This is a genomic window from Saccharothrix sp. AJ9571 (genome assembly GCF_021725495.1).
Lineage (GTDB): Bacteria > Actinomycetota > Actinomycetes > Mycobacteriales > Pseudonocardiaceae > Amycolatopsis > Amycolatopsis magusensis.
Genome location: NZ_CP091382.1, coordinates 8,853,490 through 9,052,500 on the forward strand (window position 1 = coordinate 8,853,490; position 199,011 = coordinate 9,052,500).

The 199,011-nt window shown below is 71.0% G+C and carries 187 protein-coding genes and 2 rRNA genes (2 of these 189 cut by a window edge); 99 read left to right on the forward strand and 90 right to left on the reverse strand.

Annotated elements, in window-relative coordinates:
• Positions 1-180 carry the 3' portion of a hypothetical protein gene (locus L3Q67_RS40015; RefSeq protein ID WP_499186614.1) on the forward strand. It extends 135 nt beyond the left edge of the window, so only the last 180 of its 315 coding nucleotides appear in the window; the start codon falls outside the window, past its left edge; its stop codon occupies positions 178-180.
• A gap of 65 nt (positions 181-245) precedes the next feature.
• A complete protein-coding gene (locus tag L3Q67_RS40020) occupies positions 246-761 on the forward strand; it encodes a pyridoxamine 5'-phosphate oxidase family protein (RefSeq protein ID WP_499186615.1) in 516 nt (171 codons plus the stop codon).
• Here the strand turns inward: L3Q67_RS40020 and L3Q67_RS40025 are convergent.
• On the reverse strand, positions 740-1,612 hold the full coding sequence (locus L3Q67_RS40025) for a S41 family peptidase (RefSeq protein ID WP_499186616.1): 873 nt from the start codon (positions 1,610-1,612) through the stop codon (positions 740-742). The two genes, L3Q67_RS40020 and L3Q67_RS40025, sit on opposite strands and share 22 nt — an antisense overlap.
• Positions 1,613-1,668: 56 nt before the next feature.
• Between L3Q67_RS40025 and L3Q67_RS40030 the strand changes: the two genes are divergently transcribed.
• On the forward strand, positions 1,669-2,157 hold the full coding sequence (locus L3Q67_RS40030) for a winged helix-turn-helix domain-containing protein (protein ID WP_499186617.1): 489 nt from the start codon (positions 1,669-1,671) through the stop codon (positions 2,155-2,157).
• Positions 2,158-2,251: 94 nt separating this feature from the next.
• On the opposite strand, the gene L3Q67_RS40035 is transcribed toward L3Q67_RS40030, so the two are convergent.
• Complete coding sequence (locus L3Q67_RS40035) at positions 2,252-2,977, reverse strand: AfsR/SARP family transcriptional regulator (protein ID WP_499186618.1); 726 nt, start codon at positions 2,975-2,977, stop codon at positions 2,252-2,254.
• Between the two features lie 550 nt (positions 2,978-3,527).
• Between L3Q67_RS40035 and L3Q67_RS40040 the strand changes: the two genes are divergently transcribed.
• Both L3Q67_RS40040 and L3Q67_RS40045 read left to right on the forward strand, forming a co-directional pair.
• On the forward strand, positions 3,528-4,811 hold the full coding sequence (locus L3Q67_RS40040) for a family 43 glycosylhydrolase (RefSeq protein ID WP_499186619.1): 1,284 nt from the start codon (positions 3,528-3,530) through the stop codon (positions 4,809-4,811).
• 106 nt (positions 4,812-4,917) lie between these two features.
• On the forward strand, positions 4,918-5,766 hold the full coding sequence (locus tag L3Q67_RS40045) for an alpha/beta hydrolase (protein ID WP_499186620.1): 849 nt from the start codon (positions 4,918-4,920) through the stop codon (positions 5,764-5,766).
• Between the two features lie 127 nt (positions 5,767-5,893).
• Here the strand turns inward: L3Q67_RS40045 and L3Q67_RS40050 are convergent, their stop codons facing one another.
• Positions 5,894-6,349: a GNAT family N-acetyltransferase gene (locus L3Q67_RS40050; RefSeq protein ID WP_499186621.1), complete on the reverse strand. Its 456-nt coding sequence runs from the start codon at positions 6,347-6,349 to the stop codon at positions 5,894-5,896.
• A gap of 3 nt (positions 6,350-6,352) precedes the next feature.
• Positions 6,353-8,167 (reverse strand): hypothetical protein, encoded by a 1,815-nt coding sequence (locus tag L3Q67_RS40055; protein ID WP_499186622.1) that lies wholly within the window; start codon positions 8,165-8,167, stop codon positions 6,353-6,355.
• A gap of 107 nt (positions 8,168-8,274) precedes the next feature.
• Between L3Q67_RS40055 and L3Q67_RS40060 the strand changes: the two genes are divergently transcribed.
• Genes L3Q67_RS40060 through L3Q67_RS40070 form a run of 3 tightly spaced genes read left to right on the forward strand, consistent with a single transcriptional unit; the run spans position 8,275 to position 10,022 of the window.
• Complete coding sequence (locus tag L3Q67_RS40060; protein WP_499186623.1) at positions 8,275-8,613, forward strand: cupredoxin domain-containing protein; 339 nt, start codon at positions 8,275-8,277, stop codon at positions 8,611-8,613.
• On the forward strand, positions 8,610-9,872 hold the full coding sequence (locus L3Q67_RS40065) for a hypothetical protein (protein ID WP_499186624.1): 1,263 nt from the start codon (positions 8,610-8,612) through the stop codon (positions 9,870-9,872). Before L3Q67_RS40060 ends, L3Q67_RS40065 begins: the two co-directional genes overlap by 4 nt.
• 3 nt (positions 9,873-9,875) lie before the next feature.
• A complete protein-coding gene (locus L3Q67_RS40070; protein WP_499186625.1) occupies positions 9,876-10,022 on the forward strand; it encodes a hypothetical protein in 147 nt (48 codons plus the stop codon).
• A gap of 2 nt (positions 10,023-10,024) precedes the next feature.
• Here L3Q67_RS40070 and L3Q67_RS40075 read toward each other — a convergent pair whose 3' ends face one another.
• The 5 genes from L3Q67_RS40075 to L3Q67_RS40095 all read right to left on the reverse strand — a co-directional run bounded on the left by L3Q67_RS40075 (position 10,025) and on the right by L3Q67_RS40095 (position 15,006).
• Positions 10,025-10,420 carry a nuclear transport factor 2 family protein gene (locus L3Q67_RS40075; RefSeq protein ID WP_499186626.1) on the reverse strand — a complete coding sequence of 132 codons (396 nt, stop codon included), beginning with the start codon at positions 10,418-10,420 and terminating at the stop codon, positions 10,025-10,027.
• 34 nt (positions 10,421-10,454) lie between these two features.
• A complete protein-coding gene (locus L3Q67_RS40080) occupies positions 10,455-11,324 on the reverse strand; it encodes a sigma-70 family RNA polymerase sigma factor family protein (protein WP_499191753.1) in 870 nt (289 codons plus the stop codon).
• An 85-nt stretch (positions 11,325-11,409) separates the two neighbouring features.
• Positions 11,410-12,285 carry an SIR2 family protein gene (locus L3Q67_RS40085; RefSeq protein ID WP_499186627.1) on the reverse strand — a complete coding sequence of 292 codons (876 nt, stop codon included), beginning with the start codon at positions 12,283-12,285 and terminating at the stop codon, positions 11,410-11,412.
• 83 nt (positions 12,286-12,368) lie between these two features.
• Entirely contained in the window at positions 12,369-14,141 is a 1,773-nt protein-coding gene (locus tag L3Q67_RS40090) for a bifunctional serine/threonine-protein kinase/glutamate ABC transporter substrate-binding protein (protein WP_499186628.1), read from the reverse strand.
• 46 nt (positions 14,142-14,187) lie between these two features.
• Positions 14,188-15,006, reverse strand: a complete 819-nt coding sequence (locus L3Q67_RS40095; protein ID WP_499186629.1) for a phytanoyl-CoA dioxygenase family protein — start codon at positions 15,004-15,006, stop codon at positions 14,188-14,190.
• Between the two features lie 88 nt (positions 15,007-15,094).
• Here L3Q67_RS40095 and L3Q67_RS40100 point away from each other — a divergent pair, with 88 nt between their 5' ends.
• Positions 15,095-16,081: a LacI family DNA-binding transcriptional regulator gene (locus tag L3Q67_RS40100; RefSeq protein ID WP_499186630.1), complete on the forward strand. Its 987-nt coding sequence runs from the start codon at positions 15,095-15,097 to the stop codon at positions 16,079-16,081.
• Positions 16,082-16,208: 127 nt separating this feature from the next.
• Positions 16,209-16,499, forward strand: coding sequence for a hypothetical protein (locus L3Q67_RS40105; protein WP_209665843.1), 291 nt, complete (start codon positions 16,209-16,211; stop codon positions 16,497-16,499).
• On the opposite strand, the gene L3Q67_RS40110 is transcribed toward L3Q67_RS40105, so the two are convergent.
• Positions 16,432-17,364 (reverse strand): NAD(P)-dependent oxidoreductase, encoded by a 933-nt coding sequence (locus L3Q67_RS40110; protein WP_499186631.1) that lies wholly within the window; start codon positions 17,362-17,364, stop codon positions 16,432-16,434. The two genes, L3Q67_RS40105 and L3Q67_RS40110, sit on opposite strands and share 68 nt — an antisense overlap.
• A 66-nt stretch (positions 17,365-17,430) precedes the next feature.
• Between L3Q67_RS40110 and L3Q67_RS40115 the strand changes: the two genes are divergently transcribed.
• Complete coding sequence (locus tag L3Q67_RS40115; protein ID WP_499186632.1) at positions 17,431-17,997, forward strand: TetR/AcrR family transcriptional regulator; 567 nt, start codon at positions 17,431-17,433, stop codon at positions 17,995-17,997.
• A 392-nt stretch (positions 17,998-18,389) separates the two neighbouring features.
• Here L3Q67_RS40115 and L3Q67_RS40120 read toward each other — a convergent pair whose 3' ends face one another.
• Entirely contained in the window at positions 18,390-18,578 is a 189-nt protein-coding gene (locus tag L3Q67_RS40120) for a hypothetical protein (protein ID WP_499186633.1), read from the reverse strand.
• A gap of 192 nt (positions 18,579-18,770) precedes the next feature.
• On the opposite strand from L3Q67_RS40120, the gene L3Q67_RS40125 reads away from it, so the two are divergent.
• The 7 genes from L3Q67_RS40125 to L3Q67_RS40155 are packed head-to-tail and all read left to right on the forward strand — an operon-like array spanning position 18,771 to position 25,384.
• On the forward strand, positions 18,771-19,748 hold the full coding sequence (locus tag L3Q67_RS40125; protein WP_395896450.1) for an AraC-like ligand-binding domain-containing protein: 978 nt from the start codon (positions 18,771-18,773) through the stop codon (positions 19,746-19,748).
• Positions 19,749-19,788: 40 nt separating this feature from the next.
• Positions 19,789-20,553, forward strand: a complete 765-nt coding sequence (locus L3Q67_RS40130) for a MoaF C-terminal domain-containing protein (RefSeq protein ID WP_499186634.1) — start codon at positions 19,789-19,791, stop codon at positions 20,551-20,553.
• 10 nt (positions 20,554-20,563) lie between these two features.
• Positions 20,564-20,956, forward strand: coding sequence for a nuclear transport factor 2 family protein (locus L3Q67_RS40135; protein ID WP_499186635.1), 393 nt, complete (start codon positions 20,564-20,566; stop codon positions 20,954-20,956).
• On the forward strand, positions 20,953-22,134 hold the full coding sequence (locus L3Q67_RS40140) for an ABC transporter substrate-binding protein (protein WP_499186636.1): 1,182 nt from the start codon (positions 20,953-20,955) through the stop codon (positions 22,132-22,134). The genes L3Q67_RS40135 and L3Q67_RS40140 overlap by 4 nt, the downstream gene beginning before the upstream one ends.
• Before the next feature lie 10 nt (positions 22,135-22,144).
• Complete coding sequence (locus tag L3Q67_RS40145) at positions 22,145-23,005, forward strand: branched-chain amino acid ABC transporter permease (RefSeq protein ID WP_499186637.1); 861 nt, start codon at positions 22,145-22,147, stop codon at positions 23,003-23,005.
• Positions 22,992-24,692, forward strand: a complete 1,701-nt coding sequence (locus tag L3Q67_RS40150; protein WP_499186638.1) for a branched-chain amino acid ABC transporter ATP-binding protein/permease — start codon at positions 22,992-22,994, stop codon at positions 24,690-24,692. The genes L3Q67_RS40145 and L3Q67_RS40150 overlap by 14 nt, the downstream gene beginning before the upstream one ends.
• Complete coding sequence (locus L3Q67_RS40155; protein WP_499186639.1) at positions 24,689-25,384, forward strand: ABC transporter ATP-binding protein; 696 nt, start codon at positions 24,689-24,691, stop codon at positions 25,382-25,384. Before L3Q67_RS40150 ends, L3Q67_RS40155 begins: the two co-directional genes overlap by 4 nt.
• Before the next feature lie 10 nt (positions 25,385-25,394).
• On the opposite strand, the gene L3Q67_RS40160 is transcribed toward L3Q67_RS40155, so the two are convergent.
• Complete coding sequence (locus tag L3Q67_RS40160) at positions 25,395-26,189, reverse strand: SDR family NAD(P)-dependent oxidoreductase (protein WP_499186640.1); 795 nt, start codon at positions 26,187-26,189, stop codon at positions 25,395-25,397.
• 14 nt (positions 26,190-26,203) lie between these two features.
• The gene (locus L3Q67_RS40165) at positions 26,204-26,911 is read right to left on the reverse strand and encodes an SDR family NAD(P)-dependent oxidoreductase (RefSeq protein ID WP_499186641.1); all 708 of its coding nucleotides are present in this window, start codon (positions 26,909-26,911) and stop codon (positions 26,204-26,206) included.
• A gap of 114 nt (positions 26,912-27,025) precedes the next feature.
• Here L3Q67_RS40165 and L3Q67_RS40170 point away from each other — a divergent pair, with 114 nt between their 5' ends.
• From L3Q67_RS40170 to L3Q67_RS40185, 4 genes are read left to right on the forward strand one after another with little or no spacing between them, the layout of a single operon-like run.
• Positions 27,026-28,888 (forward strand): primary-amine oxidase, encoded by a 1,863-nt coding sequence (locus tag L3Q67_RS40170; protein ID WP_499191754.1) that lies wholly within the window; start codon positions 27,026-27,028, stop codon positions 28,886-28,888.
• 9 nt (positions 28,889-28,897) lie between these two features.
• Positions 28,898-29,689 carry a molybdenum cofactor biosynthesis F family protein gene (locus L3Q67_RS40175; protein ID WP_499186642.1) on the forward strand — a complete coding sequence of 264 codons (792 nt, stop codon included), beginning with the start codon at positions 28,898-28,900 and terminating at the stop codon, positions 29,687-29,689.
• Positions 29,690-29,692: 3 nt separating this feature from the next.
• Positions 29,693-31,327, forward strand: a complete 1,635-nt coding sequence (locus tag L3Q67_RS40180) for an amidohydrolase (RefSeq protein WP_499186643.1) — start codon at positions 29,693-29,695, stop codon at positions 31,325-31,327.
• Positions 31,328-31,368: 41 nt separating this feature from the next.
• The gene (locus L3Q67_RS40185) at positions 31,369-31,956 is read left to right on the forward strand and encodes a TetR/AcrR family transcriptional regulator (RefSeq protein WP_209665825.1); all 588 of its coding nucleotides are present in this window, start codon (positions 31,369-31,371) and stop codon (positions 31,954-31,956) included.
• Positions 31,957-32,036: 80 nt separating this feature from the next.
• Here the strand turns inward: L3Q67_RS40185 and L3Q67_RS40190 are convergent, their stop codons facing one another.
• Both L3Q67_RS40190 and L3Q67_RS40195 read right to left on the reverse strand, forming a co-directional pair.
• Positions 32,037-32,957: an alpha/beta hydrolase gene (locus L3Q67_RS40190; RefSeq protein WP_499186644.1), complete on the reverse strand. Its 921-nt coding sequence runs from the start codon at positions 32,955-32,957 to the stop codon at positions 32,037-32,039.
• A 2-nt stretch (positions 32,958-32,959) separates the two neighbouring features.
• Positions 32,960-33,946 (reverse strand): dimerization domain-containing protein, encoded by a 987-nt coding sequence (locus L3Q67_RS40195; RefSeq protein WP_499186645.1) that lies wholly within the window; start codon positions 33,944-33,946, stop codon positions 32,960-32,962.
• A 236-nt stretch (positions 33,947-34,182) separates the two neighbouring features.
• Here L3Q67_RS40195 and L3Q67_RS40200 point away from each other — a divergent pair, with 236 nt between their 5' ends.
• Genes L3Q67_RS40200 through L3Q67_RS40220 form a run of 5 tightly spaced genes read left to right on the forward strand, consistent with a single transcriptional unit; the run spans position 34,183 to position 40,092 of the window.
• Complete coding sequence (locus tag L3Q67_RS40200) at positions 34,183-35,943, forward strand: ABC transporter ATP-binding protein (protein WP_499186646.1); 1,761 nt, start codon at positions 34,183-34,185, stop codon at positions 35,941-35,943.
• Positions 35,940-37,520 (forward strand): periplasmic substrate-binding domain-containing protein, encoded by a 1,581-nt coding sequence (locus L3Q67_RS40205; protein WP_499186647.1) that lies wholly within the window; start codon positions 35,940-35,942, stop codon positions 37,518-37,520. Before L3Q67_RS40200 ends, L3Q67_RS40205 begins: the two co-directional genes overlap by 4 nt.
• Entirely contained in the window at positions 37,517-38,461 is a 945-nt protein-coding gene (locus L3Q67_RS40210) for an ABC transporter permease (protein ID WP_499186648.1), read from the forward strand. Before L3Q67_RS40205 ends, L3Q67_RS40210 begins: the two co-directional genes overlap by 4 nt.
• Positions 38,458-39,366, forward strand: coding sequence for an ABC transporter permease (locus tag L3Q67_RS40215; RefSeq protein WP_499186649.1), 909 nt, complete (start codon positions 38,458-38,460; stop codon positions 39,364-39,366). The genes L3Q67_RS40210 and L3Q67_RS40215 overlap by 4 nt, the downstream gene beginning before the upstream one ends.
• 12 nt (positions 39,367-39,378) lie before the next feature.
• On the forward strand, positions 39,379-40,092 hold the full coding sequence (locus L3Q67_RS40220) for an alpha/beta fold hydrolase (RefSeq protein ID WP_499186650.1): 714 nt from the start codon (positions 39,379-39,381) through the stop codon (positions 40,090-40,092).
• 43 nt (positions 40,093-40,135) lie between these two features.
• Here L3Q67_RS40220 and L3Q67_RS40225 read toward each other — a convergent pair whose 3' ends face one another.
• Entirely contained in the window at positions 40,136-41,050 is a 915-nt protein-coding gene (locus L3Q67_RS40225; protein ID WP_499186651.1) for an aldo/keto reductase, read from the reverse strand.
• A gap of 51 nt (positions 41,051-41,101) precedes the next feature.
• Here L3Q67_RS40225 and L3Q67_RS40230 point away from each other — a divergent pair, with 51 nt between their 5' ends.
• On the forward strand, positions 41,102-41,824 hold the full coding sequence (locus tag L3Q67_RS40230) for an SDR family NAD(P)-dependent oxidoreductase (protein WP_499186652.1): 723 nt from the start codon (positions 41,102-41,104) through the stop codon (positions 41,822-41,824).
• Here L3Q67_RS40230 and L3Q67_RS40235 read toward each other — a convergent pair.
• Positions 41,741-43,084, reverse strand: a complete 1,344-nt coding sequence (locus tag L3Q67_RS40235) for an amidohydrolase (RefSeq protein WP_499191755.1) — start codon at positions 43,082-43,084, stop codon at positions 41,741-41,743. The genes L3Q67_RS40230 and L3Q67_RS40235 overlap by 84 nt on opposite strands.
• 50 nt (positions 43,085-43,134) lie before the next feature.
• Here L3Q67_RS40235 and L3Q67_RS40240 point away from each other — a divergent pair, with 50 nt between their 5' ends.
• From L3Q67_RS40240 to L3Q67_RS40250, 3 genes are read left to right on the forward strand one after another with little or no spacing between them, the layout of a single operon-like run.
• The gene (locus tag L3Q67_RS40240; protein ID WP_499186653.1) at positions 43,135-44,238 is read left to right on the forward strand and encodes an MDR/zinc-dependent alcohol dehydrogenase-like family protein; all 1,104 of its coding nucleotides are present in this window, start codon (positions 43,135-43,137) and stop codon (positions 44,236-44,238) included.
• An 8-nt stretch (positions 44,239-44,246) separates the two neighbouring features.
• Complete coding sequence (locus L3Q67_RS40245; RefSeq protein WP_499186654.1) at positions 44,247-45,206, forward strand: aldo/keto reductase; 960 nt, start codon at positions 44,247-44,249, stop codon at positions 45,204-45,206.
• Positions 45,203-46,129, forward strand: a complete 927-nt coding sequence (locus tag L3Q67_RS40250) for an alpha/beta hydrolase (protein WP_499186655.1) — start codon at positions 45,203-45,205, stop codon at positions 46,127-46,129. The genes L3Q67_RS40245 and L3Q67_RS40250 overlap by 4 nt, the downstream gene beginning before the upstream one ends.
• Here the strand turns inward: L3Q67_RS40250 and L3Q67_RS40255 are convergent.
• On the reverse strand, positions 46,113-47,558 hold the full coding sequence (locus L3Q67_RS40255; RefSeq protein ID WP_499186656.1) for a GMC family oxidoreductase: 1,446 nt from the start codon (positions 47,556-47,558) through the stop codon (positions 46,113-46,115). The two genes, L3Q67_RS40250 and L3Q67_RS40255, sit on opposite strands and share 17 nt — an antisense overlap.
• A 191-nt stretch (positions 47,559-47,749) precedes the next feature.
• Here L3Q67_RS40255 and L3Q67_RS40260 point away from each other — a divergent pair, with 191 nt between their 5' ends.
• From L3Q67_RS40260 to hpaD, 6 genes are all read left to right on the forward strand, one after another.
• Positions 47,750-49,180: an aldehyde dehydrogenase family protein gene (locus L3Q67_RS40260; protein WP_499186657.1), complete on the forward strand. Its 1,431-nt coding sequence runs from the start codon at positions 47,750-47,752 to the stop codon at positions 49,178-49,180.
• Between the two features lie 100 nt (positions 49,181-49,280).
• Positions 49,281-50,714 carry a fumarylacetoacetate hydrolase family protein gene (locus L3Q67_RS40265; protein WP_499186658.1) on the forward strand — a complete coding sequence of 478 codons (1,434 nt, stop codon included), beginning with the start codon at positions 49,281-49,283 and terminating at the stop codon, positions 50,712-50,714.
• Positions 50,696-51,379, forward strand: coding sequence for a GntR family transcriptional regulator (locus L3Q67_RS40270; protein ID WP_499186659.1), 684 nt, complete (start codon positions 50,696-50,698; stop codon positions 51,377-51,379). Before L3Q67_RS40265 ends, L3Q67_RS40270 begins: the two co-directional genes overlap by 19 nt.
• 26 nt (positions 51,380-51,405) lie before the next feature.
• Positions 51,406-52,335, forward strand: a complete 930-nt coding sequence (gene dapA / locus L3Q67_RS40275; RefSeq protein ID WP_499186660.1) for a 4-hydroxy-tetrahydrodipicolinate synthase family protein — start codon at positions 51,406-51,408, stop codon at positions 52,333-52,335.
• A 2-nt stretch (positions 52,336-52,337) separates the two neighbouring features.
• Positions 52,338-53,849: an aldehyde dehydrogenase gene (gene hpaE, locus L3Q67_RS40280; protein WP_499186661.1), complete on the forward strand. Its 1,512-nt coding sequence runs from the start codon at positions 52,338-52,340 to the stop codon at positions 53,847-53,849.
• Positions 53,846-54,889: a 3,4-dihydroxyphenylacetate 2,3-dioxygenase gene (gene hpaD / locus L3Q67_RS40285; protein ID WP_499186662.1), complete on the forward strand. Its 1,044-nt coding sequence runs from the start codon at positions 53,846-53,848 to the stop codon at positions 54,887-54,889. The genes hpaE and hpaD overlap by 4 nt, the downstream gene beginning before the upstream one ends.
• 10 nt (positions 54,890-54,899) lie before the next feature.
• Here hpaD and L3Q67_RS40290 read toward each other — a convergent pair whose 3' ends face one another.
• Positions 54,900-56,288, reverse strand: a complete 1,389-nt coding sequence (locus L3Q67_RS40290; RefSeq protein WP_499186663.1) for an alpha/beta hydrolase domain-containing protein — start codon at positions 56,286-56,288, stop codon at positions 54,900-54,902.
• Between the two features lie 305 nt (positions 56,289-56,593).
• Between L3Q67_RS40290 and L3Q67_RS40295 the strand changes: the two genes are divergently transcribed.
• On the forward strand, positions 56,594-57,352 hold the full coding sequence (locus tag L3Q67_RS40295) for a D-Ala-D-Ala carboxypeptidase family metallohydrolase (RefSeq protein WP_499186664.1): 759 nt from the start codon (positions 56,594-56,596) through the stop codon (positions 57,350-57,352).
• A gap of 48 nt (positions 57,353-57,400) precedes the next feature.
• Here the strand turns inward: L3Q67_RS40295 and L3Q67_RS40300 are convergent, their stop codons facing one another.
• From L3Q67_RS40300 to L3Q67_RS40310, 3 genes are all read right to left on the reverse strand, one after another.
• Positions 57,401-58,378 carry a PQQ-dependent sugar dehydrogenase gene (locus L3Q67_RS40300; RefSeq protein WP_499186665.1) on the reverse strand — a complete coding sequence of 326 codons (978 nt, stop codon included), beginning with the start codon at positions 58,376-58,378 and terminating at the stop codon, positions 57,401-57,403.
• 190 nt (positions 58,379-58,568) lie between these two features.
• Positions 58,569-59,936 (reverse strand): glycosyl hydrolase family 18 protein, encoded by a 1,368-nt coding sequence (locus L3Q67_RS40305; protein WP_499186666.1) that lies wholly within the window; start codon positions 59,934-59,936, stop codon positions 58,569-58,571.
• Between the two features lie 46 nt (positions 59,937-59,982).
• Entirely contained in the window at positions 59,983-60,678 is a 696-nt protein-coding gene (locus L3Q67_RS40310) for a DJ-1/PfpI family protein (RefSeq protein ID WP_499186667.1), read from the reverse strand.
• 96 nt (positions 60,679-60,774) lie between these two features.
• On the opposite strand from L3Q67_RS40310, the gene L3Q67_RS40315 reads away from it, so the two are divergent.
• Together L3Q67_RS40315 and L3Q67_RS40320 are read left to right on the forward strand one after the other, a co-directional pair.
• Positions 60,775-61,752: a GlxA family transcriptional regulator gene (locus tag L3Q67_RS40315; RefSeq protein WP_499186668.1), complete on the forward strand. Its 978-nt coding sequence runs from the start codon at positions 60,775-60,777 to the stop codon at positions 61,750-61,752.
• 196 nt (positions 61,753-61,948) lie between these two features.
• Entirely contained in the window at positions 61,949-63,187 is a 1,239-nt protein-coding gene (locus tag L3Q67_RS40320) for a glycosyltransferase family protein (protein ID WP_499186669.1), read from the forward strand.
• Here L3Q67_RS40320 and L3Q67_RS40325 read toward each other — a convergent pair.
• The 4 genes from L3Q67_RS40325 to L3Q67_RS40340 form a co-directional block, all read right to left on the reverse strand.
• Entirely contained in the window at positions 63,147-64,433 is a 1,287-nt protein-coding gene (locus tag L3Q67_RS40325; protein ID WP_499186670.1) for a type I glutamate--ammonia ligase, read from the reverse strand. The genes L3Q67_RS40320 and L3Q67_RS40325 overlap by 41 nt on opposite strands.
• The gene (locus L3Q67_RS40330; protein WP_499191756.1) at positions 64,430-66,166 is read right to left on the reverse strand and encodes an IucA/IucC family protein; all 1,737 of its coding nucleotides are present in this window, start codon (positions 66,164-66,166) and stop codon (positions 64,430-64,432) included. Before L3Q67_RS40330 ends, L3Q67_RS40325 begins: the two co-directional genes overlap by 4 nt.
• 89 nt (positions 66,167-66,255) lie before the next feature.
• On the reverse strand, positions 66,256-67,530 hold the full coding sequence (locus tag L3Q67_RS40335; protein ID WP_499186671.1) for a lysine N(6)-hydroxylase/L-ornithine N(5)-oxygenase family protein: 1,275 nt from the start codon (positions 67,528-67,530) through the stop codon (positions 66,256-66,258).
• Complete coding sequence (locus tag L3Q67_RS40340; protein WP_499186672.1) at positions 67,527-68,969, reverse strand: pyridoxal phosphate-dependent decarboxylase family protein; 1,443 nt, start codon at positions 68,967-68,969, stop codon at positions 67,527-67,529. The genes L3Q67_RS40335 and L3Q67_RS40340 overlap by 4 nt, the downstream gene beginning before the upstream one ends.
• Before the next feature lie 150 nt (positions 68,970-69,119).
• Here L3Q67_RS40340 and L3Q67_RS40345 point away from each other — a divergent pair, with 150 nt between their 5' ends.
• Both L3Q67_RS40345 and L3Q67_RS40350 read left to right on the forward strand, forming a co-directional pair.
• On the forward strand, positions 69,120-69,500 hold the full coding sequence (locus L3Q67_RS40345; protein WP_499186673.1) for a fluoride efflux transporter FluC: 381 nt from the start codon (positions 69,120-69,122) through the stop codon (positions 69,498-69,500).
• Complete coding sequence (locus L3Q67_RS40350) at positions 69,497-69,829, forward strand: fluoride efflux transporter FluC (RefSeq protein ID WP_499186674.1); 333 nt, start codon at positions 69,497-69,499, stop codon at positions 69,827-69,829. The genes L3Q67_RS40345 and L3Q67_RS40350 overlap by 4 nt, the downstream gene beginning before the upstream one ends.
• Here the strand turns inward: L3Q67_RS40350 and L3Q67_RS40355 are convergent.
• Genes L3Q67_RS40355 through L3Q67_RS40365 form a run of 3 tightly spaced genes read right to left on the reverse strand, consistent with a single transcriptional unit; the run spans position 69,822 to position 73,736 of the window.
• On the reverse strand, positions 69,822-70,772 hold the full coding sequence (locus tag L3Q67_RS40355; RefSeq protein ID WP_499186675.1) for an LLM class F420-dependent oxidoreductase: 951 nt from the start codon (positions 70,770-70,772) through the stop codon (positions 69,822-69,824). The two genes, L3Q67_RS40350 and L3Q67_RS40355, sit on opposite strands and share 8 nt — an antisense overlap.
• A complete protein-coding gene (locus L3Q67_RS40360; RefSeq protein WP_499186676.1) occupies positions 70,769-72,871 on the reverse strand; it encodes a S9 family peptidase in 2,103 nt (700 codons plus the stop codon). The genes L3Q67_RS40355 and L3Q67_RS40360 overlap by 4 nt, the downstream gene beginning before the upstream one ends.
• 34 nt (positions 72,872-72,905) lie before the next feature.
• Positions 72,906-73,736: a polyphosphate kinase 2 family protein gene (locus L3Q67_RS40365; protein ID WP_499186677.1), complete on the reverse strand. Its 831-nt coding sequence runs from the start codon at positions 73,734-73,736 to the stop codon at positions 72,906-72,908.
• A gap of 148 nt (positions 73,737-73,884) precedes the next feature.
• On the opposite strand from L3Q67_RS40365, the gene rocD reads away from it, so the two are divergent.
• The 3 genes from rocD (at position 73,885) to L3Q67_RS40380 (ending at position 77,406) form a co-directional block, all read left to right on the forward strand.
• A complete protein-coding gene (gene rocD / locus L3Q67_RS40370; RefSeq protein ID WP_499186678.1) occupies positions 73,885-75,093 on the forward strand; it encodes an aspartate aminotransferase family protein in 1,209 nt (402 codons plus the stop codon).
• A 42-nt stretch (positions 75,094-75,135) separates the two neighbouring features.
• Positions 75,136-76,500 carry a DUF2252 domain-containing protein gene (locus L3Q67_RS40375; protein ID WP_499186679.1) on the forward strand — a complete coding sequence of 455 codons (1,365 nt, stop codon included), beginning with the start codon at positions 75,136-75,138 and terminating at the stop codon, positions 76,498-76,500.
• 156 nt (positions 76,501-76,656) lie between these two features.
• Positions 76,657-77,406, forward strand: a complete 750-nt coding sequence (locus L3Q67_RS40380; RefSeq protein WP_499186680.1) for a GntR family transcriptional regulator — start codon at positions 76,657-76,659, stop codon at positions 77,404-77,406.
• A gap of 199 nt (positions 77,407-77,605) precedes the next feature.
• Here the strand turns inward: L3Q67_RS40380 and L3Q67_RS40385 are convergent, their stop codons facing one another.
• On the reverse strand, positions 77,606-79,228 hold the full coding sequence (locus L3Q67_RS40385; protein ID WP_499186681.1) for an ABC-F family ATP-binding cassette domain-containing protein: 1,623 nt from the start codon (positions 79,226-79,228) through the stop codon (positions 77,606-77,608).
• Positions 79,229-79,234: 6 nt separating this feature from the next.
• On the opposite strand from L3Q67_RS40385, the gene L3Q67_RS40390 reads away from it, so the two are divergent.
• A complete protein-coding gene (locus tag L3Q67_RS40390; protein ID WP_499186682.1) occupies positions 79,235-79,975 on the forward strand; it encodes a phosphatase PAP2 family protein in 741 nt (246 codons plus the stop codon).
• Here L3Q67_RS40390 and zapE read toward each other — a convergent pair.
• A complete protein-coding gene (zapE, locus tag L3Q67_RS40395; protein ID WP_499186683.1) occupies positions 79,869-80,903 on the reverse strand; it encodes a cell division protein ZapE family protein in 1,035 nt (344 codons plus the stop codon). The genes L3Q67_RS40390 and zapE overlap by 107 nt on opposite strands.
• 33 nt (positions 80,904-80,936) lie before the next feature.
• Here zapE and L3Q67_RS40400 point away from each other — a divergent pair, with 33 nt between their 5' ends.
• From L3Q67_RS40400 to amaP, 9 genes are all read left to right on the forward strand, one after another.
• A complete protein-coding gene (locus L3Q67_RS40400) occupies positions 80,937-81,689 on the forward strand; it encodes a pyrimidine reductase family protein (protein WP_499186684.1) in 753 nt (250 codons plus the stop codon).
• A complete protein-coding gene (locus L3Q67_RS40405) occupies positions 81,686-82,255 on the forward strand; it encodes an RNA polymerase sigma factor (protein ID WP_499186685.1) in 570 nt (189 codons plus the stop codon). Before L3Q67_RS40400 ends, L3Q67_RS40405 begins: the two co-directional genes overlap by 4 nt.
• Positions 82,252-82,686, forward strand: a complete 435-nt coding sequence (locus L3Q67_RS40410) for an Asp23/Gls24 family envelope stress response protein (RefSeq protein ID WP_499186686.1) — start codon at positions 82,252-82,254, stop codon at positions 82,684-82,686. Before L3Q67_RS40405 ends, L3Q67_RS40410 begins: the two co-directional genes overlap by 4 nt.
• A 110-nt stretch (positions 82,687-82,796) precedes the next feature.
• Positions 82,797-83,267 (forward strand): Asp23/Gls24 family envelope stress response protein, encoded by a 471-nt coding sequence (locus tag L3Q67_RS40415; RefSeq protein ID WP_499186687.1) that lies wholly within the window; start codon positions 82,797-82,799, stop codon positions 83,265-83,267.
• Positions 83,267-83,587 carry a hypothetical protein gene (locus L3Q67_RS40420; RefSeq protein ID WP_499186688.1) on the forward strand — a complete coding sequence of 107 codons (321 nt, stop codon included), beginning with the start codon at positions 83,267-83,269 and terminating at the stop codon, positions 83,585-83,587. The genes L3Q67_RS40415 and L3Q67_RS40420 overlap by 1 nt, the downstream gene beginning before the upstream one ends.
• On the forward strand, positions 83,584-83,760 hold the full coding sequence (locus L3Q67_RS40425; RefSeq protein WP_209665782.1) for a hypothetical protein: 177 nt from the start codon (positions 83,584-83,586) through the stop codon (positions 83,758-83,760). Before L3Q67_RS40420 ends, L3Q67_RS40425 begins: the two co-directional genes overlap by 4 nt.
• The gene (locus L3Q67_RS40430) at positions 83,757-84,137 is read left to right on the forward strand and encodes an Asp23/Gls24 family envelope stress response protein (RefSeq protein ID WP_499186689.1); all 381 of its coding nucleotides are present in this window, start codon (positions 83,757-83,759) and stop codon (positions 84,135-84,137) included. Before L3Q67_RS40425 ends, L3Q67_RS40430 begins: the two co-directional genes overlap by 4 nt.
• Before the next feature lie 11 nt (positions 84,138-84,148).
• The gene (locus L3Q67_RS40435; protein WP_499186690.1) at positions 84,149-84,685 is read left to right on the forward strand and encodes an Asp23/Gls24 family envelope stress response protein; all 537 of its coding nucleotides are present in this window, start codon (positions 84,149-84,151) and stop codon (positions 84,683-84,685) included.
• The gene (amaP, locus tag L3Q67_RS40440) at positions 84,682-85,278 is read left to right on the forward strand and encodes an Asp23/Gls24 family envelope stress response protein (RefSeq protein WP_499186691.1); all 597 of its coding nucleotides are present in this window, start codon (positions 84,682-84,684) and stop codon (positions 85,276-85,278) included. The genes L3Q67_RS40435 and amaP overlap by 4 nt, the downstream gene beginning before the upstream one ends.
• 431 nt (positions 85,279-85,709) lie before the next feature.
• Here amaP and L3Q67_RS40445 read toward each other — a convergent pair whose 3' ends face one another.
• From L3Q67_RS40445 to L3Q67_RS40455, 3 genes are all read right to left on the reverse strand, one after another.
• Positions 85,710-90,089 (reverse strand): HAMP domain-containing hybrid sensor histidine kinase/response regulator, encoded by a 4,380-nt coding sequence (locus L3Q67_RS40445; protein ID WP_499186692.1) that lies wholly within the window; start codon positions 90,087-90,089, stop codon positions 85,710-85,712.
• Complete coding sequence (locus L3Q67_RS40450; RefSeq protein WP_499186693.1) at positions 90,086-91,036, reverse strand: NsdA family TPR-like regulatory protein; 951 nt, start codon at positions 91,034-91,036, stop codon at positions 90,086-90,088. The genes L3Q67_RS40445 and L3Q67_RS40450 overlap by 4 nt, the downstream gene beginning before the upstream one ends.
• A 143-nt stretch (positions 91,037-91,179) precedes the next feature.
• Positions 91,180-91,833, reverse strand: a complete 654-nt coding sequence (locus tag L3Q67_RS40455) for a response regulator transcription factor (RefSeq protein WP_209665777.1) — start codon at positions 91,831-91,833, stop codon at positions 91,180-91,182.
• 89 nt (positions 91,834-91,922) lie between these two features.
• Between L3Q67_RS40455 and L3Q67_RS40460 the strand changes: the two genes are divergently transcribed.
• Together L3Q67_RS40460 and L3Q67_RS40465 are read left to right on the forward strand one after the other, a co-directional pair.
• The gene (locus L3Q67_RS40460; protein ID WP_209665776.1) at positions 91,923-92,987 is read left to right on the forward strand and encodes an ATP-dependent DNA ligase; all 1,065 of its coding nucleotides are present in this window, start codon (positions 91,923-91,925) and stop codon (positions 92,985-92,987) included.
• A 96-nt stretch (positions 92,988-93,083) separates the two neighbouring features.
• Positions 93,084-94,622 carry an alpha/beta hydrolase gene (locus L3Q67_RS40465; protein WP_499186694.1) on the forward strand — a complete coding sequence of 513 codons (1,539 nt, stop codon included), beginning with the start codon at positions 93,084-93,086 and terminating at the stop codon, positions 94,620-94,622.
• A gap of 829 nt (positions 94,623-95,451) precedes the next feature.
• On the opposite strand, the gene L3Q67_RS40470 is transcribed toward L3Q67_RS40465, so the two are convergent.
• Genes L3Q67_RS40470 through L3Q67_RS40480 form a run of 3 tightly spaced genes read right to left on the reverse strand, consistent with a single transcriptional unit; the run spans position 95,452 to position 97,890 of the window.
• Complete coding sequence (locus tag L3Q67_RS40470) at positions 95,452-96,252, reverse strand: endonuclease/exonuclease/phosphatase family protein (RefSeq protein ID WP_499186695.1); 801 nt, start codon at positions 96,250-96,252, stop codon at positions 95,452-95,454.
• Positions 96,249-97,271 (reverse strand): DNA polymerase domain-containing protein, encoded by a 1,023-nt coding sequence (gene ligD / locus L3Q67_RS40475; protein WP_499186696.1) that lies wholly within the window; start codon positions 97,269-97,271, stop codon positions 96,249-96,251. The genes L3Q67_RS40470 and ligD overlap by 4 nt, the downstream gene beginning before the upstream one ends.
• On the reverse strand, positions 97,255-97,890 hold the full coding sequence (locus tag L3Q67_RS40480; protein ID WP_499186697.1) for a GNAT family N-acetyltransferase: 636 nt from the start codon (positions 97,888-97,890) through the stop codon (positions 97,255-97,257). Before L3Q67_RS40480 ends, ligD begins: the two co-directional genes overlap by 17 nt.
• Here L3Q67_RS40480 and L3Q67_RS40485 point away from each other — a divergent pair.
• The 10 genes from L3Q67_RS40485 (at position 97,889) to L3Q67_RS40530 (ending at position 106,710) form a co-directional block, all read left to right on the forward strand.
• Positions 97,889-98,551, forward strand: a complete 663-nt coding sequence (locus L3Q67_RS40485) for a TVP38/TMEM64 family protein (protein WP_499186698.1) — start codon at positions 97,889-97,891, stop codon at positions 98,549-98,551. The genes L3Q67_RS40480 and L3Q67_RS40485 overlap by 2 nt on opposite strands.
• A 166-nt stretch (positions 98,552-98,717) precedes the next feature.
• Complete coding sequence (locus L3Q67_RS40490) at positions 98,718-100,337, forward strand: serine/threonine-protein kinase (protein WP_499186699.1); 1,620 nt, start codon at positions 98,718-98,720, stop codon at positions 100,335-100,337.
• A gap of 229 nt (positions 100,338-100,566) precedes the next feature.
• Positions 100,567-101,928: a type I glutamate--ammonia ligase gene (locus L3Q67_RS40495; RefSeq protein ID WP_499186700.1), complete on the forward strand. Its 1,362-nt coding sequence runs from the start codon at positions 100,567-100,569 to the stop codon at positions 101,926-101,928.
• Positions 101,929-101,945: 17 nt separating this feature from the next.
• A complete protein-coding gene (locus L3Q67_RS40500; protein ID WP_499186701.1) occupies positions 101,946-102,254 on the forward strand; it encodes a hypothetical protein in 309 nt (102 codons plus the stop codon).
• 19 nt (positions 102,255-102,273) lie between these two features.
• A complete protein-coding gene (msrB, locus tag L3Q67_RS40505; RefSeq protein WP_499191757.1) occupies positions 102,274-102,696 on the forward strand; it encodes a peptide-methionine (R)-S-oxide reductase in 423 nt (140 codons plus the stop codon).
• A 73-nt stretch (positions 102,697-102,769) separates the two neighbouring features.
• Positions 102,770-103,669, forward strand: a complete 900-nt coding sequence (locus L3Q67_RS40510) for a TIGR04222 domain-containing membrane protein (protein WP_499186702.1) — start codon at positions 102,770-102,772, stop codon at positions 103,667-103,669.
• Between the two features lies 1 nt (position 103,670).
• Complete coding sequence (locus tag L3Q67_RS40515) at positions 103,671-104,585, forward strand: DUF2207 domain-containing protein (protein ID WP_499186703.1); 915 nt, start codon at positions 103,671-103,673, stop codon at positions 104,583-104,585.
• Between the two features lie 76 nt (positions 104,586-104,661).
• Positions 104,662-105,564 (forward strand): TIGR04222 domain-containing membrane protein, encoded by a 903-nt coding sequence (locus tag L3Q67_RS40520; RefSeq protein ID WP_499186704.1) that lies wholly within the window; start codon positions 104,662-104,664, stop codon positions 105,562-105,564.
• On the forward strand, positions 105,557-106,366 hold the full coding sequence (locus tag L3Q67_RS40525; protein WP_499186705.1) for an MbnB/TglH/ChrH family RiPP precursor modification enzyme: 810 nt from the start codon (positions 105,557-105,559) through the stop codon (positions 106,364-106,366). The genes L3Q67_RS40520 and L3Q67_RS40525 overlap by 8 nt, the downstream gene beginning before the upstream one ends.
• Positions 106,363-106,710: an SCO6045 C-terminal-like domain-containing protein gene (locus L3Q67_RS40530; protein WP_499186706.1), complete on the forward strand. Its 348-nt coding sequence runs from the start codon at positions 106,363-106,365 to the stop codon at positions 106,708-106,710. Before L3Q67_RS40525 ends, L3Q67_RS40530 begins: the two co-directional genes overlap by 4 nt.
• On the opposite strand, the gene L3Q67_RS40535 is transcribed toward L3Q67_RS40530, so the two are convergent.
• The 5 genes from L3Q67_RS40535 to hemE are packed head-to-tail and all read right to left on the reverse strand — an operon-like array spanning position 106,681 to position 111,703.
• On the reverse strand, positions 106,681-108,015 hold the full coding sequence (locus tag L3Q67_RS40535; RefSeq protein ID WP_499191758.1) for a CoA-transferase family III protein: 1,335 nt from the start codon (positions 108,013-108,015) through the stop codon (positions 106,681-106,683). The two genes, L3Q67_RS40530 and L3Q67_RS40535, sit on opposite strands and share 30 nt — an antisense overlap.
• A gap of 9 nt (positions 108,016-108,024) precedes the next feature.
• Positions 108,025-108,462, reverse strand: coding sequence for a hypothetical protein (locus L3Q67_RS40540; RefSeq protein ID WP_499186707.1), 438 nt, complete (start codon positions 108,460-108,462; stop codon positions 108,025-108,027).
• A 47-nt stretch (positions 108,463-108,509) separates the two neighbouring features.
• Complete coding sequence (gene hemQ, locus L3Q67_RS40545) at positions 108,510-109,202, reverse strand: chlorite dismutase family protein (RefSeq protein WP_499186708.1); 693 nt, start codon at positions 109,200-109,202, stop codon at positions 108,510-108,512.
• On the reverse strand, positions 109,190-110,620 hold the full coding sequence (hemG, locus tag L3Q67_RS40550; protein ID WP_499186709.1) for a protoporphyrinogen oxidase: 1,431 nt from the start codon (positions 110,618-110,620) through the stop codon (positions 109,190-109,192). The genes hemQ and hemG overlap by 13 nt, the downstream gene beginning before the upstream one ends.
• 3 nt (positions 110,621-110,623) lie before the next feature.
• Positions 110,624-111,703, reverse strand: coding sequence for a uroporphyrinogen decarboxylase (hemE, locus tag L3Q67_RS40555; protein ID WP_499186710.1), 1,080 nt, complete (start codon positions 111,701-111,703; stop codon positions 110,624-110,626).
• Positions 111,704-111,802: 99 nt separating this feature from the next.
• Between hemE and L3Q67_RS40560 the strand changes: the two genes are divergently transcribed.
• Entirely contained in the window at positions 111,803-112,369 is a 567-nt protein-coding gene (locus tag L3Q67_RS40560) for a DUF3000 domain-containing protein (protein ID WP_499186711.1), read from the forward strand.
• Positions 112,370-112,418: 49 nt separating this feature from the next.
• On the opposite strand, the gene L3Q67_RS40565 is transcribed toward L3Q67_RS40560, so the two are convergent.
• The 5 genes from L3Q67_RS40565 to L3Q67_RS40585 are packed head-to-tail and all read right to left on the reverse strand — an operon-like array spanning position 112,419 to position 116,662.
• On the reverse strand, positions 112,419-114,005 hold the full coding sequence (locus tag L3Q67_RS40565; protein ID WP_499186712.1) for a spermidine synthase: 1,587 nt from the start codon (positions 114,003-114,005) through the stop codon (positions 112,419-112,421).
• The gene (locus L3Q67_RS40570; protein ID WP_499186713.1) at positions 114,002-114,424 is read right to left on the reverse strand and encodes a DUF350 domain-containing protein; all 423 of its coding nucleotides are present in this window, start codon (positions 114,422-114,424) and stop codon (positions 114,002-114,004) included. Before L3Q67_RS40570 ends, L3Q67_RS40565 begins: the two co-directional genes overlap by 4 nt.
• Positions 114,425-114,461: 37 nt before the next feature.
• A complete protein-coding gene (locus tag L3Q67_RS40575; RefSeq protein ID WP_499186714.1) occupies positions 114,462-115,598 on the reverse strand; it encodes a hypothetical protein in 1,137 nt (378 codons plus the stop codon).
• The gene (locus L3Q67_RS40580) at positions 115,595-116,026 is read right to left on the reverse strand and encodes a DUF4247 domain-containing protein (RefSeq protein ID WP_499186715.1); all 432 of its coding nucleotides are present in this window, start codon (positions 116,024-116,026) and stop codon (positions 115,595-115,597) included. The genes L3Q67_RS40575 and L3Q67_RS40580 overlap by 4 nt, the downstream gene beginning before the upstream one ends.
• A 27-nt stretch (positions 116,027-116,053) precedes the next feature.
• On the reverse strand, positions 116,054-116,662 hold the full coding sequence (locus L3Q67_RS40585) for a DUF4178 domain-containing protein (RefSeq protein ID WP_499186716.1): 609 nt from the start codon (positions 116,660-116,662) through the stop codon (positions 116,054-116,056).
• A 636-nt stretch (positions 116,663-117,298) separates the two neighbouring features.
• Between L3Q67_RS40585 and L3Q67_RS40590 the strand changes: the two genes are divergently transcribed.
• Both L3Q67_RS40590 and L3Q67_RS40595 read left to right on the forward strand, forming a co-directional pair.
• Entirely contained in the window at positions 117,299-118,015 is a 717-nt protein-coding gene (locus L3Q67_RS40590; protein WP_499186717.1) for a response regulator, read from the forward strand.
• 62 nt (positions 118,016-118,077) lie between these two features.
• A complete protein-coding gene (locus tag L3Q67_RS40595) occupies positions 118,078-119,349 on the forward strand; it encodes a ribonuclease D (RefSeq protein WP_499186718.1) in 1,272 nt (423 codons plus the stop codon).
• Here L3Q67_RS40595 and L3Q67_RS40600 read toward each other — a convergent pair.
• Positions 119,346-120,026 (reverse strand): TetR/AcrR family transcriptional regulator, encoded by a 681-nt coding sequence (locus tag L3Q67_RS40600; RefSeq protein WP_499186719.1) that lies wholly within the window; start codon positions 120,024-120,026, stop codon positions 119,346-119,348. The two genes, L3Q67_RS40595 and L3Q67_RS40600, sit on opposite strands and share 4 nt — an antisense overlap.
• A 134-nt stretch (positions 120,027-120,160) precedes the next feature.
• Between L3Q67_RS40600 and L3Q67_RS40605 the strand changes: the two genes are divergently transcribed.
• The 6 genes from L3Q67_RS40605 to L3Q67_RS40630 all read left to right on the forward strand — a co-directional run bounded on the left by L3Q67_RS40605 (position 120,161) and on the right by L3Q67_RS40630 (position 127,752).
• The gene (locus L3Q67_RS40605) at positions 120,161-122,413 is read left to right on the forward strand and encodes a glycosyl hydrolase family 18 protein (RefSeq protein WP_499186720.1); all 2,253 of its coding nucleotides are present in this window, start codon (positions 120,161-120,163) and stop codon (positions 122,411-122,413) included.
• A gap of 31 nt (positions 122,414-122,444) precedes the next feature.
• Entirely contained in the window at positions 122,445-123,338 is an 894-nt protein-coding gene (locus L3Q67_RS40610; protein WP_499186721.1) for a lytic polysaccharide monooxygenase auxiliary activity family 9 protein, read from the forward strand.
• Positions 123,323-123,889 carry a DUF305 domain-containing protein gene (locus tag L3Q67_RS40615; RefSeq protein WP_499186722.1) on the forward strand — a complete coding sequence of 189 codons (567 nt, stop codon included), beginning with the start codon at positions 123,323-123,325 and terminating at the stop codon, positions 123,887-123,889. Before L3Q67_RS40610 ends, L3Q67_RS40615 begins: the two co-directional genes overlap by 16 nt.
• Positions 123,890-124,027: 138 nt before the next feature.
• Entirely contained in the window at positions 124,028-125,218 is a 1,191-nt protein-coding gene (locus L3Q67_RS40620) for a thiolase family protein (protein WP_499191759.1), read from the forward strand.
• Complete coding sequence (locus tag L3Q67_RS40625; RefSeq protein ID WP_499186723.1) at positions 125,215-127,323, forward strand: fatty acid beta-oxidation multifunctional protein; 2,109 nt, start codon at positions 125,215-125,217, stop codon at positions 127,321-127,323. The genes L3Q67_RS40620 and L3Q67_RS40625 overlap by 4 nt, the downstream gene beginning before the upstream one ends.
• Positions 127,324-127,404: 81 nt before the next feature.
• On the forward strand, positions 127,405-127,752 hold the full coding sequence (locus L3Q67_RS40630; protein WP_499186724.1) for a hypothetical protein: 348 nt from the start codon (positions 127,405-127,407) through the stop codon (positions 127,750-127,752).
• A gap of 221 nt (positions 127,753-127,973) precedes the next feature.
• Here the strand turns inward: L3Q67_RS40630 and L3Q67_RS40635 are convergent, their stop codons facing one another.
• The 5 genes from L3Q67_RS40635 to L3Q67_RS40655 form a co-directional block, all read right to left on the reverse strand.
• Positions 127,974-129,614, reverse strand: a complete 1,641-nt coding sequence (locus L3Q67_RS40635) for a peroxidase family protein (RefSeq protein ID WP_499186725.1) — start codon at positions 129,612-129,614, stop codon at positions 127,974-127,976.
• A gap of 82 nt (positions 129,615-129,696) precedes the next feature.
• Positions 129,697-130,728, reverse strand: coding sequence for a winged helix DNA-binding domain-containing protein (locus L3Q67_RS40640; protein ID WP_499186726.1), 1,032 nt, complete (start codon positions 130,726-130,728; stop codon positions 129,697-129,699).
• The gene (locus L3Q67_RS40645) at positions 130,725-131,891 is read right to left on the reverse strand and encodes a HAMP domain-containing sensor histidine kinase (RefSeq protein ID WP_499186727.1); all 1,167 of its coding nucleotides are present in this window, start codon (positions 131,889-131,891) and stop codon (positions 130,725-130,727) included. Before L3Q67_RS40645 ends, L3Q67_RS40640 begins: the two co-directional genes overlap by 4 nt.
• Complete coding sequence (locus L3Q67_RS40650; RefSeq protein WP_209665750.1) at positions 131,888-132,559, reverse strand: response regulator transcription factor; 672 nt, start codon at positions 132,557-132,559, stop codon at positions 131,888-131,890. Before L3Q67_RS40650 ends, L3Q67_RS40645 begins: the two co-directional genes overlap by 4 nt.
• A gap of 52 nt (positions 132,560-132,611) precedes the next feature.
• A complete protein-coding gene (locus L3Q67_RS40655) occupies positions 132,612-134,075 on the reverse strand; it encodes a PucR family transcriptional regulator (RefSeq protein WP_499186728.1) in 1,464 nt (487 codons plus the stop codon).
• Between the two features lie 135 nt (positions 134,076-134,210).
• Between L3Q67_RS40655 and L3Q67_RS40660 the strand changes: the two genes are divergently transcribed.
• The 4 genes from L3Q67_RS40660 to L3Q67_RS40675 are packed head-to-tail and all read left to right on the forward strand — an operon-like array spanning position 134,211 to position 139,652.
• Positions 134,211-135,662 (forward strand): sodium:solute symporter family protein, encoded by a 1,452-nt coding sequence (locus L3Q67_RS40660; protein ID WP_499186729.1) that lies wholly within the window; start codon positions 134,211-134,213, stop codon positions 135,660-135,662.
• Complete coding sequence (speB, locus tag L3Q67_RS40665) at positions 135,659-136,612, forward strand: agmatinase (protein ID WP_395896298.1); 954 nt, start codon at positions 135,659-135,661, stop codon at positions 136,610-136,612. The genes L3Q67_RS40660 and speB overlap by 4 nt, the downstream gene beginning before the upstream one ends.
• Positions 136,609-138,249, forward strand: a complete 1,641-nt coding sequence (locus tag L3Q67_RS40670) for a thiamine pyrophosphate-binding protein (protein WP_499186730.1) — start codon at positions 136,609-136,611, stop codon at positions 138,247-138,249. The genes speB and L3Q67_RS40670 overlap by 4 nt, the downstream gene beginning before the upstream one ends.
• Positions 138,246-139,652 (forward strand): aldehyde dehydrogenase family protein, encoded by a 1,407-nt coding sequence (locus L3Q67_RS40675; protein WP_499186731.1) that lies wholly within the window; start codon positions 138,246-138,248, stop codon positions 139,650-139,652. The genes L3Q67_RS40670 and L3Q67_RS40675 overlap by 4 nt, the downstream gene beginning before the upstream one ends.
• On the opposite strand, the gene L3Q67_RS40680 is transcribed toward L3Q67_RS40675, so the two are convergent.
• A complete protein-coding gene (locus L3Q67_RS40680; RefSeq protein WP_499186732.1) occupies positions 139,653-140,078 on the reverse strand; it encodes a hypothetical protein in 426 nt (141 codons plus the stop codon).
• Positions 140,079-140,133: 55 nt separating this feature from the next.
• On the opposite strand from L3Q67_RS40680, the gene L3Q67_RS40685 reads away from it, so the two are divergent.
• Positions 140,134-141,567, forward strand: coding sequence for a purine-cytosine permease family protein (locus tag L3Q67_RS40685; protein WP_499186733.1), 1,434 nt, complete (start codon positions 140,134-140,136; stop codon positions 141,565-141,567).
• Here L3Q67_RS40685 and dxs read toward each other — a convergent pair.
• Positions 141,556-143,481, reverse strand: coding sequence for a 1-deoxy-D-xylulose-5-phosphate synthase (gene dxs / locus L3Q67_RS40690; protein WP_499186734.1), 1,926 nt, complete (start codon positions 143,479-143,481; stop codon positions 141,556-141,558). The two genes, L3Q67_RS40685 and dxs, sit on opposite strands and share 12 nt — an antisense overlap.
• Positions 143,482-143,943: 462 nt before the next feature.
• Between dxs and L3Q67_RS40695 the strand changes: the two genes are divergently transcribed.
• Genes L3Q67_RS40695 through L3Q67_RS40705 form a run of 3 tightly spaced genes read left to right on the forward strand, consistent with a single transcriptional unit; the run spans position 143,944 to position 148,504 of the window.
• Positions 143,944-145,422, forward strand: coding sequence for an aldehyde dehydrogenase family protein (locus L3Q67_RS40695; RefSeq protein WP_499186735.1), 1,479 nt, complete (start codon positions 143,944-143,946; stop codon positions 145,420-145,422).
• A gap of 26 nt (positions 145,423-145,448) precedes the next feature.
• Positions 145,449-146,960 carry an APC family permease gene (locus tag L3Q67_RS40700; RefSeq protein WP_499186736.1) on the forward strand — a complete coding sequence of 504 codons (1,512 nt, stop codon included), beginning with the start codon at positions 145,449-145,451 and terminating at the stop codon, positions 146,958-146,960.
• A complete protein-coding gene (locus tag L3Q67_RS40705; RefSeq protein WP_499186737.1) occupies positions 146,957-148,504 on the forward strand; it encodes a GMC family oxidoreductase in 1,548 nt (515 codons plus the stop codon). The genes L3Q67_RS40700 and L3Q67_RS40705 overlap by 4 nt, the downstream gene beginning before the upstream one ends.
• 73 nt (positions 148,505-148,577) lie before the next feature.
• Here L3Q67_RS40705 and L3Q67_RS40710 read toward each other — a convergent pair whose 3' ends face one another.
• Both L3Q67_RS40710 and L3Q67_RS40715 read right to left on the reverse strand, forming a co-directional pair.
• Positions 148,578-149,741 (reverse strand): class I SAM-dependent RNA methyltransferase, encoded by a 1,164-nt coding sequence (locus L3Q67_RS40710; RefSeq protein WP_499186738.1) that lies wholly within the window; start codon positions 149,739-149,741, stop codon positions 148,578-148,580.
• Entirely contained in the window at positions 149,738-151,756 is a 2,019-nt protein-coding gene (locus L3Q67_RS40715) for an APC family permease (protein WP_499186739.1), read from the reverse strand. Before L3Q67_RS40715 ends, L3Q67_RS40710 begins: the two co-directional genes overlap by 4 nt.
• Before the next feature lie 121 nt (positions 151,757-151,877).
• Here L3Q67_RS40715 and L3Q67_RS40720 point away from each other — a divergent pair, with 121 nt between their 5' ends.
• Genes L3Q67_RS40720 through L3Q67_RS40730 form a run of 3 tightly spaced genes read left to right on the forward strand, consistent with a single transcriptional unit; the run spans position 151,878 to position 154,444 of the window.
• Positions 151,878-152,543 carry a potassium channel family protein gene (locus L3Q67_RS40720; RefSeq protein ID WP_499186740.1) on the forward strand — a complete coding sequence of 222 codons (666 nt, stop codon included), beginning with the start codon at positions 151,878-151,880 and terminating at the stop codon, positions 152,541-152,543.
• Entirely contained in the window at positions 152,543-153,199 is a 657-nt protein-coding gene (locus tag L3Q67_RS40725) for a potassium channel family protein (protein ID WP_499186741.1), read from the forward strand. The genes L3Q67_RS40720 and L3Q67_RS40725 overlap by 1 nt, the downstream gene beginning before the upstream one ends.
• A 9-nt stretch (positions 153,200-153,208) precedes the next feature.
• On the forward strand, positions 153,209-154,444 hold the full coding sequence (locus tag L3Q67_RS40730; RefSeq protein WP_499186742.1) for a tetratricopeptide repeat protein: 1,236 nt from the start codon (positions 153,209-153,211) through the stop codon (positions 154,442-154,444).
• A 7-nt stretch (positions 154,445-154,451) separates the two neighbouring features.
• On the opposite strand, the gene L3Q67_RS40735 is transcribed toward L3Q67_RS40730, so the two are convergent.
• Both L3Q67_RS40735 and L3Q67_RS40740 read right to left on the reverse strand, forming a co-directional pair.
• Positions 154,452-155,216, reverse strand: a complete 765-nt coding sequence (locus tag L3Q67_RS40735; RefSeq protein ID WP_499186743.1) for a DUF3159 domain-containing protein — start codon at positions 155,214-155,216, stop codon at positions 154,452-154,454.
• Between the two features lie 43 nt (positions 155,217-155,259).
• Positions 155,260-155,637, reverse strand: coding sequence for an OB-fold nucleic acid binding domain-containing protein (locus tag L3Q67_RS40740; protein ID WP_499186744.1), 378 nt, complete (start codon positions 155,635-155,637; stop codon positions 155,260-155,262).
• A gap of 114 nt (positions 155,638-155,751) precedes the next feature.
• On the opposite strand from L3Q67_RS40740, the gene L3Q67_RS40745 reads away from it, so the two are divergent.
• Positions 155,752-156,480, forward strand: a complete 729-nt coding sequence (locus tag L3Q67_RS40745; protein WP_499186745.1) for an alpha/beta fold hydrolase — start codon at positions 155,752-155,754, stop codon at positions 156,478-156,480.
• A gap of 82 nt (positions 156,481-156,562) precedes the next feature.
• On the opposite strand, the gene L3Q67_RS40750 is transcribed toward L3Q67_RS40745, so the two are convergent.
• Both L3Q67_RS40750 and dut read right to left on the reverse strand, forming a co-directional pair.
• Complete coding sequence (locus L3Q67_RS40750; protein ID WP_499186746.1) at positions 156,563-157,222, reverse strand: DUF3710 domain-containing protein; 660 nt, start codon at positions 157,220-157,222, stop codon at positions 156,563-156,565.
• The gene (dut, locus tag L3Q67_RS40755) at positions 157,222-157,710 is read right to left on the reverse strand and encodes a dUTP diphosphatase (protein WP_499186747.1); all 489 of its coding nucleotides are present in this window, start codon (positions 157,708-157,710) and stop codon (positions 157,222-157,224) included. The genes L3Q67_RS40750 and dut overlap by 1 nt, the downstream gene beginning before the upstream one ends.
• A 24-nt stretch (positions 157,711-157,734) precedes the next feature.
• On the opposite strand from dut, the gene L3Q67_RS40760 reads away from it, so the two are divergent.
• Positions 157,735-158,241, forward strand: a complete 507-nt coding sequence (locus L3Q67_RS40760; RefSeq protein WP_499186748.1) for a DUF3093 domain-containing protein — start codon at positions 157,735-157,737, stop codon at positions 158,239-158,241.
• Positions 158,242-158,326: 85 nt separating this feature from the next.
• On the opposite strand, the gene L3Q67_RS40765 is transcribed toward L3Q67_RS40760, so the two are convergent.
• On the reverse strand, positions 158,327-158,635 hold the full coding sequence (locus L3Q67_RS40765; protein ID WP_209665726.1) for a DUF4193 domain-containing protein: 309 nt from the start codon (positions 158,633-158,635) through the stop codon (positions 158,327-158,329).
• A gap of 495 nt (positions 158,636-159,130) precedes the next feature.
• Between L3Q67_RS40765 and cei the strand changes: the two genes are divergently transcribed.
• A complete protein-coding gene (gene cei, locus L3Q67_RS40770; protein WP_499191760.1) occupies positions 159,131-159,811 on the forward strand; it encodes an envelope integrity protein Cei in 681 nt (226 codons plus the stop codon).
• A 7-nt stretch (positions 159,812-159,818) separates the two neighbouring features.
• Here cei and L3Q67_RS40775 read toward each other — a convergent pair whose 3' ends face one another.
• Positions 159,819-160,631: an inositol monophosphatase family protein gene (locus L3Q67_RS40775; protein ID WP_499186749.1), complete on the reverse strand. Its 813-nt coding sequence runs from the start codon at positions 160,629-160,631 to the stop codon at positions 159,819-159,821.
• An 81-nt stretch (positions 160,632-160,712) separates the two neighbouring features.
• Between L3Q67_RS40775 and ppgK the strand changes: the two genes are divergently transcribed.
• Together ppgK and L3Q67_RS40785 are read left to right on the forward strand one after the other, a co-directional pair.
• A complete protein-coding gene (ppgK, locus tag L3Q67_RS40780; RefSeq protein WP_209665723.1) occupies positions 160,713-161,474 on the forward strand; it encodes a polyphosphate--glucose phosphotransferase in 762 nt (253 codons plus the stop codon).
• Positions 161,475-161,645: 171 nt separating this feature from the next.
• Complete coding sequence (locus L3Q67_RS40785; RefSeq protein WP_499191761.1) at positions 161,646-163,094, forward strand: RNA polymerase sigma factor; 1,449 nt, start codon at positions 161,646-161,648, stop codon at positions 163,092-163,094.
• 575 nt (positions 163,095-163,669) lie between these two features.
• Here L3Q67_RS40785 and L3Q67_RS40790 read toward each other — a convergent pair.
• The 3 genes from L3Q67_RS40790 to L3Q67_RS40800 are packed head-to-tail and all read right to left on the reverse strand — an operon-like array spanning position 163,670 to position 166,077.
• Entirely contained in the window at positions 163,670-164,047 is a 378-nt protein-coding gene (locus L3Q67_RS40790) for a hypothetical protein (RefSeq protein WP_499186750.1), read from the reverse strand.
• Positions 164,048-164,050: 3 nt separating this feature from the next.
• On the reverse strand, positions 164,051-164,407 hold the full coding sequence (locus L3Q67_RS40795; RefSeq protein ID WP_499191762.1) for a winged helix-turn-helix transcriptional regulator: 357 nt from the start codon (positions 164,405-164,407) through the stop codon (positions 164,051-164,053).
• Between the two features lie 53 nt (positions 164,408-164,460).
• Positions 164,461-166,077: an ABC-F family ATP-binding cassette domain-containing protein gene (locus L3Q67_RS40800; protein WP_499186751.1), complete on the reverse strand. Its 1,617-nt coding sequence runs from the start codon at positions 166,075-166,077 to the stop codon at positions 164,461-164,463.
• Positions 166,078-166,313: 236 nt separating this feature from the next.
• Here L3Q67_RS40800 and L3Q67_RS40805 point away from each other — a divergent pair, with 236 nt between their 5' ends.
• Positions 166,314-167,594 carry an ROK family protein gene (locus tag L3Q67_RS40805; protein ID WP_499186752.1) on the forward strand — a complete coding sequence of 427 codons (1,281 nt, stop codon included), beginning with the start codon at positions 166,314-166,316 and terminating at the stop codon, positions 167,592-167,594.
• A 129-nt stretch (positions 167,595-167,723) separates the two neighbouring features.
• Positions 167,724-168,383: a TetR/AcrR family transcriptional regulator gene (locus L3Q67_RS40810; RefSeq protein ID WP_499186753.1), complete on the forward strand. Its 660-nt coding sequence runs from the start codon at positions 167,724-167,726 to the stop codon at positions 168,381-168,383.
• Here L3Q67_RS40810 and L3Q67_RS40815 read toward each other — a convergent pair.
• The 5 genes from L3Q67_RS40815 to cmk form a co-directional block, all read right to left on the reverse strand.
• Entirely contained in the window at positions 168,349-169,671 is a 1,323-nt protein-coding gene (locus L3Q67_RS40815; protein ID WP_499191763.1) for a M1 family metallopeptidase, read from the reverse strand. The two genes, L3Q67_RS40810 and L3Q67_RS40815, sit on opposite strands and share 35 nt — an antisense overlap.
• 11 nt (positions 169,672-169,682) lie before the next feature.
• Positions 169,683-173,618 carry a non-ribosomal peptide synthetase gene (locus tag L3Q67_RS40820; RefSeq protein WP_499186754.1) on the reverse strand — a complete coding sequence of 1,312 codons (3,936 nt, stop codon included), beginning with the start codon at positions 173,616-173,618 and terminating at the stop codon, positions 169,683-169,685.
• A gap of 143 nt (positions 173,619-173,761) precedes the next feature.
• A complete protein-coding gene (gene der / locus L3Q67_RS40825) occupies positions 173,762-175,207 on the reverse strand; it encodes a ribosome-associated GTPase EngA (RefSeq protein WP_499186755.1) in 1,446 nt (481 codons plus the stop codon).
• Positions 175,204-175,842: a lysophospholipid acyltransferase family protein gene (locus tag L3Q67_RS40830; protein ID WP_499191764.1), complete on the reverse strand. Its 639-nt coding sequence runs from the start codon at positions 175,840-175,842 to the stop codon at positions 175,204-175,206. The genes der and L3Q67_RS40830 overlap by 4 nt, the downstream gene beginning before the upstream one ends.
• Positions 175,843-175,886: 44 nt before the next feature.
• A complete protein-coding gene (gene cmk, locus L3Q67_RS40835; protein WP_499186756.1) occupies positions 175,887-176,612 on the reverse strand; it encodes a (d)CMP kinase in 726 nt (241 codons plus the stop codon).
• Positions 176,613-176,733: 121 nt separating this feature from the next.
• On the opposite strand from cmk, the gene L3Q67_RS40840 reads away from it, so the two are divergent.
• Both L3Q67_RS40840 and L3Q67_RS40845 read left to right on the forward strand, forming a co-directional pair.
• The gene (locus tag L3Q67_RS40840) at positions 176,734-177,216 is read left to right on the forward strand and encodes a cation:proton antiporter regulatory subunit (RefSeq protein ID WP_499186757.1); all 483 of its coding nucleotides are present in this window, start codon (positions 176,734-176,736) and stop codon (positions 177,214-177,216) included.
• Positions 177,217-177,262: 46 nt separating this feature from the next.
• Positions 177,263-178,459 (forward strand): cation:proton antiporter, encoded by a 1,197-nt coding sequence (locus L3Q67_RS40845; RefSeq protein WP_499186758.1) that lies wholly within the window; start codon positions 177,263-177,265, stop codon positions 178,457-178,459.
• Positions 178,460-178,567: 108 nt separating this feature from the next.
• On the opposite strand, the gene L3Q67_RS40850 is transcribed toward L3Q67_RS40845, so the two are convergent.
• From L3Q67_RS40850 to xerD, 6 genes are all read right to left on the reverse strand, one after another.
• Positions 178,568-179,308, reverse strand: coding sequence for a pseudouridine synthase (locus tag L3Q67_RS40850; protein ID WP_499186759.1), 741 nt, complete (start codon positions 179,306-179,308; stop codon positions 178,568-178,570).
• Entirely contained in the window at positions 179,295-179,912 is a 618-nt protein-coding gene (scpB, locus tag L3Q67_RS40855) for an SMC-Scp complex subunit ScpB (protein WP_499191765.1), read from the reverse strand. Before scpB ends, L3Q67_RS40850 begins: the two co-directional genes overlap by 14 nt.
• An 11-nt stretch (positions 179,913-179,923) precedes the next feature.
• Positions 179,924-180,787 carry a segregation and condensation protein A gene (locus L3Q67_RS40860; RefSeq protein ID WP_499186760.1) on the reverse strand — a complete coding sequence of 288 codons (864 nt, stop codon included), beginning with the start codon at positions 180,785-180,787 and terminating at the stop codon, positions 179,924-179,926.
• Positions 180,787-181,191: a cobyrinic acid a,c-diamide synthase gene (locus L3Q67_RS40865; RefSeq protein WP_499186761.1), complete on the reverse strand. Its 405-nt coding sequence runs from the start codon at positions 181,189-181,191 to the stop codon at positions 180,787-180,789. The genes L3Q67_RS40860 and L3Q67_RS40865 overlap by 1 nt, the downstream gene beginning before the upstream one ends.
• Positions 181,188-182,177, reverse strand: coding sequence for a ParA family protein (locus L3Q67_RS40870; RefSeq protein WP_499186762.1), 990 nt, complete (start codon positions 182,175-182,177; stop codon positions 181,188-181,190). Before L3Q67_RS40870 ends, L3Q67_RS40865 begins: the two co-directional genes overlap by 4 nt.
• Before the next feature lie 179 nt (positions 182,178-182,356).
• Positions 182,357-183,259, reverse strand: coding sequence for a site-specific tyrosine recombinase XerD (gene xerD, locus L3Q67_RS40875; RefSeq protein ID WP_282770540.1), 903 nt, complete (start codon positions 183,257-183,259; stop codon positions 182,357-182,359).
• A 104-nt stretch (positions 183,260-183,363) separates the two neighbouring features.
• On the opposite strand from xerD, the gene L3Q67_RS40880 reads away from it, so the two are divergent.
• Positions 183,364-183,861 (forward strand): DUF1707 domain-containing protein, encoded by a 498-nt coding sequence (locus L3Q67_RS40880; RefSeq protein WP_499186763.1) that lies wholly within the window; start codon positions 183,364-183,366, stop codon positions 183,859-183,861.
• A 92-nt stretch (positions 183,862-183,953) separates the two neighbouring features.
• Here L3Q67_RS40880 and L3Q67_RS40885 read toward each other — a convergent pair whose 3' ends face one another.
• Together L3Q67_RS40885 and pyrG are read right to left on the reverse strand one after the other, a co-directional pair.
• On the reverse strand, positions 183,954-184,577 hold the full coding sequence (locus L3Q67_RS40885; protein ID WP_499186764.1) for an NUDIX hydrolase: 624 nt from the start codon (positions 184,575-184,577) through the stop codon (positions 183,954-183,956).
• Complete coding sequence (pyrG, locus tag L3Q67_RS40890; protein WP_499186765.1) at positions 184,574-186,274, reverse strand: CTP synthase; 1,701 nt, start codon at positions 186,272-186,274, stop codon at positions 184,574-184,576. Before pyrG ends, L3Q67_RS40885 begins: the two co-directional genes overlap by 4 nt.
• Before the next feature lie 176 nt (positions 186,275-186,450).
• Here pyrG and aroA point away from each other — a divergent pair, with 176 nt between their 5' ends.
• Positions 186,451-187,722, forward strand: coding sequence for a 3-phosphoshikimate 1-carboxyvinyltransferase (gene aroA, locus L3Q67_RS40895; protein WP_499186766.1), 1,272 nt, complete (start codon positions 186,451-186,453; stop codon positions 187,720-187,722).
• A 154-nt stretch (positions 187,723-187,876) separates the two neighbouring features.
• On the opposite strand, the gene L3Q67_RS40900 is transcribed toward aroA, so the two are convergent.
• The 9 genes from L3Q67_RS40900 to L3Q67_RS40940 all read right to left on the reverse strand — a co-directional run bounded on the left by L3Q67_RS40900 (position 187,877) and on the right by L3Q67_RS40940 (position 195,991).
• Positions 187,877-187,999: a hypothetical protein gene (locus tag L3Q67_RS40900; protein ID WP_499186767.1), complete on the reverse strand. Its 123-nt coding sequence runs from the start codon at positions 187,997-187,999 to the stop codon at positions 187,877-187,879.
• A 188-nt stretch (positions 188,000-188,187) separates the two neighbouring features.
• Positions 188,188-189,135 carry a copper transporter gene (locus tag L3Q67_RS40905; RefSeq protein WP_499186768.1) on the reverse strand — a complete coding sequence of 316 codons (948 nt, stop codon included), beginning with the start codon at positions 189,133-189,135 and terminating at the stop codon, positions 188,188-188,190.
• Complete coding sequence (gene steA / locus L3Q67_RS40910) at positions 189,132-190,316, reverse strand: putative cytokinetic ring protein SteA (RefSeq protein WP_499186769.1); 1,185 nt, start codon at positions 190,314-190,316, stop codon at positions 189,132-189,134. The genes L3Q67_RS40905 and steA overlap by 4 nt, the downstream gene beginning before the upstream one ends.
• 120 nt (positions 190,317-190,436) lie before the next feature.
• Entirely contained in the window at positions 190,437-192,239 is a 1,803-nt protein-coding gene (gene recN / locus L3Q67_RS40915; RefSeq protein ID WP_499186770.1) for a DNA repair protein RecN, read from the reverse strand.
• 90 nt (positions 192,240-192,329) lie between these two features.
• Positions 192,330-193,256 carry an NAD kinase gene (locus L3Q67_RS40920; protein ID WP_499186771.1) on the reverse strand — a complete coding sequence of 309 codons (927 nt, stop codon included), beginning with the start codon at positions 193,254-193,256 and terminating at the stop codon, positions 192,330-192,332.
• The gene (locus tag L3Q67_RS40925; protein WP_499186772.1) at positions 193,253-194,065 is read right to left on the reverse strand and encodes a TlyA family RNA methyltransferase; all 813 of its coding nucleotides are present in this window, start codon (positions 194,063-194,065) and stop codon (positions 193,253-193,255) included. The genes L3Q67_RS40920 and L3Q67_RS40925 overlap by 4 nt, the downstream gene beginning before the upstream one ends.
• A gap of 5 nt (positions 194,066-194,070) precedes the next feature.
• Positions 194,071-194,250 carry a hypothetical protein gene (locus tag L3Q67_RS40930; RefSeq protein WP_209671350.1) on the reverse strand — a complete coding sequence of 60 codons (180 nt, stop codon included), beginning with the start codon at positions 194,248-194,250 and terminating at the stop codon, positions 194,071-194,073.
• 42 nt (positions 194,251-194,292) lie between these two features.
• Entirely contained in the window at positions 194,293-195,279 is a 987-nt protein-coding gene (locus L3Q67_RS40935) for an HAD-IIA family hydrolase (RefSeq protein ID WP_499186773.1), read from the reverse strand.
• On the reverse strand, positions 195,272-195,991 hold the full coding sequence (locus L3Q67_RS40940; RefSeq protein ID WP_499186774.1) for a tetratricopeptide repeat protein: 720 nt from the start codon (positions 195,989-195,991) through the stop codon (positions 195,272-195,274). The genes L3Q67_RS40935 and L3Q67_RS40940 overlap by 8 nt, the downstream gene beginning before the upstream one ends.
• A 27-nt stretch (positions 195,992-196,018) precedes the next feature.
• On the opposite strand from L3Q67_RS40940, the gene L3Q67_RS40945 reads away from it, so the two are divergent.
• The gene (locus tag L3Q67_RS40945) at positions 196,019-197,371 is read left to right on the forward strand and encodes a hypothetical protein (protein ID WP_499186775.1); all 1,353 of its coding nucleotides are present in this window, start codon (positions 196,019-196,021) and stop codon (positions 197,369-197,371) included.
• 157 nt (positions 197,372-197,528) lie between these two features.
• Here L3Q67_RS40945 and rrf read toward each other — a convergent pair.
• Both rrf and L3Q67_RS40955 read right to left on the reverse strand, forming a co-directional pair.
• A 5S ribosomal RNA gene (gene rrf, locus L3Q67_RS40950) occupies positions 197,529-197,645 on the reverse strand.
• A gap of 83 nt (positions 197,646-197,728) precedes the next feature.
• Positions 197,729-199,011: ribosomal RNA gene (locus L3Q67_RS40955) — 23S ribosomal RNA — on the reverse strand (it continues 1,832 nt past the right edge of the window).

The following is a 199,011-nucleotide window of genomic DNA, read 5'->3' on the forward strand; positions in this document are numbered from 1 at the left end:
CACGCCGGGCTGGTCGAGCTGACCACGCACACGCTGTGGGAGTCACCGGCGGCCATCCGCGCCTTCGCCGGTGAGGACCCTGCCGCCGCGGTCGTCGAACCCGAGGCCCGCGCGTTCCTCCGCGCGAGCGACTCGCGGGTGGTCCACCGGACCGTGCTCCTCGCGACGGGCACCGATTAGTTCCGTGCCGCGAACTTGTCGGTACCGGGTGAGAGAGTCATCCGCGGAAGCGAGGAGGAGCCACGATGGCGACCGAACCCACGGGCCTGCAGGTCTCGGAGTTCAGCGAACCGGGCAGCACGGTGGTGCCGTGGGCCGAGGTCGAGCGGGTGCTGCGCGAGTCGGAGATGTTCTGGCTGTCCACCGTGCGCCGGGACGGGCGCCCGCACGTGGTGCCCCTGCCCGCCATGTGGCTGGACGACAGGCTGCACTTCTGCACCGGGGCGCACGAGCAGAAGGCCCGCAACCTCGAGGCGAACCCGCGGTGCGTGCTCACCACCGGGACGAACTCCTACCGGTCGGGCCTCGACGTGATCGTCGAAGGCACGGTGGCGCAGCTCCGCGACGAGGAGACGCTGACCGTGCTGGCGGGGATGTGGCGCGACAAGCTCGACTGGCCGTTCGAGGTGGTCGACGGCCAGTTCAGCGACCCCGGCAACGACGACCACCGCGCCCCGGTCTACGCCGTGACCCCGGCCAAGGTGCTGGCCTTCGGCAAGGCCCCGTACCGGCAGATCCGCTACACCTTCGGCGATTCCTGATGGTGCAACGCGGTCTCCAGCGCGTCCTCGGCCGCGCAGGCGAGGTCGGGGACCACGCCGATCTGCTCCCAGTTGGTCCCGGTGACCGCGTTGACCGAGCGCGCGCTCGGCAGGTGCAGTTCCAGTAGGTCGGTGAGCGCGATCGCCTCGACCGGGTGCGCGCCGCCCCCGGTCGTCTCGCCGACGATCTTCGCGCGCTGGAGCGCCTGCAGGTTGTAGGCGAGTTCCTCGCACCCGGAGAAGGTCTGGCTGCTGGTCAGCACCAGGATCGGCGCGTCGATCCTGGTCGCCGCGGGCGTCGTCCAGTACTGGCGCGAAGGGCCGCCGCGTTCCTCGATGTCCTGCAGGTGCACCGGTTCCTTGCCGAGCAGGTAGCCGCAGATCAGCGCCACCGTCCGTGGAGTGCCGCCGCGGCCTTCACGCAGGTCGATCACCAGCGAGGTGGCCGAGGAAAGCAGCGTGAACGCGGCGCGGACGTACGGCTCGGCGAGGTGCACGGGCGAAAGGTACGGCGCGATCTGCAGCACTCCGGTGCCGCCGTCGAGCAACCGCACCTGCCGGATGCCGCCCGCGTTGCGCTGGGCCTCGGCGGTGTGCAGCGCTTCGTACTCCGCGCTGCCGAATCCGGTCGCCGCGCCTTGCGGGCGGTACCGCACGCGCAGGTGGCGGTCGTTGTTGACGCATTGCAGGCGGCGGGTCAACGTCTCGGCGATCGCCTCCGGCGCGAGACCCGCCAGCTCAGGAGCCAGCTCAGCGACGCCTTCGGCGATGGTGGAGGCGTCGCTTTCGAGGATGTAGCGCTCGCGGACCAGCGCCTGGAGTTGGTCGAGCAGTTCAGGGATTCCGATCATGAGCGCAGTCAAGCAACGGGCTTGCGCAAGCGACAACCATCCTTGACGCTTGAGCCGTGCCCGAGGTCATCCACGCCACCAGCCCGGTCCAGATGCGGGCCTTCGCGCATCCGACGCGACACCGGATCTGGCGGGACCTCGGTCCCGAAGGGGCGACCATCAGCCAACTGGCCCACCGCCTTCGCGTCAACAAGGGCAACATCGCGCACCACCTCGGGGTGCTGGCCGAGGCGGGCCTGGTGCGGAAGGGGCCCACGCGGACCGTGCGCGGTGGCACCGAGCAGTACTTCGTCAAGACCGCGGCCAAGGTCAGGTTCGGTCCCGGGGAGAACGGCGTGGCCACGAAGGCGATGCTGGCCACGATCGCCGACGAGATCCCCGCCGGCGACGAGGACGCCCTGCTGCTGCACCGGGTGGTCCGGCTGACCGCGGCGCAGGCCAGTGCGTTGCAGGACCACCTCGAGTCGGTGGTGCACGACCTGGCCCCGGCGAACGAACGCGAAGCCGGGTACGGGGTGCTGGTCGGTCTCTACCGCCGCGCCTGACACGCACCGGCCTTGGCCGCCCCCGACGCCTACCTTCTCCTGCGCCGCCGCGGCCAGCGGGGACGCGGGTACATCCAGTTCACCTACTGAGCCGTCACAGCGTGGCGTGCGGGGCGGGGACCATCTTGGTCATCCGCGGTGAGGGCAGCACGCCGAGTTCCCGGTGCAGCAGGCCCCGGTAGTGCTGGTAGTGCCGCAACGCGGAACCGGTGTTGCCCTGCGCCAGGTGCACCGCGATCACCGTGCAGTGCGCGCTTTCCCGCACCGGGTCGATGGCGATGGCGGTCAGCGCGGCCTCCAGCGCGGCCAGGTGCGAGCCCGCCGAGAGCAGACGCCGGGCGATCGCCTCCAGGGTGTGCAGCCGGACCTGTTCCCAGCGCTGCCGTTCCGCCACCAGCCACTCCTCCGACCAGTACGGCAGCAGGTCCCGGCCGAGGAGCCCGGCCAGCCACTCGTCGGCGCCGGGGTCGGCGCGGTGGGCCGAGTCGAGGGCACGGCTGAGGTCGACCGCGACCAGCGGGAACAGGCGCAGGTGCTCGGTGGCCGCCTCGACGACCGGGTGCTCGGTGGACCGCCGCACCTGCCACAGCGCCTGCCGCAGGTTGGCCGCCGCGCGCTGCCGCCTGCTCCCCGGCCACAACTGCTCGGCCGCCGCCGAGCGGTTCACCGGGAACCCGTTCCGGACGCCGAGAAAAGCCAGCAGCCGCTGCGCGCCCCGCGGCAGGGAAACCAGTTCGCTGCCGACCACCAGTTCGAACCGGCCGAGCAGCGTCAAGTGCGAACACCGCGCGGATCTGCCGTCCATCGCCGATTCGCCCATGGTTCTGCCTCATTCCCGTCGTCACCATTCACCGGCTTTCGAGCATCGCACCGCAGGCGTCTCGAGCGCGACTCCCCCGCGCTGCGTCCCACGTCGGTGTCGCTGTCTCCGGTACGTACGCGACAACTTCTCCACCTGCGGTGGGCTTGACTTCCCACTGAGGAACACCCGGAAGAGACCTCGGGGCCGGTAACGCGACTGCGCGTCGACCTCCGGCCCGGAATTCGGCGGGCGCGGGTAATGCCAATGGCCCAGTGCGCGTTTCGCGCCTTTGTCCAACCCAGTGGGTGAACGCGCCTTCGGGAGATCGGCCGTGGTGCGTTCCGGCGACACCGGGCAGACGGCGAACGGCTACCGACATCCACGGCGATTCCACGACGACGCCCGGCGTGGGCTACGTGCGACTGTCGGCGAACGCCGCGGCCTGACCGGCCGAACGGCGGCACCCTGGGCATGGGGGTGCCGCCGTTCGTGCGTATGCGCTGGCGCGACAGGAGTCCGGGCGGCTTGACTGTCTGTGGTTCGCCAACAGCTGGGGGCACTCGTGAGAATGTTGCGCCTCGTCCTGCCGTTGCTCCTCCTACTCGGCCTCACCACCCCGGTCGCGGCGGCCGTGCCGCCCGCGCTGGTGATCGGCCACGACTTCCCCGACCCGGACGTGCTCGAATCCGGCGGCACCTACTACGCCTATTCGACCAGTTCCTCGCGCGGCCGCGTGCCGTTCGCGACCGCGCCCACACCCTCCGGTCCGTGGGCCGCGAAGGGTGACGCGTTGCCGCAGAAACCCGCGTGGGCCGGGAACGGCGGCTTCTGGGCGCCGGACGTCTCGCGGCGCTCGGACGGCCGGTTCCTGATGTACTTCACCGGCCCGAGCACCGCCACGGGCCGCATGTGCCTCGGCGCCGCGCTCGCGAACGGGCCCGCGGGCCCGTTCCAGCCGACCTCGGCCCAGCCGCTGGTGTGCAACGCGGGCGAAGGCGGTGACATCGACCCGTCGAGCTTCGTCGACACCAACGGCGCGCGGTACCTGCTCTACAAGAACGACGGCAACGCGATCGGCCAGCCCACGATCATCTGGCTGCAGCCGACCGCCGCCGACGGCCTGAGCTTCACCGGCAACCGGGTCGAACTGCTGCGCAACAACCGGCCGGAGGAGTCCGGCGTGATCGAGGCACCGGTGCTGGTGAAACGCCCGTCGCAGTACGTGCTGTTCTACTCGGCCGGCATCTACACCTCGGGCAACTACCAGACCGGCTACGCGGTTTCCGGCTCGCTGACCGGGTCCTACACGCGCGCCTACCGGCCGCTGCTGACCACGGCCAGCCTGGACGGCGCGGTCAACGGGCCGGGAGGCGCGGACGCGGTCGGCGGCACGATGTTCTTCCACGGTCACCTCGGCGGCGGCGGGCGCGGCATGTTCGCGGCGAGTCTGGGGTGGGCCAACGACTTCCCGGTGGTGCGTGGCAGCCGCGTCCGCCATGAGGCCGAGCGCGGCACCCTGCACAACGCGATCGTGCGCAGTGGCGCGGCGGGTGCCTCGCAGGGTCAGGTCGCGGCCGGGATCGACCAGCCCGACAGCTGGGTGCAGACCTCGGTTTTCGCCCCCGTGTCCGGGAACTACACCGTCCACATCGGATACTCGGCGGGCTACGGCGCCGCCCAGCACACGCTGACGGTCAACGGCGGCGCGGCGCAGGTGGTGAACTACCCCGACCGGGGCTGGGACAACTGGACACAGGTCGCCGCCGAGGTGAACCTGGTGGCCGGTACCAACACCCTGCGGCTGCAGCACCTGAGCCGGTGGGCGGAAGTGGACTACGTCGAAGTGGCGTGAGCGGGGCTATCGGCACTTTCGCCGGTCCACCACCGTTTTCCTGGCCGGGCGGGCCGGCCTGCCGACACAATTCGGCACGGCCGACTCCCCTACCCCGGAGAACCCCATGCGACTGCGCACCGCTCTGCTCGGCATCATCGCCCTGGTCATCGCCCTGGTCACCGCCCTGCTCCCGGCCACCGCGGGGGCAGCCGGGTCACCGCCGTCCGCGCTCGGCGGTTCGGGCCCCTACTCCGCCGGTTACGAGACCACCTTCCGCCTGTCGGACCACACCATCTACCGCCCCGACACGCTGCCCGCCGGGATCAAGCTGCCGATCGTGGCGTGGGGCAACGGTGCCTGCCGCGCGGACGGCACCTGGTTCGAGAACATCCTGACCGAATGGGCGTCGCACGGCTTCCTGGTGATCGCGAACGGCAGGCCGGGCGGTTTCGGGCAGACCGACCCGGAGATGCTGATCGAGTCGATCGACTGGGCCATCGCGGAGAACTCGCGGCTGGGCAGCAAGTACCGCAACAAGATCGACACCACCAAGGTCGCCGTGATGGGCCAGTCCTGCGGCGGCCTCGAGACCTACGAGGTGGCCGACGACCCGCGGATCACCACCACCGTGCTGTGGAACAGCGGGCTGCTCGACGACAGCCAGAACAACCTGCTGCAGCGGCTCCACGCGCCGATCGCCTACTTCATCGGCGGGCCGAGCGACATCGCCTACCCGAACGCGATGGACGACTGGCAGCGGCTGCCCGCCGGGCTGCCCGCGTTCATGGGCAATCTGGACGTCGGCCACTTCGGCACCTTCGACCAGCCGAACGGCGGCGAGTTCGGCCGGGTCGGCGGGCACTGGCTGAAGTGGCAGCTCAAAGGTGACCAGGCGAGCAGGACCCAGTTCGCCGGCCCGGCCTGCGGCCTGTGCTCCACCGACTGGGACGTCCAGCAAAAGAACCTAACCTGACCCGTCCCCCTCGGCGGCGCCCCACCGCGCCGTGAATGTGGCTTTCACGGCGGATTCGGCCGTGAAAGCCACATTCACGGCATCCGGCGGGGAAGGGGCAACTCCGGCGACGCCGGGCGAGTTCCCGTCAGAGCGTGCGGGTGAGGTAGACGCTGTGCGGGTCCAGGCGGTAGTCGGCGAAGGGGGCGCAGTAGGTGAAGCCGTACTTTTCGTAGAGCCGTCGCGCCGGGCGGAAGAACTCGGCGGAGCCGGTTTCCAGGCTGATCCGGGTGAACCCCATCCGCCGCGCCTCGGCGAGGATGTGCTCGAGCAGCGTGGAGGCGATCCCGCTCCGCTTGCGCGCGGTGTTCGTCCGCATCGACTTGAGTTCGGCGTGCTCGGCGTCGAGCGCCTTGAGCGCCCCGCAGCCGACGAGCGCGCCGTCGTCGAGCACCGACCAGAAGGTGACGTCCGGCTTGCGCAGGTCGTCCAGGTCCAGCGCGTGCTTGCTCTCCAGCGGCGTCAGCGACCGCATTTCCTCGACGTGCTCGGCCAGGAACCCCGCGATCTCCGGCCCCGACAAATCATCGACGACGATCTCCATGCGTCAAACGGTAGCCCGGTTCCGGCGGACGCCGGCACCGGCGGTGTACAGCCAGCCGAACAGGGCCCACATTCCGCCGAAGATGAGGCCGACCAGGACGTAGGCGACCGTCCAGAGGACAGCGGGGGTCTCGCTCTTGCGTTCCCGCTGCAGGAACTCGATCTCCGACATGAACGGCCGCGAACCCGAAACCGCCTCGATCGGGGGTGCGTTCGCCGCCGGGTCGTCGGGGGCGTAGACCGGGGCCAGTGCGAGCATGCGGTTCGCGGTGTGCAGCCGGAAGCCGCTCTTCCACGCGCCGTAGACGGGCAGCGGTTCGGTCGTGCGGTACAGGCCGTCGCCGACCTGCTCCAGCGGCTTGCTGAAGAAGTCCCCGCCCTGCCAGGAGAAACCGTTCAGCCAGAGCGCGTCACCGGCCAGTGCGGGGTCGCTGATGCGGACCTCCGCGTGCACCCAGCGCGGCTCTCCGCCACCGTGCGGGGCGGACACCTTCAGGCCGGTGGTCGACTCGCTCAGCGCCACCTCCGCGGTCAGCCCCTCCGGCGGATCCTGCGGCACCACCACGATCGCCATCAGTACCACCGCGCCGAGCGCGCCGACCAGCCCGGCGACGTGCCGGACGCGCCGCGCGGGCGTTCCGGCGGTCGAGTCGGTGACGTCCGCGATGCTCTCCGCCTGCTGGTACTGCCAGGCGCCGATCAGGCACCCGGCGACCGCCGCGCCCGTGCCGAACACCAGGAACAACGGCAGGTGCGACGCGGGCCACGGGTTCGGCATCAGCCACTGCGAGAACGCCCACTCACCCAGCATGCCGACGGTCCCCGCGCCGATCCCGGCCAGCAACGCGAGCCGGTGGATGCCCGCGCGGCCCGCCAGCAGCGCGACCACCTCGATGACCACGGCCTCGGCGACGTACGGCAGCAGCGAAGCGACGTGCAGGTCGTCGGCCCACGGGATGATGGCGAACAGCGCCCGCGTGACGAGGAAGACCGCCAGCACGATCAGCGTGCCGCCCGGCCCCCACGCCAGCCTGCCGTAGAGCAGCGTCCAGCCGCCGATCAGGCCGACCAGCACCACCTGCGCGAGCATCGGGAACTGCGGCACCCCGAGGTCGAACTCCATCAGGAACGCCGAGGCGCCCATCATCCACGCCCCGGCCAGCAGCGGGCCGAGCAGGCGCACCAGCGGCCCGGTCGCGCCGACCTGCCGCGATTCGGCGAGCAGCAACTGCAGGCCGATGACCACGCCGATGCCGCCGCCGATCATCAGCACGTGGGTCGGCCCCCACTCGGTGACGTCCTGGCCGAACAGCCGGTGCCACACGTCGTCCAGCGGGAACCCGGCCACGCCGACCAGGCCGGTGGCCATCATCTGCACGCTGCCCAGCGGCACCCGCCAGTGCGGGCCGAGCGGGAATGTGCGGGCGGGCAGCTTTCCCTTCGCCAGCCCGGCGCTGAGCACGCCGCTGGCGAAGATGCCCATCAGTCCGAAGTAGATCGGGTAGTGCGACGGGTTGGCCAGCGGGCCTTCGTCACGGCCGAGTTCCATGTGGATCGGCACGTCCCAGTACACGCCGATCAGCGCCGAGAGCCCGGACAGCCCGGCGAGGGACATCGGCAGCGCGGCCCACCGGGGCAGGCCGGTCAGCCCGGCCGCCCAGTCCGCCAGCCTGCCCGCGGCGGTGCGCTTGCCGGCGCGTTCGCGCAGGACGAAGACCGCGAGCGGCAGGAAGACGACGAAGAACATCAGCCCGGCGATGGCGATCTGCCCGAGCTCGGCACCACCGGCGGGCGGACTGGTCGGCTGCGCGAGGTTCACTGCTGGACCTTCCCGGCAATCTACGTGTTACCCCTGGTAACAGTTACTGGAAATAGCATGTTACCGTTGGTCACACGTAAAGTCGAGCCGGGTGGAAGGAAAGTCCTGTGAGCTGGTGTGCTCGTGGTCTGGCGGTGCTGGCGGTGGTGTGCCTGACGGCCTGCGGTTCCCCGGAGCCGGAGCAGGTGGGCGCCACCCACCGCTTCGCCGTCACCGGCGGCAGCCGCACCGAGGGTCCCGACCGGATCGACGCCACCACCGGCTCCCCGGTGACCATCGAGGTCACCTGTGACGCCACCGACGAACTGCACGTCCACGGCTACGACAAGGCAGCGCCCTGCGAGCCGGGGGCTCCGGCGTCGCTGACCTTCACCGCCGACGTGCCCGGGGTCTTCGAGGTCGAACTGCACGAAACCGGCCCCCTGACCCAACTGCGGGTGCAGTGACCGGCGAAGTGTTCCTCGCGCACGGGCTCGGTGGCCGATCCGACCTGCCGGTGCCGCTGTGGCTGGCCCTCTACGCCGGTGCCGCGGCGGTGCTCATTTCGTTCTTCGCGCTGACCGTGTTGTGGAAGAGCCCGCGCCTCAAGGGCGAGCACGCCGGGCGCCCGCTGCCCGTCGAGCGGATCGCCGACTCCCCGGTCACCCGTGCCGCCTTGCGCGTGCTCGGCGTGGCCGCGCTGGTGGTCATGCTGGTCACCGCGTGGTCCGGCGGGGACAGTGCGGACAACCCGGCACCGGCGTGGTTCTACGCCTGGTTCTGGGTGGGCCTGGTCGCGGTGTCGCTGCTGCTGGGCCCGGTGTGGCGGCTGGTCAATCCGGCCCGCACGATCGCCGCGGCTCTGCGGCTGGCACTGCCCGCGTTGCGGGTCACCAGGGCGCTGCCGGACCGGCTGGGCTACGGCGCGGCGACCGCCGGGATGCTGGCGTTCCTGTGGCTGGAACTGGTCTTCCCGCACTCCGACGCCCCGCTCGCGGTCGCCGTGTTCATCTCCGCCTACGTGCTCGCGCAGATCGTCGCGGGGGTGCGGTACGGGCCGGCGTGGTTCGACCGGGGCGACGCCTTCGAGGTCTACTTCGGACTGATCGCGGCGCTGGCCCCGGTCGGCAGGCGCGCCGACGGCAGGCTGGTCCTGCGCAGCCCGCTCGACGGCCTGCTCACCCTCGACCGGTCACCCGGTATGACCCCGTTCATCCTCGTGGTGCTCGGCGCCACCGCGTTCGACGGGCTGACCCGGCTTCCACTGTGGATCGACAACACCCGTGAGCTGGACGGCGTCGTCGCCGCGCTGGCCGGCACGGCCGGCCTGGCGGTGGCGATCGGCCTGATCTCGGCGGCCTACGCGGGCGCGATCAGGCTGACCCGCCCGTTCCTGCGCAAGGGCACCGAGCCCTACCGCGCCTTCGCCCACGCCCTGGTGCCGATCATGGTCGGGTACACCATCGCGCACTACTTCTCCTTCGCCGTGTTCGAAGGACAGCAGGGTCTGCTGCGCACAGTGGACTACACCGTGCTCTCGCCCGCGGTGATCGCCGCGGTGCAGATCGCCGGGATCGTGGCGGGTCACGTGCTCGGCGTGGTTTCGGCCCACGACCGTGCGCTCGTGGTGTTGCGGGAGCACTATGTGAAGGCGGGCCAGTACCCGGTGCTGGCCCTGATGGTCGGGTACACGGCCATCGGCATCTACCTGGTGTCGGGAGGGTGAGCGGTGCACTGGGTGCTGGCGCACCAGGGCGGCTGGGACGAGATCATGGTGTTCGCCGGTCCCGTGGCGATCATCGTGCTGCTCGTCGTGCTCGCCCGGCGGCAGGCGCCACCGCCCGAAGACGGTGACGACGAACCGCCGGCCCCCTGAATTCAGCTGAGCACGGTGGTGTTCTGGCAGGCCACCAGGCGCCACTGTCCTTCCTCTTGGGACATGACGAACAGCGGTGTGCCCTCACCCTCGTCCTCGCGCGGCACCCCGTCGGTGTTCGAGTAGCGCTGGCGCACCTTCACCGCCGCGACGTCCGGGCGGATGAACAGCACGTGCACCACCTCCATGGTGCACCTGAGCCCCTTCATGCCGCCGGGCAGCACCTGGCGCGTGAACGCCGCGATCTCGTCCCGGCCGAACAACCGCTTGCCGCCCCCGGTGGTCCAGATGGCGTCGGCCCGGAACAGGCCGACGAACTCGTCGACGAGTTCGTGCTGCTGCGCGTGTTCCACGGCGGCGACCACCCGCCCGATCGCCTCGATTTCCTCGTTTTCCATACCTGCGAGCATGTTCCCTCCAGTCCGGTGGAGGTCAATCGCCGAGCACGGAAATCTGCAGTTCGCGGACCCGGTCCGGTGCGGCGATCACCTCGACACCGGTGATCAGGCCATTGTGGACGGTGAAAGCGAGTGCCAGGAAGACCCGGCCCCGCGGCGCCAGCACCACCCCCGGCGAGCCGTTCACCAATGCCGGGCCGGCGAACGCCGACCGGGCCGCGCCTGCCGCGATCGCGCCCTTGCCCACCACGGTGGCCCCGCGGAGCACCAGCGGGTGCGGGCTCGGACCGGCCGCGGAATCGGCGCGCAACACCACGTTCGGATCGAGCAACGCGACCAGCGCACCGAAATCGCCGGCTCGGGACGCGGCCAGGAAGGCGTCGACCACCTCGCGGCGGCGTGCCAGGTCGGCGGGTGCCGAATCGGCGCCCCTCACCCGGCGGCGGGCGCGGCTGGCGAGTTGCCTCGCCGCGGCCGGTGACCGCTCGAGCAGCGTGCCGATCTCCTCGAAGGGCACGGCGAACAGGTCGTGCAGCACGAAGGCGAGGCGTTCGGCGGGGTTCAGCGTGTCCAGCACGACGAGCAGGGCCACGCCCACCGAGTCCGCCAGCATCGCCTCCTCGGCCGGATCCGCGACGGCCTCCTTGACCTCGACCACGTCCAGCGGTTCTTCGCGCCGGTTGTCGCGTGAGCGCAGCAGGTTCAGGCACACGCGGGCGACCACGGTGGTCAGCCAGGCGGCCAGGTTGTCGATCTCCTCGCCGCCGGTGCGGTTCAGCCGCAGCCACGCCTCCTGCACGGCGTCATCGGCCTCGCTGAGCGAGCCGAGCATCCGGAAGGCCACCCCGCGCAGCCTGGGGCGCTGCTGCTCGAACTCGGCCGCCAGCCGGTCGCGCTCCGTCACCGTCTCCACCGTTTCACTGTCCTTCCTCGCCGGGCGTCGTCGAGTCGACCCCGCGGGCCGGGCCGATGTGACAGAGCGGCTGAATTCAGCCGAGCCGGGCGGCGAGCTCGGTGAGGGCCTGGCCCAGCGGGCGGTCGACGCGCACGGTCGCGTACTGGTCGCCGCGGGTCCGGCCGAGGTTGACGATGAGCACCGGCTTGCCCGCCTTCGCCGCGTGCCGGACGAACCGCAGGCCGGACATGACCGTCAGCGAGGAACCCAGGACCACCAGCGCCCCGGCTTCGTCGACCAGGCGGTAGCAGTGCTCCACGCGCGGCTTGGGCACGTTCTCGCCGAAGAACACCACGTCCGGTTTGAGCACGCCGGACTCGCAGTCCGCGCAGGCGACCAGCTCGAACCCGCGCACGTCCTCGTCGGCCAGTTCGACGTCGCCGTCCGGGTTGATCCGGGTGGCCTCGCCGCCGAAGTCCGGGTTCGCCGCCCGCAGCCGCCGGTCCAGCTCCTCGCGGGGGCTGGTGCGGCGGCAATCGAGGCAGATCACCCGGTCCAGGCTGCCGTGCAGTTCCACCACGTCCTGCGCGCCCGCGGCCTGGTGCAGCCCGTCGACGTTCTGCGTGATCACGCCGGAGACGTGGCCGCGGGCCTGCAGCAGGGCGACCGCGCGGTGGCCGTCGTTGGGCTGGGCACGGGCGATGGTCCGCCAGCCGAGGTGGCTGCGCGCCCAGTAGCGGCGGCGACCGGCGGGGCTGCCGGTGAACTCGTCGTAGGTCATCGGCGTGTGGCGGCGCAGGCTGCCACCGTCGCCGCGGTAGTCGGGGATGCCGGATTCGGTGGAGAGCCCGGCTCCGCTGAGCACGAGCGCACCCCGGTCGGCGAGCACGTCGACGACCTCGTCGAGGCTGGTGGTCCGCGGCGGCGGTTCGCCGGTGGGCGCCCAGCTCAGCGTCGGTCGGGTGCGCATGATCCCAGCCTACCGGCGGTGCCGTGAATGTGGCTTTCACGGCGGATTCGGCCGTGAAAGCCACATTCACGGCACCAGGGGGATCAGTAGCGCTCCAGGACGGGGCGGGTGGCGGGGCTGCCGGAGGGGCCGAGGGTGCGGTCGTAGGCGCCTTGCCACCGGCCGTCGTCCAAGGCCGCCTGGAGCAGGTCGTTCACCTTGTCCCGCAGCGGCTTGTCCTCCAGCGCCAGGCCCACGCCGTAGGAGACGGTGTCGAACGGCTCACCGGCCACCTTCAGCGCCTGCGGATCCGCCGCGGCGTAGCCCTTGAGGATCGCGTCGTCGGTGGTGACCGCGTCGACCTGCCCGGCGGTCAGGCGGTCGACGCACTCGGCGTAGCTGGGCGCGCCGACCACGTTCTCCGGTTCGGTCAGCCCCAGTTCCTCCACCCGCCGCAGCGGGGAACTGCCGGTGACCGAGCAGACCTTCTTGCCCCGCAGCGTGTCCTTGCCGGTGATGGCCGCCTCGCCGCGGCGCACCAGCAGCGACTGGCCGCCGGTCAGGTACGGCCCGGCGAACCCCACCTGCTGCTTGCGCGAGTCGGTGATCGTGTAGGTGCCGACGTAGAGGTCCACGGTCCCGTCGTTCAGCGCCTGCTCCCGCGCCGACGCGATGATGTTCTGGTAGCTGATCCGGCTCTCGTCGAGGCCGAGGCCACCCGCCAGGATCCGGGCGATCTCGATGTCGAAACCGGTGTAGGTGCCGTCGACCGGGCTCTGCAGGCCGAGCCCCGGCTGATCGTTCTTGACGCCGATGAGCACCGTGCCGCGCGCCTGGATCCGGTCCACCGTCGGCGATCCTTCGACTTCGGTCACCTGCGCCGAGGACACCGGTGGCGACGACGCCGGCTCCGACGTGGACGGTGTCTGCGCCTGCGACCGCTCCCCGGTCTGCTGCCACCAGATCACCAGGCCACCGGTCACCAGCAGCAGCACGACCACCCCGAGGACCACCGCCAGCCGGCCGGCGCGTCGCGGTGCCCGCGTCACCGCCACCGTCGGAGCCTCGCCGGGTGGCGGCGCGCTGAGCAGGGCGATCGCATGCGCGCCCACCGGGCGGTCGGCCGGGTTCTTCCGCAGCAGCGCGGCGATCACCGGCCACAGCGCGGGCACGTGCGGCAGCGGCACGGGTTCCCGCGTCAGCACGGCGGCGAACGCGGACTGGATGTCCTCGCCGTCGAACGGGGACCGCCCGCTGACCGCGAAGTACAGCGTGATGCCGAGCGACCACAGATCGCTCGGCGGGCCTGCCACCTGGCCGTTGATCCGTTCCGGCGCCATGAACTGCGGCGAGCCGATCAGCTGCCCGGTGCCGGTGAGCGCGGTGGCGCCGGACATCGCCGCGATGCCGAAGTCGGTGAGCACCGCGCGCTCGCCGTCGAGCAGGATGTTCGCCGGTTTGACGTCCCGGTGCACGATGCCCCGCGCGTGCGCGGCCGCGAGCGCCACCGCGACCTGCCGCCCGATCGCCGCGGCCTGCCACTGGGGCAGCGGGCCGCGCTCGGCGACCAGCTGCGCCACCGACGGGCCCTCGACCAGCTCCATCACGATCCACGGGCGGTCGCGGTCGATCACCACGTCGTGCACGGTGATGATGCCGGGGTGGCGCAGCTGCGCGGCGGTCATCGCCTCACGCAGCATCCGCCGGTAGGCCGGGTCCGGCGCCGCCGGGTCGAACGGGGTGGTGTGGCGCAGTTCCTTGAGCGCCACCTCACGATCGAGCAGTTCGTCCCTGGCGCGCCAGACCACGCCCATGCCACCCTCACCGAGGGCGTGGCCGAGCCGGTAGCGACCGGCCACGAGTTGCTCGTCGGACATGCGGGTCAACTTACCGAACCGGCCCGGCGCCCCGGGGCGGTTCGGCTCAGTCGGCCGCGCCCATCACCAGGCCTTCGATGGTGTGCTTCTGGGTGATCGGCTGGAGGCGGTCCACCACGGGGCAGTGCAGGTGCCGCCGCAGCGATTCCGGCAGCGTCTCCCAGAACTGCTGGGTCACCGCGGTGTCGTGACGCTCGTCGTTGCCCGCTCCCGGCGCGTCCACCCCGAGCACCAGCACCGGCCGCGACTTGCGCGAGACGTTCGCCGTGCCGCGGTGGACGGTGAGCGCGGAGCGGATGGAGATGTCGCCCATCTTCGGGTACTTCCGCGTGGCGAGCGAGCGGTAGCGCGGGTAGTTCTCCTGGGGCGGGAACATGCCGTGCTCGAATTCCTCGCCCGGTTCGCGGTGGGTGCCCGGTGCGATCTCGAAGGGCCCCATGTCCTCTTCGGTGTCCACAGTGGTCACGTTGATGGCGAGCGAGGTGAGCCTGCCGGTCTCCCTGGTCTCCTGCGGCATCGGGAAATCCCGGTGCCACGGCTGGTCGACCGCGCCCGCGAGCGGCACGTCGAAGCCCACCTCGACGATCTGGTAGTCCGGGCCCAGTACCGCCGCGCACACCGCGTCGATCCACGGGTGTGTGGCCAGTTCGGTGAAGCCGCGCAGTTGCTCGGGGTGGATCTCCACGTAGTAGCGGTTCGGCCCGCGGCCGACCGCGCCGCCCTCGCGGGACAGCGCCTCGGTGAACGCGGCGTCGACGTCCTCGCCCAGCCTCTCCACCCAGGACCGCTCGAAGGCGCCGGGCAGCCCGACGATGCCGTCCTGCTCGATCCGGGTGGTGGCCGCGGTCAGTTGCGCTTCGTCCATCGGGACCTCCTTCGGTGTGTCGCCCAGTTTGCAACGTGGCATGCCACGTTGCAAGAGGTAGGCTGGGCGAAGTTCCCCGGGAGGTGGCATGGGCGCGAGCCTGCGTGAAGTGGCCGAGCACGCCGGGGTCTCGGTGCGCACGGTGTCCAACGTGGTCAACGGCTTCCGCTACGTCGCCGACGACACCAGGGCCCGCGTGCAGGCCAGCATCGACGAACTCGGCTACCGGCCCAACATGGCCGCGCGCTCGCTGCGGCGCGGACGGACCGGCCTGGTGGCGCTGGTGATCCCCGAGGTCGACTCGCCGTACTTCGCCGAACTGGCCGCACGAACCGTGCGCATCGCCGAGGCCCGCGGCCTGACCGTGCTGATCGACCAGACCGACGGTGATGCCGAGCGGGAGCGGCGGCTGCTGCACGGCGAGCGCACGCAACTGGTCGACGGCGTGCTGTTCAACCCGTGGGCGGTCTCCCCCGCCGAACTCTCCGCCCGCACGGACACCGTTCCGCTGGTACTGCTCGGCGAGCACGACAGCACCGCCGCGGTCGACCACGTGGCCATCGACAACATCGCGGCCGCCCGCGCCGCGACCGCGCACCTGCTGTCTTCGGGCCGTCGCCGGGTCGCCGCGCTGGGCCTGCAGCCGCACGTCGCGAACGCGACCGCGCGCCGCCGCCTGCGGGGATACCGCGAGGCGCTGGTGGCCGCCGGGCTGACCCCCGTGCCGGAACTGGAAGTGCCGGTCGAGACGCTGCACCGCGCCGACGGCCACCGAGCCATGCTCGGCCTGCTCGACCTCGCCGAGCCGCCGGACGCGGTCTTCTGCTTCACCGACGAACTCGCGCTCGGCGCCCTGCGAGCGGCAGCCGACCGCGGGGTCGCGGTACCCGAGGACCTCGCGCTCGCCGGGTTCGACGACATCGAAGACGGCCGGTTCAGCGTGCCCGCGCTGACCACGATCTCCCCGGACAAGAACGCGATCGCCGAACTGGCGCTCGACTGCCTGACCGAGGAGTCCAAGACACCGCGGGCGATCGTCGCGCCGCACGAACTGCTCGTCCGCGGCAGCGGTTAGCGCTGAGGGCGCCGCGCCGCCGCGGGTGCACTACCGGCTCACCGCGTTCCGGCCCTGCGGGAGCGGGCCGAGCAACACGTGGCCGAGATCGACGCGGCGGCCGGGCGCGTGGACTAGGGTCCGGGCAGTGGACTACGGACTCTTCCTCCTGGCGGGCGTGCTGATCGTGCTCGCGGCGGTCACCCTGAGTGCGAGCGCGATGGAACGCCGCGCCGGCAAGCTCGACCGGCGGCTCGCGCGGGTCGAGGAGAAGCTGGACGCGGTGCTCGCCCACCACGGGATCACGCTGCCCGAACCCGACTTCGCCGAGGTGCGGGCGCACCTGGCCGAGGGCAGGAAGATTCTGGCGATCAAGGCCTACCGCGAACGTACCGGCGCGAGTCTTCAGGAGGCGAAGGAAGCGGTGGAGCGGCTCTGACCGTCCGCTGTTCGATGGCCTGCACGACCGCGGCCATGTCGGTGCCGCCGAGGCCCAATCCCTCGGTCTCGCCGAACAATTCGAGGCAGACGTCCAGCAGCGGTGAGGCGATGCCCGCCGACCGCGCTGCCGCGGCGATCAACTCGTTGTTGTAGAGCACATCGGACACCGCGGCCTGCACGGCGAAGTCGCGGTCGGCGAGCTTGCGCGCCTTGAGCCGGGAGACCGCGCTCGCCATCGGCCCGGCGTCGAGCACGCCGAGCAGAGCGGGCAGGTCGACGCCCTGTCGGTCGGCGAAGTGCACCGCCTCGGCCAGCCCGGTGACCATGGTGATCAGGAACAGGTTGACCGAAAGCTTCATCAGCATGCCGTTCGGCGCGGCCCCGCAGTCGACCACCTCGTGGCACATCGGCGCCAGCAACGGCCGGACGCGCTCCGCCGCATCGGCCTCACCCGCCAGCATCGCCACCAGTTGCCCGGCTTCGGCGGGCTTGCGCGAGCCGGAAACCGGCGCCTCGGCGTAGGCGCCACCGGCCGCGCGGACGTCCGCTTCGAGGCCGCGCGAGTACTCCGGCGAGGTGGTGCCCATGTGCACGACGACGCGATCCGCGACCATCGCGGCGAAGTCCGGCGTGCCCCGGCGCAACACCGCGTCGGCGGCGTTCCCGTTGGCCAGCATGAGGAACACCACCTCCGCTCGCTCGAATACCGCCGCGGCGTCCGGGAGCACCGCCGCTCCGGCCGCCCGCAGCGGGTCCGCCCGCCCGGCCGTCCGGTTCCAGACCGCGAGCGGCGTGCCCGCGCGGGCCAGGTTGAGCGCCATCGGCTGCCCCATCACGCCGAGCCCGAGAAATCCCGTGTCCACCGATCCTCCCCGGTATTATGACGAGTGTCATGACTATGACAGGTGTCATGGAAGGTGGGAAGAGGGATGACCGGACAGCGCCCGCCGCGTGAGCGCATGGTCTACAGCGCGGCGCAACTGGTGCGGGCCCGCGGGGTGGCCGCGACCGGGGTGCGTGACGTGGTCGAGCACGCCGGCGCACCACGGGGCTCGTTCCAGCACTACTTCCCCGATGGCAAGGACCAGCTGATCGGTGAAGCGCTGCTGTGGTCGGCGGAATTCGCCGCTTCGCACGCCGCCGCTTATTCGGCGCGCAAGCCGACTCCGGCGGGCTTGTTCGCCCACCTGGTCAAGCAGTGGAAGGACGAATTCACCCGGCGCGGCTTCGAACGGGGCTGCCCGGTGATGGCGACGGCCGCCGACCTCGCAGGCAGCGACTCGGCCGTCACGGAGCAACTGCGGGTGGCGCTGGAGCGGTGGGAACAGGCGGTCGCGGACCAGCTGACACGGATGGACCTGCCCGCGCGCCGGGCCCGCCGCCTGGCCACGCTGATGATCAGCACGCTGGAAGGCGCCATCATGGCCGCCCGCATCCGGCAGGACGTCACCCCCCTGACCACAGTAGTCACCGAACTGTCCCCCCTATTCGACTAGCCTCACCGAGCTCCCCGGGACACGAATGTGGCTTTGGGGGCGGATTCGGCCCCCAAAGCCACATTCGTGTCCGAGGGGGTGCGCCGAGTGCGGGACTCAGCTGCGGGAACGTGGAACTCGGCTGCGGGAACGTGGGACTCGCCCGGCCCCGCCGCATCCCGGGCGAGTCCCACACTCAGGCAGCCGAGTTCCACGTTCAGGCAGCCGAACCCCACACTCGGAAGGCCGAGTTCCACGTTCATACCTCGGGCCAGCCGAGTCGGAAGGCCTCGCCCATGCCGTGAATGCGGCACCTGTTCCGCCCCCCGAGGTTCGCCGGGCAATGCTATGAGTGGGGCATTACTAGCGTTCAGCGCAAGTAATGCCCCACTCCTAGCATTCGAGCGGCCCGCTCAGGTGAGGGTGTCCAGGTCGCGCAGGCTGTCCAGGACGATCGCGTAGTGCGTGGTGACCTCCACCTGCCGCTGCCGGATGCGAGGTCGCGCCAGATGCCGCTGCGGTTCTTCGGCTGGGTGCGCAGCCAGCCGGTCGATGAGGTCGGCCATGGCGTCGTCGACCAGCGAAGACACCCGCTCCCCCATGACCAGCGCCCCGGCACGCCAGCCGGTTGAACTGCCGGTTTATCACCGTCGAGCGCGGGTCGGGCGCCGGAAGACACCGGCGACGGGTCCCGTCGGCACGATCTCGAGATAGTTCGCCGGAGCATTGCCGCGGGCCATCGTATCGCTTATCGTATATGAAATTCGATCCTCCCGAAGCTGCGAGGTGACGCCGTGACCACTGCCGCCGACCCGACCACCACCCTGGTCGCGCGCGACTTCACCGACTTCCGCACGGTGGTGTCGCAGTCGTTCGTCCCGTTGCAGGTGACCAGCGACCACCGCGACCACTTCCGCGGCCGCATCCGCTCCTGCGGGGCCGACGAGATCCAGCTGTCCGAGGTGACCGCCTCCGCGCACGTGGTCGAGCGCACGCCCGAGCTGATCGCCAGGGCCGACCGGCACTACTACAAGCTGAGCCTCATCCTCTCCGGGACCGGGCTGCTGGTGCAGGACGACCGCCAGGCCGTGCTCCGCCCCGGTGACGTGGCGCTCTACGACACGCACCGCCCGTACTCGCTGGTGTTCGAGGAGGACTTCCGCACGCTGGTGGTGATGTTCCCGCAGCGGCTGATCGACCTGCCCCGCGACCTGGTCGGCCAGCTCACCGCGGTCCGCATGTCCGGCAAGCGCGGCATGGGCAACGTGGTGGTCCCGTTCCTCGCCCAGCTCGGTACCAACCTCGACCAGCTCGGCGGCCCGGCGGGCGTCCGGCTCGCGCACACCGCGGTGGACCTGCTCGCCACCCTCTTCGCCACCGAACTCGACCTCGCGCGGGCCACCGCGGGCCCCCGCCACGAGCTGATGCGCCGGGTGCTCGCCTACATCGACGCGAACCTGTCGTCCACCGACCTCGGCCCGGCGCAGATCGCCGCCGAGCACTACATCTCCACCCGGCACCTGCACGGGCTGTTCCACGAGCAGGGCACCACGGTCTCGGGCTGGATCCGCACCCGGCGGCTGGAGCACTGCCGCCGCGAACTGCTCGACCCGGTGCACGCCACGCGCCCGGTGGCGGCCATCGCGGCGAAGTGGGGCTTCGTCGACGCCCCGCACTTCAGCCGGGTGTTCAAAACCGAGTTCGGCCGCTCGCCGAGCGAGCTGCGCCGCGGCTTGACCGTGAGCGATCGGTTCTTGCCGCCCAGCGCGTGACCGCTGGCCCTCACCGGGCGGGCGCCCCGACGATGACCGCATGCCCGAACCAGAGGAACAATGGCGTACCTATGACGAGTTCGCCGCAGGCATAGCCACCTACCGCCTGCCGGCCGCGGACCTGTCGGGACGCGAACTGACCGTCACCCTCGACGACGGCACCGCGCTCGCGTTGCGCTTCGACGACCCGGGAACCGTCACCTGCAACGGGGTGCGGGACCCCTACGACGCGGTCGCAGTGCGCGACGACGTCTTCTTCGTGAACCTTCCCCATTCCAGTGTGGAGGGTGAAGCGCTCACCATCGTCTTCTCGACGACCACGCACCGCGCGCTGGCCGTGCGTTCGGTCATCGGCGCCGAAGAGGCCGACGGCGTTCCCCGGGTGTCTCAGACGTTCTGGGCGGGCACCACCGACGCGGGCACGCCGACCGGCGAGGCGCCCGGGCCGTCACGCGACCTGATCGGCAAGCGCAACCTCTACCGGTACAGCCCGGAACACCTCTACGAGCACGTGTACGTCTCCTCGCAGCGCTACGCCTGGCAGTGCCTCGAAGGCGTGCAGCGCGGCCACGGTGACATGGACCTGTCGACGGTATGGAAGTTCCAGGACGGGCTCTACCTCTTCTGCTTCCGCGAATTCCGCATCGCCGTGGCCAGCGTGTGGCTGCACGACCTCGGCTACGCCCTGCGCACCACCGGCGTCTTCCTCGGGCTCACCGGCGACGGGCGGTCCGAGCACTCCCGCGCGGGCGGGCACATCTACCCACTCGGCGCGGTCGCCTACCCCGACGCGCAACCGGTCTGAAGGAGTCTGTATGTCCAATGTAGACATCATCGCCGCGCACTACGACGCGAGCGATCGCGGTGACCTGGCCGGCATGCTGGCGCCGCTCGGCCAGGAGACCACCTGGACCGAGGCGGCCGGATTCCCCTACGCCGGCACCTACGTCGGCCCCGAGGAGGTCCGGGAGCACGTCTTCGACGCCATCGCGCGGGACTGGGAGGGCTACACCTTCACCCTCGAAGAACTGCACGACGCCGGCGACGCGGTGCTCGGACTGGGCTCGTACCAGGGAAAGCACCGCCGGACCGGGCGTTCGTTCACCGCACGCGTCGCCCACGTGTGGAAGTTCGACGGCGGCAAGCTCGCCGCCTTCGAGCAGATCGTCGACTCCGCACCCGTGGCGCGCGCGGCGGAGGACCGGTGAACACCGGACGGCGCCTGGGCGCGCTCCTGGCCGGGGTGGTGCTGACCGCGGCGGGCTGCGCCGGGGCGGAGAGCGGTTCGGGCGGCCCGATCGTGGTCGGTTCGGTCAACGCGCTCAGCGGTGCGGCCACCTTCCCCGAAGCTTCACAGGCGGCGAAAGCGGTTTTCGACGCGGCCAACGCCAGTGGTGGCGTGAACGGCAGGCAGATCGAGTACAAGGCGCTCGACGACAAGGGCGATCCGGCGGCGGCCGCCGCGGCGGCACGCGAGATCGTCGGCGGTGACGAAGCGGTGGCGCTGGTCGGCTCGTCCAGCCTGATCGAGTGCGAGATCAACGCCGAGTACTACGAGCAGCAGAAGATCCTGTCCGTGCAGGGCATCGGCGTGGACCCGGCGTGCTTCACCAGCCCCAACATCGGCCCGGTCAACGTCGGACCGTTCCACGACATGACGCTGAGCCTGCTCTACGGCTCGGAAGTGCTGGGGCTCAACGACATCTGCGCGCTCCTGGAGATCGCGGGCAACACCCTGCCGTCCTACCAGGCGGCCATCGACGAGTGGTCGGCGATCACCGGCAAGAAGCTCAAGTACCTCGACTCGACCGTGCCCTACGGCGGTTCCGACTACACCTCCTACATCGTCAAGGCCCGCAACGCCGGCTGCAAGGCGATCACGGTCAACCCGGTGGAGCCGGATTCGATCGGGCAGCTCAAGGCCGCGCAGGCCCAGGGGTGGACCGACGTCACCTGGTTGCTGCTGACCAGCGTCTACAGCGAGAACTACGCCAAGGCCATCTCGAACGCCGGTGCCGGGGTGTACGTGCCCGCCGAGTTCTACCCGTTCACCGACGCGGACAGCCCCCAGAACCGGGAGTGGCGCGAGCTGATGACCAGGAACGGCATCCCGCTGACCTCGTTCAGCCAGGGCGGTTACCTGGCCGCGAAGTACTTCCTCGAAGTGCTCCGGGGCATCGGCGGGGAGATCACCCGCGAGTCGGTGACCAAGGCGCTGCGGGAGATGCAGCCGATCAGCGACCCGATGGTCGGCACGCCGTACGTGTTCGGCCCCGGCGACACCCACCACGCCAACACCGCGGGCTGGCCGATCAAGCTCGCCTCCGGCACCAACCGCTGGGAGCTGGCAGCCGACGACTGGCTGCGCATCCCCGCGCGCAACTAGGAGGACTTCGATGCTGCAGGGAGCGCTGGCCGGCCTGGCCGCCGGCGGGCTGTACGCGGTGCTGGCGGTCTGCCTGACGCTGATGTCACGCCTGGTGCGGGTGGTGAACTTCGCCCAGTCGGCGACCGGCATGTCCGGCTGTTACGTGGCGGTGTTCCTGTCCGTCCAATTCGGACTACCGACCTGGCTGGCCACCGTCGCGGGCATCCTGGTCGGCGGGTTGCTCAGCGCGCTGCTCGGCTGGATCGTCTCCACCTGGCTCGCTGAGGCCGACACCGGCACCCGGTCGGCGGTCACCGTGGCGGTGCTGCTCCTGCTGATCTCGTTGTCGTTCATCCTGTTCGGCAACAAGCCGCAGCCGTTCCACCCGATCCTCGACGGGCCCGCGTTCACCGCGGGCGGGGTGGTGATCAGCCAGGTCACCGTGGTCACCGTGGTGCTGGCCGTGCTGGTCGCGCTGGCCAGCAGGCTGGTGCTGACCCGGACCTCGGCCGGGGTGGAACTGCGGGCGCTGTCCGAGCGCCCGACCACCGCGGAACTGCTTGGCATCCCGGCGAAACGGCTGAGCGTCGCGGTGTGGGCGGCCACCGGCGTGGTCAGCACGCTGGTGATCTCGATCGTGGCGCCGTCGCAGTCCAACGACGCGACCTCGCTGGCGATGCTGGTGGTGCCCGCCGCCGCGGCCGCGCTGCTCGGCGGGTTCCGCCGCCTGGACCTCGCGGTCGCCGGCGGGCTGGTGCTGGGCCTGGTCCAGGGCGCGGCCGCACAGGTGGACGGCCTGTCGGTGGTGCGTTATTTCCTGCCGTTCGGCGTGATCGTCGCGCTGCTGCTGTGGTCGCAGCGCAAGGAGGTGTGGGATGCGGCTCGTTGACCGTTCGCTGCCGTTCGCGGTGGCCGTGGTGGCGATCGCGGCCGGGTACGCGCTGAGCGCCGGGCTGGACGGCTACTTCGTCTACCTCGGGATGAGCGCGGTCGTCGCCGGGATCTCGTTGCTCGGGCTCGGGGTGGTCACCGGCAGCGCGGGCATGATCTCGTTGTGCCAGCTGACTTTCGGGGCCGTGGGCGCCTGGGTGGTCTCGGCGCTGAACGCCGCGGGGGCGCCCGGGGGGTTCCTGGTGTGGCTGCTGCTCGGCGGGATCGCCGCCGGACTCGTCGGCGTGCTGGTCGGGCTCCCGGCGTTGCGGCTGCGGGGCATCAACCTGGCGGTGGTCACCCTCGGATTGGCCGCCGCGGCGGACCTGACGCTGGTGCAGCTGCAGTTCCCCGGCGTCGCAGGCGGCCTCTCCGTGGAGCGCCCGGACGCCTTTACGGACGACCGTTCGTATTTCTTCCTTGCCGTGGTGGTCCTGGTGCTGTGCTGCCTGGCGGTGCACTACCTGCGCCGCGGCCGCTGGGGCAGCGGGTGGCAGGCGGTGGCCTTCTCCGAACGCGGCACCGCGGCGGCCGGGGCGAGTGTGCGCACCTCGAAGCTGACCGCGTTCGCGGTGAGCGCCACCCTCGGCGGCATCAGCGGCGGCCTGCTCACCGGTCAGGTCGGCCTGGCGTTCCCGGCCAGCTTCACCGCGATCCAGTCGCTGGCGCTGTACGTGCTGGCGATCATGTCCGGCGCGCACCTGATCGACATGGCGGTGCTCGGCGCGGTGCTGTGGGTCGGCGTACCGGAGCTGCTCAAGCGCTGGGGCGTGCCGCAGGACTGGGGGTTCGTGGTCTTCGGGCTGCTCGGCGTCCAGGCGCTGACCAGCGGCGGGAACCTGGGCACGGCGGTGCGGCAGCTCTGGTACCGGCGCTCCCGCGAACCGGCCACGCTCGACCTGGCCTCGGACACCACCTCGGCCGAACCCGTCACTCCCGGCGCGCCCGTGCTCGTGGTGCGCGGGCTGAGCGTCCGCTTCGGCGAGGTGGTCACGCTGTCCTCAGTGGACATCGAAGTGCCCGAACACGGCGTCCTCGGGGTGATCGGGCCGAACGGCGCGGGCAAGTCCACCCTGGTCGACGCGATCACCGGCTTCCTGCCGAACGCCGAGGGCCGCGTCGAACTGGACGGCAGTCCGCTGACCGGGTCACCCGCGAAACGGGCGCGTTCGGGCCTGCGCAGGACCTTCCAGCAGGACCGCGTGCCCCCGGGGCTGACCGTGGAGGCGTACCTGCGGTTCGTCGCCCGGCGCCGGGTGAGCACCGCCGAGATCGCCGAGGCACTGGGCTTCTTCGGCTGCCCGGCCGCGCGCACCCCCCTGTCCCAAGTGGACGTGGGCGCGCGCAGGCTGGTCGAGGTGGTCGGGCACCTGCTGGCCCGGCCGCGGGTGCTGCTGCTGGACGAACCGGCCGCCGGGCTGCCGCACTCCGAGCACGTCGCGTTCGGGGAACGGCTGCGGCAGGTACCCGCGCGCTTCGGGGTGTCGGTCCTGCTCATCGAGCACGACCTCGACCTGGTGCGCTCGGTCTGCGACACGGTCACCGTGCTCGACTTCGGCCAGGTGCTGGCCGCGGGCCCGCAGGCCGAGGTGTTGGCTGATCCGGCGGTGCTCAAGGCGTACATGGGTGAAACGGAGCTGTTGTGAACGCTTTGCGGGTAACGGGACTGACGGTCACGCGTGGCGCGGGCCCGGTGATCTCCGACGTCGGCTTCACGCTGGAGCCGGGCCGGATCACCGCGCTCGTCGGGCCCAACGGCGCGGGGAAGACCAGCCTGCTGGAAGCCATCTCGGGCGTGGTCCCGGCCGCCGCCGGGACCGTCCACATCGGAACGGACGAGATCACGAAGCAGTCCAGGGTCGCCCGCGCCCGGCGGGGGCTGGCACACATCGAGCAGGGGCGGGCGGTGTTCCCGGGGCTGACCGTGCTGGAGAACCTGATGCTGACCGCCCGCACCCGCGCCAGGGCCGACGAGCTGTTCGAGGCGTTCCCGGAACTGGCCAAGCGCCGCGACTCGCCCGCCGCGCTGCTCAGCGGGGGCGAGCAGCAGATGGTGGTGCTGGCCCGCGCGTTCGCGGCCCGCCCGGCGTTCCTGCTGATCGACGAGATGTCACTCGGCCTGGCCCCGGTGGTGTTCACCCGGCTGCTGCCGATGGTCACCCGGTTCGCCGAGGAGGGCGCGGCGATCCTGCTGGTCGAGCAGTTCACGCACCTCGCACTCGGCGTGGCCCGCGACGCGCTCGTGGTGTCCTCGGGCCGCGTCACCTACTCCGGCGACGCGGCCACCCTCCTCGCCTCCCCCGGCACCCTGCACACCGCCTACCTGGGCGGCGCCTGAGGCGGCGATGTCACATCCCGGCGCGCTCGAAGGCCAGCGTCGGCAGGTCCACCGCGTGCGCGCCACCATCGGCGACCAGTACCGCGCCGGTGATGTAGGACGACTCGGCCGAACCGAGGAAGCGCACGATCGAGGCGATCTCCTCCGGTTCGGCCGGGCGGCGCAGGGGGACCTCGGCGGTGACGCGGCGGTAGCCCTCGTCGTGGCCGCCGGTGAAGCCCGCCGCCGCGGCGAACTGGTCCATTTCGCCGTCCGCCATCGGGGTGCGCACCCAGCCGGGGCAGACCGCGTTCGCGCGCACCCCCTTCGGCCCGTAGTCCCTGGCGATCGACCGGGTCAGTCCGATCAGCGCGTGCTTGGCGACGGTGTACCCGGCCACGTTCGGCCCGGCGAACAACCCCGCCAGCGAGGACACGATCACCACCTGTCCCCCGCTCTCCACCAGCGACGGCAGCGTGGCCCGGCAGAACACGAAGGCACTGGACAGGTTTGACCGCAGCGCCAGTTCCCATTCCTCGTCGCCGGTGTCGGTGACCGAGGACAGCCCGTGCCCGCCCGCGTTCGCGACCACCACGTCCAGCCGCCCGTACCGCCCGACGATTTCCGCCACCGCGTGCTCGGCGGCCTCCCGCTCACTGGCGTCACAAGTGAGCACGTACGCCCCGGTTTCGGCGGCGACCTTCTCCAGCGGTTCACGCCGCCGGCCGAGCACCACCACCCGCGCGCCCTCGCCGGCGTACCGGCGGGCCACCGCCGCGCCGATACCCGTACCGCCACCCGTGATCGCGACAACCCTGTTGCTCACTTCGAAAGTCCTTCCTAGGCGGGAAAACCGGACCGGGCCGAGACGCCGAAATCGGCGAGCAGGGCCTGGCCGTCGACCGTCCGCGACCGCGCGGAGGCCAGGTACAGCACCTGGCAGGCGACGTCTTCGGCCGCCTGCACCGGGAACGCGGGCTCGTCGAGCACCGCGCCGAGATCGGCGCGCGCCATCGGGGTGTCCACCACCGACGGGCACACGCAGTTCACCCGCACGCCGGGCAGTTCCACCGAGAGCGCCCTGGTCAACGCGACCACGGCCCCCTTCGACGCGCAGTAGGGCACCATGCCGGGCGCGCTGGTGAAGGCGGAGTCGCTGGCCAGGAGCACCACCGAGCCGTGTGCCGCGGTCAGCCGGGGTGCCGCGTGCTTGACCACGAGGAACTGCCCGGTGACGTTGACCGCGAGCAGCGCGGCGAAGTCGGCGGCCGACACCTCGGCGAGAGGTGCGCCGACCGGACCGGAGATCCCGGCGCAGCCGACCACCACGTCCAGCCCACCGAATTCGCGGGCCACGGCGTCGACGGCCGCGGCCACTTCCGCCTCATCGGTGACATCGGCCCGCACGGCGAAGAAGCCGGGCGCTGGCGACCGGTCGAGCACGCCGACCCGGGCGCCTTCGGCCAGGAAAGCCCGCGCGCAGGCCAGTCCGATGCCCGAGGCCGCACCGGTCACCAGCACCGCCTTGCCCTCGAGATCCAGTCGCATGGCGTCATCCTGCGGGCCCGCGCGGCACGCGTGGTTGGCCGTCAGCGCACCCTTCTTGTCCGCTGCCGCACGGCGGGCGTCCGGCCGTTCCACCGGGCCGCGTCACCGCCGAGACTGCGAAGCATGCACCCACTCGACCCGCTGACCGCCGGGGAACTGGCCGCGGGCCGCGCGATCCTGGTCGCCGAAGGCCTGCTCACCGCGACCACCCGCGTCCCGCAGGTCCTGCCGGTCGAGCCGGACAAGGCGAGCGTCGCCGCGCTGGTGGCCGATCGGCGCATCCAGTACACCCTGCTGGACACCGCCACCGGACGCGCCAGGGACGCGGTGGTCTCGGTGACCAAGCGCCAGCTGCTGTCCTGTGAGGACTGCGGCGAAGGTCAGCCCGCCTACCTCTTCGAGGAGTACGACCTCGCCGCGGAAATCACCAGAGCGTCACCCGAGTGGCAGGCGGCGATGGCCCGGCGCGGACTCGCCGATCGCGTCGAGCACGCGTTCTGCGCTCCACTGGCCCCCGGCTACTTCGGCAGGCCCGACGAAACCGGCCGCGTGATCCGCTCGCTGACCTTCCTGCGCGAGGACGAACACGACAGCCCGTGGGCGCATCCGGTCGAAGGACTGATCGTGCACATCGACCTGACCGGGCGCCGGGTGCTGCGAGTGGAAGACGAGGGCGACGTCCCGGTCCCACCGGAGCACGGCCGGTACGGGGACGTGCCGCCGCGCACCACGCTCAAGCCGATCGAAATCACCCAGCCGGAAGGCCCCAGCTTCACCGTCGACGGCAGCGAGGTCAGCTGGGAGGGCTGGCGGCTGCGCGTCGGCTTCAACGCCCGCGAAGGCCTGACGCTGCACCAGGTGAGCTTCCAGGACCGGTCGGTGCTCTACCGGGCGTCGATGCCGGAGATGGTGGTGCCCTACGGCGACACCGCGCCCGGCCGGTTCTGGATCAGCTACTTCGACGCCGGTGAGTACCTGCTCGGCAAGAACGGCAACGACCTGCGGCTCGGCTGCGACTGCCTCGGCGTCATCCACTACTTCCCCGCCTTCGTCGCCGACGACCACGGCCACCCGGTGGAGATCCCGCGGGCGATCTGCCTGCACGAAGAGGACTACGGGATCCTCTGGAAGCACACCGATCTCGACGGCAACGCCGAGGTGCGGCGCTCGCGGCGGCTGGTCATCTCGTCCATCTCCACCATCGGCAACTACGACTACGGCTTCTTCTGGTACCTCTACCTCGACGGAACCATCGAACTCGAAGCCAAGGCCACCGGCATCGTGTTCGCCGGCGCCGGGCACCCCGGCTCGGAACACCGGCACGCCAACGAAATCGCGCCCGGCCTGTTCGCGCCGGTGCACCAGCACCTGTTCTGCGCCCGGCTGGACGTGGCCATCGACGGTGAACGCAACTCGCTGCACGAAATCGACGTGGAAGGCGTGCCGGCCGGCGAGCAGAACCCGCACGGCAACGCCTTCACCTGGCGGGAAACGCCGCTGCGCACCGAACAAGAGGCCCAGCGGCACGCGGACCCGGCCAAGGCGCGGGTGTGGGAGATCCGCAGCGCGGACCGGACCAACCGGCTCGGCGCGCCCACGGCCTACCAGCTCGTGCCGAAACCGTCGGCGACCCTGATGGCGCAACCGGAATCGACCGTCCACCAGCGGGCGACCTTCGCCACCCGCCACCTGTGGGCCACGCCGTACCGCGCTGACGAGCGCTTCCCCGCCGGTGACCGGCCGAACGCGCACCCCGGTGGTGCCGGGCTGCCCGCCTGGACCACCGCGAACCGCGAGCTGGTCGACACCGACCTGGTGCTGTGGCACGTGTTCGGCCCGACGCACATCCCGCGCCCCGAGGACTGGCCGGTGATGCCGGTCGACTACTCGGGTTTCACCCTGCGCCCCTACGGCTTTTGCGACCGCAATCCCGCACTCGACCTGCCCTCCGGCACCGCCGGCCACTGCCGACCCTAGGACCAGCCGATGACCGAACTGACCCTGTCCGACACCTCCACCTGGCTCCCGCTGGACAGCCTGGCCCGCGGGTTCGACGCGAACAAGGCGCCGACGGTCGGTGACCTGCACGGCCGCTCCTTCGCGCTGACTTGCGCCGACGGCACCACCTTCACCGCGGCGTTCACCGGCACCCGCGTCGAGTGGGGCTACCACGGCTCCGGCACCGACCGTTGCGAAACCTTCCTGGTCGACGACGAGCTTTACTACATCCAGTTCCACCCCAGCGCCCGGCCGGAAGAAGCCTTCACCCTGCTGCTCGACCTGAGGCAGGGGCGGGCGCTGCTGGTGCTCAGCCGGATCGGCGACACCTCGCCGCGGGTCACGCAGACCTTCCTGGCCGCCACGATCGACGGCTTCGAGCCCCACGGCGAACCGCTCGCGCCGAGCACCTCGCTGATCGGGCGGCGCGTGCTGTGGGTGTACAGCACGGCCCACGCCTACGAGCACGTGTACCTCAGCCCGCACTGGTACACCTGGCAGTGCCTGGCCGGTCCGGAGAAGGGGCTCGCCGACACCGACGAGAACTCGGTCTACGAGCTGCGGCCGGGGATCTACGTGTTCGCGTGGCGGGAGAAGGTGATCCCGTGTGCCTCGGTGACCGTCGCCGACCACCGCGACGCCCGGCGCCTGCGTTCGCACGGGGTGCTGTTCGGCCTGGACGCCAGTGGCCGGACGCCGACGCACTTCACCTTCGGCGCGCACGGCAGGCTGCTCAGCACCACCGTGCACCCCGAGACCTTCGACCCCGCCGGGAGCTGAGCCTTGGCCGCCGACCTGATCCTCACCAACGCCACGGTGTACACAGTGGACCCGGCGCGGCCGTGGGCGTCCGCGCTGGCGGTCAAGGACGGCCGGGTGCTCTCGCTGGAGGAGGTCGAGCGCGGCCCGAAGACCGAGGTGCTCGACCTCGGCGGCGCGTTCGTCCTGCCCGGACTGGTCGACGTGCACAACCACCACGCCTTCGCCGGCCGGGCCGCGCTCTTCGAGCTCGAACTGGGCACGGAGGCGGACTTCGACCGGCTACTGGCCGCGGTCCGGGAACGGGCGGCCGGGCTCGGCCCTGACGAATGGGTGATCGGCGGCGCGTGGGCGTCCACTTTGGTCGCGAGGCTCTCGGACAGCGCGGCGCGCCACGCACTCGACGAAGCGGCGGGCGGGCGGCCGGTCACGCTGTCCGACGACAGCAGGCACAACCGCTGGGTCAGCAGCCGGGCGCTGGAACTGGCCGGGATCACCGCCGCGACCCCGGATCCGGCGGGCGGGGAGATCGGCCGCGACCCGGCCACCGGCGAACCCACCGGGGTCCTGCTCGAAGCCGCCGGTGTGCTGGTCGAGCACGCGTTGCGCGAGACCAGGAAGCTCACCGACGAACAGCACGCGGCGGCTTCGCGGCACGCGATCGGCGTCCTGCACTCGTACGGGATCACCGCGTTCCAGGACGCCGGGGTCTCCGTGGACATCCTGCGGGCGCTGAAGTCGCTCGACGACGCCGGTGAGCTGGACGCCTGGGTGGTGTCTTCGCTGCTGATCAACGATCCGATCTTCGGCTTCGACCCGATCGGCGCGCCGTTGCTGGAGGTCGCCGGGCGTTACCGCACCGAGCACCACCGGCCCGACTTCGTGAAGATCTTCCTCGACGGCGTGCCGCCGACCCGCACCGCGGCCTTCCTGGAGCCGTACCTGCCGGACGAGGTGCACGGCGGCTGCCACCACGGCGCCACCACGATGCCCGGCGAGGAGCTGGAAGGCTGGCTGCGGACCGCGGCCGAAGCGGGGCTGTCGGCCAAGGTCCACTGCACCGGGGACGCTTCCGTGCGCGCCACGCTGGACGCGGTCGAGAAGGTGCGGTCCGAGGGGTACACCGAGGCGCGGTTCCAGGTGGCGCACGGCCAGTTCGTGCATCCCGACGATCTACCGCGGTTCGCCGCGCTGGACGTCTCCGCCGACATCTCGCCGTTTCTTTGGGTGCCGGGCGTCATCCCAGCCGCCATCGCGGCGGTACTGCCGGGTGACCGGGCCGCGCGCATGCAGCCCAACCGGTCCCTGCTGGACAGCGGTGCGCTGGTAGCGGGTGGTTCCGACTGGCCGGTCAGCGAATCGCCGAACGCCTGGGAGGGCATCCAGGGCCTGGTCACCCGCCGGGACCCGGCCGGGGTGCACCCCGGGGCGCTGTGGCCGGAGCAGGCGATCTCGCTGCCCGAGGCGATCGAGGTGTTCACCCTCGGCAGCGCCCGCGCGATGGGGCTCGGGGCCGTCACCGGCTCGCTGACCCCGGGCAAGTCGGCCGACTTCCTGGTGCTCGACCGCGATCCCTTCCGGACCGCACCGGCCGAGCTGGCCCGGACGGAGGTGACCGAGACGTGGTTCGCCGGGCACCGGGTGTTCCGCCGCGGCTGATCTCCTACACTGGTAGACGAACCAGTGCGGGAGGTGAACCGATGCCGAAGATCATCGACCACGACCAGCGGCGCAGTGACATCGTCGACGTGACCTGGGACCTGATCACCCGGGGCGGGATCGAGGCCGCGACCATGCGGGAGATCGCGGCGGCGGCCGGGTTCGCCAACGGTGCGCTCAAGCTGTACTTCCCCAGCAAGGAAGACATCATCGAAGCCACCTACGAGCGCGCGCTCGGCATGATGCGCGCGTACGTGGAACTGGACGAGCTGCGCGGGCTGGTCGCGCTGCGGGAGCTGTGCTTCTCCTCGATGCCGATCGACGCTGAGCGCATCGCCGCCGGGCGCGTGCTGCTCACCTTCTGGCAGCTGTCGCTGACGAACCCGAAGCTGCACGACAAGTACCTGGAACACGTGCGCGAGTGGCGCGGGCTGCTGCACCGGTACCTCACCGAGGGTCGCGAGGACGGCGACATCGTCACCGAGACCCCCGACGAGCAACTGGTCGACGAGATCGTCCTGCTCAACGCCGGGGCCAATGTGATGAGCCTGGTCAGCGGCGAGTTCTCCACCGTGGCCCTGCAACACCAGCACCTGGAATCCTTCTTCACCCGCCTGACCCGACCGTGATGTCACGGGGTGGGGGCAAGGTGCCGTGAATGTGGCTTTCACGGCGGAATGTGCCGTGAAAGCCACATTCACGGCACCGGTCAGGACAAAATCTTGCGTAGGTAGGTGGCGGCTTCGGCGTGCGAGCGTGGTGAGGCCGGGAGGTCGGTGTGCAGGCCGTAGAAGCCGTGGATTTGGCCCGCGTATCGGGTCAGCTCCACCGGTGTACCGGTCGCGGCGAGGCGTCGGGCGAATTCCTCGCCTTCGTCCCGTAGTACGTCGTATTCAGCCGTCATCACCAGCGCGGGCGGCAATCCGGTTAAGTCCGTGGCACGCAAAGGAAGCAGGTACGGATCGTTCAATTGCGCGGGATCCGTGACGTACTGCTCGAAGAAGAACCGCATCGCGCCGGCGGTCATGCCGTAGCCCTCGGCGAAGTCGGTGTACGAGCCGAAACCGTCGTCCGGGTGGCCGTAGACCGGGCAGATCAGCACCTGCGCGGCCAGCGCCGGGCCACCCCGGTCGCGCGTCATCATCGAGACCACTGTGGACAGGTTGCCGCCCGCGCTCTCCCCGCCGATCGCGATGCGTGCCGGGTCCACCGCCGGTCCGGCTCCGCCCGCAGCCAGCCAGTCGACCACCGCGTAGCAATCTTCGGGCGCCGACGGGAACGGGTGCTCGGGCGCGAGCCGGTAGTCCACCGCGACCACGGCCACCTTCGCCGCGTTGCACACCGCCCGCGAGGCGACCTCATTCTCGTCGATCGAGCCGATCGTCCACCCGCCACCGTGGATCCACACGAAAACCGGGACCGGCGTGGCGGATTCGGGCAGGTACAAGCGAACCCGCACCCCGCCGGGCACCTCGTGGTCGGTGACCGACGCCACCGGCTCGACCGTTTCGGGACGCCGCCACGATGCGGCGAAGGCGGCCCGCAGTTCGGCCGCGGTCGGCGGCCGGGCCGGTGCCTCGGCGGGTGCGCTGCGGGAGAGCAGTTCCTGGACAGCGGGATCGAGGGTCACGACTACACCGCTTCCGCGACGAGCACCCGCGGGCTCCCCGGCAACGACAGCCGGTCGACCACCCGCCAGCCCGCGTTGCCCAGCCACGTGCGGACCTCCGCCTCCGGGTAGACGATCGTACCGTCGATCACCAGGTACTCCCCCGCGTGCAGCGCGTCGAGCGGCCGCTGGACCGGGTCGTCGTCGAGGAAGAAGTCGAGCAGCAGCAGGCGGGCGCCGGGCGCGGCGGCCGCGCGGGCGTTGCGCAGGATTTCCGCGTTCTGCTCGGCGGTGAACCGGTGGACCACGTGGTTGACCATGATCAGGTCGAACTCGCCCTCCGGCCGGGCGGTGGCGGTCTCCGCGCCCACCACGGTGGCCCGGTCCGCCAGCCCGGCTTCGGTCACCGCGTTCGTCACCGGCTCGACCGAGCGCGGGGCGAACACGAACGTCGTCCGCAGCTTTTCGTTGACGCCCATGGCTTCCACCGCGAACGCGCTGGACAGCCCGCCGAGGTCGAGCAGGTTCTCGTAGGGCGAGTAGTCGAACGCACGCGCCAGCATCTTCGCGTGCAGCGCGTTGTAGGTCATCACCCCGTTCATGAAGGTGCCCCAGCGCTCGTCGTCCATCTCCAGCTCACCGGGCTCGCCGGTGTCCGCGGTCCGACCGAATTGCAGCCAGTGCCCGTAGCTGATCGAGTCCAGGAACGTCAGGAACGGCGACAGGTCCAGCTCGCCGCCGCCGAGGTACGCCGCGGTGTCGGCGGTCAGCTCGTATCGTCCGTCCACACGGGACAAGAGCCCGAGTGATGACATGGAGTCACCGAGGATGCAGGTGATCGACTCCGGCCTGCCGGTCTTCGCGGCCAGTTCCGCGGCGGTCAGCGGCCCGGCGCCGAGCGCGCCGAACAAGCCGATCCGGCTCGCGGCGAAGAGCTGCTTGGCGGCCATGTACCCCACGGCGACGTCCACGATCCGATCGGGACTGACGGTGCTTCTGGACCCGGTCACGGTGTTCTCCTTCGCTTGGTTCGCGGATGAGGCTACAGCCGTAGATAAAAGAATCCAGTGTCGATTTCCCGCGACTACCAGGCGAAACCCGCCGGATATCAACTTCCTACGTTCGTAGAATATACCCATTGACAGCGCATCGCCCCAGTGTCAACATGCGTAGAACTACCCCCGCCGGCGGCCCGTGTCCCCGGCAGTCCGCCTCCGCTGACGGCGGGCACGAGGAAGGGGAATCCATGACCCTGCTCGAACTACGAGAACTCAGCGTCGGCGTGCTGACCGACGACACCGAGCGTGAACTGGTCCGGGAGCTCTCGTTCGATCTCGAACAGGGGCGGACACTCTGCGTGGTCGGCGAGTCCGGCAGCGGCAAGACCGTGACCGCCCTGTCGATCATCCGGTTGCTCGAGTTCGTCGCCCCGGTGCGCACCCGCGGTGAAATCACCGTGGACGGTGTGGACCTGACCCGGCTCTCCGCCGACGAGATGCGGGCCTACCGCGGGCCGCGGATCGGGATGATCTTCCAGGAGGCGCTGGATTCGCTGAACCCGAGCCAGCGCGTCGGCAGGCAGCTCATCGAGGCCTACCGCAGACCCGGATCCCTGCCACGGCAGGCGGTGCGCAAAAGCACGCCGCTGCACCGCGAAGCCGAGGCGAAGGCACGCGGGCTGCTCACCGAAGTCGGGCTGACCGACACCGATCGCGTGCTGTCGCTGTACCCGCACCAGATGTCGGGCGGCATGCAGCAGCGGGTGATGATCGCGCTGGCGCTGATGGCCGACCCGGGCCTGCTCATCGCCGACGAGCCGACCACCGCGCTCGACGTGACCACCCAGGCGGAGATCCTCACCCTGTTCGACCGGGTGCGCCGCGACCACGGCACCGCCTGCGTGTTCATCACCCACGACATGGGCGTGGCCGCGCGGGTGGCCGACCGGATCGCGGTGATGTACCGCGGCAGGCTGGTCGAACTCGGGTCCAAAGAGGACATTCTCGCCGCTCCGGAACACCCCTACACCCGGGCGCTGCTCGACTGCGTCCCGCAGCTCGGGGTCAGCAGGCGCGACGGTTTCCCGACCATCTCCGAGTCACTGCTCGAAGCCGCGATGAACGGCGGGTCGGCAACCGCCACCGAGACCAGGGCGCTCACCCGGCCACGGCCGGAACGCACCGGCGACGGCACCCCGCTCGTCATCGATCACGTGTCCAAAGTGTACGGCGGGCGCGGCCGGTTCTCGCTCAGCCGTGAGCCGGAGGTGCTCGCGGTCAACGACGTCTCGCTCACCATCGCCCCCGGCGAGTTCTTCGGCCTGGTCGGCGAATCGGGCTCGGGCAAGACCACGCTCGGGCGCCTGGTGAGCGCGCTCGAACCACCCACCGCCGGCACGATCACCTTCGGCGAGCACCGGTGCACCGCGGCCGGGCTCGACGGCGACGAGCGCGCGTTCCGCCGCCGTGCCCAGCTCATCTTCCAGGACCCGCAGAGTTCGCTCGATCCCCGGCACACCGCCGCGCGCATCGTCGCCGAACCACTGCGGGAGCTGACCGGCCTGCGTGGTGCCGAACTCGACCGGCGGGTCGCCGAACTGCTCGACGAGGTCGGCCTGCCCGCCGGTACCGCCACGAAACTGCCGTCGCAGCTCTCGGGCGGGCAGCGGCAACGGGTGTCCATCGCCCGCGCCATCGCCGCGGAACCCGACCTGATCGTGGCCGACGAACCCACTTCGGCGCTCGACGTCTCGGTGCAGGGCCAGGTGATGAACCTGCTGCTGGACCTGCGCCGCTCCCGCGCGCTGAGCTTCCTGTTCATCACGCACAACCTGAGCCTGGTGCTGTCGGTCGCCGACCGCGTCGGCGTGATGTACCGGGGTGAGCTGATCGAGACCGGCGACCCGGACGAGATCCGGCTCCGCCCGCGGCACGACTACACCCGCCGCCTGCTCGCGGCGAACCCCGAACTGCCCTCCCTCCCCCACACAGGATTGCGGACCCCATGAGACGAACCCTGACTTCGGCCCTGCTCGGTGTGGTGACCGCCGCGCTCCTCAGCTCCTGCATGGGTGGCGCAGCGGGCGGTGGCGCCGCCGACGGCCCGCCCGTGCGCGGTGGCAACCTGAACGTCGCGGTGCCCACCGACCCGCAGTCGCTCGACATGGTCGCCAATCCCGGTCAGGTGACCGCGCACCTCGGCAACATGCTGTACGAGAAGCTGTTCGAAGTGGACCGCACCTTCACCGCGCGGCCCATGCTGGTGCAGGACTACACCACCAGCCCGGACCGGCTCACCTACGACTTCAAGCTCCGCCAGGGCGTCACCTTCCACGACGGCGCCCCGCTGACCGCGGAGGACGTGGTGGCCAGCCTGCAGCGCTGGCAGAGCGGCCACCGCACCGGGCAGCTGGTCTCCCCGGACATCGAGGCGATCACCGCACCCGATCCGGCGACGGTGACCATCCGGCTCAAGCGGCCGCGTTACCCGCTGATCAACGAACTGGCCGGTGCGGGCACGGAGATCTACGAGGCGAAGAACCTCGCAGGCGCGCCACCGACCGGCTTCGGCCAGGACAAGGCGATCGGCACCGGGCCGTACAAGCTGAAGAGCTGGGACATCGGCCGTGAGCTGGTGCTGGAGCGGCACCCCGGCTACGCGTCACGGTCCGAAGAGGACTGGGGCGGGCAGGCCGGAGCCAAGCACGCCTACCTCGACACCGTGACCTACAAGGTGGTCTCCGACCAGGACGCGCTGGTCAACGGGCTGCAGACCGGCCAGTGGGACCACGCGATGCCGACCAACGACCAGTACGAGACGCTGCGCGCCAACCCGGCCGTGGTGGTGCACAACCTGCCCGGCGGCAACGAGAACGTGGTCATCCCGAACTTCAACCCCGGCTCCCGCTTCGCCGACCCGCGGGCCCGCCAGGCGCTGAACCTGCTGCTGGACAAGCCGGCGATCAACGCGGCCACCGGGGGCAGCAAGGACCTCACCCTCGAGACCGGCGCTTTCGCCTCCCCGGACAACCAGGCGTTCTACTCCACCGCGGGCGACGAGGTCTACCGGCAGCGCGATCCGGAGAAGGCCAGGCAGCTGCTCGCCGAAGCCGGGATCACCGCGGGCGCGACCATCCGCATCGTCACCACGAACTCGTACCCGGAGTTCGGCAAGTGGGCCGTGCTGATCCAGGACGAGCTGTCGAAGATCGGCATCACCACCAAGATCGACACCTTCGACTTCGCCACCATGCTGGGCACGCTGACCAAGGACCCGGGCGGCTGGGACCTGACCACGCTGTTCTTCGACTCCGCGCTCACCTCCCCGGCGCAGATGCCCGCGCTCACGCTGGGCACGCTGAACGGCTCGTCCTCGCCCGAACTGGACGCGCTGATGGCCGAGTACAACGCCTCGACCTCGCCGGAGCAGGCGAAGGCCGTGGTGGACAAGATGCAGGCGTTCACCTGGCAGCAGCTTTCGGTGATCACGCTGAGCCAGTCGAAGCTGTACGCGGCCTACTCGCCGAAGCTGAAGGGCTACGGCGACTTCTACCGGGTGTTCTGGAACTCCTGGCTGGCGTCATGACCGCACTGCTGCTGCGCAGGCTGCGCGATCTACTGATCATCCTGGTCATCGTCGGCACGATGATGTTCTTCGTCATCCGGCTGATCCCCGGCGACCCGGCGCAGGCCGTCCTCGGACCCACCGCCCGTCCGTCCGATGTGGACGCTCTGCGCGAGAGCATGGGGCTGAACGGGACGCTGTGGGAGCAGTACCTGAGCTGGGCGGGCAACGTGGTGCAGGGCGATTTCGGCACCTCGATCACCTACCACGCGCCGGTGCTCGGGGTGGTCGCCGACCACATCCTGCCGACGCTGACCCTGGCCGTGCTGTCCACCGTGCTCAGCTTCTTCCTCTCGGTGGCGATCACCTCGTGGCAGGCGGTGTCCCCGCGCAACCCGGTGGCGCGGGCGCTGGACCGGTTCTCCGCGCTGGGCATGGCGATGCCGGACTTCTGGATCTCGCTGGTGCTGGTGCTGGTGTTCTCGGTGGTGCTGCGCTGGTTCCCGTCCAGCGGCTACGAGAACCTGTTCACCGACCCGGCCACCGCGGTGCCGGCGCTGGTGCTGCCGCTGACCGTGCTGGTGATCGGGCAGACCGCGTTGTTCGTGCTGACGCTGCGGGAAAGCCTGCTCGGTGAACTGCCGCTGGCGTACCTGCGCACCGCGCGGGTGAAGGGCCTGTCCGAGCGGCAGGTGATGCTCAAGCACGTGCTGCCCAACGCGCTGATGCCGTTGATCACCCAGCTGGGCAGCAACTTCGCCATGCTGGTCGGCGGCATCGTGATCATCGAGTCCATCTTCGTCGTGCCGGGGCTCGGGCACCTGCTGATGGGCGCGGTGTCCACCCGCGACTTCCCGCTGATCCAGGGCGTGACCCTGTTCGTCGCGGTGCTGTTCGTGCTGGTCAACCTGCTGGTCGACCTGTCGTACGCACTGCTCGACCCGAAGGTGCGTGTGGCATGAGCGTGGTTCTGGCCGACTCCGCGCGGCCGGCGGTGACCGCACCCCGCGCGGCCCGGCTGTTCCGGCGCAACCGGCTGCTGGTGATCTCCGGCGCACTGCTGGCGTTGATCGTGCTGGCGGTGGTGGTGCTGCCGTTCTTCCTGCCCAGCGTGAGCGCCACCGATCCGGTCAACCGGCTGCTGCCGCCCTCGGCCGCGCACCCGCTGGGCACCGACTCGTTCGGCCGGGACGTGCTCGCCCGGCTGGTCTCCGGCGGACGGGCCTCGCTCGGGCTGTCCGCGTTGATCACCCTGTGCGCGGCCTTCTCCGGGCTGGTGATCGGGCTGGTCAGCGGTTTCTTCCGGGCCGCGGACGCGGTGCTGATGCGGGTGATGGACGCCTGGATGTCGTTCCCGGCGATCATCCTGGCGATGGCGCTGGCCATCTCGCTCGGCGCGAGCATCTGGACCGAGCTGATCGCGCTGACGGTCATCTTCACCCCGTTCACCGCGCGGGTCATCCGCAGCCGGGTGCTCGGCATCGCCGGGCGCGCGTACATCGGCGCGGCGCGGGTGTCCGGGATGAGCAAGGGCAAGATCCTGCTCGTGCACGTCTTCCCGAACGTGCTGCCGCTCGCACTGGTGCAGGTGGTCATCCTGTCCGCGGCGGCGATGCTGGTCGACGGCGCGATGAGCTTCCTCGGCCTCGGCATCGCTCCCCCGACGCCCACCTGGGGCAACATGATCGCCGAAGGCCGGTCGTACCTGGTGGTCGCGCCGTGGCTGGTGATCGTGCCGGGCGTGACGATCATGGTGTGCGTGTTCCTGCTGAACCTCATCGGCTCGTCCCTGCGGATCGCCGTCGACGCCCGTGCCAGGACGCTGAGCGAGTTGCAGCGCCTGCGCACGCGCCCCGCCCGAAGCTGAGAAAGGAATCCGGTGTCCGACACCACCCTGGCCGTGCGCCGCTTCACCCCCGAGGCCGTTTCCGGCCCGCCCGTGCTGCTGGTGCACGGCTTCGCCTCCGACGGGCACACCGACTGGATCACCACCGGCTGGCCGTCGGTGCTGACCGCCGCCGGCCGGGCGGTGCTGGTGCCCGATCTGCCCGGTCACGGCTCCAGCCCGGCGCCCGCCGAACCGCCGACCGCGAAGGCGATCACCGCCGAACTGACCCGGCTGATCGGCGACCTGCCCGAAGTGGACGTCGTGGGATATTCGCTGGGCGCCCGGCTCGCCTGGGAACTACCCGCCCAGGCACCCGTGCGACGGCTGGTGCTGGCGGGACTGAGCCCGGTGGAACCGTTCGGCGCGGTCGACCTGGACGCCGCGCTGGCGTTCGCCGGGGGCGGGAAACCGCCGTCGGATCCGCTGACCGCGATGATCGCGCGCATGATCACCGCGCCGGGGCGGAACCCGGGCGCGCTCGCCCGGTGCGTCGAAGGGTTGCGCCAGGAGCCGTTCGCACCGGCGCCCGGGGTGATCTCCGTGCCCACGCGGTTCGTGGCGGGCACCGAAGACCCGGTGAGCCAGGGCATCGACCAGCTCACCGCGCTCGTGCCCGGCTCGGCCCTCATCCGCGTCCCCGGCGACCACGGCGGCGCCCTGCGCAGCCCGGAGTTCAAGACCACCACCCTGGACTTCCTCCGCTGAACCCCCTCGTGGGGTGCGCACCCCTGCGCACCCCACGGCCTGCTCAGGGGGCGGAGCGGTCCAGGCAGAGGTGGTCGAGGGCGGCGCGGACCTCTGGGCCGTGTTCGGTGGCGAGGCGGAGTGCGCCGAGGTTGTCGTCGAACTGCTCCGCGCTGCTCACGCCGAACAGGACGTTCGCCACCGGTTCGCAGGCCAGGCAGAAGGCGATCGCCAACTGCGCCGGGCTCGCGCCGAACTCGGCGGCCACCGCGGCCACGTCGGTGGCAGCCGCCTTGATCGCCTCACGGATACCATTCGGGTCGGCGCCGATCTTGCGCGTGGGTTGCCTGCCGAGCAGTACCCCGCCCTCGAAGACGTCCGACGCCTGCACCGCGAGCTTTCCGGTCTCGAAATGCGGGCTTTCGGCCATCGAACGCCGTGCCACGCTGTATTTGAGTTGGGCGAACCTCGGCGCCGGCATTTCCTCCCGTCCGGCGAATTCCAGCGCGAGATCCAGATCCTCCGCGTCCCAATTGTTCACGCCCCACACGTCGAACCGCCCGAGGCGGATCTGCTCGGCCACCTCCGTGACGATTCGCGGGACATCGGGACGTTCGAAGTAGTCGCCGACCACCACAGCTTCCGCCCGCTCGATGCCGATCCGGTCGAACGAAGTGGCGAGCTGCTCGGCGAAGCCGGTGTTCGGGTAGTCCCAGAGCCACAGCTTTCCGCACAGCTGATATTCCTCGCGCGCGATCCCGGCGGCCCGGATCGCCTCGCCGAAGATGAGGTCGGTGCGTGACTGCTCGGCGTGCGGCCCCATGTTGTAGTGCGCCACGTCGAAAAGCGTGACTCCGGCGTCGACGGCCCGCCGCAGCAGGCGCACCACGTCGGCGAATTCCATGCGGTCCCAGGTGTTCCACGATCCCAGCCCGAGCACCGAGGTGGCGAAGCCCAAGCCGTTCTGCTTCTGCTGCACGAGATTTCCTTTCGCTGGTAACGGAAACCAGTTTTAGTCTACGATCGTAGAATGAACAAGAGAACCGTGGTGGTGACCGGCGGTGCCAGTGGCATCGGCCGCGGGATCGCCGAAGCCTTCCTCTCCGACGGCCACCGGGTGGTCGTCGCCGACGTCAACGTCAACGCCGCGACCGCCGCGACCGCCGCGGACGTCCACCTGGACATCTCCGACGCCGCCTCGGTCGACGCCGCGCTGGCGCTGATCACCCGCGAGTTCGGGCCGATCGACGTGCTGGTGAACAACGCCGGGCTCGCCGGGGGTGGCGGACCGCTGGTGGACCTGGACATCGAGGTGTTCGACCGCTGCGTCGCGGTGAACTTCCGCGGCACCTTCCTGATGACGCGCGCGGTCGGCGCGCACATGATCGCGGCGGGCACCCGGGGCGCGATCGTGAACATCTCGTCGATCGGCGCCCGCCAGCCGACGCCCGGACTCGGCCACTACGAAGCCACCAAGGCCGCCGTCGACGCGCTCACCCGCTCGGCCGCGCTGGAACTGGCGCCCCACGGCATCCGCGTCAACGCGGTCGCGCCCGGCCCGGTCCTCACCCCGATGACCGCCGGGTTCGCCTCGGACACCGCGGCCCGCTCGGCGTGGGAAGCGAGGATCCCCTTGGGCTCCATCGCTTCCGTCGCCGACGTGGTGCCCTCAGTGTTGTTCCTCGCCTCCCCCGAGGCCGGCCACCTCACCGGCGTGAGCCTGCAGGTCGACGGCGGGCAGTTGCTCACCTGAGTACACGACCCGGCCGCCGGTCACGGTCAGCTCGACGCCGACCTCGGGCAGCTCCGCGAAGGCGACTTCGAGCGGGTTCGCCGCCAGCACGCAGAAGTCGGCGACCCGGCCCACCGTCAGCGAGCCCTTCCAGTCCGCCGCCCCGTCCTGCGCGGCGGCCGTGGTCGTGTAACAGCGCAGCAACCGCTCCATCAGCGTCGAGTCCACACCGGACACTTCGAGCAACCGCGCGGCGGCGGCCAGGTGCACCCGCCAGTCCGGCGTGACCACCGGCGCGTCACTGCTCAACGTCAGCGGCACCCCGGAGTCCAGCATCTCCGCCAGCGGCCACGCACGAGCCGCGACCTCGCCACCCAATGCCTCGGCGACCATCGCCCTCATCGCCATCGCGATCGCGGGTTGCGTGGTCAGGCCGATGCCCCGGGCTGCCATGCGTGCCAGCTGATCCGGGGTGATCAGGTCGCCGTGCACGAGGTGATCACCCCGCCGGAGCGACCCGAGCACGGCCTCGATACTGCGATCACCGGTGGCGTGCACACCGACCACCATCCCGGCCCGGTGCGCCAGTTCGATCATCGCCACGAGGTCCTCTTCGCTGTCGACGAGCAGAGAACCGTGGGTACCGTCGGCATAGCAGTGGTGCGTCCACGCGGACCGCATCGGCGGAATGCCGTCCGCGAAGATCTTCACCCCGTGCACGTTGAGCCACCGCGGATCGGCGTCCGGTACCGGCGATTCCAGGCCGCGCCGGAAGCCCGCCAGCGAACTGAATCCATCGAGCAGGCCGAACAACCGCAGCACGGTCACCCGGGACCGCAGCAATCCTTCGGCGGCCAGAGAAGCGTATTCGTCGAGCACCTCCGGCGCGAAGCAGCCGGTCTCCCCCGGCCCCAGGCCCGGCTCGGTGTAGCTGGTGACGCCGAGTGACGCGCACAGCTCGCCCGCCCGCAGGATCGCGGCCCGAGGTTCGACCGTTTTCTCTTCGCCACCAGCGAATCCCGTGGACCCGATGAGCGTGTCCGGCCAGCGCGTGCCGAGCCAGGTCGCGTGCAGGTGCGAGTCGTTGATGCCGGGCAGCACGGCTCTCCCGGCCAATTCGAGCACTTCGGTGTCCGGTCCGGCGACCACGTCGGCACCGACCGCGACGATCCGGCCGTCCCGCACCGCGAGTGCGTCCACCACCGTGCCTTCGGGGTCGAACGTGTGGATCGGACCGCCGCGGACCACCAGTGACGCGGGACGGATGTGGGGCGAAGACATGGTTTCCTCCAGCGTCTGGACTTTTTCTTCCACGAGCGTAGACTAAAAAGATGGCCAACAGAACCGAAGCCGCGGTGCTCACCGAGCACGGATCCGCGCTGACCCTGCGGGAACTCCCGCTGCCGGAAGAGCCGGAACCGGGCGCCGCACTGGTCCGGATCACCTGCACCACGTTGTGCGGCACCGATGTGCACCTCTGGTCCGGGCGGATGACGTTCCCCGGCATGCTGCCGATGGTGCTGGGCCACGAAATGGTCGGCGAAGTGGTGGCCACCGGCCCCGGCACCACTGACGCGCTGGGCCGGGAACTCGTGCCCGGCGACCGCATCGGCTGGTCCGAATCGACCTGCGGAAAGTGTTACGGCTGCACGATTCTGCGTGAGCCGGTCGCGTGCGACAGCCGTGGTTACGGCTTCCGCCAGCGCGCCGACGTGCCCCCGTACGCCACCGGCGGACTCGTGCGCTACTGCTACGTCACGCCCGGCGCGGCCAAGCTCGTGCTGCCCGACGACGTGAAGGACACCTGGGCCTCGATGTCCGGCTGCGCGGGCAAAACCGTGCTGCGGGCGGTCGCGCGGTCGGGCGGCATCCGTCCCGGTGCGACGGTCGTGATCCAGGGTGCGGGGGCGCTCGGGGTCTTCGCCACCGCGGTCGCGCGCATTTCCGGGGCCGGTGACGTGATCACCATCGGCGGCCCGGACGACCGGCTCAAGACCGCGGAACGCTTCGGCGCGACAGCCACGATCCCGGTCGACGGCACGCCAGAAGAACGCATCGAGCGCGTCCGGCAGCTCACCGGCGGACGCGGTGCCGACCACGTCTTCGACTTCGCCGGCGGCCCGAGCATCGGCGAGGAGGCCGTCGCGTTCGCCGCCCAGCGCGGCACCGTGGCGATCGTCGGGTCGACCGGCCCCGAGCCGTCACCGGTCGCGCTGGGCACGGTGATGGGCAAGGAACTCACCGTCGTCGGCTCGCTCAACGGCGACATCGCCGACTACCACCGCTCCGTGGCCTTCTTCCGCACCTTCGTCGGCCGGATGCCGTGGGACGAGCTGTTCAGCGCGCCCGTCAGCCTGTCCGGCGCCTCCGCCCGCCTCGCATCGATGGCGGAGCTCGGCGAACTCAAGGCCGTCATCGATCCCCGCCTGTCCTAGGAGAACCCATGTCCGCCATCCCGCAACGCCGCATCGGCCGCGACGGCCCGCTCACCGGCGTGCTCTCGCTCGGCTCCTGGCACACCTACGACCGGATGGACTTCCGTGAAGCGGTGAGCGTGCTCCGCACCGCTGTCGATGCCGGGATCACGCTCTTCGACGTCGCCGTCTACGGATTTCCCGGCAGCACCCCGGTCTTCACCGACGTGTTGTTCTCCGCCATGGTGCGCGCGGCCGGGCTCCGGCGTGAGGACTACCTGCTGTCCGCGAAGCTGTGGCTGGAAGGATATCCGGCCCAGAGCCTGCGCGACCAGCTGGAGAACGCGTTGTTCCGCGCCGGAACCGACCACGCGGACCTGGTGGTGCTCGGCGACCTGCGGCGCGAAGACACCGACCTGCACCAGCTCGTGCTCGACCTGGACGGCCTTCGTGAAGCCGGGTTGATCCGGCAGTGGGGCGTGAACAACTGGTCGGCCACCACGATCCGCGCCCTGCACGAGTTCGCCGAGGGCGAGAACGTGCCCGGCCCGGCCATCGCGCAGCTGAAGTACAGCGTGGCCCGCCGGTCCATTCCGGACGGTGAACCCTTCGCGAAGGTGTTCGGCGAGTTCGGGGTCACGCTGCAGTCGTCGGACATCTTCGAAGGCGGGGTGCTGCTGGGCAAGAACAGCGGCGCGCGCCAGGTCGGCCGCGACCCCGGCGGCATCCGCCAGCGCATCGCCGACTCCGCGGAAGACCTGCGCAAGCTCGCCGGCGATCTCGGCACCACACCGGCCCAGCTGTGCCTGGCCTTCACCCTCACCCACCCGGCGAACACCACCACCCTGTTCGGCGCCACCAGCATCGAACAACTGCGGGACAACCTCGGCGCGGTCGACCTCGTCGAGCGCGTGGGCGCGAAGCAACTGCGGGAACTGGTCGAGCCGTTCTGGGCGGACCGCGGGATCGTCGATCCGGAGGGCCCGTGACCGCCTTCGATCCCGAGCTGGCCGAAGCCCTGCGCGAGCTGCCCGCCGGACCGCCGCTGAGCGCCGAGTCGCTGCCCGCCGTCCGCCGGGCGATGGTGGAGGCGAACCTGACCTGCACCGAAGCGATCGGCGACCGGGATCTGGTGTGGACGGACCACGAGGTGCCCGGCACGGACGTGGTCGTCACGGTCATCAAGCCCAGGGCTCCCGAGCCGGGCGCACCGGGGTTCTACAACATCCACGGCGGCGGCATGGTGGTGGACAACCGCTTCGCCGACCTGCCGCGGCTGATCCCGCTCATCGAAGAGTTCGGCTTCGTGGCGGTCACCGTGGACTACCGGCTGGCCCCGGAACACCCGCACCCCGCACCAATCGAGGACTGCTACGCGGGCCTGACCTGGATGGCCGCCAACGCGACCGAGCTCGGCTTCGACCCGGCCAAGCTGGTCGTCGGCGGCGGAAGCGCGGGTGGCGGGCTCAGCGCCGGGATCGCGTTGCTCGCGCGTGATCGTGGTGGTCCCGCGCTGGCCGGGCAGTTGCTGCTGTGCCCGATGATCGACGACCGCGGCACCTCGGCGTCCACTGTGGAATTCGCCGGGCGCGGGGTGTGGAGCCGGGCCAGCAACGAGTTCGGCTGGCGATCGCTGCTGAACGGCGGTAGCTCGCCCTACGCCGTCCCGGCCACCGCCACCGACCTTTCCGGGCTGCCTCCGGCGTTCATCGAGGTCGGCGCGGTCGAGATCTTCCGCGACGAGGACGTCGACTACGCCCGGCGCCTGTGGCTGGCGGGCGTGCCCACGGAACTGCACGTCTGGGCGGGCGCGTACCACGGGTTCGACCGCATCGCCCCGGACAGCGAGGTCAGCCGGGCCGCGCTCGCCACCCGGTCCTCCTGGCTTCGCCGCACTATCGGCCGAGCATGAACCGCGCGGCCTGCTCCCCCACCAACACCGCGGGCGCGTTCGTGTTGCCGGTGGTCACCCGCGGCAGCACCGAGGCGTCGGCGACCCGCAGCCCGTCGATCCCCAGCACCTTCAGCGAAGGGTCGACCACGGCCTGCGCGCCGGTGCCCATCCGGCAGGTGCCGACCTGGTGGTGGTAGGTGATCGCGGTCCGCCGCACGTACTCCCGCACGTCCGCGCCCGGCTCCGGGTACAGCTCACGCGCACCCCACTCATCGGCCAGCGCGGGAGCGCGCCCGATCTCGCGGCACTGCTCCACCGAGGCGACCAGGCTTTCGAAGTCGGCCGGGTCGGCCAGCGCGGCCAGGTCGATCAAAAGCTCGTCGGCCGGATCCTGGCCGGACAGGCGCAGGCTGCCCCGGCTGCGCGGCGACACCATGCCCGCCATCAGCGAGAAGCCGGTCTCCGGCCCGGTCATCCACGATTCGTACATCGGCACGCTGAAGTGGATCGGCTGCGTGTCGGGCACGGTCAGGCCCGGGCGGCTGCGCCAGAACAGGTGCGTCTGCGTGACCGAGCGCCCCGGCCTCGGCGGCTCCACCTCCCGCCGGTCGGTCGCGAAGATCACCGGGGACAGGAGGTGGTCGTGCAGGTTCTTCCCCACCCCCGGCGCGTCCACGACCACGTCGATCCCGAGCGCGGCCAGTTCCGCCGCCGGGCCGATCCCGCTGCGCAGCAGGATCGCGGGCGAGGCCAGCGCACCTGCGGCCAGCACCACCTGATCGGCGGCCAGCCGCTCCAGCCTGCCGTCGATCTCCGCGAGCACCCCGGTCACCCGGGTGCCGTCGAACGACAACCGGTGCACCAGCGCTCCGGTGTGGACGGTCAGCCGATCGGCGACCGGCTGGGCGTAGGCGAGCCAGGTGTTGAGCCGGCGCCCGTCGCGCACGGTGATCCGCTGCACCGACACCCCGTCCAGCCGCTCGCCGTGGTAGTCCGGGTTGAACTCCAGCCCGGCCTGCACCGCCGCGTCCACAATGGACCGCTGGATCGGGTGCAGCGGCTCGTTCGGCACGATCTCCAGCAGGTCCTTCTCGATCCGCTCGAACACCGGGCGCACGTCGTGCCACCGCCAGCCGGGCAGGTCCCAGCCGTCGTAGTCCTCCGGCGCGCCACGCACCCAGATCATCGCGTTGAGCGCGTGCGAGCCACCGAGCACCTTGCCGCGCGGCAGGTGCAGCCGCCGGTTCGCCGCGTGCGGCTGGGGCACGGTGTGGTGGCCCCAGTCCTCCGGACCGTGCCACAGCTCCCCCGCCCGCGACGGGTCGTGGATCGCCGGATTGGTGTCCGGGCCGCCCGCTTCGAGCAGCGTCACCTCCGCACCCGCGTCGGCCAGCCGCCTGGCGAGGACCGAACCGGCCGAACCCGCACCCACCACGATGACGTCCATGGCCCCAGTTCTCCCACCCGGCGGGCGGACGCGGCGGATTCGCTTCGCTGGCCGACAATCGGCGTGCCCTGGCGGGCAAGACCGCGGCCCGCGCGACGCCCGATACTCGAATACGCCCCGGTCGAGGTGGCTCAAGAGCGACCTCGCCCGCCTCGCCGGAGGCGGGGCCAAAGTTTCGGAGGAGGGAACCCATGGCCACACGCCTGTTCATCGACGGACAGTGGACCACCGCGGGCGGCGGTGCGCTGCCGACCCGTGATCCGGCCACCGGCCAGGTGATCGACGAGGTGGGCACCGCGTCGGCGGCCGACGTCGACGCCGCGGTGGACGCCGCCCGGCGCGCGCTGTCCGCGCCCGCGTGGGCGGGCCTGCTGCCGGTCCAGCGGGCCGCGTTGCTGTTCCGCCTGGCCGACCTCGTCGAAGCGCACCACGAGGAACTGGCCGCGCTGGAGACCCGCGACCAGGGCCAGCCGATCGGCATCTCGCGCCAGGTCAGCGTGACCGGCGCGGCCGAGCACCTGCGGTACTTCGCCGGCTGGGTGACCAAGCTCCAGGGCACCACGAACCCGGTGTCCTTCCCGGACACGCTGCACTACACCCGCCGCGAGCCGGTCGGGGTGAACGCGCTGATCACGCCGTGGAACTTCCCGCTGATGATCCTGGTCTGGAAGCTCGCCCCCGCGCTGGCCACCGGCAACACCGTGGTGGTCAAGCCGAGCGAGGTCACCCCGCTGACCAGCATCCGGCTCATGGAGCTGGTGCACGAGGCCGGGTTCCCGCCGGGCGTGGTCAACCTGGTCACCGGCGACGGCGAGGTGGGCGCGCTGCTGAGCAGGCACCACGGGATCGACCACCTGTCCTACACCGGTTCCACCGCGGTCGGGAAGCTGATCACCGTGGCCAGCGCGGAGTCGAACCTCAAGCGGCTCACCCTCGAACTCGGCGGCAAGGCACCCAGCATCATCGCCGCGGACGCCGACCTCGACGCCGCCGTCGCGGGCAACCTCGCGGGCGCCACGCTGAACAGCGGGCAGGTCTGCGCGGCGTACACGCGCTTCTTCGTCGACCGCAGGCGCGAGCAGGAGTTCGTCGACAAGCTGGCGGCCGGGCTCGACGCCCTCACCATCGGCCCCGGCCTCGACGAGTCGACGCAGCTGGGCCCGCTGGTGTCCGACAAGCACCGGGAGCACGTGGACTTCCTCGTCTCGACCGGCCGCGACCAGGGCGCCGAGCTGGTCACCGGCGGGCGGAAGGTCGAGGGCGACGGCTACTTCTACGCGCCCACGCTGTTCACCGGGACCACCGACGACATGACGATCATGCGCGAGGAGATCTTCGGCCCGGTCCTCGCGGTCACCCCGTACGACGACGCCGACGAGCTGCTGGCGCGGGCCAACGACACCGAGTACGGGCTCGCCGCCACGGTGTGGACCCGCGACATCGCCACCGCCCAGCGGTTCGCCAACGGCATCCGGGCGGGCGCGGTTTTCGTGAACATGCCGTCGATCCCGGACATGGCCGCGCCTTGGGGCGGGTACAAGGCGTCCGGGTGGGGCCGCGAAATGGGGCCGTGGGCGCTGGACGCCTACACCGAGACCAAGTCCGTCTGGCTGCACTATTGAGGAATTATCACTGAGGAGTTATCGCTGAGGAGTTTTGCCGCGGATCGTATACCTTCTGAAATATGTTCTCGCCGTCCTCCGCTCAGTCAGGACCACGCCTATGACCAGCACCGTTCCCGGCCTCCCACGACCGGGCAAGATCATCGCGCTGCACCTGAACTACCCGTCACGGGCGGCGCAGCGCGGGCGAACCCCTGCCCAGCCGTCGTACTTCCTCAAGCCGTCGACCTCGGTGGCCGCCGGCGGGGACCCGCTCCCCCGGCCGGCCGGTACCGAACTGCTCGGGTTCGAGGGCGAGATCGCGCTGGTCATCGGTGAGCCCGCCCGCCACGTCACGCCCGAGAACGGCTGGTCGTTCGTCTCCGGGGTGACCGCCGCGAACGACTTCGGCCTGTACGACCTGCGCTACGCCGACAAGGGGGCCAACCTGCGCTCGAAGGGCGGCGACGGGTTCACCCCGCTGGGGCCCGCCGTGCTGCCCGCCGAATCCGTCGACCCGTCCGCCCTGCGCGTGCGCACCTGGGTCAACGGCGAGCTGGTGCAGGAGGACACCACGGCGGACCTGCTGTTCGGCTTCGGCCGCCTGGTCGCGGACCTGTCGCAGCTGATCACCCTCGAACCGGGGGACGTCATCCTCACCGGCACCCCGGCGGGTGCGTCCGTGGTCGAGCCGGGCGATGTGGTGGAGGTCGAAGTCGACACCGCCGACGGCAACGGGCACTCGACCGGCAGGCTGGTCACCCCGATCACCGAAGGCACTGTCCACTTCGGATCGTTCGGCGCGCGGCCGAGGGTCGATGCCCGCCAGCGCGCGGAAGCGTACGGGGAAACCGGTTTCGTGCTGACCGAAGAACTCAGGGCGAAACTGGCGAGCGTCGGCACGGCGACCCTGTCCGCCCAGTTGCGCAAGCGTGGCTACAACGAGGTGTCCATCGACGGGGTCACCTCCACCCGGCCCGGCACCAAGCTGATCGGGCGCGCGAAGACGTTGCGCTACATCCCGTTCCGCGAGGACCTGTTCCGCGCCCACGGTGGCGGGTACAACGCGCAGAAGCGCGCCTTCGACGCCCTCGAACCGGGCGACGTGCTGGTGATGGAAGCCCGCGGGGAGACCGGGACCGGCACCGTCGGCGACATCCTCGCGTTGCGCGCCCAGGTCCGTGGTGCGGCGGGCATCGTCACCGACGGCGGCGTGCGCGATGTCGACGCCGTGGCCGCCCTGGACATCCCCACCTACCACTCCGGCGCGCACCCGGCGGTGCTCGGCAGGCGGCACGTGCCGTGGGACACCGACGTCACGATCGCCTGCGGTGGCGCCTCGGTGCAGCCCGGCGACGTGATCGCCGGGGACGCCGACGGGGTGCTGGTCATCCCGCCGCACCTGGCCGAGGAGATCGCCGACGCGGCGATCGAACAGGAGCGGCAGGAGGCCTTCATCGCCGAGCGGGTCGCCGAAGGTGAAGGCGTCGAAGGCCTGTACCCGATGAACGCCGAGTGGCAGGGGAGGTACGCCGAATGGCTGGCGAAGCGGTGAACACGGCGACTTCGGCGAAACTGAGCAAGTCCCAGACCGCCTACCAGTGGATCAAGGCCCGCATCGCCGACGGCACCTTCTCCCCCGGCTACCGCCTGGTGCTCGGGCAGATCGGGCAAGAACTCGGCGTCAGCCCGGTGCCCATCCGCGAGGCGATCCGGCTGCTCGAAGCCGAAGGGCTGGTCACCTTCGAACGCAACGTCGGCGCGCAGGTCGCGATGGTCGACGAGAGCGAATACCAGCACACGATGCAGACGCTCGCGCTGGTCGAGGGCTACGCCGCCGCGCTCGCCGCGCCCACGCTGCCCGCCGAAGCGCTGGCCAGGGCGAAAGAACTCAACGACGAACTGGCCGCCTGCCTGGAGCACTTCCAGCCGTCCCGGTTCACCGCGCTGAACCGGGAGTTCCACCGCGTGCTGTTCGGCACCTGTCCCAACCCGCACGTGCTCGACCTGGTCGAGCGCGGCTGGAACCGGCTCAGCGGGCTGCGCACGTCGACCTTCAGCTTCGTGCCCGGCCGCGCCCACGAATCGGTGCGCGAACACCGCGGGATCCTCGAGCTGCTCGAACGCGGCGCGCCCGCGCTGGAAATCGAACTGGCCGTGCGCGAGCACCGGCTGGCGACGCTGGACGCCTTCCTGGCGTACCAGGCCGGGCGCCACTGAAACCGCCACACAGAAAGGGCAAACCCATGCGATTCCGCTCGGATCCGCAGGCCATCAGGGGCTCGATCGCGCCGCTGATGACCCCGTTCACCGCCGACGGCGCACTCGACCACGAGGGACTGGCGAACCTGGTGCGCTGGCAGCTCGCGGCGGGCTCGCACGGGATCTCCATCGGCGGGTCCACCGGCGAACCGGGCGCGCAGACCGTCGCCGAGCGCGCCGAGGCCATTCGCACGGTGGTCACCGAGGTGGCCGACCGGGTGCCGGTGGTGCCCGGCACCGGCTCGGCGAAGCTCGACGAGACGCTCGAACTCACCGCCGCGGCGGCCGAAGCCGGGGCGGACGCGGCGCTGATCATCACCCCGTACTACGCGCGGCCCACCCAGGAAGCGCTCTACACCTGGTACCGCACCGTCGCGCGGGAGTTCCCCGACCTGCCGATCGTCGCCTACAACGTGCCGAGCCGGACGGCGGTGGACATCGCGCCGGAGACGGTCGCCCGGCTCTTCCGCGAGGTGGACAACTTCGTCGGTGTCAAGGAGACCACCAAGGACTTCGAGCACTTCTCGCGCGTGCTGCACCTGTGCGGCCCGGAACTGCTGGTGTGGTCCGGCATCGAACTGCTGTGCCTGCCGCTGCTGGCGCTCGGCGGTGCCGGGTTCGTCAGCGCGACGGCCAACATCGCCCCCGCCGCCTGCGCGGAGATGTACGAAGCGTGGGAGGTGGGTGACCTCGAACGCGCGCGGAAGATCCACTACGGCCTGCACCCGCTGGTCGACCTGCTGTTCGTGGAGACCAACCCGGCGCCGGGCAAGTGGGTGCTCGAACACCGCGGGCTGATCGGCTCCGGGTACGTCCGCCCGCCGCTGATCACCCCGACCGAACCGGGCCTCGCCCGGATCAAGGACCTGCTGGCGCAGGGCGAAAGCTATCTCACCGCCGTGGAGGGCAAGTAGGCATGGCCAAGCACCACGTTCCCGAAGACCTGCCGTCGAAGATCCAGCACTACATCGGCGGCGAACTGGTCGACAGCGTCTCCGGCAAGACCTTCGACGTGCTCGACCCGGTGTCCAACCAGACCTACGTGACCGCCGCCGCCGGTCAGGCCGAGGACGTCGACCGGGCCGTCGCCGCCGCGCGCCGGGCCTTCACCGACGGCCCGTGGCCGGGCCTGCTGCCGCGGGCACGGGCCCGGGTGCTGAACAAGATCGCCGACGCGGTCGAGGCGCAGGACAAGCGGCTGGCCGAACTCGAAACCTTCGATACCGGCCTGCCGATCACGCAGGCGCTCGGCCAGGCGCAGCGCGCGGCGGAGAACTTCCGCTTCTTCGCCGACCTCGTCGTGGCCCAGGCCGACGACACCTACCGCGTGCCGGGGCGGCAGGTGAACTACGTGCACCGCAAGCCGATCGGCGTCGCCGGGCTGATCACGCCGTGGAACACGCCGTTCATGCTGGAGAGCTGGAAGCTCGCGCCCGCACTGGCTTCCGGCTGCACGGTGGTGCTCAAGCCCGCCGAGTTCACCCCGCTCTCGGCCAGTCTGTGGGCCGGGATCTTCCGCGACGCCGGCCTGCCGGACGGGGTGTTCAACCTGGTCAACGGCTTCGGCGAGGAAGCCGGTGACGCACTGGTCAAGCACCCCGGCGTGCCGCTGATCTCGTTCACCGGTGAGACCACCACCGGACAGCTGATCTACCGCAACTGCGCGGCCTCGCTCAAGGGCATGTCGATGGAACTGGGCGGCAAGTCGCCCGCGGTGGTGTTCGCCGACGCCGACATCGAAGCCGCCATCGACTCCACCCTGTTCGGGGTGTTCTCGCTGAACGGGGAGCGCTGCACCGCGGGCAGCCGCATCCTGGTCGAGCGCGCGATCTACGACGAGTTCTGCCAGCGGTACGCCGACCGGGCGCGCGACATCGTGGTCGGCGACCCGCACGACCCGGCGACCGAGGTCGGTGCGCTGGTGCACCCCGAGCACTACGAGAAGGTCATGGGTTACGTCGAACTCGGCAAGTCCGAGGGCAGGCTGCTGGCCGGCGGTGGTCGTCCGTCCGGTTTGGACACCGGGAACTACGTGGCGCCCACGGTGTTCGCCGACGTGCCGCCCACCGCGCGGATCTTCCAGGAGGAGATCTTCGGGCCGGTGGTGGCGATCACCCCGTTCGACTCCGACGCCGAGGCGCTGGAACTGGCCAACGACGTCAAATACGGCCTGGCGGCCTACATCTGGACCTCGGACCTAACCAGGGGGCACACCTTCGCGCAGGCGGTGGAGGCGGGCATGGTCTGGCTGAACTCGCACAACGTCCGCGACCTGCGCACCCCGTTCGGCGGGGTCAAGGCCTCGGGACTGGGGCACGAGGGCGGTTACCGCTCGCTCGACTTCTACACCGACCAGCAGGCCATCCACGTCTCGCTCGGCCCGGTGCACACCGCCCGCTTCGGTTCCGTCCAGAAGGGACAGTCATGACCACCACCCCGCCGGACGTGCTCCGCTGCGCCTACGCCGAATTCGTCGTCACCGACCTGGCCGCCTCCCGCGCGTTCTACGTGGACGTGCTCGGCCTGCTCGTCACCCACGAGGACGAGGAAGCGATCTACCTGCGGGCCTTCGAGGAGTACCTGCACCATTCGCTGGTCCTGCGCAAGGGGCCGGTGCCCGCGGTGGCCGTGCTCGCCTACCGCGTGCGGTCCGAAGCGGATCTGGCGCTCGCCGAGGCGTACTACCGGGAACTGGGCGTACGGGTGGAACGGCGTCCGGCGGGCGCCACCCGCGGCATCGGGGAGGCGGTCCGGGTGCAGGACCCGCTCGGGTTCCCGGTCGAGTTCTTCCACCACGCCGAGCACACCGAGCGGTTCACCCAGCGCTACGACGTGCACGGCGCGGGCGCACTGTCCAGATTGGACCACTTCAACGTGTCCACCCCGGACGTGTCCGCCGCGCGCCGATACTACGAGGGACTCGGGTTCCGGGTGTCCGAGGACATCAAGGACGACGAAGGCACCGTGTACGCGGCCTGGATGTTCCGCAAGCCGACCGTGCACGACGTGGCGCTGACCGGCGGCGACGGCCCGCGCCTGCACCACATCGCCTTCGCCACCCACGAGCGCAGCCAGATCCTGCACCTCTGCGACCACCTGGGCGCGCTGCGCCAGCCGGGCATGATCGAGCGCGGCCCCGGCCGTCACGGGGTGTCGAACGCGTTCTACCTGTACCTGCGCGATCCGGACGGGCACCGCATCGAGATCTACACGCACGACTACTACACCGGCGACCCGGACAACCCGGTGATCTCCTGGGACGTGCACGACAACCAGCGCCGTGACTGGTGGGGCAACCCGGTGGTGCCGAGCTGGTACGCCGACGCCTCCACCGTCCTCGACCTCGACGGCCGACCACAGCTACTGCACGCCCGCGCCGAAGCCCGCGAATCGGACGTGACCATCGGCGCGGACGGCTTCTCCTACACGGCCGCCCAGGAAGGCTTCAAACTCGGCCAGCAGGTGTGAGCCCTCTCGACTACGGGACCTTGGCTGCCTGGGCCCGGGCGACCGCTTCGGCGTGGTCCTCGGGGAGCAGGTAGCCCGCGTCCCGCGCCTTGTCCGCCGCCGCGGTGAACTCGGTGACGTAGGTGGCGTGGTCCGGGTAGAGCTGCACGAGCCGCGGCGGCGCGAACGGGGTCGTGGTGCCCAGGACCAGGCACGCACCCGGCACATTGCCGCCGGTGTTGTGCGGGCTGTAGGTGGCGATCGGCGCTTCGAAGTCCGGCAGCCGGATGCCGCCGAGGGCGTTCTGGTCGGCGTCACGCCGGATGATCAGGCCGAACAGCATGTCGATCGGCGGGGCCGTTGGCGGCGCGGAACCGGTCCTGACCCAGCGGTGGAGGTGGTCGTAGGCGGCGTTCTGCGCGTACCGGAAGGTCATGCTGTTGACCGGCTTGTCGCAGTAGGTCGGCGCGCCGCCGTTGATGCCCTTGTCCCTGGCGTTGGCCGCGTTGTAGAGGTCCAGTCCGTACTGGTCGGCGTGGCCGGTGCCGGCCACCTCCCAGGTGCGGACCTTCTCCGTGTCCTGGCGCACCGACGCGGACAGGATCACGTCGGTTTCGGCCTGGAGCACGAAAACCGGCACCGTGAGGTCGGTCCGGATGCGGGTGTTCACCGGTGGCAGGCCGCCCGCGATCGGTGCCGCGCCCCCGGCCCGGCCGTGCACGAGGAAACCGTCGAAGGCTTCGCCGCGCGGCTGGACGGCGTTGGCGTAGGTGGTCAGCCGCGTCGCCGACTGGGAGTGGCCGCTGGCGAGCACGATTTCCGGCGCCCGGCCGCCGACGATCTCCGGGTGCGCGCGGACCGCGGTGGCCGCCTGGGTCAGGATGTCGTAGGACAGCGCGTCGTCGCTGATCGAGACGCCGGGGTACCGCGCGGGGTCCAGTTCGGTCAGCTTGTCCGCGCCCACCTGCTGCGCGGTCAGGCCGACGTAGGCGTAGCCCTCCCTGGCGAGGTATTCGTACGACTGGGAGAGGTCGACCGGGATGTCGACGCCGAAGCTGACGTTCAGCCACTCCACCACCACGGTGCCGTTGAACCTGGCGGGATCGGTGGGGCGCTGAACGATCATCCTGGTGGTGTACGGATTTCCGGTGCTCGACACCTTCGTCCGCCAGACGCCGTCGGAGGTCCAGGCGCCGTCCTGCGCGTAGGTCTCCGCCGCACCGGAGAGCAGGTACTCGCTTTCGGTATAGCCGAGCCGGACGAGGTCGACGATGCCTTCCGCGCCGCTGACCGCGTGGCCGTGCCCCGCCCCGGCGGGCACCGGCCGCACCACCGGCGCGGCCGCCGCCGACGCCGGTGCCACAGGGATCAGGCAGATCGCCAGCGTGGCCGCCATGAGCAGGGCTCGTGCGCGTTTCATTCCGCCTCCCGAGGTGTGCTGCTGGGAACGGGCGGGAAGTATCACAGCGCGTTCGTCACCGGCACAACACGCGGCAACGCGCTCTGTGACCGCGGGACGGATTTCGCCGCGGGCTTTCTTGCGCGGGTGCCAATCGGGCGCAGGGGTGTGGCAGGGGTGCGCTGTCAAGATTCTTTCGTCGTGAGCCGGACGGGGGGTCATCTTCGGCCGAACCAGGTCTTTGCCTGGTGATTCATTGACAGGATGTGCGTGACATCGACACGCTGCGGCGTCACCTTCCCTGCCATGAAAGGTGTTGCTTGACTATGAGATTCCGTCTCGCCCTGCCGATACTGGCCCTGCTGGCCGGCCTCGGCACCACACTGGCCGCTCCGGCGGTCGCCGATCCTGGACCCGTCACCGCGGAGGACATGTCCGCCGCGGACGCCTGCTACACCTGGGGGCGCACGCTGTCCCAGGGCGCGTCCGGCGACGACGTGCGGCAGTTGCAGATCCGGGTGGCCGGCTACCCGGGCTACGGTGGCGTGCTGGCCATCGACGGCCAGTTCGGCGCCGGCACCAAGGCCGCGGTGACGCGGTTCCAGCAGGCCTACGGGCTCGGCGCGGACGGCATCGCCGGTCCCGCCACCTTCACCAAGATCTACGCGCTGCAGGACAACGACTGCACGCCGGTCAACTTCAGCTACGACGAGCTGAACAACTGCAACTCCGACTGGTCCGGCGGCAACGTCCCCGCCGCGACGGCCAAGGCCAACGCGCTGGTGTCGATGTGGAAGCTGCAGGCGATGCGGCACGCCATGGGTGACAAGGGCATCGTGGTCAACGGTGGCTTCCGCAGCGTCGCGTGCAACAACGCGGTCGGCGGCGCGACCGGCAGCAGGCACCTCTACGGCGACGCCGTGGACCTCGGGGCGGGTTCGCAGGGCTTCTGCGCGCTGGCCAAGCAGGCGCGCAACCACGGGTTCAGCGAGATCCTCGGGCCGGGCTACCCCGGCCACAACGATCACACCCACGTGGCGCACCGGTCCGGCCAGTTCTGGTCGGCACCGACCTGCGGTATCTGATCGGCTGAGCGTGCCGCCCGTCGCCGGGCGGCACGCTCACCGCTCCGGTCAGGAACCGTCGGCGGTGTAGATGGCGCTGGGGGTGACCACCCAGAGCTGCCCGTCCGGCCCGGCGACCTCGTCACGCGTGCGGCCCAGTTCGGTGTAGAGCTTGCCGCCCTCGCCCGCGGTGTTCAGCTTGAAGGTCCCGCCCTTGAGCGAAGCCAGGTAGAGGCTGTTCTTGTAGTAGGCCAGCCCGCTCGGCGTCGCGGTCGAGGTGGGCCAGGTCTTCACCGGGTTCACGAAGCCCGGGTTGTTGCACGGGCCCGAGCAGGTCGGCCAGCCGTAGTTGCCGCCCTGCGTGATCCTGTTCAGCTCGTCGACGTCACTCGGGCCGATGTCGGCGATGTACAGGTCACTGCCCGCCCAGGTGAGCCCCTGCACGTTGCGGTGCCCCTTGGAGATCCACTTGCGACCGCCGGGGTTGTCCGGCGCGGCGTTTCCCGCTTTGTCGACCCGGAGCACCTTGCCGCCGAGGGAGTTGTCGTTCTGCGCGTTCTCGGCGGTCTGGCCGTCGCCGGTCCCGGCGTAGAGGTACCCGTCCGGCCCGAACCGCAGCCGCCCACCGTGGTGGTACTGGCTGCCGCGCGGGATGCCGGTCACGATCGGCGTGGGCGCCGAACCGAGGGTGAGCTTGGCGATCCGGTTGTCGGAGGCCGAGGTGTAGTAGACGAAGACGGTCTGGTCGGTGGCGTAGTCCGGGGACACGGCCAGGCCGAGCAGGCCGCCCTCCGCGGTCACCACGGCCTCCGGAATGGTCTGCACCTCCTCGACCGCGCCGCCGGTGATCCGGCTGATGGACTTGGCGTTGCGCTGGGTGAACAGCGGCGTGCCGTCGGGCAGGAAGTCGACCGCCCAGGCTTGGTTCAGCCCACCGGCGACCTGTTTGATCGCCATCGGCCCGACTTCGGCGGTGGCGGTCGGGGACAGCAGACCGGCGAGCGCGACCACCGAAGTGGCCGCGGCGAAACGGCGGCGCAGGGACATGGACTGCTCCTTCTGCAGTGACCGATGACATCCGGCGGCGGTGCCGTGAATCGAACCAGCATAGATGGTTAATCGCACACCACCATTCGGGCTATGTGGCCATCCGTCCGACCCCGGACACGAATGTGGCTTTCGGGGCCGATTCCGCCCCGAAAGCCACATTCGTGTCGCTCGTGTCGCTACCCGAGGCTCAAGCGGGCACCTGCCACGACTGGTTGCCCGAGCCCGCGCAGTCCCAGATCTGCAGGCGCGTGCCGTCGGCCGAGCTGGGGCCGGTGGCGTCCAGGCAGCGGCCCGAAGCCGGGTTGCGCAGGGCGCTGCCCGAGGTCTGCCACGTCTGGGCACCCGTCCCGTTGCATTCCCAGAGCTGCACCGGGGTGCCGTTCGCCGTGCCCGCGCTCGCCACGTCGAGGCACTTCCCCAGTGCACGGAGGGTTCCGTCCCCCGCCGTCCACTGCTGGGCCGAGCTGCCGTTGCAGGTCCACAACTGGATCGCCGTGCCGTTGGTGGTCGCACCACCGGCCACGTCGACGCACTTGCCGCCGAAACCGGTGATCGGCCCGGTCTTGCCGCCGCCCGAACCGCCCATCGCGGTTTCGTAGATGGCGCTGACCAGCGAGGTGCTCCCGCTCGTGTCCTGCGACAGCTCCCAGTTCATCATGCCGCCGGCGTTCGCCATCGCCCACTGCGTCTTGCGCTTGATCGTCGGGATGCCGTTGTAGCACTGCTGCGCGCCATTGGCGTTGACGCAGTCGCGGTTGGCGTTCGCCGGGTCCATCGCCACCAGCTGCGCGTAGGTCAGGTACCCGGGACGGCTGTAGAACGGCACGCCCAGCACGGTTTTCGCGGCGGGCAGCCCCCGGCCCTTCCATTCGTTCGCCGACGCGATCGACCAGTCGTAGTTCGCGTGCGGGCTGCCGCCGTCGTAGGCCATGATGTTGAGCCAGTCCACGTACCCGAACACCGCGGGCTGCACCCCGTTCGCGGTGCCACCACCGGAAACCACCGCCGCGGTCAGCAGCTTGCCCCGGCTGTGCATGGCGGTGCTCAGCTGCTGCATCAACGCGGTGAAGTTGGTGCCCGAGGTCCCGGGATCCGGGTACTCCCAGTCGATGTCGACCCCGTCGAGGTTGTACTGGTTCACCACGCTGACCACGCTGTTGACGAACGTGGTGCGGCTGCTCGAATTCGCCGCGAGCGCCTCGAACGCCGAGTCGTTGCCGTCGTTCCAGCCGCCGATCGCCAGCGAGACCTTGACGCCGTTGTTGTGCCCTTGCGAAACCAGCGAGGACAGCTTGCCGGGATCGGGCACGGCCTGCAGCGTGCCGTTCGAATTCGGCAGCACGAACGCGTAGTTGATGTGGGTCAGCTTGCCGTACTGGATGCTGTTGACGTTCCCGGACCACGACGGCAGGTAACCGACGCTCCGGAATCCGTTCGGCAGCACCGTGGCGTCAGCCGCCGGGGCGGCTGCGACGGCGACCGACAGACCGGTGGCGACCGTCGCGGCGGCCAGAGCCGCCGCGCCCCACCGTCGCCGGGGAGAAGTTGAAGGCATGGACGAGTTCCCTTCGGATCCCTGCGGCGGCGGGATGGTCTAGACCTTACTCCCGGAGGAAGCGATCGGCCAGAGCCGTCCCGGTCAATCCCTCGCGCAGGCCCGCGGCGGTCCAGGCGGCGAACAACTCGTGCGGTGCCTGGTCCCAGTCCAGCGGGCCGAGCGGCGGCTCCGGGTCGTATTCGATCCCGAACTGCACCCCGCGCGCGATGTCGTCCCCCTCCAGCCGGCCCACCAGGTGCAGCGCCATGTCGATGCCCGCGGCCACCCCGGCGGCGGTGAGGAACTTGCCGTCCTCGACCCACCGGTCCCCCACCGGCTCGGCACCGAACTCCGCCAGGAAGTGGCGGTGGCTCCAGTGCGTGTTCGCCTTCCGCCCGTCCAGCAGCCCGGCCGCGCCGAGGATCAGCGAGCCGGTGCACACCGACGCCACCACCTCCGCGTGCTCGGCCACCTGCCGCAGGTAGGCCAGCAGCCGCTCGTCGGCCGCCGCCCGCCAGGTCGGCGCCAAGCCCCCGGGCACCACCACGATCTCGGGCGACGGCACGTCGGCGAAGGTGTGGCTCGGCCGCACCGACAGCGGCGTGTCCGTCTCGGTCACCTCGCGGTCCTGTCCCACCACGACCACCCGGTACCCCGGCGAAATCCCGGTCAGCGCGGTGAACACCTGCAGCGGCCCCACCAGGTCCAGCAGGGTCAGCCCCGGGTACAGCACGAACGCGATCGTCTTCGGTTCAGTCATGCCGCCCACCATGGCCACCGCGGCGGGCCCGGAGGCGGCCGATGTCCGTATTCCTGCGAACCCCGTCGCTAAGACATCCGCTGCTAGTGTCCGGCCATGGCGCCCCGGCAGATCCTCATCGCGGCCTTCCCCCAAGCGGAGTTGCTCGACATCGCCTGCCCGTCCGACGTGTTCGACGCGGCCAACCGCCTGCGCCCGAAGCCCGCGTACGAGATCCGGCTCGGCGGGCTCGACGGCAGGCCGATCCGCTGCCAGTCCGGGATCACGCTCACCCCCGAGGTCCGCCTGGACCAGGTGACCGGACCGCTGGACACGCTGGTGGTGGCCGGTGGGCTCGGGCACCTGTCCGCCGCCGAGGACGGACGGGTGCTCGCGCAGCTCCGCCGCCTCGCCAAGGCCAGCAGGCGGGTCGCGTCGGTGTGCACCGGCGCCACCCTGCTCGCCGCGGCCGGGCTGCTGACCGGCCGCCGCTGCACCACGCACTGGGCCGACGCACCCCGCCTCGCCGCGCAGTTCCCCGACATCGAGGTCGACCCGGCGCCGCTGTACGTCCGCGACGGCGAGGTCTACACCTCCGCCGGGGTGACCAGCGGACTGGACCTCGCGCTGGCACTGGTCGAGCAGGACCACGGCCCGTCGCTGTCCCGGCAGATCGCCCGCTACCTGGTCGCCTACCTGCAACGGCCGGGCAACCAGGCGCAGGTCAGCATGTTCCTCACCGCACCGGCGCCCGAGCACCACGTGGTCCGGGACCTGACCGCCCACATCGCCAGCCACCTCGACACCGACCTCGGCACCCCGGCGCTCGCCGCGCGGGCCGGGCTGAGCACCCGCCAGCTGTCCCGGCTCTTCGACACCCACCTCGGCACCACGCCCGGCAAGCACGTCCGCCGCGTGCGCACCGAGACCGCCGCCCAACTGCTCTCCACCACCGACCTGCCACTGTCCGCTGTGGCCCGTCGCTGCGGTTTCGGCTCCACCGAGTCCCTGCGCCAAAGCTTCCTGGACCACTACGACACCCCACCCTCGGCCTACCGCCGCCTGCACCGGGGCAGGCAGGGAGCGTTCACCTAGGCACTGTCCGGTAAGTCAGGGTCGCGCTCTCCGCGCCCAGGCGGCCCCTGGCGGCACGGGCGAGTTCGGCCGAGTACGGCCAGTACGAGGCCGAATCGCCCGCACCGCCAGGAACCACCTGGATCACGAAGCCCATCGACCAGACTCACCGGACAGTGCCTAGACTCAACGCGCAATCCGGCAGAGGGGGCGCAGGGTGTCGAGCACGGAGCCACGGAAACCGGTGGTGCTGAAGTTCTTCTGGGTGGCGGTGCTGCTCGGTCTCGCCGGCGCGTGGTTCACCCTCTGGCCGCTGGTGGAGAGCGCCGGGTACTGGCAGATCGATCTCGAGGTCTACCGCAACGGGTTCAACGCCTGGCGCGAGGACCGCGACATCTACGGCGTGATGCCGGAAACGCAGATCGGCAACCCGCTCCCGTTCATCTACCCGCCCTTCGCGCTGCTCGCGTTGCTGCCGTTCGCCGCGCTGCCCTGGTACACCGCGAACACGTTGCTGGTGCTGGCCAACTTCGCGGCCATCGCGGCGACGGTCTACGTGGTGGGCAGGCACGTGTGGCCCGCGGGCGGCCCGCGTGGGGCGATCATGATCGCCGCGCTGGTCACCCCGCTGAGCACCTACCTCGAGCCGGTCGGTGACACCTTCTCCTTCGGCCAGGTCAACCTGCTGCTGATGGGCCTGGTCGCGGTCGACTGCCTGGCGCCGAAGACCTGGTGGCCGCGCGGGATCGGGGTCGGCCTCGCCGCCGCGGTCAAGCTCACGCCCGCCGCGTTCGTGCTGTACTTCCTGCTGCGCAAGGACTACCGGGCGGCGCTCGTGGCCGCGCTGACCGGGGTGGCCGCCACCGCGGTGGGTTTCGTGGTCGACTTCGCCGGTTCGGTGAAGTTCTGGACCGGTGGCTCCGACGGGCTCGCCGAGGTCAGCGGCTCACCGTTCCGCACCAACCAGGCGATCGAGGCCGCGCTCGCGCGGTTCGGCCTGTCCCCCGCCGACGTCACGGTGTGGTGGATCGTGCTCGGGCTGCTGCTGCTCGGGGTGACCGTCGTGGCCATGCGGCGCTCCGACCCGGCCCCGGCGCTGATGGCCAACGCCGCGCTGGCGCTGCTCGTGTCGCCGACTTCCTGGTCGCACCACTGGGTCTGGGTGGTGCCCGCGCTGGTGGTGATGCTCGCCTACGTGGTGCGCCGGGTGGCCGAAAGCTCGCTCACCGCGATCGGCTGGTTCACCGCCGCCCTGATCACCACGGTGGCCTTCATCGTCGCGCCGTTCCACGAACTGCCCGGCTACGGCGACAAGGAACTGCTGTGGACCACCGGGCAGCAGCTCGCCGGGAACATCTACCTCCTGCTGGCGGTGGCGTTCCTGCTCTGCCTGGCGTTGCCCGCGCTCACCGGGCTCAGGAACGCAGGCGCGCTCGATCGCGCTGCCAATCGCTGACCGCGCTCAGCCCGGCGTCGATTTCCGCACGGAGCAAGGAGATCTGCTGAGCGGCGACCTCCGGGCCCAGCAACCGCGCCCCGACTTCGGTGAACTCGGCCAAGGCCTCCCACGGGGAACCCGCCAGTTCGCCGCAGTCCTCCCCTTCCGGCGGTGGCTCCAGGTCCTCGTCGAGCCCGGTGATGCCCGCCGCGATCAACGCCGCGACCACCAGGTGCGGTTGCGCGTCGGCCCCGGCGAACCGGAACTCCAGGCGCGGGTTGGCGTCCCCACCGGCCACCCGGATCGACGCCGTCCGATCGTCGGTGCCCCAGCGCAGCACGCGCGGGGAGAACGGTCCCGTGCGCAACCGGACGTAGCTGTTCCAGGTCGGCGCCCAGATCGGCGTGAGCGCCCTCGCCTCCCGCAGCACCCCGGCGAGGAACGAGTTCAGCCCGTTCGGCCGCCCGTCCACAGAGGACAAGGACAGGTGCACGTGCCCGGAGCTGCCCTGCCCGGACTGCTCGGCGGCCAGGTAACCGGCCGTGACCCCGTGCTCGGCGGCGGCCTGGCGGACCAGGAACTGGTGCAGGAGCGCGTCATCGCACGCCGCCAGCGCGTCCCGGTGACGCAGCACGATCTCGTACTGACCCGGGTGGCATTCGGCCCGCGCGGACTCGACCCCGAGCCCGGCCAGCAGTTCGGCGGCCGAAGTGAGCACCGGCCGCAGGCGTTCGGTGCCGCCGAGCGCGTAGTCGACCGGGTGCTCGGTCAGCGGCTCACCATCCGGACCGCGGAAGGTGACCTCGTGCTCGATGCCGACCGACGGCACCAGCCCGCGTTCCTCCAGCGCCTCCAGTTGCCGGGTGAGTACGGTCCGCGGCGCGATCTCCACCGGCGAACCGTCGGGCCATTCGACATCGCAGACCACCGCGAGCGCACCGGGAACCGGCGTCAGCGTCGCCAGGTCCGGCCGCATCTTCAGGTCGCCGAAGCGGTCGGCGTACCGGCGCAACGACTCGTCCAAAGTGGACGGTACAGCACGGTGGACGTCCCAGACGAAGACGTACGAGCAGACGCCGTAGCCGTTGGCCAGTACCTCCTCGGCGACGAACCGGCCGTCCAGCTCGACCGCGGCGAACCGGGCGTGCGGATCCGGCACCAGCAGCAGCACCCGGGGCACCTCGCCGAGGCCGTCCGGCACCGCCGCGGCGGCCCGCCGGTCGGCCAGGCTGCGCGGCCCGACCGGCCGGGGCGCGCCGATCACCAGGCGCCGGCCGGATCGGGACCGTGCAGCGGGTTCGGCGCCCGGCCCCACCGCACGTCGAACTCGTCGTCCCGCTCCACCTTGTCGAACCCGCCACCGGCGAGGTGTTCACGGTTGAGCGTGACGCGCTCGACGTCCGGCGCGAACAGCGAGCAAGCGTCGAAACGCGCTGCCAGGTCCGGATTCGCCTCGCGGAACCGGTTGACCACTTCGCGCACCAGCTCCCAGAACCGGGCGCGCGGCAACGCGAGCTCGTCCAGCAGCACCTCGGCCCAGAACCGGAACTGGCCGGAGAACACCGAGCTGAACAGCGACTGGGCGAGCAGGTGCGCGGGCCAGCGCAGCATCTCCTCGGCCGCCTCCGGCGCGAGCTGGGCGTACACGTCGACGTCCTCGTCGAGCAGGTCCACGCCCTGCGCGAAGTCCTTGATCGCCACGCGCAGCGGAACGCCGTCCTGGTCCACGATCAGGACCAGGTTCTGGCCGTGCGGGCAGAATCCCACACCGTAGCGCAGCAACCACTGCAACAACGGGGTCAACAGCAGGTCGAACACCTTGGCGCACCACTGTTCCGCCGGCAGACCGGAGCGCCGGATCAAGGCGGCGAGCACCGACTCGCCGTCCGGCCCGCGGTACGGCAGCGCGGCGAAGGACAGCGCGTGCTCCCCCTCGCCGACGCGCTCGTGCAGCGGCTCCCGCCACAGCGCCCCGAGCGTTTCGTGGAACCGGTACGGCAGTTCGTCCAGCGCGCCGAACAGCGGGTGCCGGACCGAAACACTGGCGACCTCACCCAGCAATTCGAACCGGTACTGCTCGGTGAGCATCGGATCGGCGGCGCTGACCTGCTTCAACCACGCGGTGATCGCCGGGCCGGCCAGCGTGGCCGCCGAGTTCAGGCCGCGGTAGACCAGCGTGTTGCGCACCGAGACGGCCGTCTTCACGTCGCGGCGGCCGGGCCTGCCCACGTTCGCCAGCGTCCGGACCGTCTGGTGTGGACGGTAGTGGTCGTGACCCGGTCCGAGGTCGATCAGCACCCCGGTGCTCAGTTCGGCGGCGTAGAGCGTGCCGATGATCTCGTCGGCCTGCCACGGATGCACCGGCACCCAGAGGTAGTCCGCCGGATCGCCGTGGGCCGCCACCTTCTCGGTGAACTCGGCCCGCAGGTCGTGGTCGAGCTCCTCGGCCAGCAGGCGTTCCTCGCTGAGTTCGCCGACGCAGCGGAACTCGGCGTGGTCGCGGTGCACGGCGAACCAGCGCAGCATCACGTCGGCACCGGACTCCGGGGAGTACCGTTCCCGATCGGCCGCCGAGAAACCGACGCGGCCCTTGTTCAGCACCAGCCGCGGGTGGCCGGTCAGGTGCCCGTCGGCCAGGTTGTAGTCCATTGTGGACAACGTGGTCGCGGTCGGCGCGTTCGCCAGGCGGGCCGCCTCGTTGGCCACCGTGGAGGTCAGCTCCGCCAGCACGTCCGCCAGGCGGAGGCCGCTCAGGCCGAGCGCCGCCCTGGCGTCCACGACCAGTATCCGGGGATCGTCCGCGGGCGCGCTCTGTTCCGCGACGCGGACCGCACTGCCCATCTGCACGGTCCACGCGTCGAACGCCCCTCGCCGCGCGCGGAACTCGTAGCGCGCCTCCGGCAGGGTCAGCACCCAGCCGCGGTGGTCGGCGTCGGACTCGGCCGGGTCGGCGGGTTCTGGCCGCAGCAGGCCCTCGTAGGACAGCTCCCCCAGCATCTTGTGCACGATGAGCGCACCGGCCGCCCGCCACGCCGCGGCGGTGTCCGCCGGGTCGTCGGTGGCCAGGGAAACCTGCGCTGTCTCGGTCACGAGCCCTCCAGTCCGAACGTGGTGAACGCGGTGCGTTCCGGCAACGGGTAGACCGTACGCCCGCTGAGCGTGTTGAGGATGCGCGCCGAGCGCCAGGCCGCCAGGCCGAGGTCCGGCGCGCCGACGCCGTGGGTGTGGCGTTCGGCGTTCTGCACGAACAACGAGCCGGTGACCTCGGGCGGCAGCGCCAGCCGGTGGTCCCGGCCGATCACCGGGCGGCCGCTGCCGTCGCGGGCGCAGTCGCCGGTGAACGGGGTCAGCGTCTCGGTGTAGCCGGTCGCGGCGACCACCGCTCCGGTGTGGACGGTCGCGGCCGAGCCCTGCTCGGGGTGCCGCACTCGCAGTTCGATGCCGCCGTCTGACTGCCCGGCACCGACCACCTCGACGCCGGGCGTGAGCGTCACCTCCGGCCAGGCACCACCAATGCCCAGCTCGTACAGTTCGTCGTGGATGGCGGCGATCGTCTCGGCGTCGATGCCCTTGTACAGCTGCCACTGCGACGGGACGAGCCGATCGCGGACCGGCTCGGGCAGGCCGTGGAAGTAAGCCGTGTAGTCCGGGGTGAACTGCTCGAGCCCCAGCTTCGAGTACTCCATCGGCGCGAACGAACGGGTCCGGCTGAGCCAGCGCAGCCCGTGCGGCCGGGCACGCAGCAGGTCCAGGAACACCTCGGCACCGGACTGCCCGGACCCGAGCACGGTGACCGAGGGCGCGGCGAGCAGTTCCTCCCGCGCGTCCAGGTAGTCCGCCGAGTGGACGGCGAGCACGCCGGGATCGTCGACCAGGGGCCGCAACGCTTCCGGCACCCGCGGGGACGTGCCCACGCCGAGCACGACGTTGCGGGCCAGCACCGGCTCCCCCTCCTCGAACGACAGCGAGAAGGCCCGCTCCCCGGTGTTCCAGCGCACGTCCGTCACCGTACGCCCGAACCGGCAGGACGGCAGCCGTTCGCTGGCCCAGCGGCAGTAGTCGTCGTACTCCGCCCGCGGGATGTGGAAGCGCTCGGAGAAGTAGAACGGGAAGAGCCTGCCCTTGGCGCGCAGGTAGTTCAGAAAGGACAGTTCGCTGGTCGGATCGGCGAGCGAGACCAGGTCGGCGAGGAACGGCACCTGCAGCGTGGTGCCTTCGATGAGCAGCCCGGGGTGCCAGCGGAATTCGGGCCTGCGGTCGAAGAAGACCGCCTCGAGCTCCGGCACCCGGGCGGCCAGCGCGGCCAGCGACAGGTTGAACGGGCCGATCCCGACGCCCGCCAGGTCCACCGGCCGGTTCACGAAAGGACCCGCTCCTCTCCGGCGGCGGCCATCCCGGCGGCCGTCCGCCCCACCAGGTCCAGCAACGGCCGGTAGTCCGCCGCGGTGGCCGCGGGGTTGAGCAGGGTCAGCTTGAGCCACACCTGGTCGGCGCCGCCGGGGCCGGTGGGCATGGTGGCGCGGCCGAGCACCGCGGTGCCCGCCTCCAGCAGGGTCCGCCGGACCCGCACGACCACCTCGTCGGAGACCCGCGGCCGGAAGAGCACAGTGGACAGTGACGGCGCGGCCCACAAGCGCAGGCCGGGATCGGCGGCCACGTCCTCGGCCACCTCGGTCGCGGTGTCGCAGCAGTGCGCGACCAGCCGCCCGAGTTCCCGGTGGCCCAGCGCGTGGAAGGTGACCGCCATGCGGAAGGCGTCGGGTCGCCGCGAGGTCCGGATCGAGCGGCCGAGCAGGTCCGGCAACCCGGCTTCGGTGTCGTCGTCGGCGTTGAGGTACTCGGCCCGCACGTTCAGCGCTTCGAGCCGGGTGGCGTCCCGGCAGGCGAGCAGCCCGGCCGCGACCGGCTGCCAGCCGAACTTGTGCATGTCCAGCGCGACCGAATCCGCTTCGGAGAGCCCGGCCAGCAGTTCGGCGTGCGCCGGGCTGAACAGGGCCATCCCGCCGTACGCGGCGTCGACGTGCAACTGCGCGCCCGCGGCCCGGCACACCCCCGCGATCTCGGCCAGCGGATCGATCTCGCCGGTGTTCGTGGTGCCCGCCGTCGCCACCACCACGGCGGGTTCGGTCAGCGCGGCCAGCGCCTCGGCGAGCGCGTCGGGCCGGAGCCGGTCGCCGTCGCAGGCGACCACCACGGGCGCGGGCAGGCCGAGCACCCACGCCGCGCGCGCCACGCTGTGGTGCGCGTTCGCCCCGCAGACCGGTACGACCCGGCGGCCCGGCGCGTGCTCCCGCGCGAGCAGCAGCCCGAGCAGATTCGATTCGGTACCGCCGCTGGTCACCACGGCGTCGGGGGCGCCTTCTTCGGGGAAGCAGACCCGCGCCAGCGCCCCGGTGAACTCCCGTTCCAGCTCACTGGCCACCGGCGCCTGATCCCATGAATCCATCGACGGGTTGAGTGCCGAGGCCACCACGTCCGCGGCCACCGAGACGGCCAGCGGCGGGCAGTGCAGGTGCGCGGCACACCAGGGATCCGCCGGGTCCACCGAACCCGCGGCGAGCAACGCGGTCAGGTCGGTGAGCGCCCGTTCGGCCCCCACCCCTTCGGCGGGCACCGAACCGGCCGGGAGCACGGCCGCCAGTTCCGCGGCCACCGCGGCCGGACCACCGCTCGGGGCGGGCCCGTTCCGTTCGGCCGCACCCCGCGCGAAACCCCGTAGCGCGAAGGGAATCAGTTCGGCCAGCCGCTCGTGCCCTGCCGTCCCCCCGGCCAGTGCCGGTTCCCCGCGCGAGTTCGCCACACGTCCTCCTCGGTAAGGTATGCCTACCCTGAAGAAGGGTACGGACCTCCGTCCACCGAACCATCATGTGGGTGGCCGGGCGCGCGGCGGTTCCGCCATCCGGTCTACCTCCCGCGTGGCGGGGTAAGTTCGCCCGCGGAGGTGAGCACCGTGAGCACCGCGCGGTTCCGGGTACCGGGGGCGATCGCCGCCGGTGGCGCGCTCGGCAGCCTTGCCCGATTCGGCCTTTCCGCGGCTTTTCCGCACCCGCCGGGCGGTTTCGCGGTGTCCACAATGCTCGTCAACGTGACCGGCTGCCTGCTCATCGGCGCGCTGTACGCGACCACCGATCGAGTGCTGCCGCGCGCGTTCCTCGGCACCGGCGTGCTCGGCGGCTACACCACCTACTCCACCGCCGTGCTCGACGCGCTGCGAGCAGTCCAAACGGGGAACCCGTGGCCCGCCGTCGCCTACACCTTCGTGACACTCGCCGCCTGCCTCGCGGCGGTGGTCGCCGGTATCCGCCTGGCCACCCGGAAGGGCGAAAGATGACGGCGCTTTTGGTCGCGCTCGGCGGCGCGGCCGGCGCGGTGCTGCGTTACCTCGTCGGCCGGGCTCTCAACGCGCGCTTCCCCTGGGGCACCTTCGCGGTGAACGTGACAGGTTCGGCGCTGCTCGGGTTCCTGGCCGGTACCACCGGCGCCACGCAGGCCCTGCTCGGCACCGGCCTGTGCGGCGCACTGACCACGTACTCCACTTTCGGGTACGAAACGGTCGGCCTGTTCACCAAGGGGCACCGGGCGCGGGCGGTGGCGTACGTGGCCGCGACCTTCACCGCCGGCTTCGGCGCGGCCACGCTCACCCTGCTCGCGGTCAGTTAGGCCGCAGCGCCCGCACCTGCTCGAACGGGTCGCCGCCGGTGGGCAGCAGGGCGATCACCGGGGTGGTCAACCCGTTGTCCACATAGGACTGGACACGCTCGCGGCAGGCCTCGGGGCTGCCGTGCACGATCAGGTCGTCGACCACCTCGTCCGGGATGGCCTCGTTCGCCGCCTTGCGATCGCCCGCCGCCCACGCCCGGTGCATCGGGGCGAGGATCTCCTCGCGGCCCAGCCAGTCGTGGAACTTCGCGTACACCGGCACGGTCAGGTAGCTGCTGATCAGCAGCCGCCCGAGCCCGCGCGCGGCGTCGGCGTCCTCGGTGGGGCAGACGAAGATCCGCGCGGCGAGTTCCGGCTCCTGGCCGAGCACCTCGCGCACCTTCGGCACGTCGCCCGGCGCGAGCCAGTTCGTGATGGCCCCGTCCGCCTCCTTGGCGGCCAGCTTGAGCATGCCGGGGCGCAGGGCCGCCAGCATGATCGGCGGCGCCGGATCCGGGATGCGCTCCAGCCGGAACTTGCTGACCGAGAAGGTCGGGTACTTCTCGGTGACCTTCTCCCCCGCCAGCGCGGCACGCAGGAAGCGCAGCGTGTCCCGCGTCTTCGCGAACGGTTCGGCGAACTCGGTGGCGTTCCAGCCTTCGACGATCACCGGCGACGAGGTGCCGATGCCGAGCACGAACCGCCCCGGCGCGCATTCGGCCAGTGTCGCCGCGCTCATCGCGAGCAGGCCGGGACCCCGGGTGTACACCGGCACGATCGCGGTGCCCAGGCGCAGCGAAGGCGCCCACTGCGAAGCCAGCAGCAACGGCGAGAACGCGTCGGTGCCCGCGGTTTCGGCGGACCAGGCGTCGGTGTAGCCGAGGTCGGGCAGCTCCTGCACCAGTTCCCGGTGCGCTGCCAGCGGGACCCCGGTGAACGGGATCGTGATGCCCCAGCGGTTCACGCGGTTTTTCCTTCCGTAGTCCGGTGTGCTTCCAGTTCCCGGTGCAGCCAGTCGACCTGCAGCCGAAGCAGGTTCTCGGCGACGGTCTCGGTCTGCGGGGTCATGTGCGTCGCGCCGGCCAGCGGCAGGAACGTGTGCGCCCGCCCGGCCGCCAGCAGCGCCGAGGACAGCCTCAGCGTGTGCGCCACGAACACGTTGTCGTCGGCAAGGCCGTGCACCAGCAGCAGCGCGCGCCGCAGGTCCCCGGCGCCGGCGATCAGCGAGTTCCGCTCGTAGCAGTCGGCGTCGGCCTGCGGTGTGCCCAGGTAGCGCTCGGTGTAGTGCGTGTCGTACAGGGACCAGTCGGTGACCGGCGCGCCCGCGACCGCCGCGTGGAACACGTCCGGGCGCCGGAGCACCGCCAGCGCGGAGAGGTAACCGCCGTAGGACCAGCCGCGGATGCCGACCCGGCCGAGGTCCAGCGCGGGGTGCTCGGCCGCGGCCGCGAGCAGCGCGTCCACCTGATCGGCCAGTGTGACTTCGGCCAGCTCGCGGGAGATCTCCTTCTCCCACGCGGGACCGCGTCCCGGCGTGCCGCGCCCGTCGGCGACCAGCACGGCGAACCCCTGGTCCGCCAGCCACTGCGGGTTCAGGAAGGCGTTGCGGCTCTGCAGCACCCGCTGCGCGTGCGGGCCGCCGTACGGGTCGAGCAGCACCGGCAGCTTGCCCTGCTCCGGCCGGTAACCGGTGGGCAGCAGCAGCGCCGCGCGCAGCCCGCGCTCGCCCAGCGTCAGCCAGGTCAGGTTCGGCTCCAGCCCGGGGTCCACTGTGGACGAGACCACCTTGGCCACCGGTTTCGCGTCCGCCAGCACGGTCACCTCGGGGCCGCTGTGCTCCAGGCTCCACGAGGACAACACGGTGACCGCCGCCGAACCGGCGCCGATGTGCACGCCGTCCGAAAGGGACAGTCGCTGCACGCCGTCGCCGCCGGTGCGGTAGACGTGGATCTGCGTCGGGTCCTCGGCCGAAGCGCTGAACAGCACCTCGTCACCGGCGTGCAGCACCGAGCGCACCTGCAAGCCCGCTTCGGTGACCGGCCGGTTGTCCACGAACAGGCGGTAGGTGTCCTCGGAGACGCCGACGCGCACCAGCTTCCCGTCGGCCGTCCACGCCGGCGCCCCCGGGATCAGCTCCACCCAGTGCTCGTCGGTCTCGGCGTACAGCAGGAAGGTGGAGCCGTCGCGCACGTCCACCGAGCGGATCTCCAGCCGCCGCTGGTCACGCGGCTGCACCGCGATCAGCGGCGGGCCGCCCGCCGACCAGTGCACCGAGGCCAGGTACTCCCAGTCACCGCGTTCGACGTCCACCCGGCTGCCGTCCAGCCCGATGATCGACAGCGAGACGTCCACATTGGCCGAACCGGCGGCCGGGTAGGCGACCGTGTGCACACCGGCCTCCGGGTGCGCGGGGTCGGCGATGTTCCAGCGCGGCACCGGAGCACTGTCGCTGCGTTCCACCAGCAGCCGGTCCCCCTCGGGTGACCACCAGTACCCGCGGGCGCGGCCCATCTCCTCGGCCGCGATGAACTCGGCGAGCCCCCAGGCGAGGTGTTCGCCCGGCTCGTCGACCAGCAGGCGGTCCTCCCCGGTGGCGAGTTCGATCACCCGCAGCCGCCGGTCCCGCACGTAGGCCACGTGGGTGCCCGCCGGGTTCGGCCGCGGGTCGATCACCGCGGTGTCCACCAGCGTGGTGATCTCCCCGGAGCTCAGGTCGACGGTGTACAGCTTGCCGGAGAGGCTGAACGTGGCCAGCCGGAACGCGGCGTCGACCGCGTACCCGACCACGCCGCCGGAGGTCTCGCGGCTGCGCTCGCGGCGGGCCCGCTCCTCGGGTGGCAGGTCCTCCTCGCCGGGCAGCAGCTGAGCGGCGTCGACCACCTTGGTCTCGGTGCCGGTGCCCAGGTCGAGGTTCCACAGGCTGTTCCGCCGGTCGACCCCGGATTCGGCCCGCAGGAACAGCACCCGGCCGCCGTCCGGCGAGATCCGGAACTCCTTGGGCGCGCCCAGGGTGAACCGCTGGGTGCGGGCCTGCTTCCGGAGAAAGGAGACGTCGTCACTCACGGGCAGCACTCTGTCAGACGCGCCCACCGGTTGGCTACGGCAGCGCTTTCGCCGCGTCCAGCGCGGCCAGCTGGGCCGCCACGTCGTAGCCGGGCTCGGGGTAGACCGGCGCCATCTCGCGCAGGGTTTCCAGCAGCAGCCCGGCGACCGCCCAGTTCCGGTACCACTTGCGGTCGGCGGGCACCACGTACCAGGGCGCGGCGGCGGTCGAGGTCTCCCGCAGCACGCCGTGGTAGGCCTGCTGGTAGTCGTGCCAGCGCCCGCGGGCCTCGAGGTCGTCCGGCGTGTACTTCCAGCGCTTGGCGGGGTCGTTCAGGCGGCCGCGCAGCCGTTCGAGCTGCTCCTCCGGGGAGATGTGCAGGAAGACCTTGACGATCGTCGTACCGGCGTCGGCCAGCTCGCGCTCGAAGGCGTTGATCTCCTCGTACCGCTTCGCCAGTTCCGCCCCGCCGAGCTGCCCGAGCACCCGCGGCACCAGCACGTCCTCGTAGTGCGAGCGGTCGAAGACGCCGATCTGCCCGGTGGTGGGCAGCACCTTGCGCACGCGCCACAGGAAGTGCTGCCGCCGCTCGGCCGCGGTCGGCTTCTTGAACGCCTGGTACCGGACGCCCTGGGGGTTCACCATGCCGAGCACGTGGCGGACCGTGCCGCCCTTGCCGGAGGTGTCCATGCCCTGGAGCACCAGCAACAGGCTGCGACCGTCCTCGGCGAAGAGCCGCTCCTGCAGTTCGTCGAGCTCGGCCCCGAGTTCGGGCAGCTCGTCCCGTGCCTTGGCCTTCTTGTCCGGTCCCACCGGGCGGTCGCGCGGGTCCGGCAACTCGACGCCGGAGCCCACGACCACCCGCAACGCGTCACGCACCGTCATCCGGCGACAGTAGATCACCGGCCGGCCGACCGCAGCACGCGTCCTGAACAACGATTCGTGCCCGAGAGCGGCGAATTGCGCAACGAACGCCGGGTTAAAGCAATGATTTCCGGATGAAGGTTTCCCAGGAAGGACTTAACCTGAGCGCATGACGACCTCCGCCGCCGAATACGTGGCCCTCGACGAGCACTGGGGCACGCACAACTACCACCCCCTGCCCGTGGTCATCGCCGAAGGTGAAGGCGCCTGGGTCACCGATGTCGAGGGCAAGCGCTACCTCGACTTCCTCGCCGGTTACTCCGCGCTCAACTTCGGGCACCGGCACCCGGCGCTGGTCGCCGCGGCCACCGAGCAGCTGAACCGGGTCACGCTGACCTCGCGGGCCTTCCACCACGACCAGCTGGGCCTGTTCTGCCGCGAGCTGGCCGAGCTGACCGGCACCGAGATGGTGCTGCCGATGAACTCCGGCGCCGAGGCGGTCGAGTCCGCGGTCAAGCTCGCGCGCAAGTGGGCCTACCAGGTCAAGGGCGTGCCGGACGGGCAGGCGGAGATCGTGGTGGCCGGGTCGAACTTCCACGGCCGCACCACCACCATCGTCTCCTTCTCCACCGACGAGACCGCGCGGGCCGACTTCGGCCCGTTCACCCCCGGCTTCGTCACCGTGCCCTACGGCGACGCCGACGCGCTGCGTGCCGCCATCGGCCCGCGGACCGCGGCGGTCCTGCTCGAGCCGATCCAGGGTGAGGCGGGTGTGATCGTGCCGCCCGAGGGTTACCTCGCCGAGGTGCGGCGGCTGTGCGACGAGTCGGGTTCGCTGATGATCGCCGACGAGATCCAGTCCGGCCTGGCACGGACCGGCAAGCTGCTCGCTCTGGAGCACGAGAACGTCCACGCCGACGTGTACACCCTCGGCAAGGCCCTCGGCGGCGGCATCCTGCCGGTGTCCGCGGTGGTCGGCTCGCGTGCCGTGCTCGGCGTGCTGCGCCCGGGTGAGCACGGCTCCACCTTCGGCGGCAACCCGCTCGCCTGCGCGGTCGGCCGCGCGGTGGTCCGGCTGCTCGCCACCGGCGAGTTCCAGCAGCGCTCCACCGAACTGGGCGCGCACCTGCACGAGCGGCTGGCGAAGCTGGTCGGCAACGGGCTGTCCGCGGTGCGCGGGCGCGGCCTGTGGGCCGGCGTGGACATCGCGCCCGGCGGTCCGACCGGCCGCGAGGCCTCGCAGGCGCTCGCCGGGCTCGGCGTGCTGTGCAAGGAAACCCACGACCACACGCTGCGACTGGCACCGCCGCTGGTGATCGAACAGGACGAACTGGACCGCGGGGTCGAAGCGCTGGCCGAGGTCATCGGCGCGCGCTGACTCTGGTTAGCTCCCCGCAGTCACAGCTGGAGGGAGCAGGCCATGGTCAGCGGACGGCGCGATGCGGCGGAACTGCGGGAGGTCCAGGACCCGGAGGCGGTCCGCGCCCAGGGCAAGGCGCTGCGTGAGGCGGCCCCACCCTCAGCGCACGACCACGAGGCGACCGGCCCGCGGCGGCCCGGCGTGCTGGAGTTCATCGAAACCAGCAACGCCGGGCGGCTGCCGTCGCTGGTGCCGCTGCGCATGGGCCGGATGGTCTCGTCGCCGTTCTCCTTCTTCCGCGGCGCGGCCGGGCTGATGGCCGCCGACCTCGCGGACGCGCCGAAGAGCGGCTTGATCGCGCAGATCTGCGGTGACGCGCACGCGGCGAACTTCGGCCTGTACGGCACGCCGGACGGCGAGATCGTGATGGACATCAACGACTTCGACGAGACCGTGCCCGGCCCGTGGGAGTGGGACGTCAAGCGGCTGGCCACCAGCCTGGTGCTGGCCGGTCGCGAAGGCGGGGTCTCGGCGTCGAAGTGCCTCGAAGCCGCCGAGGACGTGGTGAAGTCCTACCGGCGGACCGTGCGGAGCCTGGCCGAGCTGCCGTTCATGCGGTCGTGGAACGCGCTGCCCAACGCGGCCGCGCTGAGCCGGATCAAGGCCGACGAGCTGATCGACGACTTCGCCGACGCCGCGGCCAAGGCACGCAAGAACACCAGCGCCAAGGTGGTGGCGAAGTGGACGCGGGAGAACCGGTTCATCGAGGAGCCGCCGGTGCTGACCCGGGTCGACGACGCGACCGCCGAGGCGGTCACCGACGGCTTGGTGTCCTATGTGGACACCCTGCGGGAGTCGCGGCGGAACCTGATCACCCGCTTCGGCGTCTCGGATGTGGCCTTCCGCGTGGTCGGCACCGGCAGCGTCGGGCTGCGCAGCTACGTCGCACTGCTGCGCGGCAACACCGACGAATCGCTGGTTTTGCAGGTCAAGGAGGCCCGTGCCTCGTCACTGGAGCCGTACCTGGACTGCCCGCCCGCCGAGCACGAGGGGCAGCGGATCGTGCACGGCGCCCGGCTGGTGCAGGCCGAGACCGACATCCTGCTGGGCTGGACCACGATCGAGGGCCGCGCCTACATCGTGCGTCAGTTCCGCAACATGAAGGGCGACATCGATCCGACCGCGCTCAAGGGCAACCACCTCGACGACTACGGGCGGCTGGCGGGCGCGCTGCTGGCCCGCGCGCACGTGCGCTCCATCGATCCGCGGCTGCTCGCCGGGTACTTCGACGAGGACGAGGACATGGATGAGGCCGTGGGCCGGTACGCCGTGCGCTACGCCGACCAGACCGAGGCCGACCACGCCGAACTGATGGCCGCGGTCGAGTCCGGCCGCGTCGCAGCCGAGATCGAAACCGCCGACTGAGCCCACTGCTAAGGTGCCCTAGGCCACGAGGTCGCGCCGGTCGTTGGACTGGAGCGCGGCCGTCCGCCCCACGGGCGGGCGTGGTTCAGTCCAACGACCGGCTCAAGAGCGACCTCGGCGCCGTGCCGGAGGCGCGGCCGAAAACACAGGACGTGCATGGAGAACGAAGGATCCAGCGGGGACGCGACGCCGAAGTACCACCAGATCGCGAACAGCATCCGGGCCAAGATCGTCTCCGGCGAGCTGGAGCCCGGCGCGAGCGCGCCCTCGGAGCGGCAGCTCGTGCGCGAGTGGGGCGTCGCGCGCCCGACCGCGGCCGACGCGTTGCGCCTGCTGCGGCACCAGGGCTACGTCGAGAGCAGACACGGCTCGGGCACCTACGTCCGCGCCGACCTGCCCGGCGGCCACGGCAACCGGTTCGCGATGTCGCGCACGCTCGACGTCAGCTTCCCGGCCGAAGCCGGGCTGGTGGTGCTGGTCGCGGAGGAAGCCGTCGTGCCACCGCACGTGGCGGACGTCTTCGGCAGCCACGCCGGCAGCCGCGGGTTGCGCCGCCAGGTCCTGGTCACCGAGTCCGGCGGCACGCCGTCGGAACTGCGTACCTCGTGGTTCGGCACGGAGACCGCCGCGCGGGCGCCGGACCTGCTGGACAAGGACATGCACCCGGCCGCGGTGGACGAGTACGTCAGCACGAGCACCGGCAGACAGCCCGCGTTCGGGCGCGACCAAGTCCGCGCCCGGCTCGCCACGCCTGCCGAGCGCAAACGGCTGCAACTGCCGGGCACCTCGGCCGTCCTGGAGCAACACCTGGCGGTCTTCGACGCCGACGGCGACGCCTTCCGCTTCGACGAGTCGGTCTTCCCCGCCGAGGTGTGGAAGCTGCTCCATCCATACCCGCTCTCCTAGTGGACTATGCCACTCTACCCCGCAAGTGGCCCACTCCACAACCGACCCCACCCCTCCCCCGCCAATGCTATGAGTGGGGCATTACTAGCGTTCAATGCAAGTAATGCCCCACTCATAGCATTCAGGAAGCCGAACCCCACATTCCCGCAGCCGAACCCCACGTTCAGGCGCCCGAACCCCACACTCGCCGCACCCCAGCTCAGCGCACTCGGTCGACCCGGCCTTCGGTCCACACCGGTTCGTCCACCTCGTTGACTTCGCCGGAGGCCGCGAAAAGGACGAACCGGTCGAACGAACGCGCGAACCAGCGGTCGTGCGTCACCGCGACGACCGTGCCGGTGAACTCGGCGAGCGCGTCCTGCAGTGCCTCCGCCGAGATCAGGTCGAGGTTGTCGGTGGGCTCGTCGAGCAGGAGCAGGGTGGCGCCGCTCAGTTCGAGCAGCAGGACCTGGAACCGCGCCTGCTGCCCGCCCGAGAGCGTCTCGAAGCGCTGGTCACCGGCGGCGGCGAGGCCGTAGCGGCTCAGCGCGGCCATCGCCGTGCCGCGGTCCACGCTGCGCCGGGTGTCGTCGCCGCGCCACAGCAGGTCGACCAGCGTCCGCCCGAGCCATTCCGGGTGCTGGTGCGTCTGGGCGAACAGCCCCGGCACCACCCGCGCGCCCAACCGGCAGACCCCGGTGTGGCCCACCGAGTCGTCCCCTCCGAGCAGCCGGAGGAAGTGGCTCTTGCCCGAACCGTTCGACCCGAGCACGCAGACCCGGTCGCCGAAGAACACCTCCAGGTCGAACGGCCGCATCAGGCCGGTCAACTCCAGCTCCGTGCAGGTGATCGCGCGCAGCCCGGTCCGCCCGCCGCTCAGCCGCGGCTTGACCTTCTGCTCCTTCGGCGGCAGCGGCGGCGCACCGGCCTCCTCGAACTTCCGGAGCCGGGTCTGCGCGGCCCGGTAGCGCGAGGCCATCTCGTCGCTCATCGTCGCCGCGCGCTGGAGCGAACGCACCAGCTCGATCAGCTGCTCGTGCTTGTCGTCCCAGCGCCGCCGCAGCTCGGCCATCCGCTCCCCGCGCGCCCGCCGGGCTTCGTGCCAGCGGCCGAACCCGCCGCCGTGCACCCAGGTCGTGCCGCCCTCCAGGGTGACGATGTGCGTGGCCGCCGCGGCCAGCAGCTCCCGGTCGTGGCTGACCAGCAACACCGCCTTGCCGGTTTCGGCGAGACGCCCCTCCAGCCAGCGCTTGCCCGGCACGTCGAGGTAGTTGTCCGGCTCGTCGAGCAACAGCACCTGCTCCGGGCCACGCAGCAGAGCCTCCAGCACCAGGCGTTTCTGCTCACCGCCGGACAGCGTGCGCACCTCGCGGAACCGCGCGCGGTCGAACGGCACCCCGAGCGCGGCGACGGTCACCGTGTCCCACAGGACCTCGATCGCGTAGCCGCCCGCTTCGCCCCACGCCGAGAGCGCTTCGGCGTACCGCATCTGGGTGGCCTCGTCGTCGGTGTCCATCAGCAGCAGTTCGACCGCGTCCAGTTCGGCGGCGGCCTCGCGCAACGGCACCGGCGCCACCGCGAGCAGCAGGTCGCGGACCGTGCGCTCGTCGCGGACCGAGCCGATGAACTGCGGCATCACCGCGAGCCCGCCCTGCACCTGCACCGCGCCGGAGAGCGGGGTCAGCTCGCCGCCGAGCAGGCGCAGCAGCGTGGTCTTGCCCGCGCCGTTGTCCCCCACCAGCGCGGTCACCTGCTCCGAGCCGACCCGGAACGACACGTCTTCGAACAGCTGCCTGCCGTCGTCGAGCCGGTAGGACAGCGCGCTCGCTTCGAGATGGGCCACCCGCGCATGGTGACCGACCGTGCGCGAGGAGGCGACCGAATTACCCGTAGGCTCGGCGGTATCGACCGGACAGCCACCCTCAGGACCACGGCCACGCTGGGCACCGCGCTGGCCGGGTTCGCCGTGTTCCTGGTACTGGGCCTGCTCTTCGCCGGTGACCGCGGTTTCGCCTCCCCGGACGCGGAGATCGCCACGGCGGTGGAGAAAACCCTGGGCGGCAACGAGTTCCTGTTGCGCGTGCTCGTACTGCCCACCGAGCCGTATGTGCTCCTACCCGTACTGGCGCTGCTCGCGGTCGGCTGTGGCGTCCGCCGCCACTGGACCGGGCTGGCGCTCACCGTGCTGGCACCGGCGATCGCGGTGCTGTTGTCGAGCTGGGTGCTCAAACCGTGGTTCGGCCGCTTCTACGACGACCACCTCGCCTATCCCAGCGGGCACACGGTCAGCCTGGTGACCACGCTGACCGTCGTGGTGCTGCTGGTCCGGGCAGCCAGGACGGCGTTGCTGGTGGCCGGGATCGGCGTGCTGCTGACCGTCGGCGCCGGGATCGGCATGATCGGCCTGCACTACCACTACGCCACGGACGTGGCCGGTGGCGCCGGGCTCTCGGTCGCGGTGGTGCCGCTGATCGCGGCGGTGCTCACGACCGGGGCGCGGGCTTGGCGGCGTCCCTCGCCAGCGCCGTCAGCCGGCTCACCGCCCGCAGGTACTTCTTCCGGTACCCGCCCTGGAGCATCTCCTCGGTGAACAGCGCCGAAAGCGGTTCACCGGAGGCCAGCACCGGGATGGCGCTGTCGTAGAGCCGGTCGGCGAAAGCCACCAGCCGCAGCGCCACGCTCTGGTCCGGCGCCGCGGAAACCCCGCGCAGGTGCACCATCGGCACGCCACGGATCAACCGTCCGTACCGCGACGGGTGCAGCTTCGCCAGGTAGTCGCACAGCTGCCCGAAGTCGTCCACAGTGGACTCGGGCACCCGGGCGGCGGAGGCCTCCAGCTCGTCGTCCGACGCGGGCGGCGGTGCTTCGGGCAGCCCGCGGTGGCGGTAGTCGGGACCGTCCACCCGCACCACGCCGAACCGCGCGGACAGCGACTGGATCTCGCGCAGGAAGTCCTCCGCGGCGAACCGTCCCTCCCCCAGCTTGTCCGGCAGCGTGTTCGAGGTGGCCGCGACGAAGACCCCGGCGTCGGTCAGCTCGCGCAGCAGCCGGGTCACCAGCATGGTGTCGCCGGGATCGTCCAGTTCGAACTCGTCGATGGTGAGCAACCGGTGCGCGGACAACCGGCGCACCGCCTCGGCGAAGCCCAGCGCCCCGACCAGGTGGGTCAGCTCGACGAAGGTGGCATACGCCTTGGGCGAGGGCGACTCGTGCCAGATGGAGGCGAGCAGGTGGGTCTTGCCGACGCCGAACCCGCCGTCGAGGTACAGCCCCGGCTTGCCGTGGTCCTCGCCACCACCGCCGAACAGCGCCTTCCACTTCGACTTCGGCTTGCGCGCGGCGTCCACCCTGGCCGCGAACGCCGAACAGTCGCGCACGGCGGCGGCCTGACTGGGTTCCTCGGGGTTCGGCACGTAAGTGTCGAAGCGGACACCGTCGAACCGCGGTGGCGGGACCAGCGAGCCGATCAGCTCCTCCGCGCCCAACTGGGGGTCGCGATCGATCAGGCGTGGGGGCATGCGGGCGAGCGTAACCCGTGCTGGGATGGGGGCGTGCGACAGCTCTGGCCCCAGAACGGCTCCGGCGGCGGCGAACTGACCGGCGCCGACCTCGAACGGCTCTACGCCTACCCGGCCGAGCTGTCGAAGCCCTGGGTGCAGGTGAACTTCGTCGCTTCGGCGGACGGCGCGGTCACCCTGGCGGACCGGTCCGAGGGCCTGTCCCACCCGGCGGACAAGCGCATCTTCCTGCTCGGCCGGGACCTCTGCGACGTGGTGCTGGCCGGGGCGGGCACGGTCATCGCGGAGGACTACCGCGGTGTGCGGCCGAGCAAGCGGCGCACCGAAGCCCGGCAGCGCCTGGGGCTGTCCGACATCCCGCCGATCGCCGTGGTCACCGCGCGCTGCTCGATCGAACCGGACTCGGCACTGTTCACCGACGCGGCGATCCCGCCGATCATCCTGACCACCGAAGACGCACCGCCCGCCCGGCGCCAAGCGCTCGCCGACGCGGGTGCCGAGGTGATCGTCGCCGGGTCGCGGACCGTGGACCTGACCGCCGCGCTCGCCGAACTGGACCGGCGCGGGCTGCGCCGGATCAACTGCGAGGGCGGGCCGCACCTGTTCGGCGGGCTGGTCTCGGAGAACCTGGTCGACCAGCTGTGCCTGACCGTCGCGCCGCTGCTGGCCGGCGCCGGAGCCGGGCGCATCGCCGAAGGCAGGCGCACGGACGTGCCGCGGGACCTGGAACTGGCGTCGATCCTGCACGAGGACGGGTTCACCATGTTCCGGTACCGGCGGCGGTGACCGTGCCCGGCGAGCCGAGACCGGACCAGGCGCTGCTCGCCAGCGCCGTGGCGGGCGACCCGCACGCGTTCGACCAGCTCGTCCGGCGGCACACCCCGCGGATGTACCGGGTGGCGCTGCGGATCACCGGCAACAACGCCGAGGCCGAGGACGTGGTGCAGGACGCCTGGATCTCCGCCTGGCGCGGGCTGTCCGGCTTCCGCGCCGAGTCGGCGGTGTCCACCTGGCTCTACCGCGTAGTGACCAATGCCGCGCTCGCCTACGTCCGCCGTCGCAAGCCGACGGTTTCGCTCGACGCCGACGAGGGCGTCGACGCCGGCTTGCAGCTGGCGGACCGCCACGCGAACCCGGAAGGCCAGGTCGTGCGGGCCGAAGAGGTAGACGCCACGCTGCGCGCGATCGCCGATCTCGACGTCTCGCAGCGGGTGCCGCTGGTCCTGCGGGAGCTGGAAGGGCTGAGCTACGAGGAGGTGGCCGAAGTGCTCGAGGTCAGCGTTCCGGCCTTGCGCTCGCGGTTGCACCGCGCGAGGGTGGCCCTGCTCGTGAAACTCAAGGAGCTGCGATGAGCACGGCACCGGCCGAGGACCCCACCCAGGATCCCGACTGGCACCTGGTGCACGCGGCGGCCCGTACCACGGTGCCGACGCCACCGGGGCTGGTCGACCGGGTGCTGCGCTCGGTGCGGGGGCTGCGCGGCGGCTCCGGCGAGCTCGAATACCACCAGGACGGCGGCAGGCTCCGGGTGTCCGAGCAGGTCGTAGTGCTGCTGGCCCGGCGGCTGGCCGCCGAACTCGGGCACCGGATCGGCGGCCTGCACGTCGCCGCGGTCGCGTTCCAGGCCGGGGAGCTGGAGGTGCTCACCACCGTCCGGTACGGCGTGCACGCCGACGAAGCCGCCGAAGCGCTGCGGAGCCGGCTCGCCCGCGCGCTGACCGCCGAACTCGGCGAACCGGCGCCGACGGTGAACGTGCACGTGGTGGACGTTCACCTGGACTGATCCCGCCGAACCCGCCGGACTCACCCATTCGAGGGATACCGCGGAATGGCGCGGACGCTCGGCCCATCGTACGAATAGCGAACGACGATTGGGAAAGGGACGGCATTCACATGGCGCAGACGAGCGCGACGAACCCGAACACCGGCACCACCCCGGCACTGAGCACCGGTTCCACACCGGTGCTCAACGAGGACGGTGCGCAGGGCAAGACCACGATCGCCTCGGCGGTCGTGCAGAAGGTGGCCGGCATCGCCGCCCGCGAAGTTTCCGGCGTGTACGCGCTCGGCGGGGGTGTCTCCCGGGCGTTCGGCGCGATCAAGGAACGCATCCCCGGCTCGGGCACGGTGACCACCGCCGGGGTCTCGGTGGAGGTCGGCGAAAAGCAGACCGCGGTCGACCTCGACGTGGTGGTGGAGTACGGCGCACGCATCGTCGACGTGGCACGCGCGGTGCGGCGCAACGTGATCAGCACCGTCGAGCAGATCACCGGGCTCGAGGTGATCGAGGTGAACATCGCGGTCAACGACATCCACCTCCCCGAAGACGACGAGGCCGAAGAAAGCAACGCACGGGTCGAGTGATGACCGTCGCTGGAGCCACGACCGGCCGGCCGGACACGCTGGCCGACGAGATCGCCGGCGCGGTGCTCGCGCACCCGTCGGTGGTCCGGCTGGCCGGGGGTGCCGTCGGCGGGCACATCACCTACCTGCCCGGCCGCCGGGTGGTCGGGGTGCGCACCGCGGGGCCCGGGATCGAGATCGCCGTGGTGGTCCGGCTCGGCGAGCCGCTGACCGGCGTGGGCGCCGAACTGCGCGAGCGGGTGCGCCGGATCGCCGGGGACGTGCCCGTCGACATCGAGATCACCGACGTCACCCTCACCCAAGGAGCGAAGGAAGAATGAACGCTACGCAGACCGGAATCATCGCGGGGCTGGTGCTCGGGCTCGCGGCGAGCCAGAGCTTCACCGCCTTTCTCGTCACGCTCGCGGTCGGCGTGATCGGCCTGGTCGTCGGGCGCGTGCTCGACGGCGAACTGGACCTCGGCGACATGTTCGGCAAGGGCAGGGACCGGTGACGGCGGTCGACCTGCGCTCCCCGGCCACGCCGGTCGAGCCGGAGGAACGCGGCAAGCTGAGCATCGATCACTCGGTGGTGCGCAAGGTCGCCCAGCGCGCGGCCGACCTGGTGCCCGGCACGGCGAAGGTGGAGCGCAAGGTGGCCGGGCTCGGCCTGGGCACCCACGGCACCGGCGCCAAGGTCTCCGGCCGGGACAACGACGTGGACCTGGTGCTCGACCTCGCCCTGCATTACCCGGCCCCGGTCCGCACCGTGGTCGGCGAGGTGCGGGAGCAGGTGACCAGGGAGGTGGAGCACATCACCTCCTACCACGTGCGCTCGCTCGCGGTGACGGTTTCCGCGCTGCTGCCGGAACCCCGGCCGCGGGTGCGATAGGAGGGTTCGCCGTGCGTGTGTTCGTCCGATTGCTTTCGACCCTGCTCGGCCTGGCCGTCGCGGTGGCGGGCGCGCTGCTCGCCGCCGAAGTCGGCTGGCACTGGTGGCGCCCGGCCGAAGCGCCGTTGATCGTGCCGTGGCGGGCATGGCAGGCCGAGCTGTCCACCCTGAACTGGACGAGCGGCCCGGTCCGGCTGATCGCCGCGCTGGTCGCCGTGGGCGGGCTGATCCTGGTGCTGCTGGCCGCTTCCGCCCGGCGTCGCGCGGTCCGGCTGACCGATCCGGCCGAAGAGGTCAGCGTGACCACCACACCGCGCTCGCTGGCACGGCTGGTCGGCAGGCACGTCCGCGCCGAGGACAACGTCACCGGCGCATCGGTCACGGCGAGCGCGACGAAGGTCCGGGTGCGGGCGACTTCGCGACTGGCCACCGAACGCGAGCTGCGCCCGCACCTGCTGTGGGTGGTGCGCCAACTGGTCGCCGACGTGCCACTGGCCCGCAAGCCGCGGGTGTCCGTTGTCGTCGACTCACCGAAGGACCGCCGATGAAAACCGTCGCCAGCAAGGCTTTGGCCCGGTCCTACGGCGCCGAGCGGACGCTGACCTCGCTCGTCGGGGTGCTCGCGCTGGCCGCCGGGGTGCTGGCGCTGGTGGTCGGCCAGGGCTGGCTGGGCACGTTCCGCGCGCTGCGGCCGGTGCTGGACCCGATGGCCGTGAACTGGCTGGGCCGTGAACCGGTCATCGCGAAGACCGCCGCCATCGTGGCCGGCGTACTGCTGCTGATCTTCGGGCTGTGGTGGTTCTTCCGCTCACTGCGCCCGGAAGGCAGGCCGGACTTGGAACTGGACCGCGCCCCCGGCCAGGAACTGACCGTCACCGCCGCCGCCATCTCCTCCGCCGTCCGCGCCGACGCCGAAGCCGTCGAGGGCGTGAGCCGCGCCCGCGTCCGCGCCGTCGGCGACCCGTCTTCCCCCGCCCTGCGCATGGACATCTCGCTGCGCGAAGGCGCCGACCTGAAAACCGTGTGGCAGGTGATCGACACCCAGGTCCTCACGCGAGCCCGGGAATCCCTGGGCGTCGACACCCTCCCCACCGCCGTCCGCATAGACCTGGACGCCGACCCCCAATCCCGAGTCCACTAACCGCGCCCTCACGCACCCGACCCCCACGTTCACGCACCCGAGTTCCACACTCGTGCACCCGAGTTCCACGTTCACGCACCCGAACCCCACGTTCACGCACCCGAGTTCCATACTCGCGACAGGCGCCCTGTCACGAATGTGGCTTTCGAGAAATCCAACGTCCCGAAAGCCACATTCGTGACACTCCCCCATGCCGTGAAAGCCACATTCACGGCACCCTCACAACGCCCCACCACACCCCCACCACCAGCACCACCAACGCAACCGGCACCCGGGCACCCCAGGGCGAGCAGCCGCCCAGACCCCCCACCCCGCCCCGGTCCACAGCCCAAAACACGGCGGGGGTTCTGTTGTCAAGGCACGCTTTCCCGCCTTGACAACAGAACCCCCGCCGTCGTCACACTGAAAAACCGGGGTGGCCCAAAAGACCACTACCCCCGAAGCCACCGACCCATGCACGACAGCAACTCGTCCGCGTCCACCGGCTTCGTCACGTAGTCACTCGCCCCCGCCGCCAGGCTGTTCTCCCGGTCCCCTTCCATCGCCTTCGCGGTGACCATGATGATCGGCAGGTCCGCGTGGTCCGGCATCTCGCGGATGGCCGCCGTGGTGGTGTAGCCGTCCATCTCCGGCATCATCACGTCCATCAGGATCAGTTCGATGTCGGGGTTCTCCAGCAGCATCTCGATCCCCCGCCTGCCGTTCGGCGCGTGCACCACGTCGACGCCCTGCACCTCCAGCATTCCCGCGATGGCGAACACGTTGCGTGCGTCGTCGTCGACGAGCAGGACCTTCCGGCCTTCCAGGCTGCGGCCTTCCGGGACCGCCGGTTCGGCCGGTGCCTCGGCGGGCTCCTCGGCCACCCGGACGGTGATGTCCGCGCGCAACTGGTCCAAAGAGGACAGTATCTCCACCGGGGTGTGCCGCAGTTGCGCTTGAAGCAGCCGATCCTGCGCGGCGCTCAGTTTGCGCGTGGCGTGCGCCAGCACCGGCGGCGCGCCCTCCGGGAGCGCGCCGAGCCGCTTGAGGAAGGTCAGCGCCGTCGCTCCGGGCAGGCTCAGGTCCAGCACCACACACGAGTACGTCCGCGATCCCAGGCAGTTCACCGCCTCGTCCGGCGTGGCCACGGTGTCCACCGCCACGTCACCCACCTCGCGGGCCACGCCCCTGGCGAGCAGCGTCAGCAGGCCGTTCTCCCCCGCCTCGACCACGAGCACCGCCCGCGTCCCGATCGAGATCGGCTCCAGCAGCCGTTCCACCACGGCACCATCCATGGTGGACAGACGGGAGACCGGCAGCCGCAGGGTGAACGTGCTCCCGTGCCCGAGCCTGCTCTCCGCCTGGATCTCGCCACCGAGCAGGTACGCCACCTCGCGGCTGATCGACAGGCCCAGCCCGGTGCCGCCGTACTTGCGGCTCGTCGTGCCGTCGGCCTGCTGGAACGCGCCGAAGATGGACTCCAGGTTCTCCTCCTCGATGCCGATCCCGGTGTCCACCACCGAGAACGCCACCTCGGAGGCGCTGGTCAGCTTCACCTTCAACCGCACCGAACCGCGCTCGGTGAACTTCACCGCGTTGGACAGCAGGTTCCTCAGCACCTGGCGCAGCCGCTGCTCGTCGGTGAACAGCCGCTCCGGCACGTCCGGCTCCACGCTCACCTCGAAGTCCAGCCCCTTGTCCGCGGTCAGCGGCCGGAACGTGGTGCCCACGTAGTCCAGCAGCTGGCTGAGCGGGAACGGCTCCTGGTGGATGTCCATCTTGCCCGCCTCGACCTTCGACAGGTCGAGGATGTCGTTGATCAGCTGCAGCAGGTCGGTGCCCGCGGACTGGATCACCTTGGCGAACTCGACCTGCTTCGCGGTCAGGTTCTGCGACGAGTTCTGCGCCAGCACGCCGGCCAGGATCAGCAGGCTCGTCAGCGGCGTGCGCAGCTCGTGCGACATGTTCGCCAGGAACTCCGACTTGTACTTCGACGCCAGCGCCAGTTGCTGCGCGCGTTCCTCGATCTCCTGCCGCGCCTGCTCGATCTCGAAGTTCTTCACCTCGATGTCGCGGTTCTGCCTGGCCAGCAGCTCGGCCTTCTCCTCCAGCTCCGCGTTCGACCGCTGCAGTTTCGCTTGCTGCGCCTGGAGTTCCTCGGACCGCGCCTGCAGTTCCCCGGCCAGCCGCTGCGATTCCTCCAGCAGCGCGTCGGTCCTGGCGTTGGCGATGATGGTGTTCACGTTGACGCCGATGGTCTCGGTGAGCTGTTCGAGGAAGTCGCGGTGCACCGCGGTGAACTTGTCGAAGGAGGCCAGTTCGATCACGCCGAGCACCTGGTCCTCGAACACGATGGGCAGCACGATCAGGTTGACCGGCGCGGCCGAGCCGAGGCTGGAGGACACCCGGACGTAGTCGGCGGGCGTGCGGTCGACCACGATCGGCTTCCTGGTCTTGGCGACCTGGCCGACCAGCGACTGGCCGAACTCGAACTCGGTGGCCAGCTGGTCGGCCTGGTTGTGCCCGTAGGTGGCGATCAGCCGCAGCCGCGGCGGGTCCTGGCCGGGGTCGGCGAAGAAGAAGGTGCCGTGCTGGGCGCTGACCAGCGGGGTCAGCTCGTTCATGATCAGCTCGGCGACCACGCGCAGGTCGCGGTGCCCCTGGATGAGCCCGGAGATGCGCGCCAGGTTGGTGTTGAGCCAATCCTGGTCCTGGTTGGCGCGGGTGGTCTCGCGCAGCGACTGCACCATCGCGTTGATGTTGTCCTTGAGCTCGGCCACCTCGCCCTTGGCCTCGACCGAGATCGACCGGGTCAGGTCCCCGGTGGCCACCGCGCTGGTCACCTCGGCGATCGCGCGCACCTGCCTCGTCAGGTTGCCCGCCAGCTCGTCCACGTTCTCGGTGAGCCGCTTCCAGGTGCCGGACACGCCTTCGACCTCGGCCTGGCCGCCGAGCCTGCCTTCCTTGCCGACCTCGCGGGCCACCCGGGTGACCTCGGCGGCGAAGGCGGAAAGCTGGTCCACCATCGTGTTGATCGTGGTCTTGAGCTCGAGGATCTCGCCGCGCGCGTCCGCGTCGATCTTCTTGGACAGGTCGCCTTGGGCCACCGCGGTGGTCACCTGCGCGATCGAGCGGACCTGGCTGGTCAGGTTGTCCGCCATCGAGTTCACGTTGTCGGTCAGGTTCTTCCAGGTGCCCGCCACGTTCGGCACCCGCGCCTGGCCGCCGAGCATGCCCTCGGTGCCCACCTCACGGGCCACTCTGGTGACCTCGTCGGCGAACGCGGAGAGCGTGTCCACCATGGTGTTGATCGTCTGCGCGAGCGCGGCGACCTCACCCTTGGCCTCCACGGTGACCTTCTTCGACAGGTCGCCCTGCGCCACCGCGCCGGTCACCTGCGCGATCGAGCGCACCTGGTCGGTGAGGTTGTCGGCCATCACGTTCACCGAGACGGTCAGCGCCTTCCAGGTCCCGGAGACGCCCTTCACGTCGGCCTGCCCGCCCAGCCGGCCCTCGGTGCCCACTTCGCGGGCCACTCTCGTCACCTCGTCCGCGAACGAGGACAGCTGCCCCACCATCGTGTTGATGGTGTCCTTGAGTTCGAGGATCTCGCCGCGCGCGTCGACCCGGATCTTCTGGGTCAGATCGCCCTTCGCGACGGCCGTGGTGACTTCGGCGATGGAGCGCACCTGGTCGGTGAGGTTGTCGGCCATCACGTTCACCGACTCGGTCAGGCCCTTCCAGGTACCCGAAACGCCCTTCACGTCGGCCTGGCCACCCAGGCGGCCGTCGGTGCCGACCTCGCGGGCCACTCTGGTGACCTCGTCGGCGAACGAGGACAACTGGTCCACCATCGTGTTGATGGTGTTCTTCAGTTCGCGGATCTCGCCGCGCGCGTCGACCGCGATCTTCTGCGTCAGGTCACCCCTGGCGACCGCGGTCGCCACCTGCGCGATGGAGCGCACCTGCGCGGTGAGGTTGCCCGCCATGAAGTTCACCGACGCGGTCAGGTCGCGCCACGTCCCGGCCACCCCCGGAACCTGCGCCTGACCGCCCAGGATCCCCTCGGTGCCCACTTCGCGGGCCACTCTGGTCACCTCGTCGGCGAACGAGGACAACTGGTCCACCATCGTGTTGATGGTGTTCTTCAGCTCCAGGATCTCCCCGCGCGCGTCCACCGAGATCTTCTGGGAGAGGTCCCCTTTCGCCACCGCCGTGGTCACCTCGGCGATGGAGCGCACCTGGTTGGTCAGGTTGCCCGCCATGAAGTTCACCGACGTCGTCAGGTCGCGCCAGGTCCCGGCCACGCCGGGAACCTGCGCCTGACCGCCCAGGATTCCCTCGCTGCCGACCTCGCGGGCCACCCTGGTCACCTCGTCGGCGAACGACGACAACTGGTCCACCATCGTGTTGATGGTGTTCTTCAACTCCAGCATCTCGCCTTTGACGTCCACGGTGATCTTCTGCGAAAGGTCGCCCTTCGCCACCGCCGTGGCGACTTCGGCGATGTCGCGCACCTGCCCGGTCAGGTTCCCGGCCATCGCGTTCACCGAATCGGTGAGCGCCTTCCAGGTGCCCGACACGCCGGGCACCGCGGCCTGCCCGCCGAGCTTGCCGTCGGTGCCCACCTCCCGCGCCACCCTGGTCACCTCGGAGGTGAACAGGGCGAGCTGGTCGACCATGCCGTTGAACACCGCGGACATCTCGTCCATCAGCAGGTCGCCGCTGCGGGGCAGGCGGGTGCTGAAGTCCCCGTCGCGGACCGCCTTCAGCCCTTCCAGCAGTTGCTGCAGGCTTTCATCGCCGAGCGTGCCCGGTCGCGCAACAGTCATGCGGCAAAGGTAGCTATTCTCTCCGCCAGTTCGCGAGCTTCCACGTGTTCGGCTCGCCGGACGGCTTCGGCCTCCAGCGGGCGCAGCCGATCGGTGAAACGCGCCGAGTTCATGCCTTCCGCGGCGGTGAGCGCGCGGGCGCCGACCGCGGCGGCCTCGTCGAAATCACCCATCAGCAGGTGGTTGATGGCCAGCATCACCAGGCAGAAGGACCGGCTGCGGGTCATGTCCGGGCCGTACCGGTCGACCACGCCGCTGAGTTCCTCGCAGCCGGGCAGCGCGTAGGCGGGGTCCACGCCCAGCGCCAGCTCGGTGTACACGGTGCCGATCATCGCGGCGAGGTCGTTCTGGTCGAAGAAGCGCGCGTACGCCGGCACCTCCTCGTCGCCGGCCCGGTAGTACGCCTCGTCGGCGCGGCCGATCAGGCGGATCGCCTCGTCGCGCTTGCCGAGCTTCGCCTGCGCCCACGCCTGGTTCGCGCAGAGCAGGCTCAGCATCACCTGAGAACCGGCGGCCGCCGCGGCGCGCTCGCCCTGGGTGAACGCGGTCAGCGCCTCCCGGGGGGCGTCATAGTGCAAATACACCCTGCCTTTGCGATACAGGATGTTCGCCGCGAGACCGTTGTCCCCGCCTTCCCTGGCGAGTTCGATCGCCCGGTCGAAACGGGCGTGCGCGGCATCGGGGAATCCGGCGTCGAATGCGGTCCAGCCGACGAGACTGGTCAGATCACCGAGTGCGGCGCACAACTTCGCCTTCACCCGTTCCGTGCTCGCCGCTTCCAGGAGCCGATAACCCCAGGAAAGCTGAGCGAGAGCGGCTTCGTGGCACCAGCCCCCGCCATAGCGGTAGTCGAGTGCACGGAAAGTGCGGGTCTCCTCCTCCACGCGCTCGACCTCGGGCATGCCGACCCGGCCGACCGGGCGGGGTTCCATTCCTGTAGCGGACATGTTTGTCTCCCTGTCACTCACCTCGTGGGTGGGCCGGGTTTCGGATGCCCCAGTGTCGCACCGCCCAACCGCTGGTCGGGCGGGTTCTAGTCGGTGATTTTTTCAGCGTGAGCCGTTGGGAGTAATAGCCGAGGTTGAGGGGCCTAATCGATGAGGCCGTTGCGCCGCGCGAACGCGACGGCTTCCAGCTTCGAATGCACGTTCAGTTTCCCGAGTATTCGCTGAATGTGGTTGCGAACGGTGTTCCTGGCCAAATTCAGTTCCGCCGCGATCTTTTCGGTGGCCGCGCCCTCGGCGATGAGCGCGAGCACCTGGCGCTCACGCGCGGTGAGCATCGGCTCGGCGCCGTCGCGCGAAGCCAGCCGGTCGAGCACCCCGGCCAGCAACCCCGGCTCGAAGGCGGAACTGCCCCCGGCGACCCGGCGCAGGGCGGCCACCAGGTCGGTGAACAGGCCGGTCTTGACCAGCAGCCCGGCCCCGCCAGCGGCGACCACGCGGGCGGCCATGTTCGTGGTGGCCTCGCCGGTGAGCACGAGCACCTGGCTGTGCGGGGACTGCTCGCGGAACCGGGGCAGCGCGTCGATCCCGTCGCCGTCGGGCAGGCGCCGGTCGAGCACCACCACGTCCGGCCGGTGCGCGCGGGTGGTCGCCAGCCCGGTCTCGACCGAATGGGCCGAGGCGACCAGGTCGATGTCGGGCACGTCGGCGAAGGCGATCTCGAGCGCTTCGGCCACCATGCTGTGGTCCTCCACCAGCACCACCCGCAGCGGCCGCGTGCCTGCCGGGTCCGGCCCCATCCGCCCACCTCCCGATCGACCCGGCTAGATATGCCACGCCGGGGTGGAAAAAGCCAGACCGCGCCCACCGCCTCGAGCAGAATGGCCGCATGTCGCTGACGATGCCGGTCAAACCCATGCTCGCCAAGCCCGCGAAGTCCATCCCGGACTCCGGCGGGCTGCTGTTCGAGCCGAAGTGGGACGGGTTCCGCTGCCTGGTCTTCCGCGACGGTCCCGAGCTGACCCTGCAGTCGCGCACCGGTAAACCGCTGAACCGGTACTTCCCCGAGGTGCTCGAAGCGCTCGCGGCCATCCTGCCCGAGCGGATCGTGCTCGACGGCGAGCTGGTGATCGGCCGCGGCGGCAAACTCGACTTCGACGCGCTGACCGAGCGCATCCACCCCGCGGCGAGCCGGGTGGAGCTGCTGTCCCGTGAGACCCCGGCCCAGTTCATCGCCTTCGACCTGCTGGAGCTGGACGGCGAGTCGCTGATGGAGGAACCGACCGAGCGCCGTCGTGCCCGGCTGGAGGCGGTGCCGGAGGTGTTCATCACCCCGGCCACCACCGATCCGGCCGTGGCACGCCACTGGTTCGAGCTGTTCGAGGGCGCCGGGCTGGACGGCGTGATCGGCAAGCCGCTGGACGCGGTCTACGAGCCGGGCAAGCGGCTCATGCTCAAGTACAAGCACAAGCGGACCGCCGACTGCGTGCTGGCCGGGCTGCGCTGGCACGTCGACGGTGAGCCGGGCGAGATGGTCGGCTCGTTCCTCCTCGGCCTCCACGACGAGAAGGGCGTGCTGCACCACGTCGGCGTGGTGGGCTCGTTCCCGGTGACGCGGCGGCGGGAACTGGCCGAGGAGCTGGCGCCGCTGATCACCGACGGCCCGCACCCGTGGCTCGGCGACGCCGTGGTCGATGGCCAGCGGCTGCCCGGCGGGGTGAACCGCTGGCGCGCCGGTGAGCAGCCGTGGGTGCCGTTGCGGCTGGAGCGCGTGGTCGAGGTCGGCTACGAGCACACCGAGGGCGGGCACCCGGCGCGGTTCCGGCACACCGCCCAGTTCGCGCGCTGGCGGCCGGACCGCGAACCGTCCTCCTGCGACTACGCCCAGCTCGAAGAACCGGCCAGGTACGACCTCGACGCGGTGTTCCGGGGCGAGGTGAAACGCGTCGAGTAGGTGCTCCGCGCGGCCGATTACGCGGCCGATTACACAGTCCTCACCCTGGGCGTGCGAAGCTCTTTTCGACGATCGTTTTCGCGTGAGGAGTCGCAGTTGACGCGCCGGGTTGTACTCGCACTCGCGGTCGCGCTGTGCACCGTTGCGGGCGCGTGCACCGCCGGGCCGTCGAACCGGCCGCCCGTGGTCGAGAACGACGGCCCGCTGCCGCCGGTCGCCCCGGTCACCGGTCCGCCCGCGACCCCGCCGCTGCCGCCGCTCGAAGAGCCGCGTGACAGCGCGGTGGAGTGGAAGGAATGCGCCACCGACGTGCAGGAGCGCCTCGGCGGGCAGCCGGTGCCGTCGAACGTGCAGTTCAGCTGCGGGCGGGTGTCCACCGCGCTGGACGCGCCCGAGCTGCCCGGGCGCGGCATCGCCAGGATCAACCTGCTCAAGGCGGGCACCGGGCCCGTGCCGCTGGTGGTGCTCAACGACATCGACGGTGAGCCGGGTTCGCTCTACGCGCTGCGGCTGGCCGAGACGCTGCCGCCCGAGCTGCTGCAGCGGTTCTCGCTGATCGGCGTGGACCGGCGCGGCAGCGGGCTGTCCGACCCGGTGCGCTGCATCCCGTCCGAAGTGCGCGGTGAGCTGATCAGCTTCGACCCGGCCGAGGAGTCGGTCGAGCCGCTGCTGGACGCCGCCCGGCAGGCGGGTCAGCAGTGCGGCATCACCCTCGAGGACGACCAGGGCGCCTTCGACAGCTGGCGGACCGCGGGCGACCTCGACGAGATCCGGTCCCAGCTGGGGCTGAACAAGCTGAACGCGCTGGCCAGGGGCGAGGGCTCGCAGGTGCTGGGCGCGTACACGGTCCGGTTCACCGACAAGGTGGGCCGGTTCGTGCTGGACGGCGCGCCTGACCCGTCGCCGGACGTGGCCTCGGTGCACGAGGCGCAGGCCGCCGGCGGCGAGGCCGCGCTCACCGCGTTCAGCGCCGACTGCGCCCAGCGCGGCTGCGCGCTCGGCGGGGACGCGAAGACCGTGGTGGCGGGGTTGCTGGACCAGCTGCGGGACGGCGGGCAGGCGACGCTCAGCCCGGGGCTGGCGATGCACGCCGTCGCGAGCGGGCTGGCGCAGCGCAAGCGGTGGCCGGAGCTGGCCGACGCGATCGCCGCGGCGCGCTCCGGGGACGGCGCGAAACTGGCCGCCTTCACCGACCCGCTGGTCGTCGACGACCGGCTCAACCCGACGCGCCTCGACGGTGGCATCGCCACCAAGTGCAACGACACCACGGTCCGGCTGTCCGCCGACCAGATCGACGCGATCAGCCGTGACCTGCGGGGCAGGCACCCGGTGTTCGGCGGGTTCGTCACCCAGCAGCTGGCGTGGTGCAGCCCGTGGCCGGTGCCGACGCAGGCGCTGCCGCCGCTGAGCAAGCCGGGCGTGCCGCCGGTGCTGCTGGTGAGCACCGCCGGGGACCCGGTGACCTCCGAGCAGGGCACCGCACGGGCCGCCGAACAACTGCCGAGCGGCGTCCGGATCGGCTGGCAGGGCGCCGGGCACGGCGCGGTGGGCGCGTCGACCTGCGTCAGCGAAAAAGTCCGGGACTTCCTGATCGACGCCAAAATCCCCAACAACGGCACCCTCTGCCCCACCTGACCCCCTCCCCGCGAGCACCCGAACCCCACACTCAGACACCCGAACCCCACACTCAGGCACCCGAGTTCCACACTCACGCGGCCGAGTTCCACGTTCAGGAAGCCGAGTTCCACGTTCGCGGGCTCGAGTCCTACATCCAGGCGGCCGAGTTCGACACTCAGGCAGCCGAACCCCGCGTTCACGAGCCCGGGTTCCACACTCAGGCACTCGAGCTCCACATTCGCGAGCTCGAGTCCCACGTTCAGGCAGCCGAGTTCCACACTCGGGCAGCTGAACTCCGCATTCGCGCTCACGAGTCCCACACTCGGGCGGGCCCGGATGTGGGATTCGGCCTCGCGAATGTCGAACTCGACTGCCCGGGTGTGGAAGTCAGCTGCCTGAAGGTGGGGCTCGGGCCCGCCAACGTGGGACTCGGCTGCTTACGGGTGATCCTCCGAGTCCGCGCACGCGGATCTACAAGCCCGCGAACGCGAGCCTCGGCTGCCGAATGGGGAGCTCGGCTGCCTGAGTGCGGGACTCAGCTTCCCGAACGTGGCACTCGGCTTCCTGAACGTGGAGTTCGGCTACCTGAGTGTTGAACTCGGCTGCCTGAGTGCAGGACTCGACTACTCGAGCGTGGAGTTCGGGCATCCGAACGTGGAACTCAGGCGTCTGAACGTGGAACTCGGCTGCCGAATGGGGAGCTCGGCTGCGGGAGCGTGGGACTCGCCTGTCTGAGCGTGGGGTTCGCCTGTCCGAACGTGGGGTTCAGCTGCCCGAATGTGGAGTTCGGGTGCCTGAGTGTGGAGTTCGGGTGCCTGAGTGTGGGACTCGCCTTCCTGAACGTGGGTTAGGGGGTGGGGAGGTGGAGGGTGGCGTGGACGGGGCGGTGGTCTGAGGCGACAGGGTCGGCGGGGATGCGGGTGGTGACCGGGGTGAGGGTGCTCAGGATGTAGTCCAGGCGCCGGTCCGGGTGGTCGGCGGGGAAGGTGAGGCCGTCGACGGAAGTGGGCGGGAGGCGCGCGAACAGCGGCTGCAGTTCCGCGGCCGACGGCTCCGCGTTCAGGTCGCCCGCGAGTACGCCCGGCCCCAGCAACCGCAGCATGTCCGCGACCTGCGTGGTCCGCACCGCCGGGTCCGGCCGGTGGTCCAGGTGCGTGACGTAGAACCGCAGCGCCCGGCCCCGCACGTCCAGTTCGGCTTCGGCGAAGCCCGGCATCGGGCCGAGCGGGGTGTCGTCCACTGTGGACAGGCGGGTGATGGCGTGGTTGACCGCGCGCCGGATCGGGAAGCGGCTCAGCACCGCGACGCCGTAGCGCCGCCGTTCGGCGCGGCCAGGCTCGGGGTCCTTGTCGTAGATGGGCGCGAAGAACACGTGCATCCCCGTGCGCCGCGCCAGGTCGGCGGCCTGGTCGGCGTACTCGCTGCGCGCCGCCCAGTGCACGTCGACCTCCTGCAGGCCGACCAGGTCCGCCTGCGAGTCGGTGATCACCCGTGCCGTGCGCGCCAGGTCGAGCCGCCCGTCCAGGCCGATGCCGGAGTGGATGTTGTAGGTGAGCACCCGCAGCGCGGCGCCCCCGGCGGCCGCGGCCGGTACCGCGGCCACCACCAGGAGGCACACCGTCAGCCACGCGACCGCCCGGCGCTTCACCGCGGCCGGTCCCGGTCCTTGCTCGGCTGCACGCGCTTCGGCTCGCCGGGCATCTTCGGGTAGTCCGGCGGGTACGGCATCTCCGCCTGCCCGGTGTCCCGCTCGTCGCGGTCGTACCACTCGAGCAGCGTCTCCAGGCCGAACGCTTCGCCGTCGATCCCGGCGTGCGCGTCCCCGTGCTCGGCCAGCCAGGACGGCACGGTCAGCACGTCGAACTCGTCCGGATCGGCCTCGGCGAGCTGGTCCCAGGTCAGCGGCGTGGACACGGTCGCCCGCGGGGTACCGCGCACCGACCACGACGAAGCCACCGTCCGGTCCCGCGCGGCCTGGTTGTAGTCGATGAACACCCGGTCGCCGCGTTCCTCCTTCCACCACGAGATGGTCGCGAGGCCGGGGATGCGGCGCTCCACCTCACGACCCAGCGCGATGACCGCGTGCCGCACGGCGATGAAGTCCCATTCGGGCCGGATCCGCACCAGTACGTGCACCCCGCGGCCGCCGGAGGTCTTCGGGTAGCCGGTCAGCCCGGCGTCGGCCAGCACCTCGCGCACGGTCCCCGCGACGCGGACGGCGTCGGCGAACCGCGCCCCCTCCGGCGGGTCGACGTCGATGCGCAACTCGTCCGGGTGGTCGACGTCGGGGCGGCGCACCGGCCACGGGTGGAAGTCGAAGGTGCCCAGGTTCGCCGCCCAGGCGAACACCGCGGGCTCGGTCGGGCAGACCTCCTCGGCGGTCCGGCCGGACGGGAAGGTGATCTTGACGCTCTGCAGCCAGTCCGGCGCGCCCTTGGGCACGCGCTTGGCGTAGAACAGCTCGCCGGTCACGCCGTCCGGGTAGCGCTTGAGCGTGGTCGGCCGCTCGCCGATCGCGCGCAGCAGCGGCTCACCGACGGCGAGGTAGTACTCCACCACCTGCCGCTTGGTGATGCCGCGCTCGGGGAAGTACACCTTGTCCGGGCTGGACACCCGTACCGTGCGGTCGCCGACCTGGTATTCGACTGGGTCACCGTGTTTGGCCACCCGACCAACCTAGCCGCGGATCGCTCTCCAGGACGGACATCTGCACCGCGTCGTGCCATTCGCCTTCCCAGAACAGGGCGTCGCGGAGCACCCCTTCCCGGACGAACCCGCATTTCTCGTACACCCGCTGCGCGCGCGGGTTGAAGTCGTAGACCTCCAGGCCGATGCGGTGCAGGCCGACCGTGTCCAGTCCGAACGCGACGATCAGCCTGGTCGCCTCGGTGCCGTACCCCTGGCCGAAGGCGTGCCCGCCCAGCGCGATCCGGAAGTCCATCGACCGGTTGTCCTCGTCGAGGTCCATCAGCACGACCTCGCCGAGGTAGACCCCGTCGGTGTTGCGGACGACCGCGTAATCCGCCCGATCGTGTGCCTCCGCCCGGCCCGCGAGGTAGCCGCGCACCTGCTCGCGGGTGAACACGGCGTGCGTGCCGGTCAGGCGCATGGTCTCCGGGTCGTGCAGCACGCCCCACACGCCGTCGAGGTGCGACTCGCCGAGCGGTCGCAGGGTCACCAGGTCCCCGGCCAGGTCCGGCTGGTCGCGGAGGGGTTCGGTGTCGATCACCGGGTCACTGGACCACATGCCGGTGCACCGGCGCACCCCGATTACCGTGGACGCCATGACCGGCCGCACCAAACTCCTCGTCGCGCTCGTGCTGTTCGCGGCGCTGGTGGTGGCCGCGCTCGTGGTCGACGTCCCGGCGCCGGCCGAGTTGCGGGCCTGGGCGACCGGGGCCGGCTGGGTCGCGCCGGTGCTGCTGCTCGGCGCGTACTCGGTGCTGACCGTGGCGCCCATCCCCCGCACCAGCTTCAACGTGGTCTCCGGCCTGCTGCTCGGCAACGTGCTCGGTATCGGCGTGGCGCTGCTCGCCACGGTGATCTCCGCCGCACTCGGGTTCGGCCTGGCCAGGCTGCTGGGCCGCGAGTGGGTCGCCGGGCACCTGGCGCGCGGCCGGGTCCGGGCGCTGGACGCGCGGCTGGCCGATGGCGGCGTGCTGGCGGTGGCGTCGCTGCGGCTGATCCCGTTCGTCCCGTTCGCCCCGATGAGCTGGGCCTGCGGCGTGCTGTCCGTCCGGTTCGGCCCCTACCTGGCGGGCACGGCGCTGGGCAGCCTGCCCGGAACGGTGCTGGTCGTGCTGGTGGGTGACGCCCTCACCGGCACCACACACCCGGCACTGTTGGCTGGCTTCGCGGGGTTCGCGCTCATCGGCGCGGCCGGGCTGTACCGCGTGATCCGGCGCACGAATCCGGAATCCATCGCACCCGACGCCGCGGTGTCGTGACAGCTCCGTCAACCGCGCCCGCTACACTCGATCGGGTGCGCTGAGCGGTTGCTCGCGCCGAACCAGCCACCATGCGGGACCGTCTTGACGAGGAGTAGTTGCCATCGACACCGGTCAGCTGATCGCAGGGCACTACCGCCTGGTCGAGCACATTGGCAGCGGCGCCATGGGGGTCGTGTGGCGGGCGATCGACGAGCGCCTGGAGCGTTCCGTCGCGGTCAAGCAGATCCTCGCCCAGCCCGGCCTGTCCGAGGCCGAGCGGATCAACAGCCGCCAGCGCGCCATGCGCGAAGCCAAGAACGCGGCCCGCTTCCAGCACCCGAACGCCATCGTGGTCTTCGACATCGCCCAGCACGACGGCGATCCCTGCCTGATCATGGAGTACCTGCCCTCGCGCAGCCTGGCCGCGGTGCTGGCGGAGAACCCGACGCTGCCGCTGCCCCAGGTGGCGCGGATCGGCGAGCAGGTGGCCGCGGCGCTGGTGGCCGCGCACCGGGCGGGCATCGTGCACCGCGACGTCAAGCCCGGCAACATCCTGATCGACGACGGCGGCACCACGAAGATCACCGACTTCGGCATCTCCCGCGCCGCCGGTGACCTCACGCTCACCCAGACCGGGCTGATCGGCGGCACGCCCGCCTACCTGGCGCCCGAGCTGGCGCGCGGCGCCGACCCGTCGCCCGGTTCGGATGTGTTCGCGCTCGGCGCCACGCTGTACCACGCGCTGGAGGGCGTCGCGCCCTACGGCAACTCCACGAACCAGCTCGCGCTGCTCTACAAGGCGGCCAACGGCAAGGTCGAGCCGCCGCGCAAGTCCGGCGCGGCCACCGCGCTGCTGATGAGCATGCTGCAGGTCGAGCCCGGTGAGCGGCCGACCATGCCGGAGACCCGCGAGCGGCTCGCCGCGCTGGCCAGGGGCGAGGGTGACTCGCAGGCCGCGACCACCGTCTCCCCCGCGCTCGGTGCCACCGGTGGCGGCCGCCAGCCGATGACCCCCGCCGGGGGCGACCCGGTGTCGCGCACCCCGTGGGCCAGGAACGACAAGACCTCGGCCGCGCCGGCCGCCGCCGCGGTGGCCGCCGCGCCGAAGCCGGTCAACCCGACCTCGTCCTTCCCGCCGCAGAGACCGGCACCGGCGGCGGCCCAGCAGCAGACGAAGGCCGTTCCGGCGGCGGCCCCGGTCCCGCCACCCGCGCTGAGTTCCGGACGCACCCCGGCCCAGCAGTCCGAGGCCAAGCGCAAGGCGCTCATGCTCAGCGCCGGCGGTGTCGCGGTGCTGGTCGTGGCGGCGGTCGTGTTCATCGTGCTGTCCAACGGCGGTGACAACGACCCCGGGACCAACGCGCAGGCCAACACGCCCACGGCCGTCAGCCAGCAGCCGCCCGCGCCCGAGTCCTCGGCACCGCCCAGCTCGGCCAAGCCGTCGCAGCAGCAGAACACCACCAGCTCCGGCAAGGTGGAGTGGGGTCCGGCGGGCCAGCAGGTGATCGCCTTCTACAACCTGCCCGGTGGGGCGGCCTCCTCCTGGGCCATGCTCACCCCGGCCGGGCAGGCCGACTACGGCAGTGCCGCCGCCTTCGAGCAGTACTGGTCGCAGTACAAGTCGGTCAGCTCCAAGGGCGCCACCGCCTACAAGCGGGAGAACAACCCGGACGGCTCGGTCGACATCAAGGTCACGGTGAGCCACAACGGCGGCTCGACCGAGAAGATCGTGCGGGTGATCGCGGTGAACGGCCAGCTCCTCCTCGACACCAACACCAAGCTCGACGGCGGCGCCCCGGCCTGATGGCCGGGTACACCTAGACGCTCAGCCGGGGAAGCAGACCCGGCGCGCGTTCTCCTCGGCGACCCCTGCCGCGCAACCGTCCACCCTGGTCCACGACCCGTGGCAAAGGTGATCGACCAGCGGAAATTCGGTGTCCATCCGTCCTCTCTCGACCGGATAGCCGACGACAAAGTTGATCGTTCACGCGAGACTGGTGCCCTGTCCAGACCACGGTGAAGGGGTATGAGGGATGGACCAGCACGACCGCGAGGCGCGGGCCGAGCAGGCGCGCGGGATCGCCGCCGACCTCGGTGAACGGGGGATCACCGCGATCGCGGTGACCTGGGTGGACACCAGCGGCGTCACCCGGGTCAAGACCGTGCCCACCGCCCGGCTGGGGCACGCGGCCGCCTGGGGCATCGGGGCGTCCCCGCTCTTCGACGTCTACCTGGTCGACGACTCCGCGGTGACCGGCCGCTTCGCCGGCGGACCGGCCGGTGACCTGCGGCTGCACCTCGATCTGGACCGCCTCACCGCGCTGGCCGCCCAGCCCGGCTGGGCCTGGGCCCCGGCCGACCGCTACCAGCAGGACGGCACGCCGCACCCGGGCGATCCGCGCCTGCTCGCCCGGCAGGCGGTGACCCGGCTGGCCGGCACCGGGCTGACCGCGCAGGTCGCCTTCGAGGTCGAATGGTGCGTCTCCCGCGGCGACGGCGACGAGTTCGTCCCGGCCAGTTCGGGGCCCGCCTACGGCATGGCCAGGCTCACCGAACTGCCCGACTACCTGCGCGGGGTGCTGGAAGCACTGAGCGCGCAGGGCATCGCCGTCGAGCAGTTGCACCCCGAGCACGCCGTCGGCCAGTTCGAGGTGTCCGTGGCGGCCACCGATCCGGTCGGCGCGGCCGATCTGCTGGTGCTGGTGCGGGAGACCATCCGCGCGGTCGGCCACCGGCACGGCCTGCGCACCACCTTCGCGCCGAAGGTGGTGGCCGGTGGGGTCGGCAACGGCGGGCACGTGCACCTGAGCCTGTGGCGCGACGGGACCAACCTGATGTCCGACGGCGACGGCTGGCACGGGCTCACCGAGCTGGCCGAGGCCTTCGGCGGCGGCATCCTCGACCGGCTGCCCGGCCTGCTCGCCATCGGCGCGCCCTCGGTCGCCAGCTACCTGCGGCTGGTGCCCTCGCGCTGGGCCGGCCCGTACCGGTGCTGGGGCTGGGAGAACCGCGAAGCCGCGCTGCGGCTGGTCTCCGGGGAGGCCGGGCACGGCCAGCGCGCGGCGAACCTCGAGGTCAAGTGCTTCGACGGGGCCGCGAACCCGTACCTGGTGGTGGCCGGGCTGCTCGCCGCGGGCACGGCCGGGATCGCCGAGCAGGCGGCGCTGCCCGAGCCGATCCAGGTCGATCCGGCCTCCCTGCCGGAGGGCACCGTGCAGCGCCTCCCGACCAGTCTCGGCGAGGCCGCCACGGCGTTCGAGGCGGACCCCGCGCTGCGCAAGGCCTTCGGTGAGGAACTGGTGGACACCGTGCTCACCGTGCGTCGTGGTGAGATCGCGTTGTTCGACGGCCTGTCGGCGGAAGAAGTCGTGGCCCGCACCCGATGGCGCTACTGACGCGATACCGTGAAGGCATGGCCGCTGCCAAGGACCGGTCGGACGACGAGCCGAACCCCCGGTTCCACGAAGACCTCGTCGGACTGGACCCGGCGGACCCGGAAGCCCAGGAGTTCGCCCGCCACCTCGACCGGATCGAGCGCTGCGGGCCCGCTTTCACCGTGGAGGCCTCGCTCGACGGCGTGGCCGACTTCGCCGACTCCAGCCACCGCGCCGGCGGTTTGCGCTGGTGGACCGCGGTCGCGGTGGTGAGCTTGATCCTGATCGGCGTGATCGTCGCCTCCTGGGACATCGTGCTGCGCACGCTGGCCTGGCTCGCCGAGTAACGTGGACGACGTGAAAGGTATGAAGCCCGTCGTCGGCGCCACTCCCCGCGTGGTGAAGTCCGAGCAGGAGTGGCGGGAGCAGCTCGGCCCGGAGGAGTACGCGGTGCTCCGCGAGGCCGGTACCGAACGCCCGTTCACCGGCGAGTACACCGACACCCAGAGCACCGGCGTCTACGAGTGCCGCGCCTGCGGTGCCGAGCTGTTCCGCAGCGACACCAAGTTCGAAAGCCACTGCGGCTGGCCGTCGTTCTACGACCCCGCCGACTCCGACGCGGTCCTGCTCCGCGAGGACCGCACCATGGGCATGGTCCGCATCGAGGTGCTGTGCGGGTCGTGCCACAGCCACCTCGGGCACGTGTTCGAGGGCGAGGGCTACGACACGCCGACCGACCAGAGGTACTGCATCAACTCGATCTCGCTGAAACTGGTGCCCAAGCCGTAACCCGTTCCGGGGACAGGCCCCTCACCCGCCCGATACCGTGGTGATCACGCTTCGGGTGGGGAGGGGAGCGCCGATGGGTGACCCGTGGGGACTGTCCGGTCCCGCTTTCCTCGGCATCTACGCCGGGTGCCTGCTGGTGCCCATCGCCGTGCTGGTGGCCGGGCTGATCCGGAGCCACTCGCCCGGCGGCAAGGCGTGGCGAGGGCCGCTCGACCTCCACCAGGCCGCCTTCCTGCGCGGAGGTCCGCGCCGCGCCGGTGAGGTGGTGCTGGCCGGGCTGCTCGAACGCGGGCTGCTGCGGGCCGACTCCTCCGGCACCCTGCACCACACCGGCGGTTCGGGGACGAACCAGCTGGAACGGCACATGATCGCGAGCGTCACCGGCGCGGCCGGGCGGTCCGCCAGGGCGCTGGTCAACAACGTCTGCGACTCCGGGGCCATGCGTGCCCTCCGGGACGACCTGATCGCCAAGGGCCTGCTGGTCGACGAGAAGCGCCGGCGCAAGGTGTGCGTCACCGCGCTCGCGCTGTTCTGCGCGGTGCTGGCATTCGGCCTGGCCCGGTTCGCCGTCGGGGTGGCGGGCGACTTCCCGGTCGGGTACCTGACGCTCATGCTCGGAGCGGCCATCGGCGGCGTCATCACCACGTCGATACTGATGACGCGTGGCGAGCACCAGGCCACGAAGCAAGGCGCGCGAGCACGACCCGTGGGATTCCCCGGCGCGGCGGGACTCGTGGCCCAGTACGGTCTTTCCGCGTACCCGGACCGCGAGATCCGCACCGCCCTGCTGTTCGGCATGTCCCCGCCCCCGCGATCCCGGCGGCGGAATTCGTCGTACGGCGGTTACGCCGGTGGTGCCGCGGTGGGTGGTTGCTCCTCGGCGGGCGGCAGCGGATGCTCGTCCTCCTCGGGTGGCAGCAGTTGCGGAGGCGGCGGCGGGGGCGGCTGCGGTGGTGGTGGCGGAGGAGGTTGAGATGGACGAAACCTGGGGCCTGACCGGATCCGGTTTTCTCGGGCTGTACCTGGCGTTGCTGGTGGCGCCCGGCCTGCTGGGCGTACTGGTCACGCTCGGCTTCCGGCAGGTGCGCCGGTTCCGCTCCGCAGCGGACGATTCGCCGTTGCCGAGCGACTACCACGTGGCCTACCTCGCGCGCGGGCCGCTGCGCGCGGTCGAAACGGCCATCGCGGCGCTGGTCGACCGCGGCAGCCTGCGTGCCGAATCCGCGGGACGCCTGTCGTCGATCGGCGGCGAACCGGAGGACGACCTCGAGCGGGTCATCTTCGAGACCGGCTACCTCGGCACCACCGCGAACGACGCGGCGGTCGCCGCGCTGAAGTCGCCGGAGCTCACGGAAATCCGCCGCGATCTCGAACTGCGGCGCCTGATCGAGCCGGAACTGCCCACGCACGTGATCTGGCTGGGCGTGACCGTGTTCTACGGTCTGGTCACCCTCTTCGGCCTGGTGCGGTGGTTCGCGGTGGTCACCACGAGCACGCCGATCGGCTTCCTCAGCTTCCTGATCTTCGTCGCGGCCGGGGCCACCGCCGCCGCGCTGGCCCCCGCCCGGCGGCGGCCGAGGCTGCGCCGGACCGCGCTGGGCAAGCAGGTGCTGCGCGCGTCCCGGCAGACGCTGACCGGGGCCACGCGCGAGGTCGCGCTGAACGGTGGCCTGGCCGCCTATCCCGATCCGGAGATCTCCCCGGCGCTGGAGTTGAAGTTCAACCGCTCGCGCCGGCGTCACCCGGGGACCAGCAGCGCCGGCGTGATCGCCGGAACGCTGCTCGCCGGTGCCCTCATCAACGGAGCGCCGGGCGAGGCCGGGGACGGCGGTGGCTGCGGTTCGGGCTGCGGCGGTGGGTGTGGCGGGGGCGGCGGAGGCGGCGGCTGAAGCCGGTGAAATTACGGCCCTGCGCCCGGGGTGCGGTGGCTTAGTCTCCGGTCAGGTTCGATCCTTGGGAGGCCGAATGTCAGAGGAACCCTGGGGCATCTCGGGTCCGGTGTTCATCGGGCTGTACATATGCCTGCTGGTCGCGCCCCTGGTGGTCGCGGTGCTGGGCCGGATCGCGCTCAGCGCCGCCGGGAGCCGCGGGGCGGGCCCGTACCGGCCGGGGAACGTCTACGAGGTGGCTTATCTGGCCGGCGGAGCCGACCGGGTAACCGAGACCGCGGTGGCGTCGCTGCTCGAACGCGGCACGTTCCGCGCGGACAGCACCGGTCAGGTCCACGGCGCCGGTGCCGCGCCCGATGATGCGGTGGAACGGGCCGTGCACCACATCGTGCAGCGCCGGGGCAGTGTGAAGATGCCCGATCTGCGCAAGGAGATGCGCTCGGCGGAGATCGTGCGCGGGATGGAACAGCACCTGGCGCGTGCCGGGCTGATCCGGCCCGTGCGGGGCCGGGCCCGGCTGCGCCGCTTGGTCCACCTGCTCTACCTGGCCGTGCTGGTGCTCGGGGTGGCCCGCCTGGTGAACGGCATCTCGCTGGACCGGCCGGTCGGTGTGCTGATCTTCCTGGTGATCCTGGCCGCGGTGGCGACCTTGATCGCGACCGCGGTGGCTCGCTCGGTGCCGCGCGGCCTGCCGACGGCACAGGGTTCGGTGCAACTGGTCAGCGCCCGGAACTGGCAGTCGCGACAGCAGGCCGAGTCGGCCGGTGACGCGCCCCAACGCGGTTCGTCGGCGTTGCCGGTGCTCGCCGGTGCCGCGGGCGCGGTCGCGCTGGGCGGCATGATGATGTACCCGGACGAAGAGATGCGGACCGCGCTCGCGGCCCCGAGTTCGGGCGGCTCGTCCGGCGGTGACGGTGGCGGCGGTTCCTCCTGCGGTGGCGGGGGCGGCTGCGGTGGGTGCGGGGGTTGTGGTGGCTGAGCTGCCCCGGTTCGGGGTCGGCATCGGCTGGCGGCCCGAACTGGACCTCTCGGTACCGCGCCTGCCCGGCGTCGACTGGGTCGAGGTGGTCGCGGAGAACCTGCGGCCCGACGCACTGCCCGCGTCGCTGACCGCGCTGCGCGATCGCGGTATGCCGGTGCTTCCGCACGCGGTGTCGCTTTCCCTGGGTGGTGCCGAGGAACTGGACACCACGCGCGTCGAGCACCTGGCCGAGCTGGCCGACGCGCTCGGCGCGCCGGTGGCGAGCGACCACGTGTGCTTCGTGCGCGCGGGCGGGCTGGACGCCGGGCACCTCATCCCGCTCCCCCGCACCCGCGAGGCACTGGACGTGCTGGTGGACAACGTGAAGCTGGCGCAGTCGATCCTCGGCGTGCCGTTCGCGCTGGAGAACATCGCCGCGTTGCTGGAGTGGCCCGATCCCGAGCTGAGCGAGGCGCGGTTCCTGACCGAGCTCACCGAGCGCACCGGCTGCCTGCTGATCGTGGACGTGGCCAACCTGTACGCCAACGCGCGGAACCTCGGCAGCGATCCGGTGTCCTTTTTGGACGAGATTCCGCTGGAGCGGCTGGCCTACGTGCACGTGGCCGGCGGCGAGGAGCACCACGGCGTCTACCACGACACGCACGCGCACGCGGTGCCGCCGCAGGTGCTCGACCTGCTCGGCGAGCTGCGCTCCCGCGTGGACCCGCCGGGTGTGCTGCTGGAACGGGACGACGCCTACCCCACCGACGCCGAACTGGCCGCCGAACTGGCGGCGATCCGGGCGGTGGTCGAGGCGTGAGCCGGAAGGATCTGGCCGCGCGGCAGGCGGAACTGATGCGGGCCCTGCTCGCCGGGGGCACGCCACCGGCCGGGTTCGACCCGGGCCGGATCGGCGTCGAAGTCCGGGCGCTGCGGTCGAAGCGCCGCCGGGTCGTCGCTTACCTCCGGCCCGAGTTGCCGCAGGAACTGGGCGATCGGTTCGTGCCGTTGTTCGACGAGTACGCGGCCGGGCACCCGCGCGCGGAGGGCGTGCGGATGCGGCAGGACGCGGAGGACTTCGCCGCCTGGCTCGTCGCCAGGGGCGAGCTGAAGCGGCCCCGGCGCCGGTGGTGGTCACCAGGACGGGCGATCGGTTCCCGGTAGCCGGGTCCCTTCCGTCCACTGTGGAGCAGCACCGGGCACCGGCACGTAGGTGAGTTCGCCGTACGGGCTGGGCAGCTTCGCCAGCAGGTCGTCGGCCTCGTAGCCGGTGGTGGTGTCCTCCCGGCGGCCCAGCGACTCCAGCCACTCGGCGGTGTGCGCCAGCGCCACCTGACCGCGCCAGCCACCGCCGTCGGCGGCCGCGCGGCGCAGCGCGGTCATCACCGTCGCGGCGGCCAGCCAGCCGGTGGCGTGGTCGAGCGCCTGCGCGGGCAGCGGCCGGGGCTGATCGAGCCCGGCGTGCGCGGCGATGCCACTGGCCATCTGCACCAGGCTGTCGAAGCCGCGCCGGGTGCGCCAGGGTCCGTGCGGGCCGTAGGCGGAGAGGTCGAGAATGATCAGCCCGGGGAATTCGTCGGCCAGCTCCTCGGGTGAGAAACCCCAGCGGGCCAGTCCTCCCGGCCGGAACGACTGGACGAACACGTCGGCCTTGGCCAGCAGCTTGCGCAGGCGGGCCCGTCCGGCGTCCTGGGTGAGATCGGTGAAGGCGGACCGCTTGCCCAGTCCGGTGTCGATCCACAGCGGATCGAGCCGGGGCAGGTGCGCCGCGCCGATGTGGAGCACGTCGGCACCGTGGGCGGCGAGCACCCGGCCGGCCACCGGACCGGCGATGACGTGGGTCAGTTCGAGCACGCGCACCCCGCCGAGCGGCCGCTGCGACTCGAAGAGCCGCTTGGGCGGGGCGTCGCCGGTCTGGCGCAGGTCGACCAGCGGCTGCCCGGCGACCGCCTCGCCCTGCGGGTGGCTGAGCCAGTCCTCACGGGTGCGCATCAACGCGGCGGCGCCCCCGGCGGCGATCACCGCCTCCTGCACCTCGCGAGCCCGGCGCTTGGCGACGGCCTCGGTGACGGCTTCGCGGGTGGCGGCGGTGCCGAGCCCCCAGCAGACGGCGGAGACGTGACGGGGGTGGTTGCAGTGGAGGCGGACCCAGCCGTCGGTGGCGAGGTAGTCGCCGGACAGCGGTGCCCAGAGCTCGCCCGGCACCCGGCCGTCGACGCGCAGGTGGCGCTCACTGTGGAAGGCCGCCGCCGCGTGCCGCATGTCCACTTCCACCGGCGGGGCTTCGATCCCCCGGAAGCGGAGCAATTCGGCAGCGGCGTGCGTGGCGACCCCGATGCTCGCCGCCGCGGCCGCCGCCACCCGGAACGGCCCGGGCAACACGGACTCCTGCCCGGTCACCCCGATCGCCCCGGACGGCAGGGTTTCCCCGGTGACCTGCCGCCACACCGCGGCGATCTCTGCTTCGATCACTGTCCCTCAGTCGGTCTCGGGCCGTTGCTGCTCACGCAACAGCTCGATGATCTGGTCGAGCTGCCCCGACTGCCCGTCGAGCCGGGCGTCCATACCGCCGAGCTGGGCGTCCATGCCACCGAGTCGGGCGTCCATACCGCCGAGCTGGGCGTCCATGCCACCGAGTCGGGCGTCCATGCCACCGAGTCGGGCGTCCATACCGCCGAGCTGGGCGTCGATCCGGTCGAACCGGGTTTCGTGCGTCGCGAGGATTTCTGTGTGCGCCTGTAGCGTGGCCTGCACATCACGTAGCTGGCTGCCGTGGTCGCCCTGCGTCTTCAGCATTGACGACACCTTCGTGTCGATGACATCGACACGCTTGTTCGTCTCGGTCGCGAGGTTGTACAGCGCCTCGATGTCCTGGTCGTGCTGTCTCTGCTTGCGGTTGAATTCGGGAAAAGACATGCGAGCACCCTACCCGTTCCTCGATCGAGTGGCCTAGGCCACCCTGACTACGGCAGGTTGAGGACCAGTTCGGCGGGCGGCACGCGGGTGCCGGTGTAGAAGGGGATCTCCTCCCGCACGTGCAGCCGGGCTTCGGTGCCGCGCAGGTGACGCATCAGGTCGACGATCCGGTGCAGTTCGTCCGCTTCGAAGGCGAGGATCCATTCGTAGTCGCCCAGTGCGAACGACGCGACGGTGTTCGCGCGCACGTCCGGGTAATCCCGCGCCTCCTTGCCGTGGTCGGCGAGCATCTTGCGGCGCTCCTCGTCCGGCAGCAGGTACCACTCGTACGACCGCACGAACGGGTACACGCAGATGTACTTCCGCGGGTCCTCCCCGGCCAGGAACGCCGGGATGTGGCTCCGGTTGAACTCCGCGGGCCGGTGCAGCGCGACCTGGCTCCACACCGGCACCGAAGCCCGGCCCAGCGGGGTCCGCCGGAACCCGGTGTAGGCCGCCTGGACCTGCTCGATCTCCTCGGCGTGCCACCAGATCATGAAGTCGGCGTCGGCGCGCAGGCCGGCGACGTCGTACACCCCGCGCACCACCACGCCCTTGCTCTCGAGACCGTCGAGGAACTCGGTGGTCTCGCGCGCGGCGGGGCCGCGGTCCTCGGGCAGCCGGCCCGGTTCGGCCCGGAACACCGACCATGCGGTGTAGCGAATGGTGTCGTTGAGCTCGTTGTAGTTCAGCCGCGCCATGCGTCCATCTTCGCAAACTCCGCGAGCCTGGTGGCGGCGGCGTCCGCGGTGGCCACGCAGGCGGGGATGCCGACGCCGTGCAGCGTGGCGCCCGCCACGTCCAGGCCGGGCACCTCGGCCACGGCCCGGCCGATCGCTTCGACCACTTCGGTGTGCCCGGCGCCGTACTGCGGCAGGCCACCGCCCCAGCGTGTGACCACGGTGTCGACCGGCTCGGCCCGCACCCCGGTCAGTTCGGCGAGGTCGTCGAGCACCAGCCGCACGAGTTCGTCGTCGTCGGCGTGCAGCGCGCCCGGCTCACCGAACCGGCCGACCGAGCCGCGCAGCAGCACCGGCGCCGCCTCGCCGGTGTGGTGCGCCCACTTCCGGGCCGAGAAGGTGAACGCCTTGACCGCGAACGGCCTGCCGTCGTCACGCTGTTCCGACGCCCCGACCAGCACCCCGGAGGCGTCCGGCAGTTCGGTGCCCGGCGGCAGCGCCAGCCCGATCACCGCCATCGAGGCCAGTTCCACCCGCGCGAAGGCCGCCGACGCCGCCGGAGCGACCTCGGCCAGCAACCGCCGGGCCGCGGGGGCGGGCACGGCGAGCAGCACCGCGTCGAAGTCCACAGTGGACTCCTCGGGTGCGTGGGCGGCCGCGGCGGCACCGACGACCAGGCGCCAGCCGCCGTCCCGGCGGTGCAGCTCGCGAACGGTGGTCCCGGTGCGGATCTCGGCGCCGGAAGCCACGGCAAGCCGCTCGACCAGGGCACCGAGCCCGCCGCGGAGCGTGCCGAACACCGGAGCGCTGCTCGGGGAAGCGGGCACCAGCGACGCGGCCGCCTCGGTCAGCGAAGTGGCACCGCGGTCGAGCGCACCGGCCAGCCCGGGCATGGTGGCCCGCAGGCCGAGCCCGTCCGCTCCCCCGGCGTAGACCCCGCCGAGCAGCGGGTCGACCAGGCGATCCACCAGCTCGTCGCCGAACCGCGAGCGCAGCAACCCGCCGAGCGGCACATCCGTCGACGGCAGGTCGACCGGCGGCAGCGCGGCCTCGGCGGCGACCAGAGCGAGCCCGTCCGGGGACAGCACCCCGGCCACCGCGTCGGCACTGGCGGGCACCCCCATGACCGTGCCGGGTGGCAGCTGACGGGCCTGCGCACCGGCCCGCACGGTCGCCCGCGCGCCGGTCGGGTGCACCAGCTCTTCGTCCAGGCCCAGCTCCCGTACCAGGGCGATGGCCTCCGGACGGCGAGCGAGGAAGGCTTCGGCACCGAGGTCGAACGGCCGTCCCGCCAGCGTGCCGGTGCGCAGCTTGCCGCCGGTCGTGCCGGTCGACTCGAAGACGGTCAGCTCGGCGTCCGTGCCCAGCAGGCGGCGCAGCCGGTAGGCAGCGACCAGGCCGGAGACACCGCCCCCGACCACCGCGATCCTGGTGACCACGGGCTACAGCGAGTGCACGAGTTCGACGACCCGGGTGATCACCTCGGGGTCGGTGTCCGGCAGCACCCCGTGGCCGAGGTTGAAGATGTGCCCGGCGGCGGCGCGGCCCTCCTCGGCGATCCGGCGGACCTCCGCTTCGAGCACCGGCCACGACCCGAACAGCAGCGCCGGGTCCAGGTTGCCCTGCACCACCGGCGCGGACCCGGGCTTCGTGGCGGTCAGCCTGCGGACGGCCTCGTCCAGCGGCACGCGCCAGTCGACCCCGACCACGTCGGGTCCGGCGTCACGCATGTCGGAGAGCAGTTCGCCGGTGCCGACACCGAAGTGGATGCGCGGAACACCCGCGTCCGCCACCCCGGCGAACACCTTGGCCGAGTGCGGCAGCACGAACTCGCGGTAGTCACGCGCCGAGAGCGCGCCCGCCCAGGAGTCGAACAGCTGGATCGCGTCGACCCCGGCGGCGATCTGCACGCGCAGGAAGCCGAGCGCGATGTCGGCGAGCTTGCCGGCCAGCGCGTGCCACAGCTCCGGCTCGGAGTGCATCAGCGCCTTGGTGCGCTCGTGGTTGCGGCTCGGCCCGCCCTCGATCAGGTAGGAGGCGAGCGTGAACGGCGCACCGGCGAAGCCGATCAGCGGCGTGTCCCCGAGCCGCTGGACCAGCAGGCGGACGCCCTCGGCCACCGGGACCACCTGCTCGGGGTCCAGTGCGGGCAGCGCGGCCACCGCGGCGGCGTCGCGCACCGGGGAGGCGACCACCGGGCCGGTGCCCGCGACGATGTCGATGTCCACCCCGGCCGCCTTGAGCGGCACCACGATGTCGCTGAAGAGGATCGCCGCGTCCACCCCGTGCCGGCGCACCGGCTGCAGGGTGATCTCGGCGAGCATCTCGGGGTCGAAGCAGGCGTCGAGCATCGCGGTGCCCGCGCGCAGTTCGCGGTACTCGGGCAGGGAACGCCCGGCCTGGCGCATGAACCACACCGGCAGACGGCTGGGGCGCTCACCCCGCGCGGCCAGCAGGAACGGGGCATCGGGCAGCGCGCGGCGCGAGGTGGCGTTCGTGGGCGCTGAGGTAGGAGAAGACATCGGATACATCGTGCCACGCACGAGGTCAGGGCCGATTTCCAGGCACCTGACGGCGCGTCCGCCAGCTCAGCGGGCACTTTCCGGCTTACAGTCCAGAGCGTGACCGCGATGACGCATGCGCCCGACCTCTTCCGTGAGGCGGTCGCTGCATTGGACTCCGTGCGCCCCCGTCCGGAGGTGGTCCTCGAGCCGATGCGCGCCCCGCGGCGGCTGGCACCCTGGGCGTACGCGCTCAGCTGCGAGGTCACCGGCCCGGCCGATGTGCTGGCGTCGGGCAGATTGGTGCTGCTGCACGACCCCGACGGCCAGGAGGGCTGGAACGGGGTGCTGCGCATGGTCGTCTACGTCCGGGCCGAGCTCGACCGCGAACTGGCCACGGACCCGTTCCTGCCGGCCGTGGGCTGGTCGTGGCTGACCGACGCGCTGGAGCACACCGCCGCCGCGTACACCTCGCTCGGCGGCACGGTCACCGAAACCTCGTCGGCCCGCTTCGGCGACATCGCCGGTCCCACGCGCACCGATGACCTGGAACTACGGGCTTCCTGGACCCCGGAGGACGCGGAACTGCGCTCGCACGGCGAGGCCTTCGTCCAGCTCATGGCCAGCGTCGTCGGCCTGCCGCCGGTGGGTGTGTCCCTGTTCGAGCAGCGGTCCAGCTCGGGTTAGGGCTGGCGCGGAGCGCTCCGTTGAGGGTGGCGGTGGGCGACGGGAGGGCTCAGTAATTACGCCATTCGTCCTTGGCGTACTCCAGCACTCGCGGCTGCATCAACGAGGACGAAGGCACGTTGGGAATCCGCCGCCGGTCCACCGGGAAGATCCCGGCCGCGCGCAATGAATCGTTGTCCAAAGAGCGCAGTGCCGGGGCGGTCGGGGAAAGCCGCAGTGGGGGTTCGGTGTCCGCGGTCGCCAGGTGGAAACCCCAGTCGCCGAAGCTCGGTACGGATGTGTAATAAGGCACCGTCCGCAAGCCGACCCCGCGCAGCGAAGACTCGACGCACCAGTAGGAACGCGGCGCGAAGTACGGCGAACCGGCTTGCACCACCAGTCGTCCGCCGTCGGCCAGTGATCGCCGGACCAGCGCGTAGAACTCCACCGAGTAGAGCTTCGCCGTCGCGGTGGAGTCGGGATCGGGCATGTCGACGATGACCGCGTCGAACTGGGGGACGTTGCCGCGCAGCCAGGTGAACGCGTCGGCGGTGATCACCTGCACGCGCGGGTCGTTGAACGCGTCCTGGTTCAGCGCCAGCAGATCTGGCTGGGAACGGGCCAGCCGCACCACTTCCGGGTCCAGTTCGACCAGCGTCACCTGCCGGACGTCCGGATAACGCAGGACTTCACGCAGGCCGAGGCCGTCCCCGCCGCCGAGGATGAGCACGCGTTCGTGCGGCCCGGACAGCACCGGGTGCACCAGCGCCTCGTGGTAGCGGTACTCGTCGACCGAGCTGAACTGCAGGTCGCCGTTGAGGTAGAAGCGGACGTCGGCCGGTCCGCCGAGGTTGACCGACTCGGTGAGCACGATCTCCTGGTACGGCGTGCGCTCGGCGTGCACCACCGGGTCGGCGTAGAGCGCTTGGCGCGCGGAGAGTTCGAACTGCCCGGCGAAGGCGAAGGTGGCGGCGAGCAGCACGGTCACGCCGACCGCCGCCGCCGAGAGCACCACCCGCGTGCGCCGCCGCAACCGCTTGCGGAACACGGTCAGCACCAGGCCCAGCCCGGCGATCGCGTTCACCGCGCCGACCAGCAGCGCGCCGCGGACCTGGCCGAACACCGGCAGCAGCACGAACGGGAAGGCCAGCCCGCCGAGCAGCGCGCCGACGTAGTCCGCGGCGAACAGGTCGGCCACCGCGGAACCCGCGTCCTGCCGCCGGATCCGCTGCAGCAGCACCATCAGCAGCGGGATCTCCGCGCCGATCAGCATGCCGAGCAGCAGCGCGATCACCACCAGCGCGGGCACGTACAGGCTGAGCCAGGCGTAGGCGGCGTAGAGCAGGAGCACGCTGAGGCCGCCGAGCAGGGCGAGCGCGATCTCGATCCCGGCGAAGGCGGCCTCGGCGCGACGCTGGAGCGGCTTGGCCAGCAACGCGCCGACGCCCATCGCGAACACCATCACCGACAGCACGATCGACGCCTGGCCGACGGTGTCGCCGATCAGGTAGCTGCCGAGCGCGACCAGCGCCAGCTCGTAGACCAGGCCGCAGGCCGCGCAGACGAACACGGCGAGCAGGACCGCGGCCCTGGCCAGCCGGGTGCGGGGCGCTTCGGTACTCGTCCCGGTGGCGGCGTCCGTTCCGGTGGCGGTCACGTGATGGCGGCCGCGATGATCGCGCTCACCGCGACGTGCACCGAGGCCGAGACCCACACCGCCGGGTGCGGCTCGGGCCGGGCCAGGATCTCGCCGAGCTTGCCGGGCGTGGCCAGGTCGAGCAGCACGAACGCCACCGACATCAGCGCGAGCCCGGCCAGGCCGAAGACCACGGTGGACATCAGCCCGGTGACCAGGTCGGTGTCACTGGTGACGATCGCCGTGGTGACGATGACGCCGACGCCGAGCAGCCCGGACGCCAGCAGCACCGAAGCGTTGCGGTTGCCCTGCACCCAGATCAGCTCGCGGAGCTTGCCCGGCGTGGCGAGGTCCACCAGGACGAAGCCGAGGGCCATCAGGACGGTGCCGACCGCGCCGTAGGCCAGCGTGGCCAGCAGGCCGAGAACGAGTTCGGACATGGTCGCCTTTCAGTTCGAAGGTGGGTTCGGTGGTGGCTCAGCGACCGGCGGGCGGCGGCTGGTGCGGCGGATACGGCGGCGGCTGGTGCCCAGGCCACGGCTGCTGCGGATACTGCGGACCGCCCTGCTGCGGAGGCCACGGCGGTGCTTGCCCGGGCTGCTGCGGGAACCCGCCGCTGTGTTGAGGCGGCCCGCCTTGCTGCGGCGTCTGCCCGGTCTGCTGTGGGAATCCGCCGCCGGGCTGAGACGGCCCGCCTTGCTGCGCTGGATACTGCGACTGCCCAGACTGCTGCGGCGCCTGCCCAGACTGCTGCGGAAACCCGCCGCTCTGCTGCGCCGGGTACTGCGGCGGCGCCTGCCCGGACTGTGGTTGGCCGGGGGCGGGTGTCCGCGGTCCCGTCGGCGATGGCCCGGTCGCGTCCTTCTTCTTCGCCCGTGCCCTCATCCAGAAACCCACCAGGACGCAGAGCAGAATCCCGGCACCGAGACCCGACAACGTCAGCGTCGTGCTCAACGGGAAGTCCGAACTACCCGCCCGGCCGAGCGGCTTCGGCACCGGGCGGTCCGCCGGTGGTGGCGTCGGCACCGCCTCCAGGCCGCCCGATTCGATCATCAGCAGTGGCAGCCCCAGTGCCGCGTGGCCGGTGCCGCCGACCGGGTCCTCGACCAGGCTCGGCGCGTTCACGCCGAGCCGCGCGAAGTCCTCCTGGCGGGGGAAGGTCGAGCGCCGGAAGTCCGGCGAGCCTTCGACCTGCACGCTCACCGCGTCCAGCGACTCGCTGCTGTCGCTGGTGTAACCGACCGCCACCCGCGTCTCCAGCCACCGCGGGCACGTGTTCGCCGGCACCCCAGGACCACGGCTCGACCCGACCTGCGACTTCTTCGTCGAGCCGTCTTCCAGGTTGTACCCGAAGCAGATGCCGTACGCCTTCTCCAGTTCGGCCAGGCCGGTGGTCAACTCCTGCGCCGCGTCCGGGGTGAAGGTGGGCAGCAGCCCGCCGTCGTACCGGGTGGTGCTCGAGTAGCCGGTGGTGTCCGCGTTGTGGAACTCCCCCGGCCCCGGCGGCGACGCACTGCCGATCTCGCTGACCCCGGCCCACACCGCGGCCCCCACGACCAGCACGACCAGCAACCAGACGCAGCCGGGCTTGCCTTCCTTCTTCTTCTCGTTCATTTGCCCGCCCCCGGTCCGCGGCCGCGGAAGTCACCGCCGTGGGTGGAGGTCCAGCCCCACGACCCGCTGGTGTGCCCGCCGTAGCGGCGGTAGGCCCGCTCGGCATCCATCACCTGGATGGTCGAGCCGGTGCCCCGCGGGGTGATCACCACCGCGTCCGAGGAGTACCGCAGGTAGATGCCCGAGTTGTCGGCCGACTGCGCCAGCGGCTTCCAGTCGGTGACGATCAGCGTGGACACCGCGCTCGGCTTGTCCGCCGAGGTGTAGGAGCGCACGTCGTCGTCGAAGTCCTGCGAGGTGTCGCGGTCGAACTCGTTGTCCACGAAGTTCGCCACGCTCGTCCCGCCGAAGAACAGCAGGTTCACCGCGATGATCAGCGCGATCACCGCCAGTATCCCGCCCAGCACGAACCACAGCCGGTATTTCACGTCTTCCTCTTCCCCAGTCCGTCCCGGTCAGTTTCCGGGCGGGTAGATCCGCACCTCGTACCGCGACAGCACCTCGCCGCGGCTGACCTCCCACTTGCCGCCGTCGCCGTAGGACTCCAGCGAAAGCCGGGCGTCGTCACCGGCGGCGTAGTCCTGGTAGTGGACCGTGCCCTCGGCATCGAGTCCGGTGGTGCCCTCGGCGGTGTACGCGGCCGTGCCCGACTCCTGGTGGCGGTAGGTCCGGCCGTCCAGTTCGATGGTCTTCCCCGGGGTCACCGTCACGCCGGTCAGCGTGGAGAACAGCACGAGTTCCAGGTCCGGGTCCTCTTCGACGGACAGCCAGAACCGCTTGCCCGCCGGGTTCTCCACCAGGTGCTCGGCCCACGACCAGCCGTCCTCGCTCAGCCGGAGCGTGCCGCGCACGGCGAAGGATTCGCCGCGGATTTCGGCGATCGCGCCGGGGCCGAGGGTGCGCGGGTCGCCGCGAACCGCGTCCACGTCGGCGGAGCCGAAGGGATCGGTGCCCGCGGCCTGTTCCGCCGGTGCCTTCCGGCCGCGGCGGGCCAGCAGCACGCCGACCACGACCAGCGCCACCAGCACCAGGACGAGCAGCACCACCACAACGACGTCGATCATTCGAGTGAACCCCCATAACGCCGGGCGATCGCGAGTGGATCCGTCCCCGTGTCCGCCCGGCGGACCGCGCACACTTTAACCAGCCGGCGGGCGTCGTGTGGGCGGTTTGCCCGGAGTGGGACTCGGCGGATGGCGGAAGGCCCCGGCCGCCGTCCGCGCGGGTCCTCGCGGAGCCCCGGTCCGTCACACTACGAAATCACGATACGAGCGTTATGTCCGGTTCATCCCATTTTGCCCCGTTGTTCGGCGGCCAACTCACACTCGCGGTAGGCCTCGGCATCCGGCCGCAGGGCTCCCCCGACCGGCCGTAGCGGCGGCTCGCGAGTACGCGTCAGAGTGTTCCTCTGCGGATGCACGTAGCGAATGCACGCCCATCCGGGTGGCAGCAATCTCTGTTCATCGCCGGTCTCCACAGATCCGTTAGCCAGTTACGCATTACTGCCCCGATCGTGTGACTGCAACGTCACGGAGTGACGACTCGATCCAGATCCGTACCCGTTCGATCCCCCCACTGACCCTCTCGGGCGGCTAGAGTGCCTTCGACGACACCACTTTCGGTCTAAAGCTGGCGCGGCTGATTGGCCGAAAGTCCCGGTGCCGGTCGGGGGGCACGACCGACTCCAGGGAGGTAGTGACGTGGCTGCCGTCGGCTTATCTCAGGCCGTCCGTTCCACGCCAGCCGGTGCTTTGCCGACGAGCATGGTTCCGCACCCGCGGGAAGAACTTTTTTCCGTACTGGTGGTCGATGACCACCCGTTGTTGAGGGAGGCAATCGCAGCAAGACTCGCACAGATGGGTGCGGGCACGGTTCACGAGGCCGCCACGGTGGCCGAGGCGAGGGCAAGGGCGACGGCCACCGGGCCGTGCGACCTGGCAATCCTCGATCTCGGCCTGCCCGATGGCAGTGGCATCGAGCTGGTTACGGAACTCCGTAGCCATGGCTGGCCTCGCGTTGTCGTGCTCGCGTCCTCGGACGACCCGTACGCGGTTCGTTCGGCGTTCCAGGCGGGCGCTCAGGCATACCTGCTCAAGTCCGCGTCGCCGGTGGTCGTCACCGACGGCGTGCGCAGGGTGCTCGAGGGCGGCGTTTACGCCGACCCGAGCGTCGCTCCGGTCCTGGCCACCGGCACGAGGGTCGCCGGCACCGACAACACCCCGCGCGAGCTTTCCGCTCGCGAGGTGGAGGTGCTGCAACTCGTGGCCGACGGCCAGTCCAACAAGGAAATCGGTGAGGAGCTCAGCCTCTCCGCGCTCACGGTGAAATCCCACCTGTCGCGGATCGGCCGCAAGCTCGGCACCGGTGACCGGGCGCAGATGGTCGCACTGGCCATGCGCGCGGGCGTCATCCGCTAGTCAGGGCTCTGCCACGGTAAGGGCCGACCAGGCGCGGTCGGCCCTTACCGTAGGGTCATGGAGTGGATACCGCTGATCAAGACGGCGTGACGCCCGATTCGCCGGCCCCGATTCCGCTGACGGAACCGGCCGAAGGTACCCCCGGGGTCATCGCCGACCCCGAGGCGCTGGCGCACGCCTGCGCCCGGATCGCCGATGGCGAAGGCGCCATCGCGGTGGACACCGAGCGGGCCTCCGGTTACCGCTACTGGCCCAAGGCCTACCTGGTGCAGTTGCGCCGGGAGGGCGTGGGCTCCTTCCTCATCGACCCCATCCCGCTCAGCGGGCAGCTGGGGCCGCTCGCCGACGTGCTCAACGGCGCCGAATGGGTGCTGCACGCGGCTTCCCAGGACCTCCCCTGCCTCGCCGAGCTGGACCTGCGGCCGACGACGCTGTTCGACACCGAGCTGGCCGGGCGGCTGGCCGGGTACGACCGCGTCGCGCTCGGCACGCTGGTCGAGAAACTGCTCGGCTACCAGCTCGAGAAGGGCCACAGCGCGGCCGACTGGTCCCGCCGCCCGCTCCCCGTCGACTGGCTGAACTACGCCGCGCTCGACGTGGAACTGCTGATCCCGCTGCGGGAGAAGCTCGAAGCCGAGCTGGAGGCGCAGGGCAAGCTCGACTGGGCCCGGCAGGAGTTCGAAGCGGTGCGAACCGCTCCTCCGCCCGCTCCGCGGGCCGAGCCGTGGCGCCGCGTGTCCGGCATCCACAAGATCCGCTCCCCGCGCGGCCTGGCCGCGGTCCGGGAGTTCTGGCAGATCCGCGACGAGATGGCGCGCAAGCGCGACCGCGCGCCCAGCCGGGTGCTGCCGGACAGCGCGATCGTCAGCGCCGTGCTCGCCGATCCGAAGACCACCGCCGAACTGCAGGCGCTGCCGGTGTTCAGCGGCCGCGTCCAGCGCAAGTTCGCCTCGACCTGGCTGCGGCCGTTGCAGATCGCGCGCTCGCTGCCCCGCCAGGAGCTGCCGCTGCCCGCCCAGCCGACAGACGGCCCGCCGCCGCCGAACCGCTGGGCCGACAAGGACCCGGACGCCGCCGCGCGGCTGTCCGCCGCCAGGGCCGCGCTCACCGCGCTGGCCGAGCACCACCGGCTGCCGGTGGAGAACCTGCTGCTGCCCGAGCTGGTCCGCCGCACCTGCTGGCGCCCGCCGGAGAACCGCGACGAGAGCGGGGTCGCCGAGGTGCTCGGCGCCGCCGGGGCCCGGCCGTGGCAGATCGAACTGACCGCGCCCGCGCTGGCCAAGTCGCTCACGGCCAAGGCCGACAACAAGGCCGAAAGCAAAACCGAGAACTAGACCCGGGAGCACTCGAGGGCGGCGGCCCGGAGCAGGTCGAGACCGGCCGCCCGGACCGAGCCGCTCGCGCCGGGCAGGCCCGCGAGCCGGAGCACGGCGTCGGCGCCGTGGCGGGCGTGGGCTTCCACGTCCAGGCCCGGATCGTCGCGGCGGGCCGTGGCGATGCTCTCCACCAGGCCGAACGCCAGGCTGGTGCAGATGCCCAGTGACCGGGGTTCCGCGCCCGCTTCGGCGATCAGCGCGCGGTAGCAGTGCTTCAGCTCGGCGCGCGCGGTCCGGAAGTCGGCCAGGTTCAGCGCCTTGACCTCGGGCAGCAGGCACAGCACGCCGAGGTTGTGCCGGGCCAGGCCGAGCGTGCGGATGTCGGAGTAGCTCAGCGCCCACAGCCGGACTTCGGCCGGTGCCAGCCCGCCCAGCAACTCCCTGGCCACCGCCAGCGACGGGTCGACCGTCTCCGCGAGCAGGGCGGCGAGCAGGTCCTCCTTCGCCGGGAAGTGGTAGTAGATCGAGGCCTGGCGCAGCCCGGCCAGTTCCGCGATCGCGCGGGTGGTCGTGGCGGTGTAGCCGGTGGTGGTGAACAGCTCCGCGGCCGCGTCGAGCACCGCCTCGCGGGCGTCGTGCCTGCTCGCCGACTCGCCGCTGGCCCGCGGCCTGCCCACCGCACCCGAATTCCGCACGCTGGAATGGTGACAGGTGCGGCGCGGGTGGGCTGGATCGACCCAGTTGAACAATGGTCTATACCTATCACCCGGCGCCCGCTAGCGTGGAATGGTCTGGACCACTATCCCGTCCTCGCGCAAAGGATCAGGCCATGCGGCACACCCCACGCCGGTTGCTCAGCGCACTCCTCTCCTTCCTCCTCGCGATCACCGTCTCCGCGGCACTGGGCAGACCCGCGGCCGCCGCGGGCCCCCTGACCGCGGCGTTCAGCCTCACCGGCACCACCGGCCAGTACCAGGTGACCAACACCGGCACGGCCGCGGTCTCGGGCTGGACCATCAGCTTCCGGCTGCCCGCCGGCGTCACCGCGACCAGCGGGGAACACGCCACGGTCACCCAGAACGGCACCGAGGTCACGCTCACCCCGGCCCACTACATCGGCACCCTGCAGCCGGGGAAGTCCACCTACCCGTACAACCCGGCCTTCCGGCTCAGCGCGGCGGCGACCCCGGCCGCGTGCCGGATCGCCAACGCCAACTGCGACGGTTCACCCGACACCCCGCCATCGGCGCCCGGCGGCGTCCAGGCGACGGTGAAGACCACCAAGACGGTGACGCTGTCCTGGTCCGCGTCGGCCCCCGGTTCCCTGCCGGTCGCGAGCTACGACGTGCTCAACGGGACCACCAAGGCCGCCACCGTCACCGGGACCACGGCGACGATCACCGGCCTGACCCCGAACACCGACTACTCGTTCACGGTGATCGCCAAGGACACCGCCGGTCTCGCCTCCCCCGCGTCCGCGCCGCTCGCCGTGCGGACGAACAACCCCGCCGACGACACCCAGGCCCCCAGCGCACCGGGTGGGCTGAAGGCGACCGGTGCCGACGCGGGCAGCGTTTCCCTGGCGTGGACGGCCAGCAGCGACAACACCGGCGTCGCCGCCTACGACGTCTACCGCGGTCCCGCCCTCGCCGCGACCGTGACCACCACCAGCGCGAAGATCAGCGGACTTTCACCGTCCACTTCGTACAGCTTCACCGTCCGCGCCCGTGACGGCTACGACAACACCTCGGCGCCGAGCAACAGCGTCACCGCGAAGACCGGGGACATCGTCGGCGGTTACGCGAAGATCGGCTACTTCGTGCAGTGGGGCATCTACGGCCGCCAGTTCTTCGTGCGCAACCTCGACACCAACGGCGCGGCGGCGAAGCTGACCCACCTGAACTACGCCTTCGGCAACATCGACCCGGTGAACCTGACCTGCCTGCAGGGCGTCACGAAGGGCACCACACCGAACCCGCAGGACCCGAACCAGGGCGACGGCGCCGGTGACGCCGAAGCCGACTACGGACGGCCGATGTCGGCGGGGCAGTCCGTCGACGGCGTGGCCGACACCGGCTGGGAGAAGCTGCGCGGCAACTACAACCAGCTCAAGAAGCTCAAGGCCAAGCACCCGAACCTGAAGGTGCTCATCTCGCTCGGCGGCTGGACGTATTCGAAGTACTTCTCCGACGTGGCCGCGACCGAAGCCTCGCGCAAGAAGTTCGTCAGCTCCTGCCTGGACATCTACATCAAGGGCAATCTGCCCGTCTACAACGGCGCGGGCGGGCCGGGCACGGCGGCGGGCATCTTCGACGGCATCGACCTCGACTGGGAGTGGCCCGGCGCGGAAGGGCACGCGGGCAACCACGTCAGCCCGGCGGACAAGGTCAACAACACCCTGCTGATCCACGAATTCCGCAAACAGCTCGACGAACTCGGGGCGCCGCAGGGCAAGCGGTACCAGCTGACCGCGTTCACCCCGGCCGACCCGGCGAAGATCGACGCGGGCTGGGAACTGGCGCCGGTGGCCAACTCGCTGGACATCTTCAACGTGCAGGGCTACGACTTCCACGGCGCCGGCAGCGACAACTCATGGGAGCCGAACCGGACCGGGCACCAGGGCAACCTCTACGCCGACGCCGACGACCCGTACAACTTCCACTTCAGCGTGGAGAACGCGGTCAAGCCGTACCTCGACGCCGGGGTGAGCCCGCGCAAATTGACCGTCGGGCTGGCGTTCTACGGCCGTGGCTGGCAGGGCGTCACCGACGGCGGCAAGGCCGGTGAGTGGCAGGCGGCCACTGGTGCCGCACCGGGCCAGTTCGCCGAAGAAGCCGGGACACGCGGGTATTCGAACCTGCTGGCGAGCGTGCCGAACTGCACGGTGCACCACGACGAGGCCGCGGTGGCGACCTCCTGCTTCACCGGCAACGGCGGGCAGTGGTGGACCTTCGACGACGCGTGGGCGATCGGGAAGAAGACCGCGTGGATTAAGAGCAAGGGCCTGCTGGGCGCGATGATCTGGGAGATGTCGGGCGACACCGGGGTGTTGATGTCGGCCACCGACAACGGTCTCAAGTGAACCAACGTGAAAATGCTTCGTAGAAAGGACTGTGAACAGTAGACGCACCGCCGCCGCGTCCCTCGCGGGCGCGGCGGCCGCCACCCTGATGATCGCGCTGCCGTCCACCCCGGCCAGCGCGCACGGCACGCTGTCGAACCCGCCGAGCCGGGTCTACACGTGCAAGGAAGAGGGCCCGGAGACGCCGGAATCGGGCGCCTGCAAGGCCGCCGTGGCCGCGGGCGGCACGCAGCCCTTCTACGACTGGAACGAGGTGTCGCTGCTCGACGCGGGCGGGCGGCACCAGGAGGTCGTCCCCGACGGCAAGCTCTGCAGTGCCGGGCGGGCGAAATACCGTGGTCTGGACCTTCCGCGCGCGGACTGGCCCGCCACCTCCGTCGCGCCGGGGCCGCTGACCGTGACCTACCACGCGACCGCGCCGCACGCGAACAGCAACTTCGAGTTCTACGTGACCCGCGACGGCTGGCGCCCCGACCAGCCCCTGCGGTGGGCCGACCTGGTGCCACTGGAATCCTTCGAAAACCAGAACCCCACCACGTTCACCGACTGGACGGTGACCCTGCCGCAGCGCAGCGGACGGCACATCCTCTATTCGATCTGGCAACGGGTCCAGGGCAGCGCGGAAGCGTTCTACACCTGTTCCGATGTGGACTTCGGCGGCGGCACGAACACCCCGGCACCCGAGCCCGAGCCGGAAGTACCGGTGGAGCCCGAACAGCCGGAAACCCCGCAGCCGGAGGAACCCCAAGAACCCCAGCAGCCGGAACAACCGGAGCAGCCGGGCGGGAGCTGGGCGGCGGGCACCACCTACCGCGTCGGCGACCAGGTCACCTTCGACGGCGTGACCTACCAGTGCCGTCAGGCCCACACCACCATCACGGGCTGGGAACCCCCGGTCGTGCCGGCGCTGTGGCTGCCGGTGTGATGCGGTACGCCCGCAACACCCTCGCCGCATTCGCGCTCGTCCTGCTGAGCGCGTGCAGCCCGTCCGGTGCGACCGAACCCGCACCGGGTGAGCCGACTCCGTACAACGCCGCGGACATCGAATTCCTGCAGGCGATGGTGCCGCACCACGAGGAAGGGGTGCGGATCGCGGTGCTGGCGGAGCGGTCGGATCGAGAGGAGGTGCGGCTGCTCGGCGGGGCGATCGAGGCGACGCAGATCGCCGAGATCGAGACGATGTCGAAGCAGCTGAACGACTGGCGGCAATCGGCCACCCCGCCACCGGACGCCCCCCACCAGCACGAGGAGCGGCCCAGCACGGCACCCGCCGAACTGGGCGCGCTGGAGCAGGCCACCGGAGCCGAGTTCGACCGGCGGTTCCTGAACCTGATGATCGCCCACCAGGACGACGCCACCCAGCTGGCCCGCCAGGAGTCGCTCACCGGGCAGGACCCGGCGACCAAGGAGCTCGCCGGGCGCATCGACCGCTCCCGTACCGCGCAGATCGAGCAGATGCTCGGCATGCTCGGCTAAGCGGCCTCGGAAGCCCGCTTGCGTGGTCTCCGCCACTCGACCGGACCACAGCGCTGGTTACCGACGGGTAACCAGCGCTATGGTCGCGGGTATCCCAGTACCCGAACCGAGTGAGGAGCACCCGTGACAGCACGAGCAGTGCGCAATGTGGCTTTCGTCGAGGGGGTGCGCACACCGTTCGGCAAAGCAGGCGACAAGGGCATCTACGCGGGTACCCGCGCCGACGACCTGGTGGTCAAGGTCATCAGGGAACTGCTGCGGCGGCACCCGGAACTGCCGCCGGAGCGGGTGGACGAGGTCGCCGTCGCGGCCACCACGCAGACCGGTGACCAGGGGCTGACCATCGGCCGCACCGCGGCCCTGCTGGCCGGGCTGCCGAAGTCGGTGCCCGGCTTCGCCATCGACCGCATGTGCGCCGGGGCGATGACCGCGGTCACCACCACCGCCAGCGGCATCGGGTTCGGCGCCTACGACATCGCCATCGCCGGTGGCGTGGAGCACATGGGCCGCCACCCGATGGGCGAGGGCGTGGACCCGAACCCGCGCATCATCGCCGACAAGCTGGTCGACCCGACCGCGCTGGTGATGGGCCAGACCGCGGAGAACGTGCACGACCGGTTCCCGGAGATCACCAAGCAGCGCACCGACGCCTACGCCGCGCGCAGCCAGGAGCGCTACGCCGACGCGGTGAAGTCGGGCAAGATCGGCCCCGAACTGGTGCCGGTGGCCACCCGCCACGCCGAGCTGGGCTGGGGCCTGGCCACCGAGGACGAGCCGCCCCGCCCCGGCACCACGGTCGAGCAGCTCGCCGGGCTGAAGACCCCGTTCCGGCCCCACGGCCGGGTCACCGCGGGCAACGCGGCCGGGCTGAACGACGGCGCCACCGGTGCCATCCTGGCCGCCGAGGACGTGGCCACCGAGCTGGGCCTGCCGATCGGCATGCGGCTGGTCAGCTACTCCTTCGCCGGTGTCGAGCCCGAGGTGATGGGCATCGGCCCGGTCCCAGCGACGGAAAAGGTCTTCGCCCGCACCGGCCTGTCCATCGACGACATCGGCCTGTTCGAGATCAACGAGGCCTTCGCCGTGCAGGTGCTGGCCTTCCTGGACCACTTCGGCATCAGCGAGGACGACCCGCGGGTCAACCAGTGGGGCGGCGCGATCGCCTGCGGGCACCCGCTGGCCTCGTCCGGGGTCCGGCTGATGACGCAGCTTTCGCGGCAGTTCGCCGAGCGCCCGGACGTGCGGTACGGCCTGACCACCATGTGCATCGGCATCGGTATGGGCGGCACGGTCATCTGGGAGAACCCGGCTTGGGAGGGGAACAAGTGATTTCCGCAGCAGAGGCGAAGGCCGCCTTTCCCGACGAGGTGGTGACCCGCGCGGTCACCCGGCTGATCACCGTGCCCGGGCTCGACGGCCGGGTCGCGCTGATCACCATCGACAACGGCCACGACCACACCCGGCCGTCCACCTTCGGCCCGCAGAGCCTGGTCAGCCTGAACTCGGCGATCGACGAGGCCTTCGCGGCCGAGCCGGTGGCGATCGCGGTGACCGGCAAGCCGTTCATCTTCGCCGTCGGCGCGGACCTGTCCGGGGTGGAGCAGATCGCCGGGCGCGACTTGGCGCTGCAGATCGCGCAGACCGGGCACGACGTGTTCCGGCGGCTCACCGAGACGAAGATCCCGACCTTCGCCTTCGTCAACGGCGCGGTCATGGGCGGCGGACTTGAGCTGGCGCTTTCGTGCCACTACCGCACGCTGTCGGAGAACACCGCGGCGATCGCCTTCCCCGAGGTCTTCCTCGGGCTGTTCCCCGGCTGGGGCGGCACGCAGCTGCTGCCGAACCTGATCGGGCCGGACGCGGCGGTCACCGTCACCATCGAGAACGCGCTGAGCCAGAACAAGATGCTCAAGCCGGCGCAGGCCGCGCAGCTGGGCATCGTGGACGAGGTCTTCGGCTCGGCGGACTACCTGGAGCAGTCGCTGTTGTGGCTGGCGAAGGTGGTGCGTGGCGAGGTGACCCCGGCGCGGCGCGAGATCGACCGCGGCGAGGGCTGGGACCAGGCCGTCGCGCGTGCCAAGTCCATTGTGGACGGCAAGACGAAGGGCGCGTCACCGGGCGCTTCGAAGGCCGTGGAACTGCTGGAACTGGCGCGGGCCAACGATCTCGACCGCGGGTACGCGGCGGAGACCGAGGCGCTGGCCGACGTGCTGATGACCGACACGCTGCGGGCCGGGCTGTACTCGTTCAACCTGGTCAACAAGCGGGCCAAGCGCCCGGCCGGGGCGCCGGACCGGTCGCTGGCGCGGCCGGTGAACAAGGTCGGCATCGTCGGCGCGGGCCTGATGGCCAGCCAGCTCGCGCTGCTGTTCGTGCGGCGGCTCAAGGTGCCGGTGGTGCTCACCGACATCGACCAGGAGCGCGTGGACAAGGGCGTCGGCTACGTGCACGGCGAGATCGACAAGCTGCTGGCCAAGAAGCGGCTCTCGCCCGACGCGGCGAACCGGCTCAAGGCGCTGGTGTCCGGCTCGCTCGACAAGGCGGCCTTCGCCGACGCGGACTTCGTCATCGAGGCGGTGTTCGAAGAGCTGGGCGTGAAGCAGCAGGTGTTCGCCGAGGTCGAGGCGCACGTGAAGCCCGAGGCGATCCTGGCGACGAACACCTCGTCGCTGTCGATCACCGAGATGGCGTCGAAGCTGGCGCACCCCGAGCGGGTGGTGGGCTTCCACTTCTTCAACCCGGTCGCGGTGCTGCCGCTGCTGGAGATCGTGCGCGGCGAGAAGACCGACGACGCTTCGCTGGCCACCGCGTTCGCGGTCGGCAAGCAGCTGAAGAAGTCGAGCGTGCTGGTCTCGGACGCGCCGGCGTTCGTGGTGAACCGGCTGCTCACCCGGTTCCTCGGCGAGGTGCTGGCCGCGGTGGACGAGGGCACGCCGTTCGAGGTGGCCGACCGCGCGCTGGACCCGCTGGGCCTGCCGATGTCGCCGCTGACCCTGCTGCAGCTGGTCGGGCCGCCGGTGGCGCTGCACGTGGCGGAAACCATGCACGCGGCGTTCCCGGACCGGTTCGGCGTGAGCCAGAACCTGGCGAAGTTCGTCGAGGCACGCAAGTCCGCGGTGTGGCAGTGGGACGACAAGGGCAACGCCACGGTCGACCCCGAGGTCGCCGCGCTGTGGGAGCAGGGCGATCGCCCGTCCACCGAGGAGCAGTTGCGGGAGCGGGCGCTGTCGGTGCTGGCCGAGGAGGTGCGGATCATGCTCGACGAGGGCGTGGTCGCCGAAGCGCAGGACATCGACCTGTGCCTGATCCTCGGTGCGGGCTGGCCGTTCTGGCTCGGCGGCATCACGCCGTACCTGGACCGGAGCGGGGTCTCGGAGAAGGTCAACGGGAAGCCGTTCCTGGCGCCCGGGGTCGCTTCGGTGCCCTCGGCGTAGGTTCTCCCGGCCTACTACGCGATGTCATACGACGTCGCGTAGTAGGCTGCGCTCCGGCGGGAGCGAAGGAGATCGCGCTTGATGAACGTGCTGTACAGCACCCTGGTGGTGCTGCACCTGGTGGGCATGGCAGGCATCCTCGGCGGGGTCGCCGGGGAACTGATCGCGAAGCGGACCGGGGTGCCCACGCTCGTGCTGCACAGCTCGGGCCTGCAGGTACTGACCGGCGCGGCACTGGTGGGCATCGCTTCGAGCGGCCTGGTCGCCGTGGAACCGAACAACGTCAAGGCCGCGGTGAAACTGGTGATCGCGCTCGTGGTGCTGGTGATCGCCTTCGAAGCCCACAAACCGGACCGGCTGCCACGGGCGGGCCTGCCCGTCGTCGGGGCCCTGGCCCTGCTGAACGTCGGCGTCGCCGTCTACTGGTGACCCCGCGAACGTAGAACTCGCCTGCACGAACGTAGAACTCGGCTGCACGAACGTAGAACTCGGCTGCGGGAGTGTGGGACTCGCCGGTGCGGCCCGCCCCGGCGAGTCCCACGTTCAGGCACCCGAGTTCTACGTTCAGGAAGCTGAATTCCACACTCGGGAAGCCGAGTTCCACGTTCGGGGCGCTGGCGGGTGCCGTGAAAGCCACATTCACGGCATGGTCAGTCGCCCAGGGGGTTCAGTTTGGCCGGGTCGCCGTTGAAGGCGAACAGCAGGAGGTCCGCCATGCCGAACCGGCCGTCCGTGCCGAAGCGCGGGCGCCAGTCGGGTTCTCGCAGGATCGAGTGGCGGGCGGCGTCCATGCTGCGGCTGAACACCTCCGCGACGATCCTCGCCCCGACCGCGCCCAGTTTGCCGCCGTTCACCTCGGCTTCGCGCAGGACGTAGAACCACAGCGGCGTCCGCGCGGCCAGCGACTCCCGGTGCTCCTCGCTCAGCGCGCTCAGGTCGGCGCCCTGACCGTCCCCGGTCAGCAACTCGTCCCTGGTCAGCTCCTTCACGCCGAACAGGCCCGCCATCTGCTGCCCGGAAGCCAGCTTGACCATGTTCGCCCGGATCAGGTTGCGGTAGGCCAGGTTCCGCTGGATGTCGTCCGGCGCCAGGCCCTGCCCTCGCCCGGCGAAGGTCCCGGCGGGCAGCGTGGCGAGCGGGTTGGTGAGCAGCGTGTCGATCCGCCGCGCCAGGTTGCCCTCACCTTCGGGCACCCCGAGATCCGGCCGACCGGCACCCGGGAAGTCGTGCAGCCGCCGCCAGTCGACGATCCAGTTGGTCGGCAGCCGCAGGAAGGTGCCCGCGTTCGGGTCGTCGAGGTCGGCCGGGTTCCCGGTCGGCGACAGCGTGCCCGAGGTGCCGCTGAAGATGAACAACTGCAGCATGGTGGCGATCCCGGCGTCCGCGCCGGCCCGGAAGAACCGGTTCCACTGGTACGTCGCGCGCGCCATGCTGTGCCCGAGCCGGAACGCCGCCACCGAGAACTCGATCGGCATGGTCGCCGCGTCGTGCGCGTCCGGGGCGGGCTCGAAGAACTTCCGCCCGGTGGTGAACACCTCGCCCACCACGGCCGGGTCGGCGATGCGCGGCAGGTAGTCGGTGCGCAGCAGCCACTGGTAGTGCTTCACGACCTCGGCCCTGGTCCGGTCGAACAACTGCGGTGTGGGCACGCCCTCGGCGGCCAGCACGTCGGCCACCCGGTTGTGGAAGTGGATGAACGCCAGGTGCGTCTGCGCCACGGCCAGGTTCTCGTCGTTGCGCGCGTCCGGGATGACTGCCGCGCGCTCCTCCGCCTTGGTCTCGCCGGTGCCCTTGCGCGGCAGGTCGAAGCCGGTGCGGTTGTTGTTCGCCCCCTCCAGCGGCACGGCGGCGGTGGTGCCCACCTTCAGGTGCACGCCGTCGGTGTAGAGGTGGGCGTCGCGTGCCGGGCCGCGGCCGTACAACGCGTCGAGGTCGAGCGCCGGTGAGCGCCCGGCGATCAGGTCCTCCAGCGAAACGTCCTCACCGAGGTCCACCGCGGTGCGGTCGAGGGTGAGGTCGTGGTCGACGAACTGGCCGAGGTAGGTGAACCCGGCGGGCACCGGCTCCAGCGCGGTCTCCCCGGCGGTGTCCTGCTCGACCGTCATCGCCGCGGCCAGTTCCTGCTGCAGCGCCGGATCCACCGGCTCGCCCACCGGGCCGAGCCGGGAGAAGCGGAACCGCCGCAGCTCGGAACGGGCGGACGGGCGGCTGCTCATCGGATTGCGTTCGGCGTCGAAGGAAAGATCACCTTCGCCGACCACGTAATAGCTTTCCCGTGAATGACGGTGCATATCTTCAATCCCCCTCGGATTGACGAATTCGGCATCTCCCCAATGCCGATGTCACCGAGCGTACCACCGCCGACCGAGCGGATCAGTCCACTGAACGGAAGACCGCTTCGTGATCGAGAAAGCGCCCAAGATCGTCGATCTCGGCCCGGATACCGGAAAGCACGTCCTCGGCGAGCGGGCCGAACGGGTCGACCCGCACCTCGACAACCTGCTTTTTCCTTTCCTGGCGCCAAGTTCCGACGACCCGGCCGTTCACCAGCACGGCCGGCATGATGAACCCGCCACCCGCCTGGATCCGGCGATCAAATTCGGGCGCGACGGCGAGTTCACGACTCCGATAGCCGAGCAAATACGTGTCGAAATGGCCGAGCAGGCGCACCGACAATTCACCGGGGACCGGCGCGGCGGCCTCGATCGGACCGGCGGCGAATCCGGCGCGCGCCTGCCGGAGGGTCAGCCCGGACCAGGCCGCGAAATCCTCGACGGTCGCCGGTGCGTAAGCGGACAGATAACGGGACGCCAGCCGAGCCAGTGCTTCCTCTTCCGGCAATGTCCGAAGTGGACAAATCCACTCCCGGAAGAGCGCGTAGGTCGGTTCGTCACCGAGGTCGGCGCCGCGGCAGACCACCCCGGTCATCGCCGCGAAGCCGATCAGGTGCGCGGGCGCCTGCGACTTCGGGTCCAGCACCACTCCGTGCTCCGCCAGGGCGGTGACGATTTCCTTGCGCGGCAACGACTTCCCGGTCAGGATCGCCTCCAGCGCGGCCACCCCGCGCGAGGTGGTCTCCTCGTCGAGCCCGAGCTGGCGCCGCCTCGACCTGGTCGCCGCCGCGAACCGCGGCCCGAGCAATCCGACGATCCAGCCCGCGTCCTCGGCGGCCAGCATGTGCAGTGTGCCGCGCATCGCCCAGGTCCGGACCACCGCGCCCGAAGCACAGGCGGCGTCCACGTCGGCGGCGGTCAACCCGGCGGACCGGACGCGCACACCCAGCCGGTTGGCCCGGATGTCCTGCGCCTGCAACGCGACCACCTTGCGCACGACCTCGGCCACACTCCCGGCTCGCGCACCCGCGAGCCCCTGCGCGTGCGCCCGTGCGAGCAGCACCTCGGTCACGTGGGCACCCCGACGCGGTTCAGCGCCGGAAGGTGCACGGTCACCGAAAGCCCGCCGCCCACCACGGGTTCCGCCGAAACCGCCCCGCCGTGCGCCTGCACCGCCGCCCGCACGATCGACAACCCCAGTCCGGCGCCGGTCCGTGCCGTGCGCGCCACGCCTTCGCGGCGGAACGGCTCGAACAGCTCCGCCACCGTCGCCGGGTCGACCAGCCCGCCGGAGGACCGCACGCGCAGGGTGGTCCACCGCTGCCCCGGCTGGGTCACCGCCTCGATCCAGCCGCCGTCGACGTTGTGCCGCACCGCGTTCTCCAGCAGGTTCCCGGCGATCCGCTCCAGCAGTGCCGGATCCCCGACGGAGTACGACGGCACCAGCTGGAAGTCGGTGCGCAGCTGCCTCCGCTCGGCCTCCCGGTACACCGCGTTCCACGCGCTGCCGACCACCGCGGCCAGGTCCACCGGCTCGGTCGGGCCGACCCCGGCGCCGTCCGTGCGCGCGAGCAGCAGCAGTGAACTCACCAGCTGCTCGGCGCGTTCGGTGGCGTCGCGGACCACCCCGGCCATGCGGCGCAGCTCGGCCTCGTCGGCGTGGTCGTCGGCCAGCGTGACGTCCAGTTCGGTGCGGATCACCGCCAGCGGGGTCCGCAGTTCGTGGCTGGCGTTGGCGACGAACCGGCGCTGCGTGTCGAACGCGGTCTGCAACCGGTCGAGCATCGCGTCCAGGGTCGCGCCGAGTTCACCGAGCTCGTCGCGGGCCCCTCGGGCACCCCGGCCGCCGATCCGCTCCCCCATCGACTCGACCGACAGCCGCCGCGCGGTGCCGGTCATCTCCCGCAGCGGGCGCAGCACCCGCGAGGTGAGCGTCCACGAGAGCACGGCCGTCGCCGCGACCACGCAGCAGAACGCCACCGCCCCGGCGATCAGCACCTTTTCGCGCGCGTGCTCGCGCAGGTGCGCGGCCAGCACGGAGGCGTCGACGTCCACCCCGTCGACCCGGACCTTGCTGCCGGGTGGCATCTGCGGCACCGCGGCCACCGAATCCCCGACCAGCGACCAGGCCAGGTAGAGCAGGACCACGCTGACCCCGGCGGCCAGCGCGGTCGACAACAGCGTGATCCGGGCGCGCAGGCTCCACGCCGGGATCAGCTGGACTCGCCGGTTCACCCGTGACCGGCACCGGGTACCCGGTAGCCAGAACCCACCACGGTCTCGATGATCCCAGGTTCTCCCAGCTTCTTGCGCAGGGTCATCACGGTGACCCGCACGGTCGTGGTGAACGGGTCGGCGTTCTCGTCCCAGACCCGCTCCAGCAGTTCCTCGCTGCTGACCACCGACCCCCCGGCGGCGAGCAGCACCTCCAGCACGCCGAACTCCTTGCGGGTCAGCTCCACCGGCCCGCCGGCGCGGCTGACCGTGCGCTTGGCCGGGTCGAGCCGGACGTCCCCGGCGACCAGCAGCGGCGGCGCGGCCGGGGTGGCGCGGCGGCCCAGCGCCCGGACCCTGGCGACCAGTTCCGGGAAGGCGAACGGCTTGGCCAGGTAGTCGTCGGCACCGAGGGACAGCCCGGCCACCCGGTCCTCCACCGTGCCGCTGGCGGTCAGCATCAGCACCCTGGTCAGCTCACCGGATTCGACGATCTCCTTGCAGAGCTCGTCACCGGACATGCCGGGCAGGTCCCGGTCGAGCAGGACCACGTCGTACCGGGTAATGGTGGACTTCTCGTGGCCCTCGTCCCCGGTGAAGGCGACGTCCACCGCCATGCCCTCACGCCGCAGGCCTCGGGCGATGGCCTCGGCCAGGGGTTCTTCGTCTTCGACTACCAGAATCCGCACGGATCCACAATCCCACACGTTCCTGAGAGTGACCTGATCGGACACGGGGCGTTCAGTGCCCGGCCCACCGCAGGGCGAACCACAGCTCCATCCGCGTTTCCGGATCCGCGAGGTCGACGCCGAGCACCCGCTCCACCCGGCCGATCCGGTGCCGGACGCTGTTGCGGTGCACGCCCAGCGCCGAGGCGGTCCGGTCCCAGCCGCCGTGGTGCGCCAGCCAGGTGCGCAGGGTGTCCAGCAGGCTGTCGTCACCGAGGGCGCGGAGCGGGGCGAGCGTGCGCTCGGCGTAGTCGGCGGCGTGCCCCCGCGCGACGAGCGCGGCCAGGCCACTGCTCTCGGCCAGCACCGGACGGCCGAGCACCAGTGCGCGCTGCTCGAGCGCGGCCAGTTCGGCGGCGGTGTCGGGCAGGCGCTCGGCGGGGTGGGGCGCGCTCACCACGACCAGCCAGCCCGCGGCGAGCAGTTCCTCCCTGGCACGGGCGTCCGGCTGGTTCCGGACCACCGCGGTGAACCGCGGCCCCGGTTTCAGCTCGACCAGCGGCGTGTCGAGCCGGGTGCGCAGCCAGTCGTACCCGGCCGCGACATCACCGGGACCGGCGCCGTGGGCCGTGCCCGCGACCACGCGGTACTCGCCCCCGCCCAGGAGGTCTTCCAGTGGTGCCGCGGGCGTGCGCTCGGCGAGCACCAGCGCGGTGACCGCGCCGCCGAGCCCGGCGGTGTCCGAACCCGCGCGGCTGGCCAGGCCGAACAACGCCGCGCCGACCGCCACGATCGCCCGGTCGGTGCCGTCGAACCGCGCGCGCCTGCCGACCACCACCAGGTGCGCCGCGGTGGCCTGCGGGTAGACCGGCTGCGCCACCACGAACGTGCCGTCGGGCAGTTCGGTGGTGGCGCTGCGGATGCCGGACCCGCCACGCAGCCGGGCGAACAGCTCGCCCAGTTCCGGCGGGAACGGCACCGGGACCCCGTGTTCCGCGGCCAGCGCGTCCTTCTGCCCGACCAGCGCGACCCAGCCGGAGACGTGCTTGGCCAGCCCGCGCGCCAGTTCGGCGAGCCCACCGGCGGCCGCCCTGGTGAGCGCCTCCCGCGCCTGGGTGATCCGCCGCTGCTCGCGGTGGGTCGCCTCGGCCAGCGCCACCGCGACCACGCGGTTCACCGCGATGAACGGCGTGCGCACCCCGATCACCAGCAGCGGCAACCCCGCGCGGGCGCAGGCGCGGCGCAGGGTCTCGGGCAGTTCTTCGTGCAGCGGCGGCGTGATGCCGAACCCGAGCGCGGTGATGCCCGCGGCCCGCAGCCCGCGCACGTACCGGTCCACTTCGGACTGCTCGGCTGGCAGGTTGACGCCCGCGGTGAGCAGCAGCTCCTCCCCCAGCAGGTACGGCGAAGGATCGCGCAGCTCGCACACGTGCGCCCAGCGGACCGGCAGGTCGAGCGCGCCCGGCCGCAGCGTCTCGCGGACCGCCTCCACGGACAGCTCCGGGTTGCCGACGACCGCCTGTAACGGAATGTTCACCGGAGTGCCGATGGTTTCCGAGTTCCTGGACATAGTGGCCAGAGAGTACGTCAGATTGGGACAGATCATCCCGGTCAAGCGACCGGAATCCAGCCCTACGGTGTCCCGGACACGCCCCAGTCCAAGGAGGTACCCGTGGTCGCGGACTACGTGGTGATCGCGCTCTACATCGCCGGCATGCTCGGCATCGGCTGGTACGGCCTCCGGCTGGCCCGGACCAAGAGCGACTACCTGGTCGCCGGGCGCAGGCTCGGCTGGTTCATGTACTCCGGCACGATGTCGGCCGTGGTGCTCGGCGGCGCGTCCACCGTCGGCGGCGTCAAGCTCGGCTACACCTGGGGCATCTCCGGTGCCTGGCTGGTGGTCTCGATCGGGCTGGGCATCCTCGTGCTGCACGCGCTGTTCGCGCGGCGGCTGGTGAAGCTGCGCGTCTACACCGTCAGCGAGATGCTCGACCTGCGCTACGGCGGCCGGTCCGCCTCGACCATCTCCGGCATCGTGATGTGGGCGTACACGCTGATGCTCACGGTCACCTCCACCCTCGCCTTCGCCACCGTGTTCAAGGTGCTGCTGGACATCCCGGAATGGGTGGGCATCGGCATCGGCGGCGTGATCGTGGTGCTCTACTCGGTGCTCGGCGGCATGTGGTCGATCACGCTCACCGACATCGCGCAGTTCGTCATCAAGACCATCGGCATCCTGCTGATCCTGCTGCCGGTGTCGGTCAGCGCGGCGGGCGGGTTCGACGGCATGGGCGAGCGCCTCGACGCCAGCTTCTTCGACTTCACCAGCATCGGCACCGGCTCGATCATCACCTACGTGCTGACCTACGGGTTCGGCCTGCTGATCGGCCAGGACATCTGGCAGCGGGTGTTCACCGCCCGCACCCCGCGGGTGGCGACCGGCGGTGGCATCGGTTCCGGGGTGTACTGCCTGGTCTACGGGCTCGCGGGCGCGTTGATCGGGGCCGCGGCGAAGGTGCTGTACCCCTCGCTCGCCAGCGCGCAGGACGCCTTCGCCACGATCGTGGAAGACCTGCTGCCCGCCGGGGTCCGCGGCCTGGTGCTGGCCGCCGCGCTGTCGGCGATGATGTCGACCGCCAGCGGCGCGCTGATCGCCTGCTCCACGGTGAGCACCACGGACCTGCTGGGCAAGCTGCGGGGCCGGACGCCGTCCTCCGAAGAGAGCGAAGTCAGCCGGAACCGGCTCACCACGCTGGTGCTCGGCCTGGTCGCGATCGGCATCGCGATGGTGGTCACCGACGTGGTCGCCGCGCTGACCATCGCCTACAACATCCTGGTCGGCGGCCTGCTGGTGGCGATCCTCGGCGGGCTGTTCTGGAAGCGCGGCACGCGGCAGGGCGCGGTCGCCTCGATGGCGGTCGGCGCGCTCGCCGCGATCGTGCTCATGGTGGTCGACGGCATGGAAGCGAACTCGCCGATCTACTGGGGCCTGGGCAGCAGCCTGCTGGTGTACGTGGTCGTCAGCCTGGCCACGCCGCCGACGCCCGCCGCCGTGCTCGGCCACTGGAGCGAACGGCTGGCCGGGCGCGAAACCGTTGACGCAGAGAAGGAGTTCACGCAGTGACGCAGCAGTCCCCGATCGGGCCGGTCGACTCGTCGAAGGTACCCAGGTTCGCCGGGTTCGCCACCTTCGCCCGGCTGCCGCGGGCGGACCAGGTCGACCGCGCCGATGTCGCCGTGGTCGGGGTGCCGTTCGACGCCGGTGTGTCCTACCGGCCGGGCGCGCGCTTCGGCCCGGCCGCGCTGCGCGAGGCCAGCCGCCTGCTCCGGCCGTACCACCCGGAACTGGACGTTTCCCCGTTCGCCACCGCCCAGGTGGTGGACGCCGGCGACATCGCCATCAACCCGTTCAACATCGGCGAGGCCATCGAAACCCTGCAGCACGAAGCGGAAGCGCTCACCGCGGACGGCACGAAGCTGGTCACCGTCGGCGGTGACCACACCATCGCGCTCCCGCTGCTGCGCGCGGCGGCGAAGAAGCACGGACCGGTGGCGCTGCTGCACTTCGACGCGCACCTGGACACCTGGGACACCTACTTCGGCGAGCCGTACACCCACGGCACCCCGTTCCGGCGGGCGTCCGAGGAGGGCATCCTCGACACCAGCGCGCTGTCGCACGTGGGCACGCGCGGTCCCCTGTACGGCAAGCGGGACCTCGAAGAGGACAGGCGCCTCGGCTTCGGCATCGTGACCTCCGGGGACGTGATGCGCCGGGGGGTGGCCGAGACCGTGGACGCACTGCGGCAGCGCATCGGCGACCGCCCGCTGTACGTCTCCATCGACATCGACGTGCTCGACCCGGCCCACGCGCCCGGCACCGGCACGCCGGAGGCGGGCGGCATGACCAGCCGGGAACTGCTGGAGATCGTGCGCGGCCTGCGCGGGCTGAACCTGATCGGCGGGGACGTGGTGGAACTGGCCCCGGCCTACGACCACGCGGAGATCACCGCCATCGCCGCCTCCCACGTGGCCTACGACCTGGTCAGCCTGCTCGCGCTCGGGGCGGGCGCATGAGGATCGGCGGTGACCTGGTCGTCGAGACGCTGCGGGCGCTCGGCGCGGACACCGTGTTCGGCCTGCCCGGCCAGCACGCGCTGGGCCTGTTCGAAGCCCTGCGGCGGTGCCCGGAACTGCGGCTCGTCGGCGCCAGGGTGGAGAACAACCTGGCCTTCGCCGCGGACGGGCACGCGCGGGCCCGGCTCGACGCCGGCCCCGGCGGCCCGGTCCCGGTGACCCCGATGATCGTCTCCACCGGTCCGGGCGCGTTGCTGACTTTGGCGTCGCTGCAGGAATCCCGCTCGTCGTCGGTGCCGGTCCTCGGCATCTCCAGCCAGGTGCCGACAGCCGGGCTCGGTGGTGGACGGCACGGCTACCTGCACGAATTGCCGGACCAGCGCGCGAGTTTCCGTGACGTGGTGAAGTCGACGCACGTGGTGCGCACGGCCAGCCAGATCCCGACCGTGTTGCGCGAAGCGTGGGAGTCGGCGGCGACCGTGCCGTACGGGCCGGTGTGGGTGGAGATCCCGCAGGACGTGCTGCTCGCCCCGGCTTCGCTGCCCCTGATCACCTCGGTCACCGCCACCCCGAAATCGCTGGCCCCGCTGCCGGAACTCATCGCCGAAGCGGCAAGGCTGCTGGGAACGGCGGAGAACCCCGTCATCCTCGCCGGTGGTGGCGTGGTCCGATCCGGCGCGCAGGCCGAGTTGCGAGCGCTGGCCGAACTCGTCCGCGCCCCGGTGCTGTCCTCCTTCGGTGGCAAGGGTTCTTTCGCTTGGGACCATCCGCTCTCCGGGCAGTCCTGGCTCGAGGACTGGCATTCCACCGAGTTCCTGGCCGACGCCGACGTGCTGCTCGTGCTCGGCTCCGGTCTCGGCGAGCTGACGAGCAACTACCACCGGTTCCGCCCGCGCGGACGGGTGATCCAGATCGAGGCGGACGCCGGGAAGCTGGAGTCCAACCACCCCGCGCTGGGCATCCACGCCGACGTCCGCCTTGCGCTGACCGCGTTGCTCGAAGCGGCGCCGTCACGGGAAGCCGACGGACGGGCCGAAGCCGCGGTCGCCGAACTGCTGGGCAAGGTCCGCGACCGGATCGGCGGGCAGTCGCTCGATCTCGAACAGCGCGTGCTCGCCGAAGTCCGCGCGGCGCTCCCCGAAGGCACGCCGAGCTTCTGGGACATGACCGTGCTCGGGTACTGGGCCTGGTCGGCCTGGAACGCCGACGGCGCCCCGATCCACACCGCGCAGGGCGCGGGCGGGCTGGGGTACGGCCTGCCCGGCGCGCTCGGCGCGGCCGCGGCCCGGCGTGGCCCGGCGCTGGCCGTCTCCGGGGACGGCGGCGCGATGTACGGCATCGCCGAACTGGCCACCGCGGCCCAGCACGGCCTGGACGTCACCTGGCTCATCGTCGATGATGGCGGGTACGGCATCCTCCGCGAGTACATGACCGGCGCCTTCGGCCAGGCGCACGCCACCGAACTGGCCCGGCCGGACTTCGCCGCACTGGCGAGGTCGTTCGGCGTACCGGCGCAGGTGTCCACAGTGGACAATCTGCGTGCCGATCTGGCGAGCGCGCTGGCCGCCCCCGGCCCGAGCGTGGTCGTGCTGCCGGCGTTGCTGCGCATGTTCGAACCCACCCACCTCGACCAGTGAGGGTGCTCGTGAACTTCATCGAAGGCAAGGAAGTCCCGGCGATCGGCGGCCGCACCCTGGAGCTGGTCGATCCCGCCACCGGCGAGGTCTGCGGCACCAGCGCGCTGTCCGATGAGTCCGATGTGGACGCGGCACTGGAGTCGGCGCGGCGGGCGTTCCGCGCCTGGCGCCGCAGCACCCCGGCGCAGCGGCAGCTGGCGCTGCTGAAGATCGCCGACGCGCTGGAGTCCCGTGCGGCGGAGTTCGCCGACGTGGAAGTCCGGGAAACCGGCAAGATCCGGCGTGTGGTGCTGGAGGAGGAGATCCCGGAAAGCGTGAGCGCACTGCGGTTCTTCGCCGGTGCGGCTCGCCAGCTGGAAGGCACCGCCTCAGCCGAGTACCTGCCGGGGCACACCTCGTCGATCCGGCGCGAACCGGTCGGCGTGTGTGCGCAGATCGCACCCTGGAACTACCCGCTGATGATGGGCGTCTGGAAGATCGCGCCCGCGCTCGCCGCCGGGAACACCGTGGTGCTCAAGCCGGCGGAGACCACCCCGGGCAGCGCCGTGCTGCTGGCGAAGGTGGCCGCGGAGTTCCTGCCCGTGGGCGCGTTCAACGTGGTCTGCGGCGATCGCGACACCGGCCGCGCGCTGGTCCGGCACCCGATCCCCGAGCTGGTGTCGATCACCGGGTCCACGCGCGCCGGGATCGACGTGGCGACCGTCGCCGCGGCCGACCTCAAGCGCACGCACCTCGAACTCGGTGGCAACGCGCCACTTCTGGTCTTCCAGGACGTGAACCTGGAGGAAGCCGCGGAAGGCATCGTGGGCGCGGCCTTCTACAACGCGGGCCAGGACTGCACCGCGGGCAGCCGGGTACTGGTGCACGAGTCGATCCACGACGAGTTCACCGCGACGCTGGCCAAGGCCGCCGGCGCGACCCGCCCCGGCACCGACTTCGGCCCGCTGAACAGCGCCGCGCAACGGGATCGGGTGCGCGGGCTGATCGAGCGGCTGCCCGCGCACGCCACCGTGCACACCGGCGGCACCAGCCCGGCGGGCGGCGGGTTCTACTTCGAACCCACCGTGGTTTCCGGGCTGACGCAGGACGACGAGCTCGTGCAGGAGGAGATCTTCGGGCCGGTGATCACCGTTCAACGGTTCAGCGGTGAGGCCGAAGCGGTCGAACTGGCCAACGGCGTGCCGTACGGGCTGGCGTCTTCGGTGTGGACGAACGACCACTCCCGCGCGGTGCGGGTCTCCGCGGAACTGGACTTCGGCTGCGTGTGGATCAACACGCACGGCCCGCTGGCCGCGGAAATGCCGCACGGCGGTTTCGGCCATTCGGGCCACGGCAAGGACCTTTCGGCGTATTCGTTCGCCGAGTACACGCGCGTCAAGCACGTGATGACGCGCTACCAGTAACTAAAGGACGGCCCACGCGGGCCACCACGGCGGGTGGCCTCCGGCACAACCGGGGGCCACCTGCTCCGGCGACCACACCGCCATGCTGATCCAGACCGACGCGGCCACCAGCACCGCGGTCAGGAGCACGCACGCGACCACCCCGGCGAAGCGCGCCCCGGCGGTGTCCCCGTTGAGGAACAACGGGAACAGCCCGGCGTAGAGCAGGGTGAACGCGAGGAAGTTGACCGCCCACAGCACCGGCTGCACGGAGAAGACGAGCATGCCGGAGTTCTCGAAGGCGGTCATGCCGACCACGCACTGATCGCGTGCCGAGGACAGCAGGTAGAGGTCCAGCCAGGACACGGCGGTACCCAGTCCCGCACCGGCCACGCCGAGCGCGACCACCGTCCGGGACGGCGCTGCCACCGCCAGTTGCCGGGTCATCCCCACCACTGTGACAGCGCCGGATAACGCGAAGACAACGAAAGACGGATTCCAGATGCCCAAGATCACCAGTGTCGAGCACAACGGCATCGCGCCGATCCCGTTCGCGGAACAGACTTCCCGGCCGCGGGACCTGTTCCGCCTCGCCTTCGGCGGCGCGAACACCTTCGCCACCATCATCCTCGGCACGCTGCCGATCGCCTACGGGCTCAGCTTCCCCGCCGCGGTCGCGGCGACGGTCACCGGCGTGCTGGCCGGGGCCTGCGTGCTCGCGCCGATGAGCTTGTTCGGGCCGGTGACCAGGACGAACAACGCGGTCGCCTCCGGCGCGCACTTCGGTGTGGTCGGCCGGTGCGTGGGCTCGTTCCTGTCGCTGCTCACCGCGATCACCTTCTTCGCGATCTCGGTGTGGGTCAGCGGCGACGCGGTAGCCGGTGCGGCGCAACGGTTGTTCGGCATCGACGGCGGCGAAGTGCTGCGGGGTACCGCGTACGGCGTGATCGCGATCGCGACGCTGGTGGTCTGCGTCTACGGCTACCGGTTCATGCTGCTGATCAACCGGATCGCGGTGGTACTGGGCACGGCGATCATGCTGCTCGGCGTTTTCGCCTACGGTGGGCGGTTCGACCCGGCGTTCCCCGGCACCGGCGACTACGCGCTCGGCACGTTCTGGCCCACGTGGATCCTGGCCGCGCTGACCGTGATGGCGAACCCGATCTCGTTCGGCGCCTTCCTCGGTGACTGGTCGCGCTACATCCCCGCCACGCACAGCCGCCGTTCCCTGCTGGCGGCACCGTTCCTGGCGCAGGTGGCGACGCTGCTGCCGTTCGGCTTCGGCATCGCCACGGCCACCCTGGTCACCGACGCGAGCGACTACATCGCCGGCCTGACCACGATTTCTCCGCTGTGGTACGCCATTCCGCTCATCGTGGTGGCGCTGATCGGCGGCTTGTCCACCGGTACCACCGCGTTGTACGGCACCGGGCTGGACTTCAGCTCGATCTTCGTGCGGTTGAGCCGCGTCCAGGCGACGCTGCTGATCGGCACGCTGTCGGTGGCGTTCATCTTCGTCGGCAACTTCGCGCTGGACATGGTGTCGAGCATCAACGCCTTCGCCACGCTGATCGTGCTGTGCACCTCGCCGTGGATGGTGATCATGATGATCGGCTACCTGGTGCGGCGGGGGTACTACGACCCCGAGGACCTGCAGGTGTTCAACCAGGGGCGCCGGGGCGGGCGGTACTGGTTCACCCGCGGGGTGAACTGGCGGGCCATGGCCGCCTGGCTCCCGGCGACCACGCTCGGCCTGCTCACCGCGAACACCCCGATGATCGCCGGGCCGCTACGGGAGGTCGCGGGTGGCGTGGACATCAGCCTGCCCGCCACCCTGCTCACCGCCGCCGTCACCTACCCGGTGCTGCTGCGCCTCTTCCCGGAACCCGCCGAAGTCCTGGCGCCCGTTCCCGCACCCGCGAGGTCACTCCGGTGACCGGCTCAGAGCGACCTCGCCGCCGTGCTGGAGGCGCGGCAGAACAACAGCGGCCCACTCGGTGACCTTGCGCGCGACGTCCTGCGCGGTGAGGCCGATCTCGGAGAGCACCTCGTCCCGCGTGCCGTGCTCGAGGAAGCGCTGCGGCACGGCCAGGTCCCGCACCGGCACCGAGCAGTCGGCGTCGCGGAAGGCGGCGGCCAGCAGTGAGCCGAAGCCGCCGTGGCGGCCGTTGTCCTCGACGGTGACCACCAGGCGGTGCGCCTCGGCGAGCGCGGTCAGCTCCCCCGGCACCGGCAGCACCCACCGCGGGTCCACCACGGTGACGCCGATGCCCTGGTCGGCCAGCCGGTCCGCGGCGGCGAGGCCCAGCTTGGCGAAGGCACCGACAGCGACCAGCAGCACGTCGGTCCCGGCGCCCTCGGCCGGGCGGCGCAGCACGTCGACCACGCCGAGCCGGTCCACCGCGGGCACCGACTCGATCACGCCACCGCGCGAGAACCGGAGCGCGGTCGGGCCGTCGGCGACGGCCACCGCCTCCCGCAGCTCCTCACGCAAGGTGATCGCGTCACGGGGTGCGGCCACCCGCATGCCGGGCACCAGGCCCAGCAGCGACAGGTCCCACATGCCGTGGTGGCTGGCGCCGTCCGGCCCGGTGATCCCGGCCCGGTCGAGCACGAAGGTGACCGCCTGCTTGTGCAGCGCCACGTCCATCAGCACCTGGTCGAAGGCGCGGTTGAGGAAGGTCGCGTAGATCGCCACCACCGGGTGCATGCCGCCCATCGCCAGCCCGGCGGCCGAAGCCACCGCGTGCTGCTCGGCGATGCCGACGTCGAACCAGCGGTCCGGGTGCGCCTCGGCGAACTTGTGCAGCCCGGTGGAGCGCAGCATGGCCGCGGTGATCGCGACCACGTCCTCGCGCTCGTCACCGATGGCGGCCAGTTCGTCGGCGAACACCCCGGTCCAGCTCGGGCCCTTCACCGGCGGCAGGCCGGTCTCCGGGTCCAGCGGATCGGTCTGGTGCATCTGGTCGTGCACGTGGTTGACCGCGGGCTCGTAGCCGTGGCCCTTCTCCGTCACCGCGTGCACGATCACCGGCCCGCCGAACGCCTTCGCGCTGTGCAGCGCCTTCTCCAGCGCGGACAGGTCGTGCCCGTCGACCGGGCCGACGTACTTCAGGCCCAGGTCGGCGAACATCCGCTGCGGGCTGACCGCGTCCTTCAGCCCGGCCTTGGCCGCGTGCAGCGCCGCGTAGATCGGCTTGCCCACGAACGGGGTGCGGCGCAGCAGCTCACGGCCGCCGTCGAGGACGCGCTCGTAGCCGGGCCGCAGGCGCAGCGAGGCCAGGTGCTCGGCGAGCCCGCCGATGGTCGGCGAGTACGAGCGGCCGTTGTCGTTGACCACGATCACCACCGGCCGGTGCGGGGCGGCGGCGATGTTGTTCAGCGCCTCCCAGCACATGCCGCCGGTCAGCGCGCCGTCCCCGACCACGGCCACCGCGTGCCTGCCGCCGCCGCCCAGCTCGAAGGCCTTCGCCAGGCCGTCCACATAGGACAGCGCGGCCGAGGCGTGGCTGTTCTCCACCAGGTCGTGCTCGCTCTCGGCGCGCGAGGGGTAGCCGGTGAGGCCACCCCGCTGGCGCAGCCCGTCGAACTCGGCGTGCCTGCCGGTGACGATCTTGTGCACGTAGCTCTGGTGCCCGACGTCCCAGACGATCGCGTCCGAGGGCGAGTCGAACACCCGGTGCAGGGCGAGGGTCAGCTCCACCACGCCCAGGTTGGGCCCGAGGTGACCGCCGTTCCGGCACACCTTCTCGACCAGGAATTCCCGGATCTGACCGGCGAGGAGCTCCAGCTCGCCGGGCTCCATCCGCTTCAGGTCCGCCGGTCCGTGCACGGAATCCAGCAACGTCACGCTCCACCTCGCCTGTTCAAGCCTGTTTCGAGCCGGTTCGGCCACCGCCATCGTCCGCCCAGTCTACGGAGCGCCGGGGCTGCCGGATCCGCCACGCGGCTGGCATCACGTCACGACCGGGTGATCAGTGCCCTGGCCTGCGGTGGAGCGAGGACGTCACCTGGTCGTCAAAAGTGGGAAACAAACCATCCACATCGATGGTACGTGATCATGATCCCGGCGAGCACCGCAGGGGAGGGGATTCGCTCGCCACCGACCTGGGAAGTTTCCGGGAACTGGCGGAATCCGTGCCGCACCTGGCTTTCACGCGCGTCCGCCCGAGCCGGATCGACTGTCCAACCGGGAGCCCGCGCGCGTCGGGGAGATCACTGGACCGCCTCGCACTGGATAGCCAAATCGCCCGAACGGCGTAGGATTCCCCCTCGCACGCGCGCGCAACCAACGCAGGTCGAAAGAGGGCAGATGGCGGACTTCTTCATCGGTGGGCAGTGGGTGGCCTCGCAGGCGGGGCGGACCAGGGAGATCCGGTGCCCGGCCAACGGTTCACTGGTCGCCGAGGTCGCCGAAGGCACGCGTGAGGACACCGAAGCGGCCATCGCCGCCGCGCGCGACGCCTTCGACAACGGACCGTGGCCGGCCACCCCGATCTGGGAGCGCGGGGACGTCCTGCTCCGGGTGGCACAGCTGCTGGAGCGCGACAAGGCGAGTTTCGCCAGGGCCGAATCGCTCGACACCGGCAAGCGGCTGTTGGAGAGCGAATACGACATGGCCGACATCGCCGCCTGCTTCCGCTACTTCGGCAAGCTGGCCGGGCAGGACAGCGGCCGGGTGGTCGACACCGGCAACCCGGACGCGATCAGCCGGATCACCTACGAGCCGGTGGGCGTCTGCGGGCTGATCACGCCGTGGAACTACCCGCTGCTGCAGACCGCGTGGAAGGTGGCCCCGGCGCTGGCCGCCGGCAACACCTTCGTGCTCAAGCCGAGCGAGCTGACCCCGCACACCTCGATCATGCTGATGCGCCTGCTGATGGAGGCCGGTGTCCCGGACGGGGTGGCCAACCTGGTGCTGGGCGCGGGTCCCGAAGCCGGCGCGCCGCTGTCCGAGCACCCCGACGTGGACCTGGTCTCGTTCACCGGCGGCCTCGCCACCGGCCGGATCGTCGCGGCGGCCGCCGCGGCCACGGTCAAGAAGGTGGCGCTGGAGCTGGGCGGCAAGAACCCGAACGTGGTCTTCGCCGACGCCGACTTCGACACCGCGGTGGACTTCGCGCTGACCGCGGCCTTCCTGCACTCCGGTCAGGTCTGCTCGGCCGGTGCCCGGCTGATCGTGCAGGAGGAGCTGCACGACCGGCTGGTGGACGAGATCGTGCGCCGGGCCGCGCAGATCCGCATCGGCGGGCCGTTCGACCCCGACGCCGAGACCGGGCCGCTGATCTCCGCGGCACACCTGGAGAAGGTGGAGCGGTACGTGGCCACCGCGATCGACGAGGGCGCGGTCCTGCGCACCGGCGGCAAGCGGCCGGAGGGCGAGAAGTTCACCGGCGGCCACTACTACCTGCCGACCGTGCTGGACAACGTGGCGCAGGGCAGCTTCGCGGTGACCGAGGAGTCCTTCGGCCCGGTCCTGACCGTGGAGACCTTCACCGACGAGGACGACGCGGTCCGCATCGGCAACGACACGCACTACGGCCTGGCCGGCGGCGTGTTCACCTCGGACGTGTCCAAGGCGCAGCGGGTGGCGAACCGGTTGCGGCACGGCACGATCTGGATCAACGACTACCACCCGTACTTGCCGCAGGCCGAATGGGGCGGTTTCAAGCAGTCCGGCTTCGGCCGCGAACTGGGCCCGACCGGGCTGGCCGAGTACCAGGAAGCCAAGCACATCTACCAGAACACCCGCCCGGGACCGCAGCACTGGTTCTCCGGTGACCAGCGCTGAGCACAGCTAGCGAGAAGGACGGTGCGATGAGTCAGACCGACGACGGCCTGGCCGGTTTCGGGTACAAGCAGGAACTGGAGAGAACGCTCGGCAACTTCCACACCTTCGCCGCCGGCATCTCCTACATCTCCATCCTCACCGGCACGTTCCAGCTGTTCTACTTCGGTTTCGGCTTCGGCGGGCCCGCCTACTGGTGGTCGTGGCCGCTGGTGTTCGCCGGGCAGCTGATGGTCGCGCTGTCCTTCGCCGAGCTGGCCGCGCACTACCCGGTGGCCGGCTCGATCTACAACTGGTCGAAACGCCTCGGCAGCCCGCACGTGGCCTGGCTGGCGGGCTGGATGATGCTCACCGCGTCGATCGTCTCGATCGCTTCGGTGGCGCTGGCGTACCAGATCACCCTGCCGCAGATCCTCGACGTCTTCCAGTTCGTGGAGAACCCCGCGGTCAACGCGGTGATCCTGGGCACCGCGTTCATCGTGTTCACCACCCTGGTCAACGCCTGGGGCGTGCAGCTGATGGCGCGGATCAACAGCGCCGGGGTGTTCATCGAGCTCATCGCCGCGGTGCTGCTGATCGTGCTGCTGGCGGCGAACATCACCCGCGGGCCCGAAGTGGTCATGGAAACCCGGGACGCCGGTGCCGGGCAGAGCGGCGGTTACCTCGGCGCGTTCCTGGTCGCCTCGCTCGCCTCGACCTACGTGATGTACGGCTTCGACACGGCCAGCTCGCTCGGTGAGGAATCGCACGACCCGCGCCGCAACGCGCCGAAGGCCATCCTGCGCGCGCTGATCTTCTCCTTCCTGCTCGGCGGGCTGATCCTGCTGTTCGCGCTGATGGCCGTGGGCGACATCGGCAACCCGGAGATCGCCACCGGCGGCCTGCAGTTCATCGTGCTGGACGTGCTCGGCAGCACGGTCGGCAAGATCCTGCTGATCACCGTGGTCATCGCGATCACCGTGTGCATCCTGGCGGTGCAGTCGGCGGCCATCCGGATGATGTTCGCGATGGCGCGCGACAACGCGCTGCCCGCCGGGGCGAAGCTGGCGCGGATCTCGCCGAAGACGAAGACGCCGGTGATCCCGGCGGTGGTGGCCGGGGTGATCGCGGTGGTGATCCTGCTGGTGAACATCAACCAGCCGCAGATCTTCACGGTGATCACCAGCATCGGCATCATCATGATCTACTTCGCCTACCTGCTGGTGACCGTGCCGATGCTGGTCAAGCGGCTGCGCGGGCAGTGGCCGCCGCCGGAGGTGGAGGGCAGGAAGTACTTCTCGCTGGGCAAGTTCGGCCTGCCGGTGAACATCCTCGGCGTGCTGTGGGGCGCGGGCATGATCGTGAACCTGGCGTGGCCGCGGCGGGAGGTCTACAACGCCACCGAGCCCTACCACTGGTACCTGCAGTGGGGCGCGGTGCTGTTCGTCGGCGCGGTGGCCGGGCTCGGCTTCGCCTACTACTGGTTCCGGCTGCGCCACCACACCGGCATCCTCGACGACCACCGGGCCGAAGATCCGAAGATCCAGGAGGAAACCGCGTGAGCGAAGAGTTCGACTACGTCATCGTGGGCGGGGGCACCGCCGGTTCGGTGCTGGCGGCACGCTTGTCGGAGGACTCGTCGGTCACCGTGTGCCTGCTCGAAGCCGGACCGTCCGATGTGGACGACGAGGCGATCCTGCGGCTGGACCGGTGGATGGGCCTGCTGGAATCGGCCTACGACTGGGACTACCTCGTGGAGCCGCAGGAGTCGGGCAACTCGTTCCTGCGCCACGCCAGGGCGAAGGTGCTGGGCGGGTGTTCGTCGCACAACTCGTGCATCGCGTTCTGGGCCCCCGCCGAGGACCTGGACGAGTGGGCCTCGCTCGGCCTGCCCGGCTGGTCCGCGGCGGACATCTTCCCGCTGTACAAGGAACTCGAGACCAACGACGGGCCGGGCGAGCACCACGGCCGGTCCGGGCCGGTGACCATCCGCTCGGTGCCGCCGCACGACCCGGTCGGCGTGGCGCTGCTCGAGGCGTGCGAGCAGGCGGGCATCCCGCGCACGGAGTTCAACTCCGGCAAGACCGTGACGCACGGGGCGAACTGGTTCCAGATCAACGCCCGCGAAGACGGCACGCGGTCTTCGGCCTCGGTGTCGTACCTGCACCCGATCATCGGGCAGCGGGCCAACCTGGAGGTCAGGACCGGGCTGCGGGCGAAGAAGCTGGTGTTCGAGGGCAAGCGGTGCGTCGGTGTCGAATACCAGGCGCCGGATCTGTTGCACAGCGACGAGATCCGCGCACGCCGCGAGGTGATCCTGAGCGCGGGCGCGATCGACTCGCCCAAGCTGCTGATGCTCTCGGGCATCGGGCCCGCCGAGCACCTGCGCGAGGTCGGCGTCGAGGTGCTGGTGGACTCGCCGGGGGTCGGCGAGAACCTGCAGGACCACCCCGAGGGCCTGGTCCAGTGGGACGCCAAGCAGCCGATGGTCACCGAATCCACGCAGTGGTGGGAGATCGGCATCTTCACCACCACCGAGCCCGGCCTCGACCGGCCGGACCTGATGTTCCACTACGGTTCGGTGCCCTTCGACCTGAACACCCTGCGGCACGGCTACCCGACCACCGAGAACGGCTTCTGCCTGACGCCGAACGTCACGCGGAGCCGGTCGACCGGCACGGTTCGCTTGCGCACCAGGGACTTCCGCGACCGGCCGAAGGTGGATCCGCGGTACTTCACCGATCCGCACGACATGCGGGTGATGACCCACGGCGTGCGGCTGGCGCGGGAGATCGTGGCCCAGCCCGCGATGGCCGCGTACGCGGGCGCGGAACTGGCCCCTGGCGCCGAAGCGCGAAGCGACGACGAGATCGCCGACTACCTGCGCAAGACGCACAACACCGTGTACCACCCGTCGTGCACGGTGAAGATGGGCGGCCCCGGCGATCCGCTGGCGCCACTGGACGAACGCCTGCGGGTGCGCGGGGTCGAGGGCCTGCGGGTGTGCGACGGCTCGGCGATGCCGTTCCTGGTCGCGGTGAACCCGTGCATCACCACCATGGCCATCGGCGAACGCTGCGCCGACATGATCGCCGAAGACGCCTGACGCGACACGAATGTGGCTTTGGGGGCCGAATCCGCCCCCAAAGCCACATTCGTGTCGGTCGCGCTTCAACTGGTCACTGCAGCAGGGCGATGCACTCCACGTGGTGCGTCATCGGGAAGGCGTCGAAGGCGCGCAGCCCGGCCAGTTCGTAGCCGTGCTCGGCGAAGGTGGCCAGGTCCCTGGCCAGTGCCGCGGGATCGCAGGCGACGTAGACCACGCGTTCCGGTGAACCTTCGGCGATCGCGTCGACCACCGTCTTGCCCGCGCCCTTGCGCGGCGGGTCCAGCACCACCACGTCCGGGCGTTCGTCGTCCGGGTCGAGCGCTTCCAGCACCTCCTCGACCCGGCCCGAGCGCCAGTGCACCTGCGGCAGGTCCACCAGGTTCGCCGTACCGTCGACGACCGCGCGCCTGCCCGACTCGACCGCCAGCACGTTCCCCCGCGGTCCGACCTGCTCGGCCAGCACCGAGGCGAACAAGCCGACGCCCGCGTACAGGTCCCACACGCGTCCGGTGCGCGGCGCCCGTGCCCATTCGCCCACCGCCGCGGCGAAGGTGTCCGCGGCGGCCGGGTGCACCTGCCAGAAACCGTGGGCGTCCAGCCGCCAGTCGCGGCCGGCGGCGCGCTGCACGGCGACCCCGGTGCTGTCCACGTGCACCTGTCCGTCGGCGTCCGCGGTGACCTCGATTTCACTGCCGGGCCGCCAGGTCCGCGCCAGCACGTCGTCCAGCACACCGGGCACGGTGATCGGGCACCCGTTGCCCGCCAACGGGATCACCCGGTGGCTGCGGTGGGCCCGCAACCCCGCGCGACCGTCACGACCGGCCACCAGCCGCACCCGCGTCCGCCAGCCCAGTGGACCGCCTGGCAGCTCCTCGACTTCGACCTCCCGCGAGATACCGGCCAGCCGCTGGAGCTGCTCGGCGACCACCGCACCCTTCAGCTCCCGTTGTGCCGCAGGCGAAGCGTGCTGCCAGTCGCAGCCACCACAGCGGCCGGGACGGGCCAGCGGGCACGGCGGTTCCACCCGTTCCGGCGCCGCGGTGAGCACCTCGACCACGTCGGCCCGGCAGAACGAACCGCCCTTGTCCTCGGTGACCTCGACGACCACCCGCTCACCCGGCAGGCCGTGGCGGACGAAGACGACCCGCCCCTCGGCCCTGGCCACGCAGTGCCCGCCGTGTGCGACCGCGCCGATCTCCAGCTCGATCCGGCGCCCGGTCCATTGCTCGCTCATTTACCGCCCTCGGAAGATCGTGAACCCAGCAGGCCGCGGCGCACGTCACCGGCGGCCGGGCGCTCGCGGTCGGCGCGGTCGAAGGCCTTGGCCGACGATTTCAGCTGCCACGGCACGCTCGTCACCATGATGCCCGGCTGGAACAGCAGCCTGCCCTTGAGCCGCAGCGCGCTCTGGTTGTGCAGGATCTGCTCCCACCAGTGCCCGACCACGTACTCCGGGATGAACACGGTGACCACGTGCCGCGGGTTGTCGCCCCGGATCCGCTTGACGTAGTCCAGCACCGGCTTGGTGATCTCGCGGTAGGGCGATTCGATCACCTTCAGCGGCACCTTGAAATCGTGCTTGCTCCACTCCGACACCAGCTTGCGGGTGTCGGAGTCGTCCACGTTGACGGTGACCGCTTCGAGCACGTCCGGCCGGGTCGCCTTGGCGTAGGCGAGCGCACGCAGCGTCGGCCGGTGCAACTGCGACACCAGCACCACGGCGTGGTTGCGCGAAGGCAGCACGGCGGGCTTTTCGTCTTCTTTGCGCAGTTCCTCGGCCACCCGGTCGTAGTGCTTCCGGATCGCGCTCATCAGCAGGAAGATCAGCACCATCGCGACGATGGCGATCCAGGCACCCGCCAGGAACTTGGTGATCAGCACGATGATCAGCACCGACCCGGTCATCACCAGGCCGAAGGTGTTGATCCCCTGGGACTGCCGCATCCGGCGCCGCTCGGCGGGCTCGGTGGTCCTGGCGAGCAACCGGTTCCAGTGCCGCAGCATGCCGATCTGGCTCAGCGTGAACGAGACGAACACCCCGACGGTGTAGAGCGGGATCAGCCGGGTCACCTCGGCCTCGAAGGCGATCACCAGCACCACGGCGAACCCGGCCAGGAACAGGATGCCGTTGGAGAAGGCCAGCCGGTCACCGCGGGTGTGCAGCTGCCGCGGCAGGAACCGGTCCTGCGCCAGGATCGAGCCGAGCACCGGGAACCCGTTGAACGCGGTGTTCGCGGCCAGCACCAGGATCAGCCCGGTGACCACGATGACGAAGAAGGAACCGAAGCCGAACCCGGAGAACACCGTGTGCGCCAGCTGCACGATCAGCGTGTCCTGGGTGTAGCCGGGCGGGGCGTTGAGCAGCTGGCTCTCCGGGCGCTCGGCCAGCACCACCCCGGTCTCGCGCGCCAGCACGATGATGCCCATGAACATGGTCACCGCGATCGTGCCGAGCAGCAGCAGCGTGGTGGCCGCGTTGCGGGACTTGGGTTTGCGGAAGGCGGGCACGCCGTTGCTGATCGCCTCCACGCCGGTCAGCGCGGCACAGCCCTGGGTGAACGCGCGCAGCACCAGGAAGATCATCGCCAGGCCGGTCAGGTGCTCGTTGTCCTCGGCCAGCTGCAGCCCGGCGCTGTCCGCGCGCAGGTCCTCCCCGGCGATCAGCGTGCGGTAGAGCCCGATGCCGATCATCAGGAAGATGCCGATCATGAACGCGTAGGTGGGCACCGCGAAGGTGCTGCCCGATTCACGGATACCGCGCAGGTTCATCGCCGAGAGCAGCAGGATGGCGCCGACGCAGAAGAGCACCTTGTGCTCGGCCACGAACGGCACCAGCGCGCCGATGTTCGCCGCCGCCGAGGAGATGGACACCGCCACCGTGAGCACGTAGTCGACCAGCAGCGCGCTGGCCACGGTCAGCCCCGCCCGCGGGCCGATGTTGACCGTGGCGACCTCGTAGTCACCGCCGCCGCTGGGGTAGGCGTGCACGTTCTGCCGGTAGCTGGCGACCACGGCCAGCATCACCACGACCACGACCAGCCCGATCCACGGCGACATGGTGAACGCGGCCAGGCCGGCGACGCTGAGCGTCAGGAAGATCTCCTGCGGCGCGTAGGCCACGCTGGACAGCGCGTCGGAGGCGAACACCGGCAGGGCGATCCGCTTGGGTAAGAGGTTGTGGGCCAGGCGGTCGCTGCGGAACGGCCGGCCGAGTACCAGCCGTTTGGCCGCGGTGGCGAACTTGGACACGGGCGAAGGGTAATCCAGTCCTCACCCGTCCGGCCGAGCGCCGGGCGGTAAGGCGCCCTCCCCCACCCCGGGTGCTGCCGGTAGGTTCTCGGCTGGTGTGTGAGATTAGGGAGGCGCAACGGTGCACGTGGTGATCATGGGGTGCGGCCGGGTCGGCGCATCGCTGGCCGCCGCGCTCGGACGGCTCGGCCACGAGGTGGCGGTGATCGACCGCAGCCAGCAGGCGTTCCGCAGGCTGGGCAGCGACTTCCACGGCCAGCAGGTGGTCGGGGTGGGGTTCGACCGGCAGGTGCTGATCGAGGCGGGCATCGAGCGCGCCGGGGCGTTCGCGGCGGTGTCCAGCGGGGACAACTCGAACATCATCTCGGCCAGGGTGGCCAGGGAGACCTTCGGCGTCGAGCACGTGGTGGCGCGGATCTACGACCACAAGCGCGCCGCGGTCTACGAGCGCCTCGGCATCCCGACGGTGGCCACCGTGCCGTGGACCACCGACCGCTTCCTGCGCACCCTGCTGCCCGACGGGGTCGCCTCGGACTGGCGTGATCCTTCCGGCACGGTCGCCCTGCTGCAGTTGCCGCTGCACGAGGACTGGATCGGCCGCAGCGTCGCCCAGTTGCAGGCCGAGACCGGCGCGCGGGTGGCCTTCATCATGCGCTTCGGCACCGGGGTGCTGCCCGATTCGAAGGCCGTGCTGCAGTCCGGGGACCTGGTCTACGTGGCCGCGCACTCGGGCACGGTGAGCGACGTGACGAGCGTGGCCTCACGCGCCCCGGAGGAGGAGAGCTGATGCGGGTCGCCATTGCCGGAGCCGGCGCGGTCGGCCGGTCCATCGCCGCGGAACTGGTCGACGCCGGGCACCAGGTGATGCTCATCGAGCGCCAGTCCGACCAGTTCATGCCGGAGACGGTGGAACAGGCCGACTGGGTGCTCGGGGACGCCTGCGAGGTCTCCACCCTGGAAGAGTCCGACATCGAGCTGTGCGACGTGGTGATCGCGGCCACCGGGGACGACAAGGTCAACCTGGTGGTCTCGCTGCTGGCGAAGACCGAGTTCGCGGTGCGCCGGGTGGTGGCCAGGGTGAACAACCCGGCCAACGAGTGGCTGTTCAACGACGCCTGGGGGGTGGACGTGGCCGTGTCCACCCCGCGCATGCTGGCGGCGATGGTGGAGGAGGCGGTCAGCGTCGGCGACCTGGTGCGGTTGATGACCTTCCGGCAGAGCCAGGCGAACCTGGTGGAGATCACCCTGCCGGACGAGACCCCGCTGGCCGGGCGCCCGGTGCGCGACCTGGCGCTGCCGCGCGACGCCGCGCTGGTGACCATCCTGCGCGGCGAGCGGGTGATCGTGCCGCAGCCGGAGGACCCGCTGGAGGCGGGCGACGAGCTGCTGTTCGTCTCGCAGTCCGATGTGGAACCGGAGATCCGCGCGGCGCTGGGGTACTGATCGGCTGATATGGCCCAACCAGTCTGGCCGGCGCGCTACCGCATCGACCCGGAAAGCCTGCGGGAGAAGGTCGAGAACCCGGCCGAACTCACCCTGTGGCTCGACGCGGCACTGGCCCGGCCCGCACCGGCCGACCCCGAGGACGAACGCGCCCACCGCACCGCCATCGGCGTCGCGGCCCGGCTCCTGGAACGGCTCGACGAGGCCGAAACCCAGCTGGGGCGCGCGGTCGAGCTGGCCACGCGGCCGCGGGACGCGGTGCTGGCGCGGGTCCGGCTGGCCCACGTGCACCAGTGGCAGGGCCGGTTCACCCTCGCCGAATCCGAGTTCCGGCACTGCCTCCGCGACGCGCACCTGGCCGGTGACCAGGTGCACTTCGTCTACCAGCACGCCGGGAAGTGCGCCTACGACGCCGGGGACTGGGTGCTCGCGCGGGAGCGGTTCGCCACCGCGATGCGCCTGCGGCTCTACGGCGGCGACGAGGAGCTGATCGAGACCACCAGGACCGCGCTGGACGCCGCCGACGCGGCGGTCACCGCGGCCGCGGCGGGCGCCGAACTGGACCGCCTGGTGCCCGCGGTGCACAAGCTCACCGCGACCCGGCTGGCCCCGGCCATCTTCGACCGGCACGGCCTGCCGCCGCACGCGGGCACGCTGGTCGAACTCGGCCTGCTCGGGGTCTCGAAACCGGTGCCGCTGGAGGTGGTGCGCGGGCTGCACCGCTACGCCACCGGGCTGGAGGCGCGGCTGGACGCGCTGGTGGCCGCCGGCTGGCTGCTCAAAACGGCCAAAACGGTCGTGGTCAGCTCACGCGGTCGCGCGCTTTTGCGCCAGTTGGCGGTCGCGCAGGCGCAGACGGCCCGCACCCTTTGGGGGGAACCGGTTCTAGGTAAGTCACTAGCCGACGAGGTCGTCCTCGGCGCCGCGGGCACCTCCGGCGGGCCGGTCTTCGACGCCGTCGCGAGGCTCACCGAGCACAACCCCGACCCCGGCGTGGCGGGTGATCTGTTCCACCGGCTGAACGCGCTGCGTCACCACCGGGCGGACGCGCACGCGGTCGCGTGGCAGGCCGAAGGGCACACCGTGCGCTCGGTCCGGCGGCTCGCCCCCGGGTCCCCGGAACGCGTCCGGATCGACGCGCTGACCGACCGGATCGCCGCGCGTGCCTTCCGGCCGCTCTCGCACGACCGCCGCACCGAGGTGCTCAGCGTGCTGCGCGGCCTGCGCCACGAGCCTCTTCTGTGAAGCGCGGTTACGAGGGCTGATCCGGCGTCTGGGCGTACTTCTGCCGCAGCCGGGCCTCGGCCTGCTCGTCGGTCTCCTCGGCCCCGTCAGGCCCTGCTGGGCCTTCTTCGGCTTCGCGTTCCTTGATGCGCTTGTCCGCTCGCCGGATGGCCCACACCACCACGAGCAGCGCCAGGCCCCACAACGGGTAGCCCATGGCGATCTTCGCGAACGCCAGCCAGCCGGTGTAGTCCTCCTCGTAGAGCCAGCGCTGCACGATGAACCGGGCGCCGAAGACGGCGGCCAGCGCCGCGGTGGCCAGGTCGTAGCCGTAGACCGAGGACTTGTCCTTCTTCCACTTCATCGGCACGCGGTTCATCACGCTCCACAGCACGCCGACCAGCGGGTACCGGAACACGATGGTGATCGCCACGATGGCGAAGCAGGCCAGGCTGAACCAGATCCCGACCAGGAAGAAGCCCTTCGCCGAACCCGTGCGGTAGGCGATGAACCCGGAGATGGCGATGCCGATGAACCCGGAGATGGCCGGCTTGAGCGGCTCCTTGCGGACCGCGCGGAAGACGACGAAGAACACGCCGACCCCGACCGCGCTCCAGATGCCCGGCATCAGCCCGGCGAACGAGTTCACCAGCACGAAAACCATCACCGGGAAGGAGGAGTAGAACAGCCCGATCGCGCCGCCCATGTCCTCCCAGACGGTGGGCATCTTGCGTTCTTGCTGCCCGGTCTCGCCGTCGGCGTCCTTGCGATCGGTTCGCGGGTCTTCGCTCACGGTGTGTTACCACTCTGCTCGAGGTGCACGGACACGCGCGGCGTCAGGAAGTCACCTGCAACTCGTAGTACGGGTTGTAGAGCACCTTGCGGCCGTCGCGGTCCGCCATCCTGCCACGTGCCTTCACCGTCCGCCCAGGCTCGATGCCCGGGATGCGCCGGCGGCCGAGCCAGACGAGGGTGACCCCGTCGGTCCCGTCGAAGAGTTCGGCCTCCAGCGTGGCCACTTCGCTCGAGGGGCACAGTTCGACGCTTCTGAGGCGCCCGAGCACAGTCACTTCCTCGCCCGAACGGCAGTCGCAGGCGCGGCGCGCACCGGACTTTTCGGACTCTTCGGAAAGGTCGTCGGCGTCGAGTTCGTCGACGTCGATGGTCAGCTTGCGAACCAACCGGCTGAAGTAGCCGCCGTCTTTGGCGGGCATATGCGGTGCTCCTGTGCTCCGGGGCCCCGACTCGAACGGCCCGTGCCTTACCAGCGTAGCTTTCCCCGGCCAGGAAAACCGATTTCGGACCAGGATCGCAACGTGACCTGCACGATGCCCCCCGCACCCGCCGTTCTGTTGCCCGGCACCGGATCCGACGAAATCTTCGTCCGCTCGGTGTTCGCCGGGCCACTGGCCGGGGCCGGGATGACGCTCATCGCCCCACCACCGCCCGCCGACGGCACCGCGCTGGTCGAGGGCTACCTCGCCGCCTTCACCGCGGCCGCGGCGGAAAACGGCGGAAAACTGCTGGTCGGCGGCGTTTCCCTGGGTGCGCACCTGGCGGCGGAATGGGCGGTCGCGAACCCGGAACGGTGTTCGGGCCTGCTGCTGGCACTGCCCGCGTGGAACGGCGTGCCGGACGGGGCCCCGGCGTCGGTCGCCGCCCGGTATTCGGCGGATCTCGTGGAGCGGGACGGCTTGACCGCCGCGCTGGAGGTCGCGACCGACGGCGTCGCCCCTTGGCTGGCAGCCGAACTCCGGCGAGCCTGGCCCCGCCACGGCGACGCACTCGCGGCCGGTCTCCGCGCCGCGGGCGCCCATCCCGCGCCGACCCTGGATGCCTTGGCACAGCTGCAAATCCCGGTGGGGATCGCCGCGTGCACCGACGACCCCGTGCATCCCGCCACGGTCGCCCGCACCTGGGCGGCGGCGCTGCCCCAGGCGTGCGTGCGGGAGACCACGCTCACGGCACTGGGCGAAGACCGGGAGTCCCTCGGCCGCGCCGCCGTGGCCGCCTGGCACTCCGCAAACGACCCCCACGCCCCTCCCAACCGGCGCTAACCCCCTTCGAACGCTATGAGTGGGGCATTACTTGCATTCATTGCAAGTAATGCCCCACTCATAGCATTGGCCCCGCCGGGGATCAGCCGCCTTGTTGCTGCTGGGCGGCGATGTGCTGCTGCACGGCTTCCGGCAGCTCGATGGTCAGCGGGGTGCGCACCGGCATCGGCGAGTCACCACGCACGACGATGGTGTGCCGCACGATCTCGCGCAGCACGTCCGGCGCCGCGGCCGCCTGCGACTGCGGGCCCGCGATCACCCCGCGCAGCATCCAGCGCGGCCCGTCGACGCCGATGAACCGCAGCGCGACCTCACCGACGATCGCCGAGAGCTCCATGCCCCACTCGCCGCGGCCCGGCTGCACCTTCGCGCCGTCCGCGCGCAGCTGCTCGGTCAGCTCGCCGCACACCTCGGTCCACAGGCCACCGGACTTCGGCGCGGCGTACCCGCTGACCGTGACCTGCCCCACCGGGGTCACCACGTGCACCGCGCGCACGCCACCGCTGGCCTGGTCCATTTCGACCTGCACCTGCGAGCCCTCGGGCACCGGCACCCGCACCGACCCCAGGTCGATGCGCGGGATCCCGTCCTCCGGGGCGTCGGCGATGTCGTAGGGACCGCTCGTGACCTCCGGATCGAGGTACGCGTCATAGTCGTCGTCCCCGTCCTCCGGTGCCGCGTGCCGGCCCCTCGGCCGCTCGTCGTCGGCCTCGGCGCGCCGCTTACGTCCGAAAATCCCCACTACTTCTCCGTTTCCTCACCGGCGGGTACGCCGGAGCTCAACACCGCGTGGCCGCCGGTCGACCCGTAACCGCCGCCGCCGCGCTCGGTCTCCGGCAACTCCGCCACCTCCACGAACCGCGCGTGCTCGACGCGCTGCACCACCAGTTGCGCGATCCGGTCCCCGCGCGCCAGCTTCAGCGGCTCCCGCGGATCGTGGTTGATCAGGCAGACCCTGATCTCCCCGCGGTAGCCGGAGTCGATCGTGCCCGGGGTGTTCACCACCGACAGCCCGGCCCTGGCCGCGAGGCCGGACCGCGGGTGCACGAACCCCGCGTAACCCTCGGGGAGCGCGATCGCGACCCCGGTCCCGACCACCACCCGCTCCCCCGGATCGAGCACCACGTCCACGGTGGTGACGAGATCGGCACCGGCGTCACCCGGGCGGGCGTAGCCGGGCAACGGGACGCCGGGATCTACCCGGGAGAGGAGTACCTGCACGCTGGACACGGGCCGCGAGACTACCCTGAACCCGTGACCGAGAGCGCGAACGCGGCCGACAAACGGGCCGGCAAGATCACCGTGCGGCACTCCGAGCGGCTCTACGTCCCGTGGTGGCTGTGGCCCCTGCCGCTGCTCGGCGGTGGCCTGCTCGCCGCGGAAATCCACATGGGATACCCCGGCGTGCGGGCCTGGCTGCCCTACCTCATCGTGCTGCCACTGGTGGTGGCGCTGCTGCTGGGCATGGGCCGCACCCAGGTCCGGGTGACCGAAGAGGACGGTGAGACCGAGCTCTGGGCCGGTGACGCCCATCTCCCCACCCGGTTCATGGGGGAGGTCGAAGTCATCGCCAAGCCCGACAAGCGCCGCGCGCTGGGGCGCGACGCCGACCCGGCGGCGTTCGTGGTGCACCGCGGCTGGGTCGGGCCCGCGCTGCGCGTCCGGGTCGAGGATCCGCAGGATCCCACGCCGTACTGGCTGATCAGCACGCGCAAGCCCGAAGCGCTGGCGGAGCTGCTGACCGGGCACCGTCCCGCCTGATGTGCGGAACGGGGCGTCACCGGCCTGGCCGGCCGATAACGCCCCGTTCACCGATACGCCCCGAGAATCCCCTGGTGGTGCCGTCTCACGCGCAGTCGCGGCAGATCATCCGCCCGCTGCTTTCGTCCGCGAGCCTGCTGCGGTGGTGCACCAGGAAGCAGACCGAGCAGGTGAACTCGTCCGCCTGCTTGGGCACCACCTTGACGGTCAGGTCCTCCCCCGAGAGCCCGGAGAGGTCAGCTCCGGGCAGCTCGAAGTTCTCGGCCGTCGCGTCCTCGTCGACGTCGACGACGCCGGACTGGTTCTCATTGCGGCGCGCCTTCAGCTCCTCCAACGAGTCTTCGGCCAGCTCGTCGGCTTCGCTGCGGCGCGGAGCGTCGTAGTCGGTCGCCATTGTCCCTCACCCCTGCGATCAGCTTAGAAAATGTCAGTAGGCCGACCCCGGGACGCGCCCGTGGTCCTCCGTGCCGCTGGTTAACGTTCCAGCGCCCCTGTTTGTGCCCGGCGATTCCCGTGAGCCCGATCTCTTTCTCGCGCACGCTGGGTGGCCGGAGCCCGCAGAGGGTAGCTCATGTCATACCCCGCACCGAAACCCGTCACCCCTGTCCCTCCGGAAGTCACCCGTCAGGAGGAGCCGGGGCCCCCTTCACTAGGCTGCTCCGGTGGCAGCCGGTCACCCGGCGCGTTGCCTCCTTGCCCAGCGTGGTGTGCCGTGGTGCGATTCAGTGATTCGGTCGGATTCCGGCCCGTATCCGGCGCGCGCGGGCAACCCGGGCGGTGCTTCCGGCGTCCATAAGACGTAACGCCTGGGCCGAACGGCACAACGCGCCCCGGGCGGGTGGCTGCGCGCGAGTGCTGCGCTCTGGGAAGGGGCAGGTCAGTGACGTCAGTGACGTCGGGGAACGGGAAGTCGCGGCTGTATCGCAAACGGCGGCCGTGGCCGGCGCTGATCGTCATCGGTGTGCTCGGGGTGATCGCCATGGGCGTGTGGATCAACGCGCTGGTCACCAAGGACGACGCCACCAGTGAGGCGATCCGCTGCGACCCGGCGCCGGTCGCGCCGCAGGGGGTGAGCTACACCCCGGTCGCGCACGACGCGCTCGACGACACCGCACCGATCCCGCCGGACAAGATCGCGCTGAAGGTGCTCAACGCGAGCGGCATCCGCGGCCAGGGCGCGATCACCACGGCCACCCTGGGCGAACTCGGCTTCACCGAGGCCGCCGAACCGGAGAACGACCCCGCCTACGAAGGCGTCGAGGCCAACTGCCGCGGGCAGATCCGCTACGGCGAGAACGGCAAGGCGGCCGCGCGCACGCTGAGCCTGATCGACCCCTGCGTGGAACTGGTCGAGGACAACCGCGAGGACGCCAGCGTCGACCTGAGCATCGGCACGCGGTTCGGCGACCCGCGGCCCAACCAGGCCGGGCTGGACATCCTCAAGGAGCTGAGCACCTGGTCCAGCCAGAACCAGGAGTCCGACTCCGGCGGCAACGAGCAGTCCACCGGGCAGTCCGCGCCGACCATCGAGAAGGAACGGCTCGCCGCGGCCCGCGCCGGTTACTGCTGAGCCACGCTCACACCCCCGCACCACCACCGTCGGCGATCGCCTCGCGCAGCGCGCCCGCGATCGACGGCGCCGCGGCGAAGGTGAGGTCCTCGCCGAGCGCGGGCTCCTCCCCCGGCAGGCCGACCACCGCGCCCGCCTCGGCGGCCACCAGCGCGCCCGCGGCCCAGTCCCAGCGGTTCAGCCCGTGCTCGAAGTAGGCGTCGATCCAGCCCGCCCCCACCGCGCACAGGTCCAGTGACGCCGCACCGGCCCGCCGGATGTCCCGCACGCGCCCCAGCAGGCCCGCCACCAGCTCGGCCTGCCGCAGCCGCCGCTCGGCCCGGTAGGCGAACCCGGTGCCCACCAGGGCCAGCTCCAGCCGCTCCGGGGCGCCCACGCGCAACGGCCGCCCGTCCAGGAACGCCCCACCACCCCGCGTGGCCGTCCAGCGGCGCCCGCTGACCGGTTCCACCACCGCACCGGCCACCGACACCCCGTCCACCTGCGCGGCCAGCGAGACGGCGAACCAGGGGTATCCGTAGAGGAAGTTCACCGTGCCGTCGATCGGGTCGACCACCCAGTTGACCCTGCCCGGGGTGAGCTCGCCGCCGCCCTCCTCGCCCACCACCGGCTCGCCGGGGCGCAGTTCGGCCAGCTTCGCGCGGACAAAACGCTCCGTATCGCGGTCGACCGCGGTCACCACATCGGTTTCACTGGACTTCGTGTCCACCCGCACGGACCCGCCCGCGAGCAGGCGCGCACGCGCGTCGCGCACCAGTTCGGCGGCCTCGGCGGCGACCTGCTCGGCGGTCGCGGTCAAGCGCGTCGATATCGACTCCATAGCTCCCACCACATCATGCGAACCCGTGCCGTTACAGTCACCCGAGCGAGTTTCTGAATCGAGAATGAAGGGATCACGTCCATGACGGCGACCCGAGGTTTCGGCATCGACATCGGCGGCAGCGGGATCAAGGGTGCCCTGGTCGACCTGGAGAACGGCAAGCTCATCGGAGACCGGCTCCGGATCGACACCCCGCGCCCGGCCACCCCGGACGCCGTCGCGGACGTCGTCGCCGAGATCGTCGGGCACTTCGGCTGGGCGGGCCCGGTGGGGGTCACCCTGCCCGCGGTGATCAAGAAGGGCGTCGCGATGACCGCGGCGAACATCGATCCCAGCTGGATCGGCACCGACGCCGACGCGCTGTTCGCCAAGCGGCTGGGCCGCGGGGTGGACGAGATCGCCATGCTCAACGACGCGGACGCGGCGGGCATGGCCGAGATCCGCTTCGGCGACCCGGCGGCCCGCAAGGGCGTGACCGCGCTGCTCACCTTCGGCACCGGCATCGGCAGCGCGGTGTTCCTGGACGGGCGGCTGGTGCCGAACACCGAACTGGGCCACCTCGAGGTGGACGGGCACGACGCGGAGAAGAAGGCGGCCGCCTCGGTCAAGGACAACGAGGGCATGTCCTACCCGGAGTGGTCGAAGCGGGTCGACCGGTACCTCTCCGTGCTCGAGAACCTGATCTGGCCGGACCTGTTCATCGTCGGCGGCGGGGTCAGCAAGAAGGCGGAGAAGTGGGTGCCGCTGCTCGAGATCCGCACCCCGATCGTGGTCGCCTCGCTGCAGAACAACGCCGGCATCGTGGGCGCGGCGGCGGCAGCCGTGGAGGGTATCGAGCACTGATTCCGGCTTCGCGGCGACCCCCTCCGCCATGCCCGGGGGTGATCGCTTCGCGACGCCGGTGGGCAACGTCGTTACAATGGAACACGGCCCACGGCCACGGCGGGCAAAACCGCAGGCCGAGGGGTGTTCCCCGAATCTGAGGCAGCTGAGGCCGGAGTGTCTCGGCTCGCCATGATCGACCGCTGCGAAAGGGCGTACGTGGCAGCCGCAAGAACCGCAACCCGAGGCGGGACGAAGACAACCAGCGCCGCCAAGACCTCGCCGGAAGGCCAGGACGTGGATCCCGAGACCCAGCCCGAAGGCACCTCGGGGGAGGCGAAGCCTGCCGCCCGCAAGGGCGCGGCCAAGGCCGGAGCCAAGAAGGCCCCCGCGAAGGGAGCCCGCGCCAAGAAGCCGGCGGGCAAGGACGACGTCAAGGGCGCCGACGGCGAAGTCGTCGGCGAGGAGATCGACGAGGCTTCGCTGGACGCCGACCTGGCCGATCTCGAGAGTGTGGAGATCGACGTCGTCGACGCCACGGTGAGCGAGGAGCCCGAGGAGGACGAGCCCGAGCCGGAAGAGGCCGAGGTCCCGGTCGCCAGCACCCGCGCCGAGCGACAGGCGGCCAAGGGCAGCAAGCACGCCAACGACCCCGACTTCGTCTGGGACGAGGAAGAGTCGGAGGTGCTGCGGCAGGCCCGCAAGGACGCCGAACTCACCGCTTCGGCCGACTCCGTCCGCGCCTACCTCAAGCAGATCGGCAAGGTCGCGCTGCTCAACGCGGAGGAGGAGGTGGAGCTGGCCAAGCGCATCGAGGCCGGGCTCTACGCCGCCGAGCGCGTGCGCACCGCCGAGGAGGAGGGCGAGAAGCTCACCACCCAGATGCGCCGCGACCTGAAGTGGATCGTGCGTGACGGGGAGCGGGCGAAGTACCACCTGCTCGAGGCGAACCTGCGTCTGGTGGTGTCGCTGGCCAAGCGCTACACCGGCCGTGGCATGGCGTTCCTGGACCTGATCCAGGAGGGCAACCTCGGGCTCATCCGCGCGGTGGAGAAGTTCGACTACACCAAGGGCTTCAAGTTCTCCACCTACGCGACCTGGTGGATCCGGCAGGCGATCACCCGCGCGATGGCCGATCAGGCCCGCACCATCCGCATCCCGGTGCACATGGTCGAGGTGATCAACAAGCTCGGGCGCATCCAGCGCGAGTTGCTGCAGGACCTCGGCCGCGAGCCGACGCCGGAAGAGCTGGCCAAGGAGATGGACATCTCCCCGGAGAAGGTGCTGGAGATCCAGCAGTACGCCCGGGAGCCCATCTCGCTCGACCAGACCATCGGTGACGAGGGTGATTCGCAGCTCGGTGACTTCATCGAGGACAGCGAAGCCGTGGTCGCGGTGGACGCGGTGTCGTTCACGCTGCTGCAGGACCAGCTGCAGTCGGTGCTGCAGACCCTGTCCGAGCGCGAAGCGGGCGTGGTCCGCCTGCGCTTCGGCCTGACCGACGGCCAGCCGCGGACTTTAGACGAGATCGGGCAGGTGTACGGGGTCACCCGGGAACGCATCCGGCAGATCGAGTCGAAGACCATGTCGAAACTGCGCCACCCGTCGCGCTCCCAAGTACTGCGCGACTACCTGGACTGACCGTCCACCCGCACCACCCACGAAGGTGGCTTCGCCCCGCGAAGCCACCTTCGTCCTTTCCACCCCCGAACCCCACACCCAGCCCCGAACCCCACACTCGCGTACCGAGTCCTACGTTGGGGCGCCCGAGTCCCACGTTCGCGTACCCGAGTCCCACATCCAGGCGTGCGACTCCCACGTTCAGGTAGCCGAGCCCCACATTCGGGCACCCGAGTTCCTCACTCACGCACCCGAATTCTGCATTCAGGCAGCTGAGTTCTACGTTCAGGCAGCCGAACCCCACGTTCGATGATTTCCCTCCGGGCTTGACATGGAATTCGCGAGCCTGAATTGCCGAACTCGGCTCGCTGAACGGGGAACTCGGGTGTCGGTTGGACTGCTCGGCACCCCGAACGCAAATTTCGTTCACCCGAGCGAGGAATTCGCGAACGTCGAGCTCGGCTACCCGAATGTAAAGCTCGAGTGCGGGAACGCAGGGTTCAGCTGCCTGAATGTAGAACTCGGGTGCCTGAATGCGGCCTCACGTGCGCGAACGTAGAACTCGGGTGTCTGAACGTGGGGTTCGGGTGTGGGGGTTAGGGGATGGGGAGGCCGGCGGTGCGTAGGGCGTGTTCGAGGCGTAGGCGTTCCAGGTCCCGGTCCAGGCCTTCCGGCAGGGTGTCCAGCCGGTGCGGGACTTCGACGACGGCACACGCTTCGGCCAGCAAGGCGTCGTAGGCCTGCCGCGTGCCGGTGCGGCGGGCGGCCGGGGTGCCGGGGCTGTAGGCGGCGAGCAGCCGGTGCACCCGGCGCAGGTCGGCGACCAGGTCCTGCACCGGCGGGTGGGCCGGAGGCAGCGGACGCGGGAAGAACCGTCGCCGCACAAGGCGGATCAGGCGTGGGACGCGCAGGAGCAACCAGAAGAGCACCGTGGGCGCGATCGCCACGAGTCCGTAGAGCAGCACAACGCCCATACCTCAGTCTACGACGGCCTCCCGCCGTTCATAAGCCTCCCGCGCGGCGATCAGGTCCGGCAGGTGGTTCGCCGCCCATTCCCGGCACGCCTCGATCGGGCCGAACAGCGATCGCCCCAGCGGGGTCAGCTCGTATTCGACCCGCGGCGGCACCTCCGGGTAGACCGTCCGCACGATCATGCCGTCCCGCTCCATCGCCCGCAGCGTCTCGGTGAGCACCTTCGGCGACACCCCGCGCATCGGCACCCGCAGCTCCGAGAACCGCCGCGGCCCGTCTTCCAGGCAGATCAGCACCATGCCCGCCCACTTGTCGCCGATGCGGATCGGCGTGACGCGGCTCGGGCAGGCCGGGTCGAACATGTCGGGATCAAGCGGTTGCCTCACCCGATCGAACATACCCGGCCCGCCCGCGCTCAGGCGCTCAATTCCAGCGACGGCCACTCCGCCAGGTCGGCCCGCAGCTGCCGGTCGTGGCTCGCCACGACCACCGCCACCGGCGTGCGCTGGATCGCCTCGGTCAGCTCGTCGACCAGCGTCACCGACAGGTGGTTCGTCGGCTCGTCCAGCAACAACACATGCGGGGCGTGCAACAGCAGCAAAGCCAGCGCCAGCCGCCGCCGCTGCCCGGTGGACAACCGGTTCACCGGACGGTCGGCGTCCGCCGCGGAGAACAGGCCCAGGCGCTTCAACGGCACCACCGCACCCGCGCTCAGCTGACCGCGGGACACCAGCTTCGCCGCCCGCCGTTCGTACAACGCGGCCGCGCCGACCGTGGTGTCCGGGAAGTCGGACTCCTGCGCCAGCAGCCCGACGCGCGCCGACCCCGCCCGCCACACCGATCCGGCCGCCGGTTCCAGCCGGCCGGCCAGCACGTTGAGCAGGGTCGACTTCCCGGCGCCGTTCGCACCCGAGACCAGCAGACGGTCCCCTGTGGACAGTGCGATGGGTTCGGCGAGCGCCAGCCTGCCGGGCACCGCCACCTCGGACGCGGTGAGCACCACGCCCTGCCCGGTGCCGGACAGGTCGGGGCAGGCGAAGCTCAGCCGCTCCGGCGGTGGCGGGACCCGGCGCTCGGCCAGCGCGTCGATGCGGCGCTGGACGTTGTGCAGCTGCCCGGGAGCGCGGGTGGCGCGCTTGTGCTTGTTCACGCCCTTGTCCGGGCGCCACGACGAGATCAGCCGGTTCGCCGCGGCCGTGGCGTCGTGCTCGAGCCGTTCGGCCTCACCGGATTCGAGCGCGTACCGCTGTTCCCAGCGCACCCGCTCGGCCGCCTTCTCCCGCTTGTACTCGGTGTACCCGCCGCCGTGGACCTTCGGCCCACCGTCCGCGGTCGGGTCCAGGTCGAGCAGCGAGCCGCACACCTCGTCGAGCAGCATCCGGTCGTGGCTGACCAGGACCACGGCACCGGGGTGCTCGCGGATCCGGCCGGTCAGGTAACCGAGCGCGGCGGCGTCGAGGTGGTTGGTCGGCTCGTCGAGCAGGAGGATGTCGACGCCCTCGGCGAGCAGGCAGGCCAGCCGGACGCGGTAGCGCTGCCCCACCGACAACTCGGCCAGCCGCCTGCCGCGGTCGGTGGTGGCGCCGAGTCCGGCCAGCGCCAGGTCGGCGCGCCGTTCGGCGTCCCACGCGTCCAGTTCCTCGGCGCGGGTGAGCGCGGCGGCGAACCGGTCGTCCGCGCCGGGTGCCTGCTCGGCCAGTGCGGCCGAGGCGGCGTCGAGCTCGGCCAGTGCCTCGCGGGCACCGGCCAGCGCGACATCCAGCAGGGTGGCGACGGTGTCGTGCTCGGTGAACGGCAGCTCCTGCCCGGCCATGGCCGCCGAACCGTGCCGCGACACTGTGCCGGTGTCGGGTGGCAGCGAGCCGGCCAGCAGGTGCAGCAGCGTGGTCTTCCCGCTGCCGTTCTCCCCCACCACACCGAGGCACTGCCCGGCGCTGACGACCAGCGAAACGTCTTCGAGCACGGGCTGCGCGACGAAGGACTTGCCCAGGTGCTCAGCCTGCAGGTGCGCGGATTTTCGGGTGCGTGACAAAGTTCCACTCCGATTTCGGGCCCGGGGCGCGCGGACGCGCGGAAACCACCGGGAAATTCCGGTCACAGGACGACGGAAAGCCCGCGCTCGCACGAAAAACCGCGGCGCCGGGCGGGCGAAATCAGAGGTAGAACTGGTAAGCCATGATCACGAGCATAGCCGGGCGCCCGGGACACGGCCAGCGGGTTTTCCGCCGCTTGCGCCGCCGGGGGCGCCGAATGGGCGAAACTGGGACGGTGGAGCCACCCTCGCCGGCCAGCCCGGTCACGTCCGACCACCTCGACGGTCTCGCCACCGTGCTCGACCTGGTGCGCACCGGCGCCGCCCGCACCCGGCCCGAGCTGGGCAGGCTGTCCGGGCTCGGGCGCACGGTGGTGACCCAGCGGCTCGGCCAGCTGACCGGTTGCGGCCTGCTCGAAGAGGGCAGGCTCGGGCCGTCCAGCGGCGGCCGGGCCCCGCGCGAACTGCGGTTCCGCGCCGAAGCCGGCGTGGTGCTCGCCGCCGAACTCGGGGCGACCAGCATCGCCACCGCGGCCACCGACCTGACCGGCCGGGTGCTCGCCCGCCGCGAGGAGCCCGGCGACGTCGCGCTCGGCCCGGAGGTGGTGCTGGACCGGGTGGAGGAGTTGTTCGAGGAACTGCTCGCCGAACTGGGTGGCGGCCGGGTGGTCTGGGGCATCGGGGTCGGCCTGCCCGGTCCGGTCGAGTTCGCCACCGGGCGCCCGAGCGCGCCGCCGATCATGCCCGGCTGGGACCGCTACCCCGTGCGCGATCGGCTCTCCACCCGGTACGCCGCGCCGGTGTGGGTGGACAACGAGGTCAACGCGATGGCGCTGGGCGAACTCCGCGCGGGCGCTGCGCGCGGTCAACAGGACATCATCCACATCAAGATCGGCACCGGCATCGGCGCCGGACTCGTCTCCGGCGGGCGGCTGCACCGCGGCAGCCAGGGCTGCGCCGGGGACATCGGGCACGCGGCGGTCGCGGACGATCCGGTGGTGGTCTGCCGCTGCGGCAACATCGGCTGCCTGGAAGCCTTCGCCGGCGGCTCCGCGCTGGCCAGGGACGGCGCCGCCGCGGCGAAGGAGGGCCGCAGCGAGTTCCTGGCGAGTCGGCTCGCCGAACGCGGCACGCTCACCGCGGCCGATGTCGCCACCGCGGCCCAAAGCGGTGACCGGACCTCGGTCGAGTTGCTCACCCAGGCGGGACGGCTGGTCGGCAGCCTGCTCGCCACCCTGGTCAGCTTCTACAACCCGGCGCTGGTGATCATCGGCGGCGGTGTTTCCGGCGCGGGCGATCTGCTGCTGGCCACGCTGCGCGAGACCGTCTACCGGCGTTCGCTCCCGCTGGCCACCCGCGAGCTGCGCATCACCCGGTCCACGCTGGGCGACGAGGCCGGTCTGATCGGCGCGGCGTTCATGGTCATCGACGAGCTCTTCGCGCCGGAACGGCTGGCGCACTGGATCGACACCGGCTCCCCGGCGGGCCGCCCGGCCCTGGTCGAGATCTCCCGCTGAACCGCCTGAAGAACTCCGTCGGTCAGTGGGTTTTCGACGCACCAGAAGCCGGTGACGACACCTCCAGCCTGCTACGACTTCCGGTCAGAACCGCACACCGGGAGCGCGGCGTGCCCTAGGGTGATAAGGGTGCCTGCGAAAGAACAGTCCCCCCGGCGCGTGTACGGCGGCCGTTCGGCAGCCGACCGCCGTGCCGAACGACGTGGCCGGCTGCTCGAAGCCGGGCTCGAACTGTTCGGCACCGAGGGCTACGCGGCCAGCTCGATCGAAAAGCTGTGTGCCGCGGCTTCGGTCTCCACGCGCAATTTCTACGAAGAGTTCAGCAGCCGCGAAGCGCTGTTGATGGCCATCCACAACCAGGTGATCGAATCAGCCGTCGGCGAGGTTTCCACCGCCTTCGCCGAGACCGACGACCAGCCGGTGACGGTGCGGATCGAACGGGCGGTGCGGGCCTACATCACCAGGACCGCCGCCGACCCCCGCCGGGCCAAACTGTCCTATGTGGAGATCATCGGGGTGAGCCCGGCGGTGGAGTCGCACCGGCTGGCCTGGCGCGCCCGCTGGGTGCAGATGCTGGTGGCCGAGGCCAAGCGCGCGGTGGCCAGGGGCGAGGCCGAGGAACGGGAGTTCGGCCTCGGCGCGGTGGCGTTGATCGGCGCGGTCAACGAGCTGGTCTTCCACTGGTCCACCGACGGCTACCAGACCCCGCTGGACGACGTGATCGCCGAGATCATCCGGATGGCCAAGGCTGTGATCATCCCACCGGGAACGGCGGCAGCGCCGGACTGAACAGCCACTCGTCGAAGAACGCCGCCAGGGAACGCCCGGCGTGCTCCTCGGCGAGCGCGGTGAACTGGGCGGTGGTCACCGTCGCGTGCCGGTAGCGCTGCGCCCAGTCCTTGAGCAGCGCGAAGAACGCCAGGTCTCCCAGCAGCTTGCGCAACGCGTGCAGGGTCAGCGCGCCGCGCTTGTAGACCCGCTCGTCGAACAACTTCTCCACGCCGGGGTCGCCGATGCGCAGGTCCGCAGGCAGCCCGGCCATCGCCGCGTGCCACCGGCGTGCTTGCACGTCCGCGGACAGCCCGCCGGATTCGGCCGCCCACAACCATTCCGCGTAGGTGGCGAAGCCCTCGTTGAGCCAGATGTGCTTCCATTCGGCCACGGTCAGGCTGTTGCCGAACCACTGGTGGGCCAGTTCGTGCACGATCAGCCGCTCGTGCGTGCCGCGGCCGTCGAGCAGGTTGGCGCCGAACACCGACAGGCCCTGCGCCTCGATCGGCTCCTCCAGCTCGTCGTCGGTCACCACGACCACGTACTCGCCGAACGGGTAGGGCCCGAAGAACCCTTCGAGCGCGTCGACCATGTCGCTCTGGCGGCGGAAGTCGCGGTCGAACAGGGCACGCAGGCGCGGCGGCACGGCGGCGAACTGCGGCACCGGCCCGGTGGCCAGCGCCACCTGCTCGTACCGTCCGATGTGGACACCCATCAGGTAGGTGGCGGTCGGCTCCGGCCGCTCGAACACCCAGGTGGTCGTGCTCGCGCCCTGGCGCTTGGCCAGCAGGTTCCCGGTGACCAGCACCGTGTACGCCGACGAGGTGGTCACCGAGACCCGGTAGGCCGCCTTGTCCGACGGGTGGTCGTTGCAGGGGAACCACGAGGGCGCGCCGACCGGCTGGCTGGCCACCAGCGCGCCGTCGGTCAGTTCGTCCCAGCCGATGTCGCCCCAGGCCGCCGAAGCGATCGGGTGCGGGTTGCCGGTGTAGCGGATCTCGGCCATGAAGACCGAACCCGCCTGCAGCGCGCGCTGCGGTTTGACGTGCAGCTTGCCCGCGCGCTGGGTGTACTTCGCGCTCTGCCCGTTGACCTGCACCCGGCCGATCCGGAAACCCGCCAGGTCCAGGCTGAACCGCGACAGCGCCTGGGTGGCCACGCCCTCGATCACCGCGTGCCCGGACAGCCGGTTCGGGCCGACCTTGTAGTCCAGGTCCAGGGTGTACCTGGTGACCTGGTAGCCACCGTTGCCGTGCGCGGGGAGGTACGAGTCCGGTGAGGTGTCCGCGCCGGGCGCGGGCTGCATCGACTTCGCACTCACCCGCGGCGCCCACCTTTCGACCAGGCCGCGATCGGGTTGCCGAGCCAGCGCGTGTCCGCGGGCACCACGTCGCCGCGGGTGACCAGCGAGCCGGGGCCGACCGTGGTGCGGGCACCGATGCTCGCGCCCGGCAGCACGATGCCGTGCGGCCCGAGCGTGGCTCCCTCGTGCAGGCTCACCCCGTCCATGCGCATGATTCGATCATGGAACAGGTGCGTCTGGACCACGCACCCCCGGTTCACCGTGGCGCCGTCACCGAGGGTGACCAGATCCGATTCGGGCAGCCAGTACGTCTCCAGCCACACCCCGCGGCCGATCCGGGCGCCCATGGTGCGCAACCACATCGGCAGCAGCGGCGTGCCGCTGACCCCGCCGACGAACCACGGCACCGCGAGCACTTCGACGAAGGTGTCGGCGAGTTCGTTGCGCCAGACGAACGAGCTCCACAGCGGGTGCTCGACCGCGCGGAACCGCCCGACCAGCGTCCACTTCATCACCGTGGCGGTGGCGGCGGCCACCACCCCGGCGGCGAACAGGATCGGCCCGCCGAGCAGCGCCGTCCAGCCGAGGCCGACGGCGGTGATCGACGCCTGCAGCGCGGCCAGCGTCAGCACCGACAGCGCCACCGCGCACATCACCGGCACGATCCGGCACAACTCGATCAGCCCGCGAGCCAGCTTCAGCCGCGCCGGCGGGGCGTAGGTGCGGCCCGCGTCGCCGCTCTCGACCGAGCGCCGCAGCGGCATCGGCGGCATGCCCAGGTACGAGGAACCCTTCTTGGCCTTCAGCGGGGTGGACGACAGCACGCCGACCAGCCCGCGCTTGGGCACCGAACGGCCCGGCGCGGTGATGCCGGAGTTGCCGAGGAAAGCCTGCTTCCCGATCCGGGCGGGCGCGACGTGCAGCCAGCCGTGGCCGAGTTCGTAGGTGGCGACCATGGTGTCGTCGGCGAGGAAGGCACCGTCGTCGACCTGGGTCATCTTCGGCAGCGCGAGCACGGTGGACACCTCGGCCCCACGGCCCACCTTCGCGCCGAGCAACCGCAGCCAGACGGGGGTGAACAGGCTGGCGTACAACGGGAACAGCCCGGTCCGCGCCATGCCCATCAGCCGCTCGGTGGTCCACACCTGCCAGGAGACCCGGCCGTGCACGGGGTGGTAGCCCTCGACCATGCCGACGCTCAGCGCACGCACGCCGGCGAGCACCAGAAGCGCGTACGCGGCGAAGTAGGCGACGGTGGCGAGCGGCACCCAGGTCAGCGCACCGCCCAGTGCCGCGCCCAGGCTCGGCGCGCCGACGACTCCGCGAGCCAGCAGCACCAGCGCCGGAACCGCGGCGACCGCGGGCAGCAGGCCCAGCAGCAGCGAGGTCAGCCCGTAGACCACCGACCAGCGGCGTGACCGCAGCGGGCGGCTCGACGGCCACTTCAGCGTGTCCTTGCCGCTGCGTTCGGCGGGCGAACCGGCCCAGCGCTGCCCGGCGGGCACCGCGCCGCGCACGGTTGACCCGGCGGCGATTTCCGCGCCCTTGCCGATCCGCGCGCCGGGGAAGAGCGTGCTGCGGGCACCGATCCGCGCGTCCGCGCCGATCCGGATCTTGCCGATGTGCACCAGATCGCCGTCGACCCAGTAACCCGAGAGGTCGGACTCCGGTTCCACGGCGGCACCGCGGCCGAGCTTGAGCAGGCCGGTCACCGGCGGCGGCGAGTGCAGGTCGGCGTCCTTGCCGACCCTCGCGCCCAGCGCCCGCGCGTAGTGCGTCATCCAGGACGCGCCTGCCACTTCGGCGGCACCGCTGTACTCGGCCAGCTTCTCCGCCGTCCACAGTCGCAAGTGGATATTCCCGCCGCGCGGGTAGCTGCCGGGGCGGACCCCGCGCAGCAGCAGCCGCGCGCCACCGGCGGCGATCGCGATGCGCCCGGCGGGGGTGAACAGCAGCAGCCAGGCCGCGCCGAGCAGCCACCAGGACACCGCGGGCGCCCAGGACAGGCCGCCGAATTCGGCCAGCGCGGTGGACAACGCGGCGGTGATGGTGGTCCAGCGCAGGCCCGGCAACGCCATCAGCGGCAGCATCAGCAGGCTCTGGATGATCCCGGCGCGCCGCGGGGTCGGCGCGATCTCCCGCCGCTTGGTCTCGGCGGTGCTCAGCTCGTCCAGCATCGCGGCGAGCGAACCCAGCTTCGGGTGCTGGTAGATGTCGTTGACCGACACCGACGGGTGCCGGGTGCGGATGCGCGCGATCAGCTGCGCGGCGGTGAGGCTGCCCCCGCCGTTGCTGAAGAAGTCAGCCTTGCCGCTGCGCACGGTGACCCCGAGGATCTCCGCCCAGCCCTCGGCCAGCCACGCCTCGGTCGGGCTGAGGCCGCCGGAACTGTCCGGAGTGGACTGTTCGGGCACGGACGGCAGTGGCCACGGCAGCGCGTCGCGGTCCACCTTGCCCGATGTCCGCGTCGGCAGGTCGGTGACCGGCGCCAGCAACGGCACGAGCGCGGCGGGCAGGCGCTCGCGCAGCTTCGCGGTGGCGGTGTCGACGTCGAAGGTGGCGCCGTCCCTCGGCACCACGTACCCGACCAGGATCTGGTTTCCCGCCTTGGTCTTGCGGATCGCGGCGGCGGCACCGGCGACGTCCGGCAGCGCCTGCAGCGCCGCGTCCACCTCGCCGAGTTCGATGCGGCGGCCGCCGAGTTTGACCTGCTCGTCGGCGCGGCCGAGGAAGAGCAGGCCTTCCGGTTCGGCGCGGACCAGGTCGCCGCTGCGGTAGGCGCGGCGCCAGCCGAGCGCGGCCAGCGGGGCGAACTTCTCCGCGTCCTTGGCCTCGTCGAGGTAGCGGGCCAGTCCGGCGCCGCCGATCACCAGCTCGCCGCTCTCACCCATGCCGACCAGTTCGCCGCGCTCGTCGACCACGGCGAGCTGCCAGCCGGCCAGCGGCAGGCCGATCCGGACCGGGCCCTCCCCGGTGAGCTGCGCGGCGCAGGCGACCACGGTGGCCTCGGTCGGGCCGTAGGTGTTCCACACCTCGCGGCCCTCGACGGCGACCCGTTCGGCCAGTTCGGGCGGGCAGGCTTCGCCGCCGAAGATGAGCAGGCGGACGTCTTCCAGCGCGTCGGCGGGCCACAGCGCGGCCAGCGTCGGCACGGTGGAGACCACGGTGATGCGCTGCGCGACCAGCCACGGGCCGAGGTCGACCCCGGTGCGCACCAGCGAGCGCGGCGCGGGGACCAGGCAGGCGCCGTGGCGCCAGGCCAGCCACATCTCCTCGCACGAGGCGTCGAAGGCGACCGACAACCCCGCGAGCACGCGGTCACCGGGACCGAGCGGCTCGTCCGCGAGGAAGAGCTCCGCCTCGGCGTCGACGAAGGCCGCGGCGGCCGAATGGCTCACCGCCACGCCCTTGGGCTTCCCGGTCGAGCCGGAGGTGAAGATGATCCACGCGTCGTCGGTCGGCGCGGGGGCGCCGACCCGGCCGGACGGCGTGCCCAGCTCGGTGATCGCACCGCCGTCGCCGAGCACCGCGCACACCCCGGCCTCGCCGAACACCAGCTCGGCGCGCTCGTCCGGGTCGTCCGCGTCGACCGGAACGTAGGCCGCTCCCGCCGACAACACCGCCAGGATGGCCACGTACAGCTCCGCGGTCCCCGAGGAGATCCGCACGCCGACGCGGTCGCCCGCGCCGATGCCGATGGCCGCCAGCTTGGCGCGGAGGGCGTCGATCTCCTCCGCGAGCCGGCGGTAGGTCAGCACGGTGCGACCGTCGTCGAGCGCGGCGGCACCGGGGTGCTTGGCCACGGTCGCGCCGAGCACGTCCAGCAGGGTGCGCTCACTGGCGGCCAGGCCGGACCAGTACAGCGCACGATCGAGAGCGGGCGCGGCCGAGGGCGCGACGGTCACCTCGGCAACGCAGGCAAAAGGCCGATGATCAGCGGTCAGGGTCACTGAGGACCTTCACTCACCTTTCCGACGAGCGTCATTCGGGCATGCTCTCCCGAATGAGGCGCCCGCGGTACAGGCCTTCCAGAATACGTCAGGTGAACGACGGATTTCCGCAGGGTCTCGCGATTATGTCGGAGATCACCCGGTCAGGGCCGCTTCACCGGCTTCTTGCTCCCGGTCTTGGGTTTTTTCTCCCGAACCCGCACGTTGATGCGCACAGGACTACCGGTGAAACCGAATCGCTCGCGGAATTTCCGCTCGATGAAACGGCGATATCCGGCCTCCAGGAAACCGGTGGTGAACAGCACCAGCGTGGGCGGGCGAATTCCGGCCTGGGTGGCGAAAAGCACCTTCGGCTGCTTGCCGCCGCGCACCGGCGGCGGGGTGGCCGCGATGAGGTCGGAGAGCCAGCCGTTGAGCTGTCCGGTGGACACCCGCTGGTCCCACGACTCGAGCGCGGTGCGCAGGGCCGGGGCCAGTTTGCGCACCGAGCGGCCGGTCAGCGCGGAGATGTTGACCCGCTCCGCCCACGGCACCCGGACCAGGCCGCGTTCCAGCTCGCGCTCGAGCTGGTGCCTGCGGTCCTCGTCGACCAGGTCCCACTTGTTCATCGCCAGCACGCAGGCACGGCCAGCCTCGACCACCATGGTCAGCACCCGCAGGTCCTGCTCGCTGATCGGCTCGCTGGCGTCCAGCAGCACGATGACCACCTCGGCCGCGTCGATCGCGGTCTTGGTGCGCAGCGAGGCGTAGTACTCGGTGCCGCTGGCGGTCTGCACCCGCTTGCGCAGGCCCGCGGTGTCGACGAACCGCCACGGCTCGCCGTCCAGCTCGACCAGCGAGTCGACCGGGTCCACCGTGGTGCCCGCCACCGAGTCGACCACCGAGCGCTCCTGGCCGGTGAGCTTGTTCAGCAGGCTGGACTTGCCCACGTTCGGCTTGCCGACCAGCGCCACGCGGCGCGGCCCGGCCGGGCGGTCGTGGTCCCGCGGCGCCTCGGGCAGCGCCTTGACGATCGCGTCGAGCAGATCGCCGGAGCTGCGCCCGTGCAGCGCGCTGACCGGGTGCGGTTCACCGAGGCCGAGCGACCACAGCGAGGCCGTCTCGGCGAGCAGCCGCTCGTCGTCGACCTTGTTCGCGGCCAGCAGCACCGGCCGGTCCGAGCGCCGGAGCACCTTGGCCACGGCCTCGTCGGTGGCGGTGGCGCCGACCGAGGCGTCCACCACGACCAGCACCGCGTCGGCGGTGTTCATCGCGATCTCGGCCTGCGCGGCCACCGAGGCCTGCAGCCCACTCGCCTTCGGCTCCCAGCCGCCGGTGTCCACCACGGTGAACCGGCGCCCGGCCCACAGCGCGTCGTAGGCGATCCGGTCCCTGGTCACGCCGGGCGTGTCCTGCACCACCGCTTCCCGGCGCCCGAGGATGCGGTTGACCAAGGTGGACTTGCCCACGTTCGGCCTGCCGACCACCGCGAGCACCGGCTGCGCCTGGCCCGTCTCTTCACCCTCGGCACCGTCGTCGATGTCCGCGCCCAGCACGGCGAACTCCGACTCGTCGGACCACGTGCCGTCTACCGGGTTCAACTCGGTCATGCCTGCTCTTTCCGTCCCTGCGCCCGGATCCCGTGCGCCTCGCGCCAGTCGTCCAGCGCTCGTACCACCGCGGCGAGATCGCCGCGAAGCTGTTCCGTCGCCGTTTCCAGGCCGGCGCGGCCCTTGCCGACCGCCACGGTGAACGGCTCCCCCACCAGGATGTCCACCCGCGGCCGGAACCGGCGCCCGCCGCCATCCGGCCTGCGGGTCCCCCGTGTCGCCACGCTGATCACCCGCGCCCCGGAAGCACGGACCAGCCAGGCGGCACCCCGCTGGGCATTGTCCACGTCCCCCGCGCCACGCGTGCCCTCGGGGAAGACCCCGACGACACCCCCGTCGCGCAGCACCGACACCGCGGTCAGCAGCGGAGCGCGGTCGGGCGCGCCCCGCCGGACCGGGATCTGGCCGATGCGGCGCAGACCCCAGCCGGCGGCCCCGGCGAACAGCTCCTGCTTGACCAGGAACGCGCACCGGCGCCGCAACATTCCGTAGATCAGCTGCGGTTCCAGCATCGAGCTGTGGTTGGCGATCACGACCAGCGGACCGGTCGCCGGCACCCGCTGGGCGCCGTGCACGTGGAGCCGGAACCCCGGCCGGAGCCCGTAGCGGCCGATCAGCTTGCCGAAGTCGTGCATCCAGGGCACCGCGCCGTCCGGCAGCCCCGTCGGTGCGGCCGAACTCACCTCAGTGCCTCGGCACCCACCTGGTCCAGCAGGCCGCGCTCCCGCGCCAGTCCGGTCAGGGTGGTGATCACCTGTTCGCGATCGAGGTCGCTGGTGTCCAGGCCGACGGCGTCCTCGGCGGCCCGCAGCGGCGACGCGGCGCGGGTGGAGTCGAGCCGGTCGCGGCGGTCCACCGCCGCGCGCACGGACTCCACAGTGGACTCGACACCGGTGGCGCTGTGCTCGGCGCTGCGCCGGGCGGCGCGGGCTTCCGGCGAGGCGGTGAGGAAGACCTTGAGCGGGGCGTCCGGGGCGACCACGGTGCCGATGTCCCGGCCGTCGACCACGATGCCGCCCTGCGCGGCGAGCACCTCGGCGATGATCCGCCGCTGCTCGCCGACCAGCCGGGCGCGCACCTCGGGCACCGCGGAGACCGGCGAAACCGCGTGGTCCACGTCGCCGCCGCGGATCGCCACGGCCACGTCCTCGCCGTCCAGCAGCACCCGCACACCCGCCGGATCGGTGCCGACGGTCAGTTCGGTGCGCTCGGCGACGCCGAGCACCGCGGCCGGATCGGCCGGATCGGCACCCGCGCGCAGCACGGCGAGCGCGATCACCCGGTACATCGCGCCGGTGTCCAGGTAGCCCGAACCCAGCCGGGTCGCCAGTCCGCGCGCGGCCGTGGTCTTGCCGGTCCCGGACGGACCATCCAGCGCGATCACGCCTCGCAGCACGCCTGCCACCACCGCTCCCCGTTCCTTCGGCCCGTCACCCGTCGGCGTCCATTCTGCCCGGTGGCGACGCGGCGATCACGGCCGGGACGTCTTGCGGCTGGTCACCCGCACAATGGGTTACCGTGGACAGGTGAACGTGGAAGTGACTCCCCTGCCCGGGATCGGCGTGCGCAAGGACTTCGCCCTGCGCAGCGGGCGGCGGGTGGGTGTGGTGAACCACCGGGACGGGCAGATCGAGCTCATCGTGTCCAAGTCCGACGACCCGGACGCCTGCCTGGCCGCGCTGCCGCTGACCATCGACGAGGCCGCCGCGCTGTCGAACCTGCTCGGCGCGCCGCAGCTGGTCGCCCAGCTCAAGGAAGAGCAAGCCGACCTGCCCGGCATCAACACCAAGCAGCTGCCGGTCGCCACCGGATCACCGTTCGACGGCCGGACGCTGGGCGACACCGCCCTGCGCTCGCGCACCGGCGTGTCGGTGGTCGCGGTGATGCGGGCCGGGCAGGTGCACCCCTCCCCCATCCCGGACTTCACCCTGACCGGCGGCGACCTGATGGTCACCGTCGGCACCTCCGAAGGGCTGCAGGCGGCCTACAAGATCCTCAAGAACGGCTGAGGGTCGCTCACCTGGCGTTGTACGTGAATTACAGAGGCTGGAGAACGTGGACCACACCGCACTGGCCCTGATCGAGCTCGGCGGCGTGTTCTTCGTCCTCGGCGCGCTCGGCAGGCTGGCCGGCAAGATCGGCATGTCGCCCATCCCCCTGTACCTGATCGGTGGTCTCTGCTTCGGGCAGGGCGGGCTGATCCCGCTCGGCGACATCGGCGACTTCACCCACCTGGCCAGTGAGATCGGCGTGGTCCTGCTGCTGTTGCTGCTGGGACTGGAGTACTCGGCGGCGGAGCTGTTCACCGGGCTCAAGCGCTCGTGGATGGCCGGGCTGCTGGACATCGTGCTGAACGCCGCGCCCGGCGCCGCGGTGGCGCTGCTGCTGGGCTGGGGCCCGGTCGGCGCGCTGGTGATGGCGGGCGTCACCTACATCTCGTCCTCCGGGATCATCGCGAAGGTCCTCGGCGACCTCGGGCGCCTCGGTAACCGCGAGACCCCGGTGGTGCTGTCCATCCTGGTGTTCGAGGACCTGGTGATGGCGCTGTACCTGCCGATCCTGACCGCGGTGCTGGGCGGGGTGAGCCTGCTCGGCGGCGCCAAGGCGGTGGGCATCTCGCTGCTGGTGATCACCGTGGTGCTGCTGATCGCGCTGAAGTTCGGCCGGTACGTCTCGGCGGTGGTCGACAGCCCCGACCGCGAGGTCTTCCTGCTCAAGGTGCTCGGCGCCGCGCTGCTGGTGGCCGGGATCGCCTCGGCGATGCAGGTCTCGGCGGCGGTGGGCGCGTTCCTGCTGGGCATCGCGATCTCCGGGTCCACCGCGGAGAACGCGACGCACATGCTCGAGCCGCTGCGGGACCTGTTCGCCGCGGTGTTCTTCGTGGTGTTCGGGCTGAACACGAACCCGGCCTCGATCCCGCCGGTGCTGGGCTGGGCGGTCGCGCTGGCCGTGGTGACCACGCTGACCAAGGTGGCCACCGGCTGGTGGGCCGCGAGACGCCAGGGCGTCGGCCGCATGGGCCGGGCCCGCGCCGGAGCCGCACTGGTGGCGCGCGGCGAGTTCTCCATCGTCATCGCGGGCCTGGCCGTGTCAGCGGGTGCCGTCACCGGCGAACTGGCCGCGCTCGCCACCGCCTACGTGCTGCTGATGGCCATCCTCGGCCCGACGGCCGCGCGCGTGGTGGAACCGATCGCCCGCTCGATGCAACGGAAGTCGTCCCGCACGGACACCCCCGTCACCACCAGCCCCTGACCCCCTCGCCGAGCCCCCGGGCCTCCGTCGAACGCTATGAATGGGGCATTACTTGCATCCAACGCAAGTAATGCCCCATTCATAGCGTTCAGGGGGCGCCGGTCCGGGCTACATGCCCACCAGGGTGTGCAGGGAGCCGACTTCCTTGCGGTTCAGGGCCCGCAGGTGGCCCGAGCGCAGGTTGCCCAGGTGGATGTCCCCGACCGAGGTGCGCACCAGTTTCCGCACCGGGTGGCCGACTTCGGCGAGCATCCGGCGCACGATGTGCTTGCGCCCTTCGTGCAGCACGATCTCGACCAGCGTGCGCCCGGCCTGCATGTCCTTGACCCGGAATTCGTCCGCCCGCGCCGGGCCGTCCTCCAGTTCGATCCCCGCGCGCAGCCGCTTGCCGAGCCCGCGCGGCACCGAACCGTCGACCTCCGCCAGGTAGGTCTTGAGCACCTCGAACGACGGGTGCATGAGCCGGTGCGCCAGGTCGCCGTCGTTGGTCAGCAGCAGCAGGCCTTCGGTGTCCACGTCGAGCCGCCCGACGTGGAACAGGCGCTCGGCGCGGTCGCGCACCAGGTCGCCGACGCACGGCCTGCCCTGGTCGTCGGTCATCGTGGTGTGCATGCCGCGCGGCTTGTTCAGCGCCAGGTAGACCATCGTGTCGTCGAGCACCACGCGGGTGCCGTCCACCCGGATGACCGAGCTGTCCGGGTCGACCCGGCGCCCGAACTCCCGGATGATTTCGCCGTTCACGCTGACCCGCCCCTGGGCGATCAGGTCTTCGGCGGCGCGGCGGGAGGCGACCCCGGCCTTCGCCAGCACCTTCTGCAGGCGAATACCTTCGTCGTTAGCCGATGTCATCGATGGAATCCACTTCAGGAAGCAACGGAGCGATGGGCGGGAGATCGGTCAACGACGAGAGCCCCAGCCGCTCCAGGAACAGCTCCGTCGTCACGTAAAGGTAGCCGCCGGTCTCCGCGTCGGTGCCGGTCTCCTCGACCAGGCCGCGGGCGAGCAGCGTCCGGATCACCCCGTCCACGTTCACCCCGCGAACGGCGGCGACCCTGGCCCGGGTGACCGGCTGACGATAGGCGATGACCGCGAGCGTCTCCAACGCGGCACGGGTCAGCTTCGCGCGCTGCCCGTCCAGCAGCAGTTTCTCCACGTACGGCGCGTAGGTGTCCCGCGTGAAGTACCGCCAGCCCTCGCCGACGCGCCGCAGGTCGATACCGCTGGAGCGCTCGGTCAGCGCGGTCGACATCGCGCCGAGCTTCTCGGTGACCCGTTGGACGGACTGCTCCAGCGCCCCCGCCAGCGCCTCCTCGCTCACCGGCGAGTCGACCACCAGCAGCAGCGACTCGAGCGCCGCCTCCAGCACCGCGTCGTTGCTCAGGTCCGGCGAAACCGAACCACCGCGGACCGCGACCAGTTCCTCCTCCGGGTCCGGCGCGTCCACGTCCAGCATCTCTTCGGGGTTCACCCGTACTCCTCGTCCTCACTCCGGGCGCGGTCCTGCTCGGCTTCCACCGTCGCCTGCTCCACCGAGCCCCCCGTCCAGCGCACGTGCAGCTCGTCCAGCGCTTCGAGCTGTTCGAACTGCACGGTCGACTCGCGGTAGAGCTCCAGCAGCGCCAGGAACCGCGCCACCACCTCGATGGTGTGCTCGCAGTCGGCGATCAGCTCGGTGAAGGTGGCCGTGCCCGCCTCGGCCAGCCGCAGTCGCAGCAGCGCGGCGTGCTCGCGCACCGACACCTTGCCCATGTGCAGGTGGTCCAGCGACACCGTGGGCGGCGGCTTCGGCCGGAACACCGCCAGCGCGATCTCGGCGAACTTCGCCGGGTTCACCCCCAGCATCACCTCGGGCAGCAACCCGAGGAAACGCTCCTCCAGCGCCACCGAACGCGGGTACCGGCGCAGCGCACCGGCCTCCAGTTCGGCGAACAACGCGGCCACCTGCTTGTACGCCCGGTACTGCAGCACACGGGCGAAGAGCAGGTCGCGGGCTTCCAGCAGCGCCAGGTCGTCCTCGTCCTCGACCTCGGCGGAGGGCAGCAGCCGCGCCGCCTTCAGGTCGAGCAGGGTGGCCGCGATCACCAGGAACTCGGTGGTCTCGTCGAGGTCCCATTCCGCGCCCAGCGCCCGCGTGTAGGCGATGAAGTCGTCGGTGACCTGGTGCAGCGCCACCTCGGTGACGTCCATCCGGTGCTGGGAGATCAGCTGCAGCAACAGGTCGAACGGGCCTTCGAAGTTGGCCAGCCGGACCTTGAACCGGCCGGCCGTGCCCTCGTCCACCGATTCCGGCCGGGGCTCGGGGTTCCCGGCCGGCTCGGTTTCGGTCATCAGCCGCCTGCCCCGCTTTCGGCGGGGTCGTCCGGGCCACCGGCGCGCAGCCGGCGCACCAGCACCGAGTCCTCGCCGTATTCGTCGAAGTCGGCCAGCAGCACGGCGACGGCCTCGCGGACCAGCCTGCCGCGGTCGACCACCAGTCCGTGCGAGCCGCGCAGGGTGAGCCGGGCGTGTTCCATCGCGAGCAGTTCGTCACCGGAGACGTACACGGTGATCTTGGCGTCGTGCTTCTGCCGGGGCGTGCTGGACCGGGCCCCGGCCCCGCGGATCAGCCGCCGCGGCTGTTCCGGCTCCGGCTCCGGCTCGCGTGCTTCGGCGGGGGCGGGGAATTCGATGGCGTTCCCGCTGGTCAGGCGGAACAGTTCGGACGCGCCGGGCAGGGGGGCTCTCCTGCTCACCGGGCGATCACCTCACGCGCCAGCGCCCGGTAGGCCATGGCGCCGGACGACTTCGGGGCCCACTTGGTGATCGGTTCCCCGGCCACGGTGGTCTCCGGGAACCGCACCGTGCGGTTGATGACCGTGTCGAAGACGGTCTCGCCGAATGCCTCCACCACGCGCGCCATGACCTCCTTCGAATGCAGGGTTCTCGGATCGAACATGGTCGCGAGAATCCCGGTGATGTCCAGCTTGGGGTTGAGGCGTTCGCGCACCTTCTCGATGGTGTCGATCAGGAGCGCCACACCCCGCAGACTGAAGAACTCGCATTCCAGCGGGATCACCACGCCGTCCGCGGCGGTCAGCGCGTTCACCGTGAGCAGGCCGAGCGAGGGCTGGCAGTCGACCAGAACATAGTCGTAGGTGTCCATGACCGGTCTCAGCACCCTCAGCAGCGTGTGCTCGCGCCCGACCTCGGCGACCAGCTGCACCTCGGCCGCGGACAGGTCGATGTTGCTCGGCAGCAGGTCGACGTTCTCCACGTTGGTGGAGCGGATCACGTCGAGGATGTTCACCGACCGTTCCATGATCACGTTGTAGACGGTGTAGTCCAGCTCGTGGGGCTGGATGCCGAGCCCGACCGACAGCGCGCCCTGCGGATCGAAGTCGACCAGGAGGACCCGGCGGCCGTACTCGGCCAGCGCGGCGCCCAGGTTGATCGTCGAGGTCGTCTTGCCGACCCCGCCCTTCTGGTTGCACATGGCCAGGATGGTGGCGGGACCGTGCTTGTCCAGCAGGGGCGGCTCCGCGATGTCGCGGTAGGGCCGCCCGGTGGGGCCGATCCGATCCCTGGCCTTCTTGCCGTTGAGCGGTGGAACGAGAGCCTCCGAGTCCAGTTCGTCGTCGGAGAGCGTGTCCCCTTCGACCGCGATGGTCATCTTGCTGAGGCTCGCGGCGGCAGAACCTGCGGACTCCGTCGCTCGCTCCGGCGGCTCCGATGTCGACATACCTCGAAAGCTCCTTGCTCAGCGGTCTGCCGGGAGCCTATGCGCGTGGCACCGTGTCGCCAAATCGGCTCGCCGGGCGTGTCCGCACTAGTTGACCGCCGTGGGCCGGCCGAGTACCAGGGCCATTCGGCGTAGGTCTGGTCGAATTCGCGCGAAGCGTCCGTCGAGGGTGCGGTGGGTCATCCCAAGGCGCGCGGGTGCGCCGTCGCGTAGATTTCGCGCAGCGTGTTGACCGTGACCAGGGTGTAGACCTGCGTCGTGGTGACCGACGCGTGCCCGAGCAGTTCCTGCACCACACGCACGTCCGCACCACCTTCGAGCAGGTGCGTGGCGAAGGAGTGACGCAGGGTGTGCGGCGAAACGACGGCCTGGATGCCCGCGCGCTCGGCACTGGTCTTGAGCACCTGCCACGCGCTCTGCCGCGTGAGCCGTCCACCGCGGGCGTTGAGGAACACCGCGGGAACGCCACGGCCCCGCGCGGCGAGCGCCGGGCGCGCCCGCACGAGGTAGGCGTTGAGCGCTTCGACCGCCGGACGGCCGATCGGCACCAGGCGCTGCTTGCCGCCCTTGCCGTCGAGCCGGACGGTGCGTTCGGTGTCGTCGATGTCGTCGAGGTCGAGGCCGACCGCTTCGGAGATCCGCGCGCCGGTCGAGTAGAGCAGTTCCAGCAGCGCGCGATCACGCAGCGGCCGGTCACCCTCGGCCGGCGGGGTGTCGAGCAGCTTGAGCACCTGATCCACCGGCAGCGCCTTGGGCAGGCGCCGGGCCGCGGCGGGCGGGCGCACCTCGCGCGCCGGGTCTTGTTCGGTGAGGCCGTCGGCGTGGGCGAACCGGTGCAGCCCGCGCACCGCGACCAGCGCCCGTGCCGACGAGGACGCCGCCAGCGGCTGGTGGTCCTCGTCGCCTTCGCGCAGACCGGCGCCGAACGCGGCGATGTGCTCCGGACTGACCTGGGTGAAGTCGGTGACCCCGGCCGCCTCCAGGTGCGCGGCGTAACGGCGCAGGTCTCGCGCGTAACTCTCCAGGGTGTTCTTGGCGGTGCCCCGTTCCACGGTGAGGTGGTTGAGGTACGCCTTGATCACACCGGCTACCGCCCTGGGCACCGCGCCACTCTAGAGCAACGAACGCGACTCGACACCGCCGAATCGCGCCACAACCACCCCCGGCTTCCATTACCGTCGGTGAGGTGACGACATCGCCAGATCCGGACGCCGTGCGCATCGGCACCTTCGAGCGCGAGCAGTGCGTGGAAGCCCTCGGGGTGCACTTCGCCGAGGGACGCCTCGAGACCACCGAATACGAGGAGCGGGTGACCACCGCGCTGGGCGCCCAGAAGAAGTCGGAACTGATCCCGTTGTTCGCCGACCTCCCCGACCCGCACCCGCCGGTGCTGCGGCCGCCGGCGCCGATCCCGGCGTACGGGCAGTACCCGCAGCCGGTGTACGGCTACACCCCGGCGGCGCGCGGCATGTCGGACAAGTCGAAGCTGACCACCGGCCTGCTGCAGATCGTGCTGCCGTTCGGCATCGGCCGGTTCTACGCCGGGCACGTCGGCATCGGCGTGGCCCAGCTCCTGGTCGTCCTGTTCACCTGCGGCGCCGGGGTGCTCTGGCCGATCATCGACGGCATCATCATCCTGGCCAACGGCGGGCACGACGGCCAGGGCCGCCGCCTCATCGACTAGGCGCTGTCCGGTAAGTCAAGGTCGCGCTCTCCGCGCCCAGGCGGCCCCTGGCGGGATCACGAAGCCCATCGACCAGACCCACCGGACAGCGCCTAGGTACGGCCGGCGAACCGGTACGGGCGGTCACGCCACGGCGCGTCCGGCGCGCGGGTCTCCGCCGCGCCGGAGAGCACCGCGTGCGTGGCGAGCACACCGGCCACGGTCGCGCCGTTGACCAGCTCGCCGTGCAGCGCCATCCGGACCGCCTCGTCCAGCGGGACCTTGCGGATCACCAGATCCGCCTCCTCCTCGCCGAGCACCTCGCGGTCCACTTCGGACAGATCGCGGGCCAGGAACACCCGGACCACCTCGTCGGTGAACCCGGGCGAGGCGGCCACGTCGACCAGCGTCTCCCAGCGTTCGGCCTGGAGCCCGGCTTCCTCGACCAGCTCGCGCGCGGCCGCCACCACGGGCTCCTCGCCGGGCTTGTCGGTCAGCCCGGCGGGCAGCTCCCAGATCCGGCGGCCCAGCGGGTGCCGGTACTGGTGGATCAGCGTGAGCGCGCCGTTGTCGTCGAGCGCGGCCACGGCCACCGCGCCGAGGTGCTCGACCACCTCACGCCGGGCGGTGTCCCCGCCCGGCATGACCACCTCGTCCACCCGCAGCCCGACCATGCGTCCGATGTGGATGTCCTCAGTGGACGCAACGGTGAACTCGTGGCTACCCGGTGCGCTCACGAGGAAGCGCCCACGGTCGGCTCCGGCAGGCTCACCGGCAGGCGGTCCGCGGTGCGGTAGGCGACCACCGCGCGGATGAACGAGTCGAACAGCGGGTGCGGGCGGGTCGGGCGGCTCTTGAGCTCCGGGTGCGCCTGCGTGCCGACGAAGAACGGGTGCACGTCGGCGGGCAGCTCGACGAACTCCACCAGCCGGTCGTCCGGCGAGGTGCCGGAGAACACCAGCCCGGCTTCGGCGAGCTGCTCGCGGTAGGCGTTGTTCACCTCGTAGCGGTGGCGGTGGCGCTCGGAGATCTCGGTCTGGCCGTACGCCTTGGCCACCTGGGAGCCGGGCCGCAGCTTCGCCGGGTAGGCGCCGAGCCGCATGGTGCCGCCCATGTCGCGCTCACCGGCGACCACGTCGCGCTGGTCGGCCATGGTGGAGATCACCGGGTGCCGGGTCTGCTCGTCGAACTCCGCGGAGTTCGCGTCGGCGATCCCGGCCAGGTTGCGCGCCGCGTCGATCACCATGCACTGCAGGCCGAGGCACAGCCCGAGCGCGGGCAGGCCACGGGTGCGGGCGTAGGTGATCGCCCCGACCTTGCCCTCGATACCGCGCACGCCGAAGCCACCCGGCACCAGCACACCGTCCACATCGGACAGCAGGCTGGCCGCGCCCGCCGGGGTGTCGAGCTCGTCGGAGGCGATCCAGACGATCTCCACCTTGGCGCGGTTGGCGAACCCGCCCGCGCGCAGCGCTTCGGTCACCGAGAGGTAGGCGTCGGGCAGGTCGATGTACTTGCCCACCACCGCGACGCGCACGGTCTCGGCCGGGTTGTGCACGCGGTCGAGCAGGTCGCCCCAGACCGTCCAGTCGACGTCGCGGAACGGCAGGCCGAGGCGGCGCACGACGTAGGCGTCGAGCGCTTCGCGGTGCAGGACCTTGGGGATGTCGTAGATGGACGGCGCGTCCGGGCAGGCGACCACGGCTTCGGTGTCCACATCGCACATCAGGCCGATCTTGCGCTTGAGGTCGTCCGGGATGTCCCGGTCGGCCCGGCAGACCAGCGCGTCCGGCTGGATGCCGATGTTGCGGAGCGCGGCCACGGAGTGCTGGGTCGGCTTGGTCTTCAGCTCGCCCGAGGGCGCCAGGTAGGGCACCAGCGAGACGTGCAGGAAGAAGCAGTTGTCGCGGCCGACGTCGTGGCGCACCTGGCGGCAGGCCTCGAGGAACGGCAGCGACTCGATGTCGCCGACCGTGCCGCCGACCTCGGTGATCACCACGTCGGGGCGGCGGTCCTCGGCGTCCGGCTCGGCCATCGCCAGGATGCGCGACTTGATCTCGTCGGTGATGTGCGGGATCACCTGAACGGTGTCGCCGAGGTACTCACCGCGCCGCTCCTTGGCGATCACCTGCGAGTACACCTGGCCGGTGGTCACATTCGCCGAGCCGTTCAGGTCCCGGTCGAGGAAGCGCTCGTAGTGGCCGATGTCCAGATCGGTCTCGGCGCCGTCCTCGGTGACGAAGACCTCGCCGTGCTGGAAGGGGTTCATCGTGCCGGGATCGACGTTGAGGTACGGATCCAGCTTCTGCATGGTGACCCGCAGGCCGCGCGAAGTGAGCAACTGGCCGAGGCTCGAGGCGGTGAGTCCCTTGCCCAGTGAGGAGGCGACGCCCCCGGTCACGAATACGTGCTTGGTAGTACGTGCTTGATGCACCAAGGAGACTCCCGTGTTCAACTAAGTCCTCACCGTCTGCCGGTCAGGACGCCCACTCGGCCACCGGCGCAGTGCGCCCGGCGCGGGAGTGCCGTCCACGGGCTTTTACGCTAACACGAGCGGCGGCGAGCGCCACCGCTGCCACACCCGCGCACGGAAGCCGAGGGGTAGAACACATGGCCGAAGCCGAGACCTGGACCGCACCGGAGAGTTCGCGACCACTGGACGCGACGGTCCGGGTACCGGGCTCGAAGTCGCTCACCAACCGGGCCTACGTGCTCGCCGCGCTCGCCACCGGGCCGACGCTGGTGCGCGAGCCACTGGTGTCACGGGACACCCGGCTGATGCTGGGGGCGGTGTCCGCGCTCGGCGGCGGTTACACCGAAACCGGGGAGGGCACGCTGATCCGCCCGATCGAGCCGGGTTCGGGCGACGCCACGGTCACCATGGGTAACGCCGGCACCGTGGCGCGGTTCACCCCGGCGCTGGCCGCGCTGGGCGGGCGGACCGTGCACTTCGACGGCGACGAGGCGCTCCGACGCCGTCCGCTGGCACCGTTGCTGGACGCGCTGTCCGCACTCGGGGCCCAGATCGACGACGACGGCCGCGGCGCGCCGCCGTTCACCGTCACCGGCCGCGGCGGGCTAGCCGGTGGCGAGGTGGAGCTGGATTCGTCGGCGTCGAGCCAGTTCCTGTCCGCGCTGCTGCTGGCGGGTCCCGCGTTCGGCGAGGGCATCCGCGTGCGCCTGACCGGTACCCCGCCGAGCGAGCCGCACATCGAGATGACGCTGGACATCCTGCGCCGCTTCGGCGCGGCCCCGGAGCGCTCGGGGCCGGAGTTCTTCGTGCCGCACGGGCCCCTGTCCTGTCCGGACTTCACCATCGAGCCGGACCTGTCCACCGCGGCCCCGTTCGTGGTGGCGCCCCTGCTCACCGGCGGCTCGGTGCGGGTCGAAGGGTGGCCCGAGTACACGACGCAGCCAGGCGACTGGCTGCGCAGCCTAGCCGCCGAACTCGGCGCGAAGGTGACGCTCGACGAAAGCGGCCTGACCGTCACCAGCGGCGGCGAGTTCGGCGGCGGGCGGTTCGACCTGCACGAGGTCGGCGAACTGACCCCGGTCGTCGCGACGCTGCTCTGCTTCGCGGACGGGCCCTCGGTGATCAGCGGCGTGGCGCACCTGCGGGGCCACGAAACCGATCGGCTGGCCGCCCTGGCCACCGAACTCTCGGCCCTCGGCGCCCACGTCACCGAAACCGACGACGGGCTGCGCGTCACCCCGGCGCCCATGCACGCCGGCGTCTTCCACACCTACGACGACCACCGCCTGGTCATGGCCGGCGCCGTCGCGGGCCTGCGCGTCCCCGGCATCCAGGTGGAAAACCCCGACACCGTCGGCAAAACCTTCCCCGCCTTCGTCCCCACCTGGACCACCCTCCTCACCCCCTGACCAACGCCACGAGTGGGGCACTCCTCGCATCCAACGCAAGCAATGCCCCACTCACAGCACTCCCCCACACCCAGGCACCCGAGCCCCACGTTCAGACACCCGAACCCCACACCTAGACACCCGAACCCCACACCTAGACACCCGAACCCCACACCTAGACACCCGAACCCCACACCAGACACCCGAGTTCCACGTTCAGGCAGCCGGGTTCCACGTTCAGGTAGTCGGGTTCCACGTTCAGGTAGTCGGGTTCCACGTTCAGACAGCCGAGTTCCACGTTCGGGCACCTGAGCCCTGCATTCGCGACCACGAACCCCACATCCGCGAGCCTCCAGGCCCTCCAGCCCGGCCCGTCACCAACGTCCCCTCCCGCGGCCCAGCACAAACCCGAGGCCCACCCAGCCCCTCCCCATCGCCGGTACCCCGCCGTCGTCACACTGAAAAAGCGGGGTGGCCGGAACCCCCTCAACTACCGTCGCGATTGACCCCCGGAGCCGGGCTCTGCGCGTTACCGGCGATCCCGTACCGCCCCGCCACGCCGTCGAGTTGTTCCCGTAGCGCCAGTACGGTCACCACCCGCCCCGCCGCCGTGTCCACGTTGTCCACTGTGGACAGGATCGACGTGGCCGAGGTGTCCGCCCGCACCACGCCCAGCGCGCCCGCGCCTTCGGTGGAAGCCAGGTCTCCGGCGAGCACGGTGCCCGCCCCCGAGCGGTCCAGTTGCGTGGCGAAGCGGGCCAGGGTCGCGGCCCGGTCACCCGCGCCGTCCCCGGTGGCCTTGCCGCCGACCAGGACCACGGCCTCCTGCGCGGGCTTCACGTCACCGGCGGTCTTGATGAACCCACCGTCGGACAGTCCGCCCAGCGCCGCCGCGAGTTCGTCCGGAGTGGACTGCGGTTGCGCGGAATCCTTGTTCAGCAACAAGGTCGACCCGAGCAGCGCACCGGCCAGCGTGCCGGGGTCGCCCGCGGTCGGGAAGCTCGCCCCGGCGGGCTGCAGCCGGGTGACCACCTGGCGCAGCTGATCGGCCTTCGCCGGGTCGGCGAACGACTCGGTCAGCTGCACCTCACCGGTCACCGCGGCGCCCGACTGCCCGATCAGCTCCTTGAGCGCGTCCCGGTCCGCCGGCTTCGCGCCTTCGGTGGTGACCAGCACGACCGAGCGCTGGTCCAATTGCCCGCCGACGATCTTCGGCCCCACCGAACCGGCGAACGCGTCGGAGTCCCCGAGCCGAGCGGCCAGCGCATTCCGCTCGGCTTCCAGGTCGGAGACCTTGCGGCCCAGTTCGGCCTTGTCGTCCGAAAGCCCGGACAGCAGCGGGCCGTTCAAAGCCGTCGAACCCAGTACCACGCCGACGGCCAGCGCCAGGAAGGCCGCGGCCAGCGAAACGATGTGATAGCGCAGAGAAATCACGTGAAGAGCCCCTTGACCCAGTTCATGAAGGACCGCCAGGTATCGGTGATCCAGTCGAGGTAGACCTCACCGGCGTCGGAGACCAGCAGCGCGGCGGCCACCACCGCGAGCGCGGCCAGCAGCAGGAAGAGGATCATGCCGCCGGACACCCGGCCGCGGTGCAGCGTGGCCACCGCCTTGCCGTCGACCAGCTTGGTGCCCAGCTTGAGCCGGGTGAGGAAGGTGGACGGGTTCGACCCGGACCGCCCGTGGTCGAGGAACTCGCGCAGCGTGGCCTGGAACCCGACGGTGACCACGAGGCTCGCCTCGTGCGCGTCGGCCAGCAGCAGCGCCAGGTCCTCGGCGTTGCCCGACGCCGGGAAGGTGACCGCGCCGATGCCGAGGTCCTGGATGCGGGCGACGCCGGGCGCGTGCCCGTCCGGCTGCGCGGGTACCACCACCTCGGCCCCGCTCTTGAGCGTCCCGGCCTCGATGCCCAGCGGGTCGCCGACGATCACATCGGGCGTGTGGCCCTGCGCGATCAGCGTGTCCGCGCCGCCGTCGACCCCGATCAGCACCGGCCGGTGCTCGGCGATGTACTTCTTCAGCTTCTTCAGGTCCTCGACGTGCCCGTTGCCCGCCGCGACCACCAGCACGTGCCGGTCACGCAGCGACATCCGCAGTTCCGGCACGCCGACCCCGTCCAGGATCAGCGTGCGCTCGCGGCGCAAGAATTCGATCGTGTTCGCCGAGAAGGCCTCGAGTTGGGTGGACATCCCGGCCTTGGCTTCGATCATCTGGTCGGCCACGCTTTCCTGCGTCTGCCGGGCACCGGAGGCGACCTTGCGATCTCCGATGTAGACGGAGTCCTCGTGCAGGCGCAGCTTGCTGCCGTCCTTGAGGTTGCGCAGCACCGAACCACCGACCGCGTCGATCAGCGGGATCCCGGCGGCGAGGAGTATTTCCGGTCCGAGGTTCGGGAACCGGCCGGAAATGGACGGCGAGGCGTTCACCACGCCGGCGACCTCGGCGCGCACCAGCGCGTCCGCGGTGGCCCGGTCCAGGTCGAGCTGGTCGAGCACGGCGATGTCACCGGGGGAGATCCGGCGGAGCAACTCCCTGGTGCGCCGGTCGACCCGCGCCACCCCGGTCACGCCGGGACGGGTTTCGTCGTTCCGCGAGAGCAAGCCGGTGAGCTTCATGGCAGCGATGGTGACAAACGCGCACGTGCGCGGGCGGCCGCCACGCCGGTGCGCATTTCGGTAATCCAACGATCGGTGTGCGATTCGACCCCGCGTGTCCCCCAAGGCGGGGATCAAACACTATTTCGTGCGCTTTTTCTTCGATCCTTTCCCGCCTTCGCGCGGGAGCCGGGTGAACGAGTACTTGTCCGCGTCGGCGGCGGCGAGCAGTTCCTCGGCGTGCGCGCGGCCGGTCTCGGTGTCGTCCATGCCCGCCAGCATCCGGGCGAGTTCGAGCACCCGTTCGGACTGCTGCAGCACCTTCACCCCGCTGCGGGTGATGCCGTCGGACATGCCCTTGTCCACCACGAGGTGCCGGTCGGCGAAGGCGGCCACCTGCGGCAGGTGGGTCACCACCAGCACCTGGTGGCTGGTCGCCAGCCGGGCCAGCCGCCGCCCGATCTCCACCGCGGCCCGGCCGCCGACCCCGGCGTCCACCTCGTCGAAGACCAGCGTCTGCACGGTGTCGGCGTGCGCCAGCACCACCTCGATGGCCAGCATCACGCGGGACAGCTCACCGCCCGACGCGGCCTTGTGCACCGGCAGCGGCGGCGCGCCCTTGTGCGCGCGCAGCAGCAGTTCGACCTCGTCGACCCCGTCCGGACCGGCGTGCACGGTGCGGCCGTCGACCACCAGCGCGTGCGGGTCGGACTCGTCGACCTCGCGCACGCCGACGGTCACCTCGATCTGCGCCTGGCCCATCGCCAGCCCGGCCAGCTCCGCGGTGATCTCCCCGGCCAGTTCCGCTGCCGCGACCTCGCGGGCGGACGACAACCGCGCCGCGTGCGAGGCCAACTGCTTGGCCAGTTCGTCGCGGCGCGCGGCCAGCTCGCCCAGCGCCTCTTCGGAAGTGTCCATCGTGGACAGCCGTGCGCGGGCGTCCTCGGCCCAGGCGAGCACCCCGTCGATGTCCGCGGCGTACTTGCGGATCAGCTTCTTCAGCTCGGCCTGGCGGGCCAGCAACTGCTCCAGCCGCGCCGGGTCGGCCTCCAGCGATTCGAGGTAGCTGCCCAGCTCGGTGCCCACGTCGGCGAGCAGCACGGCGGCCTCGGCCAGCCGCGGCTCCATGTCCCGCAGCGCCTGGTCCTCGGCGCCTGCCAGCCGCCGCTGCGCCTCGCCGACCAGGCCGAGCGCGCCGGGGGCCTCGGAATCGCCGTCCTGCGCACCGGAGACCGCGTGGTGCGCTTCGGTGGCCGTCGCCCGCAGTTCGTCGATCGCGGACAGCCGCTTGATCTGCTCGGTCAGCTCGGTGTCCTCGCCCGGGACCGGCTCGACGGAAGTGATTTCGGTGAGGCCGAGGCGCAGCATGTCGGCCTGCTGGGCCAGCTCGCGCGACCGGCTGGTGCGGTCGGTCAGCTCGGCGACCACGGACTGCCATTCCTCGCGAACAGCGCGGTACTGCTCCAGCGGCCCGGCGACCGCGTCACCGGCGAACCGGTCGATCACCGCCCGCTGCTCGGCCGGGCGCAACAGGCGGAGCTGATCGTTCTGGCCGTGCACGGCCAGCAGCTGCTCGGACAGGTCACCCAGCACGCCGACCGGCACCGAACGGCCGCCCAGGTGCGCGCGCGAGCGGCCGTCACTGGCCACCGAGCGCAGCGCGATCACCCCGCCGCCGTCCTCGACCTCGGCTCCGGCGTCCCCGATGATGTCCAGCGCGATCTTGCCGGTCACCCCTTCGAAGCGGCCCTCGACCAGTGCCTTCCCGGCACCGACCCGGACCTTCGAGACCTCGGCACGTCCTCCGGAGAGCAGGTGCAGCCCGGTGACCACCATGGTCTTGCCCGCACCGGTCTCCCCGGTGACCACGGTGAATCCCGGGTGCAACTCGAGCAGGGCGTCCTCGATGACCCCGAGGCCCTGGATGCGCATCTCGGCCAGCACACCCCCAACCGTAGTGCCCCCTCCGGGCGGCGCGCGCCCGGCACTCGCAACGGCGGTGAAGTTCCTGGCGAAACCGGTGGAAACGGGCCGTCAGCGTGGTTGGTCTCGCGCCGGGTCGCGCTCGCGCCAGCCCTTGACCGGCAGTTCGAACTTGTGCACCAGCCGGTCGGTGAACGGGCCGTCCCACAACCGCGCCAGCCGCACCGGCACCCGGCCCGCGACCACGCGCACCCTGGCGCCGCGCGGCAGCTCGATGTGCCGCAGCCCGTCGCAGGTCAGCACCGCGGTGGAGCCGCTGGGGTCGATGCCGACGGTGATCACCGAGTTCCGCGAGACCACCAGCGGACGCGAGAACATCGCGTGCGCGTTGCTCGGCACCACCAGCAGCGCCTCCACGTCCGGCCACATGATCGGGCCGCCAGCGGAGAAGGCGTAGGCGGTGGACCCGGTCGGGGTCGCGCACAGCACGCCGTCGCAGCCGAACGACGACACCGGTCGGCCGTCGACCTCGATCAGCGCGTCCAGGATCCGCACCCGCGAGCTGCGCTCCACGCTGGCTTCGTTGAGCGCCCAGGTCCGCGCCACGATTTCGCCGTCGACGGCGACCGTGACGTCCACGGTCATCCGCTCCTCGACGCGGTAGTGGCCCTCGACCACCCGCCGCACGGTTTCCTCGATCGCGTCGGAATCGGCCTCGGTCAGGAAGCCGACCCGGCCCAGGTTCACCCCGAGCACGGGCACGCCCGCCGGACGGGCCAGCTCGGCCGCGCGCAGCAGCGTGCCGTCGCCGCCGAGCACGAACACGAGCTCGGTGCCCGCCGCCGGATCGTCCTCGGGCGCGATCACCGTGCAATGCGGGTCGTGGCCGTCGGCCTGGATGAGCTGGCGGACCTCCTCGTCGGCCACCCGCAGCCGGATCCCGGCCTCGGCCAGTTGCGCGGCCACCTCGCGCGCCGCGCCGGCGGTGGCGTCGCGATCGGGGTGCACGACAAGCAGAACCTCACGCCGAAGCGTCACGAAGGACCCTCCTGAACCGCGGTGCGGACCAGCTGATCCACGTCCACAGCCGACTCGGCGGCCTCACGCCGCAACCAGATGAAGAATTCGACGTTGCCGGACGGGCCGGGCAACGGGCTGGCGACCACGCCGTGCGTGGCCAGGCCGAGCGTGGCCGCTTCGGTGGCCACGGCGAGCACGGCCTCGGCACGCAGGTCCGGATCGCGCACGACGCCACCGCTGCCGAGCCGGTCCTTGCCGACTTCGAACTGCGGTTTGACCATCGGCAGCAGATCCGCGCCGGGGTGCACGCAGTCCGCGAGCGCGGGCAGCACCAGGCGCAGGGAGATGAAGGACAGATCGGCCACCACCAGGTCGACCGGGCCGCCGATCAGCTCGGGGGTCAGGTTGCGCACGTTGGTCTTGTCGAGCACGACCACGCGTTCGTCGGTGCGCAGGCGCCAGTCGAGCAGCCCGCGGCCAACATCGGCGGCGACGACCTGCGCGGCCCCGCCGCGGAGCAGCACGTCGGTGAAACCGCCGGTGGAAGCACCGGCGTCCAGGCAGCGCTTGCCGTCGACGGTGAGCCCGCCGGATTCGAACGCCTCGAGCGCGCCGAGCAGCTTGTGCGCGCCGCGGGAGGCCCAGCCGGGGTCGTCCTCGTCGCGCACCACGATCGCGGCGGCGGCCTCCACCCCGGTGGCCGGTTTGGTCGCGACCATGCCGCCGACGCTCACCTTGCCCTCCGCGATCAGCGAACTCGCCTGCTCACGGGAGCGGGCGAGGCCGCGGCGCACCAGCTCGGCGTCGAGCCGTGCCCTGCGGGCCATCGGCGTCAGACCTTGTCGATGCTGGAGAGCGCGACGGTCAGCTCGGTGTGCACGGCGTCGAAGCGCTCCACGTGCTCGGCGAGCGGGACGCGGTCCAGCTCGGCCAGCCCCGACACCGCCTCGTCGATCCCGGCGCGCGGGTCGATCTCCGGCGGCTGCGGCTGCTGTCCCGGCGGGCCGGGCACCGGACGCGGGACGGGGTGGTTCTGCTGCTGCACCCCACAACGCTAACCGATGAGGCCGAGTTCGTTCAGCGCGGCCTCAGCGGTGTCGTCGAGCGGCTTGACGCCGGTCACGCCGGTTTCCCACGCGGTGGCGCACAGCGCACGCAGCAGGTCGGTCGCGTCGCTGCCGCCGGTGCTCCGGACCACGAGTTCGCCCTGCTCAGCGGCGATCTCCCAGCCCGGCTTCGGCGCGATCAGCGTCTCCTCGGCGGAGCTGCGCAACCCGGTGATGTCGGCGGTCAGGAACCGCGCGCGCTCGGCGGGGACGGCGGCGATGAGGCTGGCCGGGGTGTCCACGCCGGTGAGCACCACCAGCGCGTCGAGCCCGGCCGCCACCGCGCCCGCGATGTCGGTGTCGAGGCGGTCGCCGACCACGAGCGCCTTGCCCTGGGCCGCGGTGTGCATGAGCGGCGCCTCGGGCTTGCCCGCGACCAGCGGTTCCTGGTCCGTGGCGGTGCGCAGCGCGGCGACCATCGATCCGTTGCCCGGCAACAGCCCGCGCTCGGCCGGCAGCGTCTTGTCGACGTTGCTCGCCACCCACAGCGCACCACCGCGGATCGCGACGCACGCTTCGGCGAGGTTCGCCCAGCCCGTGTCCGGCGAATGCCCCTGGACGACGGCCTTGACCTCGTCGGAGTTTTCGCGCACGGGCCGCAGTCCGACGGCTTCGACCTCGTCGCACAGCGCCTGCGCGCCGACGACGAGCACGTGCGCACCGGCGGGGAGCCGCTCGGCGAGCACCCGCGCGGCGGCCTGGGAACTGGTGTGCACCTCGTCGGGCTGGGCGTCGATGCCCATGCCGTTGAGGTGCTCGGCCACCGCGGCGGGGGCCTTGGAGGCGTTGTTCGTGACGAACCGCACCGCCGTGCCGGCCGCCCGCGCCTCGCCGATCACCTCCGGCGCGCCGGGGATGACCCGGGCGCCGTGGTAGACCGTGCCGTCGAGGTCGAACAGCAGCGAGTCGTAGGCAGCCAGCAGGGCGTCACTCACCTTCGGACTCGCCTTCGCCCTGCCCCAGCTCGGCCGCGCGCTCGGCGGCGTCGGTCTGCTCGTCCTCGTCGGCCTCGGCGGCGTGGAGGAACCAGCGGATCGCCTCGTCACGACGGCCGGCGGCGGCGAGGTTGTCGGCGTAGGCGTAGAACAGCCGCGCGCTCCACGGTTCGCGCTTGCGGGCGTCGAGGTCGTCGCCCTGGAGCGAGACCACCGCGGCGTCGAGCTGCCCGAGGTCCCGGCGGGCTCCGGCCGCGACGATCTTCAGCTCGATCTGCACGTCCCGCGGCAGGCGGCTGCTGTCGACCTCCTTGGACAGGTCGAGCGCCCGCTCGGGACGGCCCAGTGCCCGCTCGGAGTCGGCGATGATCGCGATGTGCGAGTCGGTGCGCGTCATCCGGCGGACCGCACGCAGCTCGGTGAGCGCCTCGGCCCACTTGCCGGAGTGGTAGGCGACGAGCCCGAGCGCCTCACGCACGATCGGCACGCGGGCGGCCTTGGCCTTGGCGTACTTGGCGTGCTCGAAGGCGGCGTCGGGATCGGTGTCGATCAGCCCGCCGGCCGCGACCAGGTGCTTGCCGACGGTCTCGGCCAGCCCCTTCGGCAAGGTCCGCAACTCCCGGCGAGCCTCTTCGTCGAGGTCGGAGAAGTCGATGCCCTCGGGAAGTTCGGGGGCTTCGAGCAGCTCCCGCGCCAACTCCGCGTCATCCACTTCACGCGGCTTGAAGTCGGCATTGCGGTGCTTGGAGGCACCACGGTCGTCGCGCGGCTTGAACCCGCCTTCGCGGGACTTGAAGCCACCCCGATCATCGCGACCGCCTTCACGGGGCTTGTAACCGCCACGATCCTCACGGGGCTTGTCGCCTTCGCGCGGCTTGGAGGAACCGCGATCTTCGCGGGGCTTGTAGCTGTTGCCGCCCTCGCGGGACCGGTCCTCGCGAGGCTTGAACCCGCCACGGTCCTCCCGAGGCTTGTAGCCACCCCGATCATCGCGCGACTGGGAACCGCCACGGTCATCACGGGACTGGTAGCCACCGCGATCCTCACGGGGTTTGTAGCCACCGCGATCTTCGCGGGGCTTGTAGCTGCTGCCGCCCTCACGGGGCTTGTAACCGCCACGGTCATCGCGGGACTTGTAGCTGCTGCCACCTTCGCGCGGCTTGTAGCTGCTGCTGCCACCCTCACGCGGCTTGAAGCCACCACGGTCCTCGCGCGGCTTGTAGCCGCCGCCACCTTCGCGCGGCTTGTAACCGCCACGGTCCTCGCGCGGCTTGAAGCTGCTGCCACCCTCACGCGGCTTGTAGCCGCCACGGTCGCCGCCGGACTTGTAGCCGCCGCCACCTTCACGGGGCTTGTAACCGCCACGGTCCTCCCGAGGCTTGTAACCGCCCCGGTCGTCACGGGACTGCGAGCCGCCGCGATCATCGCGCGACTGGTAGCCACGATCCTCTCGGGGCTTGAACCCGCCACCGCCCTCACGGGGCTTGTAGCCACCGCCACCTTCGCGCGGCTTGAAGCCGCCACGGTCTTCCCGAGGCTTGTAGCCACCCCGGTCGTCGCGGCCGCCTTCACGGGGCTTGTAGCCGCCACGGTCGCCGCCGGACTTGTAGCCGCCGCCGCCTTCGCGCGGCTTGTAGCTGCTGCTGCCGCCCTCACGGGGCTTGAAGCCACCACGGTCCTCGCGCGGCTTGTAACCGCCGGACTTGGAGTCGCTACCCTCGCGGGGCTTGTAGCCGCCGCGGTCATCGCGCGACTTGTAGCTGCTGCCGCCCTCACGGGACTTGAACCCACCGCGATCTTCACGCGGTTTGAACCCGCCGCGGTCCTCGCGGGGCTTGTAGCTGCTGCTGCCCTCACGGGGCTTGTAGCCACCACGGTCCTCGCGCGGCTTGAAGCTGCTGCCGCCCTCACGGGGCTTGAAGCTCTTCTGGCCGCTTGTACCGCCGGCGCGGTAGCCGCCGGTCTGGTTGCTGCGGGCCGCTTGCCCGCCGCCCTGCTTGCCACGGGGACTCGAGTCGCGCCGCCGCGGGCGACCGTCCTCGCGGTCGCCCTCAGAATCGCGCCGACCGAACTCGGACACCTGTCCTCCTAGCAGAGACCTCGAAAGTGGGAAAGGCCCACACGGGGGCCAGCACTCAACTGTATCTGGCCTGCCCCGCCACCTCATCGGCGCGGTAGCTCAACGGCACTGGACAGCAAAAGAGCGGGGTCCCAGCCATCTCTGGCTGGAACCCCGCTCCCTGAGTTGAGTTCGGCGGCGTCCTACTCTCCCACACCCCTTCGAGTGCAGTACCATCGGCGCTGGCAGGCTTAGCTTCCGGGTTCGGAATGGGACCGGGCGTTTCCCCGCCGCTATAACCACCGAAACACTACGAAACAAACACACAAGTGCTGTAACACGTCTCTGGTGTGGTGTTTCAGAGCCGTAGAGTGGATGCGAAGCGTCTTTGTAGGCAAGTCCTCGGCCTATTAGTACCAGTCAACTCCACACATTACTGCGCTTCCATTTCTGGCCTATCAACCCAATCGTCTTTTGGGGGCCTTAACCCACGGGGGGTGGGATACCTCATCTAGGAACAGGCTTCCCGCTTAGATGCCTTCAGCGGTTATCCCTTCCGAACGTAGCTAACCAGCCATGCCACTGGCGTGACAACTGGCATACCAGAGGTTCGTCCGTCCCGGTCCTCTCGTACTAGGGACAGCCTTCCGCAAGTATCCTACGCGCGCGGCGGATAGGGACCGAACTGTCTCACGACGTTCTAAACCCAGCTCGCGTGCCGCTTTAATGGGCGAACAGCCCAACCCTTGGGACCTACTCCGGCCCCAGGATGCGACGAGCCGACATCGAGGTGCCAAACCATGCCGTCGATATGGACTCTTGGGCAAGATCAGCCTGTTATCCCCGGGGTACCTTTTATCCGTTGAGCGACACCCCTTCCACCAGGTGGTGCCGGATCACTAGTCCCGACTTTCGTCCCTGCTCGACCTGTCAGTCTCACAGTCAAGCTCCCTTGTGCACTTACACTCAACACCTGATTGCCAACCAGGCTGAGGGAACCTTTGGGCGCCTCCGTTACTCTTTGGGAGGCAACCGCCCCAGTTAAACTACCCATCAGGCACTGTCCCTCACCCAGATCATGGGCGTAGGTTCAGATTCCCAATCCGGTCAGAGTGGTATTTCAACAACGACTCCACACCCACTAGCGTGAGCACTTCACAGTCTCCCACCTATCCTACACAAACCGAACCGAAAACCAATACCAAACTATAGTAAAGGTCCCGGGGTCTTTCCGTCCTGCCGCGCGTAACGAGCATCTTTACTCGTACTGCAATTTCGCCGGGCCTGTGGTTGAGACAGCCGGAAAGTCGTTACGCCATTCGTGCAGGTCGGAACTTACCCGACAAGGAATTTCGCTACCTTAGGATGGTTATAGTTACCACCGCCGTTTACTGGCGCTTAAATTCTCAGCTTCACCCCCGAAGGGATTAACCGGTCCTCTTAACGTTCCAGCACCGGGCAGGCGTCAGTCCGTATACATCGAATTACTTCTTCGCACGGACCTGTGTTTTTAGTAAACAGTCGCTTTCCGCTGGTCTCTGCGGCCACCCACCCCTAGTCCGTCAAGGACTTCAGGATGTTTGGCCCCCCTTCTCCCGAAGTTACGGGGGCATTTTGCCGAGTTCCTTAACCACAGTTCACCCGATCGCCTTGGTATTCTCTACCTGACCACC

Coding starts and splice junctions, on each gene's coding strand:
- der (WP_499186755.1), bottom strand. CDS start 175,207: ATGACCGAGTTGAACCCGGTAGACGGCACGTGGTCCGACGAGTCGGAG.
- L3Q67_RS40095 (WP_499186629.1), bottom strand. CDS start 15,006: ATGGACGAAGCGCAACTGACCGCGGCCACCACCCGGATCGAGCAGGAC.
- L3Q67_RS40830 (WP_499191764.1), bottom strand. CDS start 175,842: ATGCACGACTTCGGCAAGCTGATCGGCCGCTACGGGCTCCGGCCGGGG.
- L3Q67_RS40455 (WP_209665777.1), bottom strand. CDS start 91,833: ATGGGGCCGGACCCGGCAGGCACGCGGCCGCTGCGGGTGGTGCTGGTG.
- L3Q67_RS40175 (WP_499186642.1), top strand. CDS start 28,898: ATGACCGAACTGACCCTGTCCGACACCTCCACCTGGCTCCCGCTGGAC.
- L3Q67_RS40480 (WP_499186697.1), bottom strand. CDS start 97,890: ATGGCGTCCACGGTAATCGGGGTGCGCCGGTGCACCGGCATGTGGTCC.
- L3Q67_RS40310 (WP_499186667.1), bottom strand. CDS start 60,678: ATGACTGAACCGAAGACGATCGCGTTCGTGCTGTACCCGGGGCTGACC.
- L3Q67_RS40850 (WP_499186759.1), bottom strand. CDS start 179,308: ATGACATCGGCTAACGACGAAGGTATTCGCCTGCAGAAGGTGCTGGCG.
- L3Q67_RS40150 (WP_499186638.1), top strand. CDS start 22,992: ATGCGGCTCGTTGACCGTTCGCTGCCGTTCGCGGTGGCCGTGGTGGCG.
- L3Q67_RS40300 (WP_499186665.1), bottom strand. CDS start 58,378: ATGTCCCTGCGCCGCCGTTTCGCCGCGGCCACTTCGGTGGTCGCGCTC.
- L3Q67_RS40460 (WP_209665776.1), top strand. CDS start 91,923: ATGTCGCTGACGATGCCGGTCAAACCCATGCTCGCCAAGCCCGCGAAG.
- L3Q67_RS40115 (WP_499186632.1), top strand. CDS start 17,431: ATGACCGGACAGCGCCCGCCGCGTGAGCGCATGGTCTACAGCGCGGCG.
- L3Q67_RS40485 (WP_499186698.1), top strand. CDS start 97,889: ATGACCGGCCGCACCAAACTCCTCGTCGCGCTCGTGCTGTTCGCGGCG.
- L3Q67_RS40925 (WP_499186772.1), bottom strand. CDS start 194,065: ATGGCCCGCAGGGCACGGCTCGACGCCGAGCTGGTGCGCCGCGGCCTC.
- msrB (WP_499191757.1), top strand. CDS start 102,274: ATGAAGCCCGTCGTCGGCGCCACTCCCCGCGTGGTGAAGTCCGAGCAG.
- L3Q67_RS40255 (WP_499186656.1), bottom strand. CDS start 47,558: ATGGACGTCATCGTGGTGGGTGCGGGTTCGGCCGGTTCGGTCCTCGCC.
- steA (WP_499186769.1), bottom strand. CDS start 190,316: ATGAAGCTCACCGGCTTGCTCTCGCGGAACGACGAAACCCGTCCCGGC.
- L3Q67_RS40145 (WP_499186637.1), top strand. CDS start 22,145: ATGCTGCAGGGAGCGCTGGCCGGCCTGGCCGCCGGCGGGCTGTACGCG.
- L3Q67_RS40035 (WP_499186618.1), bottom strand. CDS start 2,977: ATGGGCGAATCGGCGATGGACGGCAGATCCGCGCGGTGTTCGCACTTG.
- L3Q67_RS40570 (WP_499186713.1), bottom strand. CDS start 114,424: ATGTCCGAACTCGTTCTCGGCCTGCTGGCCACGCTGGCCTACGGCGCG.
- L3Q67_RS40500 (WP_499186701.1), top strand. CDS start 101,946: ATGGCCGCTGCCAAGGACCGGTCGGACGACGAGCCGAACCCCCGGTTC.
- L3Q67_RS40425 (WP_209665782.1), top strand. CDS start 83,584: ATGAACGCTACGCAGACCGGAATCATCGCGGGGCTGGTGCTCGGGCTC.
- L3Q67_RS40135 (WP_499186635.1), top strand. CDS start 20,564: ATGTCCAATGTAGACATCATCGCCGCGCACTACGACGCGAGCGATCGC.
- L3Q67_RS40380 (WP_499186680.1), top strand. CDS start 76,657: ATGGAGAACGAAGGATCCAGCGGGGACGCGACGCCGAAGTACCACCAG.
- L3Q67_RS40415 (WP_499186687.1), top strand. CDS start 82,797: ATGGCGCAGACGAGCGCGACGAACCCGAACACCGGCACCACCCCGGCA.
- L3Q67_RS40130 (WP_499186634.1), top strand. CDS start 19,789: ATGCCCGAACCAGAGGAACAATGGCGTACCTATGACGAGTTCGCCGCA.
- L3Q67_RS40295 (WP_499186664.1), top strand. CDS start 56,594: ATGAGATTCCGTCTCGCCCTGCCGATACTGGCCCTGCTGGCCGGCCTC.
- L3Q67_RS40680 (WP_499186732.1), bottom strand. CDS start 140,078: ATGACCCGGCAACTGGCGGTGGCAGCGCCGTCCCGGACGGTGGTCGCG.
- L3Q67_RS40740 (WP_499186744.1), bottom strand. CDS start 155,637: ATGCCCGCCAAAGACGGCGGCTACTTCAGCCGGTTGGTTCGCAAGCTG.
- L3Q67_RS40390 (WP_499186682.1), top strand. CDS start 79,235: ATGGTGACCGACCGTGCGCGAGGAGGCGACCGAATTACCCGTAGGCTC.
- L3Q67_RS40710 (WP_499186738.1), bottom strand. CDS start 149,741: ATGAGCGAGCAATGGACCGGGCGCCGGATCGAGCTGGAGATCGGCGCG.
- L3Q67_RS40730 (WP_499186742.1), top strand. CDS start 153,209: ATGGCCCAACCAGTCTGGCCGGCGCGCTACCGCATCGACCCGGAAAGC.
- amaP (WP_499186691.1), top strand. CDS start 84,682: ATGAAAACCGTCGCCAGCAAGGCTTTGGCCCGGTCCTACGGCGCCGAG.
- L3Q67_RS40700 (WP_499186736.1), top strand. CDS start 145,449: ATGAGTCAGACCGACGACGGCCTGGCCGGTTTCGGGTACAAGCAGGAA.
- L3Q67_RS40200 (WP_499186646.1), top strand. CDS start 34,183: ATGACCCTGCTCGAACTACGAGAACTCAGCGTCGGCGTGCTGACCGAC.
- L3Q67_RS40120 (WP_499186633.1), bottom strand. CDS start 18,578: ATGGGGGAGCGGGTGTCTTCGCTGGTCGACGACGCCATGGCCGACCTC.
- L3Q67_RS40575 (WP_499186714.1), bottom strand. CDS start 115,598: ATGAACGAGAAGAAGAAGGAAGGCAAGCCCGGCTGCGTCTGGTTGCTG.
- L3Q67_RS40290 (WP_499186663.1), bottom strand. CDS start 56,288: ATGAAACGCGCACGAGCCCTGCTCATGGCGGCCACGCTGGCGATCTGC.
- L3Q67_RS40490 (WP_499186699.1), top strand. CDS start 98,718: ATGGGGGTCGTGTGGCGGGCGATCGACGAGCGCCTGGAGCGTTCCGTC.
- L3Q67_RS40315 (WP_499186668.1), top strand. CDS start 60,775: ATGGCGCCCCGGCAGATCCTCATCGCGGCCTTCCCCCAAGCGGAGTTG.
- L3Q67_RS40090 (WP_499186628.1), bottom strand. CDS start 14,141: ATGTCCGACGAGCAACTCGTGGCCGGTCGCTACCGGCTCGGCCACGCC.
- L3Q67_RS40695 (WP_499186735.1), top strand. CDS start 143,944: ATGGCGGACTTCTTCATCGGTGGGCAGTGGGTGGCCTCGCAGGCGGGG.
- L3Q67_RS40375 (WP_499186679.1), top strand. CDS start 75,136: ATGGTCAGCGGACGGCGCGATGCGGCGGAACTGCGGGAGGTCCAGGAC.
- L3Q67_RS40205 (WP_499186647.1), top strand. CDS start 35,940: ATGAGACGAACCCTGACTTCGGCCCTGCTCGGTGTGGTGACCGCCGCG.
- L3Q67_RS40540 (WP_499186707.1), bottom strand. CDS start 108,462: ATGTCTTTTCCCGAATTCAACCGCAAGCAGAGACAGCACGACCAGGAC.
- L3Q67_RS40775 (WP_499186749.1), bottom strand. CDS start 160,631: ATGGAGTCGATATCGACGCGCTTGACCGCGACCGCCGAGCAGGTCGCC.
- L3Q67_RS40085 (WP_499186627.1), bottom strand. CDS start 12,285: ATGCGCACCCGACCGACGCTGAGCTGGGCGCCCACCGGCGAACCGCCG.
- L3Q67_RS40350 (WP_499186674.1), top strand. CDS start 69,497: ATGACGGCGCTTTTGGTCGCGCTCGGCGGCGCGGCCGGCGCGGTGCTG.
- L3Q67_RS40020 (WP_499186615.1), top strand. CDS start 246: ATGGCGACCGAACCCACGGGCCTGCAGGTCTCGGAGTTCAGCGAACCG.
- L3Q67_RS40790 (WP_499186750.1), bottom strand. CDS start 164,047: ATGGGCGTTGTGCTGCTCTACGGACTCGTGGCGATCGCGCCCACGGTG.
- L3Q67_RS40585 (WP_499186716.1), bottom strand. CDS start 116,662: ATGATCGACGTCGTTGTGGTGGTGCTGCTCGTCCTGGTGCTGGTGGCG.
- L3Q67_RS40165 (WP_499186641.1), bottom strand. CDS start 26,911: ATGCGACTGGATCTCGAGGGCAAGGCGGTGCTGGTGACCGGTGCGGCC.
- L3Q67_RS40240 (WP_499186653.1), top strand. CDS start 43,135: ATGGCCAACAGAACCGAAGCCGCGGTGCTCACCGAGCACGGATCCGCG.
- L3Q67_RS40420 (WP_499186688.1), top strand. CDS start 83,267: ATGACCGTCGCTGGAGCCACGACCGGCCGGCCGGACACGCTGGCCGAC.
- hpaE (WP_499186661.1), top strand. CDS start 52,338: ATGGCCAAGCACCACGTTCCCGAAGACCTGCCGTCGAAGATCCAGCAC.
- L3Q67_RS40510 (WP_499186702.1), top strand. CDS start 102,770: ATGGGTGACCCGTGGGGACTGTCCGGTCCCGCTTTCCTCGGCATCTAC.
- hemQ (WP_499186708.1), bottom strand. CDS start 109,202: ATGGCGCGGCTGAACTACAACGAGCTCAACGACACCATTCGCTACACC.
- L3Q67_RS40040 (WP_499186619.1), top strand. CDS start 3,528: ATGTTGCGCCTCGTCCTGCCGTTGCTCCTCCTACTCGGCCTCACCACC.
- L3Q67_RS40260 (WP_499186657.1), top strand. CDS start 47,750: ATGGCCACACGCCTGTTCATCGACGGACAGTGGACCACCGCGGGCGGC.
- L3Q67_RS40630 (WP_499186724.1), top strand. CDS start 127,405: ATGAACGTGCTGTACAGCACCCTGGTGGTGCTGCACCTGGTGGGCATG.
- L3Q67_RS40685 (WP_499186733.1), top strand. CDS start 140,134: ATGCCCAAGATCACCAGTGTCGAGCACAACGGCATCGCGCCGATCCCG.
- L3Q67_RS40050 (WP_499186621.1), bottom strand. CDS start 6,349: ATGGAGATCGTCGTCGATGATTTGTCGGGGCCGGAGATCGCGGGGTTC.
- L3Q67_RS40795 (WP_499191762.1), bottom strand. CDS start 164,407: ATGTTCGACCCGGCCTGCCCGAGCCGCGTCACGCCGATCCGCATCGGC.
- L3Q67_RS40410 (WP_499186686.1), top strand. CDS start 82,252: ATGAGCACGGCACCGGCCGAGGACCCCACCCAGGATCCCGACTGGCAC.
- L3Q67_RS40860 (WP_499186760.1), bottom strand. CDS start 180,787: ATGACCGAAACCGAGCCGGCCGGGAACCCCGAGCCCCGGCCGGAATCG.
- L3Q67_RS40185 (WP_209665825.1), top strand. CDS start 31,369: ATGCCGAAGATCATCGACCACGACCAGCGGCGCAGTGACATCGTCGAC.
- L3Q67_RS40045 (WP_499186620.1), top strand. CDS start 4,918: ATGCGACTGCGCACCGCTCTGCTCGGCATCATCGCCCTGGTCATCGCC.
- aroA (WP_499186766.1), top strand. CDS start 186,451: ATGGCCGAAGCCGAGACCTGGACCGCACCGGAGAGTTCGCGACCACTG.
- L3Q67_RS40025 (WP_499186616.1), bottom strand. CDS start 1,612: ATGATCGGAATCCCTGAACTGCTCGACCAACTCCAGGCGCTGGTCCGC.
- L3Q67_RS40265 (WP_499186658.1), top strand. CDS start 49,281: ATGACCAGCACCGTTCCCGGCCTCCCACGACCGGGCAAGATCATCGCG.
- L3Q67_RS40785 (WP_499191761.1), top strand. CDS start 161,646: ATGATCGACCGCTGCGAAAGGGCGTACGTGGCAGCCGCAAGAACCGCA.
- scpB (WP_499191765.1), bottom strand. CDS start 179,912: ATGCTGGACGTGGACGCGCCGGACCCGGAGGAGGAACTGGTCGCGGTC.
- L3Q67_RS40215 (WP_499186649.1), top strand. CDS start 38,458: ATGAGCGTGGTTCTGGCCGACTCCGCGCGGCCGGCGGTGACCGCACCC.
- L3Q67_RS40100 (WP_499186630.1), top strand. CDS start 15,095: ATGGGCGCGAGCCTGCGTGAAGTGGCCGAGCACGCCGGGGTCTCGGTG.
- L3Q67_RS40635 (WP_499186725.1), bottom strand. CDS start 129,614: ATGCACCGTCATTCACGGGAAAGCTATTACGTGGTCGGCGAAGGTGAT.
- L3Q67_RS40515 (WP_499186703.1), top strand. CDS start 103,671: ATGGACGAAACCTGGGGCCTGACCGGATCCGGTTTTCTCGGGCTGTAC.
- L3Q67_RS40330 (WP_499191756.1), bottom strand. CDS start 66,166: ATGCTGGGGGAGCTGTCCTACGAGGGCCTGCTGCGGCCAGAACCCGCC.
- L3Q67_RS40745 (WP_499186745.1), top strand. CDS start 155,752: ATGCCCCCCGCACCCGCCGTTCTGTTGCCCGGCACCGGATCCGACGAA.
- L3Q67_RS40075 (WP_499186626.1), bottom strand. CDS start 10,420: ATGGAAAACGAGGAAATCGAGGCGATCGGGCGGGTGGTCGCCGCCGTG.
- L3Q67_RS40235 (WP_499191755.1), bottom strand. CDS start 43,084: ATGTCTTCGCCCCACATCCGTCCCGCGTCACTGGTGGTCCGCGGCGGT.
- L3Q67_RS40870 (WP_499186762.1), bottom strand. CDS start 182,177: ATGTCGACATCGGAGCCGCCGGAGCGAGCGACGGAGTCCGCAGGTTCT.
- L3Q67_RS40605 (WP_499186720.1), top strand. CDS start 120,161: ATGCGGCACACCCCACGCCGGTTGCTCAGCGCACTCCTCTCCTTCCTC.
- rocD (WP_499186678.1), top strand. CDS start 73,885: ATGACGACCTCCGCCGCCGAATACGTGGCCCTCGACGAGCACTGGGGC.
- L3Q67_RS40305 (WP_499186666.1), bottom strand. CDS start 59,936: ATGCCTTCAACTTCTCCCCGGCGACGGTGGGGCGCGGCGGCTCTGGCC.
- hemE (WP_499186710.1), bottom strand. CDS start 111,703: ATGTCTTCTCCTACCTCAGCGCCCACGAACGCCACCTCGCGCCGCGCG.
- hpaD (WP_499186662.1), top strand. CDS start 53,846: ATGACCACCACCCCGCCGGACGTGCTCCGCTGCGCCTACGCCGAATTC.
- ppgK (WP_209665723.1), top strand. CDS start 160,713: ATGACGGCGACCCGAGGTTTCGGCATCGACATCGGCGGCAGCGGGATC.
- L3Q67_RS40365 (WP_499186677.1), bottom strand. CDS start 73,736: ATGACGGTGCGTGACGCGTTGCGGGTGGTCGTGGGCTCCGGCGTCGAG.
- L3Q67_RS40670 (WP_499186730.1), top strand. CDS start 136,609: ATGAGGATCGGCGGTGACCTGGTCGTCGAGACGCTGCGGGCGCTCGGC.
- L3Q67_RS40725 (WP_499186741.1), top strand. CDS start 152,543: ATGCGGGTCGCCATTGCCGGAGCCGGCGCGGTCGGCCGGTCCATCGCC.
- zapE (WP_499186683.1), bottom strand. CDS start 80,903: ATGCCCCCACGCCTGATCGATCGCGACCCCCAGTTGGGCGCGGAGGAG.
- L3Q67_RS40815 (WP_499191763.1), bottom strand. CDS start 169,671: ATGCAGCCCGCGCCCGGCGCGGACACCTCACCGGACTCGTACCTCCCC.
- dapA (WP_499186660.1), top strand. CDS start 51,406: ATGCGATTCCGCTCGGATCCGCAGGCCATCAGGGGCTCGATCGCGCCG.
- L3Q67_RS40765 (WP_209665726.1), bottom strand. CDS start 158,635: ATGGCGACCGACTACGACGCTCCGCGCCGCAGCGAAGCCGACGAGCTG.
- L3Q67_RS40520 (WP_499186704.1), top strand. CDS start 104,662: ATGTCAGAGGAACCCTGGGGCATCTCGGGTCCGGTGTTCATCGGGCTG.
- L3Q67_RS40230 (WP_499186652.1), top strand. CDS start 41,102: ATGAACAAGAGAACCGTGGTGGTGACCGGCGGTGCCAGTGGCATCGGC.
- L3Q67_RS40270 (WP_499186659.1), top strand. CDS start 50,696: ATGGCTGGCGAAGCGGTGAACACGGCGACTTCGGCGAAACTGAGCAAG.
- L3Q67_RS40245 (WP_499186654.1), top strand. CDS start 44,247: ATGTCCGCCATCCCGCAACGCCGCATCGGCCGCGACGGCCCGCTCACC.
- L3Q67_RS40445 (WP_499186692.1), bottom strand. CDS start 90,089: ATGACTGTTGCGCGACCGGGCACGCTCGGCGATGAAAGCCTGCAGCAA.
- L3Q67_RS40450 (WP_499186693.1), bottom strand. CDS start 91,036: ATGTCCGCTACAGGAATGGAACCCCGCCCGGTCGGCCGGGTCGGCATG.
- L3Q67_RS40495 (WP_499186700.1), top strand. CDS start 100,567: ATGGACCAGCACGACCGCGAGGCGCGGGCCGAGCAGGCGCGCGGGATC.
- L3Q67_RS40210 (WP_499186648.1), top strand. CDS start 37,517: ATGACCGCACTGCTGCTGCGCAGGCTGCGCGATCTACTGATCATCCTG.